At 68.7% G+C, this 228,579-nt stretch carries 212 protein-coding genes, 1 tRNA gene, 9 pseudogenes and 2 riboswitches (2 of these 224 running past the window's edge); of the genes and pseudogenes, 98 read left to right on the forward strand and 124 right to left on the reverse strand.

What is annotated here, in order from left to right; genetic code table 11:
• A protein-coding gene (locus tag AB0H42_RS00835) for an AMP-binding protein (RefSeq protein WP_357047748.1) crosses the window boundary here: on the reverse strand, nt 1-837 show its 5' portion. It extends 780 nt beyond the left edge of the window; 837 of the gene's 1,617 nt are visible here — the first part of the coding sequence; its start codon is at nt 835-837; the stop codon falls past the left edge of the window.
• A gap of 198 nt (nt 838-1,035) precedes the next feature.
• Here AB0H42_RS00835 and AB0H42_RS00840 point away from each other — a divergent pair, with 198 nt between their 5' ends.
• Together AB0H42_RS00840 and AB0H42_RS00845 are read left to right on the forward strand one after the other, a co-directional pair.
• Complete coding sequence (locus tag AB0H42_RS00840) at nt 1,036-1,866, forward strand: mycofactocin-coupled SDR family oxidoreductase (RefSeq protein WP_357047751.1); 831 nt, start codon at nt 1,036-1,038, stop codon at nt 1,864-1,866.
• A 133-nt stretch (nt 1,867-1,999) separates the two neighbouring features.
• Nucleotides 2,000-3,376: an MFS transporter gene (locus AB0H42_RS00845; RefSeq protein ID WP_357047753.1), complete on the forward strand. Its 1,377-nt coding sequence runs from the start codon at nt 2,000-2,002 to the stop codon at nt 3,374-3,376.
• A 564-nt stretch (nt 3,377-3,940) separates the two neighbouring features.
• On the opposite strand, the gene AB0H42_RS00850 is transcribed toward AB0H42_RS00845, so the two are convergent.
• From AB0H42_RS00850 to AB0H42_RS00890, 9 genes are all read right to left on the reverse strand, one after another.
• Nucleotides 3,941-4,528, reverse strand: a complete 588-nt coding sequence (locus tag AB0H42_RS00850; protein ID WP_357047756.1) for a TetR/AcrR family transcriptional regulator — start codon at nt 4,526-4,528, stop codon at nt 3,941-3,943.
• 192 nt (nt 4,529-4,720) lie between these two features.
• Nucleotides 4,721-5,878, reverse strand: coding sequence for a thiolase family protein (locus tag AB0H42_RS00855; RefSeq protein WP_357047759.1), 1,158 nt, complete (start codon nt 5,876-5,878; stop codon nt 4,721-4,723).
• 28 nt (nt 5,879-5,906) lie between these two features.
• A complete protein-coding gene (locus AB0H42_RS00860) occupies nt 5,907-6,683 on the reverse strand; it encodes an SDR family oxidoreductase (protein WP_357047762.1) in 777 nt (258 codons plus the stop codon).
• Nucleotides 6,680-7,093, reverse strand: a complete 414-nt coding sequence (locus AB0H42_RS00865; protein ID WP_357047765.1) for a MaoC family dehydratase — start codon at nt 7,091-7,093, stop codon at nt 6,680-6,682. The genes AB0H42_RS00860 and AB0H42_RS00865 overlap by 4 nt, the downstream gene beginning before the upstream one ends.
• Nucleotides 7,090-7,527: a hypothetical protein gene (locus AB0H42_RS00870; protein WP_357047768.1), complete on the reverse strand. Its 438-nt coding sequence runs from the start codon at nt 7,525-7,527 to the stop codon at nt 7,090-7,092. The genes AB0H42_RS00865 and AB0H42_RS00870 overlap by 4 nt, the downstream gene beginning before the upstream one ends.
• Nucleotides 7,527-8,690 carry an acyl-CoA dehydrogenase family protein gene (locus AB0H42_RS00875; RefSeq protein ID WP_357047771.1) on the reverse strand — a complete coding sequence of 388 codons (1,164 nt, stop codon included), beginning with the start codon at nt 8,688-8,690 and terminating at the stop codon, nt 7,527-7,529. The genes AB0H42_RS00870 and AB0H42_RS00875 overlap by 1 nt, the downstream gene beginning before the upstream one ends.
• Nucleotides 8,691-8,729: 39 nt before the next feature.
• Entirely contained in the window at nt 8,730-9,695 is a 966-nt protein-coding gene (locus tag AB0H42_RS00880) for a zinc-binding dehydrogenase (protein WP_357047774.1), read from the reverse strand.
• 64 nt (nt 9,696-9,759) lie between these two features.
• The gene (locus AB0H42_RS00885; protein WP_357047777.1) at nt 9,760-10,893 is read right to left on the reverse strand and encodes an acyl-CoA dehydrogenase family protein; all 1,134 of its coding nucleotides are present in this window, start codon (nt 10,891-10,893) and stop codon (nt 9,760-9,762) included.
• 2 nt (nt 10,894-10,895) lie between these two features.
• On the reverse strand, nt 10,896-11,654 hold the full coding sequence (locus AB0H42_RS00890; RefSeq protein ID WP_357047780.1) for an SDR family NAD(P)-dependent oxidoreductase: 759 nt from the start codon (nt 11,652-11,654) through the stop codon (nt 10,896-10,898).
• A gap of 160 nt (nt 11,655-11,814) precedes the next feature.
• Between AB0H42_RS00890 and AB0H42_RS00895 the strand changes: the two genes are divergently transcribed.
• Nucleotides 11,815-12,723: a TIGR03619 family F420-dependent LLM class oxidoreductase gene (locus tag AB0H42_RS00895; protein WP_357047783.1), complete on the forward strand. Its 909-nt coding sequence runs from the start codon at nt 11,815-11,817 to the stop codon at nt 12,721-12,723.
• A gap of 210 nt (nt 12,724-12,933) precedes the next feature.
• Here the strand turns inward: AB0H42_RS00895 and AB0H42_RS00900 are convergent, their stop codons facing one another.
• Both AB0H42_RS00900 and AB0H42_RS00905 read right to left on the reverse strand, forming a co-directional pair.
• Entirely contained in the window at nt 12,934-13,956 is a 1,023-nt protein-coding gene (locus tag AB0H42_RS00900) for a phosphotransferase family protein (RefSeq protein ID WP_357047786.1), read from the reverse strand.
• Nucleotides 13,953-15,161 carry an acyl-CoA dehydrogenase family protein gene (locus AB0H42_RS00905; protein WP_357047789.1) on the reverse strand — a complete coding sequence of 403 codons (1,209 nt, stop codon included), beginning with the start codon at nt 15,159-15,161 and terminating at the stop codon, nt 13,953-13,955. The genes AB0H42_RS00900 and AB0H42_RS00905 overlap by 4 nt, the downstream gene beginning before the upstream one ends.
• A gap of 131 nt (nt 15,162-15,292) precedes the next feature.
• Between AB0H42_RS00905 and AB0H42_RS00910 the strand changes: the two genes are divergently transcribed.
• Together AB0H42_RS00910 and AB0H42_RS00915 are read left to right on the forward strand one after the other, a co-directional pair.
• Entirely contained in the window at nt 15,293-16,201 is a 909-nt protein-coding gene (locus tag AB0H42_RS00910) for a TetR family transcriptional regulator (RefSeq protein ID WP_357047792.1), read from the forward strand.
• Nucleotides 16,202-16,219: 18 nt separating this feature from the next.
• Nucleotides 16,220-16,315: pseudogene (locus AB0H42_RS00915) on the forward strand (LLM class F420-dependent oxidoreductase); the annotation flags it as partial.
• Between the two features lie 253 nt (nt 16,316-16,568).
• On the opposite strand, the gene AB0H42_RS00920 reads toward AB0H42_RS00915, so the two are convergent.
• The 3 genes from AB0H42_RS00920 to AB0H42_RS00930 form a co-directional block, all read right to left on the reverse strand.
• Nucleotides 16,569-17,441 (reverse strand): aldo/keto reductase, encoded by an 873-nt coding sequence (locus tag AB0H42_RS00920; RefSeq protein ID WP_357047795.1) that lies wholly within the window; start codon nt 17,439-17,441, stop codon nt 16,569-16,571.
• A 257-nt stretch (nt 17,442-17,698) separates the two neighbouring features.
• Nucleotides 17,699-17,953, reverse strand: coding sequence for an SGNH/GDSL hydrolase family protein (locus AB0H42_RS00925; protein ID WP_357047798.1), 255 nt, complete (start codon nt 17,951-17,953; stop codon nt 17,699-17,701).
• Nucleotides 17,954-18,428: 475 nt separating this feature from the next.
• The gene (locus tag AB0H42_RS00930) at nt 18,429-19,100 is read right to left on the reverse strand and encodes a TetR family transcriptional regulator (protein WP_357047801.1); all 672 of its coding nucleotides are present in this window, start codon (nt 19,098-19,100) and stop codon (nt 18,429-18,431) included.
• A 234-nt stretch (nt 19,101-19,334) separates the two neighbouring features.
• Between AB0H42_RS00930 and AB0H42_RS00935 the strand changes: the two genes are divergently transcribed.
• The 3 genes and pseudogenes from AB0H42_RS00935 to AB0H42_RS00945 form a co-directional block, all read left to right on the forward strand.
• Nucleotides 19,335-20,618 carry a lipase family protein gene (locus AB0H42_RS00935; protein ID WP_357047804.1) on the forward strand — a complete coding sequence of 428 codons (1,284 nt, stop codon included), beginning with the start codon at nt 19,335-19,337 and terminating at the stop codon, nt 20,616-20,618.
• Between the two features lie 184 nt (nt 20,619-20,802).
• Complete coding sequence (locus tag AB0H42_RS00940) at nt 20,803-22,398, forward strand: GMC oxidoreductase (protein ID WP_357047806.1); 1,596 nt, start codon at nt 20,803-20,805, stop codon at nt 22,396-22,398.
• A 279-nt stretch (nt 22,399-22,677) separates the two neighbouring features.
• Nucleotides 22,678-23,706 (forward strand): annotated as a pseudogene (locus tag AB0H42_RS00945) (RNA polymerase sigma factor); the annotation flags it as partial.
• Nucleotides 23,707-23,747: 41 nt separating this feature from the next.
• Here AB0H42_RS00945 and AB0H42_RS00950 read toward each other — a convergent pair.
• Nucleotides 23,748-24,899 carry a N(5)-(carboxyethyl)ornithine synthase gene (locus AB0H42_RS00950; RefSeq protein WP_357047809.1) on the reverse strand — a complete coding sequence of 384 codons (1,152 nt, stop codon included), beginning with the start codon at nt 24,897-24,899 and terminating at the stop codon, nt 23,748-23,750.
• 236 nt (nt 24,900-25,135) lie between these two features.
• Here AB0H42_RS00950 and AB0H42_RS00955 point away from each other — a divergent pair, with 236 nt between their 5' ends.
• A complete protein-coding gene (locus AB0H42_RS00955; protein WP_357047812.1) occupies nt 25,136-25,756 on the forward strand; it encodes a hypothetical protein in 621 nt (206 codons plus the stop codon).
• Nucleotides 25,757-26,039: 283 nt separating this feature from the next.
• On the opposite strand, the gene AB0H42_RS00960 is transcribed toward AB0H42_RS00955, so the two are convergent.
• The 9 genes from AB0H42_RS00960 to AB0H42_RS01000 form a co-directional block, all read right to left on the reverse strand.
• Complete coding sequence (locus tag AB0H42_RS00960; protein ID WP_357048694.1) at nt 26,040-26,459, reverse strand: hypothetical protein; 420 nt, start codon at nt 26,457-26,459, stop codon at nt 26,040-26,042.
• 150 nt (nt 26,460-26,609) lie between these two features.
• Entirely contained in the window at nt 26,610-30,986 is a 4,377-nt protein-coding gene (locus AB0H42_RS00965; RefSeq protein WP_357047815.1) for an amino acid adenylation domain-containing protein, read from the reverse strand.
• Entirely contained in the window at nt 30,983-35,965 is a 4,983-nt protein-coding gene (locus AB0H42_RS00970) for an amino acid adenylation domain-containing protein (protein WP_357047818.1), read from the reverse strand. Before AB0H42_RS00970 ends, AB0H42_RS00965 begins: the two co-directional genes overlap by 4 nt.
• Complete coding sequence (locus tag AB0H42_RS00975; RefSeq protein ID WP_357047821.1) at nt 35,952-36,806, reverse strand: 3-hydroxyacyl-CoA dehydrogenase family protein; 855 nt, start codon at nt 36,804-36,806, stop codon at nt 35,952-35,954. The genes AB0H42_RS00970 and AB0H42_RS00975 overlap by 14 nt, the downstream gene beginning before the upstream one ends.
• On the reverse strand, nt 36,803-41,173 hold the full coding sequence (locus AB0H42_RS00980; RefSeq protein WP_357047824.1) for a condensation domain-containing protein: 4,371 nt from the start codon (nt 41,171-41,173) through the stop codon (nt 36,803-36,805). Before AB0H42_RS00980 ends, AB0H42_RS00975 begins: the two co-directional genes overlap by 4 nt.
• Nucleotides 41,170-44,022: an HAD-IIIC family phosphatase gene (locus AB0H42_RS00985; protein WP_357047827.1), complete on the reverse strand. Its 2,853-nt coding sequence runs from the start codon at nt 44,020-44,022 to the stop codon at nt 41,170-41,172. Before AB0H42_RS00985 ends, AB0H42_RS00980 begins: the two co-directional genes overlap by 4 nt.
• Nucleotides 44,019-45,026, reverse strand: a complete 1,008-nt coding sequence (locus AB0H42_RS00990; RefSeq protein WP_357047830.1) for a 3-oxoacyl-ACP synthase — start codon at nt 45,024-45,026, stop codon at nt 44,019-44,021. Before AB0H42_RS00990 ends, AB0H42_RS00985 begins: the two co-directional genes overlap by 4 nt.
• 5 nt (nt 45,027-45,031) lie before the next feature.
• Nucleotides 45,032-46,162 (reverse strand): acyl-CoA dehydrogenase family protein, encoded by a 1,131-nt coding sequence (locus AB0H42_RS00995; protein ID WP_357047833.1) that lies wholly within the window; start codon nt 46,160-46,162, stop codon nt 45,032-45,034.
• On the reverse strand, nt 46,159-46,443 hold the full coding sequence (locus tag AB0H42_RS01000; RefSeq protein WP_357047836.1) for an acyl carrier protein: 285 nt from the start codon (nt 46,441-46,443) through the stop codon (nt 46,159-46,161). The genes AB0H42_RS00995 and AB0H42_RS01000 overlap by 4 nt, the downstream gene beginning before the upstream one ends.
• Before the next feature lie 335 nt (nt 46,444-46,778).
• Here AB0H42_RS01000 and AB0H42_RS01005 point away from each other — a divergent pair.
• Nucleotides 46,779-47,248, forward strand: a pseudogene (locus AB0H42_RS01005) (VWA domain-containing protein); the annotation flags it as partial.
• A gap of 82 nt (nt 47,249-47,330) precedes the next feature.
• On the opposite strand, the pseudogene AB0H42_RS01010 reads toward AB0H42_RS01005, so the two are convergent.
• Nucleotides 47,331-47,569: pseudogene (locus AB0H42_RS01010) on the reverse strand (HTH domain-containing protein); the annotation flags it as partial.
• Nucleotides 47,570-47,633: 64 nt separating this feature from the next.
• On the opposite strand from AB0H42_RS01010, the gene AB0H42_RS01015 reads away from it, so the two are divergent.
• Nucleotides 47,634-48,233 (forward strand): hypothetical protein, encoded by a 600-nt coding sequence (locus tag AB0H42_RS01015; protein ID WP_357047839.1) that lies wholly within the window; start codon nt 47,634-47,636, stop codon nt 48,231-48,233.
• A gap of 540 nt (nt 48,234-48,773) precedes the next feature.
• On the opposite strand, the gene AB0H42_RS01020 is transcribed toward AB0H42_RS01015, so the two are convergent.
• Nucleotides 48,774-49,709 carry an asparagine synthase C-terminal domain-containing protein gene (locus AB0H42_RS01020; RefSeq protein ID WP_357047842.1) on the reverse strand — a complete coding sequence of 312 codons (936 nt, stop codon included), beginning with the start codon at nt 49,707-49,709 and terminating at the stop codon, nt 48,774-48,776.
• A gap of 147 nt (nt 49,710-49,856) precedes the next feature.
• Between AB0H42_RS01020 and AB0H42_RS01025 the strand changes: the two genes are divergently transcribed.
• On the forward strand, nt 49,857-50,255 hold the full coding sequence (locus AB0H42_RS01025; protein ID WP_357047845.1) for a zinc-binding dehydrogenase: 399 nt from the start codon (nt 49,857-49,859) through the stop codon (nt 50,253-50,255).
• Nucleotides 50,256-50,332: 77 nt separating this feature from the next.
• Here the strand turns inward: AB0H42_RS01025 and AB0H42_RS01030 are convergent, their stop codons facing one another.
• The 3 genes from AB0H42_RS01030 to AB0H42_RS01040 are packed head-to-tail and all read right to left on the reverse strand — an operon-like array spanning nt 50,333 to nt 51,936.
• Nucleotides 50,333-51,109, reverse strand: a complete 777-nt coding sequence (locus AB0H42_RS01030; RefSeq protein WP_357047848.1) for an SDR family oxidoreductase — start codon at nt 51,107-51,109, stop codon at nt 50,333-50,335.
• A gap of 39 nt (nt 51,110-51,148) precedes the next feature.
• Complete coding sequence (locus AB0H42_RS01035; protein ID WP_357047851.1) at nt 51,149-51,580, reverse strand: nuclear transport factor 2 family protein; 432 nt, start codon at nt 51,578-51,580, stop codon at nt 51,149-51,151.
• Nucleotides 51,577-51,936 carry an antibiotic biosynthesis monooxygenase gene (locus AB0H42_RS01040; protein ID WP_357047853.1) on the reverse strand — a complete coding sequence of 120 codons (360 nt, stop codon included), beginning with the start codon at nt 51,934-51,936 and terminating at the stop codon, nt 51,577-51,579. Before AB0H42_RS01040 ends, AB0H42_RS01035 begins: the two co-directional genes overlap by 4 nt.
• Nucleotides 51,937-52,160: 224 nt before the next feature.
• On the opposite strand from AB0H42_RS01040, the gene AB0H42_RS01045 reads away from it, so the two are divergent.
• From AB0H42_RS01045 to ligA, 6 genes are all read left to right on the forward strand, one after another.
• On the forward strand, nt 52,161-53,450 hold the full coding sequence (locus AB0H42_RS01045; RefSeq protein WP_357047856.1) for a cytochrome P450: 1,290 nt from the start codon (nt 52,161-52,163) through the stop codon (nt 53,448-53,450).
• Between the two features lie 25 nt (nt 53,451-53,475).
• A complete protein-coding gene (locus AB0H42_RS01050; protein ID WP_357047859.1) occupies nt 53,476-53,790 on the forward strand; it encodes a 2Fe-2S iron-sulfur cluster-binding protein in 315 nt (104 codons plus the stop codon).
• A gap of 5 nt (nt 53,791-53,795) precedes the next feature.
• A complete protein-coding gene (locus AB0H42_RS01055; protein ID WP_357047862.1) occupies nt 53,796-55,046 on the forward strand; it encodes an FAD-dependent oxidoreductase in 1,251 nt (416 codons plus the stop codon).
• A gap of 9 nt (nt 55,047-55,055) precedes the next feature.
• Entirely contained in the window at nt 55,056-56,606 is a 1,551-nt protein-coding gene (locus AB0H42_RS01060; RefSeq protein ID WP_357047865.1) for an aldehyde dehydrogenase family protein, read from the forward strand.
• 45 nt (nt 56,607-56,651) lie between these two features.
• Complete coding sequence (locus tag AB0H42_RS01065) at nt 56,652-57,083, forward strand: hypothetical protein (RefSeq protein ID WP_357047868.1); 432 nt, start codon at nt 56,652-56,654, stop codon at nt 57,081-57,083.
• 179 nt (nt 57,084-57,262) lie between these two features.
• Nucleotides 57,263-59,254: an NAD-dependent DNA ligase LigA gene (gene ligA / locus AB0H42_RS01070; RefSeq protein ID WP_357047871.1), complete on the forward strand. Its 1,992-nt coding sequence runs from the start codon at nt 57,263-57,265 to the stop codon at nt 59,252-59,254.
• A 93-nt stretch (nt 59,255-59,347) separates the two neighbouring features.
• Here the strand turns inward: ligA and AB0H42_RS01075 are convergent, their stop codons facing one another.
• On the reverse strand, nt 59,348-61,585 hold the full coding sequence (locus AB0H42_RS01075) for an excinuclease ABC subunit UvrA (protein ID WP_357047874.1): 2,238 nt from the start codon (nt 61,583-61,585) through the stop codon (nt 59,348-59,350).
• A gap of 63 nt (nt 61,586-61,648) precedes the next feature.
• Here AB0H42_RS01075 and AB0H42_RS01080 point away from each other — a divergent pair, with 63 nt between their 5' ends.
• From AB0H42_RS01080 to AB0H42_RS01090, 3 genes are all read left to right on the forward strand, one after another.
• On the forward strand, nt 61,649-62,650 hold the full coding sequence (locus tag AB0H42_RS01080) for a WYL domain-containing protein (RefSeq protein ID WP_357047876.1): 1,002 nt from the start codon (nt 61,649-61,651) through the stop codon (nt 62,648-62,650).
• 310 nt (nt 62,651-62,960) lie between these two features.
• A complete protein-coding gene (locus AB0H42_RS01085; protein ID WP_357047879.1) occupies nt 62,961-63,326 on the forward strand; it encodes a hypothetical protein in 366 nt (121 codons plus the stop codon).
• Nucleotides 63,327-63,446: 120 nt separating this feature from the next.
• A complete protein-coding gene (locus tag AB0H42_RS01090; RefSeq protein ID WP_357047882.1) occupies nt 63,447-64,358 on the forward strand; it encodes a serine hydrolase in 912 nt (303 codons plus the stop codon).
• A 205-nt stretch (nt 64,359-64,563) separates the two neighbouring features.
• Here the strand turns inward: AB0H42_RS01090 and AB0H42_RS01095 are convergent, their stop codons facing one another.
• On the reverse strand, nt 64,564-65,022 hold the full coding sequence (locus AB0H42_RS01095; RefSeq protein ID WP_357047885.1) for an SRPBCC family protein: 459 nt from the start codon (nt 65,020-65,022) through the stop codon (nt 64,564-64,566).
• A 164-nt stretch (nt 65,023-65,186) separates the two neighbouring features.
• On the opposite strand from AB0H42_RS01095, the gene AB0H42_RS01100 reads away from it, so the two are divergent.
• The gene (locus AB0H42_RS01100) at nt 65,187-66,290 is read left to right on the forward strand and encodes a spore photoproduct lyase family protein (protein ID WP_357047888.1); all 1,104 of its coding nucleotides are present in this window, start codon (nt 65,187-65,189) and stop codon (nt 66,288-66,290) included.
• Between the two features lie 33 nt (nt 66,291-66,323).
• Here the strand turns inward: AB0H42_RS01100 and AB0H42_RS01105 are convergent, their stop codons facing one another.
• The 10 genes from AB0H42_RS01105 to pcaH all read right to left on the reverse strand — a co-directional run bounded on the left by AB0H42_RS01105 (nt 66,324) and on the right by pcaH (nt 75,675).
• Nucleotides 66,324-66,503, reverse strand: a complete 180-nt coding sequence (locus tag AB0H42_RS01105; RefSeq protein WP_357047890.1) for a hypothetical protein — start codon at nt 66,501-66,503, stop codon at nt 66,324-66,326.
• Nucleotides 66,504-66,734: 231 nt separating this feature from the next.
• Nucleotides 66,735-67,181 carry a 6,7-dimethyl-8-ribityllumazine synthase gene (locus AB0H42_RS01110; RefSeq protein ID WP_357047893.1) on the reverse strand — a complete coding sequence of 149 codons (447 nt, stop codon included), beginning with the start codon at nt 67,179-67,181 and terminating at the stop codon, nt 66,735-66,737.
• 78 nt (nt 67,182-67,259) lie between these two features.
• Nucleotides 67,260-67,425: riboswitch (FMN riboswitch) on the reverse strand.
• Between the two features lie 68 nt (nt 67,426-67,493).
• Nucleotides 67,494-68,240 carry a histidine phosphatase family protein gene (locus AB0H42_RS01115; protein WP_357047896.1) on the reverse strand — a complete coding sequence of 249 codons (747 nt, stop codon included), beginning with the start codon at nt 68,238-68,240 and terminating at the stop codon, nt 67,494-67,496.
• A gap of 94 nt (nt 68,241-68,334) precedes the next feature.
• A complete protein-coding gene (ligD, locus tag AB0H42_RS01120; RefSeq protein ID WP_357047899.1) occupies nt 68,335-69,273 on the reverse strand; it encodes a non-homologous end-joining DNA ligase in 939 nt (312 codons plus the stop codon).
• Between the two features lie 421 nt (nt 69,274-69,694).
• Nucleotides 69,695-70,906 (reverse strand): acetyl-CoA C-acetyltransferase, encoded by a 1,212-nt coding sequence (locus AB0H42_RS01125; RefSeq protein ID WP_357047902.1) that lies wholly within the window; start codon nt 70,904-70,906, stop codon nt 69,695-69,697.
• An 18-nt stretch (nt 70,907-70,924) separates the two neighbouring features.
• Complete coding sequence (locus AB0H42_RS01130; protein ID WP_357047905.1) at nt 70,925-71,704, reverse strand: IclR family transcriptional regulator C-terminal domain-containing protein; 780 nt, start codon at nt 71,702-71,704, stop codon at nt 70,925-70,927.
• Nucleotides 71,701-72,933: a 3-oxoadipate enol-lactonase gene (gene pcaD / locus AB0H42_RS01135; RefSeq protein ID WP_357047908.1), complete on the reverse strand. Its 1,233-nt coding sequence runs from the start codon at nt 72,931-72,933 to the stop codon at nt 71,701-71,703. Before pcaD ends, AB0H42_RS01130 begins: the two co-directional genes overlap by 4 nt.
• A gap of 41 nt (nt 72,934-72,974) precedes the next feature.
• Nucleotides 72,975-74,327: a lyase family protein gene (locus tag AB0H42_RS01140; RefSeq protein ID WP_357047911.1), complete on the reverse strand. Its 1,353-nt coding sequence runs from the start codon at nt 74,325-74,327 to the stop codon at nt 72,975-72,977.
• A 9-nt stretch (nt 74,328-74,336) separates the two neighbouring features.
• The gene (gene pcaG, locus AB0H42_RS01145; RefSeq protein ID WP_357047914.1) at nt 74,337-74,960 is read right to left on the reverse strand and encodes a protocatechuate 3,4-dioxygenase subunit alpha; all 624 of its coding nucleotides are present in this window, start codon (nt 74,958-74,960) and stop codon (nt 74,337-74,339) included.
• Complete coding sequence (gene pcaH, locus AB0H42_RS01150) at nt 74,953-75,675, reverse strand: protocatechuate 3,4-dioxygenase subunit beta (protein WP_357047917.1); 723 nt, start codon at nt 75,673-75,675, stop codon at nt 74,953-74,955. Before pcaH ends, pcaG begins: the two co-directional genes overlap by 8 nt.
• Nucleotides 75,676-75,823: 148 nt before the next feature.
• On the opposite strand from pcaH, the gene AB0H42_RS01155 reads away from it, so the two are divergent.
• Together AB0H42_RS01155 and AB0H42_RS01160 are read left to right on the forward strand one after the other, a co-directional pair.
• Nucleotides 75,824-76,570, forward strand: a complete 747-nt coding sequence (locus AB0H42_RS01155) for a CoA transferase subunit A (RefSeq protein ID WP_357047920.1) — start codon at nt 75,824-75,826, stop codon at nt 76,568-76,570.
• Nucleotides 76,567-77,223, forward strand: coding sequence for a CoA transferase subunit B (locus tag AB0H42_RS01160; RefSeq protein ID WP_357047923.1), 657 nt, complete (start codon nt 76,567-76,569; stop codon nt 77,221-77,223). Before AB0H42_RS01155 ends, AB0H42_RS01160 begins: the two co-directional genes overlap by 4 nt.
• A 25-nt stretch (nt 77,224-77,248) precedes the next feature.
• Here the strand turns inward: AB0H42_RS01160 and AB0H42_RS01165 are convergent, their stop codons facing one another.
• Complete coding sequence (locus AB0H42_RS01165) at nt 77,249-78,157, reverse strand: LysR family transcriptional regulator (protein WP_357047926.1); 909 nt, start codon at nt 78,155-78,157, stop codon at nt 77,249-77,251.
• A 124-nt stretch (nt 78,158-78,281) separates the two neighbouring features.
• Between AB0H42_RS01165 and AB0H42_RS01170 the strand changes: the two genes are divergently transcribed.
• From AB0H42_RS01170 to AB0H42_RS01180, 3 genes are all read left to right on the forward strand, one after another.
• Nucleotides 78,282-79,517 (forward strand): aromatic acid/H+ symport family MFS transporter, encoded by a 1,236-nt coding sequence (locus AB0H42_RS01170; protein WP_357047929.1) that lies wholly within the window; start codon nt 78,282-78,284, stop codon nt 79,515-79,517.
• Nucleotides 79,514-80,695, forward strand: a complete 1,182-nt coding sequence (locus AB0H42_RS01175) for a 4-hydroxybenzoate 3-monooxygenase (RefSeq protein ID WP_357047932.1) — start codon at nt 79,514-79,516, stop codon at nt 80,693-80,695. Before AB0H42_RS01170 ends, AB0H42_RS01175 begins: the two co-directional genes overlap by 4 nt.
• A 214-nt stretch (nt 80,696-80,909) precedes the next feature.
• Nucleotides 80,910-82,373 (forward strand): aldehyde dehydrogenase family protein, encoded by a 1,464-nt coding sequence (locus AB0H42_RS01180; protein WP_357047935.1) that lies wholly within the window; start codon nt 80,910-80,912, stop codon nt 82,371-82,373.
• 23 nt (nt 82,374-82,396) lie between these two features.
• Here the strand turns inward: AB0H42_RS01180 and AB0H42_RS01185 are convergent, their stop codons facing one another.
• The 4 genes from AB0H42_RS01185 to AB0H42_RS01200 are packed head-to-tail and all read right to left on the reverse strand — an operon-like array spanning nt 82,397 to nt 87,100.
• Nucleotides 82,397-83,842, reverse strand: coding sequence for an ATP-binding cassette domain-containing protein (locus AB0H42_RS01185; protein ID WP_357047938.1), 1,446 nt, complete (start codon nt 83,840-83,842; stop codon nt 82,397-82,399).
• On the reverse strand, nt 83,839-84,642 hold the full coding sequence (locus tag AB0H42_RS01190; protein WP_357047941.1) for an ABC transporter permease subunit: 804 nt from the start codon (nt 84,640-84,642) through the stop codon (nt 83,839-83,841). Before AB0H42_RS01190 ends, AB0H42_RS01185 begins: the two co-directional genes overlap by 4 nt.
• On the reverse strand, nt 84,639-85,568 hold the full coding sequence (locus tag AB0H42_RS01195; RefSeq protein WP_357047943.1) for an ABC transporter permease: 930 nt from the start codon (nt 85,566-85,568) through the stop codon (nt 84,639-84,641). The genes AB0H42_RS01190 and AB0H42_RS01195 overlap by 4 nt, the downstream gene beginning before the upstream one ends.
• Complete coding sequence (locus AB0H42_RS01200) at nt 85,565-87,100, reverse strand: ABC transporter substrate-binding protein (RefSeq protein ID WP_357047945.1); 1,536 nt, start codon at nt 87,098-87,100, stop codon at nt 85,565-85,567. The genes AB0H42_RS01195 and AB0H42_RS01200 overlap by 4 nt, the downstream gene beginning before the upstream one ends.
• A gap of 171 nt (nt 87,101-87,271) precedes the next feature.
• Between AB0H42_RS01200 and AB0H42_RS01205 the strand changes: the two genes are divergently transcribed.
• The 4 genes from AB0H42_RS01205 to AB0H42_RS01220 all read left to right on the forward strand — a co-directional run bounded on the left by AB0H42_RS01205 (nt 87,272) and on the right by AB0H42_RS01220 (nt 90,259).
• Entirely contained in the window at nt 87,272-87,994 is a 723-nt protein-coding gene (locus AB0H42_RS01205) for a GNAT family N-acetyltransferase (protein WP_357047948.1), read from the forward strand.
• Nucleotides 87,995-88,325: 331 nt separating this feature from the next.
• Nucleotides 88,326-88,748: an Hsp20 family protein gene (locus AB0H42_RS01210; protein WP_357048626.1), complete on the forward strand. Its 423-nt coding sequence runs from the start codon at nt 88,326-88,328 to the stop codon at nt 88,746-88,748.
• Between the two features lie 136 nt (nt 88,749-88,884).
• Complete coding sequence (locus tag AB0H42_RS01215) at nt 88,885-89,085, forward strand: hypothetical protein (RefSeq protein WP_357047951.1); 201 nt, start codon at nt 88,885-88,887, stop codon at nt 89,083-89,085.
• A 223-nt stretch (nt 89,086-89,308) separates the two neighbouring features.
• Nucleotides 89,309-90,259, forward strand: coding sequence for a helix-turn-helix domain-containing protein (locus AB0H42_RS01220; protein WP_357047954.1), 951 nt, complete (start codon nt 89,309-89,311; stop codon nt 90,257-90,259).
• 189 nt (nt 90,260-90,448) lie between these two features.
• Here AB0H42_RS01220 and AB0H42_RS01225 read toward each other — a convergent pair whose 3' ends face one another.
• Entirely contained in the window at nt 90,449-90,919 is a 471-nt protein-coding gene (locus AB0H42_RS01225) for a MarR family transcriptional regulator (protein ID WP_357047957.1), read from the reverse strand.
• Between the two features lie 85 nt (nt 90,920-91,004).
• On the opposite strand from AB0H42_RS01225, the gene AB0H42_RS01230 reads away from it, so the two are divergent.
• Nucleotides 91,005-91,574 (forward strand): YceI family protein, encoded by a 570-nt coding sequence (locus AB0H42_RS01230; RefSeq protein ID WP_357047960.1) that lies wholly within the window; start codon nt 91,005-91,007, stop codon nt 91,572-91,574.
• 77 nt (nt 91,575-91,651) lie between these two features.
• Here the strand turns inward: AB0H42_RS01230 and AB0H42_RS01235 are convergent, their stop codons facing one another.
• The 5 genes from AB0H42_RS01235 to AB0H42_RS01255 all read right to left on the reverse strand — a co-directional run bounded on the left by AB0H42_RS01235 (nt 91,652) and on the right by AB0H42_RS01255 (nt 96,442).
• Nucleotides 91,652-91,993, reverse strand: a complete 342-nt coding sequence (locus AB0H42_RS01235) for a DUF3140 domain-containing protein (protein WP_357047962.1) — start codon at nt 91,991-91,993, stop codon at nt 91,652-91,654.
• A gap of 18 nt (nt 91,994-92,011) precedes the next feature.
• Complete coding sequence (locus AB0H42_RS01240) at nt 92,012-92,230, reverse strand: DUF2945 domain-containing protein (protein ID WP_063045197.1); 219 nt, start codon at nt 92,228-92,230, stop codon at nt 92,012-92,014.
• Between the two features lie 71 nt (nt 92,231-92,301).
• Nucleotides 92,302-94,263, reverse strand: coding sequence for an acetoacetate--CoA ligase (locus AB0H42_RS01245; RefSeq protein ID WP_357047965.1), 1,962 nt, complete (start codon nt 94,261-94,263; stop codon nt 92,302-92,304).
• 35 nt (nt 94,264-94,298) lie between these two features.
• Entirely contained in the window at nt 94,299-95,045 is a 747-nt protein-coding gene (locus tag AB0H42_RS01250; RefSeq protein ID WP_357047967.1) for a 3-hydroxybutyrate dehydrogenase, read from the reverse strand.
• Complete coding sequence (locus AB0H42_RS01255; RefSeq protein ID WP_357047970.1) at nt 95,042-96,442, reverse strand: MFS transporter; 1,401 nt, start codon at nt 96,440-96,442, stop codon at nt 95,042-95,044. Before AB0H42_RS01255 ends, AB0H42_RS01250 begins: the two co-directional genes overlap by 4 nt.
• A gap of 141 nt (nt 96,443-96,583) precedes the next feature.
• Here AB0H42_RS01255 and AB0H42_RS01260 point away from each other — a divergent pair, with 141 nt between their 5' ends.
• A complete protein-coding gene (locus tag AB0H42_RS01260; protein ID WP_357047972.1) occupies nt 96,584-97,498 on the forward strand; it encodes a LysR family transcriptional regulator in 915 nt (304 codons plus the stop codon).
• 93 nt (nt 97,499-97,591) lie between these two features.
• Here the strand turns inward: AB0H42_RS01260 and AB0H42_RS01265 are convergent, their stop codons facing one another.
• Nucleotides 97,592-100,099 (reverse strand): AAA family ATPase, encoded by a 2,508-nt coding sequence (locus AB0H42_RS01265; RefSeq protein WP_357047975.1) that lies wholly within the window; start codon nt 100,097-100,099, stop codon nt 97,592-97,594.
• 191 nt (nt 100,100-100,290) lie between these two features.
• Here AB0H42_RS01265 and AB0H42_RS01270 point away from each other — a divergent pair.
• Nucleotides 100,291-101,530, forward strand: a pseudogene (locus AB0H42_RS01270) (cytochrome P450).
• 51 nt (nt 101,531-101,581) lie between these two features.
• On the opposite strand, the gene AB0H42_RS01275 reads toward AB0H42_RS01270, so the two are convergent.
• The 4 genes from AB0H42_RS01275 to AB0H42_RS01290 form a co-directional block, all read right to left on the reverse strand.
• Nucleotides 101,582-102,802, reverse strand: coding sequence for a styrene monooxygenase/indole monooxygenase family protein (locus AB0H42_RS01275; RefSeq protein WP_357048628.1), 1,221 nt, complete (start codon nt 102,800-102,802; stop codon nt 101,582-101,584).
• Between the two features lie 247 nt (nt 102,803-103,049).
• Nucleotides 103,050-103,122: transfer RNA gene (locus tag AB0H42_RS01280), tRNA-Glu, on the reverse strand.
• Between the two features lie 279 nt (nt 103,123-103,401).
• On the reverse strand, nt 103,402-104,136 hold the full coding sequence (locus tag AB0H42_RS01285; RefSeq protein WP_357047978.1) for a hypothetical protein: 735 nt from the start codon (nt 104,134-104,136) through the stop codon (nt 103,402-103,404).
• A 152-nt stretch (nt 104,137-104,288) separates the two neighbouring features.
• Entirely contained in the window at nt 104,289-104,447 is a 159-nt protein-coding gene (locus AB0H42_RS01290) for a hypothetical protein (RefSeq protein ID WP_357047981.1), read from the reverse strand.
• Between the two features lie 358 nt (nt 104,448-104,805).
• On the opposite strand from AB0H42_RS01290, the gene AB0H42_RS01295 reads away from it, so the two are divergent.
• From AB0H42_RS01295 to AB0H42_RS01340, 10 genes and pseudogenes are all read left to right on the forward strand, one after another.
• Complete coding sequence (locus AB0H42_RS01295; protein WP_357047984.1) at nt 104,806-105,798, forward strand: hypothetical protein; 993 nt, start codon at nt 104,806-104,808, stop codon at nt 105,796-105,798.
• A 234-nt stretch (nt 105,799-106,032) separates the two neighbouring features.
• Complete coding sequence (locus AB0H42_RS01300; RefSeq protein WP_357047987.1) at nt 106,033-107,289, forward strand: ATP-binding protein; 1,257 nt, start codon at nt 106,033-106,035, stop codon at nt 107,287-107,289.
• Entirely contained in the window at nt 107,283-107,912 is a 630-nt protein-coding gene (locus tag AB0H42_RS01305) for a response regulator transcription factor (RefSeq protein ID WP_357048631.1), read from the forward strand. Before AB0H42_RS01300 ends, AB0H42_RS01305 begins: the two co-directional genes overlap by 7 nt.
• A gap of 179 nt (nt 107,913-108,091) precedes the next feature.
• A pseudogene (locus tag AB0H42_RS01310) lies at nt 108,092-108,309 on the forward strand (XdhC family protein); the annotation flags it as partial.
• 28 nt (nt 108,310-108,337) lie between these two features.
• Nucleotides 108,338-108,856 carry a 2Fe-2S iron-sulfur cluster-binding protein gene (locus AB0H42_RS01315; RefSeq protein WP_357047990.1) on the forward strand — a complete coding sequence of 173 codons (519 nt, stop codon included), beginning with the start codon at nt 108,338-108,340 and terminating at the stop codon, nt 108,854-108,856.
• Nucleotides 108,853-109,851: a xanthine dehydrogenase family protein subunit M gene (locus AB0H42_RS01320; protein WP_357047993.1), complete on the forward strand. Its 999-nt coding sequence runs from the start codon at nt 108,853-108,855 to the stop codon at nt 109,849-109,851. Before AB0H42_RS01315 ends, AB0H42_RS01320 begins: the two co-directional genes overlap by 4 nt.
• Complete coding sequence (locus tag AB0H42_RS01325) at nt 109,848-111,941, forward strand: xanthine dehydrogenase family protein molybdopterin-binding subunit (protein WP_357047996.1); 2,094 nt, start codon at nt 109,848-109,850, stop codon at nt 111,939-111,941. Before AB0H42_RS01320 ends, AB0H42_RS01325 begins: the two co-directional genes overlap by 4 nt.
• 329 nt (nt 111,942-112,270) lie before the next feature.
• Nucleotides 112,271-113,590: a cytochrome P450 gene (locus tag AB0H42_RS01330; protein ID WP_357047999.1), complete on the forward strand. Its 1,320-nt coding sequence runs from the start codon at nt 112,271-112,273 to the stop codon at nt 113,588-113,590.
• A 50-nt stretch (nt 113,591-113,640) separates the two neighbouring features.
• The gene (locus AB0H42_RS01335; protein ID WP_357048002.1) at nt 113,641-114,486 is read left to right on the forward strand and encodes a helix-turn-helix domain-containing protein; all 846 of its coding nucleotides are present in this window, start codon (nt 113,641-113,643) and stop codon (nt 114,484-114,486) included.
• Between the two features lie 172 nt (nt 114,487-114,658).
• Complete coding sequence (locus AB0H42_RS01340; protein ID WP_357048005.1) at nt 114,659-115,684, forward strand: alpha/beta hydrolase fold domain-containing protein; 1,026 nt, start codon at nt 114,659-114,661, stop codon at nt 115,682-115,684.
• Nucleotides 115,685-115,899: 215 nt separating this feature from the next.
• On the opposite strand, the gene AB0H42_RS01345 is transcribed toward AB0H42_RS01340, so the two are convergent.
• From AB0H42_RS01345 to AB0H42_RS01355, 3 genes are all read right to left on the reverse strand, one after another.
• On the reverse strand, nt 115,900-116,400 hold the full coding sequence (locus AB0H42_RS01345; RefSeq protein ID WP_357048008.1) for a metallophosphoesterase: 501 nt from the start codon (nt 116,398-116,400) through the stop codon (nt 115,900-115,902).
• A 59-nt stretch (nt 116,401-116,459) separates the two neighbouring features.
• A complete protein-coding gene (locus tag AB0H42_RS01350) occupies nt 116,460-117,152 on the reverse strand; it encodes a PhzF family phenazine biosynthesis protein (RefSeq protein ID WP_357048010.1) in 693 nt (230 codons plus the stop codon).
• Nucleotides 117,153-117,366: 214 nt separating this feature from the next.
• Nucleotides 117,367-117,609 (reverse strand): CsbD family protein, encoded by a 243-nt coding sequence (locus AB0H42_RS01355; RefSeq protein ID WP_063128413.1) that lies wholly within the window; start codon nt 117,607-117,609, stop codon nt 117,367-117,369.
• A 324-nt stretch (nt 117,610-117,933) separates the two neighbouring features.
• Here AB0H42_RS01355 and AB0H42_RS01360 point away from each other — a divergent pair, with 324 nt between their 5' ends.
• Nucleotides 117,934-118,623: a DUF3159 domain-containing protein gene (locus tag AB0H42_RS01360; protein ID WP_357048014.1), complete on the forward strand. Its 690-nt coding sequence runs from the start codon at nt 117,934-117,936 to the stop codon at nt 118,621-118,623.
• An 84-nt stretch (nt 118,624-118,707) separates the two neighbouring features.
• Here the strand turns inward: AB0H42_RS01360 and AB0H42_RS01365 are convergent, their stop codons facing one another.
• The 4 genes and pseudogenes from AB0H42_RS01365 to AB0H42_RS01380 all read right to left on the reverse strand — a co-directional run bounded on the left by AB0H42_RS01365 (nt 118,708) and on the right by AB0H42_RS01380 (nt 121,103).
• Nucleotides 118,708-119,010 (reverse strand): hypothetical protein, encoded by a 303-nt coding sequence (locus AB0H42_RS01365; RefSeq protein ID WP_357048017.1) that lies wholly within the window; start codon nt 119,008-119,010, stop codon nt 118,708-118,710.
• A 70-nt stretch (nt 119,011-119,080) separates the two neighbouring features.
• Nucleotides 119,081-119,275: pseudogene (locus AB0H42_RS01370) on the reverse strand (hypothetical protein); the annotation flags it as partial.
• Between the two features lie 137 nt (nt 119,276-119,412).
• A complete protein-coding gene (locus tag AB0H42_RS01375) occupies nt 119,413-120,426 on the reverse strand; it encodes a MerR family transcriptional regulator (protein WP_357048020.1) in 1,014 nt (337 codons plus the stop codon).
• Nucleotides 120,420-121,103, reverse strand: a complete 684-nt coding sequence (locus AB0H42_RS01380; RefSeq protein ID WP_357048023.1) for a HEAT repeat domain-containing protein — start codon at nt 121,101-121,103, stop codon at nt 120,420-120,422. Before AB0H42_RS01380 ends, AB0H42_RS01375 begins: the two co-directional genes overlap by 7 nt.
• A 201-nt stretch (nt 121,104-121,304) precedes the next feature.
• On the opposite strand from AB0H42_RS01380, the gene AB0H42_RS01385 reads away from it, so the two are divergent.
• Entirely contained in the window at nt 121,305-122,117 is an 813-nt protein-coding gene (locus AB0H42_RS01385; protein WP_357048026.1) for an SAM-dependent methyltransferase, read from the forward strand.
• 67 nt (nt 122,118-122,184) lie between these two features.
• On the opposite strand, the gene AB0H42_RS01390 is transcribed toward AB0H42_RS01385, so the two are convergent.
• From AB0H42_RS01390 to AB0H42_RS01410, 5 genes are all read right to left on the reverse strand, one after another.
• Nucleotides 122,185-123,138, reverse strand: coding sequence for a YihY/virulence factor BrkB family protein (locus AB0H42_RS01390; RefSeq protein WP_357048029.1), 954 nt, complete (start codon nt 123,136-123,138; stop codon nt 122,185-122,187).
• 70 nt (nt 123,139-123,208) lie between these two features.
• The gene (locus AB0H42_RS01395) at nt 123,209-124,015 is read right to left on the reverse strand and encodes an SDR family NAD(P)-dependent oxidoreductase (RefSeq protein WP_357048032.1); all 807 of its coding nucleotides are present in this window, start codon (nt 124,013-124,015) and stop codon (nt 123,209-123,211) included.
• 324 nt (nt 124,016-124,339) lie between these two features.
• Complete coding sequence (locus tag AB0H42_RS01400) at nt 124,340-125,419, reverse strand: saccharopine dehydrogenase NADP-binding domain-containing protein (protein ID WP_357048035.1); 1,080 nt, start codon at nt 125,417-125,419, stop codon at nt 124,340-124,342.
• 65 nt (nt 125,420-125,484) lie between these two features.
• Nucleotides 125,485-126,753 (reverse strand): SpoIIE family protein phosphatase, encoded by a 1,269-nt coding sequence (locus AB0H42_RS01405; protein WP_357048038.1) that lies wholly within the window; start codon nt 126,751-126,753, stop codon nt 125,485-125,487.
• A complete protein-coding gene (locus AB0H42_RS01410; RefSeq protein ID WP_357048041.1) occupies nt 126,753-127,574 on the reverse strand; it encodes an alpha/beta hydrolase in 822 nt (273 codons plus the stop codon). Before AB0H42_RS01410 ends, AB0H42_RS01405 begins: the two co-directional genes overlap by 1 nt.
• A gap of 896 nt (nt 127,575-128,470) precedes the next feature.
• On the opposite strand from AB0H42_RS01410, the gene AB0H42_RS01415 reads away from it, so the two are divergent.
• On the forward strand, nt 128,471-129,979 hold the full coding sequence (locus AB0H42_RS01415; protein WP_357048044.1) for a hypothetical protein: 1,509 nt from the start codon (nt 128,471-128,473) through the stop codon (nt 129,977-129,979).
• A gap of 203 nt (nt 129,980-130,182) precedes the next feature.
• Nucleotides 130,183-132,489 (forward strand): M28 family peptidase, encoded by a 2,307-nt coding sequence (locus tag AB0H42_RS01420; protein ID WP_357048047.1) that lies wholly within the window; start codon nt 130,183-130,185, stop codon nt 132,487-132,489.
• 120 nt (nt 132,490-132,609) lie between these two features.
• On the opposite strand, the gene AB0H42_RS01425 is transcribed toward AB0H42_RS01420, so the two are convergent.
• Nucleotides 132,610-132,765, reverse strand: coding sequence for a hypothetical protein (locus AB0H42_RS01425; protein ID WP_357048050.1), 156 nt, complete (start codon nt 132,763-132,765; stop codon nt 132,610-132,612).
• A gap of 145 nt (nt 132,766-132,910) precedes the next feature.
• Here AB0H42_RS01425 and AB0H42_RS01430 point away from each other — a divergent pair, with 145 nt between their 5' ends.
• The 3 genes from AB0H42_RS01430 to AB0H42_RS01440 are packed head-to-tail and all read left to right on the forward strand — an operon-like array spanning nt 132,911 to nt 135,781.
• On the forward strand, nt 132,911-133,423 hold the full coding sequence (locus tag AB0H42_RS01430; protein ID WP_357048053.1) for a hypothetical protein: 513 nt from the start codon (nt 132,911-132,913) through the stop codon (nt 133,421-133,423).
• Entirely contained in the window at nt 133,423-134,592 is a 1,170-nt protein-coding gene (locus tag AB0H42_RS01435) for a zinc-dependent alcohol dehydrogenase (protein WP_357048634.1), read from the forward strand. Before AB0H42_RS01430 ends, AB0H42_RS01435 begins: the two co-directional genes overlap by 1 nt.
• Before the next feature lie 31 nt (nt 134,593-134,623).
• Nucleotides 134,624-135,781 (forward strand): NAD-dependent epimerase/dehydratase family protein, encoded by a 1,158-nt coding sequence (locus AB0H42_RS01440; RefSeq protein ID WP_357048056.1) that lies wholly within the window; start codon nt 134,624-134,626, stop codon nt 135,779-135,781.
• Here AB0H42_RS01440 and AB0H42_RS01445 read toward each other — a convergent pair.
• Nucleotides 135,725-136,180: an SRPBCC family protein gene (locus tag AB0H42_RS01445; RefSeq protein WP_357048059.1), complete on the reverse strand. Its 456-nt coding sequence runs from the start codon at nt 136,178-136,180 to the stop codon at nt 135,725-135,727. The genes AB0H42_RS01440 and AB0H42_RS01445 overlap by 57 nt on opposite strands.
• A gap of 220 nt (nt 136,181-136,400) precedes the next feature.
• Here AB0H42_RS01445 and AB0H42_RS01450 point away from each other — a divergent pair, with 220 nt between their 5' ends.
• Nucleotides 136,401-136,889 (forward strand): DUF4383 domain-containing protein, encoded by a 489-nt coding sequence (locus AB0H42_RS01450; RefSeq protein ID WP_357048061.1) that lies wholly within the window; start codon nt 136,401-136,403, stop codon nt 136,887-136,889.
• Between the two features lie 156 nt (nt 136,890-137,045).
• Here the strand turns inward: AB0H42_RS01450 and AB0H42_RS01455 are convergent, their stop codons facing one another.
• Both AB0H42_RS01455 and AB0H42_RS01460 read right to left on the reverse strand, forming a co-directional pair.
• Nucleotides 137,046-137,189, reverse strand: coding sequence for a hypothetical protein (locus AB0H42_RS01455; protein WP_357048064.1), 144 nt, complete (start codon nt 137,187-137,189; stop codon nt 137,046-137,048).
• On the reverse strand, nt 137,189-137,815 hold the full coding sequence (locus AB0H42_RS01460) for a hypothetical protein (protein WP_357048067.1): 627 nt from the start codon (nt 137,813-137,815) through the stop codon (nt 137,189-137,191). Before AB0H42_RS01460 ends, AB0H42_RS01455 begins: the two co-directional genes overlap by 1 nt.
• Nucleotides 137,816-138,173: 358 nt before the next feature.
• Between AB0H42_RS01460 and AB0H42_RS01465 the strand changes: the two genes are divergently transcribed.
• Nucleotides 138,174-138,311, forward strand: a complete 138-nt coding sequence (locus tag AB0H42_RS01465; RefSeq protein ID WP_357048070.1) for a hypothetical protein — start codon at nt 138,174-138,176, stop codon at nt 138,309-138,311.
• A 943-nt stretch (nt 138,312-139,254) separates the two neighbouring features.
• Here the strand turns inward: AB0H42_RS01465 and AB0H42_RS01470 are convergent.
• Nucleotides 139,255-139,530, reverse strand: coding sequence for a helix-turn-helix transcriptional regulator (locus AB0H42_RS01470; RefSeq protein ID WP_030520303.1), 276 nt, complete (start codon nt 139,528-139,530; stop codon nt 139,255-139,257).
• Between the two features lie 264 nt (nt 139,531-139,794).
• Here AB0H42_RS01470 and AB0H42_RS01475 point away from each other — a divergent pair, with 264 nt between their 5' ends.
• Both AB0H42_RS01475 and AB0H42_RS01480 read left to right on the forward strand, forming a co-directional pair.
• The gene (locus tag AB0H42_RS01475) at nt 139,795-140,598 is read left to right on the forward strand and encodes an N-acetylmuramoyl-L-alanine amidase (RefSeq protein WP_357048073.1); all 804 of its coding nucleotides are present in this window, start codon (nt 139,795-139,797) and stop codon (nt 140,596-140,598) included.
• 39 nt (nt 140,599-140,637) lie between these two features.
• Nucleotides 140,638-140,973, forward strand: a complete 336-nt coding sequence (locus tag AB0H42_RS01480; protein WP_357048076.1) for a hypothetical protein — start codon at nt 140,638-140,640, stop codon at nt 140,971-140,973.
• A gap of 183 nt (nt 140,974-141,156) precedes the next feature.
• On the opposite strand, the gene AB0H42_RS01485 is transcribed toward AB0H42_RS01480, so the two are convergent.
• From AB0H42_RS01485 to AB0H42_RS01495, 3 genes are all read right to left on the reverse strand, one after another.
• Nucleotides 141,157-143,094 (reverse strand): KUP/HAK/KT family potassium transporter, encoded by a 1,938-nt coding sequence (locus AB0H42_RS01485; RefSeq protein WP_357048079.1) that lies wholly within the window; start codon nt 143,092-143,094, stop codon nt 141,157-141,159.
• A 146-nt stretch (nt 143,095-143,240) separates the two neighbouring features.
• Complete coding sequence (locus tag AB0H42_RS01490; protein WP_357048083.1) at nt 143,241-144,491, reverse strand: MFS transporter; 1,251 nt, start codon at nt 144,489-144,491, stop codon at nt 143,241-143,243.
• 604 nt (nt 144,492-145,095) lie between these two features.
• The gene (locus AB0H42_RS01495; RefSeq protein ID WP_357048085.1) at nt 145,096-145,446 is read right to left on the reverse strand and encodes a hypothetical protein; all 351 of its coding nucleotides are present in this window, start codon (nt 145,444-145,446) and stop codon (nt 145,096-145,098) included.
• Between the two features lie 313 nt (nt 145,447-145,759).
• Between AB0H42_RS01495 and AB0H42_RS01500 the strand changes: the two genes are divergently transcribed.
• Nucleotides 145,760-146,872, forward strand: a complete 1,113-nt coding sequence (locus AB0H42_RS01500) for a serine hydrolase domain-containing protein (protein WP_357048088.1) — start codon at nt 145,760-145,762, stop codon at nt 146,870-146,872.
• A gap of 226 nt (nt 146,873-147,098) precedes the next feature.
• On the forward strand, nt 147,099-147,686 hold the full coding sequence (mug, locus tag AB0H42_RS01505) for a G/U mismatch-specific DNA glycosylase (protein ID WP_357048091.1): 588 nt from the start codon (nt 147,099-147,101) through the stop codon (nt 147,684-147,686).
• A 17-nt stretch (nt 147,687-147,703) separates the two neighbouring features.
• Here the strand turns inward: mug and AB0H42_RS01510 are convergent, their stop codons facing one another.
• The 3 genes from AB0H42_RS01510 to AB0H42_RS01520 all read right to left on the reverse strand — a co-directional run bounded on the left by AB0H42_RS01510 (nt 147,704) and on the right by AB0H42_RS01520 (nt 150,185).
• Nucleotides 147,704-147,976 (reverse strand): ubiquitin-like small modifier protein 1, encoded by a 273-nt coding sequence (locus AB0H42_RS01510; RefSeq protein WP_063128621.1) that lies wholly within the window; start codon nt 147,974-147,976, stop codon nt 147,704-147,706.
• A gap of 4 nt (nt 147,977-147,980) precedes the next feature.
• On the reverse strand, nt 147,981-149,078 hold the full coding sequence (locus AB0H42_RS01515) for an exo-alpha-sialidase (RefSeq protein ID WP_357048095.1): 1,098 nt from the start codon (nt 149,076-149,078) through the stop codon (nt 147,981-147,983).
• Nucleotides 149,079-149,186: 108 nt separating this feature from the next.
• Nucleotides 149,187-150,185 carry a LysR substrate-binding domain-containing protein gene (locus tag AB0H42_RS01520; RefSeq protein ID WP_357048098.1) on the reverse strand — a complete coding sequence of 333 codons (999 nt, stop codon included), beginning with the start codon at nt 150,183-150,185 and terminating at the stop codon, nt 149,187-149,189.
• A gap of 323 nt (nt 150,186-150,508) precedes the next feature.
• Here AB0H42_RS01520 and AB0H42_RS01525 point away from each other — a divergent pair, with 323 nt between their 5' ends.
• Nucleotides 150,509-151,651, forward strand: a complete 1,143-nt coding sequence (locus AB0H42_RS01525; protein ID WP_357048637.1) for a Glu/Leu/Phe/Val dehydrogenase dimerization domain-containing protein — start codon at nt 150,509-150,511, stop codon at nt 151,649-151,651.
• Nucleotides 151,652-151,684: 33 nt separating this feature from the next.
• Here AB0H42_RS01525 and AB0H42_RS01530 read toward each other — a convergent pair whose 3' ends face one another.
• Nucleotides 151,685-152,158: a hypothetical protein gene (locus tag AB0H42_RS01530; protein ID WP_357048101.1), complete on the reverse strand. Its 474-nt coding sequence runs from the start codon at nt 152,156-152,158 to the stop codon at nt 151,685-151,687.
• 239 nt (nt 152,159-152,397) lie between these two features.
• Nucleotides 152,398-153,309, reverse strand: a complete 912-nt coding sequence (locus AB0H42_RS01535; RefSeq protein ID WP_357048104.1) for a LysR substrate-binding domain-containing protein — start codon at nt 153,307-153,309, stop codon at nt 152,398-152,400.
• A 101-nt stretch (nt 153,310-153,410) separates the two neighbouring features.
• Here AB0H42_RS01535 and AB0H42_RS01540 point away from each other — a divergent pair, with 101 nt between their 5' ends.
• Complete coding sequence (locus tag AB0H42_RS01540) at nt 153,411-153,776, forward strand: nuclear transport factor 2 family protein (protein WP_357048107.1); 366 nt, start codon at nt 153,411-153,413, stop codon at nt 153,774-153,776.
• A 517-nt stretch (nt 153,777-154,293) separates the two neighbouring features.
• Complete coding sequence (locus tag AB0H42_RS01545) at nt 154,294-154,686, forward strand: hypothetical protein (protein WP_357048110.1); 393 nt, start codon at nt 154,294-154,296, stop codon at nt 154,684-154,686.
• A gap of 185 nt (nt 154,687-154,871) precedes the next feature.
• On the opposite strand, the gene AB0H42_RS01550 is transcribed toward AB0H42_RS01545, so the two are convergent.
• From AB0H42_RS01550 to AB0H42_RS01565, 4 genes and pseudogenes are all read right to left on the reverse strand, one after another.
• Nucleotides 154,872-155,345: an RDD family protein gene (locus tag AB0H42_RS01550; RefSeq protein ID WP_357048113.1), complete on the reverse strand. Its 474-nt coding sequence runs from the start codon at nt 155,343-155,345 to the stop codon at nt 154,872-154,874.
• A 252-nt stretch (nt 155,346-155,597) separates the two neighbouring features.
• Nucleotides 155,598-156,596 (reverse strand): annotated as a pseudogene (locus AB0H42_RS01555) (hemolysin family protein); the annotation flags it as partial.
• On the reverse strand, nt 156,589-157,953 hold the full coding sequence (locus tag AB0H42_RS01560) for a hemolysin family protein (protein ID WP_357048116.1): 1,365 nt from the start codon (nt 157,951-157,953) through the stop codon (nt 156,589-156,591). The pseudogene AB0H42_RS01555 and the gene AB0H42_RS01560, both read right to left, overlap by 8 nt.
• A gap of 141 nt (nt 157,954-158,094) precedes the next feature.
• Nucleotides 158,095-158,670, reverse strand: coding sequence for a TerD family protein (locus AB0H42_RS01565; RefSeq protein WP_357048119.1), 576 nt, complete (start codon nt 158,668-158,670; stop codon nt 158,095-158,097).
• A gap of 295 nt (nt 158,671-158,965) precedes the next feature.
• On the opposite strand from AB0H42_RS01565, the gene AB0H42_RS01570 reads away from it, so the two are divergent.
• Nucleotides 158,966-159,364, forward strand: coding sequence for a MerR family transcriptional regulator (locus AB0H42_RS01570; RefSeq protein ID WP_357048122.1), 399 nt, complete (start codon nt 158,966-158,968; stop codon nt 159,362-159,364).
• 19 nt (nt 159,365-159,383) lie between these two features.
• Here AB0H42_RS01570 and AB0H42_RS01575 read toward each other — a convergent pair whose 3' ends face one another.
• Both AB0H42_RS01575 and AB0H42_RS01580 read right to left on the reverse strand, forming a co-directional pair.
• On the reverse strand, nt 159,384-160,085 hold the full coding sequence (locus AB0H42_RS01575) for a M24 family metallopeptidase (RefSeq protein ID WP_357048640.1): 702 nt from the start codon (nt 160,083-160,085) through the stop codon (nt 159,384-159,386).
• Between the two features lie 97 nt (nt 160,086-160,182).
• Nucleotides 160,183-161,028 (reverse strand): alpha/beta fold hydrolase, encoded by an 846-nt coding sequence (locus tag AB0H42_RS01580; RefSeq protein ID WP_357048125.1) that lies wholly within the window; start codon nt 161,026-161,028, stop codon nt 160,183-160,185.
• Between the two features lie 56 nt (nt 161,029-161,084).
• On the opposite strand from AB0H42_RS01580, the gene AB0H42_RS01585 reads away from it, so the two are divergent.
• Nucleotides 161,085-161,543, forward strand: a complete 459-nt coding sequence (locus tag AB0H42_RS01585) for a helix-turn-helix domain-containing protein (RefSeq protein ID WP_357048128.1) — start codon at nt 161,085-161,087, stop codon at nt 161,541-161,543.
• 69 nt (nt 161,544-161,612) lie between these two features.
• Here the strand turns inward: AB0H42_RS01585 and AB0H42_RS01590 are convergent, their stop codons facing one another.
• Nucleotides 161,613-162,437: an AraC family transcriptional regulator gene (locus AB0H42_RS01590; RefSeq protein WP_357048131.1), complete on the reverse strand. Its 825-nt coding sequence runs from the start codon at nt 162,435-162,437 to the stop codon at nt 161,613-161,615.
• An 84-nt stretch (nt 162,438-162,521) separates the two neighbouring features.
• On the opposite strand from AB0H42_RS01590, the gene AB0H42_RS01595 reads away from it, so the two are divergent.
• The gene (locus AB0H42_RS01595; RefSeq protein ID WP_357048134.1) at nt 162,522-163,403 is read left to right on the forward strand and encodes an NAD(P)H-binding protein; all 882 of its coding nucleotides are present in this window, start codon (nt 162,522-162,524) and stop codon (nt 163,401-163,403) included.
• A 43-nt stretch (nt 163,404-163,446) separates the two neighbouring features.
• Here AB0H42_RS01595 and AB0H42_RS01600 read toward each other — a convergent pair whose 3' ends face one another.
• A complete protein-coding gene (locus AB0H42_RS01600) occupies nt 163,447-163,638 on the reverse strand; it encodes a DUF4177 domain-containing protein (RefSeq protein WP_357048137.1) in 192 nt (63 codons plus the stop codon).
• A 534-nt stretch (nt 163,639-164,172) separates the two neighbouring features.
• On the opposite strand from AB0H42_RS01600, the gene AB0H42_RS01605 reads away from it, so the two are divergent.
• Nucleotides 164,173-164,352 (forward strand): hypothetical protein, encoded by a 180-nt coding sequence (locus AB0H42_RS01605; RefSeq protein ID WP_357048139.1) that lies wholly within the window; start codon nt 164,173-164,175, stop codon nt 164,350-164,352.
• Nucleotides 164,353-164,708: 356 nt separating this feature from the next.
• On the opposite strand, the gene AB0H42_RS01610 is transcribed toward AB0H42_RS01605, so the two are convergent.
• On the reverse strand, nt 164,709-165,632 hold the full coding sequence (locus AB0H42_RS01610) for an NmrA/HSCARG family protein (RefSeq protein WP_357048142.1): 924 nt from the start codon (nt 165,630-165,632) through the stop codon (nt 164,709-164,711).
• Between the two features lie 104 nt (nt 165,633-165,736).
• Between AB0H42_RS01610 and AB0H42_RS01615 the strand changes: the two genes are divergently transcribed.
• The gene (locus AB0H42_RS01615) at nt 165,737-166,300 is read left to right on the forward strand and encodes a TetR/AcrR family transcriptional regulator (protein WP_357048145.1); all 564 of its coding nucleotides are present in this window, start codon (nt 165,737-165,739) and stop codon (nt 166,298-166,300) included.
• Between the two features lie 27 nt (nt 166,301-166,327).
• On the opposite strand, the gene AB0H42_RS01620 is transcribed toward AB0H42_RS01615, so the two are convergent.
• Entirely contained in the window at nt 166,328-166,699 is a 372-nt protein-coding gene (locus tag AB0H42_RS01620) for an MmcQ/YjbR family DNA-binding protein (RefSeq protein ID WP_357048148.1), read from the reverse strand.
• Between the two features lie 84 nt (nt 166,700-166,783).
• Nucleotides 166,784-167,533 carry a helix-turn-helix domain-containing protein gene (locus tag AB0H42_RS01625; protein ID WP_357048151.1) on the reverse strand — a complete coding sequence of 250 codons (750 nt, stop codon included), beginning with the start codon at nt 167,531-167,533 and terminating at the stop codon, nt 166,784-166,786.
• Nucleotides 167,534-167,583: 50 nt separating this feature from the next.
• On the opposite strand from AB0H42_RS01625, the gene AB0H42_RS01630 reads away from it, so the two are divergent.
• Nucleotides 167,584-168,543: an NmrA family NAD(P)-binding protein gene (locus tag AB0H42_RS01630; RefSeq protein ID WP_357048154.1), complete on the forward strand. Its 960-nt coding sequence runs from the start codon at nt 167,584-167,586 to the stop codon at nt 168,541-168,543.
• 214 nt (nt 168,544-168,757) lie between these two features.
• Here the strand turns inward: AB0H42_RS01630 and AB0H42_RS01635 are convergent, their stop codons facing one another.
• The 3 genes from AB0H42_RS01635 to AB0H42_RS01645 form a co-directional block, all read right to left on the reverse strand.
• The gene (locus AB0H42_RS01635; protein ID WP_357048157.1) at nt 168,758-169,627 is read right to left on the reverse strand and encodes a sulfurtransferase; all 870 of its coding nucleotides are present in this window, start codon (nt 169,625-169,627) and stop codon (nt 168,758-168,760) included.
• 303 nt (nt 169,628-169,930) lie between these two features.
• Nucleotides 169,931-170,920: an endonuclease/exonuclease/phosphatase family protein gene (locus tag AB0H42_RS01640; protein WP_357048160.1), complete on the reverse strand. Its 990-nt coding sequence runs from the start codon at nt 170,918-170,920 to the stop codon at nt 169,931-169,933.
• Between the two features lie 251 nt (nt 170,921-171,171).
• Complete coding sequence (locus AB0H42_RS01645; RefSeq protein WP_357048163.1) at nt 171,172-171,765, reverse strand: helix-turn-helix domain-containing protein; 594 nt, start codon at nt 171,763-171,765, stop codon at nt 171,172-171,174.
• Between the two features lie 95 nt (nt 171,766-171,860).
• On the opposite strand from AB0H42_RS01645, the gene AB0H42_RS01650 reads away from it, so the two are divergent.
• From AB0H42_RS01650 to AB0H42_RS01680, 7 genes are all read left to right on the forward strand, one after another.
• Entirely contained in the window at nt 171,861-171,908 is a 48-nt protein-coding gene (locus AB0H42_RS01650) for a hypothetical protein (protein ID WP_357048643.1), read from the forward strand.
• Nucleotides 171,909-172,006: 98 nt separating this feature from the next.
• Nucleotides 172,007-172,528, forward strand: coding sequence for a DUF4242 domain-containing protein (locus tag AB0H42_RS01655; protein WP_357048166.1), 522 nt, complete (start codon nt 172,007-172,009; stop codon nt 172,526-172,528).
• On the forward strand, nt 172,525-173,559 hold the full coding sequence (locus AB0H42_RS01660) for an acyl-CoA dehydrogenase family protein (protein ID WP_357048169.1): 1,035 nt from the start codon (nt 172,525-172,527) through the stop codon (nt 173,557-173,559). Before AB0H42_RS01655 ends, AB0H42_RS01660 begins: the two co-directional genes overlap by 4 nt.
• Nucleotides 173,535-174,266, forward strand: a complete 732-nt coding sequence (locus AB0H42_RS01665; RefSeq protein ID WP_357048171.1) for an ABC transporter ATP-binding protein — start codon at nt 173,535-173,537, stop codon at nt 174,264-174,266. Before AB0H42_RS01660 ends, AB0H42_RS01665 begins: the two co-directional genes overlap by 25 nt.
• On the forward strand, nt 174,263-175,411 hold the full coding sequence (locus AB0H42_RS01670) for an ABC transporter substrate-binding protein (protein ID WP_357048174.1): 1,149 nt from the start codon (nt 174,263-174,265) through the stop codon (nt 175,409-175,411). Before AB0H42_RS01665 ends, AB0H42_RS01670 begins: the two co-directional genes overlap by 4 nt.
• Nucleotides 175,408-176,169, forward strand: coding sequence for an ABC transporter permease (locus tag AB0H42_RS01675; RefSeq protein ID WP_357048177.1), 762 nt, complete (start codon nt 175,408-175,410; stop codon nt 176,167-176,169). The genes AB0H42_RS01670 and AB0H42_RS01675 overlap by 4 nt, the downstream gene beginning before the upstream one ends.
• Before the next feature lie 127 nt (nt 176,170-176,296).
• Nucleotides 176,297-176,782: a hypothetical protein gene (locus AB0H42_RS01680; RefSeq protein WP_357048180.1), complete on the forward strand. Its 486-nt coding sequence runs from the start codon at nt 176,297-176,299 to the stop codon at nt 176,780-176,782.
• A 130-nt stretch (nt 176,783-176,912) separates the two neighbouring features.
• On the opposite strand, the gene AB0H42_RS01685 is transcribed toward AB0H42_RS01680, so the two are convergent.
• Nucleotides 176,913-177,524, reverse strand: a complete 612-nt coding sequence (locus AB0H42_RS01685) for a TetR/AcrR family transcriptional regulator (RefSeq protein ID WP_357048183.1) — start codon at nt 177,522-177,524, stop codon at nt 176,913-176,915.
• 101 nt (nt 177,525-177,625) lie between these two features.
• Here AB0H42_RS01685 and AB0H42_RS01690 point away from each other — a divergent pair, with 101 nt between their 5' ends.
• The 12 genes from AB0H42_RS01690 (at nt 177,626) to AB0H42_RS01745 (ending at nt 185,424) form a co-directional block, all read left to right on the forward strand.
• Nucleotides 177,626-179,005, forward strand: a complete 1,380-nt coding sequence (locus AB0H42_RS01690) for a cytochrome P450 (RefSeq protein WP_357048186.1) — start codon at nt 177,626-177,628, stop codon at nt 179,003-179,005.
• A gap of 349 nt (nt 179,006-179,354) precedes the next feature.
• Entirely contained in the window at nt 179,355-179,975 is a 621-nt protein-coding gene (locus tag AB0H42_RS01695) for a hypothetical protein (protein ID WP_357048189.1), read from the forward strand.
• Between the two features lie 5 nt (nt 179,976-179,980).
• Complete coding sequence (locus AB0H42_RS01700) at nt 179,981-181,249, forward strand: SRPBCC family protein (RefSeq protein ID WP_357048192.1); 1,269 nt, start codon at nt 179,981-179,983, stop codon at nt 181,247-181,249.
• Nucleotides 181,246-181,638 (forward strand): gas vesicle protein GvpJ, encoded by a 393-nt coding sequence (gvpJ, locus tag AB0H42_RS01705; RefSeq protein WP_357048195.1) that lies wholly within the window; start codon nt 181,246-181,248, stop codon nt 181,636-181,638. Before AB0H42_RS01700 ends, gvpJ begins: the two co-directional genes overlap by 4 nt.
• A complete protein-coding gene (locus AB0H42_RS01710) occupies nt 181,638-182,429 on the forward strand; it encodes a GvpL/GvpF family gas vesicle protein (protein WP_357048198.1) in 792 nt (263 codons plus the stop codon). Before gvpJ ends, AB0H42_RS01710 begins: the two co-directional genes overlap by 1 nt.
• A gap of 4 nt (nt 182,430-182,433) precedes the next feature.
• Nucleotides 182,434-182,700 carry a gas vesicle protein GvpG gene (locus AB0H42_RS01715; protein WP_357048201.1) on the forward strand — a complete coding sequence of 89 codons (267 nt, stop codon included), beginning with the start codon at nt 182,434-182,436 and terminating at the stop codon, nt 182,698-182,700.
• Nucleotides 182,697-183,032 carry a gas vesicle protein GvpO gene (gvpO, locus tag AB0H42_RS01720; RefSeq protein ID WP_357048204.1) on the forward strand — a complete coding sequence of 112 codons (336 nt, stop codon included), beginning with the start codon at nt 182,697-182,699 and terminating at the stop codon, nt 183,030-183,032. Before AB0H42_RS01715 ends, gvpO begins: the two co-directional genes overlap by 4 nt.
• Nucleotides 183,029-183,424, forward strand: coding sequence for a gas vesicle protein (locus AB0H42_RS01725; protein WP_357048207.1), 396 nt, complete (start codon nt 183,029-183,031; stop codon nt 183,422-183,424). Before gvpO ends, AB0H42_RS01725 begins: the two co-directional genes overlap by 4 nt.
• Entirely contained in the window at nt 183,421-184,209 is a 789-nt protein-coding gene (locus AB0H42_RS01730) for a GvpL/GvpF family gas vesicle protein (protein ID WP_357048210.1), read from the forward strand. The genes AB0H42_RS01725 and AB0H42_RS01730 overlap by 4 nt, the downstream gene beginning before the upstream one ends.
• Nucleotides 184,206-184,397 (forward strand): gas vesicle protein, encoded by a 192-nt coding sequence (locus AB0H42_RS01735; RefSeq protein WP_030520252.1) that lies wholly within the window; start codon nt 184,206-184,208, stop codon nt 184,395-184,397. The genes AB0H42_RS01730 and AB0H42_RS01735 overlap by 4 nt, the downstream gene beginning before the upstream one ends.
• Nucleotides 184,394-184,699 (forward strand): gas vesicle protein K, encoded by a 306-nt coding sequence (locus AB0H42_RS01740; RefSeq protein WP_030520251.1) that lies wholly within the window; start codon nt 184,394-184,396, stop codon nt 184,697-184,699. The genes AB0H42_RS01735 and AB0H42_RS01740 overlap by 4 nt, the downstream gene beginning before the upstream one ends.
• 80 nt (nt 184,700-184,779) lie before the next feature.
• A complete protein-coding gene (locus tag AB0H42_RS01745; protein ID WP_357048213.1) occupies nt 184,780-185,424 on the forward strand; it encodes a LysE family translocator in 645 nt (214 codons plus the stop codon).
• 164 nt (nt 185,425-185,588) lie between these two features.
• On the opposite strand, the gene AB0H42_RS01750 is transcribed toward AB0H42_RS01745, so the two are convergent.
• The 3 genes from AB0H42_RS01750 to AB0H42_RS01760 form a co-directional block, all read right to left on the reverse strand.
• Nucleotides 185,589-186,383: an SDR family NAD(P)-dependent oxidoreductase gene (locus tag AB0H42_RS01750; RefSeq protein ID WP_357048216.1), complete on the reverse strand. Its 795-nt coding sequence runs from the start codon at nt 186,381-186,383 to the stop codon at nt 185,589-185,591.
• A 57-nt stretch (nt 186,384-186,440) separates the two neighbouring features.
• Entirely contained in the window at nt 186,441-186,758 is a 318-nt protein-coding gene (locus AB0H42_RS01755; RefSeq protein WP_063126940.1) for a DUF2795 domain-containing protein, read from the reverse strand.
• 91 nt (nt 186,759-186,849) lie between these two features.
• Nucleotides 186,850-187,479 carry a hypothetical protein gene (locus tag AB0H42_RS01760; RefSeq protein WP_357048219.1) on the reverse strand — a complete coding sequence of 210 codons (630 nt, stop codon included), beginning with the start codon at nt 187,477-187,479 and terminating at the stop codon, nt 186,850-186,852.
• Between the two features lie 288 nt (nt 187,480-187,767).
• Nucleotides 187,768-187,863, forward strand: a riboswitch (TPP riboswitch).
• Here AB0H42_RS01760 and AB0H42_RS01765 point away from each other — a divergent pair.
• The 5 genes from AB0H42_RS01765 to AB0H42_RS01785 all read left to right on the forward strand — a co-directional run bounded on the left by AB0H42_RS01765 (nt 187,851) and on the right by AB0H42_RS01785 (nt 193,009).
• Complete coding sequence (locus AB0H42_RS01765; RefSeq protein WP_357048222.1) at nt 187,851-188,561, forward strand: TenA family protein; 711 nt, start codon at nt 187,851-187,853, stop codon at nt 188,559-188,561. It overlaps the preceding riboswitch by 13 nt.
• Nucleotides 188,558-189,580 (forward strand): ABC transporter substrate-binding protein, encoded by a 1,023-nt coding sequence (locus tag AB0H42_RS01770; protein WP_357048225.1) that lies wholly within the window; start codon nt 188,558-188,560, stop codon nt 189,578-189,580. The genes AB0H42_RS01765 and AB0H42_RS01770 overlap by 4 nt, the downstream gene beginning before the upstream one ends.
• Nucleotides 189,558-190,412: an ABC transporter permease gene (locus tag AB0H42_RS01775; RefSeq protein WP_357048228.1), complete on the forward strand. Its 855-nt coding sequence runs from the start codon at nt 189,558-189,560 to the stop codon at nt 190,410-190,412. Before AB0H42_RS01770 ends, AB0H42_RS01775 begins: the two co-directional genes overlap by 23 nt.
• Nucleotides 190,405-191,214: an ABC transporter ATP-binding protein gene (locus tag AB0H42_RS01780; RefSeq protein ID WP_357048231.1), complete on the forward strand. Its 810-nt coding sequence runs from the start codon at nt 190,405-190,407 to the stop codon at nt 191,212-191,214. Before AB0H42_RS01775 ends, AB0H42_RS01780 begins: the two co-directional genes overlap by 8 nt.
• Nucleotides 191,215-191,455: 241 nt before the next feature.
• Nucleotides 191,456-193,009, forward strand: a complete 1,554-nt coding sequence (locus AB0H42_RS01785; protein ID WP_357048234.1) for an AMP-binding protein — start codon at nt 191,456-191,458, stop codon at nt 193,007-193,009.
• A gap of 23 nt (nt 193,010-193,032) precedes the next feature.
• On the opposite strand, the gene AB0H42_RS01790 is transcribed toward AB0H42_RS01785, so the two are convergent.
• From AB0H42_RS01790 to AB0H42_RS01810, 5 genes are all read right to left on the reverse strand, one after another.
• Nucleotides 193,033-193,395, reverse strand: a complete 363-nt coding sequence (locus AB0H42_RS01790) for a cupin domain-containing protein (protein ID WP_063126947.1) — start codon at nt 193,393-193,395, stop codon at nt 193,033-193,035.
• Nucleotides 193,396-193,639: 244 nt separating this feature from the next.
• Entirely contained in the window at nt 193,640-194,893 is a 1,254-nt protein-coding gene (locus tag AB0H42_RS01795; RefSeq protein ID WP_357048237.1) for an FAD-dependent oxidoreductase, read from the reverse strand.
• A gap of 12 nt (nt 194,894-194,905) precedes the next feature.
• Nucleotides 194,906-195,532, reverse strand: a complete 627-nt coding sequence (locus AB0H42_RS01800) for a maleylpyruvate isomerase N-terminal domain-containing protein (protein ID WP_357048240.1) — start codon at nt 195,530-195,532, stop codon at nt 194,906-194,908.
• Nucleotides 195,529-196,359, reverse strand: a complete 831-nt coding sequence (locus AB0H42_RS01805; RefSeq protein WP_357048243.1) for a fumarylacetoacetate hydrolase family protein — start codon at nt 196,357-196,359, stop codon at nt 195,529-195,531. The genes AB0H42_RS01800 and AB0H42_RS01805 overlap by 4 nt, the downstream gene beginning before the upstream one ends.
• A complete protein-coding gene (locus AB0H42_RS01810) occupies nt 196,356-197,513 on the reverse strand; it encodes a cupin domain-containing protein (protein WP_357048246.1) in 1,158 nt (385 codons plus the stop codon). The genes AB0H42_RS01805 and AB0H42_RS01810 overlap by 4 nt, the downstream gene beginning before the upstream one ends.
• Nucleotides 197,514-197,576: 63 nt before the next feature.
• On the opposite strand from AB0H42_RS01810, the gene AB0H42_RS01815 reads away from it, so the two are divergent.
• On the forward strand, nt 197,577-198,386 hold the full coding sequence (locus AB0H42_RS01815) for an IclR family transcriptional regulator (RefSeq protein ID WP_357048249.1): 810 nt from the start codon (nt 197,577-197,579) through the stop codon (nt 198,384-198,386).
• Nucleotides 198,387-198,434: 48 nt separating this feature from the next.
• On the opposite strand, the gene AB0H42_RS01820 is transcribed toward AB0H42_RS01815, so the two are convergent.
• Both AB0H42_RS01820 and AB0H42_RS01825 read right to left on the reverse strand, forming a co-directional pair.
• Nucleotides 198,435-199,781, reverse strand: coding sequence for a DUF2252 domain-containing protein (locus AB0H42_RS01820; RefSeq protein ID WP_357048252.1), 1,347 nt, complete (start codon nt 199,779-199,781; stop codon nt 198,435-198,437).
• A 207-nt stretch (nt 199,782-199,988) separates the two neighbouring features.
• The gene (locus AB0H42_RS01825; RefSeq protein ID WP_357048255.1) at nt 199,989-201,005 is read right to left on the reverse strand and encodes an alpha/beta hydrolase; all 1,017 of its coding nucleotides are present in this window, start codon (nt 201,003-201,005) and stop codon (nt 199,989-199,991) included.
• Nucleotides 201,006-201,115: 110 nt separating this feature from the next.
• Here AB0H42_RS01825 and AB0H42_RS01830 point away from each other — a divergent pair, with 110 nt between their 5' ends.
• Nucleotides 201,116-201,718: an XRE family transcriptional regulator gene (locus AB0H42_RS01830; RefSeq protein ID WP_357048258.1), complete on the forward strand. Its 603-nt coding sequence runs from the start codon at nt 201,116-201,118 to the stop codon at nt 201,716-201,718.
• A gap of 191 nt (nt 201,719-201,909) precedes the next feature.
• On the opposite strand, the gene AB0H42_RS01835 is transcribed toward AB0H42_RS01830, so the two are convergent.
• Complete coding sequence (locus tag AB0H42_RS01835) at nt 201,910-203,283, reverse strand: alpha/beta hydrolase-fold protein (protein WP_357048261.1); 1,374 nt, start codon at nt 203,281-203,283, stop codon at nt 201,910-201,912.
• 519 nt (nt 203,284-203,802) lie between these two features.
• On the opposite strand from AB0H42_RS01835, the gene AB0H42_RS01840 reads away from it, so the two are divergent.
• A complete protein-coding gene (locus AB0H42_RS01840; protein WP_357048264.1) occupies nt 203,803-204,108 on the forward strand; it encodes a hypothetical protein in 306 nt (101 codons plus the stop codon).
• A gap of 198 nt (nt 204,109-204,306) precedes the next feature.
• Here AB0H42_RS01840 and AB0H42_RS01845 read toward each other — a convergent pair whose 3' ends face one another.
• From AB0H42_RS01845 to AB0H42_RS01870, 6 genes and pseudogenes are all read right to left on the reverse strand, one after another.
• Entirely contained in the window at nt 204,307-205,131 is an 825-nt protein-coding gene (locus AB0H42_RS01845) for a Mut7-C RNAse domain-containing protein (RefSeq protein WP_357048266.1), read from the reverse strand.
• 232 nt (nt 205,132-205,363) lie between these two features.
• A complete protein-coding gene (locus tag AB0H42_RS01850) occupies nt 205,364-206,281 on the reverse strand; it encodes an alpha/beta hydrolase family protein (protein ID WP_357048646.1) in 918 nt (305 codons plus the stop codon).
• 219 nt (nt 206,282-206,500) lie between these two features.
• Nucleotides 206,501-206,740 carry a hypothetical protein gene (locus AB0H42_RS01855; RefSeq protein ID WP_357048697.1) on the reverse strand — a complete coding sequence of 80 codons (240 nt, stop codon included), beginning with the start codon at nt 206,738-206,740 and terminating at the stop codon, nt 206,501-206,503.
• Between the two features lie 43 nt (nt 206,741-206,783).
• Nucleotides 206,784-207,122 (reverse strand): annotated as a pseudogene (locus AB0H42_RS01860) (ATP-binding cassette domain-containing protein); the annotation flags it as partial.
• Entirely contained in the window at nt 207,123-207,821 is a 699-nt protein-coding gene (locus tag AB0H42_RS01865) for a TetR/AcrR family transcriptional regulator (protein WP_357048269.1), read from the reverse strand.
• A gap of 169 nt (nt 207,822-207,990) precedes the next feature.
• A complete protein-coding gene (locus AB0H42_RS01870) occupies nt 207,991-208,944 on the reverse strand; it encodes a lipase family protein (RefSeq protein ID WP_357048272.1) in 954 nt (317 codons plus the stop codon).
• 943 nt (nt 208,945-209,887) lie between these two features.
• Here AB0H42_RS01870 and AB0H42_RS01875 point away from each other — a divergent pair.
• Together AB0H42_RS01875 and AB0H42_RS01880 are read left to right on the forward strand one after the other, a co-directional pair.
• Nucleotides 209,888-211,408 carry an alpha/beta hydrolase gene (locus AB0H42_RS01875; protein WP_357048275.1) on the forward strand — a complete coding sequence of 507 codons (1,521 nt, stop codon included), beginning with the start codon at nt 209,888-209,890 and terminating at the stop codon, nt 211,406-211,408.
• Nucleotides 211,409-211,518: 110 nt separating this feature from the next.
• Nucleotides 211,519-211,746 carry a hypothetical protein gene (locus AB0H42_RS01880; RefSeq protein ID WP_357048277.1) on the forward strand — a complete coding sequence of 76 codons (228 nt, stop codon included), beginning with the start codon at nt 211,519-211,521 and terminating at the stop codon, nt 211,744-211,746.
• Nucleotides 211,747-211,875: 129 nt separating this feature from the next.
• Here the strand turns inward: AB0H42_RS01880 and AB0H42_RS01885 are convergent, their stop codons facing one another.
• The 7 genes from AB0H42_RS01885 to AB0H42_RS01915 form a co-directional block, all read right to left on the reverse strand.
• On the reverse strand, nt 211,876-212,370 hold the full coding sequence (locus tag AB0H42_RS01885) for a nuclear transport factor 2 family protein (protein WP_357048280.1): 495 nt from the start codon (nt 212,368-212,370) through the stop codon (nt 211,876-211,878).
• Between the two features lie 204 nt (nt 212,371-212,574).
• Complete coding sequence (locus AB0H42_RS01890) at nt 212,575-213,552, reverse strand: ATP-binding protein (protein WP_357048283.1); 978 nt, start codon at nt 213,550-213,552, stop codon at nt 212,575-212,577.
• A gap of 396 nt (nt 213,553-213,948) precedes the next feature.
• Nucleotides 213,949-214,488 (reverse strand): GNAT family N-acetyltransferase, encoded by a 540-nt coding sequence (locus AB0H42_RS01895; RefSeq protein ID WP_357048286.1) that lies wholly within the window; start codon nt 214,486-214,488, stop codon nt 213,949-213,951.
• Nucleotides 214,485-215,459 (reverse strand): ABC transporter substrate-binding protein, encoded by a 975-nt coding sequence (locus AB0H42_RS01900; RefSeq protein WP_357048289.1) that lies wholly within the window; start codon nt 215,457-215,459, stop codon nt 214,485-214,487. Before AB0H42_RS01900 ends, AB0H42_RS01895 begins: the two co-directional genes overlap by 4 nt.
• Nucleotides 215,460-215,487: 28 nt before the next feature.
• Entirely contained in the window at nt 215,488-216,567 is a 1,080-nt protein-coding gene (locus tag AB0H42_RS01905; RefSeq protein ID WP_357048292.1) for an iron ABC transporter permease, read from the reverse strand.
• Nucleotides 216,564-217,382 (reverse strand): ABC transporter ATP-binding protein, encoded by an 819-nt coding sequence (locus AB0H42_RS01910; RefSeq protein WP_357048295.1) that lies wholly within the window; start codon nt 217,380-217,382, stop codon nt 216,564-216,566. The genes AB0H42_RS01905 and AB0H42_RS01910 overlap by 4 nt, the downstream gene beginning before the upstream one ends.
• Before the next feature lie 28 nt (nt 217,383-217,410).
• On the reverse strand, nt 217,411-218,691 hold the full coding sequence (locus tag AB0H42_RS01915; RefSeq protein ID WP_357048297.1) for an MFS transporter: 1,281 nt from the start codon (nt 218,689-218,691) through the stop codon (nt 217,411-217,413).
• A gap of 905 nt (nt 218,692-219,596) precedes the next feature.
• On the opposite strand from AB0H42_RS01915, the gene AB0H42_RS01920 reads away from it, so the two are divergent.
• The 3 genes from AB0H42_RS01920 (at nt 219,597) to AB0H42_RS01930 (ending at nt 223,486) form a co-directional block, all read left to right on the forward strand.
• Nucleotides 219,597-220,721: a cytochrome P450 gene (locus AB0H42_RS01920; RefSeq protein WP_357048300.1), complete on the forward strand. Its 1,125-nt coding sequence runs from the start codon at nt 219,597-219,599 to the stop codon at nt 220,719-220,721.
• 389 nt (nt 220,722-221,110) lie between these two features.
• Nucleotides 221,111-222,241, forward strand: a complete 1,131-nt coding sequence (locus AB0H42_RS01925; protein ID WP_357048304.1) for a radical SAM protein — start codon at nt 221,111-221,113, stop codon at nt 222,239-222,241.
• Nucleotides 222,242-222,268: 27 nt separating this feature from the next.
• Nucleotides 222,269-223,486, forward strand: coding sequence for a cytochrome P450 (locus tag AB0H42_RS01930; protein ID WP_357048307.1), 1,218 nt, complete (start codon nt 222,269-222,271; stop codon nt 223,484-223,486).
• Between the two features lie 169 nt (nt 223,487-223,655).
• On the opposite strand, the gene AB0H42_RS01935 is transcribed toward AB0H42_RS01930, so the two are convergent.
• Nucleotides 223,656-224,912, reverse strand: coding sequence for a patatin-like phospholipase family protein (locus AB0H42_RS01935; protein WP_357048310.1), 1,257 nt, complete (start codon nt 224,910-224,912; stop codon nt 223,656-223,658).
• A gap of 331 nt (nt 224,913-225,243) precedes the next feature.
• Nucleotides 225,244-228,579, reverse strand: the 3' end of a protein-coding gene (locus AB0H42_RS01940; protein WP_357048313.1) for a LuxR C-terminal-related transcriptional regulator. 26,505 nt of this gene lie beyond the right edge of the window; only the last 3,336 of its 29,841 coding nucleotides appear in the window; the start codon falls outside the window, past its right edge — the gene reads right to left on this strand; the stop codon is at nt 225,244-225,246.

A 228,579-nucleotide genomic window follows, 5' to 3' on the forward strand; every position in this document is an offset into this window, starting at 1 on the left:
GGTCGCGCTCTCTGCGACGATGCTCGCCAGCGCCTCTTCGACATCGAAATGGACCGTCGATATGTAGGTGGCGCCTGCGTTGAGCACGGCGATCATCGGCGCCTGAGCGCTGACGTGGAACATCGGCAGCGGATTCCACATCCGGTCGGCCTCGGTGATCCCGAAACCCTCCTCGCCCACTGCCACGCCCAGCTCGACCACGGATCGGTGCGACAGCGGACATCCCTTCGGCATCGAGGTGGTGCCGGAGGTGTACATCATGATGTACGGATCCTGCGGGGCGACCGCGAGCGCGTTGTCCCGGATCCGCTGCCGGTCGACTGAATGCCCCTGTGCGAGGAACTCCGACCTCGGCATCAGACCGCCGCGGGTCCGACCACCGAACAGCACGACTCGTTCGAGCGCGGGCGCGAGATCCGGTGCAGGCCGCTCCGAGCCCCGCGCCTCCGCCAGCCCGGGCAGCGCGTCGTACAGCCGGGACACGTAGTCGACATGTTCGTCGACTACGTCGGTGGTGAACAGAACGCGCACTCCGGAGTCGGGGACGACGTAGGCGAGTTCACGCGGGGCCAGGCGGGCGTTGAACGGAACGAACGTCGCTCCGGCCAGAGCCGCACCGAACAGGACATAGGTGAACTCCTGACAGTTGGGCATCAGAGCGCCGACCGCATCACCCTTGCCGATCCCCATGGCCGTGAGCGCCGCCGCGACATCCGTGGCAGCGGAGAGGAGCTCCGCGTAGCTCTGCCTGCTCCCCGGAAACACAAAGCTTTCGTTGTCCGCATGTGCTTCAGCCGCTCGCAGCAGTAGAGCCGGCACCGTGTTCGTGTTGGACATCACACCTCCTGCAGTCACCATACAACCGGTTGGTGGGTCGAACAATCCACTCGTGAGTTTTGCCCGATTATTCGGCCCGCTGACCATCAGGCGACCGGGCAATGTCCCGCACATAGCATTTTCCAAAATTTGTTCACCTACCAATCGGTTGGTTGTATATTGCTGTCATCATTACCCGATCGAACGGAGAGTTGCCCTATGGCCGGAAGTGAGAGCGGGCGCGCTCTGGACGGGCGGGTCGCCGTCGTCACCGGAGCGGCACGAGGCCAAGGTCGCGCTCATGCGCTGCGCCTCGCCGAGCACGGAGCCGACCTGATCCTGGTCGACTCCTGCGCCGGTTTCCCCGGCCAGGGCTACCCGCCGGCCGACGCGGCGGATCTCGCGGAGACCGGCCGCCGGGCGCGCGAACTCGGGGTCCGGGTCATCGCCGAGACCGTCGACGTGCGGGACCACGCCAGGCTGGACAGCACCATCACGGAGGGCGCGCGGGAGTTCGGCGGCCGACTCGACATTGTCGTCGCGAACGCCGGGATCAGTGCCTGGGGCAAGCTCTGGGAGATATCCAGGGAAGAGTGGGACGAGGTCGTCGGTGTCAACCTGACCGGCGTCTGGCTGACCCTGAAAGCATGTGTCCCGACCATGATCGAAGCCGGGCGTGGTGGCTCCATCATCATCACCAGTTCGGTGGCGGGTATCAAACCCCTACCGGCGCAGGCGCACTACAGCGCCGCCAAACACGGCGTGGTGGGCTTGATGAAGACCGCCGCCCTCGAGCTGGCGCCGTACGGCATCCGCGTCAATGCCCTCCACCCCTGGGCGGTGGACACCCCGATGGCGACCGACGGCAACCTGACCGCGATTCTCCGGGCGAACACCCACTTCCTCAAGTCGTTCGGGCAGGTGCTGGACAGCCCGGCGATCGCTGCGCCCGAGGACATCGCCGACGCGGCGCTCTGGCTGGCCACCGACGCTTCCCGCACGGTCACCGGCGCGTCCATCCCCGTCGACCTGGGTGCCACAAGCGTCTAGGCCGGACTCACTCGGCCTACAAACCAGCAAACGACCGTTTGGCACATATCGGGGTGTGCGCTCGCGGCCGCGCGTGATCCGACCCCGCATCGGCATCGGTCCGATGCGATTCCAGAGTGGAGTACCTACACAGATGATCGAAACAGGAACCGAGCCGGGGTCGGCCGACCTGCCCCAGGACCAGCAACGCCGAGTGGTGCGGAAGATAGCCCTGCGGGTCCTTCCCCTCGTCTTCGTCGGCTACATCTTCTCGTACTTCGATCGCACGAACATCGGCTTCGCGGCGCTCACCATGAACGACGATCTGGGGATTTCGGCCTATACCTACGGATGGATCGCCGGCATCTTCTTCCTCGGCTACATCGCCTTCGGAATACCGAGCACTTTGGCACTCAACCGATTCAGCGCACGCTTCTGGCTGAGCGCGTTGATGATCGCCTTCGGCGTCATCTCGACGGCGACCGCGTTCGTCGACTCGGTGCCGCAACTGGCCATCATGCGGTTCCTGCTCGGCGCCGCCGAGGCGGGGGTCTTCCCGGGCATCCTCGTCTACATCACGATGTGGTTCCCACCCCGGTACCGCGGCAGGGTGATGACCGCGTTCATCATCGCCGTTCCCTTCTCCGCCATGATCGGTGGACCGCTGGCCGGTCTCATCCTCCGCATGAACGAGACCCTCGGCGTCGAGGGATGGCGCTGGTTGTTCTTCGTCGAGGGGCTGCCCGCGTTCCTCATCGGGTTGCTCGGGCTTCGCCTCATCCCGTCGCGGCCGGCCGAAGCGCGATGGCTCTCGGATCACGAGCGCCGGTGGCTGAACGAGCAGTTGACGCCGCCGGAGCAACCGGTGACCGCGGCAACCGGGAAAACCCGCTCGTGGACCGCGATCCTGGACGGCCGGGTGATCGTCCTGGCACTCGCACAGACCTGCTCGGTCATGGCTTTCTACGGTGTGACGCTGTGGCTGCCTCAACTACTGAAGCAGATCAGCTCATCGACCGACACCATCGCCATGCTCTCCGCGATTCCCTACGCGGCCGCGATTCCCGCGATGATCCTGCTCGGCCGGAGTTCGGACCGTACCCAGAAGCGCGCGGTGCACGTCGGGCTCGCCTACGGCCTGATCACCGTCGGACTGTTGCTGGCGATCGTCGCCGGGAGCAGCGCGTGGGCGCTGGTCGGGCTGTCCGTGGTGGCGATCGGCAACCTCGGCGGGCAGTCCTCGTTGTTCTCACTGCCCGGGACGCTGTTCACACCGGCGAAGGCCACAGCCGCGATCGCGGTGATCAGTTCGGTCAGCAATATCGGCGGCTTCGCCGGACCGTACGCCATCGGCGCGCTGAAGAACGCTTCCGGCGGCTATACCCTGCCCTTCATCGTGCTGGCCGTCCTCGCCGCCGCCGGCGCGACCGCGGTGTGGGTGCTGGGGCGGCGCTGGGAATACGAGTCGCGCACCGAACCCGCGGGGCGAGTCCGACCGTCGAATCCTCGGGGCTCGGCGTCGACGGGTTGATTCCGACGGCCGAGGCAACGCTGGTGGTCGGATCGAGCGGCGATGAGCTCGGCGAAACGCTCGGCCGGGTTTCCCGGTCGAGCGTTTCGCATGGTCGGCTGTCGCGTTCGGCAAACCGTGATCGGCGGTATGGTGTGCGGCGGTCACGGCAGGCGCGCCCGTGGGGCAGCGCGCGCAGCTCATCGCGGCCCTGTACTCGGAGGCGTGATGAACGGTCTCGTGACCCGGTCCGGGCGGCGGGCAGTCCTGTTGACCCCACCCGGTCGGAAAGTGTTGGCGCCAGTCCGAACCGTGTGGAGCCGATAAGACCGCTACGCGGTCGAGCCCACGGTGCCGGTGTCGCGGATCTCGTGACTGATCGTCGATGGGCTGCGTCCCGGCTCCGGGGCGATCGCGCGGATAATTGCCGTCCCGTCGCCGGGCGGCGATGTGAAGGCACTGGTCCTCCCTCGAACACCGTGATCGGGATGTAGAGGAGGCCGTCCGCTCATACCGAGCGGACGGCCTCCCACGTTATCGATCATCCCGGCCGCCGCGCCACATACGCCGAGGAACACCCCGTGCTCAATCCTGCGGTCGTGGCGCCAGGCCCGAGATGAACAGATCGGCGAAGACCTCGCCGATCTGGGCGCCATCGCTGGGGCCCGAATCCTGGTACCACCGGTACACCCAATTCGCGGCGCCGAGAATCGCCAGCGCTACCAGTGAGGCATCGACGTCACCGCGGAAGCTTCCCTCGGCCTGCCCCTCCACGACGAGGTCGCGAACCAGTTCGTCGTAGGCGAGCGTGGACAACTCGCGACGGCGTGCCGGCGACAATCGCTCGAACTCGTGCAGGAACACCGTGGTCTGAATCAGATTGTCGGTGAGGTACTTGACGTGCCCCACCACGGCAGCGAAAAGCCGCTCGGCGGCGGTGCCGTCCCCGGTGCTGAGCCGGCGGAAGTTGGCGACACCCTCCCAATAGACCGAGCGGATGACCTCGTAGAGCAGATCGTCCTTGGAACGGATGTAGTAGTAGAGGCTGCCCTTGAGTATGCCGAGTTCGTCGGCGATGTTCTGTAGCGAGGTCGCGGAGTAGCCTCGCTCGGCGAACATTGTCCCGGCGACATCCAGGATCTCCGGCCAGCGCTCGTCACTGTTCTTGCGCACAGATGGTGAATCGGAGGCCCTGCGCGCGCCGGCCGGCGCCCGTAGCTTCACGGGCGCGTCGGATTTGATGACGCGCGGACGCTGTGCTCGGTCACGCGATGCGGCCACCGATTCCCCCTGTCGTCGTACCTACCATACGGTCAGTAGCTTAGCACTCGACGATATCGGTGACCGCGTGGCGCGCCCATATCGCTACCTGGGGTCGATCAGCTCGAGGATCGTCGCGTTCGCCATACCGCCGCCCTCACAGATCGCCTGTAGCCCATAGCGAGTGCCGCTCGCGCGCATGTGATGGACCAGATTCGTCATGATCCGGGCGCCGGAACAACCGAGCGGATGGCCGAGCGCGATAGCTCCGCCATTGACGTTCACCCTCGCCGGGTCCGCGCCTATCTCGTTCTCCCATGCACCGATGACCGAGGCGAACGCCTCGTTGACCTCGAAGACGCCGATATCGTCCAGCGAAAGACTCGAGCGCCGCAGCACCTTCTCGGTCGCGGGGATGGGACCCGTGAGCATCGTGATCGGGTCGACACCGACCACGGTCGAGGCGACGAATCGCGCGAAGGGGCGCAAGCCGAGTTCCCGTGCCCGGACATCGCTCATGATGAGCAGAGCCGATGCCCCATCGGAGATCTGGGAGGAGTTCCCCGCGGTGATCCGCCCGTTCTCCCGGAACGGCGTCTTCAGCGCGGCGAGGGCTGCGAGCGTTGTGCCACGCCGGATCCCCTCGTCTCGGTCGACCACGCCCGCCGGAGTGCTGACCGGCACGATCTGATCGGTGAAGGCGCCGCTGTCCACGGCCGCCGCGGCGCGTTCGTGCGATCGGACGGCGATGGCATCGAGGCGCGCGCGATCGAGATCCCATGTGTCGGCGATCATCTCGGCTCCGATGCCCTGGGGCACCAGCCGGTCGCCATATCGCGCTGCGACCAGCTCGGACCGTGGGTGCCCCGGCCCGTTCTCGACGCTGGAGAACATCGGCACCCGCGACATGGACTCGGCGCCGCCCGCGACGACGATGTCGTAGTGCCCGGCCACGACGCCGGCCGCAGCGAAGGTGGCCGCCTGCTGGGAGGAGCCGCACTGCCGATCGACGGTGGTCGCGGGCACCGATTCGGGCCAACCGGCGGCGAGCACACCGTATCGGCCGATGTTCATCGACTGTTCCCCCACCTGGGAGACGCAGCCCCACACGACATCGTCCACGGTGGCCGGGTCGAGGCCTGTCCGTCGGACGAGTTCGCGTAGCACGACCGCGGACAGGTCGACAGGGTGGACATCCGACAGGACACCGTTGCGCTTGCCGATCGGCGTGCGGACGGCCTCGACGATCACTGCTTCTACCACGATTGGCCTTTCCGAAGATCTGGTCCGGTCACGAGCCGGAAGGAACGAGTGGGTTGTTCACGCCGCCACCGTCGACGACGAGGCGGTGGCCGGTGATGTATCCGGCGTTCGCACCGGCGAGGAACGCCACGGCGTCGGCGATATCGCTGGGTCGGCACACCCGTCCGAGCGGGGAGAATCGATCGAGATCCGCGATCCCGGCATGGCCCGATGTGGCCCGGGTCAGCCTGTCTCCCATCTCCGTGGCCACCAGTCCGGGGGCGACCACGTTCACCCGAACCTTGTGTGCACGCTCTTCGCGCGCCATCACGACGACCGCTGCGTCCAGTGCGGCCTTGCCGGCCGCGTAGGGAGCGGTGCCGGTCGGCAGCAGTGTGGTCACCGTGCTCGAGACGAAGACGATACTGCCGGCGTGGCGTCGCAAGGACGGCATCGCCGCGCGCGCGAGTTCGATGTTCGAGAGTGCGAAGAGCTGGAACATGCGCCGGTACTCGTCGCTGGAGCTGTCCACCGCGGAGTTCCCGCGCGAGGCCGCGCCGGCATTGCCGACAAGCACACCGATGCTGCCCAGCGCCGACTCGACCTGCTGAACCACTCGCTCCGCCTCGCCCGGCACTGCGAAATCCGCGCGGAAGGCCGCCGAGCGGCCGCCGCGGGCCTCGATCGCGGCGACCACCTCGGCTGCTGCCTCGGCATCGCTCCGGTAGGTCACCGCGATCGGGTGATCGGCCGCCAGCCGCTCGGTGATCGCTCTGCCGATGCCGCGGGATCCGCCTGTGACGAGCGCGATCGCCGGGTCGTTCATGTCCGTTCCTCTCGTCTCGGCGCGGTCACGGCCCGGCCCCGGATCACGGGCACCCCGCCGGCTTCGACCGTCACGTCGTAGACCCGGTCGCCGGGTTCCGCCGGATCGCTGGTTTCGGGTGTCTTGCGGGCCTCGGCCACGATGGCCTCGCCGGCGATCACAGTGCCGAGTAATCGCACGGTGAGGCGCCGGACGCGTTCGTGCGGGGTGTGCTGCTCGAACAGGTTGTAGATCAGGGCAATGGTCGACGGGCCCTGATTGACCGGGCCGTCCGGGAAGCCGAGGTCCCGCGCCGCCGCCCCGCTCAGATGGATGGGATTGGCGTCGGCGAGGAGCAGCGCGAGCGTCTTCATCCGTTGCCCGTCCACCTCGGCGAGTTCCCACCGCAGGATTCGATCGTCTCTCGTCATGCCCCCGGCTCCCCTCGTCGCACCGCGTAGACATTGGTCACCGTCGCTACCACCCCGGAGTCGTCGGACAGGGTGAACACCCACCGGATGAGGTCGAACCGGCCGAAGGCGGCACCTGTCTTACGCGCGACGTCCGCCACCGCCCCGGCGACCCGGTAGCGATGATCCGCGCGCAGGTCGTCGGTGAGCTCGATGGTCGTCTCGGCCAGCACCGGTCCTTCGGCGATCGAGGTGTGCAGCGCCGCGAAGAATTCTTCGACCGAGACCCCCATGCCGCGCTGGGCGCCGATGAACGCGGCGATGGGGTGCGGAACGGGTGACGCGGTCGCATAGACCGTGTCACGCAGGATCGCGCTCTCGTACTCCGCGATCTCGAAATATCCGCCTGGAACGGTGATTCCGGCCAGATCGGTGTCCGTGGTCGGGTTCGTCATCAGAATGACCGCGGCAGGCCGAGACCTTCGGCAATGGTGTTGCGTGCCATCTCGTTGGTGATGGGGCCGATGCGGAACAGGCGCACGTCGCGCCAGTAGCGCTGCATATTGGTCTCGGCCGAGTAGCCCATGCCACCGAGGATCTGCAGTCCCAGATCAGCACCCTGGCCGGCAAGTTCGGAGGCGACGATCTTCGCCATGTTCGAGGCCGCGTAGGCGTCCTGACCGGTCGATTGCAACCACGCTGCCTTGAACACCATCAGCTCGGCCTGATCGCGCCACATCGCGATGTTCGCCACGTGGTGCTGCAACGCCTGGAAGCGGCCGATCTTGCCGCCGAAGGCCTCACGCTCGTGCAGGTATTGCAGTGCGTCCTCGAGCACGCCATCCAGGATTCCGACGCAGAACGCCGACAACATGACCCGCTCGTTGTTGAGGGTGGGAAGCAGCATGTACCACGCTTCGCCGGGCTCGCCGAGCACGTTGGCGTCGGGAACGAAGACATCGTCGAGGAAGACGTCGCACGAGCCGAGAGAACGCATTCCGAGTTTGGGGATCTCGGTGATCTGCACTCCCTCGCTGGCCGTCGGGAGGATGAACAGCGTCAGTCCTCTGGTGCGTTTGGCGACGTTGTCGTCGGTCCGCGCGAGCAGCAGAATGTAGTCCGCGACATGGGACATCGAGCTCCAGGTCTTCTGACCGTTGAGCACCCAGCCACCGTCGACCTTGCGTGCCCGGGTCTTCATCGCGCCGAGCAGGTCGGTGCCGCCGCCGGGCTCGGTGAACCCGATCGCCCACTTGTCCGATCCGGAGCAGATCCGCGGGAGGTAGTACTTCTTCTGCTCCTCGGTGCCGTAAATTCCCACGGACTTGCCGCCGGCGAACGAGGTGATGCCCCACACCCAGGTGAGGCCGGCCAGCGAACGCGCGAGCCCGCGCGCCAACAGCATCTGGGTGACGATGTCGCCGCCCTGCCCGCCGTGCTCCTCGGGCAGGCCGATCCCGTGGAACCCGGCCTTGGTCATGCCGTTCCACAGCTGTTCAGGGAACGACGACTCGTCTTTCTCCCAGGCCAGTGCCGCCGACTTGGGGGCTTCCGAGTCGACCCAGTCGCGTACGAACGCGACGAAGTCGCGCTGTTCTTCGGTGAGTCCGAATTCCATATCGTTCCAACACTTTCTGATTCGTGGTGCCGTTCGGAGCTACGGTGTGACGACGACCTTGCCGAAGGCGTCGCCGCTCTCCAGGCGTGCGACAGCCCTGGCCGCCTGATCGAGTGGATGGATGGAGTCGATGATCGGGCGGAGATTGCGCGCTTCGCAGAACGCGACCAGCTGCCGGAGATCATCGACGGTGCCCAGCGACGAGCCCTGAATGCGAATGTGGCTCAGAAAGATACGGCTCACGTCCACGGTGACCTCGCCACCGGTTGTTGCCCCGCTGACCACCACGGTTCCGCCGGGCGCCACCGAACGCAGCGAGTGCTGCACAGTCGCCGACCCCACGGTGTCGAGGACCACGTCGACCCGCTCGGGTAGCCGTTCGCCGGGTTCGAATGTCGCGGCGGCGCCGATCGCCGCCGCCGACCGCGCGCGTTCGGCTTCCCGCGTGGTCACCCACACCCGCAGTCCCGCTGCGGCGGCCAGCGCGATGGCAGCGGAGGCGACACCGCCACCCGCCCCCTGGACCAGCACCGTGTCTCCGGGCCGGGCCCCTCCGGCGCCGAACAGCATCCGGTAGGCGGTGAGCCATGCGGTCGGCAGTGCGGCCGCCTGCTCGAACGTCATCGTGACCGGCTTGTCGACGAGGTTGCGTACTGGTACAAGGATCGATTCGGCCGCTCCGCCGGTGGTGGCCTCGGCCAGCATCTTCCGGTGCGGATCGAGTAACTCACCGCCGGGTGCGCTCGGGTCGGCTACCAGAGAATGGACGATTACCTCGCGTCCGTCCTCGGTGATTCCTGCGACATCGGAGCCGAGGGCGAGTGGGAAGTCGGCCTCGGTGGTGCCCACCCCCTTGATCGACCACAGGTCGTGGCGGTTCAGGGAGGTCGCCTTCACCTCGACTCGCGTCCAGCCGTCCCGCGCCCGCGGCTCCTCGGTTTCGGTTACGGCCACAACTGCCGCCGCGTCGGATCGGGCCATGCGGGTGGCGATCGCACGCATCATCGCGTCGTGCTCCTCTCGTAGGTGCGGGTCGATGCCATGCCCGCAGGGGTCCTGTTCAATTCCGTCACCGGGCCAGCTCGCGGCCGACGATCTCGCGCATGATCTCGTTCGCGCCGCCGTAGATCCGCTGCACGCGGGCATCACGCCAGCGCCGGGAGATCGGGTACTCGTCCATGTATCCGTAGCCGCCGAAGAACTGCAGTGACCGATCGAGGACCTGGCCCTCCAGGTCGGTGGCCCAAAACTTGGCCGCGGCCGCTTCGTGCGCCGTGAGCTCCCCGGCGTCGAGCGCGAGAATGCAGGCGTCGATGTGGCTCCGGGCCACCTCGATGGCCGTGTGCATCTCGGCCATGGCATGCATGACCGTCTGGTGCCGGACGATGGGGACGCCGAAGGCGTGCCGTTCGCGCACGTATGCCAGCGCCAGGTCGAACGCCGCCCGTGCGCTCGCGACAGCGAACACCGCGATCGACAGGCGTTCGCGCGGCAGGCTCCGCTTGACCAGCATGAGCGCCTCCCCGCGCTTCCCGATGACGTTGGCTGCGGGCACCCGGCAGCCGTCGAAGGTGATCTCGGCTGTGTCCTGACCGCGCCGTCCCACCTTTTTCAACGGGGCGTGCTGCTCGAGTCCCGGCGTGCCCCGCTCGACGGCGATCAACGTCATTCCCTGTTCGCCGCTCGCGCGGGCGAGGACGAGGACCAAGTCCGCGGAGAAGCCGTTGGTGATGAACGTCTTGGCGCCGTCGATGACGAGACCGTCTCCTTCGGATCGCACCGTCGTGGTGATCGCCGCCAGATCCGACCCGGCACCCGGCTCGGTCATCGCGATCGCCGTCACCAGTTCGCCGGAGGCGAAGCCCGGCAGCCAGCGGCGGTGTTGCGCGGCGTCGGCGTAGTCGATCAGATACGGCGCCATGATGTCGTTGTGCAGCGCGAAGCCGTCGGTCGCTATGCCGCTGGCCGCGACCTCTTCCTGGATGATCGCGTTGTAGCGGAAGTCGGTGATGCCGAGGCCGCCGTACTCGGCCGGTGCCTGGAAACCCAGGTAGCCCAACGATCCCGCGTGCTCCCAGAAGCTTCGCGGTGTGACTCCCGCCGCCTCCCATTCAGCGATGTGCGGCACGGCGGCGGCATCGAGGAATGCCCGGAACGCCCGGCGGAAGTCGTCGTGCTCGGCGTCGAAGAGCGCGCGTCGCATCGTCAGAGCCTCGTCGCGGCGTCGAGCCGGACGACCTCGCCGTTGAGCAGCGTGACCTCCATGAAGCACTTGACCAGTGCCGCGAAATCCTCCGGCGTGCCCAGCCGCTTGGGGAAAACGTGCAGATCCACCAGTGCCGCGCGCCGATCACCATCGATGCCGGCGAGCATCGGGGTATCCATGATTCCGGGTGCGACGGTCATGACCCGGATCCCGTGAATGGCCAGATCTCTGGCGAGCTGGAGGGTCAGCGCGATCAGCGCTCCTTTGCTCGCCGTGTATGCGGCCTGCCCGACCTGGCCCTCGAGACCGGCGGCCGAGGACACGTTGACAATGAGCCCGCGTTCACCGTCCGGTCCGGCCTCGTTGCCGGACATGGCGGCGGCAACCGTGCGGATGACGTCGAACGCACCCACCAGATTGATGTCCAGCACCTTTTCGAAGGTCGGCAGGTCGTGAGCGCGGCCTCGACGGTCGACCACGCGCTGGGCCGGGGAGATCCCCGCGGCGTTCACGCACAGGTCTATCCGCCCGTACTCGGCGCGGACGCGGTCGACGGCCGCCCGGACCTGGTCTGGGACGGAGACATCGGTGGGAACGAAGGTCACGTTCGTGACTTCGCGTTCCAGATCGGCGGCCGCACTCGTCTCCAGATCGAGAACGACGGCACGGCCGCCGTGTGCGGCGAGCATACGGGCCACTCCGGCACCGAGTCCGCCACCTCCGCCGGTGATGATTCCGACCGCTCCTGTGACCTTCATAGATGTCCTCCTCGCTTCACCCGTAGTTACCATACAACCGTTTGGTAGTGGTCACAACAGCGCAGTACAAAGAGCTATTACCGTTCGAGTGCTTAGTCATATAACGTCGAAAACAGCAACCGATCGTTTGGTTGTTGTCCGTTGTCAGGAGACAGTTGAAGTGGAATTCACGCTCGAGCATCCCTTGGGGCAACACGGTTGCGTGCCCGAACTCCAAGGTCATCGCGGGACAACAGCCGTAGTCACAGCCGCGGAAGCGGCCGGGTTCTCGGCCATTTCCTTCACCGAGCATCCCGCGCCACCGCGATGGTGGATCGACAGAGGCGGCCACCCGAGCATGGACCCGCTCGCCGCCCTCTCCTTCTGTGCGGCGGTGTCGACCGAACTGCGGTTGATGACTCATCTGCTGGTGCTGCCGTACCACCGGCCTCTCGCACTGGCGAAAACAATCGCGACAGTCGACGTACTGTCCTCTGGCCGGCTCATCCTGGGAGTCGGTAACGGGTACCTACGCGCCGAGTTCGACGCCCTCGGAATCGACTTCGATCAGCGCGAACGATATTTCCACGACACGTTGCAGACCCTGCACACCGTGTGGCGGCACAACCAGCCACCTGACGCGAGTGCAGACGACATCATGTGTGAACCCGCACCGCGCCAACTGCCGCATCCGCCGATCTGGGTTGGCGGATCGAGCCGCACCGCCCGTCTGCGAGCGGCAGCGTTCGGACAAGGGTGGATGCCGCTGATGATGCCGCCGCGCCTGGCGCGGGCCACTCGCAGCGCGTCACTCGCCACTGTGGCCGAACTCGCCACCGCGATCCGAGAGCTCACGGACTTCCTCGGTGAACGCGATCGGGACCCGGCGAACTTCGAGATCCAGGTCTACGCCGAGGAGAGTGCGATCAGCTCCCCGTACTACTCTCCGGCTGCTCATACCGACTACATCGGCCGATTGACCGAGGCCGGGGCCACCCGATTCGTCGTGCGGCCGTCGCCGGCCGGCACCGCCCAGTGTCTCGACTCGATCGCCGCCTACGGCGAAACGATCGTGGCCGTCTTTTCCTGACCTGTTCGATCGGAACATGAGCGGTACGGTCCGCTGGACCTGTCCCCAGCCGACGATACGATGAATGGTCAGACGTCGGTAGCTGCTACCCCCGCGGCGTCGCGCGCGGTGAGAGTCGGCGCGAAGCCCTGCCGGGCGAGCAGTGTCGCGATGCCCAGGCCGATACCGCGGGTCCGCGCTGTCGATGAGCGTGGTTTCTTCGGGCTGCGGTCATTTTCGGCCTTCTTTCAGCGCCCGCAGTCCGGCCGCCATGAATTCCGGGGTGGCTTCGGCGGCCCGCCCGGCGGCAGAACCGGCATCGGAACCCTGCCGTGCCCGGTGGGTGATACCTTCGCCGATCACGCCGAGCTTGAAATTGGCCAGTGCGAGATAGAAACCCCAATTCCCGAGGTCGCGACCCGATGCAGTGGCGTAGGCCTGGGCGAGCGTATCGGGCGCGGGCATCCGGTCGCTGGTCCACGCGGCCCGCGAACCGAGGACCAGGTCGAAGGCCGGCGTCCGGTACACGCACATCAGCGCGGCGTCGGTGAGCGGATCACCGAGCGTGGACAGTTCCCAGTCGACCACGGCGCGCACCCGGCCGGGGTCGGCCGAGTCGAGGATGGTGTTGTCGATGCGGTAGTCGCCGTGCACGATCGAGGCCGCCGATTCCGCCGGCACCGCGTCCACCAGCGCCGCGTGCAGGGCCGCGACATCGGCGAGGTCACGGGTTTTGACCCGCTCCCACTGGGAGGCCCAGAGCTTCACCTGGCGGGTGAGGAACCCGGAGGGGCGGCCGAACTTTTCCAGGCCCACCGCCGCGGGGTCTATCGCGTGCAATTCGGCGAGCACCCGCACCAACTCCGCGACACCGGCATTCACCTGCTCGTCGCTGAGCGCGGCGAGGTCGTCCTGGTCGCGGATCACGGCGCCGTCGACGAATTCGACGATCGTCATCGGCGCACCGAGCACGGCGCCTTCCGCATCGAACGCGATCGTTTTCGCCACGGGTACCGCGCAGTGCTGCAGCGCGTCGGTCACCGTGTATTCGCGCGCCATATCGTGTGCCGACGGGGTGAGCCCGGACACCGGTGGGCGGCGGACCACCCACCGGGACACATCGTCGGCCGCGGTGAAGGTCAGGTTCGACCGTCCGCCGCTGATCAGCTCCACCCGTAGTTCACCGCGCACCTCGATACCCTGCTCGCGCAGGTACCGCTCGAGCGCGGCGACATCCATACCCGGTAGGTTCATTCGCTGTCCCGCAGCGCGCGTTTGGCGGCACCGACCGTGCGCTTGGCGATCGCCCACCGATGGACCTCCGAGGGCCCATCGTAGATGCGGAACGGGCGCACCTCCCGCGAGAGCCGCGCCAGTGGCAGGTCACCGGAAACCCCCAGCCCGCCACACATCTGCATACTGCGGTCCACGATCCGGAAGATCGCCTCGGCCGCAAAAGTCTTCGCGATCGAGGTGGCATTACCGCCGGACTCGCCGCGATCCAGCTCCCAGCAGGCCCGGGTCAGCAGGGCGCGGGTGGCGGCGATATCGATCTCGTTGTCGGCGACCATCTTCTGGACCATGCCGAGGTCGCCCAGTTTCGCACCGAACCCCTCCCGCCGGGCCACCTGAGCCACCGCCACGTCATGTCCCCGGCGGGCGGCACCGAGCCACCGCATGACATGCGTCATCCGGGCCGGCCCGAGGCGCACCTGCGCGTATTCGAAACCGCGGTCGACCTCGCCCAGCACCGCCGACTCGGGAACCAGTAGGTCCTCGAAGAAGACCTCGCAGTGGCCGCCGACCATCGAACGGTCCAAGGTGTCGAGGTGGCGCCCGACCCGGATACCGGGGGTGCCGGCCGGTGCCAGGAACATCGTCGCGCCGCCGCGCGCACCCGGCTCACCGGAGGTGCGCGCCATGATGATGAAGAAGCCCGCCCCCTCGGCGCCGGTGATGAACCATTTGGAGCCGTTGATCCGCCATCCGCCCTCGGCCCGGACCGCGCGGGTGGTCAGCGCGGAAGGATCCGATCCGGCGCCGGGCGCCGGCTCGGTCATCGCGAACGCCGAGCGCACCTCACCGTGCGCCAACGGCGCGAGGTACTGCTGTTTCTGCTCCGGGTTCGCGATATGCGCCAGCATGTGCACGTTGCCCTCGTCGGGTGCGGCGATATTCAGGGCCGTGGGCCCGAACAGTGAGTATCCCGCTTCCTCGAAGACCGGGGCACGGTCGGACATGCCGAGGCCGTGTCCGCCGTACTCGATCGGCGCGTGTGGCGCGAACACACCCGCATCCCGGGCCGCCTGCTGCAGTCCCACGCGGAACGTGTCACCGCCCGCCGCGGTGATGTCACCGTCGTGCGCGTCCTCGAGCGGTACAACATGGTCGCGGATGAAGCTACGGGTGCGGTCGACCAGAGCTTGCACCTCGGACGACAGGGACAGATCGATCGCCACGGGCCACTCCTGTATCTCCTACGCCGAACGATCGCTCGGCAGTCAAGTATCAGGCAGGTTGGCATGTCAAGAGAGTAATTGTCAATTCTCGGTCGACCCCCGGTGTCGGCATGTTCAGATATGCTGAACGCGTGGACAGATTGGATCATGCCGAGGGTGCGGTCGGGGCACGGGTGCGGCAGGCCCGGCTTGCGGCCGGCCTCTCACTGCGCGAGACCGCGCAGCGGATCGCCGTCAGCCCCGCGACGCTCAGCGCCGTGGAGAACGGCAAGACCGGTGTCTCGATCCCGCGGCTCCGCGAATTGGCCTCCATTCTCGGGACCACCGTGTCCCGGCTGATCGGCGAGCAGGAATCGGCCGCCGGCGCTACGCGATCGCCCGCCCGCCGAGACATCGGCTCTGAACCGGATATCGACACGCGCCACGCCTGGCGAAAATTCCCGCCGCTCGATATCGACCCCGTACTCGCCGCCGCCATCGACTCCTTCGTCGAGACCGGATATCACGGCGCCACCATGCGTTCGATCGCTCGCCGCGCCGGTATGAGCGTGCCCGGCGTGTACCACCACTATCGCGATAAACAGGAACTGCTGGTGCGAGCACTCGACCTGACCATGGACGAATTGCACTGGCGGGTCCGCGCGGCCCGGCGCGAAGCCGATACCGGGCGTGGCCGCGTCACCCGGGTGGTCGAGGCGCTCGCCTTGTTCCACACCCACCGCCGCGAACTCGCCTTCATCGGAGCCAGTGAGATGCGGAGCCTGACATCCGACAATCGGCTACGAATTACTTCCTCCCGCAACATGGTTCAGTACCTCCTCGACGAGGACATAGATGCCGCCGTGTCCGAGGAGAATCTGCCCACCCGCCACGCCCGCGTCGCCGGCCGGGCCATCGCCACAATGTGCACCTCACTACCGCAGTGGTTTCGCCTCGACGGACCCGAGACGCCCGAAGACATTGCCACCGAATACGCGCACTTCGCTCTCGGTCTACTGGGGGTTCGGGACGGTGGAGCCGACAACTCGTCTCGGCCGTGATCCGACCTGTCCACCGGTGGATCGGACCGGTTGACCCGCGCGCTGGTCGGCATGGGTTCTGCCGACGACGCGGCCGCTGCGCTCACCGCACATCTCGACGCCGGCGCGGACCACGAGGAGGTATTGGTGCACGGCCGCGACGGCCCGTACGGCGACCTCCACCGCGCCCCGATCGGCTTCGCGCTCCAGAGCCATGCGCAGCGCACCGAGCTCGAGAACGGATCGCTAAAAGCACCAGGCATTCCGTCCGAGCCGCGATTCAGCTCTTGACGTCCGAAGGGCTGCTGGTCCACGAACGCAATACGGTGCGGTAGTTCCCGTGATCGCCGACGAGCGGATCGATGAGGTGTGTCCGCGCCCCAGCGCGCTATGCGGCGCCGGTCTTCGTCAGCGTGTCGAACTCCGCATCGGTGAGTTCGATCATCGCGCCGGCCAGGTTGTCCTCGAGGTGCGCGACGCTGGACGTGCCGGGAATGGGCAGCACGACGGGGGAGCGCTTCAGGAGCCAGGCGAGGGCGAGCTGCGCGGGGGTGGCGTCGTGTTGTTTCGCCAATTCGGTCAGCGGGCTGCCCGTCCCGGAGAGCTTTCCGGTGGCGAGCGGGAACCAGGGGATGAACCCGATACCCTGGTCGGCCGACCAGTCGAGCAGTTCTTCCGCGGAGCGGTCGGTGAGGTTGTAGAGGTTCTGCACGGAGGCGATCGGGGTGATCCGCTGGGCCGCTTCGGCCTGGGCCACGCTGACCTCGCTGAGGCCGATATGGCGGATCTTGCCTTCGTCCTGGAGATCCTTCAGCTCGCCGATCTGGTCTTCCAGCGGGGTGTCGGGGTCGATGCGGTGGAGCTGGAACAGGTCGATCCGCTCCACTCCGAGGTGGCGCAGACTCATCTCGGCCTGCTGGCGCAGGTAGGCGGGCCGGCCTACGGGCGTCCAGCGGTCGGGGCCCTGGCGGGTGAGGCCGGCCTTGGTGGCGATGACGATATCGTCGCCATAAGGGTGCAGAGCCTCGCGCAGGAGGGGTTCGGCGACGGCGGGGCCGTAGCTGTCGGCGGTGTCGAAGAAGTTCACGCCGAGCTCGACAGCACGCCGCAGGACCCGGACCGCTTCATCGCGGTTCGCCGGCTCGCCCCAGACGCCGGGGCCGGTCAGCTGCATGGTGCCGTAACCGAGGCGGTTGACCTCGAGGTCGCCGCCGAGACGGAAGGTGCCGGAAGCATCGGCGGGGCGGGCGGAAGCGGTCATTTCGGGATACTTCCCTTCGAGTCGGATGTCCGGACGGGCGAAGCGCCCTGGATCGGCAGGTGAGCGCGTTCTCGAGCAATCCTACGATCCATGGATGGCAGGAGCGTCAAGGTGAAGCCGGGAACGAAGTCTCTCGTCGCCCGGAGGCAAAAGCTAATCCGGGGATCCGCTGCCCGGTCTGTCCGGCCACACATGCTCCCCGGCCGTCGGGCCGAGATCGAGTCCAGCGAAGCTCGGACAGTCGCGGCCGCCTGGGGTCAGCAGTGCGGGTGCTGCGCGATCGTGGAGAGCTCGACAGCGTCGGCCATCGCCCGGTAACCGGCCGGGTTGGGGTGGAGCCTGTCAGGGCTGGAATAGTCGGCTCGCAGAATCGAGAGGTTGCCGGGATCACGCAGGGCGGCGTCGAAATCCACGATGCCGTCGGTGAGTCGTTGCGTGCGGATCCAGGTGTTGATCTCTTGCCGGTGCTTTTCGCTGTCGGGTGCGAGCAGGACGCCGTCGACGAGTGTCACTGTGGATTCACCTCGCTGTCGGTCGCCGGTGTGCGGCGGACGTCGTGGATTCGACAGCGGGTGCGTCGCCTCTGTGCATGGTGGCCTTACTCTCCGGTGAGCGGCTGGATCTCGTGCTACCTCGACTCGTGACCACCGGTTTCCGCGCGCTGGTGGCGGCTACGGGTCCATGTCGGCCTGTCGAAAACGTGCCACTCTCTCGGAGAGAAACGGTGCAGCGGCCGAGGGTTCGCAATGTTCGCTTCTCGCTGCGGGCGCCGAAGGTAGCGGGGTGGTGACTCCCGTCGGCCGGGTCGTGTGGATGCCGCCGAGGTGGTGGCGCGCACCTACGAAATCTGTGCGGGGTACGACATTGCTCGTAAAAAGTAGCGAGCGACACGCGCGAAAAAGACCGTGCGGCAGTCGCTGTCGTCGAGTGCGACGAGTTCTGCGGTGAACGGTCGGTCCGGCGCGGCGAACGGTTCGTACGGCGGTTTCAGGCCTGTGGTGGGTCCGGTGCCTTGAAAGGGGCGGCGAGCGAGGCGATCACGATCGAGTCGCCGGCTCGCTTCCGGGCCGTCCCGGTGGCTACCGCGGCGGCCGCGTCGGCGTGGTTGTCGTGGGTCAGCCGGTAGACCGCGCGTTCCAGGATGGGCAGGATCTCGGTGATTTCGAGATTGCCGTCGGCGAATCGTCCGATCAGTGCGTAGGTCAGATTGGACAGGACCAGCGCGATGTCTTGGATATAGGTCGGGTCTGCCTTGTGGAACAGCGCGGCGATAACGGGTTGCATCGCGTTGATGCCCTGGGCGTCCAGGCGTTGCCCGCTCGAGACGGTGCGGGCGCGGTGATACGCCTCGAGCATCCGGGGGTTGCGCTCCCATGGCCGGAAGACATATCCGAGGATTCGCACCAATCCGTCGTGCAGTGTTTCCCCTGGCTCCGGCCCCCGCATGGCGGTGTAGCTGTGAGTGGCCATCCAGTGCTCGACAGCGGCGACGATCAATTCGTCGCGATCGGCGAAATGCTTGTACACGGTGGCGAGTGACATGCGGGCGCGCCGGGCTACTTCGCGGAGCTGGACCGCCTCGTATCCGTCCGTTACCAGCAGGTCGAGGACAACGTCGATGATCTGCCCGGTCGGCGGTGTTCTCGGTGCTCGGCTCACGCGTCAACGGTAACGATGGTGAGCACCGGTTACTCGCTGCGGTCCGGCGGAGGTTATCGGTAACTGTGTTACTGTCCGGTAGATCGCAGCGGTGGCCGACTCCATACGGCCGTCGCTGTGTTGTCCGGGACACAGGCCAACGGGTCCCGGACAGAGGTTCACGGAGAGGTATCGATGCATCAACAGCACTGGCAGAGCGGCTACCGGCGGAGGTTGCTGCCACGGATCGTTCGGATGACTGCGGCCGTGGTGGCTCTGGTCTGTGCGGCCGCGGTGGCGGTGGTGGCCGCAGATCAGCCCGAGGCCGCAGCAGCTCCGGAGGACTTCTACACCCCGCCCGGGCAGGTTCCGGGCGAGCCGGGCGCGGTGATCCGGACCCAGCCGATGTCGCTGCTGGCCACCCTGCCCTCGGATCAGGGATGGCCGGGTAAGGCCGAGCACATCATGTACACCACGCGGCGGCAGGACGGTTCACCGGTAGCGGTCACCGGGACCTTTATCGACGCGGCGGGCCCGTGGCTGGGGGCGGGGCCGCGCCCGACCGTGGTGATCGGTCCCGGTACCTCGGGCCAGGGTGACCGGTGTGCGATGTCGAAGGCGTTCTCGACCGGGATCACGATCACCACCGATCCGTCGCCGTCGCTGTCGGCGAATCAGGAGCTCCCGTCCTCGGCGGTGTGGAGCCGCCTCGGCGCGCGGGTGCTGGTGACCGACTACATCGGACTGGGCACTCCGGGAATCCACACCTACGCCAACCGGATCGAGGAGGCGCACGCGGTCCTCGACGGTGCGCGGGCGGCCAACCATCTGGCGGGCACCGGCCCCGAGACCCCGCTGGTGTTGTGGGGGTATTCCCAGGGTGGTGGCGCGGTCGCGGCGGCCGCGGAGATGGCACCCGGCTACGCACCGGAACTGAACCTCAAAGGAACGTGGGCCGGTGGCCCGGTGGCCGATCTGGCCGCGATCCTGGAACGGATCGACGGGGCGCTGATCGGTGGCGCGATCGGTTTCGCGGTCAACGGGCTCCTCGCACGCTATCCGGATCTGGGCAAGGCGGTCGATCGGGTGACCAACCAGCACGGCCGCGACACTCTGGCGGCGTTGAGCGATGCCTGTATCGGTGATGTCATCACCGACTACCCGTTCCTGAAGACCAGCTCGCTGACCAACGACGGCCGCCCGCTCAGCACCCACCTGCAAGCCATCCCGGAAGCCGCTCCCGCGCTGGCCGAGCTTCGGGTGGGGACCCTGACCCCGGCCTCGCCGGTGCTGATCACCAGCGGCCGCAACGACGACACCGTGCCCTACGATCAGGCCCGCCGGCTCGCCGACGAGTGGTGCGCCAAGGGCGCGACGGTCACCTTCCGCACCAACGAGCTACCGCCACTGCTGCCCGGAACCACCATCCCGAACCATTTCGGCCCGGAGATGATCGACGGGTTCGGACCCGACAACGCGATCACCTACCTGCTGGATCGCCTGGCCGGCACACCGATCTCCGGGTGCACGATCAACTGACCGGCAAACGCCGAGACACATAGCGTCCGCGCGAGAAGGGTGGCGCGGGTTCCGACTCCGCGGCACATCGGGTTGTCCCGCATCACGCACACCACCCTCCGTGGTGCGCGCTGGAGTCATGCCTCGTGCCGCCTTTCCCAGGGAACTTCGTCTCCGATAACACAAGACGACAAAGGATTGAGTGATGAAGGCAATCACGCGCCGATCACTGTTGACCGGTGCAGCCGCCGCGGGCGCCACCCTCGTGGGAGCACGCGCGATCGGGTCGCCCGCCCCGGCCGCCGCTCAAGTGGGCAACGTGCCCTTGACCTATGAAGAGCACAGGGTGGTGGTGATCGGTTCCGGGTTCGGTGGTGGTGTCAGCGCTCTGCGGCTGGCGCAGGCGGGTGTGCCGGTGACAGTGCTCGAACGGGGACTGCGCTGGTCCACCGGACCGAACTCCGAGACCTTTCCCCGGGCGACCGCGCCGGACAAGCGATTACTGTGGTGCCGGTCCAGCCCGAGCCTGTTCGGCCGGCCGCTGATGTTCGAGCCCTACACGGGTCTGGTGGAAGCGGTAGCGGGGGAGAACATGACCGCCCTGTGCGCGGCCGGTGTGGGCGGTGGTTCGCTGGTCTATCAGGGCATGTCGCTGCAACCGGCGGAAGCGGTTTTCAACACCCATTTCCCGCAGGAGCTGGACTGGCAGTTGATGAACCGTGTCCATTACCCGCGGGTGGCGAAGATGCTGGGACTCGCCGAGGCGCCCGACGAACTGGTCGAATCCGAGAATTACCGTGCAGCCCGGGTATTCGCCGATCGGGTGCGTCGCGCGGGCATGCCGCTGTCGAAGATTCCGATGCCGATCGACTGGGACTTCGCGCTGGCCGAGTTGCGCGGAGAGATGAAACCCTCCTACACCAACGGTGACGGCGCGATGGGGGTCAACAACGGCGGCAAGCACTCCGTGGATGTCACCTATATCGCCGCGGCGGAAGCCACCGGCCTCGTGCGCGTGCAGACCCTGCACGAGGTGACCGATATCAAGCGCGCACCCGATGGCCGCTGGACCGTACGGGTACAGCGTCTGGACACCACCGGCGCGGTGGCGGAGCACAAGGTGCTCACCACCGGGGCCCTGATCTTGGCAGCCGGCAGCCTCAACACCACCCGTTTGCTGGTGCGCGCGGCCGCCAAGGGCCTGATTCCCGATCTGCCGGATGGCCTCGGCACCGGCTGGGGTACCAATGCCGACCGTATCTACGTCTGGACCGACCCTTCCGCGGAATTCGGTGCGCCACAGGGCGGCCCGGTCGTCTACGGCAGCCTGAACTGGGACGACCCGCACACCGCGCACACCGTCATCCAGGCATCCATACCGCCCCTCGCGCTGGACCCACGCAGTACGGTGATGGTCGGGTACGGCGTCAGCGACGGCCGCGGGGCATTCGGCTACGACGCCGCGCGCGAGGACGCGGTTCTGCGGTGGCCGCGCGAGGGCGACGGTTTCATCCAGAACGGGCACATCGGGCCGGCCGTGCACAGAATCGCGGGCCCCGATGGCGCACTGCTGGACACCAACGCACTGTTCCCCTCGACCTGGCATCCGCTCGGCGGCGCGAGCATGGGTACCGTGTGCGACCTGGACGGGCGTGTGCACGGCCAGCGGGGCCTCTATGTTCTCGACGGCGCCCTGATGCCTGGTAACACCGCCGCCTGCAACCCCTCGATGACCATCGCCGCGGTCGCCGAACGAGCCCTCGACAACCTTGTCGCTCAGGACGTCGGCACGCTCATTTGAGCCCGCCTCGGGAAACCGGGTTGGGTTCCGTTTTTGTCGACCGTCCTGCTCCACCCGGAACTCGACACGTCGACCCGATGGCAGATTGTCACCCTACTGGAAGGCATGGGCTGGTGCCGGTAGTCGCCTCACTTGTGTGTCGACCAGTACGCTGGTCCTTGGTCCCGGTGATTGCCGAGCCGCTCGAGGCCTCTCTGCGGTCCTGTTTCTCGAATCGCGATGCCGCCCGAATCACGCGGAGAGGCGAATGTGGCAACGACCGCAAGCGGAACAAATGGCCAAGATGCCACTGGCACCTCGGCGGAGCAAGATGACGATGCGGACGACATCGTGCATGAGGACGAGTCTCCGGCGCTGCGTCGGGCGCGCAAGGAAGCCGAGCTCACCGCCGGCGGGGACTCGACACGGGCGTATCTGAAGCAGATCGGGCGAGTTCCCCTGCTCTCCGCGGCCGAGGAGGTCGATCTCGCGGTCCGGATCGAAGTCGGTCTGTATGCGGTGCAGAAACTGCAGGCCGAATGCGAGGGGCCCGCGGGTCTCACGATCGCACGTCGCCGAGACCTGACCTGGATCGTACAGGACGGCATCGCGGCCAAAGATCATCTGCTCGAGGCAAACCTGCGACTGGTGGTGTCGATCGCAAAGCGGTACACCGGGCGGGGCATGGCCTTCCTCGACCTGATCCAGGAGGGCAATCTGGGTCTGGTGCGGGCGGTCGAAAAGTTCGACTACAGCAGAGGGTTCAAGTTCTCGACCTATGCCACATGGTGGATTCGCCAGGCGATTTCTCGCGCCATGGCCGACCAGTCCCGCACCATACGAATCCCCGTGCACATGGTGGAGATCATCAACAAGCTCGGGCGGGTGGAGCGCGAACTGCTTCAGCAGCTGGGCCGCGAGGCAACAGCCGAAGAGCTTGCCGCAGAATTGGGTATTACGCCCGAGAAGGTTCTCGAGATTCGGCAAATCGCACGGGAGCCGATCTCGTTGGACCAGACGCTCGGTGACGAGGGCACGGCCCAGTTCGGCGATTTCATCGAAGACTCCGAGGCTGTCGTAGCTGTCGAGAAGGTAGCGTTCACCCTGCTGCAGGAGCAGCTGCGGTCGATCCTCGACACGCTCAGCGAGCGCGAAGCCGGTGTCATGCGCCTGCGTTATGGCCTCGGTGACGGGCGGCCTCGAACGCTGGACGACATCGGGAAGGTCTACGGCGTCACCCGTGAGCGGATCCGGCAGATCGAGTCGAAGACGATGTCGAAGCTACGTCACCCATCGCGCTCACAGTTGCTTCGGGATTACCTCGAATAGAGGGCAATGACCCTGCGGACGGTTGGCGCGGTCGCCGGTGTTCAGCGGCGATGGTGCGGGTATTGCGGTAGGCGCTGCTGGAAAGACAGGATCGCGGGGTTCTGGATCGTGCCGTTGCGGATCTCGATCGCGCGTCGGACGGTTTCGTGATCGTTCCAGGCGGAGTGTCCGGAAAGGACCGACCGCAGGTGCGGCAGCAGCGCTTCGCTGATCTCCCAGGTCGCCGAGTTCCACAGGTAGGACGGGCTGTGATCGACAGCGTAGTAGGTGACCCCGTCGCCGACCGGGAGGGTCGGCCGGGTGAACGTCGTGGGCTGCGCCCAGCTGAAGCCCATGGCTTCGTCGCAGGAGACGTCGACGATGAGGCTACCCGGGGCGAAAGCGGCGAGGTCGTCTTCGATGAGGAAGGTCAGCGGCGCGTCGGTGTCCTGCAGTACACAATTGACGACGATGTCGTGCTCGGCGAGGAATCCGGCCAACGGCACCCGGCCGGGCTCGGTGTGTGCGTAGCTGCGACGCGGGTCGCCCGGGTTGTTCGCGTCGTGGTCGAAATGCACCATCGTGGCGGAATGGATCGGCGATCCGACGGTGCTGAGGCCACGGGCGGTGAGAACCTTGACGTCGTGGATCCCGTGGGCGTTCAGCGCGGTCACCGCGCCGCGCGCGGTCGCCCCGAAGCCGATCACCGCCGCTCGCAGTCGGCGGCCGTAGTCCCCGGTCGACCCGATCAACTGCAAGGCGTGCAGCACCGAGCAGTAGCCGGCCAGCTCGTTGTTCTTGTGGAAGACGTGCAGGCCGAACGAGCCGTCGCGCCGCCAGTGGTTCATCGCCTCGAACGCGATCACGGTCAGTCGACGGTCGATGGCCAGTTGGGTCAGCTCGGCGTCCTGCACACAGTGGGGCCAGCCCCACAGCACCTGGCCGGTCCGCAGTTCGGCGACGTCCTCCCGCAGCGGCTTGGCCAGCAGGATGACCTCGCACTCGGCGATGAGCTGCTCGCGTGTGCGCATCCCCGCGACCGTGCCCGCCAATCGTTCGTCGGGCACGCCGAAGGGTTCACCGTAGCCGTGTTCGAGGTAGATGTTTTGCCGGAGATCGGCGTCGATCCGGTCGAAGTGGTGCGGGTGGATCGGCAACCGCCGTTCGTTCTCTTTTCGTGAACGCGCGACGACGCCGAGACTGAGCTGGTGCACCGGAGGCCCCTCTGCTAGGAACAAGTTTTAGCACACCCGTGGCAATCGTCGTGTACTCGGGTCCGCTCCCGACCTCGCGCAGCACGCCCCCGCCACCGCCGGCACGGACCAGAACAACACCGACAGCGCGCGACTGCTCGCAGCCCGCTGCACTGCCGCCGAGGAGGCAGATCAAGGCTGGTGGCGGCCCGGTAGTAAGGAGCAGACAAGAGTGCTGCTGCGTGCGGTGCTGGTGATTGTGGGGAAATCCACTCCCGGAAGACTGTCAGGGCTTCCTGACGGCCGATAAACTGTCAGGAAATATTCAGGCAACAGAATCAAAGGCAGGTATGAGTAGAAGCACCGAAGATGGAAAGCACGAGGGCTGGGTCATGCAACTGTTCGCAGACGGCTACGGCGGCCGGGGATACAGCAGCGAAGGCATCCCGATCACCCACACCCCGGATGGTTCGCCCATCGCCGACGGCGAGCACTATCGCGCCGAAGAGGAGATCACCGGCTGGCAAGTGGCATGTGTTGCGGAAGGTAGTGGGCGCATTCACTGGCGGGGCCCGGTCTGGACCCGGACACGGACAGCCGATGACGCCGATACCCACTACTGTTTCAACGATGGTCACGGATTTGCCGAGGACTCCGGCGCATTCGGAGATGCTGCCATGCAGGACTGGTACGCCCATATCCGCCCGTTCCAAGCGCTCCGACAGATCGAGGTAATCACCGACGAAATCGCCGAAGCCGAACACCGGCGCGTCGAAGCTGTGCGTCAGGCCCGCGCAGGCGGAGCTTCTTGGACCGATATCGGCCGCGCCGCACACATCACCCGGCAGTCCGCACACGAGCGCTGGTCGAAACCGTGAGAACAATTCGCGTCGACGCGATCGAGATCGAGGCGCTGACCACTCCGGCACTCGAGGTGAGTTCCGCCCCACGACTTCTCGCTCGTGCGTTCACCTCTTCGTGGCGAGCGAACAACGCCCGTGCCGCTGCCTGCGCCATTGTTGCCGGTGCGTACCCGTTGGCTTGATCCGGGCCGCGGCGACCCCGTGCAGGGATTCGTTCGTCGACTCGGCACGACATCGATCTCCCCGCGTGGGAGCCGAGCCCGTGAGGGCCGAGCTCCGACGCGGGACAGGAGTATGTCTATTTGCGCTTCTTGCCCTTGTTCTCCAAGGCTTCAACACCGAATTCGGTCGCGGCTGACTTGGCCTTCTTCTCCGCTCGTTTCTCCTTGATCGATTTCCCCTGCTTTTTGGACATCGTGCTACGCGGAGATTTGTCGGACAACTGGGCATCCTTTGTTTGCAAGACCTCGGCGGTCTCGTTCCCTCGACAGTACGCTTCCGGGGAGATCCAGCCCGGGGGAGAGCGAGGCGAGCCGGCACTCGAGCGTTTCCTCGACGAGCGCGGATAATCTGTCCGACAATGCATCCGGCCGCAGCCGAACGACCCGTCGCCGAGGGCGGTCGGCAGCGCCGCTGCCCTTTGCTGCGGTCGGTTGATCAGGCTCCACTGTTCGGCGGTGCGGGCATCGATCGGGTCGCCGGTGCGGACAAGTTCCATCGGGCGTTTACGGCCGAGTTGCCGACAGAGCACGGCCCGCGGTCTTCCGCGGGCGTGTCGATCGTGTGGCATGTCGAGAACGGCCCGGACGCCCGATCATTACGCCTCCATCGGCCGGATCCAGAGCACCCGCCGATGGCGCCGGGCCGCCTACCCGTTCGACAGTGCGGTGATCGCGGTGCGCAGTCCGCGTGCGAGCGCGGTGATCGTCGTGGCCTCCCACAGTGGTGCGGCGTAGCGGATTTCGCCGTGGATTCCGGCCGGTTCGCCGCCGGGGCCGGTGGCTTCTCCGAGCTGGATGAGGATCTCGAACTCCGCTCGCTGGGGTGGCAGTTCGCGCAGCAGGACCTCGATATCGCCCGCGCCACCCGCGACCGGGAGATCGCGGAAGAACGTGGTGACGATCTGGGGCAGCGGGCGATCCGGTCCGGCGTGGGCGGCCGTGGCTCGCTCGAACGGGTAGCGCCTGTTCTCGTGAGCTTCCAGGATGCGGTCGCGAATCTGGTCGATCAGTTGCGCGGCGGCCGGTGCGGCGGTGCGGTCGGTGCGGATCAGTACGATATCGGCCGCACAGCCGAGCATCGTGTCGAGTTCAGGGCGATCGCGTCCGCTCAGTGCCGTGCCGATGACCAGATCGGGTCCGGCGCCCATATCGGTGAGGGCGTGGACGAGGGCCGCGTGCAGGACGGCGTAGGTGGTCGCCCCGCGGCGACGGGCGGTGTCCCGCACCGCGGCGTGGGTGGCCGCGTCGAGGGTGAACGGCAGCAGCGCCGCCGGGTATCCACCGGCAGCGGACCGCGGATGGTCGACGGCCAGCGGCGGGGTGTACGCCAGCCCGGACAGCAGGTCACTCCAGTACCGCGCGTGGACGGGATCGTCGCCGTGGTCACGCAACCACCGGGCGTAATCGGCGAACTGGACCGGTGGCGTCGGCCAGCCGGGTGCCGCGCCTTCGGCGCGTGCGAAGTAGGCGAATTCGAGTTCACGCAGCAACAGCGCCAGTGATTCGGCGTCACCGGCGCAGTGATGCAGGATCACGAGCAGAACGTGGTGATCGGGCGTCAGCCTGTACAACCGCACCCGCAGCGGCGCCTCGGCGAGCAGCCGGAAACCGCGATCCAGCTCCGCTGCCAGCAATCGGTTCAGGTCCACGACGTCGGTGACCTCGCCGTAGTCGACAGCGTCCCGGTCGAATGCCGCGATCCGCTGGACCGGCCCCGAAGGGGTGAAAGGCAGTGTGGTCCGCAGTATCTCGTGCCGGCGTACCACATCGCGGACCGCCGCCCGCACGATCGCCGCGTCGAGTGGACCGATGAGGTCCACAGCGGCGGGCATCAGGTAATCGGCAGCGCCGTCGCTGAGATAGTTGACCGTCCAGAGTCGCTGCTGGCTCGGTGCGAGCGGAATCGCGTCATCGGGAAGGGAGGCGGTACCGTCGCTCTCCCGATACGCGACGTCCACTGGTGCCCGATCGACGGCGCCGGAATCGTCGCCGCGATCGGCGATGCGCCGCTCCAGCGCGGCGACGGTGGGCGCGTCGAGCAGGTCGCGCGGACTCACCACAACACCGAAGGTCCGGCTCGCCGCCGCCGCGAGCCGGATCGCCGCGAGCGAGTTCCCGCCGATACGGAAGAAATCGTCCTGCACGCCGACCCGCTGCTGTCCGACGGCGTCGGCGAACAGCCCGGCGAGGATCTGCCGCCGCGGTGTCCGCGGCGGCTCCGCGGCGGCCGAGGCAGGCATGGTCAACGCGGTGCGGTCGACCTTGCCGTTGGCCGTCAGCGGTAGCGCGGGAATCTGCACGATCACGGCCGGCAGCAGATAAGCGGGCAGGACTCGCGCCAGCCGGGTCCGCATGACCGCGGGGTCGATCGGTTCGGCGGCGACCACATGGGCGACCAAGCTCTTGCCCGCCGCCACCCGGTGCGCCGTGACGACCGCCGCGGTCACCCCCGGCATGTTCCGGATCGCGTGTTCGATCTCGCCGGGCTCCACGCGTATGCCGTTGACCTTGACCTGCCGGTCACCGCGGCCGAGGAACCGCACGGCGCCGTCGGCGCCCCAGCTGCCGTGATCGCCGGTGCGGTACATCCGTGTCCCCGGGGCGCCGAAGGGGTTGGCCGTGAAGACGGTCGCGGTGCGGCCGGGCATCCGGTGATATCCCCGGGCGAGACCCGCCCCGGTCAGGTAGATCTCGCCGACCATGCCCGGCGGTACCGGGCGCAGCAAGGCGTCGAGAATCAGTACCTCGGTGTGGTCCACGGCTCGGCCGACCGGAATCGCCTCGTCGGGCAGCGGTCCGGCCGGAATCGAGTAGGCGGTGGCGTAGGCGGTGGCCTCCACCGGACCGTAGATGTTGACGATGTCCAGTCCGGGCGCCACCGCGCGCATCGCGCGCACGGTATCGGGAGGCAGGATGTCACCGGCGCTCGACAACGTGCGCAGCCGGCCGAGGCTGTCCGGTATATCGTCGACGAGCACCTGGAACAGCCCAGTCGCCAGCAACGCCGCGGTGACCTCTCCCGCCCGCAGGACCTGGCGGAAGTCTTCGGCCCCGAGCCGGTCCGGTGTCGCGATCACCACGGTATGCCCCTGCAACAGCGGCATCCAGAGTTCCCAGACGACCATGTCCCAGGCGTAGGGCGAATGCATCAGCATCCGTGCGTATTCCGGCCCCGCGGCGATCCGGTCGACCGCGCGCGTCACCATCGCCCGGTGCGTGGCGAGTACGCCTTTCGGTGCGCCGGTCGATCCGGAGGTGAACATCAGCCAGGCCGCCGTGTCGGCGGGTACCGAGCCGGCCGGTGTGGTCGGGACCGGCCCGTCGGACCGCGAGACGCTGCGCACCAGCGCGATATCGTCGACGACGAGTTCGGTGCCGGTGTGGGACAGCATCCAGGCGACCCGGTCGGGCGGGTCCTGCTCGTGCAGCGGAACGCAGAGCGCGCCGAGCCGCATCAAAGCCAGCGCCGCGACGACCAGTTCCGGGGTGCGCGGCAGGCGCAGACCCACCGGCGTCCCGAGTCCGACACCGTGCCGGGAAGCGAGATGGTGGGCGAACCGTTGTGCGCGGACCTGCAGTTCGCGATAGGCGACGTGCTCACCCTCGTACCAGAGCGCAGGGCGTTCGGGGTGCCGGCGCGCGACCGAATCGAAAACCTCCGCGATACCGCGATCCGTCGCGCCCGCCGGATCCTCGTGCGGGCTGCGCGGCACGACCACCGCGGGCGCGCGGGTCAGCCGGCCGGCGGGCGTATCCGCGGAAGCCGCCGCCACGTCGTTCATCGCGGTCAGGAAGCGGCTGTGCAGACTCGCCAGCGCCGCGGGATCGCACCGATCGGCGGTGCTGTCCATATCGATGCGTGGCGGACCATCGCCGAGATGGATGCCGATGCCGAATGCCTCGGTGTATCCGGTCGATACCGGGATCGGTGTGGCGACCACATCACCGAAACGGATATCGGTCGCAGCGGGCAGGATATTGAGCACCGGGCCGGTGATCCGGTGCTCGCCGCCCGGGGACGTGCCGTCGGCGAGCAGGTCGAATCGCCGATAATGCTGGTGTCGCAGTACCGTGCGCAGTTCCGCCTGCGTCGCCGTGGCGAGTGCGCCGATGGACGCGCCGGGGTCGACCTCGACGCGCAGTCCGACGACGTTCGAGGTCATCCCGAGCGCGCGCCAGGATCGTTTGGCCGGCACCGGCAGACCGAGGACCACGGTCCGCGCACCGGAATCGGCGTGCAGCAGCAGCGCCGTCGTCGCGGCCAGCAGGGCCGGCCAGTCCGCGCCGAACCGCGCTGCCGCCTGCCGGAATTCCCGCCATTCCACGTCACCGGGACTACCCGAGTGCCGGATCGGCCCGGATGCGCCGACGGCGACCGGCGGATGGGTGAACATCGGCGCGTCGGGGAGCCCGGCGAGCCGTCCGGACCAGAACGTACGGTCGTCGGTGAACCGGCGCGAGGCGCGATACCGCCGGTCCTGCTCGACATAGCCCGCGACGGTATCGGCGACTTCCGGCGCGGGCTCACCACCGAGCAACGCGGTGTAGGCGCGCGCGACCGCCCGGATGAGGGCCAGCGACGCGCCGCCGTCGAGGACGATGTGGTGGGCGCGGAGGGCCCAGAGGTGACCCGCCGCACCGAGGTCCAGCAGATGGTGGTCGAACAGCGGCGCGACGGCCAGGTCGAAGGCGGGCGGTGCGGCGCGCAGGTAGGCCAGTGCCGCCTCGACCGGATCAGAGGCCGCACCGAAATCGCCCCGGCGCAGGATCCATTCGGCGCAGTCCTCGATCACCTGACGTGGTTCGGGGCCCTCGGTGTCGAGCCGGATGCGTAAGGTCTCGGCGGCCGCGACGACACGGCGCAGCGCGCGTTCGAACAGGCCGGGATCGATACGCCCGCGCAGATGGATGTAGCCCTCCAGGCGATAGCGATGATCCGCGCCGTTCAGGGTGGTGTAGGCCCAGATCTCCTGCTGCGCGACGGTCAGCGGGTAGTCGATCCGGCAAGGTGTCGTCTGCGTCATCTCACTCCGTTCACGCCGTCGGCGGGCAGGGTCGCGACCCGTTCCAGTTCGGCTTCCAGCCGGGCGATCACCCGGCGTACCAGATCGTCGTCCAGCAGACCGCGGTGCCAATTCAGTGCCACTGTCAGCCGGTCGCGCGGCCAGACCGTCGCGGTGAGCGGAAACAGGGTGATCTCCCGCGACGACAGATCGGTCAGCACCAGGTCACCCACGGTGATGGGGGTCGGCGCGACGTCGACCGGATACGACTCGAACACCAGCAGTGTGTCGAAGTACGCGCGCACCGGAACACCGGCCGCGTCCTCGATCTCGGCCGGTCCGAGATGGTGATGGTCGAGTAGCGCCGCCTGCTCGGCCTGCACCGCCCGCAGACGCGCGCCTATCGGCCGGTCGTCGCGGCGGCGCACCCGCACCGGCACGGTGTTGATGAACGAGCCGACCATGGCGTCGATACCGGGGATGCTCGCGGGCCGTCCGGAAACCACCGCGCCGAACACGACGTCGTCGGTCCCGGTGAGGTCACCCAGCACCGACGCCCACACGTACTGCAGGACGGTGTTCAGCGTGACACCGGATGCGGCGGCAACGCCGGCCAGCGCGGCGGTGCGCGCGGCCGTCAGCGTCACCAGGTGTTCGCTATGCGACCGCACCGGATCGCGCGGTGCGGCGCCCGGCGCGGCGACCAGGGTCGGTGCGGCGAGGTCGTGCAGGGCAGCGTGCCATGCCGCGGCTGCGGGCCCCCGGTTCTGCGCCGCCCGCCAGCGCAGGAAAGTGGCGAACCCGTCGTCCACCTCGCCGGAGCCGGCTACACCGAGCGCGAACGCGCTCAGCAGGTTTCGCATCAGGATCGGCGCGGACCAGCCGTCGAACAGCAGCCGGTGATTGGTCACCGACAGCACCCAGCGGCGCTCCGCGGTCCGGATCAGCAGGAATCGGATGAGCGGCGGCGTTTCCAGGTCGAACGGGCGCACCTGTTCCGCGGCCAGGACATCGTCCAGTTCGGTGCCGCGTTCGCACAGGTCGACTTCCCCGACCTCGATCGGCGCGGTCGCGACGACGAGCTGACGCCACCGGCCGCCGCCGTCGCGGACGAACGCTGCCCGCAGCGCGGAATGCCGATCCACGACATGCTGGGCGGCCGCGCGTAAGCGTGCGAGATCGGGAGTTCCTTCGCAGGTCAGCATCACCTGGAGGGTGTGGACCTCCGGTCCGTCCGCGGGTGCGAGGTCGGCGAACTTCTCCTGGATCGGGGTGAGCGCCCGGATATCGCACAACCGGCCGTAGTGGCGCTCCCAGCGATCGATCTCGGATTGCCGCAGACCGGCGGGTGCGAAATCCGAGGGTGTCCACCCGCCGGCGGCGGGATCGGCCGCGTGCCGCGCGAGGGTGCGCAGGACCGTTCCGAACAGCTCGGCGAAGTCGTGGACGCGGTCGGGTCCGATCAGGGTTTCGGGGAACGAGAAGCCCGCGGTGAGCCGATCGCCGACCACCGCGGTATCGACCGCGAGGGCCACATCGGCAGGGAGGCCGGGGTCGATCGGATCACGGTCGCTCGCGAGGGCCGTGGGCAGCCAGGGGCCGTTCGCCGCGGAGATCGCGCCCAGGTACGTGAACGATAGTTGAGTGGTCTCGGCCGGGAGATCGACGCCGGTACCGAAGTAGCGCAGCACCCCGTAGCCGAGGCCGCCCTCGGGTACGGCACGTAGTTGTTCCTTGACGGTTTTCACCGCACCGGCGAGGGCGCGACCACCCACGATCGCGTCCGCGATATCGATACCCGTCAGGTCGAAACGGCACGGATAGGCCGCGGTGAACCAGCCGACCGTGCGCGCGAGATCGGCGCCGGGCACGAGATCGCCGTGCCTGCCGTGGGATTCCAGCCGCACGGGGACGACGGAGCTGTCACCGCCGCGCCATGCGACCATCGCGACGGTCAGCGCGGTCAGCAGGACGGTGTTGGTATCGGTGCCGTAGCGCGGAGGCACCGTGGTCACGGCGGCGGAGGTCGTCGCCTCGTCGAACTCGCAGACGATGCGGCGCATCGTGGCGGGGCTGTCGATACGTGGATCGAGCCCGCGATCGGTGAACAGCGGATCGGGCCCGCGCAGCAGTTCCCTCCATCTGTCGGCCTGGGCGAGCAGCTCGACGTCATCTGCTCTGTCACGCAGCGCGTGTGCCCATCGCCGCACCGAGGTGCCCGTGGCGGGCAACCGCGGCGACCGGCCAGACTCGAGCCGGGCCCACGCCGCGACGAAGTCCGGGATCAGGACGCGCCAGGACACACCGTCCACCGCAATGTGGTGGATCACGACAACGAGGAGCCCACCGCGATCGCCGCGGCCCCGATCGAGCCAGACACACCGCAGCACGACCCCGTTCGCCGGGTCGAGGCGGCCGGTCGCGGCGTCCATCTCACGAGCGAGGATCGCGGACTCTTCGGCATCATCGGCCGACGAGATATCGACCCGGCGGAGAACCGCCCCGACCTCGAAGGATCCGGGTGGGTCGGCGAACAGGCGCCACTCGCCACCCGCGTCGCGGTAGAGCCGTGCGCGCAACATGTCGTGCTGTTCGACAACCGCGCCGATCACCTGTCGCACCGTGGTCGCGGTGATGCCCGCGGGCAGTTCGAGCACCATGTGCTGGGCATACCGATCGAACGGCACGCGACCGGATGCGGCGCGCTCGATCAGCGCGAGGACGGCGGGCGTCGGTGGCATCTCTCCCACCCCGGCGCCGGGTAGTTCGGCGAGCACATGCCGCTCGGGCGCTCCGGTCGTGGCGACCGTGGACAGCCCCGCGACGGTGGGCCGTTCGAAGACCTGCGCGGGGGTGACGTGTACGCCCCGCGACTTCGCCCGGGCGACCAGCAGAATCGACATGACGCTGTCGCCGCCCATGGTGAAGAAGGATTCGTCGACACCGACCCGATCCCGCCCGAGCACCTGCCCGAACACCTCGGTCAACGTCTGCTCCACCGGCGTCGACGGCGCACGGTACGGGATATCCCGTGGCGCCGGTTCGGGCAGTGCCGCCCGGTCCACCTTGCCCGCCGTGGTGGCGGGGAACGCGTCCAGCACGACGATATCGTCGGGCATCATGGCGGCCGGAAGGGCGCGGGACAATTCCGTGCGGAGTGCGTCCGGGGCGCAGACCGCGCCCGCTACCGGCACGACGTAACCGAGGAGCCTTCCGTCGGGGCGCAGCGTCGCCACCGCCTGCCCGACCGTCGCGCACGCCGAGAGCGCGGCCTCCACTTCGCCCAGTTCGATGCGCACGCCGTGGCGTTTGACCTGAAGATCGGCTCGGCTCTGGTACTCCAGCAGCTCGTTCGCCGCATTCCACCGGACGATATCGCCGGTGCGGTACAGCCGCGCACCAGGTTCGAAAGGGTCCGCGACGAAACGTTCGGCCGTACGCGCGGGCTCGCCCTGATAGCACCGCGCCAGCTGTGCCCCCGCGAGATACAGTTCGCCAGGCAGCCCGTCGGGAACGGGGCGCAGCCGCGCGTCGAGTACGTACGCCCGCGTATTCGTGGCGACCGAACCGATGGGTATCGACGCCGGATCCAGCACGTCCACCGGCCATCCCGTGACAGCCCCGGTCGCTTCGGTCGGCCCGTAGAGGTTGTGCAGCCGCGCGGGGGTCGCCGCACCGAACCGCCGCGCCAGGGCGAGGGTGAGCGTCTCCCCGATGGTCAGCACGCGGCGGACGCAGGCCGGAAAGCCGGACACCACAGTGAGGTGGTTGCTCAGCGTCGAGGGCACGAACTGGAGGGTCGTCACCGCGTGCGCGGCGATCAGCCGGGTCAGTTCGGCGGGGTCGGTGTGCGCCGACGGCGGGGCGATGGCAAGGGTCGCTCCGGTACTCGCCGGCCAGAACAGCTCCCAGATCGAGACGTCGAAGGTGACCGGCGTCTTCTGCAGGACGGTGTCGGTCTCGTCCAGGCCGATGTGCTCGGTCATCCACCGCAGATGGTCCACCACCGCCGCATGCGGGACCGCGACACCCTTGGGCACGCCGGTCGAACCGGAAGTGAACATGAGATACGCCAGATTGCCGGAACGCAGGGGCGCGTGCCGGTCGGCATCGTGCAGCGGTGTGCCGTCTTCGTCCATCTCATCCGGCTCGCCGAGGTAGTGGACGGGCACAGCATCGGTGGCGAAGCCGTCGCCGCGTGTGCTCAGCACCAGTACCGGCTCGGCCACTGTCAGGATTCGATTCAGCCGCTCGGCCGGATGCCCCGGTTCCAGCGGCAGATACGCACCGCCCGCCTTCAGCACCGCGTACACCGCGACGACCGCTTCGATCGAACGGACCATCGCGACGCCGACCACCGTATCCGGCCCCACGCCACGCCGAACCAGACAGCGTGCCAGTCGATTCGCGCGAGAGTCCAGCTCACCGTAGGTGACCGAATCCGCACCGTACACCAGTGCGATCGACTCGGGCGACCGGCGTGCGATCGACTCGAAACCGGTCAGGGTGGTGGCGTGCGGGTCCCGGGCGCGAACCGGTCCGCCGCGGCGCAGAATGCGCGCGCGGTCCTCCTCGGCGGTCAGATCGACCCGGGCGACCGGGGTTGCGGGCGCGGCTACGAGTCGCGCGAAAAGCTCGGTGAAAACCGGCAACTCGACCTCGGGCACCCCGACTTGCCACCCGTCGTCGTTGTCGTGCACCGCGGTCGGGCATTCCGGTCCGGCAGCGCCGGTCGTGCGCTGTCGGAGCAGCGCCCCGATCTGGGTGGCGACGCTGCGGAAGTCGTCGCGCGCCGCCACTGTCACGCGGATCTCGATCGCGGTGGTACCGGACCGATAGCCGACGGTCACCCGGTCCGCGCCCGTCCGGCGATGCGTGTACACCGCCAGCGCGGCCAGCACCACCGCCGCTGTCCCGCCGCCGCTGCGCCGGGCCAGCGGACCCAGCCCCGGCGTCTGCTCGAGCGGGTGGTCGAGTGTGCTCGTCTCAGGGGTAGGCATGGAATCCCCTTCCCGATTTGCGGCCCAGATGCCCGTTCCCGACCAGCGTGGCCAGCACGTCCGGCACGCGATAGCGGCCGTCGCCGGTGGTATCGCGCAGCACCGCGAGGGTGTCGGCCACATTGTCGAGACCGATCAGATCCGCGGTGCGCAGTGGCCCCATCCGATGGCCGAGGCAGCCCTCGAACAAGGCGTCGACCGTGGCGGCGTCGGTTCCGGATTCGGTGACAGCGGCGGCCTCCGCGATGGCGAGCATGAGCACCCGGTTGATGACGAACCCCGGACCGTCACCGACCACGATGCCGCGTTTGCCGAGTGCACTCAGGAAGTCGAGCGCGGTGGCCAGGGTGCCGGGCGCGGTCTGCGCGGTGGTGATCACCTCCACCGCCTCGGTCAGCGGCGCGGGGTTCATGAAATGCAGTCCGAGCATCCGCTCCGGCCGGGTGGTGCGGGCGGCCAGATCGGTGATGGGGATGGCCGAGGTCCCCGAGGCGAACACAGCCGACGGCGCACACACACGGTCGAGTTCGGCCAGTACGCGGTATTTGAGTGCGACGCGCTCCGGGACGGATTCGATGACGAAGGTGGCCTCGCGCAGCTCCTCGACGCGCTGCGACCACCTGATGCGGTCGGTGATCTCGGCGAGCTCGCCGGGGCGCGGACCGCGGCCCAGCAGCACGCTCGAACGCAGCGCCGCGCGGATGCCGCGCCGGGCGCGTTCGGCGGCAGCGGGATCGGGATCGACCACGGTGACGGGCATGCCCGCTGCGGCCACGCACTGGGCGATACCCGCGCCCATCGTGCCCGCGCCGACCACGCCGACCCGGTGCTGTGCGGTCACGGGTGGATCTCCTTTTCGTCCTGAAAGGTTTCGATGCCGAGCACGGTGTCGTGCACCGGTTCGTCCGGTCTGTCGATCGCGGCCCGCGCCAGCGCGACCAGTTCGTCGGCGATGGCCTCGGCGGAGGAACGGTCGAACAGTGCGGTCGCGTAGTGCACACGCAACTCGGTGGAGTCGGGCGTCCATGCGAGCGCGAGTTCGGTCGCGGTGTCCGCCGGTACAACCCGCGCGTCGCCGAGGTACCGCAGGGTCGTCGCGCCGGTACTCGCGGCCGAATCCGGCGGGTTGTCGCGCAACGTCCGCCAGGTGGTGTCCGGGCGGACGGTCACGATGACGTCTCGCGCACCATCGGGTCCGTCGGGCAGGCCGATACGCAACCGGTCACCGCCGCTGTACCAGCCGAGCAGAACCGTGTATGCGTCGAACAGCGCGGTCTCGAAGCGATCGAGTTCGGCGCGATCCAGCTCTATCGCACGCGTGACCACTTCGTATTCCACGGTGTTCCCGATGCGCGGTCGATCGGTGGGGATGGACGTCGTCACGTCCGGGTCCCGCCGGGGTCCGGCGATCAGCGCCTCGATCGGCGGCGCGCCGGCGTCCGACACCATCGTCGTCAGGATCTCCAGGAACGCGTCGCCGAGCGCGGTCACCGTCTGCGTGGTGAACAGCTCGGTGCTGAACTCCAGGCACGCGCCGATATCGCGTGGGACGCTGTCGGTGTATTCGAAGGTGATCAGCGTCAGGTCGAATTTGGCAGTCCCGGTGGGTAATCCGCCGAACTCGTTGCTTGCGGCGTGGTCGATATCGAATAATTCCGCGCTCGCCTCGTCGATCCGCTCCATTCGTGGCGTCACCTGGTGGATGTAGAGCACATCGAACAGCGGTGTGCGCGACAGGTCGCGCTGCGGCGCCACAGCATTGACCACCCGGTCGAACGGGATCTCCTGGTGTTCGAGCGCATCGAATACGACCGAGCGCACCCGGGTCAGCATGTCCGGCAACGTGGTGTCGGCGGTGAAGTCGGTGCGCAAGGCGACCGTACTGTTGAAATAGCCGATCAGATCCTGGAATTCGCTTCGGCCGCGTCCGGTGGTCGGCGTGCCGACGACGATATCGCGCTGGCCACTGTGCCGCGCGAGAGTCAGATAGAAGGCGCTGAGCAGGACCACGAACAACGAGACCGATGCACGACTCGCCAGCGCACGCAGATCGGTGAGCAGCTGCGCGGGGATGGTGAACGGATGTAGGTCGCCGGCATAGTTCTTGCGGTCGGGTCGTGGAAAATCCGTGGGCAGCCGCAGCACCGGTGCGTCGGCCAGCGTGTCGCGCCAATAGTCGAGTTCGTGGTCGAGCGCCGAACTCGCCAGCAGTGCGCGATGCCAGGCCGCGTAGTCGCGGTACCGGATCGGCAGTGGCGCCAGGCGGTGCGGCCGGCCTTCGCGCCGCGCGGCGTAGAGCTCCGGTAGCTCGCGCCCGAGAATCGTCGGCGTCGCACCGTCGGTGACGGCGTGATGGCAGGTCAATTGCAGTACATGGGTATCCGGTCCCACGGTGATGAGCAGCACCCGTAACAGGGCGTCCACGGCGAGGTCGAACGGCTCGGTGGCGGCAGCGTGCACGAGGTCGCGGGCCGCGGCGAGCGGATCGGGTTCCGCGGAGACATCGACGCGGCGGACATAGTCGTCCAGCCGATCACGGATGCGCAACACCGCGACGCCGTCCACTTCGGCGAAGTTGTACCGCAGGGTCTCGTGACGCTCGACGAGGTCGTCGAAGGTGCCGTGCAGCGCGTCCGGGTCGATCGGCCCGCGCAACAGCTGGACGACCGGGTAGTTGTACAGCGTCGTCCGCGGATCGAACTGGTGGTGGAACCACATCCGTTCCTGCCCCGAGGACATGACCGGTTCGTCGTGCGCGACCAGAGCCGGGATCGGCGCGCGCGCGGCGCCGATGGCGCGCCCGGTCGCGAGAAGCTCGGCGAAATCGGCCAGCCGAGGACGCTCGTAGACGTCGAGCAGTTTCGGCCGGAAACCGTAGGTCTCCTCGATCCGGTCCACCAGTTGCACCGCGATCAGCGAATTGCCACCGAGGGCGAAATAGTCGGCGTCTTCGTCGATCTCGTCGTCGGTGTACAGCAGTTCGGCGAGGGTACGACGCAGCCAGCGCACCGGATCGGAGTGGTCGTGCGGCGTGACGGGCACGGCGGGCGGTACGACGACGGACGCCGCGGCGCGGGGCAGGTCGACCCAGCAGCCGGATTCGCGCATCGGATGGCCGGGCAAACGTATCCGGCGGGCATGGACGGGCGCGACGGCCGACCAGTCGAGGTCGACACCGTATTCGTACAACCGGCCCAAGAGTTCGTCCAGATCGGCGGTATCCGCGGCTGCGGAGACGATCTCGGCTTCCGGTATCACGTCGGTGATGAGCGCGGCGAGCCTGCCGTCCGGGCTGGGCTCTACGAAAACCACCGGTCCTTCGGCCATGAGGGTGCGCACCGCGCCGAGGAGCCGCTCGCCGTCGATGGTGGGCGCCGCGTCGGCGAGTTCGGCCGGTTCGACCCCGTCGCGGGAGCCGAGCAGATACCGGGCGGCGAAGCGTGACGATCCCGCGCTCAGCAGTGCCGCGAGCCGGACCCCGCACGCGGTGAGCCGTTCGTGCACCGCGATCTGCCCGGCCAGCACCGACGCTGTTGTTCCGGTGGCGGGCAGCTCGGCGGGCAGTGTGGGCGGCTGCGCCGCGACGGTGCCGGCCGGACCCGGTGGAACCGGAACGGCGTCGGGAGACAGCAACAGCACCACGCGGGGCGCGGTCGGCACGCGGTGCGCGCCCACCGCGGCCTTGTCCAGCAACTCGGCGAGTTCCGCCGTGTCCGATGCGGTCACGGCGACCCGGTGCTCGTACTGGTCACGACCGAGGGTGAGAGTCGCGGCCACTTGGTCCAGCGCGGCATCGGTGTTGCGCACCGCCTCGGCGAGCCGGGCGCACAGCTCGCTCAACGCCTCGGGCGTGCGCGCGGAAACGCCGATCAAGTGGGCGCGGTGCGACGGCGGGGTGGCGGGCATCGGCGGAGCCTGCGACACCACGCAGTGCGCGATACTGCCGCCCAGGCTGAAGGAGCTGACTCCGGCGGCGCGCACCGCGTCACCGCTCCACGGGCGACTCTCGGTCACCACGTCGATACCGGCGGCCGCCAGGTCGAAGTCGCCGGTCGGCCGGGTGAAGTGCAGCGACGGGAACAGCTGCCCCTCCGAAACGCTCAGCACGGCTTTGACCAGGCCGGCGATACCCGAGGCATGATCGAGGTGACCGATGTTCGTCTTCACCGAGCCGATGGGCAGGCCGGGGCCGCCACCGAAAACAGCGCTGATCGACTCCAGTTCCACCGCGTCACCGAGCCGAGTCCCGGACCCGTGGGTCTCGAGAAAACCGGCCGCGTGCGGATCGAGTCCGGCAGCCTCCCACGCCTTGGCGATGACGGCGTTCTGGGCGGCGGCGCTCGGTGTACTGATGGTGGCGGCGGCCGCTCCGTTGTGCCGGGTCGCGCTGCCGCGGATCACCGCGTGGATCGGGGCACCGTCGGCCAGTGCCCGGGCCACCGTGGTGAGCAGCAGGATCGCGCCGCCCTCGCCGTTCACAGTGCCGTCGGCGTCGGCGTCGAATGCGCGGCAGACGCCGGTGGGCGACATGATCTCGGAAAAGCTCGCCCCACCCCAGGACGGAGAGCCGTGCACGCGCACGATCACACCACCCGCGAGTGCGTAATCAGCGTCCCCGCAGCTCAATTCGCGGCAGGCCCGGTGCACCGCCACAAGCGCGCTGTTGCATCCGCTGTCGACACCGAAACACGCGCCGGTGAATCCGAACCGGTGCGCGATGCGCGCCGGGCCCGCGAAGGTGGCGTTTCCGAGCAGGCTCAACGGACCCGGGTCCACCGCGGCGGAGTGGTAGCTCGACTGCGCCGCGCTCAGCGTGACGGCGGTGACCGCGCGGGCCAGCCGTTCCGTGGTGTATCCGGCGTCCTCGATCGCGCGCTGGGCCAGCAGCAACGCGAGCCGCTGCTGCGGATCGGTGACGCACGCCTCCCGGCGGGACATCCGGAAAAAGCGGTAGTCGAATCCGTCGATCTCGGCGAGGTGCCCCATCGGCAGGTAGGTGACGGTGTCGTCCAGGCCGGTGGCGGCGATCCGTTCGGGCGGCATCGGCCCCACCGAATCGCGCCCCGCGGCCAGGTTGGCCCGGAATTCCGCGAGGTCGGCAGCGTCGGGGAAGCGCGCACCGATACCGACGATTGCGATATCGGTGTCACGCGCGCGGGCGGTGGCGTGGACGCCGGGGTCCGGCACAGTGTGCTCCTGACGGGTCACAGCTCGAAAGCTCGAGTGGAGACGGGTACCAAGGGTTCGGCCGGCACCGCGGCGCAGGCCGCGAGCGCATCGGTCTGGTCGCGGATCGTGCGCAGATCGAACAGCTGTCCGACGCGCACCGCGCCCGGCCGGTGTTGCTCGAGCAGCAGATGCAGCACGACCACCCGGTGCGAGTTGCCGCCGATCTCGAAGAACGAATCGTCGAGATCGAAGTCATCGTGTTCGAGCGCGGCGGACCACAGTTCGGCGATCTCGCGTTGCCCGGGTGTCCAGTCGGCGCGCGACGGCCCCGGCAGCGGGGGATCGTCGGCCCTGGCCAGCAGGGCGGCTGTGTCGAGCTTGCCCGCCGCGGCGATCGGAATCGTGTCGATCGGCACGAATCGGCTCGGCACCTCCAGTGGCAAGAGCCGTTCGGCGCAGTGCCGAGCCAGTTCCCGGCGACCGGGCGGCGCGGTGCCGGCGGCGGGCACGATGAACGCGACGAGGTCGTCGATCTCGTCGCGGCCGGTGCGTACCACGGTCACCGCGTGCGCGACCCCCGGATGGGTCTCCAGCACCGCCTCCACTGCGTGTCGTTCCACCCGCGCGCCGCGTATCTGCACCTGGCCGTCGGCGCGGCCGAGATAGTCGATATCGCCCGCGGTGGTGAGTCGCGCGAGATCGCCGGTGCGATACATCCGCGCGCCGGGTTCGCCGGCGAACGGGTCGGCGACGAAACGGGTCGCGGTCTGCCCGGGACGAGCGGCGTAGCCCATGGTGATCTGATCTCCGCCGACATACAGTTCGCCGATGTCTCCGTCGGCCGTCACCGTCAACTCCGGCCCGAGCACCCGCGCGGTATTGCCCGGCAGCGGTCGGCCGATGGGCACCCTTGCGGTATCGGTGACAACGTGCCGCACGCAGGTCACGGTCGCCTCGGTGGGGCCGTACTCGTTCATCAGGACGGTGGCGGGCAGCAGTTCGCGATGCCGGGCGGCCAGCGACGAGGACAGCGTCTCGCCCGCGAGGGCGACCACCGTCGGCGTGGCTGCCGCCTCGGCCAGAATCGGCAGCAGCAACCGGTAGTACGACGGCGTGGCGACGAGGTGACTCACCCGCGACCCGGCCACGAGCGCACCGACCGCCGCGGCGTCGGGCAGCTCCCGGTGGGTCGGCACCACCACAGTCCCGCCCCGGGTGAGGGCCCACGGGCCGAAGAGCAGTGCGGCGTCGGCGGTGAGCGGGCAGGTCGACAGCGTGACCAATGCGCCGTCTTCGCATGGATAGTCGCGTCCGGAGATCATCGCGGCCAGGTTGCCGCGGCTGGCCACGACTGCTTTGGGGGCGCCGGTGGATCCCGAGGTGGTGATGACATAGGCGGGCGCCGACGCGGGCAGCGGACCGGGCAGCGGACCGGCCGGTGAACTCTCGCCCAGCGGTACCAGGGCGGGCCGGGCCGACACGGGGGCGAGCAGTGCCTCCACTTTCCCGTGCGATGTAGGAGGCGCGTGCTCGTCGAATACGACAGCGGTGCAGGTCAAGTCGTCGACCAGTGCACGCACCTGCGCGCCGGCCCGCCCGGGCTCGACCAAACACCACGCCGCCCCCGCGCGTAGTGCGGCCAGCATCGCCACCACCGTCCACACGTCCTGCCGGAGCAGACACAGCACCACGTCCCCGGGACGCACACCCGCCCCGACCAGACGCCCGGCGAGAGCGGCCGTGCGGTCGACGAGTTCGCGATAGGTGAGTGTTTCCCCACCGGAGATCAGCGCGCACCGATCCGGGAACTCGGCGGCCCGCCGCAGCAGACCGCCGATCAGATCGCCGGGCGGCGTCGGCGCATCGGCCGACCGCACGAGCACGTGAGCGGTGTGCGGCGCCACGGTGCGTCCGTCGTGACCGAGCAGTACCCGTTCCGGGCCTTGTTCCAGCACGACGAATCCGGCGAAGCGCAGCGTGACGAGCATGACCCGGTTCACCTCGGTCGGCACGAACTCCGCGACACAGCGCTGTCCGCGCGCACTCGCCCGCTCGACCAGGTGCGCCAGCAGCGCGCCACCGACCCCGCGCGACATCACCCGGCAGGACATGAGCATCAGTAGCAGTACCGAATCCGCGCCGCGCACCTCGGTGACCGCGAGTCCGATCGCGCCGTACTCGCCGAACCGGTCGCGCAAGGTCGCGATCAGCACCTCGTGCGTGGCATCGGCGCTCAGCTCCCGCAACTGCCCGATATCGAAGGTGCGGCCGGTCGTGTTGAGCTGGTGGGTGCGCACCGTGAGTTCGTGCGCACGGTCCAGATCCGCCTCACGCGCCCGGCGCACGGTCATCACCAGCCCGAGGCCGAGCAGGAATTCGGCATTCGAACCGGCGAAGGACTGCTCGCTGGTCCGTCTGCGCGTTTCGGCACGGTAGCGCTGCCGGCGCTCGCGTGCGTCGCGGGTGACGACCGCCGGGCTGAACTCCGCGAGATCCGGTAGATCCGCTACGTCCTCGGCGGCGTAGCAGCGCACCTGGGGGAGCGCGGACGCCACCTCGGCGCGTTCGACCGGATCGTTGTCGATGAAGGCGACGGCATCCAGGCCGATGTTCAGCGACTCCGCGATCCGGCGCACCGCCAGCGATTTGGCTTCCCAGCCGATCTGGGTCGCGCAGAACATCTCCTCGACCCCGTGCACCGCCAGATGCGCGAGCGCCGGAGCGGGCTCGCCGCGGCTCGCGACCGCGTGCACGACGCCACGCTCGTCCAGCAGCCGCAGCGCCCTGCGCGCTTCCGGCCGCGGTGCGCGGGCGTCGCCTTCCAGCACCACACCGTCCCACAGTGTGTCGTCCAGATCCCACACCAGGCATTTCACGATCGTGTTCATGAAAACATCCCTCCTCTATCGCCGTCCGGCAGGCGACGCAGCAGGCTGGCGCTCCACGCCGCGACCGGGCTGCTGTTCAGAAGCAGCAGGTGATCCCCCGGCGCGCGCGTCCCCGCCGCGAGGTCCAGGTTGACCAGCACATCCACCGAGCCGAGGTGGCCGAATCCGGCGAGATTGCGGTGGCAGGCCGGATCGATGCCGACACCGAGCGCCTCCTCCCAGAAGGCGAACGCGCCGGCCGACAGGTTCTGCATCAGTACCGAACCCAGGTCGCCCATACGTAATCCGTTGCGGGACATCATTTCTTTGTTCATCGCGGTGAACCGATTGCGGCTTTCGACCGCGAGCCGGAAGCTGTAGGTGGCCTCATCGGCGCAGGTTTCGCGCCACTGATCCGAAGGTAGGTCGCGGTAGTCGATCCGGAACAGGTCCGCGTAGCGGCCGTCACTGCGCATCTCGTGGTCGACCAGCTGATACCGGCCCCGGTTTCCGGCACCGAGCACAACGGCGGCGGCCCCGTCGCCGAGGATCGTCATCGGCGCGCGATAGCGGAATCGGGTCGGCGCGGTCGCCGCGGCGACGACGAGTACGGTGCGGCACCGTGTGTCCCCGCGCAGCAACGCCGCCGCGAGGGTGAACGCGGCCGAGATCGACACGCATCCGAGCTCGCCGATCCCGGCGACGAACGCGCGATCCGCGCCGAGGCGCTGCTGGAGGCGCGTGGCTTCGGAGGCGAGCAGATAGCGCGGTGCGCGCCCACCGACCACCAGCAGCGCGTCGAGTTCGCTCGCCGCCAGCCCCGCGCGGTCGATTGCCCCGCGGGCCGCCTCGGCGGCGAGATCGTGTTCCGCGGCGTCGCCGCCGCAGCGCACGGAGATGATGCCGAGCGACAGTGCGTGCGCGCGACGAGCGGGCGGTAGTTCCGACAGCTCGGCGAGATCGGCTATCGCGACCGCGGATTCAGGAAAAGCGGTCGACACCGGACCGAGGGAGATCATGGGCATCGCCGTCAGCTCTCCGACACGAGGGCCGCCGCGGCGCGGGATTCCCCGACGGACCGCAGCACGAACTCGCCGAGATCCTGTTCGGCGATCTCGCGGGCGCCTTCGATGATCTGCATGACCTTGGCGTCGCGGTAGAAGCGGCCGGCCCGGTTGCCGGGGGCGCAGCCCGCGGCACCCAGCATCTGCACCGCGCGCTCACTCGCCGCGCACGCTGCCCGGGCCGCCGCGTATTTCGCGGCGATGGTGGTGAGGTGCGCGGTCGGCTCGCGGTCGTCGCGGTCACCCGCCGCGCGGGCGCACAGCGCCTCCGCCCCCGCCACGTCCACCCAGCTGCGTCCGAGCACGGCACGCACCGATTGGTGGTCGGCGAGCCGGACATCGCCCTGGATCCGGTCGTGCGCATGCGCCGCGGCGTCGCTCAGGCACGCCCGCGCCATTCCGGTGCAGCCCCACGCGATCGTGTACCTGCCGTGGTCGAGTGCGGTTCCCAGCACATGCGACAGGCCGAAACCCGCTCGGCCGAGTATGTTCCCGGCGGGCACCCGCGCCGCGTCGAAGGTCAGGTGCGCGATGCGCGCGCCTCGCATGCCCAGCTGATCGGTCACCGGTTCCACCTGCACGCCGGGCTGATCCACCTCCACCAGCGCGGCGACCGGGCCGTCGTCCGATCGCCCCACCACCAGCACCACATCGGCCAGCGCCCCGAAAGTGACCCACAACTTGCGGCCACACACACGTCGCTCGGGCCCGGTCCCCGTGAAGCAAGTGGTGATTCCCGAAAGGTCGCTACCTGCCCCGGCTTCCGTCGCCGCGAGAGCCGCGACCAGCTCACCACCCGTCAACCCGGGCAACCAGTGCGTGCGCTGCTCGGGAGTGCCCCAGCGATCGATCGTCGCAGCGACCAGGCCCTGGACCGTGAACAACGAACGCAGCGACGTGCACACCGCGCCCAATTCGGCGGCCGTCCGGCCGGTTGCCGACGCCTCCGCGCCGCGACCGCCGTAACGCGCCGGCCGATCCATGCCGAGCACGCCCGCTTCTGCTGCGGCGGTGATTATTTCACGCGGCATCCCCGTGCTGTCCCATTCGGCCGCACCCTCAGCGGCGCGGCGCAGCAGAGATTCCAGCCGGCTCACCCGCCCGCACCGAGGTCGGCCGTGGGACCACATTTGCGGGTGACGAAGGCGGCCGCGCGGCGCGCCGTCCGGAAATTGTCCAGATCCAGGTCGTCGATATCGATCTCGATGTCGAAAGTACGCTCGAGATAGGCGACGATCTCCAGTGCCCGGAGCGAATTCACCAGACCCATACCGAAATAGTCGTCGTCCGGTCCCAACCGGGTGGTCGTGACCACACCGAAATACCGCATCAGCCGCTCCACCAGATCCGGATGCGGCGGGGTACTTTCGTCACTCATGTACAGCCCGTCCTCGCCTGGATATCACCCGCCGGATATCCGGACGAAAAGCTATCAGCCGGCGGCCCGTCGAACATGCCCCCAATTCCTCTGCCACCGGAACTTCGGCACGGGTTCACCACCGCACGTGCCGTCCTGGTCCGGGCTGGTAAGCACGATATGTAGGCCGAACGCGCGGTCGGTATGCACTGACGGGCTGCGTCCTCAGGCCGCGGCACATATGTCGATTCCCGGCACTCTCGTTCGACTCTGCTGCGTAAACCTGCCCCCGGAGTAACGATTCCGATGCCCGGATGCGGGTTCGTGCCGTTCGGTGGGGCCGCACGGGCAGTACCGATGCCCGGCCGCTACCGGCTGCGATCAATGTGGTCGTCGACGGAAAACCCGGCGCCGTCACGGGAGTACGCGGATCGTGGCACCCGGAATGGGACGTCCACGCCAACCGGTACCGGCCCGAGTGGTGCCGGGTTCTGGACTCCCCGCTGACCACCGAGGCCGATATCTCGGCCGCCGAGGTGCTCCGGCGCCGCCTGGGCCGCGTCTGCATCGGCCTCGAGGTCCAACGCCGACGTCCCGATGGGGACGAACTCGATATCGATGCCTTGCTCGATCTGGTCGTCGATGTACGGTCGGGCTACTCACCGGCGGAGAACGTGTACGCCGAATCCCGCGAGCGCGCCCACAATCTCGGCGTCCTCATCCTCTCGACGCCTCCGGGTCCGCCACCGACACCGACCCGGACGGCCTCGCCGTCCACGAGCACCACCGCCGGGCGGCCGCCACTCCCGAGGTGCTGGGCGACCGCTGAGGCCCAGCTCGAGCCGCACGCCGGTGGCGACCGCGCCCATACCCAGCTCCGTGGCGGCCGTTAGCAACCCGGTCAGGAACAGCGAATCGGCCTCATCGACAGTCAGTCCCGTCAACGGGTCCGGAATCCACCGAGGAGCCGGTACCCGCCGTCATGACCGGATTCGCCGTACAGCGGCACGCCCGCCGCGCTCAGGGACTCCGTGTCACGGTAGACAGTGCGCACGGACACCTCCAGCACGTCGGCCAGCTCCTGTGCCGTCATCCGTTCCCGGTTCTGTAGCAGCAGCAGGATGGACACGAGTCGGCTTGCGCGCATGCAATCGAGTCTGCCGTGCTTCACTGACACAGAATGTCAGTGAAGCGGCGATAACGTTCGATGCATGGACATCGACATCGATATCTTGCAGTTCGTCGACCGCTATGTTGCGGTGTGGAACGAACCGGACCTGGTAGCGCGCCGTCGCCTCATCACTGGCCTGTGGGATGTGTACGGCGTGCAGACAAACGAGTCCGCGCGGTACCAGGGTCACGGCGCCCTCGAGGCGCGCATTTCCGAGGCGCACAACACGCTGGTGCGCGATGCGGCTAACGTCTTCTGGGCCGCGGGTGACGCGACCGGCCACCACGACATGGTCACCTCCACCACCCACATGGGCCCCGAAGTAGAAGGAGACATCGCCTGGACCGGCCGCGTCTTCGTCACCCTCGGTGAGAACGGGCTCATCCGCGCCGACCATCAATTCGCTGTGAACACCCCGATCGAGACGAGAACGGGCCCTCGCGCCACCGTGCAGGAGTTCCTTCGCCGGCTGGGCGAGGGCGACCCCCAACCGAATCGCCGAACTGTTCGCCGAACACGTCGAATGGCAATTGAACTGGCCGGTCGACGGCCGCCCGGCGGTGCCATGGATCCGGCCTCGCTCCACCCGCGCCGACGTCGCCGACCACTTCCGCGCAATAGCCGCCTTTCACATCCCTGAGGAAGCCGCGGGAAAAGCATCACAAGTCCTGGTCGACGGCCGGAACGCGGTCGTGTCGGCGATATTCGCCAGACGGTCAAATCCACAGGTCAGCCGTACACGGCTCTCTGCGCGCTCCACCTCACCGTCGCAGACGGACTGATCACCCGATACGCCGTGTACGAAGACAGCCTCGCCGTCACCGAAGCCCTCGCCGGCCAACCGATACACCGCTGAACAACCGGCCGACTCGAAGGTGCCGACGATCCGGGCCGGGTCCGATCATCGAGCCCGCGGCTTCCTCCGCCGCGCTCGGTGATCGAACTCCGGCTTCCGATAGCCGGGTGTGTCCATAAATTGATGCATTCTTGGACGCTCCTATCGGTAATCATCGCAGTTCATCGATGGTTACCGTTGGAAACTTAGTCCATTAATACTCCTTTATGGACATTGCCCTGGCATGCTCCAAGACGCGGTGTGGTCGGCTGCTGTAGTCGAGGAGGACCGCGGCGAGGGCGGCGAGGTTCACGCCGCGCGGCAGGCACCGAGGTTTCACCAGGCTCAAATGATGTGGAGCGCCGGCCGATAGAGGTCGAGCCATACGGCCAGGTCGAGTAATTGCTCCAGGGCCGCGCGGTCCGGTAGATCGAGATCGCCGGGTGCGCGGGCCACGACCTTGCGCGCCGCCGCGGCGTCGACGAGTTCGAGCACCGCATGATCGTCGGCGAGCAGGTCGGCGGCTCGGCGTTGCAGCGCTTCGGCGTAGGCGGCGTCCTGAGCGATCGGGTAGTGCGATTTGACCCGCTCGACCACCGAACGCGGTAGCAGGTCGGTGGTGGCTGCGCGCAACAGGCTCTTCTCCCGGCCGTCGTGGGATTGCAGCGACCAGGGGACGTTGTACAGGTAGTCGATGAGCCGGTGGTCGCAAAACGGGACACGCACTTCCAGCCCTACGGCCATGCTCATCCGGTCCTTGCGGTCGAGCATCGCCCGGAGGAACCGGGTGATGTGCAGATGGGAGAGTTGCCGCAGCCGGTTGTCGAGCGGACTCGCACCGGGCAGCGGCTCAACTCGCGCGACGGCCTCGCGGTATCGATCGCGCACGTAGTCGTCGAGTTCGAGGGCCCGCGTGAGGTCGGGGCGCAGCAGCCCGGCGCGCCGGGTGAGGGTATGTGGCATGGCCGCCATCCACGGAAAGGTTTCGCTGTCGCGGAGGACCGGATGGTGGAACCAGCGGTAGCCGGCAAAGATCTCGTCGGCGGATTCGCCGGAGAGCGCCACCGTCGAGTGGGCGCGCACGGCCCGCGACAGCAGATACAGCGAGGCGTCTGAATCGCCGAACCCCAGCGGGAAGTCGCGCGCGCGGACCACGGCCTCGCGGGTCTGCGGAGCCGTGAGTTCGGCGGGATCGAGCATGATGGCAGTGTGCCGTGCGCCGATATGGGCCGCGACCTGGTCGGCGAACGGCGAGTCGAGGGTTGCGCGCGCATTTCGCACCCGGTGAGTCCGTGCTGATGCGCGGGGCGGCGGGCAGTATCGGTATCGCGGCGGTGGAGCTCGCGGTGCGCGGCGGGGCGAGCACGGTCGCGGTCACGACCTCGTCGCCGGCCCGCGGCGACCGGCTCCGCGACCTCGGCGCGACACATGTCCTGGACCGGTCGGGGGGGAGGCGATCCGGCGGCGCCGCCGTCCTACGACGTGATCTTCGATATCGCCGGTGGGGCGGAGCTGCCCACGTTCCTCGACCGCCTCGCGCCGAACGGACGTTTCGTCCTGGCCGGCGTGGTGGCGGGTCTGCCGCCGGCGGATTTCGGCATGGGGCTCCTGGGGGCGTTCCAGCAGTCCCGCTCGTTCGCCACATTCAGCCTCGATACCGTCCCGGTGCCCACCAGGGACGCGGTCAGGGCCGACCAGTTCGCTGCCGCCGCCCGCGGCGAACTGCACGCCGTCGTGCACGAGATCCTGCCGTTGGAGCAAGCTTCCGAAGCCCATCGCCGGATGGATCTCGGCACGGTGTTCGGGCGGATCGTCCTCACTCCCTGAGTGGTGAATCGCACGCCGCGGCCCACCGCAGCCGGTCGGGGCCGCGTGACACGGCCCGGAGGTCGGATATCGGGATTTCAGCGCACCGAGGACTGCCCGCCGTCCACCGGGATCAGTTGACCGGTGATGAACCGAGAATCCGAGGAGGCGAGGAAGACCATAACGGGACCCAGGTCGGTGTCCGGGTCGCCGTACCGCCGGCCCAGCGCGATAGCGGCCTCGTTCTGCCAATAGTGCGCTTGTTGCTGGTCTTCGGTCATCCGGGCCTTTGCTTCCTCGTACATCGGTGTGGCGATGGCGGGCAGGATCGCGTTCACCCGGATACCGTCGGGCCCCCACGCGGCGGCGGCCGTGCGGGTCCACGAGTGCACCGCGCCCTTGGCTGCCGAATAGGCGGGGGCGATCGGTTCCGGTCGTAGACCGGAGATGGAACCGAAGTTGATGATCGACCCGCCGCGCCCGCCGGCTTTCATATGCCGGAAGGCCGCCTGGTTCGTGAGCATCGTGCCGCGCACAGTGACGGCGAACATCGAGTCCCAGTCCTCGGGCGAGATCTCGGCCGCCGAACCCGGCCGCTGAATCGCGGCCGGATGCGCCAGCACATCCAGTTTCGTGAGGCGCTCGACGGCCGCGTCGAACGCGCTCGTCACGCTCGTCGCGGCCGATACATCCACCGGCATCGCGGTGACCGACCCGCCCGCACCCGCGGTGGCGACGACGTGGTCGAGGCCGGCCGTATCGATATCCATGGCCACGACATCGGCGCCGGCCGCCGCGAACGCGCGCACCGACGCGGCGCCCATCCCGCGCGCGGCGCCGGTGACGATGATGGAGGTTCCCTGCAGATCCGCCATGATCGGCTCCTTCCGTGGTGTTTCGACGTGCTTACCCGGTCACATGCCGACGACGCCGCTGTCTCCCGCCGTCCAGGTGACGGTCTGGACGCGGTGTGCGATGCGCCAGCCGTCCCCGTGCTGTCGCAAGGTGTCGGTGTAGGTCCCGGCCACCACGAATTGCCTGCCGTCCCGCACGTGCTGCGCGTGGAAGTAGCACACGCTCGCCGGCTCGGCACCCGTCGCGGTGACGAGGATGCTGCCGATCAGGTGCTGGCTCGCTGTGAGCGGTGCGAGCGCCTCGGCGCATATCCGGCCGATCGCCTCCGGTCCGGTGACGGGGCCGATATGCGCGAACTCCATGGTGGCGTCCGGAGTGAACACCTCCGTGAGTTCGGACCACCGGCGCCCGTCGAGTGCGTGCGCGTATCGGCCGCACAGCTGGGCCACCATCGCGTACGGTTCCCCGGGCGCGCCCGGTTCTCCGGTCACGACCGGACGCTCTCGGCGACGGTCTCGGCGAAGGTGACCGCACCGAAATTCGCCACGATTTGCTCGATCTGCTCGGTGACCGGGCCGCAGACGATCATCGACTCGATGGTCACCAGTGCGACGAGTTCGGAGGTGACCTCGGGGTCCATGCCGTGCAGGTGCTCGAGCATGCCGGCCGCGTCGCGATAGTGCTCGTTGACGAACAGGGTGTCGCCGCTGCGGGAGACGGAGTACGTCATACCGAGGACGCCGCTCTCGGTTTCCGCCCGGGCCGTCAGCTTCTCCACCGCGGCCTGCAGCCGGGGCCGGTTCTCAGGCGCGAAACGCATGGTCACCAGGGCGCGGATCTGCGTCATATGGGCTCCTTCGTTGTGACTCGGGCCCAAGCTAGCCCATGAATCAAGTTCAGTTCAATGTTTTCGCCGATTTCTTACGACCGCTTGACGGATGTGACCTACACCATTAATTTGGTCGGGACCTGCTGAACAGAAGTCAGTTCAACTTTCGATAGCCGGCACGGGCGACAGGGCCGCCCGCAGGCACAGAGCGCCGGCAGGGCGCCGGAAAGGACACGCGGAGCATGACGACACTCGGTTACGACGCAGACCTGGGCTACGAGCCGGTCTTCCAACTGGAGGACGAAGCACTGAAGTGTCCGTACGAACACTTCCGCACCGCGCGCAGCAGCTGCCCGGTGAGCTTCAGCGGCGCACTCGGGTTCTGGGTCGTCAGCGACCACAAGCATGTGCTCGAGGTCTTGAAGGACACAGTCACGTTCTCGACCAAGGAGATGCTGGGTCCGCAGGTGGCGCGGGAATGGCAGATGCTGATCGACAAGGCCGCCGAATCACCGGAGGCGAAACAGATCATCGGTGCCGACTACGGTTCGAGCCCCCGCAAGACGTTGCTCTTCGCCGATCCGCCCGCCCACACCAAGCACCGCAAACTGATCACCAGCGCGTTGAGCCCCGCGGCGATCAAGTCGTGGGAGGAGCGCATCACCGAGACCGCCGGGCACTACGTCGACACCCTGGCCGAAAAATCGGCCGTCGAGTTCGTCACGGATTTCGCGACCCCGTACACGATGGCCGTGATCGCCGACATCCTCGGGCTCGATCGTGCGCTGGTACCCCGATTGCTCGGCTGGGCCGAGGGATTCAACTCCATGGTGGGCAACCCGAACCTCACCGAGTCCGAACTGGACGCTCTGGTGAACGTGCGGTTGAGCTTCGATATGTTCTTCGCGGAGTTGATCACCGAGCGCCGCGCGAACCCCGGTGCGGACCTGATCTCGCGCGTGGTGGTCATCAACGACGAGCTCGACGAGCCGCTGACCACCGATGAACTGCTGATGGTGCTGCAGCTGACCCTCGTCGGTGGCAGCGATACTTCCTCCACCGCACTGGCGAAGATGATCGAATACCTGGCCGCGCACCCCGCGCAGTGGGAGACGATGCGCGCCGACCCGAAGGCGATCCAGCCGTTCATGGACGAGCTGCTGCGCACCGAATCGCCCGTTCAGGGCATGTTCCGGGCGGTGACCCGCGATGTGGAACTCGACGGCCGGCAGATGAAGGCGGGGGACGTCGTGTGGGTGAGCCTCGGCTCGGCCAACCGCGATCCCGAGGTGTTCCCGCACCCGGACGACAAGGACGTCACCCGAAAGGGCACGGCCGGACGGTTCGTGGCGTTCGGCGGCGGTCCGCACGTATGCCCGGGCAGTCCGCTCACCCGGATGGAACTGCGCATCGTTCTGGAAAAGCTGACCGGCCGGTTCGCCGGGGTGGCGCTCGACGGCGCGGCGCCCCCCTCGAAGAAGAGCTTTCTGTTCTTCGGGCCGGCCCACCTGCCGGTCACTTTCCACAGCTGAACCCGTCGCGAGCAGGAGCACCATCGTGAAAGTCACGTTCATCATCGACGGATCCCCGACCACCCTGGACGCCGACGACGGTGACTCCGTGATGATGACGTCGGTCCAGAACGGTCTCGACGGCATCATCGGCGAGTGCGGCGGATCCCTGTCCTGCGCGACCTGCCACGTCTATGTGGACGCGACCTGGCGGGACCGGGTCGGCGAGGCCGGCGACGACGAGAACGAACTGCTGGAGGGCGCGGTATCGCCGCGCGGGCCGGGCAGCCGGCTCTCCTGCCAGATCGAGGTCTGCGCCGAACTGGACGGCCTCACCGTCGAGGTGCCGCCGGAACAATGACAACGGTGACAGGAACTCTCATCGTCGGGGGCGGGCAGGCCGGCGCCCAGATCGCCGCCGGCCTGCGCGACCACGGGTACGACCGGCCCGTCACCCTCGTCGGCAGCGAACACATTCCGCCATATCAGCGGCCACCGTTGTCGAAGGACTATCTACTCGGCAAACTCCCGGCCGCCAAGCTGGCACTGCGCAACGAGCAGTACTACGCCCGCAAGGATATCGACGTCGTCACCGGCACCTCGGTCACCGAGGCCGGCATCGGCGACGACGGGGGATGGGCCCGCACCGCGGACGGACGCCGGTTCACCTTCGAGTATTTGGCCCTGGCCACCGGCGCCCAGCCGCGCCGGCTGCCCGGCGACATGGGCTCGCCGGGCAACCTGCTGTACTTGAGGACCGTCGCGGACGCCGACCGGCTGCGCTCGCTGCTGGACACGGCGACCCGATTCGTGGTGATCGGCGGCGGTTTCATCGGATTGGAAGCCGCCGCAGTGCTGCGCGCCCACGGCAAACAGGTCACCGTCGTGGAAATGGCGGATCGGCTGCTGAACCGGGTCGCCGGGAGCGAACTCGGCGACTTCTACCTCGACGCGCATCGGCGCCGTGGCGTCGGGTTCCGGCTCGGCCGATCGGTGACCGCCTTGACGACCGGAGCGACGGGTGACGCGGTGGGGGTGGTCCTCGACGGGGGCGAAACCCTGGCCTGTGACGCGGTCGTCGCCGGCGTGGGAGTCGTCCGGGATCCCCGGCTGGCCGAGCAGCTCGGCCTGGCGTGGGACAACGGCGTGATCGTGGACCGGTACGCCCGCACGTCGCACCCGCGGGTGGTCGCGGCGGGTGACTGCGTCCTCGGCCCACATCCGGCGGCGACGGGCCGGATCCGGCTCGAATCCGTCCAGAACGCGGTCGCTCAGGCGAAAGTCGCCGCGGCGACGATCTGCGGACGCACCGAGCCCTACACGGCGGTGCCCTGGTTCTGGTCCAACCAGGGCACACTGCGCCTGCAGACCGCCGGACTGCACGCCGGCGCCACCCGCCGCATCCTGCGTGGCGATCCGCGTACGGAGAACTTCTCGGTGATCTATCTGCGCGAGAACACCCTGACGGCGGTCGAGGCGATGAACCGCCCCGCCGATTTCGCCACCGCCCGCACATTGCTCGCCGCGGGTGCCGAACTGGTCGGGCCGGCCACCGCCGTCGCCGATCCGGACATCCCCCTTGCCGATGCCCTGGCCGTACCGGCCACGACTACCTGAGAGAGAACGATGCTCGAGCGCACCTACACCAGCTTCTTCATCGACGGCGACTGGCAACCGGCCCGGTCCACCGAGCGCAACGAGGTGATCTCGCCGTCGACCGGGAGATCGATCGGGTCCGTCCCGAGCGCCGGCACGGCCGATATCGACGCGGCCGTCGACGCGGCGCGGCGCGCCTTCTACGAAACCGATTGGGCCGTCAGGCCGGTCGCCGAACGCGCGGAGATGTGCGAGGCCCTCGCCGCGCGCATCCACGCGCACAAGGACGATTTCGTGGAACTGCTCGTCGACGAGCTCGGCTGCACCAAGACTCTCGCCGAGGTCTACCAGGCGGTCGCGCCGGCTCTGCACTGGAACTACAATGCCGCCCTCGGCCGTGCATATCCGTTCACCGAAGTGCGTACCGCGGATCTGGGCCCCTTCGCCGGGGGCGCCGCCGGCGGCATGATCATGCCCTACAAGACGCAGAGCCTGGTCGTCGCGGAACCGGTCGGTGTGGTCGCCACCCTCGTCGCCTACAACTTCGCGCTGGCAGGCTCCGCGCAGAAGGTCGCACCGGCGATCGTGGCGGGGTGCACGGTGGTCATCAAGGTTCCCGAACCGAATCCGCTCGCGATCTTCGCGCTGGGGAACATGATCAGGGAGGCCGGGTTCCCGCCCGGTGTCATCAATATCGTGGCGGCCGGTCCGGCGGCGTCGGAATATCTGGTGCAGCATCCGGACGTGGATATGGTGAGTTTTACCGGCTCCACGGCGGTAGGCGCCCGAATCGGTGAATCCTGTGGCCGGCGCATCCGCCCCACGGTCCTGGAATTGGGCGGTAAGTCGGCGGCCATCGTCCTGCCCGATGCCGATCTGGCCACCACTGTGCCCGCCCTGCTGAACATCAGCGTCATTCCCAGTAGCGGCCAGAGTTGTGTATGCCAGAGCCGGTTCCTGCTGCCGCGCAGCCTGCACGACCGGATCGTCGCACAACTCGTCGAGCAGATGGCGGAGCTCGTGATCGGTGACCCGCACCGGGACGACACCGTCATCGGACCGCTCATCACCGAGCACCACCGCGAGCGGGTGCTCGGCATGATCGAGCGCGCGGTCGCGGCCGGCGCCGCCGTCGCCTTCGGCGGTGGTATCCCGGCCGACCGGCCCGAGGGCTGGTTCGTCGAGCCCACCCTGCTGACCGGGGTGACCTCCGATATGGAGATCGCGCAGGAGGAGGTCTTCGGGCCGGTCGTGGCCGTGATCGCCTACGACAGTGAGGACGAGGCCGTCCGCATCGCCAACGACAGTCGTTATGGATTGGCCGGGTGCGTTTTCACCGCGGATGTCGAGCACGGATTCGAGCTGGCCCGCCGTATCCGGGTCGGGACGTTCTCGGTCAACAGCTTCTCCGCCGATTTCAACTCTCCGTTCGGTGGCTTCAAGGATTCCGGGATCGGCCGCGAACATGGCCGCGCCGGCCTCGAGGGCTACCTCGTACCCAAAACCATCTCGGTCGATCCGAGCATCGAGATCCCCCGGTTGATCGTCGACACCGCGTCGGTGGTCAGCACCGCCCTCTAGATCCACCGCCGCGCGCCGGCGTCCACCCACCCGAAAGGCTCGACCATGGCTGTCATGTACTACTCCAAGAAGATCGACGTCGACGCCGATACCGGCTGGTCCGTCATCGAGAAATACACCCGCGCGGAATCCCACCTGTTCACCGCCGCCGCCGGCGCCCGGATGGAGACGGTGACCGAGGCGGCCCCCAACCGTCCGGCGGGGACCTACCGGGTGGTCACCGTCGCCGCGACCGGCGACGAGATCTACGAACTCGACGTGTCGGTGGACAACGAGCACCGCCGGCTGTCCTACACCGTCCCCGGGCTCTTCGGCGCCATCCACCACCACGCCTCGATGCAGGTGATCCCGATCGACGACAACACCAGCGAACTGATCTACATCACCGATGTCCTGCCGGACTCCTTCGCCGATCAGTTCGCCGAGTTCTACGAAGCCAACTTCAACGACCTGGCCGCGGCCGTCGAGAAGGGCTGACCACAGCGTTACTCCTACCGAGCCGGGGCGGCCGTCTCCTTCGTGGGGCGGTCGTCCCAATTGCCGCGCGACGGCACCGCGTCGTTCCACCGGGTCCGCCACATCACCCCATGACCCGGGCATGTTCTGGCCCCACTCGGTCACCCCGGGTGTCGGTGGGGCTCGGTAGCGTCTGGCTCGTGGAAACCGGTGAACGCATCCAAGAGCTCGCGGACCGTGTGGTGGCGCTGCGGGACGCCTATTACCGCGGCTCGCCGCTGGTCGCCGACGCGGAATACGACGCGATCGAGGACGAGCTACGGGGCCTGATCGAGGCGCACCCCGGCCTCGCACCCGATCCGAACCCTTTGGAGCAGGTCGGGGCGCCTGCCGTGTTGCACGCCCCGATCCGGCATTCGCGGCCGATGTTGTCGCTCGAGAAGGCGACCACCCCGGATCAGGTGACGGCGTTCTTCGATCGGTTTCCCGGGCAGTCGGTGGTGGTGATGCCGAAGCTCGACGGTTTGTCCCTGGCCCTGGTGTTCGAAAACGGGCGGTTGGTGCGTGCCGTGACCCGCGGTGACGGCACCACCGGTGATGACGTGACGGTACTGGTCCGCGCGTTGGTCGACGGGGTGCCCGACCGGATCGACGTCCCGGGGCGGGTGGAGGTGCGCGGTGAGGCGGTGATGTTGCGGTCGACCTTCCTCGCCTACAACACCGCGCACCCGGACAAGCCGCTGATCAATCCGCGCAATGCCGCGGCGGGCACACTGCGGGCGAAGGACCCGGCCACGGTCGCCGAGCGGCGGCTGCGGTTCTTCGGTTTCGATCTCGACACCTCCGCCGGCGGCGCCGCGGCCGACCTGGCCGAGGGGCTGCGGGCGCTGGGGATCGCGGGGGCGCAGATGCGGATGTGCGCCGACGCCGAGCAGGCGCAGGCGGCGATCACCGTGATCGAACAGGGCCGCAACGACCTGGACTACGACATCGACGGCGCGGTGCTGCGACTGGCCGACCGCGACGCCTACGCCGCGGCCGGAACCCGGTCCAACAGCCCGCGGGGCGCGCTCGCGTTCAAGTTCGCCGCCGAGGAGAAGACCACACTGCTCAACGAGGTGGTCTGGGACGTCGGTAAGACCGGCAAGATCGTTCCGGTCGCCTGGCTGGAGCCGGTGTTCGTGGGCGGCACCACGGTCACGAAGGCGACGCTGGCCAATCAGCAGGTGATCCGCGCCCGCGATATCAAGGTCGGGGACACCGTGCTGGTACGCCGGGCGGGCGATGTGATCCCGTTCGTGGCCGGTGTACTCGACGCCTCGAAACGCACCGGCGAGGAGCGTGAGATCGTGCCGCCCACCAGCTGTCCGTCGTGCGCGCAGCCGGTGACCGAGCAGGGCAACAGCCGGGAACTGTTCTGCACCAACGTCGCCTGTCCCGCGCAGACGGTACGCAGGCTCATCCACTGGGCGTCGCGGCCGGCCGCCGATATCGAGGCATTCGGCCAGGTGTGGATCGAGCGCTTGGCCGAGGCGGGCATCCTGGAGCGTCCTTCGGATTTCTACACGCTGACCACCGAGCGCCTGCTCGAGTTCGACCGTATCGGTGCGACCTCGGCCGCGCGCATGATCGATTCGGTCGACGCCGCCCGCCGGGTGGGCCTGCGCCGCGCGCTGATCGGCCTGGCGATCCCGATGGCCTCCGAAGGTACCGCCGCCCGCCTGGCCCGAGCGGGATTCCATTCCCTGGAAGAGGTCGCCGACGCGGGCGAGGAACGACTCGTGGCCGTGGAGGACATCGGCCCGAAGGTGGCGGCTTCCCTGGTCGAACACCTCACCCGCCTGCGTCCGGAACTGGAGCGGTTGCGCGCCGCGGGCGTGAATCTGGACGTGCTCGACGAGGATCTACCACCGGCCGTCGCGGCGGGTGCGCCGCTGGACGGCAAAACGGTGGTGATCACCGGCGCGATCAGCGACCCGCGCTCGGGGGAGAAGGTCGCCCGCCCGACGTTCCAACGCCTCTGCGAGAAGGCGGGGGCCACCGTGGCATCCTCGGTATCGGCGAATACCGACCTGCTCGTCACCGGTGCGGGGGTCGGCGAGAGCAAGCTGGCCAAGGCCGCGAAACTGGGGGTGGAGGTCGCCGACCAGGAGAAGATCTGGAACTTGCTCATCGCCGCGAACGTCATCTAGAGCTCGCCGGCCTATCGCGCGGAACCGGGGAGCCGCCGCACATCGGGCAGCGCCGGGGTCGCCGGTCCGGTCCCGTATCGCGTGACCGGCCGGTCACCGCGCGAGCGCCCGCGAGGTGGGCGTCGCGTGACCGGTGTAGTGGGCCACCGGTCCTTCGAAGAGCACCGTCCCGCCGTGTCTGCCCGCGCCTGGGCCGAGGTCGATCAGCCAGTCCGCGTGCCGGATCACCTCGAGATTGTGCTCGATGACGACTACCGTGTGGCCGGCGTCCACCAGGGCGTCCAACACCCGCAAGAGTGTCTCGATATCGGCCGGGTGCAGTCCGGTGGTCGGTTCGTCCAGCAGATAGACAGACGGTTCGGTGGCTTCCCGGAGTTCCCGGGCGATCTTGACCCGCTGGCATTCACCGCCGGACAATCCGCTCAGCGGCTCGCCCAGCCGTAGGTAGCCGAGGCCGACTTCGGCGAGTCGTTCCAGAGCCCGGGTGATCGCCGGCTCGGGCAGTCGTTCGAGGGCCTCGGCGACGGTGAGCTCGTCGATATCGGCGATGGACAGGCCGTCCACGGTGTGGGCGAGTGCCTCCGGGGTGAAGCGTCGCCCGTGGCAGGTGTCGCAGACGGTTTCCTGGCCGTCGAGAAACGCGAGATCGGTATAGATGACGCCGAGTCCGCCGCAGGCCGGGCAGCCACCCGCGGAGTTGGCGCTGAACAGTGCCGTGGGCACCCGGTTGCGCCGGGCGAACAGTTTTCGGATCGCGGGCGCGATACCGGTATAGGTGAGCGGAGTGGAGCGGCGCGTGGCGCTCACCTGCTTCTGGTCGAGCGCTATCGCTTCGTGCCGGGCGGCGAATTCGGCGGCCAGACTGGATTTCCCGGAGCCCGCGACCCCGGTGAGCACGGTCAGCACGCCGGTCGGGATATCGACGGTGACACCGCGCAGGTTGTTGCGGTACGCCTCGGCCACGGTGAGCTTGCCGGTCGCCTGCCGCGGGTCCCGGCGTGCGGTGTTGTGCTGCCGCGCCAGTGCCCGCGCGGTCGGTGTCTCGGCGGCGCGCAGGTCGGTGAACGTGCCCTGGAAAATCAGCCGGCCCCCTTCGGATCCGGCACCGGGACCGAGTTCCACGATCTGATCGGCGCACGCCATCACGGCGGGATCGTGTTCGACGACCAGCACGCTGTTACCGCTGTCGCGGAGCCGGGCGAGCAGCCGGGTCATCGATTCGACATCTGTGGGATGCAGACCGATGGTCGGTTCGTCGACCACATAGGTTATTTCGATGAGGCTGCAACCCAGATGTTTCACCGTTTTGATCCGTTGGGACTCGCCTCCGGACAGAGTCGTGGTGGCCCGGCCGAGGGTGAGGTAACCGAGGCCGATGGTGGTCATCGCGTCCAGCCGGGCGCGGAGCGCTTCGACCACCGGCGCGACCTGCGGCGCCCTGATGGTCGCGACGAGTCCGGCGAGCTCGCCGACCTCCATTCGGGCCAGTTCACCGATCGTGCGGTCCAGCACGGTCACGGCGCGTGACGCTTCGTTCAGCCGGTCACCGCGGCATTCGGGGCAGCATTCGGAGCGGGTGAACCGGCGGATCGTCTCCTGTTTGCGCTCGGACAGGTTGTCGGAGGTGTGCAGATGAATGCGTTCGAACCGCTCGACGAGTCCCTCGTAGTCCTTGGGCGGGCGGCGGCCGAGCCGGGCCGCGGCGGAGCCGCCGTACAGCAGCGCGTCGCGTTCGACCTCTTTCCAGCCCCGCAGTGGGGTATCCGGATCGAAGACGCCGATACCCGCGTACTGGTCGTACCAGTAGCCGCCGTGGCCGAATCCGGGCAGCAGAATCGCGCCGGCGGCGAGGCTTTTGTCCAGGTCGAGGAACCGTTCGGTCGCGCTCACCACGACCTCACCCAATCCGGCGCAGGCCCGGCACATACCCGCCGGCTCGTTGAAGGAGAAGTGGTCGGATTCCCCGACCCACGGTTCCCCGATCCGGGAGTACAGCAGGCGCAGATAGGTCCAGGTGTCGGTGATCGTGCCGACCGTCGAGCGGGCGTTGCCGCCGATGCGCCGCTGATCGATCACCACCACCGGTGACACCCCGTCGATCCGGTCGACGGGCGGCCGCGCCCACTTGGGCAACCGGTTGCGTACGAACGGCGGATAGGTCTCGTTGAGCTGATAGCCGGCCTCTGCCGCCACGGTGTCGAAAACCAGTGACGATTTACCGGAGCCGGAGCGGCCGACGAAGACGACCAGCCGGTGGCGGGGGATATCGAGGTCGAGACCGGCCAGGTTGTGGGTGCGCGCGCCGCGAATGGTGATGCTGCTCGTAGCCATGGATTCGACGCTATGGACAGATGTGGCCGGTTCCTGACCGCGATTCACGGAACAATCGGTCCGGTGGCGGATGTGACCGAACGAATGCTGGCGCTGTTGTCGACCCTGCAGACCGGGAGCGCCTACTCGGGTGAGGACCTGGCCCGCCGGCTCGGGAGCAGCCCCCGCACGCTGCGCCGGGATATCGAGCGGCTGCGCGGCTACGGCTATCCGGTCGAGACCCGTCCGGGCCCGGGCGGCTATTACCGGCTCCGGGCCGGGCGCACGATGCCACCCCTGCTCCTCGACGACGACGAGGCGATCGCCACCCTGCTCGGCCTGGCCGCGCTCGGCGCCACCGGTCCCGCGACCGCCGGCGGGCTCGACGCCGCCGCGACCCGCGCCTACGGCAAGATCGACCAGTTCCTGCCCGCCCGGCTGCGGCCCCGGGTGGCGGCGATCCGCGCCGGTCTGGACACGGGCCGGCGGGTCGCGCCCGGGGTGTCGCCGGAGCACCTCGCGATCCTGGCCGCCGCGAGCGCGGAGCGAGAGATCGTGACCTTCACCTACACCGACGTTCGTGGTGTGTCGGGCCCGCGGCGAGTCCATCCCTACCGGCAGATCCATCAGCACCTGCGCTGGTACCTGCTCGCCTGGGATACCGGTCGTGCGGATTGGCGGGTGTTCCGGGTGGACCGTGTCGGCGAGTTGCTGCGTACCGGTGCCCGGTACGAGCCGCGGCCGCTCCCGGCCGATTCCGCTGTCGACTACCTGCAGCGTGGCCTGGATGTCGGCAAGCAACGGGTCGATCTGCTGATCGCGGCCCCGCCGGAGCGGGTCGCGGATGTGCTGGCCTATCAGCACGCCGAGATCACCGCGCACGACGATCGGCACACCGCTGTCACGGTCCGGTTGGACACCTGGCAGTGGCTGGTCGGCGCACTCGCCTTCCTCGACACCGGTTTCAGCGTGACGGCGCCCGCCGGCTTCCTGGCCGGGTTCGAAACCTTCGCGCGGCGCCTGCTCACGGCGGTCGCCGACCGGCCGGGCACCCGGCTCGACCACCGGCTGCATCGGTCCGGCTGAGCGGTCACTCGCCGGAACGTAGCCGTTCGAGCCGAGGGCGGTGACAGCAGGATCCGTTCGACGAGCCGCTCGGCGGTCACGCCACGCGGATTCGCCGCTTCTGCTGGGCGGTGCGGACGGCGGTTCGTAACCGGGTGCAAGCTCGCTGGTCGGTTCGATCGATCTGCACACCACGCATGCCGACCGCTGTCGCGAAAGCCGACGCTGACGGCGGGTGGGGGCCGGGATATGCTGCCGTGCACGCGAGTTCACCGGTTCGGTGGACGAGCGGCACTGTCATGCGATCAACCGAGAGGATGTGGCCGGTAGCGTGAGTAGCTATCTGGTTGTCCAGCTGTACTGCACACCCGCGCAAGCCGCCTCCGTGCGCTCGGCCGCGGCCGGCGAACTGGTGAAGTTCCCCGAATTCGCCGAGGCGAGAACAGAACTGGCGCCGAAGACCGAGGGTGAGCACCGGATGCACCTGGAGTGGGCCGAGGAGCACCCCGGCCAGGATCCGGGAGACCGCACCTACTTCTCGCTCGAGATGACCTCCCCGGTCGATGCGCCGGAGTCCGTATTGCGGAAAGTGGAGGACCAGATCCTCGAGTGGATCGATACGACCTTCAACGACGAGGCGAACGATATCGCCGAGGTCCAGTGGGCGAGCTTCGCGGAGATCAGGCAGGACGCCTGACGGCTCCGCGCGCCGCCGCGGACGGGGGTTGTCGCGTCCGGTCCCGTCCGGCGGGGTGAGCAACCGCGACTCCGATCGCAAATCCCGCTGTTCGAGGAGGTCAGCCCTCACAATGTGGCGATGCGAACCTATGTCCGTGTATTGACGGCGGCCGTCGCCGGAATGCTCGTCGTTTTCGCGCCCACCGCTGCGGCGGCCCCGGTCCCCGGCGGCTCGGCTCAGCTTCCGTTTCCGCTGACACTGCAACCGGAGGGGGTGCGGGCGCCGGCGGCGGCGCTGGCGGAGGCCGGTACCGGATTGATCGTGTGGTCGCGGCAGCCGGATATCCGCGTACCGATCGCCAGTATCACCAAGGTGATGACGGCGGTGGTCGTGCTCGAATCGGGTGATCTCGAGCGTCCGGTCACGGTGCCGCGGGCGGCCGTCGACTATGCGGCCGCCTACGGCGGAAGTACCGCCGGTCTGGTTCCCGGCGAGGTGCTCACCGCGCGCCGGCTGCTGTACGCGATGATGCTGCCTTCGGGCTGCGACGCCGCCTATGCCCTGGCCGAGGCATTCGGACCGGGTCAGGACGCTTTCATTGCCCGGATGAACGCCACTGCGCAGCGGCTGGGGATGCCGAACACGCATTTCAGCGATCCCAGCGGGCTGCCGGCCCCCGATGATTTCGCCACGTACTCCACTCCGGCGGAGTTGGTACGGCTCGGCCGGCACGCGATGGCCGATCCGGTCTTCCGGGAGATCGTCGGATCGCAGGTCCACCACCTGCCCGCCGGACCCGCGAACCGGGACCACGTCTGGGAGACCACGAACGGGCTGCTCCGTGACTATCCGGGCACCACCGGGATCAAAACCGGGTCCACGGACGCTGCCGGGACCTGCCTGTTGTTCGAAGCCACCCGGGGTGCGCAGCGGCTGATCGGCGTGGTCCTGAACAGCTCACCCGACGACCTGGCCGCCGCGGCAGGCGACGCCGCACGCATCTTGGACTGGGGTTTCGTGCCGATCCTCAGTGGGTTGCCGGTCGGCTGACCGGGCGGCCCTCCACCCGGTCCGTCGCCTGCGCCCGCACGGTGAGGTGGGTGTGCCGTGACGGGCCGGTTTCCGAACGGCCGGTAGCCGGGCCAAAGCGTCTACACCCTGGTCACCGTGCACAGCGGGATAGCCGGTACACGGCGGACAACGAACCGTCCGGTGCCTCGCCCGGCCGGGGTCCGGCTGCGCCGGTGGACGCCTTTCAGCTCCGTGGTGTTCCGTTGTTGCGGGCTTCGACTGCCTCGACCGTCTTCCGGAACGCATTCCGCAGCATGCCCCGGCCGACAGACCCGACCACGGCTCCCAGCGCCCGGCCCGTCACATTCTTCCCCTCGCGGACCACGACGACATCCACATCGGTCTTTCCGTCCGGGCGGGGTGTGAACTGGTAGGTGTGGCCGGAACGGCCACCCCACAGGTTGGAGTCGGTGGTCGTCATGACCACCCGGTGCGGGTTCGACCAGTCGTAGTGCAGGCGTTCCCAGATCCCGCGCGACCCCTCCGTGACGTCGGCGTCGGTGGGGCCGCGGGTGTGCACCTCGAGATATTTGTCCGTGCTGTTCCCGAACAGTTCCTCGCGGCCCGGCCCGAAATCGGTGAGCGCGGCGACGAACTGCTCGGGTGTCGCGTCGGTCGTTTCCGTGAAGTGGAGAGTGGCCATGGGTGCTCCTGTATTCGCGGTGGCTTCGTCTCGGTGACCAGGGACTATGCGTGTCCTTCCAGGATAGGAACCGAATGGGGTCCGGGCGAGAGCCAGCGGTGTCCCTGGACACACGGGCCGCCGGTTCGCGCCGAAATGTCAGGGGTGGGGAGTAGGCAGGGGGCATGACTGCTTCCGCCGCAGCTCGGGGCCCGGTCCGGCCCACACCGGGACCCCGCTTGCTGGACATCCGTCGCCTGTGGGCCGAACCGGACGCGCTGGCGAGCCCGCGCGGGCAGCAGGTGCGCGCGCGATTCCCCGACGCCGAGATCATCCCCGTCGCGTCCCACTGGCAGATCGACCGGTTGCACGGCAACGCGGGCAATATCGACCGCTGGATCCGGGTCAAGACCGAGGACCTGGTGCTCGGGGTCAAGAAATCGCTGACCGCCCGGGAGAACGGGCGCTCGGCCGACTGGATCGCCCCCTCGACCTCCAACGGCTGCGCGATGGCGTGCGCCTACTGCTACGTTCCCCGCCGCAAGGGGTACGCCAACCCGATCACGGTATTCACCAATATCGACAAGATCGTCGGCTACCTCGGCCGGCATGTGCGCCGGCAGGGGCCCAAGACTGTGCCGAACCAGTGCGATCCTCACGCGTGGGTCTACGACCTGGGGGAGAACAGCGACTGCTCGATCGACGCACTGGTCAGCGACAATGTCGCCGACCTGATCACGGCGTTCCGCGCCTGGCCCACCGCGAAGGCCTCGTTCGCCACCAAATACGTCAACCGCGACCTGCTCGACCTGGACCCCCGTGGCCGGACCCGGATCCGGTTCTCGCTCATGCCCGAGGCCGATTCCCGGCTGCTCGACCTGCGTACCACGCCGATTCGGCAGCGCATCGCCGCGATCGACGACTTCGTGGCGGCGGGCTACGAGGTGCACGTCAACTTCTCCCCGGTCGTCGTCCGCCCCGGCTGGGAGCGGGACTGGGTGGAACTGCTGGAACAGCTCTCGGACGGGACCGGCGCCGCTTTCCGGGCCCAGGCGGCCGCGGAGATCATCATGCTCACCCACAACGAACAGTTGCACGAGGTCAATCTCGGGTGGCATCCCAAGGCCGAGGACCTGCTCTGGCAGCCGGCCGTCCAGCAGGCCAAGCGCTCCGGTTCGGGGATGTGGAACGTGCGCTACCGCAACAGTGTGAAAGCCGCCGGGGTCGCGACCCTCACCGGCCTGATCGCCGAGCGGACGCCCTGGCTGACGGTGCGCTACGCCTTCTGAGGTGTCCGGCGACCGAGCCGCCCCCTCGGGTGCTCAGTGCGCGGCGGCGTTGCCCCGCCGGAAATGCTCCTTCGCGGATGCCAGGAAGCTCGCGACCAGCGGGCTGCGTTCGCCGCGGCGGGTGAAGACGGCGACCTGGCACAATTCGATTCCATCGATGGGGATCGCGCCCAGGTCGTCGCGGAGCGTACTGCGCCGATTGTCGACGGGCACAATGGCGAGGGTCCGCCCGTCGGCGATGACCTCGAGCTTGTCCTCGAAGATATCGACGAGCAGGGGGCCGAGGTCGCCGGGGCGGTGCTGTTCCTCGCGTTCGGCGCACCTACACGACCGGCGCCGAACGCGTCGTGGACGGCGGCGGTTCGCAGCTCTGCGAGGTGCCGATTCCGATGACCGGAACGCCGCCGGGGGTCAGCCCGCCCGGCGGCGTCCGGCATTCGGGAGTCAGACGGGGGTCGGGGCCGCGGTCACCGTGGCCGCGATGGCAGCGGCCAGTTCCGCGCCCTTGATCTCGAAATGACGGGTGAAGTACTCCAGATGTTCGGCGTGTTCGTGGAAGTGATGCGGGGTCAGAACCGCCGAGAAGACCGGTACATCGGTGTCGAGCTGTATCCGCATCAGCGCGTCCACCACGGTCGCCGCCACGAAGTCGTGCCGGTAGATACCGCCGTCCACCACCAGAGCGCAGCCCGCAATACCCGCGTACCGGCCGGTAGTGGCCAATTGTTTGATCCGCAACGGGATTTCGAAGGCGCCGGGGACTTCGAACACATCGATATCGCCGATGCCGCGCTCGGTGAGCCCGGCTCGGCAGGCCACGACGGCCCGGTCGACGATCTCGGCGTGCCACCGGGCGGCGACGAGCGCGATGCGGTTCGGTGTGGGTGACATTCTGTTCCTCCTGCTCGCTGTGTCACCCAGGGCATTGACGACGCGAACAGGAGCCACCCGCGGGCGGGCACTCCGGTGCCGCGTTCTCTTCCATCCGGACTGTGACCGTCGGCTCCGGGATCACACCGGAATCTGCTCGACCCACGGCGTCCGAGGACACCGTGGCGCTCGCGGGCTCGTGCACCGGATCCGACCGGATGCCATGACCGCCGGTGGGGAATTCCACCCCGCCCTGAGAACGTGTACGAAACGGACAGTAACAATGCCGCGACTCCGGGACAACCCGGCGGCTGTCCGCCCGGCCCCGGATGGTCATATGCGCGGGAGATGCGCGCGGTGGTCGTAGTACAGCAGGCGGTAGTCGCCGGCCTCCGCCGCCCACGCGGTGACCGAGGCGTTTCCGGCCAGCCCCTGGGCGGCGACGGCGAGCGTCCCGGCGTCGTCGAGGTGCTCGAGCAGGCGGCGCAGCAGCAGGATCACCGCGTCGTGCGCGACGATGAGTACCCGGCGGTGCCGGGAATCGGCGGCGATGCGATCGAGCACCCCCGTCACTCGGGCGGCGACATCGTGGAAGGATTCGCCGCCGGGCGGCCGGTAGCCGAGCGGGTCGGCCTGTTCGGCCGCGTACTGCTCGGGGTAGCGCTCCCGGACCTCCGAGACGGGAATATGTGCCAGTGTGCCGCGGAACCGGTCGTACAGGCGCGGGTCGGTCACCCGGCAGGGCAGCGCGACGCCCGCCGCCCGGAGTTCGGCTTCCGCGAGTTGCCAGGTCTGCACGGCCCGCCGATACGGTGAACACAGGACGATTTCGGGAAGCTGCTCGGGCGGTAGTGCGGCGGCCCAGCGTCCGAGGGCGATCGCCTGGCGCCTCCCGAGATCGGTCAGCTCGATGACCATATCGTCGGCTTCGGCGGGGGTCGCGGGCCGGACCCCGGCATTGATGGTGCTCTGGCCGTGCCGGACGGCGTAGAGCAGGCGAAGGCTCGTGTGGTCGTGAGGTGTAGCGGAATTCCCGGGCGCACCGGGAACTTCGGGGTCGGCGGGCGGCTGCGTACTCATACCCAGAGGTTGTACCGGAAGACGCCGCGGGTCCCGGATTTTCCGGATATCGAACGGAGCGGTCCGGGCCGAGCGCGCCACGCGAGATCCGGTATCACGCGGGCATGCCGACCTCGTCCGGGCTCTTGTCGTTGCGCAGCCCCCGCCAGGACGGATGCCGCAGACCTTCCCCGGTGTACTCGCGATACTCGATATCCCCCACGAGCACCGGATCCACCCAGTGCGGGGTCCCGGGGCGTCCGAAGCGTCCCGGGGTCAACGGGAAGAGCGCCTCGGAGCGGGCGATCTCGTCGAGCCGTGCTCGCAGGGCCCGGCGCGCGGCCGTCGTGAAGCCGGTGCCCACATTGCCGATGTGCACCAGCCGCCCGTCGGCGTCGTGGGCGGCGAGGATCAGCGAGCCGAATGTGGCGACCGCCGAGCCGCTGCCGGCGGTCCAGCCGGCCACGACGGCCTCGGTGGTCTTGCGGATCGGGGTCTTGATCCAGGACCGGGCACGGCTGCCGGGATGGTAGGTCGAGTCGAGGCGTTTGGAGATGATCCCCTCCAGTCCGTTGTCCCGCGCCGCGGCGAGCAACAGGTCGGCGGGGGTGCCCACCCAGTACGGCGGAGTCTGCACCGGCGCGGTGTCCAGTGCGAGAGCCTGCAAGCGTTCGCGACGCTCGAGGTAGGTCAGCCCGGTGACGTCCGCACCGGCATCGGCGAGGATGTCGAACAGGAACAGCTGTACCGGCACCGCACCGATCAGCGCCCGGCCCGGCCGTACCACGTGCATACGGCGCTGCAACAGGCGGAACGACGGCACCCCGGCGGGGGTCTGGGCGATGATCTCGCCGTCGAGGACCAGTTCCCGTCCGCCGGTCTCGCCGGTGAGTGCGGTGACGAGGTCGGGATAGGAGCCGGTGATCTCGCGGCGGTTGCGGCTGTAGAGACGGCAGTCCGCGCCCGAGCAGAGCACGATGGCGCGGACCCCGTCCCATTTCATCTCCACCGCCCAATCCGGGTCGTCGGGCGGGCGGCCCGCGGTGGCGAGCATCGGCGCCGGGACCGCCCCCCGGCCCGCGGCGCTCAGCGGCCGGCGACGCGGTAGGCGACCTCGGCCGCGGGCGCGCTCGGGCGCCACCGGAACGCCGAGGCTGCGCCCCGGCCCCGTTCGGATTCGCCCGCCATGCCTACCTCCCGCTCTACGAAGCCGGATAAAGCCTGGTCGGGCGCAGAATACGGTCTGTTCACGCGGTGGCTGGGCAGACACGCGGGATTCGCGAATGCGAGCTGGTCCAGGATCCGAGGACCGGACCGGGCTCCGGCGTCGAGTATCGGTGCGGCGTCCGAAAGCCCGGCCTATGTCTGCGCCGCGCTGCGCTCGACCGTCCGCCGATACTGTTACGGCCCCCGGGCCGGCGGTGGGCTCGGCCCGGCAACGGCGTGTCCGGCCGGATACTGCCTGTGCGGATCCTCTAGGCGATACGTTCGAAAACCGCCGCCAAGCCCTGCCCACCGCCGATGCACATGGTTTCCAGACCGTAGCGGCCCTCGCGGCGGTCCAGTTCGCGCAGCAGGGTGGCCAGGATACGGGCACCGGTGGCGCCCACCGGGTGGCCCAGGGAGATGCCCGAACCGTTGGGATTGAGGCGTTCGTCGTCGGGTTCGATCTTCCAGTTGCGCAGTACCGCGAGGGTCTGCGCGGCGAATGCCTCGTTCAGCTCGATGACCGACATATCGTCGAGCGTCAGGTCCAGTCGCGCCAAGGCCTTCTCGGTCGCGGGCACCGGCCCGATGCCCATGGTGCGCGGCGGTACTCCGGCGACGGCCCAGGAGGCGAGGCGGGCGAGTGGCCGCAGGCCCAGGGCGCGGGCGCGCGCGGCGGTGGTGACGATACAGAGCGCGGCCCCGTCGTTCTGACCGCTGGCGTTACCGGCGGTCACCGTGGCCTCCGGATCGACACCGCCGCGGATCGGCCGCAGTCTCGCCAGAGCTTCCACGGTGGTGTCGGCCCGGGGATGTTCGTCGGTGTCGACCAGGATCGGGTCCGATTTCCGCTGCGGCACCGCCACCCCGACGATCTCGTCGGCGAACCGGCCGGCCCGCTGGGCGGCGACGGCCCGCTGGTGCGACTGCACCGCCAGCGCGTCCTGCTCCGCCCGGCCGATGCAGTATTCGGCACGCAAATTTTCCGCGGTTTCGATCATGCCGCCCGGAACAGGGAAATTGCTACCACCCGCGCTGACCCGGGCCCGGGCCAGCCGGTCGTTCAGGGCGATACCGTCGCCCTTGACGCCCCAGCGCATATCGGTGGCGTAGAACTCCGCTTTGCTCATGGATTCCGTACCGCCGGCCAGCGCCAGGTCGCTGCCGCCGGTGGCGACCTGCATACACGCCTGCAGGACGGCCTGCAGGCCCGAGCCGCAGCGCCGGTCGACCTGCAGGCCGGGCACCTCGACGCCGAGCCCGGCGTCCAGTGCCGCGACCCGGCCGATCGCCGGCGCCTCGCCATTGGGGGAGGCCTGGCCGAGAACGACGTCGTCGATATGCTCCGTGGACAGGCCGGTGCGGTCGAGGAGTTCGGTGATCAGGCCGGCGGCCAGGGTTTGCGGGGCGACATCCTTGAACACCCCACCGAACCGGCCCACCGGGGTGCGCAGGGGTTCGCAGATGACGGCGTCGATCATGGCGTTCCTTCGTCGTACTCAGGCGCGGTTCTGTACCTGCGCGAGATCGGTGCTGATGGCCGCGGCCGTGGCCAGCAGTGGGGGCAGCAGGTCGGCCCGTACGCTCTCGGCGGTGTAGCGGGCGGCGTGGGTGGAGATGTTCACCGCGGCGCACACCGTGCCGGTGTGGTCGCGGATGGGGGCGGCCATCGAGCGCAACCCCTGCTCGAGTTCCTGGTCGACCAGGCAGTAGCCGGATTCCCGGGTGCGGCGTACCTGTTCGCGTAGTCCGTCGGCGGTGAGGACGGTGCGGTCGGTGAGCGGGGTGAGGCTGACTTTCGCGAGGTACTCCTCGAACGCCGCCTCGGAGAGCCCGGCCAGCAGCACCCGGCCCATCGAGGTGCTGTAGGCGGGGAAGCGCGTCCCGATGGTGATCGAGACGGTCATGATGCGGCTCACCGGTACGCGGGCCACGTAGACGATGTCCTCACCGTCGAGGATGGAGACCGAGGTCGATTCGTGTACCTGGTTGGCGAGGCTTTCCAGATGGGTTCCCGCGACCTCGGGCAGGCTCAGACTCGACAGATAGCTGTAGCCGAGTTCGAGTACCCGGGGGGTGAGCCAGAACAGTGAGCCGTCGGTGCGCACGTATCCCAGTTCCACCAGGGTCAGCAGAAAGCGGCGCGCGGTCGCCCGGGTCAGGTCGGTGGCCTTGGCGACCTCGCTGAGCGTGCGCCGGGGATGGCCGGCGTCGAAGGAGCGGATCACGGCGAGGCCGCGGCCCAGCGACTGCACGTAGTCCGGTGAGGGTTCGGTCATGGTCGATGTGTTTCCTCGTCGGCGGGTCCGGCCGCGGTGTCGTCGGCCGGGCGGGACCCGACACCGTCGGCCAGTGCCGCCTTGCCGAGTCCGAAGGCGAGGTTACTGTTCGGCACACCCGCGTAGACCGCGGTGTGCAGGAACACCTCGGCGAGCTCGGCCGGCTCGAGCCCGGCCCGCAGTGCCGCGCGGATGTGCATATCGAGCTCGTGGGTGTTGCCCACGGCGGTGAGCACGGCGAGGGTGAGCAGCCGCCGGGTGTGCTGATCCAGGCCGGGTCGGCTCCAGACATCGCCCCAGGCGGTGCGGGTGATGAAATCCTGGAACGGCTCGGTGAATTCGGTGGTCCCGGCCACGGCGCGGTCGACATGGGCGTCGCCGAGCACCGCGCGCCGCACCCGCATGCCCTGCTCGAATGCCGCGGCGCGTTCGCGCCGGCCGGCGATATGACCGGTGATCAGCGCCGACACCTGCCCGGCCTGTTCGACATTGGCCAGGTGGGCGGCGGGATCGACTACACGCAGTAAGGAATTCGCGATCCCGTCGGCCAGGTGGCGCATATCGTCGGGTGTGGTGGCCGGGTCCTGGGCACCGGCGATCACCAGGGTGGGTGCGGTGATCCGGGCGAGGTCGGGACGCCCGTCCCAGTGCGCGAGGGCGGAGCAGCAGGCGGCGTAGCCCGCGGCCGGCGTGGCGGCGACCATGGCCCGGCTGCGGGCGACGAGCTCGGGGTCACGGGAGGCGAGGCCGGTGGTGAACCAGCGGTCCACCACGGCCTCGGCGAGAGATCCGGTGCCGTCGGCGCGTACCGCGGCGGCCCGGTCGAGCCAGGCCTGCGGGGTACCGAATTTCGCGGCGGTGCAGAGCAGGGTCAGGGTGTGGACCCGGGTGGGATGGTAGGCCGCGATCCGCTGGGCGACCGCACCGCCGAGCGACAACCCGACCAGGTGGACCGCGTCGCGGCCCAGCCGGTCCAGCAGCGCGAGGACATCACCCGCGAGTTCGGCGACGGTGTAATCGCCTGCCGGAGCGGGGGATTCACCGTGCCCTCGCAGCTCGACGGCGAGTACTTCGTGGCCGGCGGCCAGCGCGGCGATCTGCGGGTCCCACATCGACCGGTCCGAACCGAGCGAGCCCAGCAGGACGACGGTCGGCGCGGCACCAGTGGGGCCGAAAGCCCGGTAGGAGAGTTCGACGCTCGTGGTCGGATCCGCTGCGGTCGACGCCATATCACTGTTCCGTTCGGTTTGTTCTCGGTCGGGTCCCCGGGTCACTGTGGCCCGGCGGCTTCGTGGGTGGCCGGACCGCCGACCTCGTCGCCGCGCTCGTCGAGGACCCGCGTGACGAAATCGGCCGCATGACCCAGATAATCGGCGGGGTCCAGCAGTTCCCGGACCCGGTCCGCGCCCAGGTATCCGACGATCTCGGGGTCGCTGTCCAATGCCGGCGGGTCGGCGGTGGCCGCGGCGGTGACGATCTCGCGCGCCCGCTCGGTGTGTTCGGACAGTGCCGCGGTCACCCGCTCGGCCAGCAGCAACCCGCCGGTGACCGCGAGATTGCGCGACATCGCCGCCGGATCGACCCGCAGTCCGGCCAGGCTCTGCGCGATCCGGTGGGCGGCGCCGCCGCTGAGACGGAGCAGTTCGGTGACGGTTTCCCATTCGGCGTGCCAGGCTCCGGCGGCACGTTGCATTTCGTGGTCCATCGCGCCGAGCGCGGTCGCCACCAGTCCGGGGACCCGCCGCGCCGCGGCGCGCGCGGTGACCGCGGCCACCGAGTTCCGTTTATGGGGCATCGCCGATGAACCGCCGGGCGAATCCTCGCTGACCTCACCGATTTCGGTCGCGGACAGCGCCACGATATCGGTGGCGATCTTGCTCACCACACCGGCGGCCACGCCCAGGGCGGTGGCGAGCTCGGCGATGGGGGTGCGGTCGGTGTGCCACGGCACCCGCTGCGGCGCCAGCCCCAATTCCGCCGCGAGCGCGTCCGCGACCGCTGGGCCGTGCGGGTACAGCGCCGCGAGAGTCCCCGCGGCACCGCCGAGCTGGACCGGCAGGTCGGCCAGCGCGGCGGTGACGGAGCCCGCCGCCCGGTCGAGTGCGGCACACCAGCCGGCCGCCAGCGCACCGAAGGTGGTGGGCAGTGCCTGCTGACCGAGGGTGCGCGCGGCCATCGGGGTGTCCCGGTGAGCGCGGGCCAGGGCCGCGGCGGAGTCCGCCGCGGCGCGCAAGTCGTCGACGACCAGCGTGCCGGCCCGCTGGGCCAGCAGCGAGAGGGCGTTGTCGAGGATGTCCTGGCTGGTGGCGCCCTTGTGGACGGCTGCCGGTGGCACGTTCGCCGCCGCGCAGGCCCGCCGCAGTTCGCCGACGAGCGGAATGACCGGGTTACCGCCGGCCACCGCGGCGCCGCCGAGCTGCTCGGGGTCCAGTCGCTCGGCCAGCTCCGGTCCGGCCGCGTCGATGGCGTCCGCGTAGTGCTCGTCGAGCACCCCGGTGGCTGCCTGGGCGCGGGCCAGTGCGCATTCGACCTGGATCAGTGCGGTGATCCAGGCGCGGTCGGACAGGGTGGCGCCCAGCTCGGCCGCCCCGAAAAGCGGATCGAACAGCTCCCCACGCGGCACTCGGATCTCCTAGAAGTGGAAGAACGGCGTCTCGGCGCCGTCCGGATCGGCGTCCTGTACGACGATGTCGAGGTGGTAACCCTCGGCGGTGGCGGTGGCGATCAGCTTGTGCCGCTGGGCCGCCGGGAGCGCGGACAGGACGGGATCGGCGGCGTTGGCGGACTCCTCGTCGGCGAAGTAGAGCCGGGTGACCAGCCGGTTGAGCATGCCGCGCGCGAAGATCGACACGTTCAGATGCGGCGCTTCGGTTTCTCCGTCGCCGACCAGGGCCCCGGGTTTCACCGTGGTGAACCGGACGGTACCGGTCGCGTCGGCGGGGCACCGGCCGAAACCGCGGAAACCGGGGTCGGTCTGCGGGCGCGGGTCGTCCGGATGCTGGAATACGCCGTCGCGATTGGCCTGCCAGACCTCCACGAGCGCGTCCGCAATCGGGGTTCGGCCCCCGTCGCTCACCGTCACTGTGACGGTAATGGCGCCGTCCGTGCCCGGGGCCACCACGTCGGGGCCGTCCGGCCAGGGCAGTCCGATATGGAGGAAGGGGCCCACGGTCTGCGACGGTGTGGGGCCGAAGTTCACCGTGGTGAAATCGCCGGTGGTACTCGGATAGCGGGGGGCGAAGTCGGTGTCATTCATCGTGGTCGTCGTCCTCCTCGAACGGGGTCGCGTCGCGACCGCGCAGCACGATGTCGAACCGGTAGCCCACCGCCCAGTTGTCGGTGGTGGCCGCGTAGTCGAATGCGCTCACCATGCGCTGGCGGGCGCCGTCGGGGACCGAGTTGTAGATGGGGTCCTGGAAGAACATCGGGTCGTCCGGAAAATACATCTGGGTGACCAGGCGCTGGGTGAAGGCGCGCCCGAACAGCGAGAAATGGATATGGGCGGGGCGCCACGCATTGTGGTGGTTGCGCCACGGATAGATGCCCGGCTTGATCGTGGTGAACGAATAGTGCCCGTCGCTGTCGGTCAGTACCCGGCCGACGCCGTCGAAATACGGGTCCAGTGGGGCCGGCCACTGGTCGCCCTGGTGCCGGTAGCGTCCGGCGGCATTGGCCTGCCAGACCTCGACCAGTGTGTTCGGTACCGGTTTGCGGTCGCTGTCGAGGACCCGGCCGTGGACGACGATGCGCTGCCCGGCCGCCTCGCCACCGCGGGTCAGCGTCAGGTCGGCGTCCGCCTCGGTGATCCGGCCTTCGCCGAGTACCGGACCGGTGAGTTCGCCGAGTCGCTGGGGGAGCAGAATCAGCGGCTGTTTCGGGTGGCGGAGGGCGGTGGTGCGGTAATCGGCGAAGTCGAGCGGTGCTTCCTCGTCCTTGTCGATACCGCGGTACGGCGGGGGCAGTTGGCGCATGCGCGACCTCGCGTTCGGGATGTGGACATTGCTACGGGATGCGAACAGCATAGGACTCGGGTTGGGCCGGATCAATCGCCATGCGCGAAGTTCACTATACGCACATGAGTTCACATTCCGCACAAATCTGGTTACTGTGGAGCGCGTGATGGACAAAGTCATTGCCACAGCCACCGAAGCGGTCGCCGATATCCCCGACGGCGCGTCCCTGGCCGTCGGCGGATTCGGGCTGGTCGGGATTCCGGAAATATTGATCAACGCGTTGCTTGCACAGGGCGCCACCGAACTGGAGGTCGTCAGCAACAACTGCGGCACCAATGGCTTCGGTCTCGGAGTCCTGCTCGCCGCCCACCGGATCCGCCGCACCATCAGCTCCTACGTCGGCGCCAACGAGGAATTCGCCCGCCAGTACCTGTCCGGCGAACTCGAGGTCGAGCTGACCCCGCAGGGCACCCTCGCCGAGCGGATGCGGGCCGGAGGCGCCGGTATTCCGGCGTTCTTCACCCCGGCCGGGGTCGGGACCCAGGTCGCCGAGGGCGGACTTCCGCTGCGCTACGACGGCGCGGGTGGGATCGCGGTGGCCTCCCCGCCGAAGGAGACCCGGGTGTTCGACGGTGTCACCTATCTGCTCGAGCGGGGGATCGTCACCGACTATGCGCTGGTCCACGCTTGGAAGGGCGATCGGCACGGCAACCTCGTCTATCGGGCCAGTGCCCGCAACTTCAACCCGCCCGCGGCCGCGGCGGGCCGGATCACCATCGCCCAGGTGGAGCATTTGGTGGAACCCGGCGAACTGGACCCCGATCAGGTGCACACCCCGGGGATCCAGGTCCAGCGGGTCGTACCCGTCGGCAAGGTCGAAGTAGGAATCGAGAACAGGACGGTGCGCGCATGACGCTGACCCGCGAACAGATGGCGGCCCGGGTCGCCGCCGAACTCGAAGACGGCCAGTACGTCAACCTCGGCATCGGGATGCCGACGCTGGTGCCCAACTATCTGCCCGGCGGCATCACCGTCGTGCTGCATTCGGAGAACGGTGTCCTCGGGGTGGGCCCGTATCCCACCGAGGACGAATTGGATCCCGAACTGATCAATGCCGGCAAGGAAACCATCACCGTGCTGCCCGGCGCCTCGTTCTTCGATTCCGCGCAGTCCTTCGGCATGATCCGCGGCGGCCAGGTCGACGTGGCGGTGCTGGGCGCCATGCAGGTCAGCGCGCGCGGCGATCTGGCCAACTGGATGATTCCGGGCAAGATGGTCAAGGGGATGGGCGGCGCCATGGACCTGGTGCACGGCGCCCGGCGGGTGATCGTGATGATGGACCACGTCTCGCGGTCGGGGGAGCCCAAGATCGTCGAAGAGTGCACTCTGCCGCTGACCGGTCTGGGCTGTGTGGACCGGATCATCACCGATATGGCCGTGCTCGACGTGACCGCGCGTGGACTGGTGCTGGTGGAAACCGCTTCCGGGGTCACTGTCGCCGAGGTCCGGGCGGCCACGGGGGCGGCCGTCGAGGTCGATGATGCACTGGTCGAACGGGTCGGCTGAGGGCAATGTCGTGAATTCGGCCTGTTCACAGGGCCGGCAGCTTGTCCATAGCCGTCCGGATCACCTCCAGGAAGAAGCGCTGAGCGGCGCTGCGTCCGGTCGCGTGCCGGGTGTAGGCGGCCACCTCGACCGGTTCGATGGGCCAGGGCAGCGCGAAGATCCGCACGGAATGGGTTCGGGCCAGCGCGCGGGCGACCCGCTCCGGGACGATCGCGACGAGTTCGCTGTCCTGCACCAAGTATGGAAGTGTCGCGAACCGGGTGACCCGGACCGCGATGCGACTTTCCAGCCGATGTTCGACCAGCGCCCGGCGCGGCCCCAGATGGCCGCTGCCGCCGTCCACGACCACATGCCGCTCTCGCTCGAGATCGGCGTGCGTCGGGGTGCCGGTGCCCAGCCGGGGGTGATCGGCGGCGACCATTGCCGCGTACCCCTCGGTGAACAGGGGTGTCCGGCGCAGCCGGGGCGAATCGAGGACCGGGCTGGCCACGATGGCGTCCATCTCGCCGCGCGCCAGCCGATCGGTGGCGGTGTCCAGGTCGAACGCCTGGACCCGCAGACCCGCCTGCGGCGCCTGGGCTGCCAGTTCGGCCAGAAGCAGCGGCAGCACCGTCACCTCGCCCAGATCCGAGAGGCCGAGGGTGAAGCGGGTGGGCCGATCCGGATCGAAGTCCGTGGTCGCCCCCAGTGTTTCGGTGACCTCCGCCAGTGCGGCGCGCAGTGGCGGGTACAGCCGTTCGGATTCCGAGGTCGGGACCAGGCCGCCGGGCCCGCGGACGAACAGTTCGTCGTCGAGCCGCCTACGCAATTTACCCAGCCCGTAGCTGACGGTCGGCTGGGTCACGCCCAGCAGATCGGCCGCGGCCGTGACGCTGCGCGTCTCGTAGAGCAGGACGAATGTCCGGACCAGATTGAGGTCCACCTCGGGTGTCATAGATCTCCTCTATTCCGCTTCAGAAAATCATCTATTGGATTTCTGATGAAGCGGAGCCTAGCGTGAGTGCCATCACAGACCGGGTCGCGTCGTCCGACCCGAAGATCAGAAGAGAACCCTCATCATGAACAAGCTGCTGTCGTGGCCGGCCGCGCTGTGCTGGCTCACCGTGCTCCTCGACGGGTACGACCTCGTCGTCCTCGGCGCGGTCATTCCGACGCTGATCGACGAGAACCACGCCGGGTTCACCGCGTCGGGCGCGACCTTCGCCGCGACCATCTCTCTGGTCGGCGTCGCCATCGGTGCCGCCGGAGTCGGTCCGCTCGCCGACCGCTACGGCCGCCGCTCGGTACTGCTGGCCTCGATCACCCTGTTCTCGGTGTTCACCATCGCGGTGCCCTGGGCCGGATCGGTGGCCGTGTTCGGTGCCTTCCGGTTGCTCGCGGGGCTCGGGCTGGGCGCCTGTATGCCGACCGCGCTCACCTTCATGGCCGAGCATATGCCCGCCTCGCGCCGGGCCTTCGCCAGCACCTTCACCATGACCGGATACCATTTCGGCGCGGTCCTGGCCTCGCTGTTCGCGCTCTGGCTCGTGCCGAACTGGGAGATCCTGTTCTATGCCGGCGGTATCGCCGGATTCCTGCTGCTGCCGCTGATGTGGTGGAAGCTACCCGAATCCGGTGCCTATCTGGCGGCCCAGGGAAAAACCGAACGCGTCGGCCCCACCGTGGTCCTGCAACCGAAGTACCTGCGCACCACCCTCGGCGTGTGGGTCGGCTCGTTCATGGGACTGCTGCTGGTCTACGGTCTCAACACCTGGCTGCCGAAACTGATGCGCGACGCCGGATACAACATGTCGACCTCGCTGACCCTGCTGCTGGTGCTGAACATCGGCGCCATCATCGGGCTGATCGTGGCGGGGACCCTGGCCGACCGGCGCGGCACCAAACCGACCATCCTGGTCTGGTTCGGCGCGGCCGCGGCGCTGCTCGCCCTGCTGAGCATCAAGGTGCCGAACACGGTGCTGCTCAATGCCCTGGTGCTGGTGACCGGCATCTTCGTCTTCTCGGCCCAGGTGCTCGTCTACGCCTACGTCACCCAGGCCTACCCGGCCGAGGTCCGCGCCACCGCGCTCGGTCTCGCCTCCGCGGTCGGCCGCCTCGGCGCCATCTTCGGGCCGAGTATCACCGGTGCGCTCATCGTGGCCGGTTCCGCCCATCCGTGGGGCTTCTACTTCTTCGCGGTGGTCGCCGCGATCGGGTTGCTCGCGCTGGCGACGGTTCCCCGCCTGGCCGCCCGGCACTCGGAACCCACGGCACCGGCACCCATCACCGGCGAGACGAAGGAGTACGCGCTGTGACCACCATTCGGACCCAGGTAGCGATTGTCGGGGCGGGCCCGGCCGGGCTGCTGCTCTCCCATCTGCTGCACCGATCCGGAATCGACTCGGTGGTCGTCGATATCCGCAGCCGGCGCGATATCGCCACCACGATCCGCGCCGGAATCCTCGAAGCGGGATCGGTGCGCACCCTGGTCGACACCGGGGTGTCCGATCGGGTGATCACCGACGGCGACCGGCACGACGGTGTGGTGTTCCGGTTCGGCGGCGAGAACCACCGCATCGACTTCCAGGAACTGGTCGGCGAATCGGTCTGGCTGTACCCGCAGAACGATGTCTTCACCGACCTGGCGGCCCGCCGGGAGACCGACGGGGGCGATGTGCGCTACGGCGTCTCCGAGACCGCGGTCGACACCTCCGGCGCACGGCCCGTGGTGTCCTTCATCGATTCCGACGGCAACCCCGGCCGGATCGAGGCGGAACTGGTCGTCGGCTCTGACGGGTCCCGCTCCATTTGCCGCAAAGCCTTCCCGGCCGGGACCCGCGGTGAATGGTTCCGCGAATACCCGTTCGCCTGGTTCGGGTTCCTCGCCGAGGCGCCCCCCTCGCATCCGGAGCTGATCTACGCGCAGTCCGAGCACGGCTTCGCGCTGGTGAGCCAGCGCACGCCCACGATGCAGCGGATGTATTTCCAGTGCGCACCCGGCGAGCGGCCCGAGGATTGGGACGACGACCGGATCTGGGCGGAGATGCGCCGCCGGGTCAACGGGAACGGGTTCGAGATCCAGGAGGGGCCGGTCAGCGCGAAGATGGTGCTGCCGTTCCGTTCCTTCGTCACCGCTCCGATGCGCTACGGCCGGTTGCTGCTCGCCGGCGATGCCGCGCACACCGTACCGCCGACCGGCGCCAAAGGGCTCAACCTGGCGCTCGCGGATGTCCGCGTACTGCACGAGGCGATCACCGATTTCCTCGCCGGCGCCGGGGACGAGGCCCTCGACCGCTACACCGACCGCGCTCTGGACCGGGTATGGAAGGCCCAGCACTTCTCCTACTGGATGACCACCATGCTCCACTCCGTGGAGGGAGCGTCTCCGTTCGATATCGCACGGCAGCGCGGCGAGCTGGCGCTGGTCACCGGTTCCCGGCACGGCGCCGCCTATCTGGCGGAGGCCTATACCGGATGGCAGCAGGCGGCCTGACCCCGATCGCTCGCCCACCCGGCCACGGTTGCCGGATCGAGCTGGCGTCGCGGACCGGGGACCGGCTGGTGCGGATTTCCGATCGAACGCAGGGCCGGTCCCGGTTCGCGCCGCCGGATGCGGCGCAATCGACACAGTCGGCGGGTGCGGCGAGGATACTCGTCCTCGCGGCCACTCCCTCCTACGCACCACACCGCACTTCAGGAGTTCCCCTATGACCACCCCCGATTCGGCCACCACCACGTGGCGCGACGCGCTGTTCGACGGCGCGTTCCGGCCCGTCTCCCGCACCCTGACCGTGGTCTCGCCGGCCACCGCCGCGGTACTCGACACCGTGGGCGAAGCCGGGACCGCCGAACTGGAGACAGCGGTGCGCTCGGCGACGGCGGCGCACCAGGACTGGGCGGCCCGTACCTACGACGAACGAGTGGCCGTCCTGCTGCGCGCGGCGCAGCTGCTGGGCGAGAACCCGGACCGGCTCGGTTCCTGGCTGGTCGCCGAAGCCGGTTCGGGACAGGCGAAGGCGGCCTTCGAAGTCGGCCTGGTGACGAGCGAACTGCAGGAGTCCGCGGCCCTGGCCGCGCACCCGTACGGGGAGATCCTGCGTTCCGGAAAACCGCGCCTGTCGCTGGCCCGCCGGATTCCGGTGGGGGTCGTGGGGGTGATCTCGCCGTTCAACTTTCCCGCCATCCTGTCGATGCGGTCGGTCGCCCCGGCGCTGGCCCTGGGTAACACGGTGATCCTCAAACCGGATCCGCGGACCCCGATCTCGGGCGGGCTGGCCCTGGCCGAATTGCTGCGGGACGCGGGGCTGCCCGCCGGGGTGCTGCACGTGCTGCCCGGTGGCGGCGCACTGGGCGCGGCGATGGTCGAACACCCGAGGATCCCGTGCCTGTCGTTCACCGGCTCCACGGCCGCCGGCCGCCGGATCGCCGCGGCGGCCGGGCCGCTGCTCAAGAAACTGCACCTCGAGCTGGGCGGGAACAATGCGCTGCTGGTGCTACCCGATGCGGATGTGCAGGCGGCCGCGTCGGCGGGCGCCTGGGGCTCGTTCCTGCACCAGGGGCAGATCTGCATGACCACCGGCCGGCATCTCGTGCACCGGTCCGTCGCCGAGGAGTATGTGGCCGCCCTGGTGGACAAAGCGCGGCACATTCCGGTGGGCGATCCCATCGACCCGGGCAACGCGCTGGGACCGATCATCGATGCCGGTCAGCGCGACCGGGTCCACGGACTGGTCACCGCGGCCGTCGAGGCCGGCGCGACGGTGGCCGCGGGCGGGCAGTTCACGGATCTGTTCTATCGGCCGACCGTTCTCACCGGCCTCACCCCGGACAATCCTGCCTGGACCGAGGAGATCTTCGGCCCGGTGGCGCCGGTCCTGGTCTACGACACGGTCGAGGAAGCCGTGGATATCATCAATGCCTCCGAGTACGGCCTGTCCGTGGGCATCCTCACCGGCGACGCGTTCAAGGCCTACGAACTCGCCGACCGGATCGTCTCGGGCGCCGTGCACATCAACGATCAGACCGTGGACGACGAGGCGCCGATCCCGTTCGGCGGGCTGAAGGCCTCCGGAGTCGGCGGCCGTTTCGGCGGGCCGACCGCCAACCTCGATACCTTCACCGAAACCCAGTGGATCACTGTGCAATCCGAGACCCAGCGGTACCCGTTCTGATCCGTCCGCGCACGCCGCGGGGGTCACGCCAGCAGGGCCTTGGTCTCCACCGCGTTCGGGGCGGCCAGTACCTCCGCGGTACGGCCCTGTTCGACGACGGCGCCATGACCGAGGACCACGATGTGCGGGCAATAGGCGGCGATCACGGCCATATCGTGGCTGATGACGAGGGCGCCGATGCCGCGGGTGTGCCGGGTGCGCTCGATCAGGTCCATGATCGACCGGGCGGTCCGGTCGTCGAGCGCCGAGGTTACCTCGTCGCAGATGAGAATGTCGGGCTCGGCGCCGAGTGCGCGGGCGATGGCGACACGCTGGCGCTGGCCGCCGGACAGCGCGCCGGGGTAGCGGTGCAGCAGATCGGGCGCGAGGTCGACGCTGCGCAGCAGGCCGGCCGCGCGCTCGGCGATCTCGGAACGGGCGGTGTTCCCGGTCAGCCGTAGTGGTCGCGACAGTGCTTGCAGGACCGTGTGTTTCGGGTTCAGCGTGGACAGTGGGTTCTGTGGGATCAATTGGATGCGGCGCCGGTCGCGCCTGGTTCGGCGGGCCCGGCCGACAGCCAGTGGGCGGCCGTCGACCACGAGGTGGCCGGTGGCCTCGGTGTGTATGCCGGTGAGCGCCCGCGCCAGTGTGGTTTTCCCGGCCCCGGACGGCCCGGCGAGCGCCACCGAGCCGCCGGCCGGGATCGTGAGATCTACGGAGCTGAGCAGGCGGGTGCGCCCGGCCGTCGCGGAGATCGCGGCTGCTTCCAGTGCGGGTGGCCCGGAGCTCGGTGGCTCTGCGGTGCGGGCGGCGAGCCGAGTCAATGCGGTCCGTGATTCGCCCAGTTCGACGACCTCGTCGGCGAGGCGGTGCAGGATCTCGGTGTGGTGCCCGGAGACCACCAGCGCGAGTTTGTCCTCGGTGGCCAGCGAGCGTAGGAGGTCGGCGATCACATTGCGCAGGTTTCCGTGGAGACCGGCGAGTGGTTCATCGGCCACCAGGACGCCCACCTCGCGCACGAGGGCGATGGCGAGCGCGACTCGCCGCTGTTCGCCGCCGGACAATTCGCCGGGCCGCCGGCGCAGGAAGGATTCGGGCAGGTCCACCCGGGCGAGGGCGGCGCGGAGCATGCTGTCGCTCGGCCGGGACGCTGCTTCCTCGAGCAGGGTGCGCACACGCATGACGGGGTTGAGTGCGGCGCCGGGGTCCTGATCGACGAATGCGATGTTTCGCCGCCGGAAGTGCTGCCGCGCGGCAGCACTCAGGGCGAAGACGTCCTGCCCGGCGACGTGCACGGTGCCATGCGTTCGGGTGGCGCCCTGGGCCAGGTGCCCGAGCAGAGCCCGCATCAGCGTGGTCTTGCCGGTCCCGGAAGGCCCGGTCAACGCGGCCACGGTGCCCGGCGCTACCCGCAGCGATATCGGTGCCAGTAGTTCGGCACCGGACAGTGCGTGGATCGACAGATCGTCGACGACTACGCCGCCGCTCATATCGGCCGTTCCCCGGCAAAGGCGGTCACGGCACTGTTGACGCTCACTGCCAGCAGACCGATCGCCAGGCTCGGAGCCAGCACGGCCGCTGGATTGAGCAGTATTCCCGACGCGTTCTCCCGGACCATTACCGCCCAGTTGGCGGCACCCAGCGAGGTGGGCAACTGCAGAAACGACACCGTGCTGACGATGTAGATGGCTTCCACGAACCGCAAACCGAGCTGGGTGAGCAATGTGTGACGCAGATTCGGCAGCAATTCGCGGAACACCAGGTAGCCCGGGCGTTCTCCGCGCGCGCGGGCGGCCTCGACGAAGCCCGCCCGCGCGACACCACTCGCGGCCGCGGCGAATACGCGTGCCGAGTAGGGTGTTCCCGCAACGACGGCGACGGTGATCAGGCCCCCGGTACCGGACTCGGGCCAGGACAGCATGAACAGCAGAATCGCCAGCACCGGCGGCAGCAGCATGCACAGGTCCGCGGCGCGTTCGATCCACGCGCCCGCTCGGCTGTACAACGCGGCCGTCGAACCCAGGACGGCCGCGCAGGTGGTGACCAGGCCGGCGATGACCGCGGCGAGCACCAGCAACCCCCAGCCGCCGTGCAGCAACTGACTCGTGACGTCCTGGCCGACCCGGTCGCCACCCAACCAGGCGGTGGTGCTGGGCGTTTCGAACGCGATGCCCACGGGATAGTCGACCGGATGCGGGGCGAGGAAGGGACCGGCCACCGCGAGCGCGGCGATCAGGACTGCGGGGGACACGGCCGCCGCGACGCGCCGGCGGGTGAGCACTGGCATCATCGCCGGCCCCGGTTCGCCCAGATGCGGATGCCGTCGGCCGCCAGCAGTACACACATGATCGTCGTGCCGGTGAGCGCCACGATCGCGGCCACCAGCGCCGTATCGCGGTCGGAGACGGAACCGGCGATCAGCGCACCCACGCCCGGGTAGTTGAATATCGTCTCCACGACGAGAGCGCCGCCGAACAGGGTGCCCACGGAGGTCGCGAAGGACGCCGCGATGGCCGGGAGCGCGAACGGAACCACATGCCGGAGCAGGACCGTCCGCTCCGGTAGTCCGTTCAGGAGGGCGTTGTCGACATGGGGAGCCGTCGCCGCGTCGAGCACCGCGCCCCGGACGACACGTGCGTTCCACGCCGCCTGCGGTACGGCCAGCGCGACGACCGGCAGTACCAGCATGTCCGGGCTCGCCGGGTAGCCCGATCGATCGGTGAAGGTCACCGAGGGAAGGACACCCAGCCACAGCGAGAACACCAGCACGAGGACGATCGCTACGACGAACTCCGGGATCGCGGTGGCGAAGGCCGTACCCGGTTGCAGTACCCGGGCCGCGAGACCGGAGGGCCGCGCCGCCCACCACATCCCGCACAGCAATGCGACCGCCACGGTGACCAGCATGGCGATCGATGCCAGCAACAGTGTCTGAGGGAAGTTCTCGGCCAGCAACTCGTTCACCGACTGTCCATGAGCGGTGGTACCGAAATCACCCGTCAGCGCACCGGTGAACCAGGACCAGAAACGCTCCGGCAGTGGGCGGTCGAGACCCAGTTCGTGTTCTTTGGCGGCGATCCGATCCGCCGGCGCGTCCCGCCCGAGCACGGCGCGTGCGGCATTGCCCGGCAGCAGATCGACCACGAGGAAGACCAGGGCGAGCAGCACGAACAGCAGAGCGAGCCGGCGCGCCACCAGACCGGCGACCTTCCTCAACTCGACAACCACGCTCGTTCGAGCTGCACCCGGCCGTACCCGCCGAGATCGGGCAGTCCCTGAACCGAGGCGGCGGCGATATCGATCCCGTCGGCCATGCCCCACACGAGGTAACCGCCGCGGTCGTACTGGATCCGCTGGATCTCTCGGCTGGCCTCGATGAACTCGGCGCCGGCGGGCGCGGCGAGGGCCCGGGCGTAGGCCTTGTCGAAGGCAGGATCGGCGAAATCCGTCTCGTTCCAGGCGGTGTGCGAGGTCATGACCTTGCTGGCGAAGAACACCACCGAGTCGTTGGTGCCCCAGTTGACCGTGTAGAAAGGCGCCTGGAGCCAGGTCCGGTCGTAGAAGTCGTTGGCCTCCTGGACGACGACCTCGATCTTCAGGCCGGCGTCTCCGGCCTGGGCGGCGAAAACCCGGGCGGATTCGACTTCGCCGGCGGCCTCCTGTTTGGTCACCAGTTGGTAGGTCTTCGATGTGTCGAATCCGGCCTCCGCCAGCAGCGCCTTCGCCCGGTCGATATCGCGCGTGCGCTGCGGCAGGGACCGGTCGAAGCTCGGATCCGCAGTACCGAGAACATCATTGGCGACCGTGCCGTAACCCGACAGGACCTGGGCCACCATCGCGTCACGATCGACGATGAGACGCAGCGCCTCCCGGACCCGCGGATCGGCGAACGGCCCCTCGGAGGTACGCATCGCGATGGCCACCGCGACATCGTCCGGCCGCCGGACGACCTTCAGATCACCCCGGCGTTCCGCGGTGCGCCCGGCCACCGCGCCGACACTGGAAGCCAGATCGATCTGACCGGCCATGATCGCGTTCGACATCGACTCCGGGCTCTCGAACAAGGTGACCTCTATCGCGTCGAGCAGGGGCGGGCCGCCGTGCCACGCCTCGTTGCGTACCAGCCGCGCGTTGCCGCGGTCGAAGGATTCGAGCCGGAACGGCCCGCTGCCCACAGCCTTGGTGAAATCGGTGGTGCTCTCGGGCACCACGAATGTCATCATCCGCAGCAGCAGCGGCAGCTGACTGTTCGGCGCGGCGCAGGTAAGCGCCACCGCGTCCGGGCCCGCGGACCGGATATCGGCCACCGAGGACACCGGAACCTTGGTTTCCCCGGCCATCTCGCGCAGCCGGCGAAGCGACCACACCACATCCGCCGAGGTCACCGGCCGGCCGTCATGGAAACTCGCGCCTTCGGCGAGAGTGAAAGTCCAATGCCGCTGATCTTTGTCCGCCTCCCACCGAGCCGCCAGTCGCGGGGCCACATTGGGATCGGCGCCGGGCACGGTCAGCGGATCGTAGAGGAGCGACATGATCAGGAAATCGCTGTCGTTGCTCAGCGTGGCGTGCGGGTCGCGCTCGATCTTCGACGACTTACCCAGCGCCCCGACGCGTAGCGTCCCGCCGGGCCTGGGCGGACCACTGGCGCCGACACTCGAACCGGGAGAACCGCTTCCGCACGCCGCGACCGCCAATATCGCGCTCACGCCGAGGCCGGCCCGGAGCAGTCGGCGCCTGTTGATATCCACTACCCGACCTCGTCCGCTCGCCCGATCAGAGGTTAGCCTCTGCTAACTCGATTGAGGTTATCGTGCTGCGCACACCGGGACAACAGCTTTGGCCGGTCGGTGCGACGCAGACGGGAGCGCCCCGGTGGGGCACCCACGGCGGTGGTGAGGGCCGCCCGGCATACTCGGCGGGTGGCGAACGACGAGATCTGCGGTACCGCGGTGGCCCCGGACACCGCGGTACTGGACGACCCGGTGGGCGAATCGCTGCGCGGACGCCATGCGCCTCTGGCCCGCCGGATCGGCCGGGTCCGCACGTACCTGCCCGAAGTCGCGACCTTCGCGGCGGTCGGTACGGATCCGGATCCGCGGGATTGGGCCGCTCTCGCGCGGCTGCTCGGGCCGGGCGAACTCGCCGATATGTTCAGCTGTGCGGCGCCCCCGCCCCCGGCCTGGGAAGAGGTCTTCACACTCGCGGGCCGGCAGATGATCTTCTCCGGCGGCGGCCTGCCCGCGCCCGGGCCCGATCGCGGGATGGTCGAACTGGGTGTGGACGACGTGCCCGACATGCTCGACCTCGTCGCGCGCACCCGGCCCGGCCCGTTCCGGCCGCGCACCCGGGAACTCGGCACCTACCTCGGTATCCGCGACAGCGGCCGGCTGGTGGCCATGGCGGGTGAACGACTCCGGCCACCGGGATGGACCGAGATCAGCGCCGTCTGTACCGCTTCCGAGGCGCGGGGGCAGGGCCATGCTGCCCGCCTGGTCCGTGCGCTCATCGCCCGGATCGAGGCTCGCGGCGAACGTCCTTTTCTGCATGTCGCGGAAGGGAACGCGGGCGCGATCGCCCTCTATGAGCGGCTCGGATTCCGGACCCGCGTATCCGTGACCTTCCGCGGGTATCGCATCCCGTAGCCTCCGCAGCCTCCGCGCGCGCGTTGCGCCCCCGGGCTGCCCGGGTGGGTCGCGTGGCCGGCGCTACGCGGCCGGGCGGGAGCTACCCGGTCTCGTCGACCCCGTTCGTAAAGCCGCCGGTGGTCGAGGCCGCCGGCCCTCCAGTCGCGCGCCCCTCCGTATCGGAGCGGCAGCCGTTCTGCCGGGCTGCGTCGACTGTTGGTTGCGTGATATTTCCTACCGACACCACTTGCACTGTCCTGCGGAGAGTGCTAAAAATTATCTCTGTCAGATGACAGAGATAATCTTAGTTCCCTTCGACAGTGAATGGAGTGAACTGGAAGTGGCGACCATGCTGATGCGCACCGATCCCTTCCGCGACCTGGACCGCCTGACCCAGCAGGTATTCGGTACGCCCGCACGTCCGGCGGTGATGCCGATGGACGCCTGGCGGGAAGGCGACGAATTCTTCGTGGAACTGGACCTGCCCGGGATCGACCCGGATTCACTGGACCTGGATGTCGAACGCAACGTGGTGACGGTGCGTGCGTCGCGGCCGGAGCTGAACTCGAACCGGTCCATGATCGCGGCCGAACGCACCCGCGGGGTGTTCAGCCGGCAGCTGTTCCTCGGCGAGAACCTCGATACCGAGGCGATCCGGGCCGACTACCGCGACGGCGTCCTGCGGTTGGTGATTCCGGTTTCGGAGAAGGCCAAACCGCGCAAGATCGAGGTCGCACGCCACGACAGCGAGCCTCAGGCGATCACCGCCTGACGGTTCGGCCGGAGCATCCGTGCCGAGGAGTACGAGAGGTCCGGCCGCCGCCGCGCATCCGAACTGTCCTACTCCCTCCCGCGGCCGGGCCCGGCACATTCGCCGGGCCCGGCCCCGCTAGCCAGGAGTCACCCGCATGTCAGCCAGGAATGCTGTGACGACCACTACTGCTGCCGCTGCCGTGACCACCGGGCCCGTCGCCACCGGCGACTCGTCGCCGGCTCGGGTCGGCCAGGGCGCCATAGACGTGCAATGGCCCGACCCCAGCCCGCTGCAGAGCTGGTGGACCGAGATCATGGACGGCGTCTCGATGCCCTGTCCCCGCAGGGCCGCCTGAGCCGCTGTTGTCCTGAAGGGGGTCGAGCCGTGGCGATATCCGCATGCCGGCGCCCCGGGTCGTCCGGTGCCCGGCAGCCGCGGGGGCGCCCGGCCACCGGGCAACCGATGCCGAATCGATTCCGCATACCTGATTACCACGAGAGTCCGTTACCCGAGTCCCTCTCCGAGAGCGGAGTGTTCCGGCCGCCGAACCGGCCGAGGGTCCCAAGAAGTTCGAGGCGGTGCGCTATCCGGTGTTCCACAGCGAAAACCTCGGTGAGATCGAGGCATTTCTCCGTACCGCGTACCCCGGGGTGCTGATCGGCCATACCGGTCCCCGGCACACCTCGGTGGGGCTGCGCCGCGATGTGCTCGGCCCCGTCACCCTGGACCGGATCGCTCTCGGGTTCGACCTCTCCTACGGCGTCGAGCGGACGGGCACGCTGTGTGTGGCGAGCGTGCACGCCGGGGTGATCGAGCACAGCGGTCCCGGCGACGGAACCGAAGACCTCACGCCCGGCCGGGTGGGGCTGCTCGGTGCGAACGAACTCCCGTCCTCGGGAATGATCCGCGCCGGCCGCTACGACCTCACGCTGTTCGATTCGGCATTGCTGGACCGCTTGGCCACCGGCGCGGGTGGGGCACCGGTGCGGATCACCGCGCCCGGGCCGCGTACCCCGGCCGCCGCCCGTCGGCTCACCGAGGCGGTCACACATTTGAAGCATCTCGCCGCCGACCCCGCCACCGCGGACAATCCGCTGCTGGTCGCCACCGCCACCGACTATCTGGCCGCGACCGTACTGGCGACCGTGCCCACCACCGCGGTCACCGCACCGGGCGCCGCCGACCGCCGCGACGCCCACCCCGGCGTGGTGCGCCGCGCTATCGCCTACCTGGAATCGCATGTGCACGAGGAAATCACCGTCGCCGCGGTCGCGGCCGCGGCCTTCGTCACCCCGCGGGCCCTGCAACTGGCCTTCCGCCGCCACCTCGGCACCACCCCGCTGCGCTACCTGCAGCGGTTACGGCTGGCGGGTGCGCACGAACAACTCCTCGCGGCGGTTCCCAGGGACGGACAGACCGTCGCCTCCATCGCTCGTACGTGGGGCTTCGCCCATCCGGGGCGCTTCGCCGCCGCCTACAACCGCTGTTACGGACGTACCCCCTCCGAGGTCTTGCGCCACACCAGGTGAGCGGGCCCCGGGTCCCGAACGGCAAGGGCTGCTCGGCCGCGCGGTGAGCTGCTCGGCCGCGCGGTGAATCGAGGGTATGCGCACGATCCGGGGCCGGAGTGGACCGGCTGTCGTACCCGGCGGACGACGTGAGGCGATGTGTTGAGCGCCCTGCCTACCGAGAGGGGAGCGCGCGCCTTGCCGGAGGGGTCAACTGCTGCGGTCCGTGTTGTCGAGTTTGTCGAGGATGCGGCCGGCGATCGAGGCCAGGGCGTCCACCTGGTCGTCGGTGAGTGCGTCGAAAACCAGCTCGCGCACGGTGTCGACATGCCTCGGCGCGGCCTGTTCGATCGCGGCGCGGCCCTGCTCGGTGAGCACGATGTAGGCGCCGCGGGCGTCGTCCGGACAGTCTTCGCGCAGCACCAGGCCGCGTCGCTGCATCCGGCCCAGGTGGTGGGACAGCCGGCTCTTCTCCCATTGCAGGGCCTGCCCCAGTTCGCCCACCCGCATCCGCGGCTCGGGCCGGTCGGTGAGCTGGACGAGGACGTCGAAATCGGCCAGTGACAGGCCCGAGTCCTGCTGTAGCTGCCGGTGCAGGTGGGCGACCAACCGGGCGTGCATCGTCAGATAGCCCCGCCAGGCCCGGCGCTCGCGCTCGTCGAGCCATCGCGTCTCGGTCATATGTCCAGCGTAACCCAGTAGTTGACATATCACCAATCACGGAGCAGGCTTTATATGACACATCAACAAGGACTCGGAGGCGCACATGACGACCGCGACGAACGTGAACGAGCTGAGCGGAACCTACGTACTGGACCCGACCCACACCCGGGTCGGTTTCGTCACCAGGCACGCGATGGTGACCAAGGTGCGTGGTGCGTTCAACGAATTCACCGGCCGCGCGTACTTCGACGGCGACAACCCGGCCAACTCCTCGGGGGAGGTGACGATCCAGGTGGCCAGCATCGACACCCGCAATGCCGACCGCGACAAGCATCTGCGCGGACTCGACTTCCTGGGCCTGGACGAATACCCCGAGATCACCTTCCGCTCCACGGCGATCACGCCGACGGGTCCGGATGCGTTCGACGTCACCGGCGATCTCACGATCAAGGGCATCACCCGGTCCGTGACCGTCCCCTTCACGTTCGAAGGCCAGGCCACCGACCCGTTCGGCAATGTGCGGGTCGGTTTCGAAGGTTCGGCCACCATCAACCGCAAGGATTTCGGCATCACCTGGAACGCGGCGCTGGAAACCGGCGGTGTGCTGGTCGCCGACAAGGTCGTTCTGGAATTCGAGGTTTCGGCGATCAAGCAGGACGCCGCGGCGAACTGACCACCGCCGGGCCTGTGGGGCACGAGCGGAGCGCGGTGGGGCGTGTTCACGCCTCCACCGCGACGGCTCCGCGGTCCCTACCCGGCGGCCTTCTCCGGATCGTGGCCCCAATTCATCAGTGAATACCGCCACCTGCTGTGCCCGGTGTCGCCGGCGGGGCGTTGTTCGAGGTGACGGTGCGCATATCCGACGACCTTGCGCATATGGGCATAGTCGTCGTCGGTGAGATCCTTCGTCTTCTTCTCGAGCAGTTCGACGATGCGGCGCCCACTGGAATGTCCGGTGGATTCGCCGCCGCCGGACGGTTTCTGCCCGACCGATTTCGACTCGTCGGTATCGAGCCACCGCCGGAGCTCCGCGGCCGTCATATTGACGGTGTCGCCGAACTGCGCGCGAGTTTTCTCGTTCTCCTCCGACACGGCCGTCACCTCCGGGTATCAGTCGCCCCGGGGGCGAAGGGCGTCGGGTTTGTGCACGGCGTCGCGGCCGCTCTTCGCGCTGCGCACCCGGTATTGCGGGTCCTCGTCGGATGCGCGGACCGTGCGGCCGGCCGCCTCGGTGTCGGAGGTGATGACCTCTTCCACCTCGCCTTCGGCGGTGCTGCCGTGGCTGTTCCATTCGACTTTGTCGCCTGTGCGGAAGGATTTCTTGCTCAAGGCTGCCTCCTGCCCTGTTCAGGCCCCCGTGCGACCGCCTTACCCGTGGGACGAGGCGGGAAACCGGCAGATCACCTCGGGTCGTGACCACCGCCCGGTCGGATCGTGCGGTACCAGTCGAGTAGCTCCGGCCGGTCCACCGCGTTGCGGTCCACGATGCGGTCCGGGTCGGCGCCCTGGAACAGTTTCTTGATCGGTACCTCCAGTTTCTTGCCGGTGCGGGTGCGCGGGATGCCGGGGGCTGGAATGATCTCGTCCGGCACGTGCCGGGGTGAGACCTCGGTGCGGATGGTGGTGGCGATGAGCGCCTGGAGCTCGTCGGTGAGTTCGGCGCCGGGTGCCGGAACCACGAACAGCGGCATCCAGTAGCCGCCGTCGGGTTGTTCGACACCGATCACCAGCGCCTCGGCGATATCCGGTAACCGTTCGACTGCCTGGTAGATATCGGCGCTGCCCATCCGGATACCGTGCCGGTTGAGGGTGGAATCTGAGCGGCCGTGCACGATGACGCTGTGGCGCTCGGTGACGGTGATCCAGTCGCCGTGCCGCCAGACGCCGGGGAAGGTGTCGAAGTACGCGTCGCGATACCGCGTACCGTCCTCGTCGCCCCAGAAGCGGACCGGCATCGACGGCATCGGCGCGGTGATCACGAGTTCACCCACCTCACCGCGCACCGGCTGCCCGGCCGGGTCGTAGGCGTCCAGCGCGACACCGAGGAAGGGCGCCGACAGTTCGCCCGGCCACACCGGTACGGTGCGCGCGCCGCCGAGGAACGCCGAGACGACGTCGGTGCCGCCACTGATCGAGGAGACGTGGACGTGTTCGCCGGCGTTCTCGCTCAGCCACCGGGCCGAGGAGGCCGGTAGCGCGGAGCCGGTCACGCCGACGGTGCGCAGTGCCGACAGATCGTGCTCGACGCGCGGAACCGAGCCCGCCTTGATACAGGCCAGCGCATATCCCGGGCTGATACCCAGGACGGTGGCGCCGACGTCGGCGGCGATCCGCCACAGCGCGTCCGGGGCCGGCGCGTTGGGGCTGCCCTCGTACGTGACGATGGTCGCCCCGGTCAGCAGGCCCGCGACCTGGAAATTCCACATCATCCAGCTCGGGCTGGTGTACCAGAAGAATGTATCGTCGGGGCCGATATCGGATTGCAGTGCCACGGCTTTGAGGTGTTCCAGCACTACGCCCCCGTGTCCGTGCACGATGCCCTTGGGCGGGCCGGTCGTGCCGGAAGAGAACACGATCCACAACGGATGGTCGAAATCCACGGGTTCCGTGGCGAGTTCCCGCGGCAGTGTCTCGGCGCCGCCGCCGATCGCGTCGTCCCAGGAGATCGAATCCGGCACCGCGAGCCCGAGACGCCCGATCACGACCGTGCCGCGTACCGAGTCCAGGCCCGCGCGCAACGCGGCGATATCGGCGCGTTTGTCGTGGGCCCGGCCGCCGAATCGGTAACCGTCGGCGGTGACCAGGACGGTGGGTTCGAGTTGTCCGAGCCGGTCCAGCGCGGCTTTCGGCGAGTAGTCCTGTCCGCAAGCGCTCCACACCGCACCGATACTCGCGGTGGCCAGGAACGCGACGATCGTCTCCGGGATATTCGGCAGATACCCGGCCACCCGGTCACCGGCCCGGACGCCCAGGGTGCGCAACGTCCGGGCGAACGCGGCGGTGTGGTCGAGCAATTCGGCCCAGGAGATATCGCGGACCGGGGCGTCCTCGCCGACCGCTCTGATCGCGGGCCGGTCGGCGCGCGCCCGGCGGATCACCTGGTCGACATAGTTGAGCCGGGTCCCGGGGAACCACCGCGCGCCGGGCATCCGCGCATCCGCCAGCACCTCGCCCGCGATGTCCCCGAGCACGAAATAGTCCCAGAGCGCGTGCCAGAACCCTTCGAGGTCCTCGACCGACCAGCGCCACAGTGCGAGATAGTCGGCGGTATTCGCACCCGTGCGTTCCGCGACGAATCGCGCGAAGTCGGTGAGAGCGGCCTCGGTGACGTCCTGTTCGGTCGGCACCCACAGTGGTTGCATTCTATTTCTCCTACCGGGCCGGCCGGAGCACGCCCTCATCGCGCGCTCCAGCCGCCGTCCATCGTGTACGCCGCACCGGTGACCATCCCGGCTTCCGGGGCGGCGAGCCAGCTCACCAGTGCGGCGACCTCGTCCGGCTCGACGAGGCGTTTGATCGCGCTCTCGGTGAGCAGAACCTTCTCCAGCACTTCTTGTTCGGGGATGCCGTGCGCCGCGGCCTGATCCGCGATCTGTTCGTCGACCAGGGGAGTGCGCACATAGCCGGGATTGACGCAGTTGCTCGTCACGCCGTGCGGACCACCCTCCAGCGCGCTCACTTTCGACAAACCCTCCAGCCCGTGTTTGGCCGTCACATAGGCGACCTTGTAAGGGGAGGCGCGCAGACCGTGCACCGACGAGATATTGACGATCCGCCCCCAGCCCTGCCGGTACATATGTGGCAGAGCCGCGCGTACCAGCAGGAAAGGTGCCTCGACCATCAGCGTGAGCAGGTCGCGGAACCGCTGCGGCGCGAACTCCTCGATGGGGGAGATGTGCTGCACCCCGGCGTTGTTCACCAGGATGTCGGTGCGGAGTTCCAAGTCCTCCAGCGCCGCGACGTCGAGCAGATCGACCGCCCACGACTCGCCGCCGAGTTCCCCGGCGACCGCCGCGGCGCCGGCGGCGTCGATATCGGCCACCGTCACTGTGGCGCCGCGCGCCGCCAGCGCCCGGGCGCATGCCGCGCCGATACCGCTCGCGCCACCGGTGACCAGGGCGCTGCGTCCCGCCAGATCGGTCATCGCGCGGACACCTCGGCGGCGCGCGGCGTCAGGCTCTCGGCGTCGGCGCGATCGATGCTCTCCAGGTCGAGCCCCTTGGTCTCGCGTGCGGCCAGGACGGCGATCGCGCTGACCGCCGCCGCACCCGCCAGATACCAGGCGATCGGCACCGCGGACCCGTAGGTATCGAGCAGCTGGACCGCGATGATCGGCGCGAGGGATCCGGCCACGATCGAGGTCACCTGATAACCCAAAGACACACCGGAATAGCGCATACGGGTCGGGAACATCTCGGCCATGATCGCGGGCTGCCCGGCGTACATGAAGGCATGGAAGACCAGTCCGATGATGATGGCGGACACGATGATCAGGTTGTTACCGCTGTCCATCATCGGGAAGGCGAAGAAGCCCCAGGTGCCCGCCGTCAGCGCGCCGATCATATAGACGGGCCGGCGGCCGATTCGGTCGGACAGGCTACCGACCAGTGGAACGACCACGAAGTGCACGGCGTGCGCGGCGAGCAGCCACCACAGGATCACCGCGGTGTCGGCGTGCACCTCGACCTTCAGATAGGTGATGGTGAAGGTGACGACCAGGTAGTACATGATGTTCTCGCCGAACCGCAGGCCCATCGCGGTGAGCACACCGCGGGGGTAGCGGCGCAGCACCTCGACGACGCTCAGCGAAGTGGCCTTGATCTCCTCGGCCTCCTGCTGTGCGGCGACGAAGATGGGCGCGTCGGTGATCTTCGTGCGGATGTAGTACCCCACCAGCACCACCACCGCCGACAGCCAGAACGCGACCCGCCAGCCCCAGCCGAGGAACGCCTCGTCGGACAGTGTTGTGGTCAGCACCAGCAGGACGACCGTGGCCAGCAGATTGCCCGCGGGCACGCCGGCCTGCGGCCAGCTCGCCCAGAAACCGCGGCGGCGACTCGGACTGTGCTCGGCGACCAGTAGTACCGCGCCACCCCATTCGCCGCCGACCGCGAAACCCTGGATGAAGCGCAGCGCCACCAATAGGGCCGGTGCCCAGTAACCGATCTGGCCGAAGGTCGGCAGGCAGCCCATCAGGAAGGTGGCGGCGCCGACCAGGATGAGGCTGAACTGCAGCAGTTTCTTGCGGCCGTATTTGTCGCCGTAGTGTCCGAAGACCACGCCGCCCAGCGGGCGGGCCACGAAACCGACCGCGTAGGTGACGAACGCGGCGAGGATCGCATCCAGGTCGCTGGTGCCCTCCGCGAAGAACACCTTGCTGAACACCAGCGTCGCGGCGGTGCCGTAGAGAAAGAATTCGTACCACTCCACGACGGTGCCCGCCATCGATGCGGCCACCACGCGCCGCAGGCCGGCGGCCGTTCCACCGGATCCGGCGTCCTTCGATACCGCCGGATCCGGTCCGGCGCTGTGCTCCCGCATCGCACTTCTCCTTCGTGCCCGGGGCCACATCACCTCTCGTGATGTGACGGGCCCCACATTGCTTGGCTGCATCGAGTATTGGTGCAGACCGAGGGGCTCGCAATGACTATTACTGCAGTACGGATGTGCGAAAATGCAGATATGAGTACGGCCTTTCCGGGTCGCCCCAGCGCGGACGACCTTCTCGTCCTGCTGGCCGTCGGTCGCTCGGGACGATTCGTCACCGCGGCCGAGCAACTCGGCCTCAACCACACCACCATCTCCCGCCGGATCGCCGCACTGGAGCAGACCCTCGGCGGGCGGGTGCTCACGCGAGTGACCGGCGGCTGGGAACTGACCGACCTCGGCAGAGAAGCCCTGGCCGCGGCCGAGGCGGTGGAGTCGGCGGTGAAATCACTCGCGGCGGACGCGGGCGGGAACCGGGTGCTGGCAGGCGTGGTCCGACTCTCGGCGACCGACGGCTTCAGCGCCTATATCGCCGCCCCCGCCGCGGCGGCGGTGCGCCGGCGGTACCCGGAGATCGCGGTCGAGCTCGTGGCGACCACCAGGCGGGCGTCGCAACAGCGCTCCGGGCTCGACCTGGAGGTCGTCGTCGGCGAACCGCGGGTGCGCCGGGCCACGGCGACGCATCTGGCCGACTACCGCCTGGGTCTCTACGGTTCGCGCGCGTACCTGCGGGAACACGGAGCCCCGGCGACGATCGATGATCTCGCCCGGTATCCGCTGGTGTACTTCATCGATTCCATGCTCCAGGTCGACGATCTCGACCTGGCCTCCGGTCATGTCCCCACCATGCGGGAATCGGTGACCTCCACGAATGTCTTCGTGCACGTGGAGGCGACCCGCGCGTCCGCCGGGCTGGGCCTGCTGCCCTGTTTCATGGCCGATCGCCACCCGGATCTCGTGCGGGTCCTGGCCGATTCGGTGGCGGTGACCCTCGGTTACTGGCTGGTGGCCCGCACCGAGACCCTGCGTCGTCCGGAAGTCGCCGCGGTGGTCGCCGCGATCCGGTCCGTGATCGACGACCAGCGCGACGCGCTTCTCGGCGCCGGGTGAATCGGGCCCCGGCGGGGGCGCGCGTGCCGGAGAGCCCACTCGGTCGATGCGGGGTGTCGCCCGAGTGCGCCGGACGGCGTGGCCGGTCCGTGATCAGCCGGGCTCGCCGGCCGTTGCGGTACGTACCGGCTCGCGCGCGGAATCGGGAACGAATCGGGTGATCTCCCGGCGGGAACCGATCATCAGTTTCTGCAGGATAGACGATATCTGTGCGGCAACGGTTCTGGCCGAACTGCCGCGCCGGGCGGCAATGGCGGTGTTGGGAAGACCGGCCGCGGCAAGGACCGCGACAGCGCGTTCCGCGGCGGTCAGCCGCTCCCATTCCGTGGGTACTGCGGCGACCGGTGCCTCGGCGCGCGGTGGCGGTGCGCCGAGGGCCAGACGCTGTACTTCGCCCAGCTCCGGGCGGAGGAGCTCGCCTTCTCGTTCGGCCGCTTCGTAGGCGCGGTCGCCCAGGATGTGGCGCGCGGTCTCGATCGCGGCACAGGTTTGATCGGCGAACGGTCCGAGACCCTCGAGGTCCACGCCCACGCCCGCGCGCAACGTCCGGGCCCCGCCCGCCAGCCGAGCCGTTTCCGTGGCCGGGCCCACGGCCGCCTCGCTGTCCGCCGGTAGATCCCGGGCCTGCGCGGCAATAGCCCATGCGGCGATATGCACCGCCCACAGCGCGCCCCACTGATCGTGATGGTCCAGTTGCCGCCGTAGCGCGCTGCGGGTGGTCAGCAGTGCCTGCCGGGGGTCGCCGAACCGGACGAGGGCGACGGCCGAGGCCAATTCGGCCCAGGACAGGGCCCAGTTCGCGCCGGATTCACGGGCCGCGGCCAGGTGCCGGCGGGTGAGCTTCGCCGCGACGGGACCCGGACCGAAGAAGCCCGCCGCGAGCGCCTGGAACATCTCCGCGACCGCTTCGCCGCCGATATCGCCCGCCGTGCGAAATGCGGTGCGGGCGGCATCGAAAACGGCCACCGCGCCCGGATCCCGGTCGACGAGCATGGGCCGGGCACCCTCGGCCAGCGCCACCGGTGCGGGCAGCCCCGCGGCCGGTACCGGGCCCGCCGCGGGATCGGCGCCACACACTCGCCGGGCTTCGGCCAGGATGCGCTCGGCGTCGTCGTGGCTGCCCTGGCACAGTGCCAGCCACCCGGTCATCGCCAGCGCACCGATCCGGGCCGGGGTCGGCCGCGGCCGCGCTCGCCGGTCGGCGAGGACAGCCTGTTCGGCCCACCGGCGCATCTCGCGCAGGGTGCCCATGAAGAACGGTGCCCGGATCGCGATCAACCCGGTCGCGATCTCCAGGCCCACCTCCGCTTCGCCCGGCGTGGTCACGCTGCCCTCGATCGCGACGAGCAGGTTGTCCCAGGCGGCACGTGCCCAGCCCAGCAATCGCTGTTCCTCGGGGCTGTACCAGGTGGCACGGGCCAGGACGACCTTGTCCCGGTAGTAGCGCCGATGGGCCGCGGCCAAGCGGGCGGGCTCGGCCGCGGCCCGCTCGGCCAGTCGTCGCGCGGCGAACAGGCGAATGGTCTCGAGCATCGAATACCCGGTCGCGGTGGCCGACTCGTGCGCGGTGACCAGCGACGGGTCCACCAGCTGTGCCAGCAGCGCGGCCACACGATCCGGGCTCAGCCCCGGCCCGGAGTCCACTTCCGGGTCCGCGCACACCATCCGGATCGCCTCCAGTTCGGCGCCCACGGACTCGGTCGAGTCGGTCCCGCCGCTGTCGTATCCCGTGGCGAACACCGACAGGCGTTCGAACAGGAGCTGTTCGTCGGGACCACACAGCTCATAGGACCAGCCGATGACATCGACGACACCGCGATGCCGGCGCTCGACTCCCGCCCGCGGCCCGTGCGCCCAGCGCATCCGCCGATCGTCCTGCGCGCCGGTCAGTTCGCGGAGGACGACGCGTAACGGCTGGTAGCGCAACCGGGCCGCCGCCAGCCCGATATAGAGCGGATTGTCGTGGACCCGCCGGCAGATCGCGCTCACGATCGAGGCGGTGGCGTCGTCGCTGTCGATACCACGTCCGGCCAGTAGTGCGCGACCCCGGAACAACGCGACCGCCTGCGCCCTGGTCAGGGCGGGAACTCCGATCGTCCGCTCGCCCGCCGTACGCAGCGGTTGCCGGCTGGTCGCCACGACGGTGAGTCCCTCGACCGCGCCGAGCAGCTCCCTGGCCAGCGACCGGACGGTTTCCAGCACATGCTCGCAGTTGTCCAGTACGAGCACGACCGGCAACCGCCGCCCGACCGCGTCCACCCGGGTCAGTGCCGAGACGATCGCCGCCCGCTCGGTCCGCCCGGAGAAATCGGCCGGGAGCACCGCGCGCGCGATCTCCTGCTCGACCGCCACGGTGCCGGCCTGCGCGCCCAGACGCGCGAGACGTACCCAGTAGGTGGGCGTTCCGGTCGCGCGCCGGTAGCGGCGGACGGTTTCCGCGGCGAGCCGGGTCTTTCCGATACCACCGGTCCCGGTCAAGGTCGCCAGCCGCGCACGCTCGAGCAGCAGCCCGGTGATCAGGTCCAGTTCCCGTTCGCGGCCGACGAAACGACTCGTGGGCGCCACGGCATCACCGGTATCCGCCCCGCCCCTGTGCCCCATGGCGACCGAGCCTACTCGCCATGGGCGCCGGCCGTTCCGGCTGCCGCGGGGCCGAATCTCCGGCGGCCCTACCGATGTCGTCGATCTACCTACCGGGCCATCCTGTGACCGCCCACGACCGTGCGACAGCCCTGCGGCCGCGGGCACAGCCCTGCACCGATGAGCACCATCCAGCCGCTGGAGTCATCCACTTGCTTATACCCTCGGCCCGCACCGGCCAGCACGCTTCGCCCACCGGTCGCGACGAGCCCCGCGTCCCGCTGTACTCCGCCGAGTTCGCGGCCGATCCACACGCCGCCTACCGCCGGATGCGCGACCGATACGGCTCGCTGGTTCCTGTGGAACTGGCGCCCGGCGTGCCCGCCACACTGGTGGTCGGATATCGCGCCGCCCTGCGTATTCTCAACGACCCCGAACGCTTTCCCGCCGATCCGCGCGCCTGGCAGCGCGGTATTCCCGCCGATTGCCCGGTCCTGCCGGTCCTGGAGTGGCGGCCGAGCGCGATCCGCAGCGCGGGCGCCGAGCACGCCCGCTACCGCGGAGTCAACACCGCCGGTATCGACGGCGTCGATCTGCACGCCCTGCACGGCGTCGTCGGGCGGATCGCGGTCCCGTTGATCAACGCCTTCTGCGAGAGGGGGGGCAGCCGATCTCGTCACCCAGTACGCGTTCCCGCTGGCATTCGAGGCGATCAACGCGATGCTGGGCTGCCCACCCGAGATCGGCCGGAAGGTCGCGGAGGCCACACAGACGGTCTTCGACGGTGTGGACGCCGAACGCGGCAACCAGATGCTCAGCGCCGCGGTGCTCGAACTGGTCGAGTTGAAGCGGGCCGAACCCGGTGACGACATCACCTCGCGGGTGCTCGCGCACCCCGCGAATCTCGACGAAGCGGAACTCATCCATCAGATCGTCGTCCTCTACGGGGCCGGGATCGAGCCGCTGCAGAACCTCATCATCAACACCCTGCTGCTGATCCTCACCGACGACCGGTTCGCGGGCAGTCTCCTCGGTGGCGCGCTGGCCACCCGGGACGCGCTGGACGAGGTATTGTTCATGGATCCGCCGATGGCGAATTTCAGTGTCACCTACCCGCGGCAGCCGATCCTGATCGACGACGTCTGGCTGCCCGCGAACGAACCCGTGGTGATCAGCCTGGCCGGGTGCAACAACGACCCCGCGATCAGCAACGGCGACCATACCGGCAACCGGTCCCATCTGGCCTGGGGCGCGGGCCCGCATTCCTGTCCGGCCAGATCCGCGGCCTACCTGATCGCTCAGGGCGCCATCGATCAGTTGCTGGACGCCCTTCCCGATCTGCGGCTGGCCGTACCCGCGGACGCGCTGACGCGGCGGCCCGGGCCGTTCCACCGGGCCCTGGCCGGTCTACCGGTGGAGTTCCCGCCGTGCCCACAGCAGAGCACTTTCTGAGGCCCGCACCGGCCCCGGCAGGCCCGGCCGGGGACACCGGCGCCGGCACGATCACCCGAGCGGTGCGGTGTCCGCGTTGTGGGCGGCGGTGAAGCGGACCATATCGGCCGGCCGGGCGAAGGTGTCGGCGAAGGCGTCCGCCAGCGCGGGGTCGTGCTGTGCGGCCAGCATGAACTGCTGCATCTCGGCCGGCGGGTCGAGCACCGCCGCCGTCCACCGCGCGGCATGGTGCGCGGTGCCGGTGAGCCAGGGCGTGGCGGCAGACTCCATCCAGGACCGGTCGAACGGCCCGTCCGGACGGGCCAGGATCGCGGCGGCGTAAACCTGTGCGCAGTGGGCGGCGTTGTTCGCGCCCTGGGCGCCGCCGGGGTCCATCCGGCACACCACGTCACCGCCCCCGAGCACCGGCCGGCCCGAGGGAAGTGTCCCCACCGGCCGACGCACCATCGGCTGCACCGCACCTGTCAGCGCGGCACGGGCATCGGTCAATTCGGCCGTGCGATAGCGATCCGCGAGATCGGCGGGCAGATGGGTCTCCAGCAGACGACGGGCCCGGCGCAACTGCTCGGACGGTGGGTCGTGTGGATCGAAGACATCGAAGAGGCCGCCGGGGATCGCCTCGATCAGCAGCATCTCGCACCGCCGCTCCTCGCCCGGCGCTCCGGTGAGCCCGGGGTAGGAGATCACTTCCCCCAGGCCGGGAAGCGATACATAGATCCCGAGGTCGTCCGGGTCCGGCGTCGCACCCTCGAGGTAGAGCACGGCCAGCTGCCGGGCGGGGCGGCCGGGCGCCGGCCAGCCGGGATCGACAGGGAAGCAGGCGGCCAGCTCACCGGAGGCGCGGGTGACCACGGTCAGGTCGTACTCGCCGGCCCGGTGGTCGATTTCGGCCACCGGCGGATCGCCGATCTCCAGATCCCCACCGGCGTCGATGTAATCGGTGAGCCAGCGCGCGAACACGGTACGCTGATCGACGCTCTGCGCCGGCCGGGCGAACCGGCCGGTCCAGCCCAATATCCGCTGGCCGTCCATCACCGCGGCCAGCCGGATACCGCGTATCTCCGGCGCCACGGACCGCCAGTGTCCCAGGCCGGCCGCGCTTTCCAGGTCCAGTGTCGCCGGGAACTTGACCTGGGTGCTGGTCACTGTCCCGTTCAGTACGGCGGCGGCCTCGCGCGCCGCCACCAGCGTGACCGGACGACCCGCGCGTAGCAGCCGATGCGCCAACGGGAGCCCGCATTCGCCCGCCCCCAGAATCCGGATATGTCCCATCACACGCCCTTTCCTCTGACCGATTCGGCCGGTTCCGACCAGATGATCCTCGGCGAATAGGTGGGCGGGGCACATCGGTACCAGCTGCGCGAAATTGTCGGCGCCGACTACACCGGCGCACCAGGACTCGGTCGAGACGGCGGCCGCGTAGCGGCCGCGGCGGCGGGCAGCTCGGCCGGGTGCCTGAGAAGCGGGTGCCGGTAGAGACAGGCGGAGAGGCCGGGAATACCCTTCCCGGCCCCTCCTGATAAACGAGTGGGATTCGAACCCACTACCGTCGGAATGAGAGTCCGATGCTCTACCGGATGAGCTATCGTTCGTTCCACCTGTGATCGCCGAGTATGCGGGTGTGAGTCATAGTGAGTAACCCCGCGCGTTTCCTTTACGCCACAGCGGCAGGGAGAGCCGCCGCCGGGAATCGAACCCGGATCTCGGGGGTGCATCGCGCACATCCGCCCGTCGAGCGATCGATGAAATTGTTGAGCTTGGAGCAAGAAGCTGAGTTTTCGGCAGGACCTGGCAGCGCCTGCGCTGTGTGAGTATGAATTTGAGTCTCAGATTGTGCTCCATCCCCCCGCAGGGGGAGTCTGTGGTCTCGGCTACCCGAACAGGTAGTCGAGAATGGCCCGGCCGGGCTCTATATCCGTCACGGGTGTCGCGTTCGCCGTCTCCCGGGCGACGCGCACCGCGTCGAGCAGCTTGCCGAGCCGGTCGTCGATATCACCGACCTCCTTCGCCGGCAGCGCGCCGGAGAACTTCGTGGTAGTCCAGCGGCCGACCACGACGTCCTCGTGATACACCTCCACCTGCGCCGGGTGCTTGTCGGTGGCCGGTGCCAGCACGTGGTTGCGCGGCACCTTCTTGGTCCGCACCGTCTGCGACGGCTGGGTGGCGTAGCAATCGCTGACCTCGTCGAACGCCCACGACTCCGCCGGATCCAGGGTGGGCAGCTTGGCGACGAACTTCTTCAGTTCGCTGAGCTGCTTCTCCAGGAACAGCAGGTAGGTGACCGGCAGTTCCCGGGCGACGGTGATGCCGTCGACGGTCACGTCGGCCTTCGCCGAGCAGTTGGCCGTGTCCTTTGTCGCGGTCACATCGAACAACCGTGTCAGGGTGCTCTTCATATCGGCGATCACTTCGCGTGTGCGCACCTGGACCCGCTTGGACTCCGACGGCAGCTCCTCACCCATATCGTCGAGCGGACGGTAGGTGCGCGAAATACCGGACAGCAGATCGGCCTTGCCCACGCGCTGATAGGCGGCGGTCACATCAGCGTTCGCCTGTGACTTCGCGCCCTTCTCGATGGCGATGAGCTGATTCAGCTTGGTGGACAATGCTTTTCCCTCCTCCGGTCACCTCGTCGCGACCGGGAAGAACCGTAACCGAGCGAGGCCGGAGCATGCCACCGAATATCCAGCGCGCGACACCCTCCGGGCCGCACGGCGGTCACGGCTGCGGATCCGCCGCCCTGCCGAGTGGCGTCCCGTCAGACTCGGCCGGGGGCACGGTGGGACGTGGGCCCGGGATCACCGGAGGCGTGACGTTTTTCGAGCCACAGACTCACCGCCACTGCCACGTACGCGGCGGCGGCCGCCAGTCCCGGCAGGACGAGCATCAGCGAAAGGAACGAGAGGAACGAAGACACGGGCCCTCCTGGAGCACACGACGGGAACTGCCGAACCGGTGCGCCGCATTGCGTCACCGTCCTGCCGGGACATACCCACGTCCGGACAGTGAAACGTGCACGGGGCGGAGACGGGAGTGATGGTCGCCACCGGCGCCCTCGGAACCGCGCGGCGTGGCAGGGCAGACCGTCGTGGACGGGCACTCCCTGAGCGCCGGGACCCGAACAGTGGAGCGATATCCCCCCGAAAGGGGACGCCGCCGAATCCGGCTCGGACAACAGTCGAAAGCCGAGGCGTCCGATGGTCGTCTCGGCCGGGTCGGTGGGCAGGCCTTCTCCGATGCCCCTGCCCCATCTTCTGCGGCCCTGGGGAAACGAAATGAGCGGTAACGCCGGGAGCACTCTGCTCGCCTCGGTCACCCGGCGCCTGGCCATGGGGTTGAACGAAACCACAGGCCGGTTGGTGCAGTCGTTCGGGCAGTTCTATCGAACCACCAGCGATCTGATGCGCGACGGCGCCCATATGATCGAACATCGCGATGGCATACATGTCCTGTGGGAGATCGCCCCGGACGGGCTCGGGACCCGGCCGGGCAAGCCGGTCACCTCGCGTTATCGGCCCAGCGCGGCCGAGGCGACCATGTCCGGGCGCCGATGGGACAGGGATGAGGCGTTCGACCCCGAGATGCTCGAACACGTCCGCGAAGCCGCGAGCGCCTCGATCCGGAAAATGCGTTCGACCGACGGCGGAACGAACATCTACAAATCCGAAGCGGGCGAGAACTACGACGGATTGTTCCATTTCCGGCCGTATCGTGGCGCGCAGACCGACCGGGAAGTCGCGGCATATCGTCTGGACGAGGCGCTCGGCTTCGGCCGGATTCCGCCCACTGCCCGGACGAACGGAGTCGGCGGACCCGACCCGGACTACACCGGACCCGGCATGATCCAGCAGTTCGTCGAATCGAGGCCTGCGGAAGAGATTACGCGCTACCGGAGACGCCAGCGGCAGCAAGTCGCGGTGCTCGACTACATCATGGGCAACCTGGACCGGCGCCCTGCGAATTTCCGCACCGTGGACCGCGGGGACGGCACAGTCGACCTGCTCGCCATCGACCACGGTCGGGCTTTTCCCGAGTCGTTCGATTCGCTGGCCGTGCCGATGAAATCGGATTTTCTTGCGGAGTCGGCGAGAGAGGGTACGGATTTGGATCCGGATGTCCTGGCAGCCGTGGACCGCGTCGACGCGGACAGGCTACGCGTGGCTCTGCTGGATGCGGGGTTGAGCGAGAACGCGACCACGGGCGCCCTGCACCGACTCGAACACCTGCGTGCCTTGCGGAGAGTTCCGCCCTATATCGCTCACGGATGATTCGATCGCTGTCCGAATCACACACCGCAGGGTCGGTGCACGGGCCTCCGGTTCCGCCCGCGGTCGGCTCACACTCCGCGGTGACCCCGCACCACGGCTGTTCCCGCGACTACGACAGCGCCGAGACTGCCCGGATGCCGGCACGCCAGCAGGACAGCTCGACCGTGTCAGTACTCGGTGAGGGCCATGAACACGAAGAACGCACCTCCTGGGACGTCTGATAGGACTGAACGGGTGAACACCGCGCGGCGATCCGCTGAGCCGCGGCACCAGGGCGGCGAGGTCCGTACCCGATGGTTCGGCCTGTGGGACGGTTATCTCGCCGTGGCCTTCGCTGTCGCGCTGCTCTTCCTGATCACCGGAACGGGCAGCCCCGCCGGTGGGCGCACGATCGCCATCGTGCTGCTCACCGCCCTCGTGCCCTGGTACGCCGCGCAGGGCAGACCCGCCATTCTCGCGGAGGACCGGGGCCGCGGGGCCGGATTCGCCGCAGCGCTGCTCGTGGGCTTTGCGGGCGCCGTCCTGGCCGACCAAGCGGCGACATTCGCGCTGTTCGCGGTCGCCCCGCTGTTGATCATGTCGCTTCCGCTGCCTGCCGGGTTCGCGGCGGTACTGCTGGCTCACCTGTGGCCCCTCGTCTGTGTGATGCTGCGCGCCCGCAGTATCGACCGGCAGGCGCTGGGGTGGCTGCCCTACCTGGTGCTCGGCGCCGTGTTCGCCACTGTTTTCGGCTTGTTCGTCTCCCGCGTCATCGAACAGTCACGCCAACGGGCCGCGATGATCGACGAACTCCGGCGAAGTCGCGGCGAACTGGCACGTCTTTCCCACGAAGCCGGAGTCGCGGCCGAACGCGATCGACTCGCTCGCGAGATCCACGACACCCTTGCCCAGAGTCTCACCAGTATTTCCGCTCTGGTGCAGGCCGCCGACGCCGATCTCGGGCACGCCCCCGAACGGGCCCGGCGCCACCTCGATCTCGCGCGCCGCGCCGCGAGTGAAAGCCTGGCCGAGGCGCGGGCCTTCGTCGCCGACCGCACTCCGCCGGTACTGGCGCGCTATTCACTCGTGGCCGCGGTGACCCGTGAGGCCGAAACCCACGCCGACCGATATCAGTGCGAAGTCGGCTGCTCGGTGCGGGGTACGGAAGCGGCCGTGGCCACCCAGGCCGCGGTCGTCGTGCTGCGTGCCGTCCAGGAATCGCTGACCAATATCGCCAAGCACGCGCCGACAGCCCGCACCGTCACCGTCGGCCTGGACTACGGCGACGACCATTTGACCGCCGAGATCATCGACGACGGCCCCGGGTTCGACGTCACCCGCGGCGGCCGCACCGACCACGGCGACCCGGGTACCGGCCACGGCCTGGCCGGCGCCCGGACCCGGGCCGCCGCGATCGGCGGGCATTTCGAGGTCCACAGCGAGCCCGGAGCGGGAACCGCCGTGCGGGTCACCGTCCCGCTCACACCGATGACAGCCGAGGAGATCTGTTGACCGTTCGCGTGTTGATCGCCGACGATCACCCCGTCGTCCGAGCCGGTATGGCCGCCGTGCTGGGTACCGGCCAGGGTATCGAGGTGGTCGGTGAAGCCGGCTCCGGTGAGGAAACGCTCGTCCGCACCGCGACGCTGCGGCCCGATCTGGTGCTGCTGGATCTGCGGATGGGTGGTATCGACGGCGCCGAGACCACCCGGCGAATCCGGCAGCAGGACGACCCGCCGCGAATCGTCATCCTCACCACCTATGACGATGCCGCCGACATCCTCCGCTGCATCGAGGCAGGCGCCGTCGGCTACCTGCTCAAGGGCAGCTCCCGCACCGAACTCATCGCGGCCGTGCACGCCGCTGTTCGCGGTGAGACCGTACTGACGCCTTCCCTGGCGCCCAAACTGTTCGAGGCGCGCTCGGCGGCCGGCGAACCACAGCTGTCCACCCGGGAACGCGATGTGCTGGAACTGGTCGCCCGTGGACACAGCAACCCCCAGATCGCCGCCCGGCTCTACATCGCCGAGGCCACCGTGAAGACCCATCTGCTGCGCATCTTCAAGAAACTCGATGTCTCCGACCGCACCGCGGCGGTGACCACAGCGCTGGCCCGGAGGATCATTCGGCTGTAGCCGAGCGTTCCGACAATCTTCCGCAATACCAACTCGAAATGTGCCGAGACCACCGGCCCTGAACGGCGAGGAGAGCGGTACGCCGCCCGATGACGAATGGTGCCGGGTCCGCGGGGCACGCGGCGTGCGTGACAGACGAGGCGAATTCGCCGCATCGAACAGTTGTGCGATGCTCGCGCCGGCTGCGCGCCGCCGGGGTCACCGATACCGAACCGGCCCGGTCGGCCGCACCGATCGGCCTGGACCCGGGGCGGAAACTCCGGAGGAGACGGCGGTGTCCATTGCCGCCGAGATGGTCGTCCGGCGCTGCGGTGGCACCGGTGCGCGGCTGCGCGCTGTCGATTCGCCCATCCACCGCGGTGGCTTCGGCAATCCGGTCCCGCGGGCCAGGGTTTGAGCCGCGACGCGGTGGTTAACCGCCGCGCATGGACGCTGCCGCCAAGCACAGCGAAATAGCCCTCGAGGTGGACGGACGGCAGCGGACGCTGCGCGTGGACAACCGCATGACGCTGCTCGATGCGCTACGCGAGCGGCTCGGCGTCACCGCACCGAAGAAAGGGTGCGACCACGGCCAGTGCGGATCCTGCACGGTGCTGCTCGACGGCCGCCGCGCCACCACCTGTCTCACCTTCGCCGCCGCCCACGACGGCACGCGGATCGTCACCGCCGCCGGACTGGCCGACGGCGACCGTCTGCACGGCGTCCAGCAGGCATTTCTCGACCAGGACGGATTCCAGTGCGGCTATTGCACGCCGGGTCAGATCTGCTCCGCGGTAGGGATGCTCGAGGAGGTGGAGGCCGGCAACCCGAGCTTCGTCACCGAGGATCTCGGTGGGGAAGCCGAACTGTCCGACGCGGAGATACGGGAGCGGATGAGCGGCAACCTGTGCCGCTGCGCGGCGTATCCGAATATTGTCGCCGCGATCCGGCAGGCGGCGCGATGATCCCGTTCGAGTACCGTCGTGCGGACAGCACCCGGGACGCGGTGACCGCGGTGGCCGAGCGCCCCGGAGCGGTTTTCCTCGCCGGCGGAACGAACCTGGTCGATCATATGAAACTGGGTATTGCCGCTCCCGAGCTGCTCGTCGATGTCAGCAGACTGCCGCTGGGCGAGATCGAGGAGACCGCGGACGGCGGGCTCCGGGTGGGCGCCGCCGTGCACAACAGCGATCTGGCGGCGCATCCACTGGTCCGGCTGCGCTATCCGGCACTGTCGCGGGCGCTGCTGTCCGGCGCCTCCGGACAATTGCGTAATCTGGCCACCACCGGCGGGAATCTGCTGCAGCGCACCCGGTGCGTGTACTTCCAGGATGTCACGACGCCCTGTAACAAACGGGAGCCCGGCAGCGGCTGCTCGGCGCTGGGTGGCTACGTCCGCTATCACGCCGTGCTGGGTGCGTCCGATCAGTGCGTGGCGGTCCATCCCTCGGATATGGCGGTGGCCCTGGCGGCGCTGGACGCCCGGGTGGTGGTCGAGGACATCGAGGGTGTGCAGCGTATCGCGGTCACCGACTTCTATCGCCTGCCCGGTGACAGTCCCGAGCGCGATACCGTGCTGCGCCACGGCCAGCTCATCACCGGGATAGAACTGCCCCCGCCGCCCGGCCCGGTGTTCGCCGATTATCGCAAGGTGCGCGATCGCGCATCCTATGCCTTCGCGCTCGTTTCCGTGGCTGCCGCACTGGCCTTCGAATCCGATGGCGCCACAGTCGGTTCGGCGCGGGTGGCGCTCGGCGGTGTCGCGCATCGTCCCTGGCGCGCCCGCCGGGCCGAAGCCGAACTGACCGGCGCCCCGGCCACCACGGAGACCTTCGAGCGGGCGGCCCGGGCCGAACTCGCCGAGGCCCGCCCACTGGAGGGCAACGAGTTCAAGGTCGAACTGGCCCGCCGCACGCTCGTCTCGACCCTGCGGGACCTCACCGGAAAGGCACAGCGATGACGTCGATTCCGGCTGCGTCGATGGGCGCGCCGCTCGCCCGGCTGGACGGGTACGCGAAAGTCACCGGAACGGCCCCGTACGCCTTCGAGCATGCCGTGGACGATCCCCTGTACCTGCATCCGGTTCAGGCCACCGTCGCGCGCGGGACGATCCGCGCCATGGACGCCGACCGCGCCGCGCGGCTATCCGGTGTGATCGCGGTGCTGACCGTGTTCGACGCCCCGGCGCTCGCGGACACCTCCGACGGCGAGCTGACCATCCTGCAGGACGACCGGGTGCATTTCCGCGGTCAGCCGATCGGCGCGGTGGTTGCCGAGAGTGCCGAAATCGCCCGGGAGGCAGCGGATCTGGTGTCGGTCGACTACCGCACCGAGCCCCACCACACCGAGCTGCACCCCGACGATCCCGGCCTGTACGCGCCCGAGCAGGTCAACCCGTCCTTTCCGACCGATACCGATGCGGGGGACGTCGACAGGGCGCTCGCCGGCGCGGCGGTCCGCATCGAACGGACCTACCGCACGCCCACCGAACACAACAATCCGATGGAACCGCACGCCTGCATCGCGATGTGGGACGAATCCGGCGACCGGGCGCAGGTGACGCTCTACGATTCGACCCAGGGTGTGCACGCCGTCCGCAAGGCCCTCGCGCCGCTGTTCGGGCTCGACCCCGGGCAACTCCGCATCATATCGCCCCATGTGGGCGGTGGGTTCGGATCGAAGGGCGCACCACACGCCCACAATGTGCTCGCGTTGCTGGCCGCCCGGCGCATTCCCGGGCGGCCGGTGAAACTCGCACTCACCCGGCAGCAGATGTTCTCCCTCGTCGGCTACCGGACCCCGACCGTCCAGCGGATCGAACTGGGCGCGGCGGCGGACGGCACACTGACCGCACTCGCCCATGACGTGGTCGAGACCACCGCGCGGGTCAAGGAATTCGCCGAGCAGACGGCGGTCGCCTCCCGGATGATGTACGCCGTCCCCAACCGCCGGACCTCCCATCGGCTGGCGGCGCTGGATGTGCCGGTACCCTTCTGGATGCGCGCACCCGGTGAATGCCCCGGTATGTACGCCGCGGAATCCGCGATGGACGAACTCGCCATCGCCTGCGGGATCGATCCGATCGAGCTGCGGATCCGGAACGAACCCGCCACCGACCCCGAGACCGGGAAACCGTGGTCCGGCCGGCGTCTCACCGAGTGCCTGCGCACCGGTGCCGACCGTTTCGGGTGGGCCGGGCGCGATCCGGCTCCGCGTGCCCGCCGCGACGGTGACTGGCTGGTCGGTACCGGTGTCGCTGCCGCGACCTATCCGGCGGGTGCGATGCCGGGCAACAGCGCGCGGATCGAATTCGGCGCCGACGGCCGCTACACCGTCGACGTCGGCGCGGCCGATATCGGTACCGGCACCTGGACGGCGCTGACCCAGATCGCGGCCGACGCCCTCGATATCGACGCCGAGCGGGTCCGCCTGCGGATCGGCGATACCGATCTGCCGGAGGCCAGTGTGGCGGGCGGCTCCACCGGGATCTCCTCGTGGGGTTCGGCCATAGTCGCCGCCGCCCGAGAGTTCCGGCACGACCACGGCCGGGATCCGGCCGCGGGGGCCCACACCACCACGCAGGCGCCGGAGAATCCCGATGCGGAGAAATTCGCGCTGCACTCTTTCGGCGCGCAATTCGTCGAGGCACGAGTACATCGCTTCACCGGCGAGATCCGGATCCCGCGGATGCTGGGGGTGTTCTCGGTCGGCCGGGCCGTCAATCCGCGAACCCTGCGTTCGCAGCTGATCGGCGGTATGACGATGGGTATTTCGGGCGCGCTGCACGAGGAGAGCGTGCGCGACCACCGGTTCGGCCATGTCGTCACTCAGGATCTAGCGTCCTACCACATCAGCGCCCACGCGGATATCCAGGATATCGACGCGATCTGGCTGGACGAGGTGGACGAGCACGCCAACCCCATGGGGGCCCGGGGCGCGGGGGAGATCGGTATCGTCGGGGCCGCCGCCGCGGTGGCCAATGCGATCTATCACGCGACGGGGGTGCGCGTACGCACCCTTCCCATCACCGTCGACGCCGTGCTGACCTGAGCCGTCACTGGTACCCGGGCGACGATGGTCCGCCAGGACCGTCGCGCAGTTCGTTCGGGATCCGCGCGCAATCGTCTTCGCGACAGCGAATTCGTCGGACCGGCCGGTAGCAGCCGAGTGCTGTCGCCGGGGCAGCCGGCGTGCGGGCAGCCGAATCCGTTCCGGCGCTGCGGTACCGGTGGGTTCGGACCACTCGGGCGGCGGGCGCGCCCGGTAGCCGTGCGGCTTTCATTTCGGCAGGTCAGGAGACACCGCCCGACGGGCACGGCGCGCCCTGTGATATCCGTTACGTCCATAAGGACGTGACGGTTCGACGATGGAGGGGCTCGATGAAACCGCAGTACGTGTATCGCTGGGTCAACAATCACGGATTGATCGTCCTGTTCAAGAAGATCCGGCTGCGCCAGGGTGATCTGTTCGCGCGGTTGAACTGCAGTGCGGAAGGTATCGAGGACCCGTACGCACTGATCGAGGAGTTGCGTGGACCGGGCGGATTGCGCCGGACGCTTCCGGTGTGGACGACCTTCGATCACGAGATGGTCCGGAACATTCTGCGCGACAATCGTTTCGGTGCCGGCATCCCGACGGTCTTCGGCACACCGCGGCCGGTGCGGCGCGCACTGGCGCGCCGGCCGCTGCCGCCGAATCCGGTGGACCGGCCCTCGATGCTGGTGCTGGACCAGCCCGAGCACACCCGGATGCGCAAGCCCGTGGCCGCCGCGTTCACCCCGCGCGCGGTCGCCCGGTTGCGCGACCGGATCGAGACGGTCACCGAGGAACTGCTCGCGACACTGCCCGACGACGGGCCCACCGATCTGGTGGCGCGGTACGCCGCCCAGGTGCCGATCGCCATCATCTCCGAGATGCTCGGCTTCCCGGACACCGATCGCGAGATGTTCCTGCGTTGGGGCGACGACATCAGCCCTTTGCTGGATCTCGGTATCTCCTGGCGGACACATCAGCGCGCAATGGAATCCTCGGAGCGGGTGCACCGATATCTGCTGGACCACATCGAAAGGCAACGTGCCGAACCCGGCGACGATATCCTCAGCAGCCTGGTGACCGCGGGTGATCTCTCCACCGGTGAACTGTGCGCCTCGGCGACCCTGCTGATGGCCGCGGGCTTCGAGACCACGGTCAACCTGATCGGGAAGGGCATCGTCTGGCTGCTGGGTCATCCCGACCAGCTGGGCCGGCTGCGGGCCGAGCCGGAACTCTGGCCCAACGCGGTGGAGGAGATCCTGCGGATCGATCCACCGGTGCAGAGCACTGCGCGCACCACCCGCACCGAACTGGAGATCGGCGGTACCCGGTTGCGCAGCGGATCGACGGTGGTGCTGTCGCTGGCGGGCGCGAACCGCGACCCCGCGGTGTTCGCCGATCCGGCCCGCTTCGATATCACCCGGGACAACGCGAAGAATCACCTGTCCTTCAGCAGCGGTATCCACGTGTGCCTGGGGGCCGGCCTGGCCCGGACGGAAGCGGCGCACGCATTGCGCGCCCTGTTCGAAACGTTTCCCGATCTGCGCCTGACCGATCCTCCCACCCGGCGGCCCCTGTTCACCCTGCACGGTTACGAACATCTTCCCGCGCATACCGGTCCGCGCGTCCGCAGCCGGCACTCCGGCGGGCCTGTCTCCGTGGCGTAGCCGTAGCGCGCTGCGCCCGTTTCGCTTTCCGGACGGCCGTACCATGAGGTATGCCCGTAGAGTCGGTTCACTTCGCCGGGGAGGCCATGGATATCGCGGTGCCGTCCAGGCCGCTGCGGGTGGCGGGGGTCGCGATGGCGGGTTTTCGTGGCCGCGTCTCGAATCCGGCGGATCTGCCGGTCGTTCCCTATCCGGCGGCGACCGTTTTCCTCGACTTCGGTGATGTCGTATTCGTCGACGAGGCCCGCGGTGCGCGGGTCGACGGCAGCTGGGTGCTCGGGCTCGGCCCCGTCGGTGTTCGCGGCGCCGGGCGTGAGGTCGATCTTCTCCAGGTGCGGTTGTCGCCGGTTGCCGGCTACGCCGTCCTGGGAGCCTCGCCGGGGGTGGACGCGCGCGTGCTCACGCTCGAGGAGTTCTGGGGTCGGGACGTGGAGCGAATTCGAGAGCAACTGCGCGCCGCCCGCTCCTGGGACGAGAGATTCGCGCTCGTGGAGACTGCGGTCGGTAGCCGGCAGGAGGCGGGGCGAGCGGTCGACCCGGAAATCGGGTACGCCTGGTGGCGAATCGTGGCCGGCGGCGGACGGATACGGGTCGAACGGCTGGCGGCCGAGGTGGGGTGGAGTCGTAAGCGGTTGTGGTCGCGGTTCCGGTCCCAACTCGGGACGACTCCGAAACGTGCCGCGCAGCTGGTTCGGTTCGACCGGGCGGCACATCGCCTCTCCCGGGGACACAGCGCCGCTATGGTATCCGCGGACGGCGGGTACGCCGACCAATCTCACCTGTATCGGGAGGCCGCCGCCTTCGCCGGGCTGACACCCACGGCTCTCGCGGCCGCGCCGTGGCTCACGGTCGATCCCGTGGCATGGGTGGCGCCGGCGTACGTATCCAGGCACTGAAAACTTCCGGACGAATTGTCCGCCGCCGATTCTCGTCCTCGGCAGACGGCGCGGGAACATTCCTTCAAGACACGCCCCGGTGCACCGGCGATGCTGACAGCGAGGTCCGAACACGCCCGGCCGGCACACGACAGTGGTGCCGGCGCGGGCGGTGCTGTCGAGGAGGAACGGAATGAAGCACACGACCGGTATCGACCGGCTGCCACGCGGTGTCCGGCTGCTGCACGCACTGCAGAAGGAGCCGGACTGGCCGGCCATGACGGCGACGGAGCTGGCCTCCTACCGGCAGAAGGCGAACCGCTTGGCTTCCTCGCGCCTGGTACGGGTGATCACCGGACGTCCGGATCGCGGTGCCGAGATCGGCTGGGAGAAGGTGACCGTGGCCGATCGCGGGGTCCTGGTCCGGGTCTACCGGCCGTCGCCGGCCGGAGCCGCCGAGGCGGCGCTGCCGCTCGTACTGCAGGTGCACGGTGGTGGATTCGTGGGCACGGCCGCGCAATGCGACTGGATGAACAGTCATCTCGCCGTCCGGCTACCCGCGGTGGTCGTATCGGTCGAGCATCGGCTGCTCGCCTGGGGATCTCCGATGCTCGCCGCGGTGGACGACGGCTGGGACGTACTGTGCCACGTCCTCGAGCACGCGGACCGATGGGGTATCGACCCCGCGCGGGTCGCCGTCGCCGGTGAGAGCGGCGGCGCGCTGATCGCGGCGCTGGCCGCGATCCGGGCCGGATCCCGGGGCCTGCCCCTGCGTGCGCAGGTATTGACCAATCCCGTCTGCGATCTGACCGAGACAATGCTCGACTATCCCTCGATATCCCGGCACGGCGACGGTCCTGGACCGAGTGAAGCGAAACTCCGCCTCGTCCGTGAGCTGGCCGTGCCGCCCGGAACCGACCCCGCTGCGGTATCGCCGATATACGCCGCCGGCCTCGGCGGTCTGGCCCCGGCGCTCGTGATCGTGCCCACCCTGGACTCGCTGGCCGACCACGGACGCCGGTACGCGCAGCGGCTGCGCGAGTCCGGGACGCCCGCCGATGTCGCCGAGCATCCCGGGGCGCCGCACGCGTTCGTGACGCTGCCGGGTGTGGCACCACAGGCCGCGGCCGCGCGGCGGCAGATCACCGACTTCCTCCGCGCGCGCCTGGCCGGGTCACCGGCGTCCCCGGCGGGGCCGGCAGCGGCCCGCGTCCGGTGACCACCACGTGTCCGGGCGTCCGCGGGTGCTCGGCGACCGGGACGGACGCCGCTCAGGAGTGGGCGAAGGGGAATTCCGTATAGAGTCGGCCGGCGAACCGGAGGCGTGGTGTTCGCGCATGCGGCGCCCGTAGACCGGGTCGCCGGCGAGCGCGGTGTACCCGGTGAAAGCGGTCGTGCGGACCTACCGTCTCGCGGTCGGGGGGGGGCCGGGGTTCAGCGGTGCGGCAGAGAGTGCAGCGTCACCTCGCGCAATTCCCCGGACCGGATTTGCGCGGTCAGGTAGGTGTGTTCGGGTTGCCGGCGGCGATCGGTCGGCGAACCGGGGTTGAGCAGGCGCAGACCGGTTTCGGTGACGCTGTCCCAGGGAATGTGGCTGTGGCCGAAGACCAGCACATCGGTTTCCGGGAAGGCCGCCGCGCAGCGGCGTTCCCGGCCTTTCGCGGGCCCGGTCTCGTGCACCACGGCCAGCCGGAGACCGGCGAGGTCCACCCGGGCGATCTCGGGCAGCCGGGCGCGCAACTCCGGTCCGTCATTGTTGCCGTACACGCCGATGAGTCGGCTGCTGCGTGTTTCCAGCCGGTCCAGCAGCGCGAGTTCGACCCAGTCACCCGCGTGCACGACGATATCGGCCGCGTGCACCTCGTCCCAGAGAACCGCGGGCAGGTCCCGTGCCCGCTTCGGTACATGCGTATCGGACGTGATGAGCAACCGCATGGTTCCGGTGTAGCACCCGGACACTTCCGCACCGCATCCGCCCGGGGTACGAGCGTGGCTCAGAGCACGACCGGGTGATCGGAGACCACACGACCGCCCAGATGAACCCAGCCGTCCGGATCGTGCCTGGTGAACAGGTGTGAACCCCGCCCCTGGGTGATGGTCAGGCCGCGACCCAGCCGGGCGGTCAGGGCGATGGCGGCGGCGCCGGTGGCCTCGTCCTCGGCAATGCCCATGGCAGGTGCGAACATACGCGAACGCACCGCGCCGCGAGCCCGGTCGCTCCAAGCCCAGACGTAGTGATGGCCGCTGTCGAAATCGCCGGGCGTCACGGTGCCGAGGAGTTCGGTGTCGTCGAATTCGTGGAAGCTGAATTCGGGCGCCCATCCCGGCCGGGCCCGTACCCAGGTGAGACCGGCATCCGAGGTGACGGCCACCGGGCCCGCGGGCACCTCGAGCGTTTCGACCGGCGTGCCCTGGTCGGCCAGCCACCAGGCCGTCCCGACCGTGGGGTGGCCGGCGAAGGGGAGTTCGACGGCAGGGGTGTAGATGCGCAATCGCGCGATCTCGTCGGCCGGCGCCTCGACCACGACCGTCTCGCTGTAACCGAGCCGGGCGGCCAGCGCCTGGTGGTCGGCACCTTCCACATCGCCGGCCCGAGCGATACCGAGAGGATTGCCCCACCGGCCCGCGGTGTCGGTGAAGACCCGGACGACCTCGATCTGCGTACTGTCTTGCTCTGGCGTGCGCACGGAATCAGACTAGTCGAACGCGACCACCGAACCGCGGAGCTCCGGAGCCGGGGCACGTACCCTGCGGCGGCCGTATGCGGCGGCGAAGCGGTCCCACCGCTCCGGACGACGACGGCGGCCGCCCCGGTATGTCACCGGGGCGGCCGCCGTCGCCGGTATCCCCGCTCGCACTCCGCGTGGAGATGTGGAGCGGATATCGGCGTTGTACGGGTCGTTACCGGCCCTGATGCGAACGCTGGCGGGTTTCCTCCAGGTCGGCCTCGGATCGGGCCTTCTCGGCCTCCGCTTCCTTCTGCGCGACCTCGCGTTGCGATTCGGCCTTGTCCTGCTGGGCGATGCCTTCGTCCCGCAGGTCGTTGTGCCCGGTCACGGTGCCCGCGACCTCCTTGGCCTTGCCCTTGACGCCCTCGACGGCGCCTTCCAGTCCTTCCCGGGGGCCAGTTCGATTCTCGGCCACGATATCTACCTCCGATGTCGATTGTTCGGGTGGACAAGCAGCGCGTACCCCGCATCCGCGGGTTCAATCCGGATCGTCGAGGAGTTTTCGTGCGTGGAATGCCGTAGGGGACGCGGGGGCATACCCGCGCCGACGCGGCTGCGCGAACAATGATCCCGGATCCCGAAGCGGAGCCCGCCTCGGACCCGCGAACCGGGTGGCGCGTGGTCCGTGCCGCGGAGCCGCACCCGGTAGATGATTCCGGCGCAGGGGTTGAGTGTGCCGTTGCGGCATGGTTTTTCCTTGTTCCGAACGCGAAAACCCATACGGGAGGACGGAATGACCATGACCGAACAGCATTGCGACCGGACTAGTGGCGCCCCTGCGCTGCCGGCAGCCCTGCCGGCCGGCGGCCCGGTCCCCGAGACCGATGCCGTCGAGCCGCGGTCCACACTGCTCGACCAGATGGGCGGGCCGATGGGGTTCGTGTACTCGACCGTTCCGGTCGTGGTGTTCGTGGCGGCCGACGCGGTGCTCCCGCCGGCGGCGACGATCGGGGTCTCCATCGCGGTCGGCGTGGCGCTCACCGTGTTCCGGCTGTTGCGCGGTGAGCGGTTCTCCTCGGCGGTCGGTGGTCTGCTGGGGCTGGCGGTCGCCGTGGGGATCGTCGCGTGGACCGGGTCGGCGAAGGATTTCTTCGTCCTCGGCATCTGGGTGGCGCTGGCGGGTTTCGTCGTCACATTCGGGTCGGTGCTGGCCCGGCGGCCGCTGACCGGCGTGATCTGGAACCTGCTGCACGGCGGCCGGCACGCGTGGCGTGCGGATCGGGCCGTGCTGCGCGCGCACGATATCGCCACCCTGGCCGCCGCGGCGGTGTTCGGCACCCGGTTCGTCGTCAAGGAATGGTTGTACCTCGCCGACTCGACGACCTGGCTGGCCGTCGCCAAGATCGCGATGGGAACGCCGCTCACGGTGCTGGCCGCGCTGGTTGTGCTCTGGGCGTTCCGGCGCACCACCAAGCGCCTCGGGAAGTAGGGGCGGGTGCCGCGGCGCACGGCCGCCTCTGGTAGCGGAAAGAGACGGCCCGTCGGCGCACGCCGGCGGGCCGCGCGGCGGTGGTCAGGCGCCGAGCAGCCGGATTTCGGTCTCGAGTTCGGCGGCCTGCACGGTCAGGGCGCTGTTGTCGGGGTCCGCGCCGATGCGGTCGACGAGTGCGGCCCGGGTGATGACGGGAAGCCACTGGGCGGCGACGTCGGGATCGGTCTCGACCCGGACTGTGCCACCGGCCAGTGCCAGCGTGGCCTGCGCGTTCTCCGTGTCGAGTAATCGGCGCAGGTCGTCGGGCGTGACCTGGGTGTGTGGTTGCCGCGACGCGCTACCGGCGGCCGACGGATCGTCCGGTGTGCGGCTCTCGGTAGTCATGGCCTTCGGTTGCCCGGCCGGGCCGGTGGGAAACCTGCGCAGGTCGGCGCCCGTTTTCGAGCCCGGACCCTCATCGACCGGTGCCCAATTTGTCGACACCGTCGAGCAGGCACCGCAGTCCGAATTCGAAAATGCTCTCCAATTGTGACGCTTCCGGGGCGTCCACGCCGAAGCGGGCGATCATCGGCAAGGTGCCCGCGGCCAGCGCCTGCCGGATCTGCGCGTCACGTGCGCCCAGCCATTCCTCGCGGGTGTTCGTCGCGAACTGTTCGTGAGCGGATACCCACGGCGATGGGGGATGCCCTCACCGAGTGGCTGCGTGCGGCCGGAATGAGCATCGAGGTGACGGCCGGCTGCGCAGCCTGAACGGATGCGGCCGGGACACCGCGCGCCGAACGGAAGTCAGTCGGTAGGACGCTCTTCGAGCACGCCGGCGAGCGCCGACGCGACGAGTGCCACGGCATGATCGGGATCGCCGCCCAGCTCCCGCAGAACGCCCAGCGCCAGGTGCGCCGGCATCTCGGCGAGGGCCTGGGTGAGGCGTATTCGCACCGCCGGCTCGGTGGCGTGCGCGGCGAGTTCCCCGGCCAGGGCGTCCATGATCCGGTCGGCGAGTGCGGCGTCCAGCGCCAGTGATCCCAGCACCTCGGCGGCGTCCACATCATTGATGCCCTCGACCACCATTTGGACGAGTACCGGGACGGTCGCCGGCTCGCCACGCGCCCCGGCGGCCAGGGCGGCGGGCCGGTGCACCGCCGCGTCCGGATCGGTGAGTGCGCTGGTGAGCGCCGCGCTCGCGTCGTCGCCGGGTATCTCGGCGATCGCGAGTACCGCGCGCCGCCGGATGGCGGGATCCGCGGCGCGCAGGCCGGCCACGACGCCGGCCAGGCTGTCCCCGCCCGCTCGGGCGAGCGCCCAGCGCAGGGCACCGGCCACATTCGGATCGGATTCGGTGAGGACCGCCCCGGCCAGCAGTTCGGTGGATACCGGCACCTCCTCGGCCGACGCCAGGACGGTTTGCTGCCGGCGTGCGGCACTCGGCGACTCGAGCCCGTGCAGAAGTTCGACGATGCGCAGGACATCCGGCCAGCCCGCCGGCGTCGAGGCATCGACGGTCCGGAGCCGGTCGAGGAGCTCCTGCTCCCGCCGCACCCGCGCCTCGGTCCGCCGGATGAGCGCGCCGACCAGCTCCGCCGGGGTGAAGGCGGGATCCTGCAGGGCCCGCCCGACCTCCCGCAACGAGAGCCCCAGCGAGCGCAGGCTTTCCACGTGGAAGATCCGCCGGATGTCCGCGGGGGCGTACTCGCGGTAGCCGCCGACGGTGCGGCCGGTCGGCCGCACCAGTCCGAGGGAGTCGTAGTGCCGCAGCATCCGGGTGCTGACCCCCGAACGGCGCGCCACTTCACCGATCAGCACGCGGCCGGCCCGGCGCGTTCCGGACCGAGCGCGACGATCCGTTTGGCCTCGGCGACATCCGGATCGAAACCGGCGTCCGGGTCGCGCAGTAGCCGTTCGGTGGCGCGGGCATGCGCGCGCACCACCGGATCCGGGCTGGTCAGCCTCGCCTGCACGGCCGGCTCGGCATGGTCGCCGAGGGCCACCAGCGCTCGGCTGAGACTCAGCTGGACCGTCCGGTCGCCGCGTCCGAGTTGCGTCGCCAGTTCCGCGGCCAGCGCCACCTGCCCATCGGCCGGCACGAGGATCACGGCCGCGCGCCAGGCGCTCCGGGCGACCTCGTCGTCGGCGTCGTGCAGCAGCGATCGGGTGATCGCCGGCCAGACGGATCCGTCACCGATCTTGGACAGGGTGTGCAGCGCCTGACTGCGGGCCTGCGCGTCCGCGGAACGCAGCTCCGCGCGCAGCACCGGTACGGTGAGCTCGGCCGGATGGCGGGTCAATGCCCAGGTGAGCATGTCACGGACGTAGAAGTCGGGTTCGACAGCGCACCGCGCAACGAGCGCGCCGACCAGGCCGGGGCCGGGGTTTGTGCCGGCGGCCAGCGCCGCCTGGAGCCGGGTCGAGGAGTTCGGCGCGCGCAACGCCTCGAGCAGGCGCGTATCGGGTGAATCGAATATCGGGTCGATGGGGACCACCTCCTACGCTCAGTCAAAACCTTGTCACAGTGTCAGGGTCAAATACGGCAGGTCCGGTCGCCTCGCGCGGGAGCCGTCGGTGGCGCCGTCCCGCCTCCGTTGCGGCACCGAATCGGTATGCCGGAATGTGTTGGGCGACTTGCCCGGATGGGGTATACCTGCGGGGGTACCGATCCCACCACGTCGCAAGGAGCATCCGCCGTGTCCGACGGCTCTATCGACCTGCGTACCGATGTCGCGCATCCCGCCCGCATGTACGACTACTTTCTGGGCGGCAAAGATTCCTACGACGCCGACCGGGCCGCGGCCGAACAGGCACTGCGCAATTTTCCGGCGGTCCGGCTGACCGCGCGCACCAACCGCGAATTCATGCGCCACGCCACCCGCTATCTCACCGAGCAGGGGATCCGCCAATTCCTCGATATCGGCACCGGTATCCCGACCGAACCCAATCTGCACCAGGTCGCCCAGGGCCTGGCGCCGGATTCGCGGGTGGTCTACGTCGACAACGACCCGATCGTCCTCGCGCACGCGCGAGCGCTGCTGGTGAGCTCCGAAAAGGGCCGCACCGCCTACATCCAGGCCGACGCGGGGGATCCGGAGGCCATCCTCGCCGCGCCGGAACTTCGCGCCACGCTGGATCTGTCGCAGCCGGTGGCGGTCTCGCTCATGGCCGTGCTGCATTTCGTGCCCGGTGATGTCTACGAGATCGTGAACACCCTCATGGCGCCGCTGGCGCCGGGTTCGTATCTGGCGATGTCACATGTCACGACGGAGTTCGATGAGGGCCCCGACGACCCCGACGGCATGGCCCGGCTGTTGCAGGTCTATGTGGATCGCGGGATTCCGGTGCGGCCGCGTACCCGCGCGGAGGTGGCCCGGTTCTTCGATCAGCTGGAACTCGTGGATCCGGGTGTCGAGGTGATCCATCGGTGGCGCAACTCGGGTATCGAACATCCGCAGAGCCATGACAAGAAGGTGTCGCTCTACGGTGCCATGGGCCGGAAGGTCTGACACGCATCGTCGCCCGGCGGCGCGGGTGGCCGGCCACCGGTAGCGGTTCCGGCCACGATGCGCGACTTCACCGGGCGACCGCACCGTGATCCGATTCGCTGACGGCCGGGATCGGCGGGTGCCCCCGGTCGTCGCCGATGCGCTCCGCGTCGGGCGGCGTGGGACGGCGGGCCCATTGGGCGTCGACCACTGCGCCCAGCAGTACCGCGAAATTGGTAACCCACAGCCAGACGAGGAAGACGACCGCCGCCGCCAGCGAACCGTAGACCTTGTCGAAAGAGTCGAAATGGGCGGCATAGAACGACAGTCCGGCCGACCCGGCCAGCCATACCGCGACCGCCAGGGCGCTCCCCGCGGTGAGCCAGCGGAACGGTTGCCCGGTCACATTGGGCGCCACCCAATACAGCAGTGACAGCGCGAAACTCACCACCAGGGCGAGCACGATCCACCGGAGGATCGCCCAGATCCCGTGCACAAAAGGCAGGTCGGCGAGGTCACCGCCGAATCGCCCCGCCACGCCGTTGGTGATCACGAAACCGAGGCCGGTGAACACGATCATCGCGATCAGGACCACGCTGAGCGATAGTTGCAGGAGTACCGTCCTGGGCCGGGACCTGCTCTCCGCCACGGAGTACAGGGCGTTGGCGGCCCGGATGAACGCGCCGATATAGCTCGACGCCGTCCACAGCCCCGACACCAGTCCCACGATCGCGATCGGCGCCGACCAGGCCCGGACCTGTTCGAGGTGGCGCACCGAATCGGCGAGCAGGGTCCGGCTGCCCTGCGGGCCGACGTGGGTCGCCGCCCCCGCGAGCACACCGGTCGGCTCGGGGCCGGCCAGGCCGAGCGCGGCGACGGTGAGCAGCAGGGCCGGAAACAGCGACAGCATGCTGTAGTACGTGAGGGCCGCTGCCCAGTCGGACAGCTCATCCGACCACGCCGCCCGCAGTGTGCGCACCAGGATTCGTACCTCGCCGCGCCGCAGCAGTCGAACGCTCGCCCCGCGATAACGCCGATCCATTCCCGGCAACACCTCCGGTTCTCTCGGCTACCCGCGCTGTGCGCTGCGCAAACGCGGCCGTTTCGGTGACTCACATATGCGAGCCTCCGTCGACGCGCACCTCGGTCCCGGTGACGAAATAGGCATCGGGGGAGCCGAGCATCGCCACCACCGCGGCCACCGCGTCGGGTCCGGCGAACGGCGCGCCCGCCGGCAGCGGCAATGCCGGCGCGGCCTTGGCGAACAGTGCGATATCGGCATCGGCGGGCAGGCCGGGACCGAGGCTCTGGCCGGACGCCCCACTGCCGTCGGTCATCCCGGACGAGATCGAGCCCGGCTGGACGGCATTGAACCGGATGCCCTGCCGGCCGAATTCCATTGCCAGCGCATGGGTCATCGCCTGGATACCGCCCTTGGATGCGGCGTAGGCGGACATATAGGGGTGGGCGAATACCGCGGAGGTGGAGCTGAAATTCACGACCGCCGGGGCGTTCCCGGCGCGCAGCGCGGTCAGGGACTCGCGGGTGACCACGAAGGTGCCGACCAGATTGATCCGCAGCACCTGCTCGAACTCCGCGACCGAGGTCTGTTCGAAATGCGCCGACCGTAGGACACCGGCGGCATTGACCAGGGTGTCGAGTCCGCCGAGCCATCGCAGGGCTTCGGCCACCCCGTCGCGGACCGACTCCTCGTCCGCGATATCCATGATCGACGTGTTCAGCCGTGCCCGATCGGCGCCGGCCTTGTCCAGCGTGTCCGCGAGCCCGGCCGCGCTGATGTCCGCGGCGACCACCTGGCCGCCTTCCCGCAGTATGCGCAGCGTCGTGGCCTGACCGATACCGGATCCGCCGCCGGTGACGAGGACGCGGCGGCCGCTGTATCGCTGGAGATCGGTCATGGGAGGCTCCTGTCGGAAGTCATGGCTCGGCGGGCGGCGCGATCGGCGCGCCACCCGACTCCCGAGGATGCGGGCCCGGGCCGACGGCGGGCCGTGGGATTCCGCTGGGTGGACGCTCGGCTCTGGAACCGGGCCGGCGCCCTCGAGAATCACGCGTATGAGCGACGGACTCCCCACACCGGATCAGCCGACCGCGCTGCCCGGGACAGTGACGGGCACGGTCACCGCCGAGACTCTGGACGGCGGCGACCATATGAATGTCGTGCAGAACCCGAGACGGGGCACCGATGGGGTCCGCCGCGCTCGTCCGAGCGGCTCCGTGGGCTACCGGGTCAGTCCGGCGCCGGCCGCACCCGCGGTGAGCGGCTCGAGACCGAATGCTTCGACCGGGCCCAGCGCGCCGGCGCCACGCAAACCGCCGTCGAGCGCGGTCTGCGCACCCCAGGCGAGGATCGCCGCGGTGAAGTCATAGGGGTCACCGCCGGCCAGGGTCACCGAGGCGAGGACCGTACCGGATGCGTCGGTCACCTCGGCCACCGCCCACGTCCGGGTCCGGGCCCGCGCGGTGGCCGCCGGGCCACCGGTCGAACCTTTGACGATCCGGGACAGGACGTTCTCGGCCAGTCGTTTCACCGGGGTGACCCGGGCGAGTGAGCCGGTGAGCAGCGAGGCGACCCGTAGACCGTGCGCCGCCCCGCCGGGCATACCGAGGTAGACGTCGGCATCACGCAGGTGCGGATAGGAACGGGCGAGCGCGAAATGTTCCGAACCGGGCACCGACGCTCCGGTGAGCTCTCGGCCGGCGACGTCGAAACTGCGGACCCGCGCGGCCGTACGCTCGGGCACGACCCGGCCGCCGCGCAGGGCGAAACCCTCTTCGAAGAGCATGCCCGCCATCGACGCCCGCGTACCGCCACTGGTGCCGGGGTCGGTGATGAAGTAGCCGATATTCGCGCGGACCGCCTCCGGCGCTTCGGCCAGCGCGAGGCCGGCGGCCAGATTTCCGGGCACGTAGTCGTACCCGAACGCGGTGAGCAGGCCGACGCCCGCCCGTCGGGCCGCGTCGTCGTGCTCGAAGACGGTGCGGATGAACGGGCCCTCACCGGTGGAGTCGAAATAATGCGCCCCGGCCTCGACGGCCGCGGCCAGCGCGGGGCCGCCGTAGCGCAGGAACGGCCCCACGGTGCTGATCAGCACATCGCCGGGCCCCAGCAGGGCCCGGACCGAATCCGGGTCGGTCACATCGGCCACCGCGGTGTCGGCGCCGCCGACGTCCGCGGCCAATTTCTCCAGGGCGGTCGCATTGCGCGCGGCCAGCACGGGTGCGGCGCCCCGGCCGACCAGGATTTCGGCGATCAGCCGACCGGTGTAACCGGTGGCCCCGAACAGAACGATCTTCGGCATCACTGGTACTTCCCTTCTGTACTCGGTGGGGCAGGACATGATGTCGCGGGGCGTCCGCGGGCTCACTACGGCCGGTCGCGGAAGTGTTCCGGCCCCAGCAGGTGCAGGGCCAGGAGCGCGGTGTCGTCGGTGACACCGGTGCCGAGCGAATCGAGCAGCGCGGTGACCGCGGAGACGGTTCCGGTGGCGGACGCGGGAGCGAGATCGCGGGCGAAGTCGAGCAATGCCGACTCCCCGTAGAAGCCCTCGGCGGTGCGCGCCTCGGTGAGTCCGTCGGTGTAGAGCAGCAGCGTGGCGCCGGGATCCAGGGTGAAGGTCACGGTCGAGACCGCCGCGTCCGGGAACACCCCGACCAGTTGCCCCCCGGGAGTGTGCAGGTAATCGGCCGTACCGTCGGTGCGTAACAGCAGGGCGGGGGGATGCCCGCCGGAGGCCAGCGTGACGGTGGCGCGGGGGCCGACGGAACTGTCGGCCAGAGTGAGCCGACCGTAGAGCACGGTACAGAAGCGGGGGTGCCCGCGACGGTGGTCGCGCACCATGGTGGTGTTCAGGTGCTGCAGGACCGCGGTCGGATCCGAGTCGTAGACCGCGGCGGCGCGCAACGTGTACCGGGCGAGCGAGGTGATGCCGGCGGCGACGGCGCCTTTGCCGCAGACGTCACCGAGGAAGAATCCCCAGGTTCCGGGGGATATGGGGAACAGGTCGTAGAAGTCGCCGCCGACCTCGTCGGAGGAGGCGGCATGGTAGTGCGCGGCGACATCGGCTCCCGGAACCGGCTCGAGCACCGCGGGCAGCAGCGTGCGCTGCAGGGTCGCGTTCAACCGTTGCAGGCGTTCGCGGTCGCGTTCGACCTCGCGGCGAGCCCGCAGCAGTTCGGTTTCGTAGGCGCGGCGCTCGCGGGCATCGAACACAGTGGTCCTGATCAACAGCGGCTGCCCGTCCCCCCCGGCCTTCACCGTGGCGGTCACCAGGACGGGCAGCCTCGAGCCGTCGGCCGTCCGGAGTTCGAGGGCGATACCGTCGATATGGCCTTGCATCCGCAACAGCGGCGCGAAATGGGTTTCGTGGTAGAGACGGCCCCCGACGGTGAGCAGATCACTGAAGTGACGTCGCCCCACCAGGTCTTCGCGCCGGTAGCCGAGCCAGTCCAGCAACGTCGTGTTGATCTTGGCGATCCGCCCGTCGAGCAAGGTGGACAGATAGCCGCAGGGGGCGTTCTCGTACAGGTCTTCGACGTCGTCCTCCAGCAGGGCGGTGAACTCCGCGCGTTGGTCCGGATCGTCCGGTTCGAACCCGGCGCGTTCCGGCCCTGAGCCGCCTGCGCGGCACATCATCATGATAGGTCGCGCACGAAGCCGGTGATCGCGGCGGCGGTCTCCTCGGGAGCCGCCAGTTGTGGACAGTGGCCGGTCGCGGTGAGGGTCATCAACCGGCTGCCGGGTATATGGGCATGGACGAATTCGCCGACCTCCGGCGGGGCGATCGCGTCGTTCGAGCACTGCGCCACCAGCGTCGGTACCCGCACGGCCGCGAGATCGTCACGGTTGTCGGACAGGAATGTCACCCGCGCGAAGGCCCGGGCGATCTCCGGATCGGTGCGGCAGAACGACGTCTCCAGTTCCTGCGCGAGCTCCGGCCGCTCCGGATTGCCCATGATCACCGGCGCCATGGCCCCCGACCAGCCCAGATAGTTGGCATCCAGCGATTCGAGCAACTCGTCGATATCGTCGGCGCTGAAGCCGCCCCGGTACCCGCTCGCCGGATCGTCGATGAAGCAGGGACTCGGCGCCAGCAGTACCAGGCCCTGGAACAACTGCGGTTCCGCCGCGGCGGCCAGCACACCCATCATGGCCGCCACCGAATGGCCGACCAGCACCACCGGCCCCCGATCGATCGCCCGGCACACCTGCCGGATGTCCTCGGCGTATCCGGCCATGGTCGAGTACCGCTGTGGGTCCCAGGCCGACAGATCCGACCGGCCCGAGCCCACATGATCGAACAGGACGACGCCGAACTGCTGCGCCAACAGGGGCGCCACCAGCCGCCACAAGCCCTGGTCACACCCGAAGCCGTGCGCGAGGACGAGCACCGGCGCTCCGGTGCGACCCATCACGACCACACGATTTCTGTTCAGCACATCGACCACGGACCCCATCCTCGCAGAAGTATTCGTCCCGGACCGACCGCGCCCGGACGGTCGCCGCGGCGCACTGCGCTTTGCGTACCGCCGGCTGCGCGCCGGCGACCGTCCGTGCGCGCGGTCATCGGCTCGGTGAGCCCACCGCCGGACGCCGCTCCCGCTGCTCACCGGCCTCGGGACCGGCCTGAACTCCGAACTCTTCCCATTCCGGGTGAGTCGTCGTCATCGCATGGCGGACCACGACGTTTCACACTGGTTCCATGTCTGTGTGCGTCATATCGTGGATGCCGACCGAACTGACCCACAGTCCGGCCCGGCTGCGTTGACGACAAACGGGGACATCGTTGAACGAGACTCCGAAGGTGGACACGGACGGGCTACGGGCCTTGGTGACAACGCTCGAGAAGCTGATCACCGAGGCCTCCCGCGTCACCGGAGAACTGAAGGCTGCCATAGCTTCCGCCGAGGCGATCTCGGCGCCGGGCCAGGCGGTCGTTGCCTCCTCGGCGGTATCGGTATCTCCCGAACACGCTGTACCGGTAGGAAATCGGCTCGGCTCCGGTGGACAGGCCGGTGCCTCGGCTGCCGTCCGCGCACCGGCTTCGACCCCGTGGGCTCGTAAACGGGCAGCCACATCCGCGGTGGTTCGGCCTGCACCTACCGGCACGGTTGCCACCACGGGCCTGCCGGTATCACCCGTGAAACCAACGACCTGTACCGAAATGCCGGCGCCGGTGGCCGAGCCGATACCGGCCTCATCCTCGACGGCCGTATCCTCCGCGGCGGCGACCGGGGCGGCGCGATCCGCTTCGCCGTCGTCCGCGGTCGTGGCCGAACCGGGACCACGGCAAGCGCTGCACCCGGTCGATTCCTCGACAGGTCCGGTGCCGGCCGCCGACACCGTGGGGCCGGTGCACGAGACCCAGCCCCCGCCGGCGCTCTCCGGAACCGGCGGTACGCCGCCGACCGTATCCGGCGGCCACGAGGCCGATTCCGCGCCGCCGGACCCGCCGGAGGCGCTGATCGACACCTGTGCCGCCACCGCGGACAGCAGCGTGGCCGCGGCGAGCGCCGATGCGCGAGTGCTCCGAGAGCGTGCGGCGCCGTCCGAGCCCGCGGCCGGGCCGGCCGAACAGCCGCGGATGGCCGCGCACAGTGAAACCGCCCGGCCCCCGGCCCCGGAGCCCCGCCCCGCGCCGCGCACGATCGAGTTGCCCCCCGAGTTATCGCTGCAACTGGCCCGGATCACGGTACCGGCCCGGGCCCGGCCGGTGCTGCGGTCGGAAGAACCGGTACGCAGAGAGGTACCGGCCGAGCCGGTGCGCGGGGAGCCGGTTCGCTCGGATGTACCGGCCGAGCCGGTGTGCGGGGAGGTACCGGCGAAAGCAATGGGGACGGAGCCACCGCCTGGGCCGATGCACTCGGAGGTACTGGCCGAACCGGTGCGCACAGAGGAGCCGAGGCGCCGGGAGCCACCGATCGAGCCGGTGCCCGCGGAACTGCTGGTTGAGCCGGTGGCCGCGGAGCTGCTGGTTGAGCCGGTGCCCGCGGAGTCTCCGGCTGGGCCGGCGCCCGGGGCGCCGGTGGTCGGGCCGGCCCCCATGGAGCCGCCGGCCGGGCCGGTATGCCCGGAACCACCGGTCGGGCCGGTTCGCGCGGATCTGCCGACCGAGCCGGAGACAGCTCCGGCGTTGCATTTGGTGGATGACCCGCCCCCGCCGGATACGCTCGCGCCGCCCGAGGCGGAGCCGGAGCCGTTCTCGCCGCCCGAGGCGCTGACCGTGGTGCCGGGAACGGGGGGCAACCCCGCCGACGCGATCCGGCTCGCGAAGGATATGGCCCGCAGGCACGGCCTGCGAATCCGTGGCTTCGAGACGGCCGGGCTGGAAACCGAGGTGGTGCACCAGATCGCCGCGGCGCTGAACGACCTGCTCGGGAAGTACACCGTCGCGCTATACGGCATCGAGGTCACCGAACAACGCGACGATACGATCCGCCGGGAGCGCAAGAAAGCGGCGGAGTCGGGTTCGGCCGAGCCGCCTCCGGTGTGGATCACCCTGGAACGCGCGGAGCTGGCGGGCCCGGCGGGTGCCGTCGGCTCGGGACCGAGCAGAAGGCGTTTCCGTCGGGCCGGTGCCACCGGCCGGCCGGCGTACGCCGCGGTGGTCCGCGCATTCGCGGCCGCGCTCGACGAGGCAGGGGATTACCGGGCCCGTCAGGAAGCCTGGCGGATCCTGATGGCCGGTTCTCTCAGCGGCGGGCCGGATATCGGTGCGGGGCTGCTGGACCCCGGGCGCGCGCTGGTCGAGGGCTTCGTCGAAGCGGAGCTACACGGTAAGCGGGCGGGCGAGCCGGCAAAGGAGCTGCACCGGGCACTCCTGAAAATGGCTCAGGCCGAGTCCGAGGAGTCCACGGCCTGACCGGCACCCCCGCCCGCTGCCGTGGTGTCAGGTATCGGCCCGGGCGGGTGTGGCCGCGCGGGCGTCGCGGCGGCCGAGGTTGTCGCGCAGGGTGGTGCCGGTGTACTAGCCGCGTAGGACGCCGCCGCCCTTCCCGGGCGTGCGAACGGTCGTGACCGTGCGGTGGCGACCGCACGTCCGGGATAGCGACATACTGTCACCTCGTGCGCGCGAGAGTGATCGAATCTCCCTACCGGGTGGCCGCGGGGCTGGTGGCCCTGCTCGTGTTGACGGCCGCGGTGGCGGCCACCGTCGTCGCCGACGGACGCGGCCCCCGGCCGGTCGCGGCGTCGGCGACCGACCGGTTCAGCGCCGAACGGGCCCTGACCGACCTGCAGCGCTTCGCGACCGAACCGCGGCCGCTGGGCAGTCCGGCGAACGACCGGGCCCGGGCATACCTCACCGGGGAGCTGGAGTCGGCGGGCTTCTCGGTGCAGACCCAGCGCGGTGTCGGCGCGCGGGCGTCCGAAGGGCTCGCGACATTCGGCCGGGTGGACAATGTGATCGCCACCCTGCCCGGCCGTGCTTCCACCGGGACGGTTCTACTGGCCGCACATTATGATTCGGCCGCGACGGGCCCGGGTGCCTCGGACGACGGTGCCGCGGTCGCGGCGATGGTGGAGGTGGGCCGGCTGATCGCCCGGCAGGGCGATCAGCGCAACGATCTCGTGCTGCTGTTCACCGACGGTGAAGAGGACGGTCTGCTCGGTGCCGAGGCGTTCGCCCGGGAGCACCCGCTCGCCCGCGTCGGCGGTGTGGTGCTCAACTGGGAGGCCCGTGGTGTCGGTGGGCCGTCACTGATGTTCGAGACCTCGGTGGACAATGCCGCGCTGGTATCACTGTTCGCCGCCTTGCCGCATCCACGAGGTGATTCGTCGCTGGTCGAGGTGTACCGGATGATGCCGAATTTCACCGATTTCACGGCTCTCTCGAAAGCCGGCTTCACCGGACTCAACTTCGCATATATCGAGAATTCGTCCTACTATCACACCGCCGGTGACACCATCGGCAACCTCGATCGGGGCAGCCTGCAGCACCACGGTGAGAACATGCTCCACCTCGCCCACGCGCTGGGCGCGGCCGATCTGGCCGAGTTGCGATCCGACCACGACGCCACCTACTTCCGCCTCGCGGGCACCATGATCACTTATTCGAACGCGCTGGCCCTGCCGATCGCGCTGCTCGCCGTGGTGGCGGTCGGTGCCGTGGTGGTGCTCGCGCGCCGCCGCGGCCCGGCGCGAAGCGGGCAGCTGCTGCTCGCCGCGGCGTCGGTAGCAGTCCCACTGGGCGCAGCGGCGCTGCTCGGGCAGGGGATGTGGTCGGTGCTGGAGTGGCTGCGTCCCGCATATCAGCAGATGGGCGGGTTGCTGCATCGTCCCCAGGTCTATCACTGGGCACTGGTGGCGCTGGCCGTGACGTCGGTGCTCGGCTGGTATCTACCGGCACGCCGCCGGTTGGGGCCGGTCGCGCCGGCGATCGGCGCCCTGGCCTGGCCGGCCGGACTCGGTGTGGTGTGTGCGGTGGCGGCGCCCGGCGCCTCGTTCCTGTTCGCTCTGCCGGCCCTGTTCGTTGCGCTGGGCACGCTGGCGGCGCTGCTACCGGTGCGCTGGAGCCTGTGGCCGGTGACGGTGTTCACGCTGGGGGCGTCGGTTGCCGCCGCGCTGCTCGGGCCGCTGAGCGGGAACCTGATCGACGGAGTCGGCCTGACATCCGGCGGGGCCGCCGCGGCGGGTGCGGCGCTGTTCGTGGTGATGGTGCTCCCGCTGATCGAGTTGCTGCTACCCGGCCCCGCCGCCCGCCGCCCCGTCACCGTCGCGGTGCCGGTGACGGCAGCGGTGGTGTCGGCACTCCTGATCGCCGCGGGAACCGTGGTCGACACCTTCGACGCCCGGCATCCCGCCCGCGCGCACCTGGCCTATGTCCTGAACGCGGATACCGGTGTGGCGAGCTGGGTGAGCGGGGATACCGAACCGGCCGGCTGGACTCGTACCTTCGTGGACGGCACCGATATCGCGCGGCTCTCCCCCGGGTACGTGTGGGGCACGGTGTGGACCGGCCCGGCCGAGCCGATGGCGCTCGACGGCCCGGTGGTCGAGGTGCTCCATCGCGACGGCGACACCATCACCGTGCATGTGGCGTCCCGGCGCGCGGCCTCCGGGCTGGTGCTGCGCGTCGATCACCGGATCGACCGGGTCGTCGCGGCCGTCGCGGGCGCGGCGCCGGTCGAACTGGCCCTCACCGGGGAGCGGGCCGATAACTGGCCGGGCGAGATACGGTTCCGCGACCTGCCGCCGGATGGAGTCGACATCACCGTGCGGACCCCCGGCGCCGACCGCGTCCGGGTGACCGCTGCCGACGAAACCCACGGCCTGGCCGCGGCCCCGGGTTTCCGGCCCCGCCCGGACGATCTCGTCCCCTCGATCCGAGAGGACGGCGAGCGGATCGTGGTGACACGCACCGTAGATCTCTGATCGAAGTCCGATGGGTGCAGAAATTCACCCATCGGCGAGAGCCTCGAGCGGGTGTAGCCCGGACGCCGGTGGCCGAGCACACGGCCGCCGGCGTCCGAGGCGGGCGGAGTGCCGTCGAACTCAGTCCGGCGGCTCCTGTGTCTCGTCGGCGACGGTCACCTCCGGCGCGATCTCGCGCGTGGCCATCCCGCCGTCGCGGCCGTGGTCGACCGGGCCCGGCCGTCCGCCTCGGGGCTCGTCGTTGTCGTTCTTCTCGGTGCGTTTCGCTTCGGTCAAGACGACTCCTTTCGCTGTGGCTTCGGCCTACCCGGGTTCCCGGAGTCCAAAAGGAGAGATTCGAGAGCGCGCCCGCGGGTTTGTGCCGGAGCACTCGGGGTACCGCGTTCGGGCTGCCGGGCCGACTTTTCGGAAGGGAGAGCGCGTGGATTACCTACAGAAGGCGAAAGAGGAAGTGGTCACCCTCGTCGGCCGAGCCGTGGGTTCGGTATCCGGCGGCACCGGCAGGCGGGTCCTGACGATCGAGCGGCCGCGCGCGGCAGTGGAAGAATTCTGGCGTGACCCGGACAATCTGTCGCGCGTTTTCGACGGGTTCGCCGACGTGCGATCGACAGCGCCGGACCGCTACGAATGGACCGCGGCGCCGGAGGGCGCGGACATGATCAGCTGGGAGAGCGTACTGCTGACGGAGCAGGACGGATTACAGTTCGTCGACGCGGTGGATCCCGAACGTGCGCGGATCGAGCTGGAATTCGCCGACGCGCCCCGAGGACAGGGCACCGAAGTACATATCTCGGCGATGGCACCGCTGCCGCGGCAGCTCACCGGCGCGGCGATCTTCGCGGTCCTCTATCGCGCGCGTGCGCTGATGCAGACGGGCGAAGTGCCAACCCTCGACCGCAACCCCAGCGGCCGGGCGGCCGGACAGGAGGCATGATGCGTGCACTGTGCTGGAACGGGGTCAACGATCTCGCGGTCGAAACCGTGCCCGACCCGGGTCTGGTCAATCCCCACGATGTGATCGTCCGGGTGATGCTGACCACGACCTGCGGCTCGGACCTGCATTTCATCGACGGTTATCTACCCGGTATGCGGGCGGGCGACGTGTTCGGCCACGAGTTCATGGGGGAGGTGGTCGAGACCGGCGCGGAGGTCACCGCGACGAAGGTGGGGGACCGGGTGGTGGTGCCGTCGTTCATCGGATGCGGCACGTGCTGGTATTGCGAGCACGACCTGTACTCGGTGTGTGACACCACCAACCCCAACGCGGCCCTGCAGCAACCGGTCTTCGGTCATCCGACCGGCGGTATCTACGGGTACACCCATCCGTTCGGTGGGTACCAGGGTTCGCACGCGAACTACATCCGCGTCCCCTTCGGTGATGTCAACTGCTTCACCGTGCCGGAGGGCATCACCGACGAACAAGCGCTGTTCTGTTCCGACGCGGTCCCCACGGGCCTCATGGGTGCCGACTTCTGCGATATCGCCCCCGGTGACACCGTCGCGGTGTGGGGCGGCGGCGGGGTCGGCCTGATGGCGGCCCACTCCGCCCGGCTCCTCGGTGCCGAGCGGGCCGTGGTGATCGACCGGATCCCGGAACGCCTGGCCCTCGCCCGGGACCGATACGACGCGGAGACGATCGACTACACCGCGGTGGACAGTGTCCAGGAGGCATTGCTCGAAATGACCGGTGGCAGAGGCCCCGACGCGTGTATCGACGCGGTGGGTATGGAGGGGCACGGAACCGGTCTGCAGCAGCTCTACGACCGGGCCAAACAACTGCTACGCCTGGAAACCGACCGGGCGACCTCGCTGCGGCAGGCGCTGCTGGCCTGCCGCAAAGGCGGTGTCGTCTCGGTGCTCGGCATCTACGGCCTCACCGACAAATTTCCGATGGGGGTGGTGACGAACAAGAGCCTCACCCTCCGGACCGCGCAGCAGCACGGGCAGCGGTACATGCCGCGGATGTTCGACTACATCCAGCAGGGCGATCTCGACCCCTCCCATCTGATCACCCACGATATGCCGCTGGAGGACGCGGTGCGCGGCTACGAGCTGTTCAAAACCAAACAGGAGGGCTGCATCCGGGCGGTGTTCCGGCCGTGAACGCCGTCTTCCACCGGTGGGTGCGAGTTCGATGAAGGTCGTGGTCACCGGGGCCAGCGGCAATGTGGGGACGGCACTGCTGCGCTCGGCCCGGCCCGGACCGGAACTGATCGGGATCGCCCGCCGCCGTCCGCCGCGGGGACGGGAGCCGTACGACCGGGCCCGGTGGGTCGAATGCGATATCGGCGATCCGGCGGCGGCGACCCTCCTACCGAAGGTTTTCGCCGGGGCCGACGTGGTGGTCCATCTGGCCTGGGCGGTTCATCCGCAACGGACCGATCCGCCGTTGACCAGGACCAATGCCGCCGGCACCGCCAATGTTCTGCGTGCGGTCACCGAGGCGGGGGTGCGGCATGTGGTGTGCGCGTCCTCGGTGGCGGCCTACACTCCCGCCGCGCGGTGGAGTCGTGTCGACGAGCAGTGGCCGTGCGGTGGACTGTCCGCGAGCGCCTACAGCAGGGGTAAAGCCGAGCTCGAGGCGCAACTCGACGCGTTCGAGCATCGGCAGCCCACGATCCGGGTGGCACGGATCCGGCCGTGTGCTGTCGTACAGGGTGACGCGGCCGCGGAAATGGGCGAGTGGCTGTTCGGCCGGTGGCTGCCGCGCACGGTGCTCGGCCGGCCCGGGGTGCCCGTTCCGCTGTGGTACGGGCTGCGCCTGCAGCTGGTGCATGCCGCGGACGTGGCCGCGGCCGTCGGCTCGATCGTCGAACAACGCGCCACCGGCGCGTTCAACCTCGCCGCCGACCCCGTGCTCACCGCCACCGACCTGGCCGCGGTATTCGGGGGCTTCCGGGTACCCGTGCCGCACCGCGTGCTGACCGTGGGAGCGGGGGTGAGCTGGCGGTTGGGTCTGCAGCCACTGCATCCGGCCTGGCTCCGGCTGGCCGACCGCGCATGCCTGGTGGACGCGGGCCGGGCCGCCCGCGAACTCGGCTGGACGCCGCGATACGACGCGGTCGCCGCCTGCGCCGAACTCGCGGCGGCGATGCGGGCCGGACGGTCCGGTTCCAGTGCGCCCCTCGCGCCGGAGCGCCCTGCTTTCCGGTTGGGGAGACCGACCCACCAGAGCCAGCGTCCGCTTACCAGGGCCCCGGCGGCGGCCGCCGGAGCCGGGCCGCGGACCGGCGGGTCAGCCCGGGGAGCGGGGGGAGCGCCCGACGGCGAGGGCGGCGAACCGCTGGAGTGATTCCCGGTTGCGCGGTACCAGCGCCAGGTCCTGTACCGACCCCGGGAGGAATTTCCCGGGGCCGCGGACGACGCGTTCGGTGATCGTTACTTCGGTACGGTCGGGCCCGAGCTCGGTGAGATCGAGCCGGATATAGGCCGCGCCCGCCGGCCACAGCCAGGCCTCGAGCTCGAGCCGGTGTGGTGCGTCGACCGAGCGAACTTTCGTGGTGTCCTGCCGGGCCAGTGGCCAGCCCCCCACGCTGTGATGGATACGGGTACCCACCTGCGGCCACCCGGGGTCGACCTTGCGGATATGCGAAGCGCCGACCACCCACAGCCCGTACAGCCAGCCGTCGGCGAGGACCGCGAACGCGTCCTGTACAGGTATCGGTATCTCCACACTCGGTTCGGCCGCCATCGCTCCTCCGATCTTCCGAACCACCTCGGTCACCGGGGCGCGGCTTCCCGCCCAGCGAATGCGGGCGCCATACCCGGGATCGGCGACGCGAAACACCGGTCCCCGGCCGGGCGCGGTGTTCGTCCGGCACGGGGTTTGCCGGGCGGAGTGCGGGGCACCCGGCGAGCAGGCCGGAGCGAGACCTGCCCCGCCCCGGCGGCCAGGAGAAAAGGACGAGCCAGTGCCGAACCGAAACCGCACCACCACTGCGACCGCCCGCTCGCCGGTACAACTCGCCGCTACCGCGGTCGGCGCGGTCTTCTTGCTGGTCGGAGTGCTCGGCTTCATACCCGGGATCACCACCGATTACGGGGCTCTCGCGTGGGCGGGGCACCATTCCCAGGCCCAGTTATTCGGCCTCTTCAATGTGTCGGTGCTACACAACATCGTGCATCTGGCATTCGGTATCGCCGGTCTGATCGCGGGCGCGCGACCCCGGCCGGCCCGGGCCTACCTTTTGGTAGGCGGAGCGATCTATCTGCTGCTGTGGGTGTACGGGCTGATCGTCGATCAACACAGCGCCGCCAATTTCGTGCCACTGGACACCGCGGACAACTGGCTGCACTTCGGCCTCGGCGTGGGCATGGTGCTGCTCGGCGTCGCGCTGCCCCGGCACAGTGACGACGTGGGGCGCCACCTGTCCGATCGGCAACCCGGCATCATCGAGTAGGAGCAGGACAGCGAGTGGACGGACGAGAACGAGCCGTACCCGAGCCGACCGGGCCTGCCGTGCGGGTGGTCGGTGAGCGGGACGGTCACCCATCGCCCATGGTGGTCGGTGTGGTGGCCGATCCCGATCTTTTGGCGTCGGGCGGATCTGGGCGACTCACTCTGTGGCCAGCATCCGCACCTGGTCCGGCCGGAGACGCACTCCGCATTCCTCCATGCGGGTCAGCACTTGCCTCATGAGATGCTGTGTGGGCAGATAGTGGCCGCTCTGGTCGGTGATCAGGCGAATCTCACCGTTCACTACCTCGATCTCACCGGCTCCCGCGACTGGTCCTCCAGCAAGAAAGCTGGAGTGCTGGAGTATGTTCCGCTTTGCAAACAATGAGGCGTAAATATTCCCATGTTCGTCCATGACGAATATCGCTCGTTCAAGCGGCGCCCCAGAGCGTCTCTCACGTTCGCGTTCCTTGTATCGAACAGGTTTCCGTTGGCGTCGCGGACACGGCCGTCGCGGATGTCGAGGCAGAACGGGAGCCGTTCCGCCTCGGTGCGTAGGTACCGCACACCTGTGTCGCTGACGCGCCCCGGTACGTCCTCACCGATGTGACCGTCCCCCATATCCACGGTGTCGAATCGCCCATCGCTGGATTCGCCCCAGGTATCGCTATCGGGATCCCAATAATCAACACCTTCGGCGTCGCTATCCGGAGTCGAGCGTCGGAGATCGAGGGTCGGCGATTCTCCTCTGGCGAAGGAGGACCGGTCCACGCCGGCCGCGTGGCCTGCACCCAGGTCGAGCGTATCGCCGAACTTTCGGAACCGGCCCGCCGCGGCGTCGGCGACCGACTCGATGGACCGGGCGGTGCTCGCCACCATCTGCTCCACCACGTGAGGCAGCGGCTTTCCTGACAGTTCGTCTGGCCCCACCGAGTGCACCTCACCGACCAAATCCCACAAGTTATCATTCTTCGATCCGCGGGGCTGAGTAGACAACTCTACGGCAAACCGGGGGTCCCGAAGATGGGAAGGCGCCCCTGAAATACCAGGCCGGGGCGCGGTGTGGCGTGGTAACCCCACCAGGACTCCGGTACATTCCCCCATCGCTGCCGGTCGGGCCACTGTCGTTATTTCCGCCCTATCGCTACCAGAGCCCTATCTGCGCCCGCGCGGGAGCTCACCTCGAGGAGGGCTGGTCGAGGCTGCCCCTGGTCGCGGGCAGCGCACTCGCCCCGCAGCGTCTCGAAACCTTGGTTATGAGACGGCAGGTCGATGTAATGGCAGCGGATTGAGCGTCGAGGGCGGCCTGTACGCGCTGCACCAGCTGCGGCATTCGCGGTTGACCCATGCCGCGGAGGATGGTGCGTCGACTCCGGTGCTGATGAAGCTGTCGGGGCATGCCTCGGTGCGCAGCCTCGCCAAGTAGCGCTCGCCCGGACAACGAACTCGCCGCCCCGCGTGAGGACCGCGCCCTCCTTCCGGCTCACGTCGAATCGAGCGGTCGCCCAAGGCTGAAACGGTTTCCCGGAGAGAACCGCTCACGGCTCGTCCGGTGCATCGGAATCGCGCAGCGGCCGGTGTGTTCCGCCGAGATCGTGGTGTGCGGACCGGATCGGCCGCGTGGAGTGCGCGCCGGAAGGTTTGCTGGTCGCCGCGGGTCCGGCGCCGCTCGGCCGCATCGCGCCCCCACGTCCTCGAATCCGGTGGGCCTGTGTTCTTCGCTGGCCCGCAGCAGTTCTCGATCGCCCGGCAGTCCGGCCCGGGAGCCGACGGGAACACCGTGTCCCGAACGTGTCGTACCCCGCTGCTACCGTGCTGTCGTAGTGCGAAAAGCGTTGTGTCTCAGCCCAGCTGTCCCTGTCTTCGCGTCCCGGCCGTCAAACCCTCTAGTTCATCCATCCTTCCGGGCCTAGGCGGAGCGCGCGAAAATAATTACACTCGGCGTCAGGCTCTGGCTACGAGCCTGGGCGCAGGGGTCCGGTAGCTGGAAGGTGTCGGTGTGGGTGTCGAGTTCGTTCCGGGAGTGGAGGGTTCGCCCGATCGGGCCGGTCACGGAAGCGACCGGGTCCGGGTACCCGCCGGTGCGGCTCCGCGGTCCGTAAGGCAGCACGGCCGGACCCGGTACGACGAATTCGCCCGGCAACACCGTGTCGACCCCGGAGAGGAAATCGAGTGGGAACTGTCGGGCTCCGCGGGGGAAGCGGGAACACCTCGCGAGCGTGGATCGGTCAGAACTGGAAACGCTCATGGGCAACGAAGCTCCGGACCGCCCCGTGGCTATGGCGGACTATCTGAACGCTGATCCCACCACGACGACCGTCTCGTCGTTCGTCGTCGAGGCACGTCGGCGCGGGGTCGATCCGTCCCCTTTACTGGATGCCGATTTCTTTCTCCGCGGCGAGGACTAGGTCGCTCGGCCGGATGCCGAACACCTTGCAGATCTTGTACATCTGTGCCATCGTCATCGCTCGTTCGCCACGCTCGAGCCGGATGATGGTCTTCTTGTTGTAGCCGGTCTTCTCGGCCAGTGCTTCTTGACTCCAGCCGCGCCGCGCCCGCATCGCGCGTACCTCCGCGCCCAACGCCGCGTCCAGGCGTGCCTCCTCGGTGGTCGCTGCCTCCGACTCCGCGGGCGTCGCATCCATGTCGACCATTCTGGGATCGGGCAGGGTCTGAATCAAGTGCCCGACAGTTTCGGGTCCGCGGCAGAATCCCGGCCGACATAGTGCCCGAAATAGGCCTAATAGTGACTGAAAAAGGTTGAAAAAAGACCGAACGGGGCCTACGGTGAAGAGAGCGGTTGTCTATCACCGCAGTTCACGCCCCGTAGCGCGGTCGCGTCCGCACCGGTGAACACGGCCGGCCTCCCGGGGCGCCGACGACGATCGGCGCGAGGACAGGAGGGTCCGATGGCCTGGAGCGGAGACCCGGTATGGCTGGCCGAGGTGCTGCGCGGCGCCGGCCTGCCGGTGATCGAACACGACGGCTGGCGCGAACGCGGCCACGGCGACTTTCTCGATATCCGCGGCGTGCTGTGTCATCACACGGGCGGAGGGGGCCCGAACGACTGGCGCATCGTCCAGGACGGTCGTCCCGATCTGCCGGGCCCGCTCGCCCAGCTGGTGCTCGAGAAGGACGGCACCTACCGGGTGATCGCCGTCGGCGTCGGCTGGCATGCCGGGCGTGGGAGCTGGCCGGGCTGGCCCACCGACAACGCGAACTATCACACCATCGGCATCGAAGCCGTTTCGCGTGGCACACCACCCTGGGATTGGACGCCGGTTCAGCTCGACGCCTACAAGCGCGGCTGCGCGGCCCTGCTCCGGCGCATCGGCCGCGGCGCGGGCGATTGCGTCGCGCACCGCGAGTACTCCAGCGAAGGAAAGATCGACCCGGCGGGCATAGATATGAACGCCTTCCGCCGGGACGTACAGGCACTCCTGGACGGAAAGGGTGAGCAGATGGCGTTTTTGGAAGAAAAGATCACCAACTATCACGGTGAGCAGGTCACCGTGGGGACCCTGCTGCACTACCTGGACAAGCATGTGGGGCTCACGCTGGATCAGCTCTCCGGTGCCGGGACCGCCCGCGGGGCGAACTTTCCCGGCTGGGATTTCTTGGGTGACCGGACCACCGCCGAGGCGCTGGGCGTCATCGGCGCGGCATTGAAGATCCCCGGATTCCGCGATCCGGCCACCGACGAACGCGCCTGAGGAAGGACGCGACACCCCTGCCGCAGTTGGGAGGACAGCATGATCAGCGAAGTGGCATCTGTCCTCGGCGGCCTGCTCACCGGCGTCGGTGGGGTATGCGCGGCCGGAATGCTGGGCAGGCGTAAACGGCGGGCCGATGCCGTCCAGGTGCTGACCCAGGCCGCCACCCAGATGGTCGAGCCGCTGTCGCGGCAGCTCGCCGCGATGACCGCCGAACTGGAAGCGCACCGACGGGTCGTCGCCGACGCGGAACGACGCTGCCGCCTGGCCGCCCCCCAGCACGCCAGCTGGGACATCGTAGTCCGGTCCTCGCTGCTCGACCTCGGCGTCGATGTGCCGCCACCGCCACCGCTCACCAGGGAGATCTCCGAATGACGGCGGCAAGGGTGTGGTTCGGCCGGTAGCAGTACTCGTGACCGCGCGGGCGGTGCTCGGTGCCCTCACTGTTGCTCGGTGGCCTCCAGAGATCGCCGAGCCGAGGGGGCGGGACCGAGGAGGCGCAATCGTGACGTCGTGGCGGGCGCGGGACCTCGAAGCGAATGATGCTGCGGACTCCGCTCAGACCTCGACCTGCGAGCCCATGATCACTGTCCGGTCGCGGGGCAGCCCGAAATAGTCGGCGGCGTCGGAGGTGAGGTAGGAGGTGGCGATGAACAGGCGTTTGCGCCAGGGCGCCATGGTGGGCGCCGGGCCCGGCTTGAGTTCGATCTTCGACAGGAAATAGGAGGCCCCCTCCACCTCGATCGGGCCCTCGGTCTGCGCGGGGTCGAGCCGGCCCAGCAGCTGCGGCACCTTCGGGGTTTCCATATAACCGTGGTGGACGGTGACATGGACGATGCCGTCGTCGGTATAACCCAGCGGATCGACGCGGAGGCGGTCGGCATCGGGCACCCGCGGGACGGGCACGGTGTCCAGCGAGAGGATCACGACGTGTTCGTGCAGTACCCGGTTGTGTTCGGCGGTGGCGCGCATCGCCAGCGGAGTGGTGCTGCTGCCGCGGTTGAGGAACACCGCCGTACCGGGAATCCGGATCAGGGGTGGCCGGCGGCTGCGCAACTGTTCGACGAATTGCGGTAGCGGACCCTCGGCCTGTCGCCGCGCGGCGGTGACGATGACACGGCCGCGCGCCCAGGTGATCATCACGGCGAACGCGGTGAGTCCGATCAACAGCGGCAGCCACGCCCCGTGGACCAGTTTGGTCAGGTTCGCCGCGACGAACAGCGCGTCGACGGTGAGCAGGGGGATCGCGCCGAGTAGCACGAGCCACAGCGGGGTACGCCATTTGGTGCGGGCCACGTAGAAGAAGAGCAGGGTCGTGATGGTGATGGTCGCGGTCACCGCCATACCGAAGGCGTAGGCCAGTGCCGCGGAACTCCGGAAGGCGAAGACCAATGTCAAAACCGACACCATGAGCAACCAGTTGATCCACGGAACGTAGATCTGCCCGATGGTGGATTCGGAGGTGTGCGCGACCCGCAGGCGCGGCAGGTAACCCAGCCGCACCGCTTGGGCGGCCACCGAGAACGCGCCGGTGATCACCGCCTGGGACGCGATCACCGTCGCGGCGGTCGCCAGCAGCACGAGGGGCAGCCGGGCCCACCCGGGGGCGAGCAGGAAGAAGGGGCTGTCCACCGCGGCCTCGTCACCGAGGACGAGCGCGCCCTGCCCGAAATAGCTCAGTGTGCAGGCGGGCAGGACCAACCCCAGCCACCCCCGGGTGATCGCTTTCCGGCCGAAATGGCCCATATCGGCGTAGAGCGCCTCGGCGCCGGTGACCGCGAGTACGACGGCGGCCAGGGCGAAGAACGCGATATGGAAATGCCCGGTGGCGAAACTCAGCGCGTAGGTCGGGGAGAGGGCTTTCAGTATCTGGGGATGGCGGGCGATTCCGGCGATACCCAGGGCGCCGATGGTCAGGAACCACACGATCATCACGGGGCCGAACAGCCGGCCAACCGTGGCGGTACCTCGCCGCTGGACGGAGAAGAGGGCCACGATGATCACGACCGTGATCGGGATGATCAGGTCTCTGAGGTCCGGTTCGACGATCCGCAGCCCTTCGACCGCGGAGAGCACCGAGATGGCGGGGGTGATCATGCCGTCGCCGAAGAAGAGTGCGGCGCCGAAGATCCCGGCCCCCGCGAGGAAACCGGCGGTCCGGCGGCCACGGGTGGCGCCGAGGCGGCGCAGCAGCGTGATCAGCGCCATGATGCCGCCTTCGCCGTCGTTGTCCGCGCGCATCACCAGGGAGATGTAGGTGAAGGTGACGATGGTCATCACCGACCAGAAGATCAGCGACACCACCCCGTACACATTGGCGGTACCGATCGGTACCGGATGCGGATCCTGCGGATCGAACACGGTCTGGATGGTGTAGATCGGGCTGGTGCCGATATCGCCGAAGACCACGCCCAGCGCGCCCACGATCACCGCCGCCCGCACCGGTCCGCGGCCGGCGGTGGGTGCGGGGGGACCGGTACGTGTTTCGCTCACCATGGGTTTGCTCCTCGTCGGCCGGGTCCGCACTATCGTGCACTGCCCGACCCCGAGTCCGCGGGAGCGGCCGCCGGTGCGCACGTCGGTCCGCGCGGGCGGCCGGTGCGCAGGTCCCCGGCGGGCGAGGTCACCGGCCGGGACCGCGGTCAGTGCGCCGCGAGGGTCCGCTCGGCGGGGGCCGCGGTGACCCGGCCCAGTGCGGTGACCAGGACCAGAGCGGCGACCACCGGTACGCAGGCGAGGAGCACGATCGTGCCGGTCGACGCGCCGACCGCGATGAGAGCGCCCCCGATGATCGGTCCGAGCACCGAACCGAGCCGTCCCATGGACGATGCCCATCCGACACCCGTGGCGGCGGTGCGGTCGGGGTACAGCGAGACCGCGAGCGCGGCCTGGCCGATCATGCCGGCCTGCAGGCCGAGGCCCACTCCGCCGAACACAATGAGCAGCAATGCCTTGTCCGTGCCGAGGAGGCCGGAAACGATCAGGAAGACCACGGCCGCGACGGTGGTGCCCGCCAGTACTGAGGTCATGCGCAGGCGCAGCACGCCGAGCATGAGCACTCCGGCGCCGATGATGCTGCCGACCCCGAGTGCCGCCGAGCCCAGCGGGGCCAGGCCCTTGCTGAACCCGTAGCTGGTGAGCAGGGTCGGCAGCCAGGACGAGAAGATGTAGTAGACCGAGAAGGTGAGGAAGGAGAATCCCCACAGCAGGGCGGTGCGGGTGCGGACTCCGGGGTCGAAGAGCCGGGCCACCGAGGCGCCGTGCCTGGCGGCGGCCGGTTCGATCGTGCCCATGACCTCCTCTTCGTCCGGTAGGCCCAGCCACAGCAGCGGGAACAGGACGGCAGAGGCGAGCGCACCGATGACGAACACCGACTCCCAGCCGTGGCTGCTGACGAGTGTGCTGCCGAGCAAACCCGCGATCAGCGCGCCCAGCGAGATCCCCATGGTGACGAACACCGCGATGGACTGGCGGAAGCGGGCGGGATTGAGGGCGGTCGCGTGGGCGACGGCCGCGGGGAGCACCGCACCGAGACCGAGGCCGGTGACCAGTCGCAGGGCGGTCAGCTCCCAGATGGACGTCGCGGTGGCGGTGAGCAGCGACCCCGCGGTGAACACGAGTACGGCGGCGAGAATGACACGCCTGCTACCGAACCGGGCGACCAGTTGACCGACCGCGATGTATCCCAGGGCGACGCCGAGGCTGGTGATCGACAGCGCCGGCGTGAAACGCGACGCGGAGACACCCCATTCCTCGGACAGCGCGGGTATCGACAGGCCCAGGGCGATGGTGTCGTAGCCGTCGAGTACGACAGCGACGAAGGCCAGCGCGAGCACGACCCAGTTGGGGCGGGTGACGGTGCTCGGGGTTACGGCTGCGGGGGGTCCGCTCACGGTGGCGTCCTCGGCAATAGTCGGCGCTGGGCGCCTGATCGATAGGTTAGACCGGGGTGCGGTCGTGGGGGGAGGTGACCTTGTGCCCCGACCGCTGGGGTCGGGCCGGGCTCGGGGTGGAGATCGGGGCCATGGAGTGGGCTTTCGGTTCAGGGATGTGCAGATGTGGTGGGCGCTGATCTCCCGAGGAGACGGCTTTGCGCCAAGGCATGTGTAATCGCTTAGCGCTAAGACGTCAATGGGCGACCGGGACTCCGGCGAGCTCGTCGCGGCTGCGTCCTCGGCCGGAAACAGCGGAGACGCAGGTCACAGGCCCGGTGATGCCGGTCACGGCAATCGGAAAAATCTACGGTGGCGGGCGTCGGTTCGGTGGTGCGCTCACCCGGAGGGCGCCGGTCGCGTGGGTACTACGGTGCGCGGAGGAACACGCCTCGCTGTGTGGGTGCCCGCCGAACTCGACCGAACTGGAGGCTCCCCGGGTGAAGGGCTCGATCCCGCGGTCACGGTGTTCCGCCGCGATATGATCCTGGCCGATATCGGTTACATCGGTCAGCTCGATCCGCAATTTCGCGCCGGCCGCGACGCACAGGCGGGGCCGGCCGGACTACGCCGCCGCGCCGCCGCGCACGGGTCCGGGCACGGCGGTGTGGGGCCGCCGCATCCGGTCGACGATCAGGCCCGCCGCCGCCAGCGCACCGGCGAGCGGCAATTCGACCGCACCGGCGACGGCGAGGGCGCCCAGCCCGCCGTAGTAGATATAACGGGTCGGCAGGGACAACTCGACCGGCCCGGCCTTCACATCGATGCCCCGGCCGGGGATCGCGACCTCGGCGCTGAGATGGGGCAGCGTGAGACTGGCCGCGGGCGCGGCCCGTGCCGGGGAACGATCGGCCGTTCTCGCCGGGGCGGCGGCGGACGGTCGACCGGTACTGTTCGCACTACTGGGGGAAGGCATGGAAACACGGTCCTCTCGTGGTCGATAACTGCCGATTCACCGACGGTCGACCGGACCGGCACCGCCGGGTCGCTCCTCATCGATGATCGCGCCCTGACCAGGTCGAAGGCAACCGCTCGGTTCGTCCGGTCGGTTCCCGCCCGCCGCGATATCGGGTGCTGCGGCGGTTTCTCACCCCGGCGACCGTCGGCTGCGGAACATTTTTCCGATACTCGGTGAGGCCGCTCGGCGGATAGTGAGGGCCGACCGGGTACCGCCCGCTACGGGCCTCCCGGATCGACCCGCACAGGATTCCTACGAGAGGACACCCGTCGTGACGAACCCACTCGAGCCCGCCCGGTTGCAGGCCGCCCTGGACGATATCCACCGCGCGGGAATTCCCGGCGTGTTCGCCGAAGTGCGCGACGGTGATCGGCTGTGGCGCGGTGCGGCCGGGGTCGCCGATATCGAGACCGGCCGTCCGGTCACGGCGGATATGCGGCACCGGGTCGGCAGTATCACCAAAACCTTCACCGCCGCGGCGGTATTGCAGCAGGTGGAGAGCGGACAGCTCGACCTGGACACATCGATCGGCCATTACCTGCCGAAGCTGGTCCCCGGTGCCCGCGGTCAAGCCGTGACGGTTCGCATGTTGATCAACCACACCAGCGGTCTGGCCGAATATCTCCCGTACGCCTACCCGTCCCTCGCCGCCTTCCCCGCCGTGGCCGAGACACGGCCGGACAGCCTGGACGAGAACCGGCACACGCGTTTCGACCCCCTCGAACTGATCGGACTGGGGGTCTCCGCTCCCGCGGCCGGGACGCCCGGCGGCACCCCGGGTATCTACTCCAATACCAACTACCTGCTCCTGTGCCGGCTCCTGGAACTGGTGACCGGCACGACCGCGGAGAAGTGCATCACCCGTAACGTCATCGAACGGGCCGGACTGCAAGACACCGAGCTCCCGGAGAGCACCGGTGTCGACGGGCCGCATTCGCGGATCTACGAGGCGTGGTTCGGGATGTTCGAACCCCCGCGCGATTACAGCGATTTCGATATGTCGTGGGTGGGGCCGGCGGCTTCGCTGATCTCGACCGTGGCCGACCTGAACCGGTTCTTCGCCCTGCTGCTCGCCGGTGAGATCGTGGACCGCTCGTCGCTGGCGCAGATGCAGCACACCGTCCCGGTCATCTCCTTCGAGGGCAAGACGATCGAATACGGTCTGGGTTTGCACCGGATGGAGGTCCCCGGGCACGGGACATTCTGGGGTCACGACGGTTCGGTCTGGGGCGCCGGAGCGATCTCGATGACCCGCGCCGACGGTGCCCGGCAGTTCTCGGCCGCGGTCAACATGCAGCGCTGGAACCGGCTCGACGGACGGGGCAGGCCGCAGCCGCATCCCATCGACGGCGCGCTCTCGGCGTTCTACCGGCTCGTCATGTGAGGTATGCACGCCCCCCTGAGTGGCACGTCGTCCGTGCGCGATGCCGCCGGGACCGCGGCGGTCCCGGCGCTTTCTCCCGGCACGGCGTGGATCGCTGCCGGACGGTGCCCGGCATGGTTCTCGTGGCTACCGATAGCGTGTGCGTCGCGGCGCCGCGGCCAGCGGCGAACCCCTCGGACGTGGCCCTCCGGCTCGGCGGGCTCGCGCCCGCTGGCAGACTGGGCGAATGGCCCGTTCCGCGGTAAACCGTCCGACACCGGCCGATCTGGCGGCCGCGGCCGGGACGACGATTCCCGATGTACTGGCACCGGATCTGCGAGTGCTGTTCTGCGGAATCAATCCCGGCCTGTGGTCCGGTGCGACCGGCCACCATTTCGCTCGGCCGGGAAACCGCTTCTGGCCCGCGCTGTTCCGATCGGGTTTCACGCCGCGCCTGTTCCGCCCCGACGAACAGGACGAACTGCCGGCGCTGGGGCTGGGCATCACCAATGTCGTCTCCCGGACGAGCGCGAAGGCCGACGAGTTGACGAAGGAGGAACTGCGCGACGGCGGCGCCGCGCTCGTCGAGCGCGTGCGGCGGAGCCGGCCGCGAATCCTCGCGGTGCTGGGCCTGGGCGCCTACCGCACCGCGTTCGGGCGGCCGCGGACCACCGTCGGGCGCCAGGACGAGATGATCGGCGCCACCGAGGTCTGGGTACTGCCCAATCCGAGCGGTCTCAACGCCCACTACACCCTGGACGCGCTGGCTGCCGCATTCCGCACACTGCGAGTGGAATCGGCGCGTGCGGTCGCGGCCGACCGCGCTGCCGAGTAGCGTGCCGCCTGCCGCGATCACCCACCGGCGACCGACGGAATGATCATGACCTCGGTGCCGGCGTCGAGCGGTGTGTCCAAACCCCGCAGTGTCCGGCATTCGTCGCCGTCGACGTAGAAGTTCACATAGCGGCGTAGTTCACCGCTCTCGTCGCGGAGGCGGCGCTCCAGCGCGGGCGACCGCTCGCGCAGCACGTCCAGTACGGTGCGCAGCGTCGCGCCGTCGACGGCGAGTTCCCGGTCGCCGCCGACGTAGGGCCGCAGTGCGGACGGCAGGCGCACCTGTGCCACGGCGTTATCCGACCACTCGGGCGCGTACGCACAGGACGTCGGGCAGTTTGTCGGCCACCAGCTGCCAGTGCTCACCCTCGTCGGGACTGCAGTAGACCTCGCCGTTGCGGGTGCCGAAATAGATCCCGGCGGGGTCGGCGTCGTCGGCGCACATGGCATCGCGCATGACCGCGGCCCAGAACGGCTCCCGCGGAAGCCCGCTGGTCTGCGCCGACCAGGTCCCGCCACCGTCGGCACTGCGGTAGACGGCGCATTCGGCGTTCGGAGGAAAACGGAACCGCTCCATATCGGCGACCAGCGGGAAGGTGTAGATCACCCCGGGGCGTCGCGGGTGCGCGACGATCGGGAAGCCGAAGTTCGAGGCCGGTAGGCCGCCGTCGATCGACTGCCAGCTCGTGCCGTCGTCGGTGGTGCGGAAGACTCCGCCGTGGTTCTGCAGATACATCGTGCTCGGTGTGCCGGCGTCCATGGCGACCTTGTGCACGCACTGCCCCCACTCCGGCAGCTCACCGGGCATGAAATCGGCCGTGACCCCTTTGTTGGTGGGTCTCCAGGACCTACCGCCGTCGGCGGTCTGATAGACGCCGCCGGTCGACATGGCGACCGTGATGCGTTCCGCGTCCGCCGGATGCGGGATGATCGTGTGCAACGCCAGCCCGCCGCCACCCGGCATCCACTCGGGGCGGTGCGGGTGATCCCACAGCCCGCGGATCAGTTCGAACGTCCGCCCCGCGTCGGACGAGCGGAACAACGCCGACGGTTCGGCGCCCGCGTACACCACCTCCGGCTCGGCCGCGGTCGCGGGCGCGATCTGCCATACGCCCTGCAATGCCGCCCCGGTATCCGACGGGAACGCCAGCGGCGCGTCGTCCGGTTCGCTCCACGTCCGGCCGAGATCGTCGCTGGTCACCAGGGTCGGGCCGAAATGGCTGTCCAGGACTCCGGCGAGCACGCGCGGCCTCGTCCGCCGCGTATCGATCGCCAGTGCTTTCACATCCGCCACGGCGAACCGCGGCGGGCTCACCTCCCAGCTCGACCGGCCGTCGGTACTGCGCGCCAGGAACAAACCCTTACGCGTCCCGATTCCGAGTAGAACATCCATGTGCCGACCTCCAGGTGTCACCGCCACGCCGACGCGTGCGAGCGTACCCCGCGGCTGTGACCCGACTCACCGGAATGCGGCAGGCGAGTCGCGGCGGGTCCGGACCGATCAGTTCTGTTCCGGGCGCCGATCGGCCGTGCGTAGCGTATCCGCCGGGGACGGGAAGGGTTCCGCATTCGCCGTGGTGGGCAGTGCGGATTCGGCGCCCAGGCCCTTCTCCGCGGCGGTCGCGCGGACCGCGTCGACGACGAGCAGCAGTGCGGCACGCCGGGCCGTGTTGGTGCGGTAGGCCAGCGATACGGTCCGGGTGAGCACGTCGCCCAGGGCGACGATGTCCACTCCCGGCGGACGCAATGCCAGACCCAGATCCGACACGAGTGTCACACCCAGCCCGGCCGCCACCATCGCCATGGCCGTCGCCTGCTCCTCCACCTCGTGATCGATCCGTGGTTCGAGCCCGACGGATTGGAACGCCAGCCGGGCCGCATGTCCGAAATGCGACCGGGCGGGCGCGAGGATCCACGGATGCTCGGCGAGGTCGGCCAGCGTCACGCTGGCCGACGGCACGGCTCCGGACGGGACCGCGGCGTAGATCCGCTCGACCGCGATGACGGCGCGCTCCAGGCCGCTGTCCCAGGTCATCGGGTAGTTGGAGTATTCGAGTACGAACGACAGGTCCAATGCCCCGTCGCGCACCGCGGCGGCGGTGGCCTCCGGAACAAGTTCTCGCGTGCGCACCGAGATACCCGGGTGGGTGCGCGCGAGGGCGGTGAGCGCATCGGGCAGCAGGCCGGAGGCGACCGACGCCCACACACCGGCGGTGAGTTTCGCCGTCATGATCTCGCCCGCGTCCTCGAGCGCCTGGGTCGCCCGCTCGACCGATGCGAGGATCTCCTCGGCGTGCTCGGCCAGCAGCACCCCGAGATCGGTGAGTTGCAGCCGGCGCCCCCGCCGCTCGAACAGCCGGGTGCCGACATCGCGTTCCAGCTGGGCGAGCTGCTGGGACACCGCCGACGCGGTGTAGTGCAGTGCGGTCGCGGCCGCCGTGACCGTGCCGCGTCGATGCAATTCGCGCAACATTCGCAGACGGGCCAGCGACAGGTCCATGGTTCGAGCCTAAGCGTTGTGCAGCAACGCTGAACACCGCCGTGAACGAACCGTAAATAGACGAGCGGGCAGGTGCGAATGCAGGCTGGTGACACCGGAATCGAGCCATCGGCCGGGGACGACGTAGTCCGGACAGGGGATTACGCACCCGGCGCTTCTCCGTGGGTGATGGTGTAACCGGCACGAACACGAAGAGGAGGTGGTTCGTCGTGACGACGATGCAGGACCCGGCGAGGGGCGCCGCGCAGATTACCGCGCAGGCAGTTCCGGACGTCTCGGCGGCAGTGGCCCTCACCCCCGCGGTCCGTCGTTCCGAGCCGTATATGCGCTTGCACTGGACGGATTCGCAGACGGGCGCGGTCGGTTACCTTGTGGTGCACACCCTGCGCGGTGGCCTGGCCACCGGCGGCACCCGGATGCGGGCCGGCTGTACGGTGAGCGAAGTCGAGGATCTGGCCCGGGGTATGGCCAACAAGACCGCGACGTTCGATCTACCCATCGGCGGGGCCAAGGGCGGGATCGACTTCGATCCCAAGGATCCGCGCGCCGTCGAAGTACTGGAACGGTTCTGCGAGGCCATGCGTCCGTGGATCGATTCGCACTGGGTGACCGCCGAAGACCTGGGGGTTCCGCAGCATCTGATCGACGAGGTCTTCGAAAGACTCGGCCTGGGCCAGAGCTACCACGCCGCGATCCGCCGGGCCGTCGATCCCGCCGCGACCCTGGAACGGGTCCGCCGCGGTTTGAACGCGGCGGTCGAGGGTGGATTCATGCTGGGCGATGTGATCGGTGGCTACGGTGTCGCGCACGCCTGCCTCGCCGCCGCGGTCTGGTGGGGGCAGGTGCCCGCCGAGACCACGGTCGCGATCCAGGGTGTAGGCACCATGGGCGGGGCGGCGGCCTACTACCTGTACGAGGCCGGAATGAAGGTCACCACCGTGGCCGATGCCGCCGGGACTCTGTACTGCGCCGACGGGCTGGACATCCCGGCGCTGCTGGCCCTGCGTAACGGGTACGGCGAGATCGACCGCTCCCGGTTGCCGGCCGGGGTCGAGCAGCTGCCGCGGACCACGATCCTGGCCGCCGATGTCGACATTCTGGTGCCGGCGGCGATCTCCTATGCGATCACGCCGGACAACTCCTTCGATGTCCGGGCCCGGATCGTCGTCGAGGCCGCGAACGCGGCCACCACCCCCGAAGCGGAGGCGATGCTCGCCGCCCGCGGTATCCCGGTGCTGCCGGACTTCGTCGCGAACGCCGGGGCCGTGGCCTGGGCGTGGTGGTTGCTGCTCGGTCAGGTCGACGATACGCCGGAGAACTCGTTCGACCGGCTCCGCACCATCATGCACAGCAAGGTCGCCCTGCTGCTGGCGGCATGGGCGGAGCAGGGCGTGACCCCGCGCGAAACCGGTCACCGTTGGGCCGACGACCCGCCGCCGCTCACCGAGCCGGTCGTCGTCCCTTGAGCCCGGAGCCCGGATCCGCCGGTCGCCGCACCGTCAGCGGCCGGCGGATACCGGGCGCCTGATCTCCACGGCTCGCCGGGCCGGCCACTGGAAGTCGTCCCACAGCTCCGGTGCGTTGCGATCCGCACGGTACTTCTCCACGAGGGGCCGCACTACGTTCCAGCACGTCCGCAGCGAATCGCCCCAGGAGTCGGCCACGACATCGCGCGGTATGAACCCGCTCCGGCACATGATGCCCACGCAGTCGTAGCTGTGGCACACTCCTTCGACGCGTTGGATGTCCTCGTCCGACCACGACGCGAATTCCCGCACCCGCAGGTGCCGCATGACGAAACGACGGTCCGGGCGCAGTGATTCGTCCTGGAGCATGTCGTAGACAGCTTTGACCGCGCTGGCATAGGTGGTTTTCCGCATCTCGACCACCTGCCATACGACCAGTACCGCGGCGACCAGGGCGATCAGCGCTGTCGCTACGCCGGCCGCCGCCGCGATCGCAGACGAGTCCATCCGGCACACCCCATATCACCGCCGGCGGAACCGCCTCGAGCGTAACCGATGCGTTGCCGGTCCGTGGTCCTCCGGTCCCGGTACGGCAACCGGCGAAGCGGCTTCCGGCGCAGACCATCTCGGATTCGTGCGGGGTGGCGTCGTCCGCTGTCCCGCGGTGGGTCGACACGCGGTCGTCCGTGCGGATCGGGTGCTCGGCGCATCGGCCGTTACTGCCGAAGTCACCCGCGGTGATACCGCTACCGAGAGCTGTCGGGACCCTCGCCGAGCCCGGCCCGATGGAACGCCCGCCGGCTGTGAACGAGCAGTTCACGTACCACGGGGCGGCCGGTGTCCTTCCAGACCAAGGCGAGGAACGCGGAAGTCTCGGCACCCTCGAGGGTGAGGGTGACGAGCCGGTCGCGGTGGGCCGCGGCCATGGAATCGCTGAGGACGGCGACCGCGAGTCCGCGCGCGGCGAGATCGGCGATGGCGTCGGCCGCACCGGCCTGGAGCGCGACCACCGGGCGGAGGTTCTGGGTCGCGCAGGCGCGGTCGAACACGGCGCGCACACCGGTACCCGGAGGCATACAGACGAGGGGGTGGGCGCACAACTCGGCGAGGGTGACCCGCCGCCGCGCCGCCAGTGGATGGCCGGTGGGGACCGCCGCGACGAGCTGTTCCCGGATGAGGGTGAGCGCTTCCAGTCCGTCGGGTTCGGCGGTCGCCGTACCGATGAGAGCCACGTCCAGCGCACCGGCCCGCACGGCCTCGGCGAGCCGGTCGGAGTTGTCCTCGAGCAGGGTGATCTCCACACCGGGATGGGCGCGGTGGAAATCGGCGAGTGCGTCGAACAGCGGTGTGACGGTGCAGCCGACGACCATACCCATGGTGAGTGTGCCCCGGATCAGGTCGGTGACCTCACCGACCGCCTGAGTGACGGCTTCGGCGGCATCGAGGGCGGTGCGGGCGTGTTCGAGGGCGGCCTTTCCCGCGACGGTCAGGGTGGCGGTCCGTGCCGAGCGGTCGAACAGTTCGGCGCCGAGTTCTTTCTCCAGTGCGCGGATCTGGGCGCTGACACCGGACTGGCTGATGTGCACCCGCTGCGCCGCCCGGGTGAAGTTCTGCTCCTCCGCGACCGCGACGAAGTATTCCAGCTGCCTCAGCTCCATAACTGATAATTCTAGCTTTCATAAGAACCATCTGTTGGACTTCTGATAACCGTCCGGCCAGGCTGGAACACGTCGAAATCGAAAATTACAGGAGGAAATCGATGCCCGAGTACGAGAAGGCGCTGCGGCCCGAAGACATCACGCGCCTGTTCGTCGAACGCTCCAATGCCGGTGACGCGGCGGGAGTCGCCGAACTCTACGAAGAGGACGCCGTCCTGGCCTACCCACCCGGCAGCCGGACTGTCGGGCGGGCGGCGATCCGCGCGCTGTGGGAGAAGGTGCTGGACGCCGGACCCCGCTTCGAGCCGGAAGAACCGCTGCCGACGCTGATCAGCGGCGACCTCGCCCTCACCTCGACGCCGCCGAAGGACGGTACCGGTGCGCGTGCGCAGGTCGTCCGGCGCCAGCCCGACGGCAGCTGGCTGCGCGTACTCGACCAGCCGGAGTTCGTCGCGCCGACACCCTGAGCCCGGACGCAGGTCCCCGCCTCGTCGCCGTCGGGACCGGACCACCGACGGCGGCGCCGGAGGAACGCCCGGCTCGCGTTCTGCTGCCCGCGCCGCGTCCCGCGCGCCCGGACCGTCGACTCCGCACCACCGGGTCCCTCCGGGTCCGGCATCCAGCGCCTGGCCATCGGCATCAAGGGCGGCAACCCGGATAAGCGCGACGTCGCCAAGGCAGACGCCAACGGCAACTTCAGTCATTGGGTCACCGACGAGGGCGATTACACCACCTACGCCGGCCCGGTGAGAACGACCGCGCCTGACGTCTGCATCAACGGGGCGGTGGAATCTTCACGAATACCGGCGACTACGGGAACACCTCAGGTGTATCGTACTGGGGCTCAACACAACCGGGCGCAGCCGAACCGATGCCCGCCCTCTCGGTCGGTGGGCGCAGAAACTGCGCGTCCGTTCTCAACACATCCGAGCAGCCGGGTTCACCGCGCGGCGAGAACACGAAACACCCCCAATAGGAGACATCATGACTATCCGTGTTCGTAGCGTACTCATGTTACTGGGCGCAGTGGCCACGGCGGTGACCCTGGCCAACGCAGGAACTGCAGCCGCCCAACCCGGTGGCGTAATGCCGCACGACGGTGACTATCTGGTCGGCGTCGACATCGTGCCCGGAATCTGGGAGGCGCCGGGCACCCCCGACCCGGCTCTGGAGTGTGCTTGGAAGAGGCTGTGGCGGCCTTGGACCGCCGCCGACGACGACAACCCGAAATCGCGGCCACTGCTCGACCAGCACTTCACTCGCGACGAGCACCCGGTGCGGGTGACCATCCAGCCGACCGATGCAGCGTTCAAGACCGCCAACTGCGGCGAGTGGCACTTGATCTTGCCACTGCCGACCGGCTCGTCCAACCCCTGAGGTCCCGCGCCGGACACCAGAGCACCGCTGGTAGTGCCCACGCGCACCGAGGCCGGCAACCCGCGGATGCCGGCCAACGTCATGAGAACCGATACCGTGCGAGAGCAGACCTTTATACATCGCGATCGTTGGTTCGGCGTGAATCCTGCGGTAGCCGTATGACCCGACCCCGACCGCCGCAGGCGCTAGGACGTCTCGATCACCTGGGTACCGTCCGCCACCCGGTCGTGCCAACCCTGCTTCGTCGAGCTGGAGGCGACTGTGACGGCGATACCGAGTGCGGCGAAGAACCAGAGGACGCCGCCGATGCAGGGCACCAGGTTGAGCAGCATATAGGCGTTGCGCAGGGCGGATTCCTTGATGCCGGGCTTCGCCGCCCCGCCGGAACCATTGACGTGCAGGCCGAGCAGCTTCTTACCGGGGGTGGATCCGGAGGTCACCTCGAACCCGACGAAGTACAGGAAGGCGAATCCGGCGCCGGGCAGGATCGACACCCAGCCGGGGGTGTGGGCGGTCGTGTTCAGCAACCAGAAGAAGATCCCGCCGACGATCGCCGCGACGATCCAGTCGATGAAGCGGGCCGCGGCACGTTTGCCCAGTCCACCCGGGGTGATCTCCGCAGCCGCGGTGAATCGGGGGTCGTATGCTCCGGTGGTCATCGTGCTCCTCCTCGATAGCGACCGCCCCCGGCGGGGTGGGCGCGGTGCCCATCCGGGGGCGGTTCCACGATCTCATATCTGGTCGTGACGTTCGATACGGTCGTCCGCAGAGTGGTTGGGGCCGTTGATATCCCGGGCTCCGCCGCGGTGCCGTTCGCCCCGCGAATCGTCGGTGGCGGCCGTGGGTGGCACCGGTTCGCTGTCCGCGTGCCGCGGCGGGGTGGTCCGGGGCGGCGTTTCCGTGACCGGCCGGGGCAGCAGGCGTTGCAGGACATCGGTAATGGTGATCAGGCCGACCGGGTCCGCGCGGCCGGCAGCGGTGACGACGGCGAGGTGGCTGCGGGTCTCCCGCATGGTGCGCAGCGCCTCGTATACCTTCGTCGCGGAGGCCAGGGTCAGGACCGGGCGCATCAGCCGCCGCGCGGTGGTGCCCGGCCCGGCCTGCAGGCTGTCGCGAACGTGCAGGACCCCGTCGATCCGGGCGCCCTCGCGAACCAGCAGGCGCAGATGGCCGGACTCGCGCGAGATCGCCTGGATCGTCTCCGGCCCGGCGTCCGGGCGGACCGCGCTGGGGTGGGCGTCGGGCCGGACGATATCGGCGACCGTGAGCTGTTCCAGTTCCAGCGCGCTGATGAGATTGCCGTGGTAGCGCTCGTCGAGGGTGCCCACGGTCGCGGAGTGTTCGACGAGGTGGCGCAGCGCGGCGGGGTCCTGACCGGCGTCGACTTCGTCCACCGGGGTCACGCCGACGACGCGCAGGCACCGGTTGGCGGTGCTGTTGAGCGCGGTGAGCAGCGGGCGGGTGAACCACATGAAGACGCGCATCGGGACGGCCAGAATCGTGGCCGACTTCTCCGGATGCGCGATCGCCCAGGATTTGGGCGCCATCTCACCGACCACCAGATGCAGGAATGTCACCACGATGAGCGCGAGGACGAAGCCGATGACATCGGCGACCCACACCGGCGCGCCGAGATCTTCGAACAGCGGGGTCAGCCAATGGTGCACAGCGGGTTTGGTGATCGCGCCCAGCGCCAGGGTGCACACGGTGATACCGAGCTGTGACCCGGCCAGCAGCACCGACAGCTCCGCGGCACTGCGCAGCGCCGCGCGCGCGGCCGTGCTGCTCGCCGCGGCGTCCTCGAGCCGGTGCCGCCGGGCGGCGATGAGCGCGAACTCGACCGCGACGAAGAACGCGCTCGCCGCGATCAACCCCACCGTCACCGCCGCGACGATCCAGGGGTTACTCATCTGCGGTGGCCTCCGATTCGGGCCGCACGGTGACGAACACCGACGCGGGCACGTGCTTGTCGACGCGGCGCACCTCGGCGACCAGGACGCGGGCCGGGCGTGGCGGGTCGCTGAGATAGTCGGCCGGCTCCGCCGGCAAGGGGACGCGGACCTGATCCCCGACTTCGGGTAATCCACCGAAGACGCTGATCATCAGGCCGGCGAGGGTTTCGTGATCGCCGCTGGGCAGGGTGCATTCGAGGAGACGTTCGACCTCGTCGAGATGGATATCACCGCGCAGCAGCCAGCCCTCGCCCTCGGCGACGATATCGGCGGTGGTGCCGGAGTCGTGTTCGTCGGCGATTTCGCCGACGAGTTCTTCGGCGATGTCCTCGACGGTGACGATACCGGCGAAACCACCGTATTCGTCGACGACGAGCGCCATCTCCTCGCGGGCGGCGCCGAGCCGGTCCACCAGCTCGGGCAGCGGCAGCGATGCCGGGACCAGGACCGCGGGGCGCAACCGGGTCTGCGCGGTACCGGCGGGTGCGCCGTCGAGGAGGTCGTGCAGATGGATCACCCCGCGCAGGTCGTCGCTGGAATCACTGACGACCGGGTAGCGCGTATGGCCCGTGCGCATCCTGGTGAGGACCTCGTGCACCGGATCATCGATGTGCACCGTGTCGACCCGCGCCCGGGGGACCATGGCGTGTTCGGCGGTGCTGGTCGGGAAGTCGAGGATACGGTCGAGCAGCGTGGACAATTCGGCGGGTAGTTCCCCGGAATCACGGGATGCCGCGACGATGTGCTCGAGGTCGCGGGGGGTGGCCGAATGCTCGACATCGTGCACCGGGTCGATGCGCAGGGCGCGCAGCAGCAGGTTCGACGACTGGTCGAACAGCCGGATCAGCCATCCGAACGCCTTCAGGTACACCGTCGTCGAGGCCGCGAGCCGGCGGGCGACCGGCTCGGGCCGGGCGATGGCGAGGTTCTTCGGTACCAGTTCCCCGAACAGCATCTGCACCACGGTGGAGAACGCGATGGCCAGCACCGCCCCGATGCCGATCCCCACGGCGGCCGGGACCCCGGCATCGCCCAGCAGATCCCCGAGCCCCCGGCCGATGAGCGGTTCGGCGACATAGCCGACCAGCAGCCCCGTCACCGTGATCCCGAGCTGGGCGCCCGAGAGCATGAACGACGTGCGCCGGGTGACCCGCAGCGCCCGGCCGGCGGCCCGGTCGCCGGCCGCGGCACCGGCTTTCAACCGGGACCGGTCCACGGCCATGAACGCGAATTCCTGGGCGACGAAATAACCTGTCACCGCCGTGATGAGCAGGACGACGACGATGCCGAGGGCGATGTTCAGTGCGGTCAGCATTGTCGCGTCCCGGTTCGGTGTCGGGGAGGCTCCTCGCCCCGGCGCGCGCCGGAGTGCCGATTCTTGCGCGGTGCGCGTCTCATGAACTCTCTTTGCTCAGGGAACGGTTGTAGGTGAACATGGAGCCAGTCTTGCTGGGCGTCAGACGTTGACGCCGTAGTCGCGGGCGATCCCGGCGAGTCCGGACGCGTAACCCTGTCCGACGGCGCGGAACTTCCATTCGGCACCGTGCCGGTACAGCTCGCCGAACACCATCGCGGTTTCGGTGGAAGCGTCCTCGGACAGGTCGTAGCGCGCCAGTTCCGCCCCGTTGGCCCGGTCCACCACCCGGATGAACGCATTGCGCACCTGGCCGAACGATTGCTGCCGGGCATCGGCGTCGTGGATGGACACCGGGAAGAAAATATTGGTGATCGTCGGCGGGGTGGCCGCCAGATCGACATTGATCACCTCGTCGTCGCCCTCGCCCTCACCGGTGAGGTTGTCGCCGGTGTGCTCGATACTGCCCTCGGGGGAACGCAGGTTGTTGTAGAACACGAAGTGCTGGTCGGACACTACTTTCTGCTCCGGGCCCGTCGCGATGGCGCTGGCGTCCAGATCGAAATCGGCACCCGTGGTCGCCCGCACATCCCAGCCCAGACCGACCGCCACCGCGGTCAGGTTCGGCGCCTGCTTCGACAGCGAGACATTTCCGCCCTTGGCGAGACTGACACTCATTTCGGCTACTCCTGATTCTCGAGACGTCATCGGCTGTCCGGTACCGCGGTCGTCGGGGCGGCCGCGGTGGGGCGTTCTTCGTTGCCCGGTGTTCGCGTGACCGGCCGTTCGGAAACCTGCGCGAAGGTAGGTCGCCCGGCGTGAACGCCGGTTGCGGCCAAGCACGCGCGGGGTGTCCGGACCACCGGCCGTTCGGTGCCGGTGACGCTGCGCGTTTGCCGAGTCCCTCGTGCGGGCATACGTCCGACACTAGCACGCACCACTGTATGGTTGACGGTGGCAGAAGGAGGTGCCCGTGCCCGAGTCGCCGCTCCGGATCGGTGAGTTCGCTGCCCGCGCCGAGGTCAGCGCCCGTACCATCGACTACTACACCGGACTGGGCCTGCTGGCGCCGGCCGAACGCACGACCGGTAACTATCGGCTTTACGACGCTGCCGATATCGCCCGGGTCCACCTCATCCGCCGGCTAGAGGCGCAGGGGTTGCCCTTGGAGGAGATCGCCACCGCGCTCACCGCTGGCCCCGGCGATATCGGGCAGGTGCTGGACCGTATCGACGACGATCTGAAACTCCTGCACGCCGCCGCCGAAACCGCTCCGGCCGAGATCCACGGCCTGCTGACGGTGATCAGCGCCCGCATCCACTCGCTGATCATGGTGGCGCTGCAACTGCCGCCCGATATTCCGGTCCTGTGAATCGCAACCGGGTGTGGTGCTACGCGGGTGCCCGCAGATCCAGGAGCTGTTCGAAGAATCCACCGAAACCGCGGGCGCGGTCGACGAGATGGATCTCCAGGATCCAATGGCAGGGGCGGCCGGTGGGGTCGGCGCGCCGCATGGGGATATCGGATCCGGGCGCGATATAGGACGTGACCTCGGTGCCGGAGATCTGCTTGTACGGGAACTCTCCGATCAAGTGGCCCGCGAGGGGGGCGGTGAAGGCCCAGCCCTGTTCGGCGGCCCGCGCGACGGTCCAGTCGTAGAGTTGTGCGCCGGTGATCTCGGGATGGGTGTCGAAGTGGTCGCGCACCCGCTCCCACAGTGGTTCGAGGGCATCGCGTACCGCCAGTTTGGCCGGGTCGTCGCCGAGTACGTAGGTGCGGCCGAAGTCGGCCTCCCATTCGGCGAAGATCGGCCCGAAGTCGAGGAAGCAGATATCGTCCGCGCCGATGACCCGGTCCGGCGGGTTCGCCGCGTAGGGCTCGAGGGTGTTCACGCCGGCGCGGACGATGCGTTTGTGCCAGAAGCGGCGGATGCCGAACATTTCGTGTGCGAGATCGCGCACGGCGTCGCCGACCGCGGACTCGGTGCCGCCGGGGGCGAGGAGACCGCGGGCGACCACCTCGTCGAACAGGGCCGCGGCCTTGGCCTCGGCATCCAGCAGTGCTGCGATTCGCGCCGATTCGGCGGGGTCCACCTCCATGGATCCGACCCTAGGACATCGGAACCGCTACGCCGCGAGGGACGGCGCGATCGGAGATCAGGGGATCGGGCGGCGGATGAATCCGCCGCGGTCAGCGTAGGAAGGGAACGACCTCGGCGAGCAGGGCGTCGGGGCGGTCGAGCGGGATGATGTGGCCGCAGGACGGGATCAGCCGGCCGACGAGATCCTCGGCGACCGTGCTCAATTGCCGGTACAGGGCGTTACCCACGCTGTCGGCGCCCAAGGCCAGTGTCGGTACGCGCAGCCGGTAATCGGAGACCGCCGTGGCGATCTGGCGCGCATTCTCGGGCATGGCACGGTAGTAGGCGAAACCGCTGCGCAGCGCCTCGGCTCCGGTATACGCCCGGAGGACGGCGGCCCGCAGGTCGGCCGGTATCCGTTCGGGTCGGGTGGTGCCCGCGGTGAGGAACCAATCTATGTACTCGGCTTCGCGGCCCGCCAGAACTGTTTCCGCGAGACCGGGCACCGCGTGGAACCCGAACCACCAGGGTGGTCCGGCGGCCAGGAATTCCTCCGCACCGGGCAGCGGAGCCAACAGGGATTCCATCAGGACGAGCCGGTGTACGCGCTCGGGCTGCCGCAGTGCGAACAGGAATGCCGCGGGCACCGAAGCGTCCAGAGCCAGTACCGACGCGGCCGGGAGATCGAAGGCGTCGAGCAGGCCCGCGAGATCCGCGGCGAGGGTGCCCGCGTCGTAGCCGTCGCGCGGCCGGGCGCTGTCACCGAGACCGCGCAGGTCCGGCGCGATGACCAGGTGATCCCGGGCCAGCGCCGGGATCACCTGGTCCCAGATGCGCCGGGTGTGTGGCCAGCCATGGAGCAGCATGAGCCCGGGGCCGGAGTCGGACACCGTCACGGCCAGGTCCACCGAATTCGCGTTGATCCGCACCTCCTGCGGTGGTGTGCCGGTCCGCATATCGCGCCTCCTGAGTAACCTTCGGTGATCACATCACCGTAGGAAAGCGAGCGCGGGTGGAACAAGACGGCACTTTCGCGAAACTCGGTCACCCCGGGGTGACCGCTCGGCGCGGCGATCTGTTCGCACCGGACTGCCCGACCCGGCAGCTGCTGGACCGGCTCGGGACGAAATGGGTCTCGATGGTGGTCAAGGTACTGGCCGAGGACAGCCCGCGTCCGGTACGTTTCGCTGCGCTGCGCCGGCGGATGCCCGGTGTCTCGCAGAAAATGCTGTCACAGACCCTGCGGGGGCTCGTCGCCGACGGACTCGTCACCCGGCACGTCGAACCGACTGTGCCGCCGCAGGTCCACTACGGACTGACCGAGCTCGGGCAGTCACTGGAACTCGTCCTCGCCGCGATGCGGGACTGGGCCGAAACACATATGCCGACGATCAGTACCCATCGTATGGCGGGTGTCGGACCGGAGGATGCGGTGGCGGAGGGGCACGGGTCCGGCCGAACGGATATGTAGGGCCGACCGGTGCCACACCCCCGCATTCTCGAGGATGCGACGACGAATGACCCACTGCACCGGTACCGGTCAGCCGAGCCTCGACGGTCGGCAGGGCAGTACCGGAATTCGGGTGCCGTCCAGGAACGACCGCGGGGAAACGCCCATGAGAGAACGGAATTCGGCGGACATATGGGACTGGTCGTAATAACCGGCGCCGGCGGCCAGGTGTGACCACGAGGAAGTTCCGGCCGCGGCGAGCACCCTCCGGACCCGGTCTATCCGGGTGTAGTGCTTCGGGGAGACACCGATTCCGGCAGTGAAGAGATTGCGCAGCTGGCGTTCGCTTACGGCGAGGGCACCGGCCAGCGCGGGGATCGTACCGCCGGTGGGCTCCGCGGATACGGTGTCGACGGCGATCCGGAGCAGCGTCCGATGCAGCCGCTGAGTCGGGCTCTCCCGGATACGTCGCGGTAGCCGCTCTTCCAGGTAGGGCAGCAGCTCGTCGTGGCGCAACTCGGCCAGTTCGGCGGCGAGGCCGGCCGCCGGGCCCGGCAGCTCGGCGAGGCGGACGACCCGGTCGGTCAGGTCGTCGGCGCCGACCCCGAGCACCGGCCCGGTGGCGCCCGGCGCGAGCCGTAGCCGGAGGCAACCGAGGGGTTTGTCCGCGGTGGCATAGGACGCACGGGTGCGTGGTCCGAGGACGAGCGGGTCGCGTGAGCCGTGGTCTTGTTCGGTGCGTAGCACGATCATGGTGGTGGCCCACGGAAGATGGGCGAAGGGTACGGCGAAGTTGCGGTTCGCCGGAATGCGGCCGAGTTCGGTGAGCCACGGACGCAGGGACGGTGGTGCCGGCGTCGTGGTCTCGGTGAGGTCGGTGGTCACGGACGGCAGCTGCGCCGGCGGGATGGTCACTCTTCGAGTGTATGCAGGTCAGGATGCTCGGATTGTGCCGAAATCTCCTATCGGTCCGGCCCCGGGCGAGGGCACGGTGGTGCCATGATCCTGATCACCGGTGCCACGGGCACCATCGGCAGCGAGATCGTCCGGCAGCTGGCCGCCCGCGGCGAACGAGTTCGTGCTGTCACCCGCAACCCCGGTGCGGCCTCGGTTCCCGCCGGAGTGGAGGTCGTCCACGGCGACTACACCGACGTGCCCGGCGTGGCCCGCGCGATGACCGGCGCCGAATCGGTATTCGTCCTCGGTGTGCTCGGACCGGAACATGTCGAGTCCGACCGCGCGCTGATCCGGGCGGCCCGGGACGCCGGAGCCCGCCGTATCGTGAAGTTGTCCGCGATCGGCACCGGGGACCCCGAACTCGGGCGGGTCGGGACCTGGCATCTGCCCGGGGAGGAAGCTGTTCGCGACAGCGGCGTGGACTGGACTGTCCTGCGGCCCAGTTCGTTCGCTTCGAACACCCTCGCCTGGGCGAGCGCGCTCCGAGCCGGGCTCCCCGTCTCGAACCTCACCGGCTCCGGCGCGCAGGGAGTGGTCGACCCGCGCGATGTGGCCGCCGTCGCCACCGAAGCGCTGCTCTCCTCCGCTCATACCGGTCGGGTCTACACGCTCACGGGCCCGGAACTGCTCACCACACACGACCAGGCCGCCACCCTTGCCGCCGCGCTCGGACGCCCGGTCGAGGTGGTCGACATCGCCGAGAGTGCCGCCCGGGAACATATGCTCGCCGCCGGGGCCACCACGGAATTCGCGGACGGGGCGCTGGCCGGTCAGGCTTTCGCCCGGGCCGGCGGGAATGCCGTGGTGACCGGCGATATCGGCGAAGTCCTCGGCCGGCCGCCGCGTACCTACGCCGACTGGGTCGCCGACCACGCTTCGGCGTTCGGTGACGTGCCGGCGGTGCGCAACTGGCGTTCGTACTGACGCGGGCCGCGCGGGGTGTCGTCGTCGCCGGTCCGCGTGCGGGTCAGGCCCCGAGCCTCTTCAGGATGACACTGATCTCGATGGCCTGGCCCGACCCGAAGCTCGGGGCGAGGGTGCTGAACGCTTCCCAGCCCGCGCGCCCGAGTTCGTTGAGGTCCTCCTCGATCCGGGCGTAGTCGAAGCCCTTCATCCGGAGTTTGTAGGTCAGCACCTTGTACTCCCATTGCGCGGCCATGAACCGTCTCCCTTCGGTCGTCTCACCGCCGGCGCCCGGGCCGGCCTGCACGGGTCATTCGAAACCATGCCGCTACGGCACGGTCAACTACGGGCTGCCGGTGCGGACCGGGGCCGGAGAGCCCGTACGTAGTCGGCCGTGTCCCGCGGACAGAAGAGGCGGTGTGTCCCGGCCGCGGTGGGAATATATCGTCCGGGCGCCGCGCGCAATAGTTTTGATTTCGATGTCTCCGATCGCGGCAATTCTGGTTGCGGTTGTGTGAACAGTGGATGAGGGGGCATGAGTACCCCGGTCGGGGGGATGGCCGCGGGTCGATTTTCGATACGATTCTGATCGTCGGCGCGATCGCGGTCCCAGGTGTGCGTAGTCGATTACTCTATGCGCGTACGTATTTCACGATCGAGTGGATGCCTGATCGGCGGCGAGACCGCAGCAGCCACCGATCCGGATGCGCGGACGGGAATTCGTCAGAGAATTACCGATCCGCGGGATCTCGATTATCCGGGACCATTCCATCGAGAGAAAGTTGACGCCGTGACGATCGATGACAGCGCCGTTCCGGGACTACGGAATATGAATGGCGATTACGCCCGGCGCTGGTGGAGGCCGTCGAGCTGGCGGCTACGGACCCGTTTCGGGTCCCGCGGGATCTACGCGTTCACGGCCACACTGTGCCTGGCCGCGACGGTCGCTCTGGTGCGCCGGTACCGCTGAGTCCGGCGCGGGAAATGGTGGTGCCGGGTGGCCACGTGCCACCCGGCAGCGCTCCTGTGCGGGCGGGGTTGCCGGGCAGGCGATCACCCGCGTTCGGCGTGAAGCGCTTCGATTCACCATGAGCCCAAAAATCTGTGGCCGTTGGGAAATTGCATACGATCCGGCGGTGACCACCCGGACTTCCGTTCGTTCCGGGGCAGGTCCGCGTCGTGACTTTCGCGGCGCACGCAGACAGTTCGGTTCGGCCGGGCTCCCGCCCGCGTCGAGCTCGCCGTGAGAGATGGGTCGGACCACTGTCTTCGGCGGCCCGAGGTGCGGGCCACGGGTCTCTCCGGTGCGCGAGAGGCCGGAGTGGATCAGGCGTCGGCGAATTTCTGCCCCCGTGTCCATTCCGCGAAGCTGGTGAGCGGGATGCCGAGTGCCCGCGCGTACTCCGGCCGCCCCGGTTGGCCCGCCGCGTTCAGGAATTCGTGTGTGGCACCCATCGGCGGCATCCCGGCGGCGGCCGCTTGCTCCTCGGTCATATCGGGCGCTGCCAGTGGCCGGCCGAGGGCGCTGGAGAGAGTTCCGGCGATTTCGGTCATGGACAGGTGATCGCTCGCCAGCTCCAGCTCGACCCGGTGGAAACGCTTCGGGTCCGCGACGGCCGCGGCGGCCGCCCGGCCGATATCGTCCACCGCCACCAGGGACAGCCGGGTTTGCGGCTTCAGCACACTCACCAGACCGCCCTCGATTCCGCGCGGGAACAGGAATGCCATGGAGGGCAGGAAATTCTCCATGAAGAAACCGGGCTTCAGAATCGTCCAGCGCGGAAAAGCGGCAATGCGCACCCGGTTCTGGATCTCTGCCTTGGTGTCGAGGGAGGGGGCCACCGCCGACCACCGGCCCTCGGACCAGCCGGGTGTCTCGGCGTGTTGTCCGGCGCCGGTGACCGACGAGTGCACGAACTGCTCCACCCCGGCGGCCGAGGCGGCTTCGACGAGATTCGTGGCCTGGGACAGCTCCCCGGCGAAATCGAACCCTGCGGCGGTGAGCGGGGGCATCTGCACCGAGAACACCGAGCGGACGCCGCGGGCGGCTCGGGTCACCGAATCGCGATCGTCCAGATCGCCGGTGACCAGTTCGGCGCCGAGCGCGGCGACGGCCGCAGCGCGCGGGGTGGACGGATCACGGACCAGGGCGCGTACGGGGATACCGGCCGCGCGTAGCGCGCGGACGGTGGCGCCGCCCTGTCGGCCGGTGGCCCCGGTGACCAGAACGGGTGCAGTTTCGGTGGACATGGATGCTCCTCGCGAGATCGACCATAAGTGGCGGGGCCCGCCATTTATGCTCCGCTAGAATACGGCGGGGCCCGCCACTTAGCAATATCGGAGATGAGGACGCCATGCCGGACCGCAAGCGCGCCGACGCGCGGCGTAACTACACCCGCATCCTCGCCGTGGCCCAAGAAGAGGTCGCCGCGCACGGCGCCGGCGCGTCCCTCGAACAGATCGCCCGGACCGCCGGGGTCGGTTCGGCGACGGTACGCAGGCATTTCCCCACCCGCCGCGCGCTGCTCGAGGCCGTTTCACGGGAGCGGATCGAGGCACTGCGGCTGCGCGCCGCCGTCCTCGCCGGCGTGGACGACAGCCGCAACGCGCTGCTGGAATGGCTGAGCGATCTCGTCGACTACTGCGTCTCCGCCCGGGGCCTGGCCGCCGCGCTGTCCTACGACGGCGGCGCCGCCGCCGACCCGGTGCACGCGAACACCTGTGCCGCGTCCATGCGGGAAGCGGTCGAGCCCCTGGTCCGGCGGGCCGCCCGGGACGGTGCGGTGGCCGCCGGCACCACCGCCGGTGACCTCATCACCTTGGTTGTCGGTATCTCCCTGGCCACCGAGCACTTTCCCGACCCGGCCGCGGAGGCGGATCGGCTCTTCCGGCTCACCGTGGCGGGCCTGAGCCCGTAACGCCACACCTTCCGGGCGCTGCGGCCGCTACCCGGGGCCGGTTTCGTCCAGCCAGGCCACCAGTGTCTTCGGGGCGACGGTGCGGTAGGCGTCGACCACGATCTCGCCGATCTCCGCCCAATCGACCGGTACATCCAGATAGACCCCGAGCCAGCCGCGGTGCCCTACATAGGGAGGCCGGAAGAATCGTTCGGGTTCGGCGCTCACCATGGCCTCTTGGGCCCCGGGCGGCGCGGCGCACCAGAAACCCAGTCGATCGCTGTGATGGTGATCGGCGTAGGTGACGAAGGTCTTCCTCCCCCGGATGAACCAGGTGGGTTCGCCATGACTGATCCGCTCGGAGGTCTCGGGGAGCGCAGTGCACAGTCCGCGCAGCCTGGTCAGTGGCGTTTCGGCCATGGCGTCACCCTAGCAACGTGCACCGACGATTTTCGTGGCACGCCGCCCGCCCGGGGTGCCGATCCGATGTCCGGACGGGCGGGCTCAGCTGCCCGCGCGCCGACGGTATCCGCGCTGTCGACAGGTCGGCCCGCAGTAGCGGGCCGGCCGGCCGGTGGTCCGATCCCGCAAGCGGGTACCGCATTCGGCGCAATGGCGGCCGCGCCCGGTTTCGTGACGACGCGGCACCGCATTGTCACGGAAGTCGGCTCCTTCCGTGACGGCCGTGGCCCGCACGACATCGATCAATTGCCGGACGAGCCGGGCGCCGCCCGCCCGGCTGCGGTGCGCCGACCGGATCGCGGCGCCGCCGACGGTCAGCGCGGTCAGATCGGCGACCTGTACCTCGGCGTCCACCGCACCGGCCCGTTGCGCGTGGTGCAACAGGCGTCGCAGCGCCTCGTCGAACTGTTGCGCCGCGGTCGTGAGCAGGGCATGTGGCCAGCTCTGATCAGCGGTCAGCGCATCGCAGATCTGTTTGCGGCCCGCCGTTTTCTCGATCACCTCGAGCAGGAAACCGAACAGCGCGTCGCCGGGCGCGGCCGATTCGGCCCACCGGTCGGCCGCCCGGGCGAGACTTGCGACATGTTCGGCGAGTACCGCCTCGATCAGAATTTCCTTACTGGGGAAATGCCGGTACACCGTCCCGGCGCCCACTCCCGCGCGCCGGGCGATCCGGCCGATCGACACCTCCGGCCCGTCCTCGGTGAACACGCGTACGGCGGTCTGCAGGACGAGCTCTCGATTGCGCCGGGCGTCGGCGCGCTCACTGTTGGGCGCCGGTGGTGCTGTCATGTCACGTATTCCTTGTCCGGGAAAGGGAAACGGGCGAAGTATTCCGGATCATGTCAGTATCCACATTCGACGGAACGGACGCCGTGCGCACCGATTCCGATTCCGATTCACCGATTTTCGTCACCGGTGCCACCGGCCGGCAGGGCGGCGCCACCGCGCGGCGCCTGCTGGCCGCGGGCCGGCCGGTGCGTGCCCTGGTCCGTGATACCGAGGCCCCGGCCGCGCTCGCGCTGGCCGCCGCGGGCGCCCGGCTGGTGCGCGGAGATTTCGACGACCCGTCCGGCCTGGCGCGCGCACTGGATGGTGTCGCCGGCGTATTCGGCATACCGCCCGTGGCGTTGGGGCCGGCCGGCGTCGATACCGAAGTCGAGGCGGCGCGTGGCCGGGCGCTGATCGATGCGGCAGTGGCCGCGGGGGTCGAGCAGGTCGTGTTCAGCACGGTCGCCTCGACCTCGGCGCCGTTGCCGGGCGGGGCCGGGAAGCGGGCGATCGAGGAGTATCTCCTCGACAGAGTCGCCGTGCCGACGGTGCTACGACCGGTCCGATTCATGACCAACTATCTCGGCGTCGCGGTGGCCGGTATCGACGGTATATCCCGTGGGATGCATCGGCATCTGTTCCCGCCCCACGAGCCCATGCAGATCATCGCGGTGGAGGATATCGCCGAATTCGCTCTCCTCGCCTTCACCGACCCGGCCCGGTTCGCCGGACGCACACTGGAACTCGCGGGGGACCAGCCGACCCCGGTCGCGGCCGCCGCCGCGATCAGCGAGGCCACCGGAATCGCGGTGCGGTACGAGCAGCTCACCGACGACGAGGCCGCGGCGCTCGGCACCGAGATCGCCGCGGTGCGCACGAACTGGCGCGATGGTTACCGCTGGCACGCCGATATCGAAGCTCTCCGCGTGATCCATCCCGGCCTGCGTACCTTCGGTGACTGGCTCGCCGAATCCGGCGCCACCGTCCTCCGGGAGCATCTCACCGCCGCCGGCGTCGAATTCGTGCGGTAGACCCGTGGGCGGCTCGGGGCGCTCGGCCGGCTCTCGTATTGCCACCGGTTTCCGCTCCGGGCATCGACCGCGCCTCGTGCCGGCCTTCGCTTCCGCCTGGGCCGGCCGGGCGCGCAACGCCTTCGCCGAGGCACCGAGCTCGCCACGACGGTGCTCGGTGTCGTGAGCGCGGGCGGTGCGCCGGAGCCGCGATCACGACGCCGAACCCGTGGGCTCAGACCTCCGGAACCGATGGGTCGCCGGTCTCTACGGGGTTGGACGGATCCTCGCTCCACTGCGACCAGGAACCGGGAAACAGGCTCGCGTTCCGCCCGGCAGCGGTGAGCGCGGCGACAGCGATCGCGGCTGTCACGCCCGAACCGCAGTAGACGGCCGGCGGCCGCGCCGGGTCGCCGGCCGGATACCGGGCGAGGATCTCCTCGTCCGGAAGGAACCGGCCGGACTCGTCGAGCAGGCCCGTCGCGGGAACATTGCGTGCCCCCGGGATATGGCCGGCCACGGGATCGACCGGTTCGTTCTCGCCCCGGTACCGCTCCGGGGCCCGAACATCGACGAGCGATCCCTGCGCGGCGATATCGGCCAATTCCTCCGCCGTCACGACATCGCGCGCACCGGTGTAAAGGTCCGGCCGGGTCACGGTGGCGTCGCCGGGCGCCGGGATCACCTGACCGCTCTCGAGGGCACCGCCGAACTCCCGCCAGGCCGGCAGACCGCCGTCGAGGATGCGGACCTCCGGCAGTCCGGCGGCGGTGAGCACCCACCAGGCGCGCGCCGAACCGGCGCGATTCCAGTCGTCGTAGACCACCACCGGGACGCCGTCGCGGACGCCCCAGGCCCGCAGGCTCCGTTGCAGTGCCGCACCGTCGGGTAGCGGGTGGCGACCGCGGCCGGTCACCGAGTGGTCGGACAGTTCGCTGTCCAGGTCGACGTAGACGGCGCCGGGCAGGTGGGCGGCGCGGTAGTCGGCGCGCCCGTCGGGGCGGTCCAGCCGCCACCGCACATCCAGCAGCGTCACCTCGGTTCCGGACGCGAGCGTCGCCGCCAGTTCGGCGGCGGTAGTGAACACTTCGGCACGAGCAGTCATCGAATGGTCTCCACCTCTGCGGCTTGCCGTCACGGGCTGTTCCGCCACGGGCGACCGGTGCGGATCGGTCGGCGACGGCACAGCGGATGCTAGCAGCGGTCCGAGCGGGTACCGGCTGCCGCGATCCCGGCGTCGCGTCGTGACCGTCCTGTCATGATTCGAATCTGTGCGAGGCGAACTCGGCGCCGCACACCGCGGGAACAGGCGAGTCCGTGGCGGTCGTCACCGCCGGGCCGGCAGCAGGTCGGGCGACGATCGGAACTGCTCGCGAGCGATGGGTGGGCGCAACTGTGCGCCGGTAGCTCATCGATGACCCTCGGAGGCGGTGGCATGTAGGTCTCCCCTCGACAGCTGGATCCGGGCTACCAGGGCCCGGTGATCCGCGCCGGGCAGCCCCACAGTTTCGACCGCCACCGCGCGGCCGCCCGCGGTCAGGATGTGGTCGATACCGACGAGCGGCGGCCACCGCTTATCGGTCGGGTAGGTGACCAGGTGCCCGGCCCCCGCCTGTACGGCGGCGTCGGCGAACCGGCCGGATGACAGGGCTCGGTACTGCGCATGGTCGTAGGTCGCGTTGAAATCACCGCCGACGAGCACCGGCCGGTCCGCGGGCGCCCGTTCGAGGATCGCGCGCAGCCGCGACAACTCGTCCGCCCACACCCGTGTCCCGTACACCGGCGGTACCGGATGGAACGCGTACACCGCCACCGGCCCGATCTCCGGGATCGACACGGTCGCCGAGAGCTGGTTCAGCACGAATCCGTCGTACTCGACGGTATCGGAGAGCGGGTGGCTGCTCCAGATCCCGGTCCCGGTCGCGGTCCGGCCGGGGGAGAGGTAGCGATGGGGCAATGCCTCGTCGAGTCCGGCCCGGTCGAGTGCCGCGACCGCCGCGGGGGTGAGTTCATCGACGGTGAGTATCTCGACCTTCCGGGCGCGTACTTCGTCGACCAGCGCTCGCGGATCCGCGCCGTCGAAGAGGAGATTGGCCTGCATCACGGTCACCGTGCGGCCCTGGTCGTCACCCTGGCCACCGGTGTAGAGGGGAGCCTGCGTCCAGATCCCGGCGGCGGCGACCACCCCGGCCAACCCCGCACCGCCCCAGCGCCGCCCGGCGGCGAAGACCGCCACGCCGACGAGCGCGGAACCCATCAGATACGGCGCGCCCGAGGCCGCGAGCACCAGCAGGCGGGAACTCGAGCGACTGAAGTGCAGACCCACCCCGGCGGCTCCGGCGAGGGTGGCCGTCCAGGCCAGTGCCCCGATACCCACGCGAACCGGATGCCACCTCATATCCGACAGCCAAGCACACGGCCCGCGCCGCGAATCAGGCCGTTCCGGCCTTCGGCGCGGGCCGGCCGGCTCGGCCGGGTACGCGATGCCGGGCAACGGTCTGCCGTCGCGACATCGCCTCGAACATCGCTGCCGCGGTAGTGATCAGGAGTTACCGGAGGTGTCCGGTCGGCCGGGCGCGGTCTGCCGCCGCGGCATTGCCTTGCATGTCGCTGCCGCGGTGAGGGTTCGGTTGGCCGGAGGCGTTCCGCTCAGCCGGGCGGTACGAGTTCCGCGGCGATCGTGCGACCCAGGCGTAGCGGCTCCACCGTGTGCTCGAATTTGGAGCCGGCCAGCGCGCCGTCGTAGATCAACTGGATGCGGCGGGCGAGCCCGGCGGCCTCGGTGGCGCCGCGGGCGCGGAGCAGTTCGGTGAGGGTGTCCAGCATCCAGCGGCGGTGGGCGATTACCGGGGGCAGCGTTTCCTCCGGGAATTCGGTTGCGGCATTCGCGTATTGGCAGCCCCGGAAACCGCGGCTGGGTGCGGACGCGAGCGCGAGGTCGAAGAAGGTGAGGATCTTCTCGCCCGGGTCGGTGATCTCGGCGGTGGCTTCGTTCCATCGGGTGCGATCGCGGTGGTCGAGATGGTCGAGGTAGGCGATGACCAGCGCGTCCTTTGAGCCGTAGCTCGAATACAGGCTGGCGCGCGCCACCCCGGACTCGGCGAGAATCCGATCGATACCCACCGCGCGGATGCCGTACCGGGCGAACAGGGTTGTCGCGGTGTCGAGCAGGCGTTGCGCGGGCGCTGGTCTGCCGCGGCGTTCGGCGGCAGCCGGTGCCGCGGACTCCGTTGTTGTGGCCACGAGTCCACCATAACCATTTCTCGATATAGACAGATCGGTCTATCTGTGGATAGTCTGTTGCCGTGACCCGCAGCAACCTGACTCGCCGCTTGCACGTGGACCTCGTGCGCGTCGCGACCGCTGCCTGTCGTCACCAGCGCTGATCCGGCTCCCCACCCGGCGGAGCGAACCGTTCACGCATCTCCCGGCCGCGGTCGCGGCCGTGCACTCTCGCAGATCCCACCCTCGGAAGGCAGCTGCCATGTCCCTCTACCTGTACGAAATCGTGCCCACCGGCGCTGCCGCCCGCACCCTCGAGGAATTCGGCGCGCGTGCCGAGAAAGAGGGCGGCGGGCTGATCGAAGCCCAGGTGACCGCGGGTGCCACCCGAATATTCGCGATCACCGAATTCGCGAGCTGTCGCGCTCCCGAGCTCCCGGCCGCGGACCTACTCGCCGATAGCGTCGACGGCCCGCACGAAGTCCGGCTGGTCGGCGCCGACCTGGCCACGATCAAGGCCGCCCGGCCCACCGCCGGTTACCTGGTCGAATGGGATATTCCGGCCGAGATCGATATGGACACCTACCTCGCGCGGAAGAGGGCGAACGCGCCCAAGTACGCCGATGTCCCCGAGGTGAGCTTCCTGCGCACCTATGTCCGCGAGGACACGGCCAAATGCCTGTGCTTCTACGACGCCCCCGACGAGGCCGCGGTCCGCCGCGCCCGCGACGTGGTGAGCACGCCGGTCGATCGACTGCACGAACTGACGGACCCGCGGATATGACCGCCGCCGTCACCTCCGGCGGCCGCACGGTCGCGGAATTCGTCCGGGCCCGCGCCGCCGATCTCGACCTCGGCCGTGCCGATACCCGCGCCGATATCGCCGAGATCGGCCGGCGCGGGTTGCTCGGCGCCGAGCTCGGCGGCTCGGACATTCGCGAGATCGCCGGCGTCATCGAGCAGGTCGCGGCCGAGAGCCTGGCGGCGGGCTTCTCGCTGTGGGCGCAGCGGATGGCACTCGAATACGTCTGGCGCGCACCGGAACCGGTGCGAGAACGCCATCTCGACGAACTCGCCTCGGGCCGGCAGGTCGGTGTCACCGCGATGGCGGCGGCACTCAAACACCTGGCGGGACTCGGCGAACTACCACTGCACGCCGACGAGGCGGTCGACGATCGGGTGTCCGGTCCCATAGCCTGGGCCTCCAATGTGTTCGCGGACGCACTGATCGTCTTCCCGTTCCGCGGCCGGGACGGGCAGGGGCGGGTCGGCGTGGTGCGCGCCGACGCCGACGGCGTGGGTATCCGCCCGGCGCCGGAACTGCTGGCGCTGGGCGCGACGGCCTCGACGGCGCTGACCTTCGACCGGGTGTGGGTATGCGAGGATCAGTTGGTCACCGCGGACCTTCCGGCGTTCTGCGCGACCATCCGGCCGGTGTTCCTGCTGTTGCAGACGGCGTTCTGTGTGGGGGTCGCCGGGACCTCGGCCGGTGAGGCGGGAACCCGGCTGCACGGGCTCGGCGCCCAGTTCCGCGCCGAATACCGCACTGTCGCCCAGCGGTACGCCTCGGCGCAGCGGCGGCTGCACAGCTACGCGCGGGACGCGCACGCGAACACTCCGGCCGACCTCATCCGGCTGCGCCTGGACGCCGCCCGCGTCGCGGTGGACGCGACCCGGCTGGAATCCACCCTGCGTGGCGGCGCCGGCTACGCCGTGCACTGCGATACCAACCGGCGGTTCCGGGAAGCCGCCTTCCTCCCTGTTCAATCCCCTTCGGAAGGCCAATTGCGGTGGGAACTGTCGCAGTACGACTAGCGGGCGCCCGCAAAACCTATCCCGGCCGCTCCGAACCCGTCCTCGACGGAGTCGATCTGCGGATCGGCGCCGGAGAGTTGCTCGTGGTGCTCGGCGCCAGCGGTAGCGGGAAATCGACGCTGCTACGCGTGGTGGCGGGTCTGGACCGGCTCGACGGCGGGGAGATCAGCTGGGGTGCGGGCGAGGACCGCGGTCCGGCCACCGGCATGGTCTTCCAGCAACCGCTGCTGATGCCGTGGCTCACGGTGCGTGACAATGTCCGGTTCGGCGGTCGCTTCGCCCGGCACCGGGCCGGTTTCGATTCCGGGCACGTGGACGACCTGCTGGACCGGTTCGGCCTGGCCGGGCTCGCGGACCGGCGGCCCGACCAGCTTTCCGGTGGGCAGGCACAGCGGGTCGCGGTGATCCGGGCGGTGGCGGTGCGGCCGCGGCTGCTGCTGCTCGACGAGCCGTTCAGCGCGCTCGACCCCGCGGTCCGTGCCGATCTGCAGGACTGGCTGGCCGATCTCGTCCGCGAGATCGATTGCACCACGGTAATGGTCACCCACGATATCGACGAGGCCCTGCGCCTAGGCGACCGTATCGTGCTCATCGGTTCCGGCGGTACGGTCCGCGAGGAGTTCCGCGACCTGGGCGACGCCGGGGAACGAGATCACCTGCGGCAGCGGATCATCGACCGCTACCGGGATTCGGCGGTCGCGCGGTGAGCGCGGTGCCGATATCGCGGCGCGGATTGCTCTGCGGCTGTGCCGGATTGGTCGCGGCGGGCGGTCTCGCCGGACTGGCCGACCTCGGCCGGGCGGCGGCGCAGCGGCGCGGGGGCGGCGGGGAGCGGCTGCGGATCGGCTACCTGCCCATCACCGACGCCGCCCCGCTGCTCATCGCCGAGCGCGGGGCCGCGGACCTCGCCGAACCGGTGCTGTTCCGCAGCTGGGCGGCACTGGCCGAAGCGTTCCTCACCCGGCAGGTCGATATCGTGCATCTGCTCATGCCGATGGCGGTGCAGCTGCGCTTCGGCCTCGGCGCCCCGGCCCGCGTCCTGGGCTGGAATCACACCAACGGATCGGCGCTGACCGTCGCGCCCGGGATCACCGACCTCGGGCAGCTCGCCGGAACCCAGGTCGCGATACCGTTCTGGTGGTCCATCCACAACATCGTGATCCAGCAGTTGTTGCGCGCGAACGGGTTACGTCCGGTGATCCGCGGCGCCGCCGACCGTGCGGCGAACACGGTGGAACTGGTCGTGATGAGTCCCTCGGATATGGTCCCGGCGCTGGCCAACGGCTCTATCAGCGCCTTCACCGTCGCCGATCCCTTCAATGCCGTCGCCGAACTGCGCGGTGTCGGCCGCATCCACCGGTTCCTCGGCGATCTGTGGCGCGATCACGCCTGTTGCGCGCTCGTCGTGCACCAGGACCTGCTGGACCGGCGTCCCGTGGCCGCCCAGGCGGTGGCCGACGCGGTGGTCGCGGCCCAGTTGCGTATCGGCGCCGACCGGCCCGCCGCCGCGAAACAGCTGTCGGGCGCCTATCTTCCGCAGCCGTTGCCCGCCATCACCAAGGCGCTCACCTATCCCGATACGCTTCCGGTCCGTCACCCCACCTGGCAGCCGCAACGCATCGGGTTCCAGCCCTTTCCCTTTCCGAGTTTCACCACCGCGCTGGTGGCAGCCATGCACGAGACGGTCGTCGACGGCGATACCCGTTTCCTCGCCGGCCTGGATCCGGACCGGGCGCACGACACGCTCGTCGACGACCGATTCATCCGGGCCGCGCTCGACCGTGCGGGCGGCCCGGCCGCCTTCGGCCTGCCCGACCGGCTCACCCGCATCGAGGAGATCGACCCATCGTGAACACTGTCGAGACCCGGCCCCGGACCGGTATCTGGTTGCCGCGCCTCGCCGCGGTCGCCGCCGCCCTGCTGCTGTGGTGGATTCTCACCGATCTGGTGGCCGGCCCCGAATCGCTACTGCGCGAGTTCGGCCCGCAACATGTGCCCGGTGCGGCCGGGCAACTGTTCGATCGCGGTGTGCTGCTCCCGGATATCGCGGTGAGTATGTGGCGACTGCTGGTCGGCCTGTTGATCGCGGTCACCGTCGGTATCCCGCTCGGACTGCTGCTGGGGTTGCACGCGGTCACCGAACAGGCGGTCGCGCCGGTCGTGCAGTTCCTGCGCATGATCTCCCCGCTGTCCTGGGCGCCGATCGCGGTGGCGTTGTTCGGTATCGGGAACCAGCCGGTGATCTTCCTCGTCGCCGCGGCCTCGGTGTGGCCGATCGTGCTCAATACGGCGGCGGGGGTACGGGCGATCGACCCCGGGCTGCTGCTGGTGGCGCGGTCCTTCGGCGCGTCGCGCCGGGAGCGGCTCACTGCGGTTATCCTGCCCGCGATCCGCGCCCAGGTACAGACCGGTCTCCGGATCGGACTGGGTATCGCCTGGGTGGTGCTGGTGCCCGCCGAGATGCTCGGTGTCCGTTCCGGGCTGGGCTACCAGATCCTCAACGCCCGTGACCAGCTCGCCTACGACCAGGTGATGGCGGTGATCGTGGTGATCGGCATCATCGGCTACGCACTCGACACGCTTTCCCGGGTGGTACTCGACCGCCGCTGACCGGCCCGGGCAGGGACAAGTGATCAGGAATCGAGAAGCGCTGGTCACAGCGCCGCCATTAGCGTCGTCCGCATCGACATTCGCACGGCCGAGCGCCGGACCGCGAATCTCTTCCGAGGAGGACGCAATGAATTGGAACAGGCCGATCCGGCGGACGCACCGCGCGCTGGTGCCGATCTTCACGGCGACCCTGGTGATCACCGTGGTCGTCCTGGCCTTGCAGGGTCCGGAGTGGGTGTCCTATCTACCGCTTCCGCCACTGGTCTTCCTGTTCCTGTCCGGCGTCTATCTGTTCGTGCGACCTCTCGTCGCGGCCCGGCGCGATGGCGCGGCCGCGGACTTCGCGCGGCGGGTGGACGCGGGATCGCCGGGCCGGCCGGCCGCGTACCGCGTCCGGCAACTGCACCGCTGGTCCGCCTTCACCTTCACACTGACCGTGCTGGCGACCATCGTCGCGTTGTCGCTGCCGGAGCCCATCGTGTGGGTCTCCTACCTGCCGCTGATTCCGCTCGCGCTGCTCTTCTTCTCCGGGCTCTACCAGTTCGCCCTGCCGTACCTCGGTGTGCGCCGCCGCTCTGCGGGGGTGACCGGCCGGCGGACACCGGTGGCCTGACGCGCTCGTACCGAATCACCGAGAGCCTGTCGTCGACGTCGGTTCGCCGCACCGCCGGAACGCGCTTGCCCGAGCGTTCACACGAGGCCCGCCGCACGGGGCACCGAGCGAATCGGCGTGCGCACCGGGCTCAGCGGTAGAGGCCGACCAGGGCGCGTGCGGCCGCATCGACGATCTCGTCCGCGGACGCTCGCAGGGTGCCGTCGAGCCAGGCGGTGACGAGTTCGGCCATACCGCCGACGAAGAGCAGGCCGGCGGTTTCGTCGGCGTTCTCGCTGCGGTCGCGGGGGCCGAAGAATTCTCGCGCCTCCAGCGCCGACTGATGGGCGAGGTGGCGTAGGAGTTCGGTGCGGCGCCGGCGCAATTCCGGTACTGCGACCGACTCCACGATGGCGACCCGGCCTTTGCGAGGATCGTCGAGCAGCTGTTGGACGAATGCGCGGATCGAGGCCCGGGCGCGTGCGGCCGGGTCCGTGCCGGCGTGCTCGGCGGCCCGCCGGCTGATCTCCTCGATCTCCGCCGCGATCCCGTCCATCACCGCTTCGAGCAAGGCGTCGAGCCCGGAGAAGCTTTCGTAGAAGTAGCGCTCGCTGAGTCCCGCCGCGGCGCAGACGGCGGTCATCGTGGTCCGCGTGTCCGGGTCCGCCCAGACGGTCAGACCCGCTTCGAGCAGCCGGGCGCGGCGTTCGGCGGCGCGATCGGCCGCGCTGACGCCCCGGTAGACCCCCGATTGCACGGCCACATCCTCAGCATGCCACAGGAAACGGAGAACCAAGGTTGACAGGATGCCCTTCCTGAATCAGGCTGGACGTGACCACCGCCACACCAGCATGAGGTGAGTAGATGAAGGCCGAGGCCCTGGAGCCACGCGAGGAAGCCGCTACGACGGGGCCGGCGACCACGCGGCCGATCCCGGTCCAGCACCGCGACGACCGCGGATTACCCCTGCTCGGGCAGGTGCTGGAGTACGCCAAAGACCCGGTCGCGCTGTGCCGCGGCCGCTGGGAGCGCTATGGTCCGGTCGCACCGTTCCGTGCGCTCGGTAAGAACTCGGTGATGCTGCTCGGGCCCGATGCCTGCGGCACGGCACTACAGAACAAGGACAAGGCGTTCGCCAATGAGCCGGCCTGGTCCGAACTCGTCGGTCCGTTCTTTCACCGCGGTCTCATGCTCATCGATTTCGAGGAGCACCTGGCGCACCGGCGGATCATGCAGGAGGCATTCACCAGAACCCGCCTCGAGGCCTACACCCAGCGCCTGCACCCGGCCATCGAACAGGGTGTGGCGGCCTGGGAAGAAGGCACCGAGTTCCCGTCGTACTGGAAACTCAAGCAGCTCACCCTCGATATCGCCGCGGATCTGTTCATGGGCGGTGTGCAGGACACCGGGCAGGCCGAGATGGACCGGATCAACAAAGCGTTCATCGCCTGTGTGCAGGCAGCCGCCGGGATCGTCCGGATCAACGCGCCGTTCACCCGGTGGGGCCGGGCCTATCGCGGCCGCAAAGTGCTCGAGGACTTCCTCCGCCACTACCTGCCCGCCAAACGCGCCCGGCCGACCGACGATATCTTCTCGGTGCTCTGCCACGTCGAGAACGAGGACGGCGAGCGGTTCGGCGACGACGACGTGGTCAACCATATGATCTTCCTGATGATGGCGGCCCACGACACCTCCACCATCACCACTTCCACCATCCTGCAGTACCTCGGACAGCATCCGGACTGGCAGGAGCGTTGCCGGACCGAGGCGCTCGCGCTCGGGCCGGCACCCTCGATGGCCGAGCTGGACAAGCTGGTCTCGATCGATCTGGTGATGCGGGAGGCGCTGCGCCTGCGGGCCCCGGTCCCGGTGCTGGTCCGGTACGCGGTGAAGGACACCGTGGTCGAAGGTGTTCGTATCCCCGCCGGTACCGATGTCATCGTGGGTATCCAGTTCACCCATCTCATGGAGGACTACTGGACCGATCCGCTGTCCTTCGACCCCGACCGGTTCGGCCCCGAACGCCGCGAGGACAAATCGCACCGCTTCGCGTGGGAACCGTTCGGCGGCGGTGTACACAAATGCATCGGAATGTATTTCGGGGGTCTGGAGGTGAAGGCGATCATGCACAGGTTGCTGCGCGAGTACCACTGGACTGTCGATCCCGGCTATGTGCCGCCGATGGACTACCACTCGCTGCCGTTCCCCAAGGACGGCCTGCCGATCACCTTGATCCGTAACTGACCCACCGGCGGCCTGCCGCCCGGCGTCGCTCTCGGCGGCAGTCTCACCGCGGGCGCGAACCCGCCTCCGCACTGTACGCGAATACGAGTTGCCGCTGTGGCGCGCCGGTGCGGATCGGAACCGGTCGCGCGCAACCACCCGAGCGATTGCCGGCCGAAGGGTCGCTACGGGGTCTCGCCGGTTCGCCGCCGTGTTCGTTTCTTGCCCTGTACTCCTATCGACCATGCGGGTAACCAGGAATACGCTGGAGATCGTCCACCGTAACGTGGTCTGTCCCGTTTCTGGGGTCTCTGGTCTCGGCCGCTCCCATCGTGAGGTGTAGCGGTATCCGAGGCGGCGAGGAGTGAGCATGAAAGGCGGAGCAAGAATTGCTTTAGGGGTGGGAATCGGATATTTCCTGGGTCGTACCCGCAAAATGCGCTGGGCGATGGGATTGGCGGGCGCGGCGATGTCCAAACGATCCACTGGGCTCGCGGGTGAGCTACTCGAACGCGGCACATCGACGCTGGGCGGCTCCAAGGAGCTGACCAAGATCACCGACACCGTGCGGGGCGAGCTGCTGGGGGCGGTGCGATCGGCGGCCGTGACCGCGGCGAGCAACCGCCTCGACGCGCTGAACGAGCGGCTGCAACCATCGTCGACCGAGGACGAGGACGGCGGTGGCCGCCGGCGGGCCGCCGCAGCGGAGGAGGACACCGAGCCCGAGCCGGATGAGACCGACGAGGCGGCCGAGGAAGAGCGCGACGAGTCTCCGGACGAAGAACGCGACGAGTCTCCGGACGAAGAAGAAGCCGAAGAACCCGCGCTCCGGCCGCGTGCCCGCCGGACGCCCGCGGCCAAGTCCTCCCGGTCCGGTACCCGCACGTCGACCCGGGCGTCCGGCTCCGAAGAGAGCGGGAAGACCACGACGCGCCGGCGTCGTTCCACGGCCCAGACCGACGAGGCGCCCGTGCGGCGCACGAGGCGGTGACAGCGATGGCGAAAGTATTGCGCGATACAGCCTCGGGAGTCGGAAAAGCGGCCACCGGCACCGCCGGCCGGGCGACCGGGGCCGCGAAATCGGCCGGTTCGACGGCCCGGAAGACCGCGGAACAGGGAAGTCCCGGCGATTTGCTCCGGCAGTCGGTGCAGAATCTCGCCGGAACTCTCGCCCAGCGTGCGGTGTCCGGTCTGTCCGGCGGGGTGTCGGGTGCGGCCGGCCGGTTGAACGAATACGCCGAAGGCCAGGGCGGCAATTTGCTCGCGGCGCTGACGGGGGTCGAGAAACTCTCCGAGGGCGCCTCCCCGATGCGAGCGGCCATGAGCGCGGGAATGAGCAAAGTCGGGCAGTCGGTCAAGGACACGGTGTCGTCTGCCAAGGATGCGCTCACCGGCGGGGGCGGCAAGGGCGGCAAGGGGAAGAAACTCAAACTGGCCAATATCGTCGAGCACATCGATATCGGTGCCGAGGTCGAGCTCGTCTACGACCAGTGGACCCAGTTCGCGGAATTCCCCAAATTCACGAAGAAGGTCGAACAGGTCGAACAGGTCGCCGATGAGAAACTCTCCTGGACCGGGCGCGTGTTCTGGTCGCGGCGGACCTGGGAGTCCACGATCCTCGAACAGGTGCCGTTCGAGCGGATCATCTGGCGATCCAAAGGGGCCAAGGGTTATATCGACGGCGCGGTCACCTTCCATCAACTGGGCCCGCATTTCACCCGGGTCCTGGTGGTTCTGGAATATCACCCGCAGGGCTTGTTCGAGAAGACCGCCAATATCTGGCGCGCGGCCGGGCGTCGATGCCGCCTGGAACTCAAGCATTTCGAGCGCTACGTCATGACCGAGGCGGTGTTACGTCCCGACGACATCGTGGGCTGGCACGGGGAGATCCGTGACGGCGAGGTTGTGGAGGACGACGAGACCGCGCGACGTCGGGAGCAGGAGGAGGCCGAGGGCGAGGACACGGAGGGAGAAGGTGAGGGCGCGGAGGACGAAGGCGCCGCGGATGAGGAACCCTCGGACGAGGACGAGGACGAGGACGAGGACGAGGACGAGGACGAGAGCGAGGACGAGGACGAGGAGGAAGAGGAAGAGGAAGACGAGGACGAGGAGCGCGGAGACGAGGAGGGCGGCCCCGACGACGAGGAGACGGAGGACAGCACGGAAGACGAGGACCGCGAGGCCCGGCCGTCGCGTCGCGCGCGTACCGACCGCCGTGCCGCCGCACCACGCCGTTCCCGCGCACAGCGAGGAGCGAGGACATGACCATAGAACCCGCGGGTGGCGGCGGCAGTGGCGCAGTGGCCCGTCCCAATTCGTCCGGCCTGGCCGAGGTCATCGACACCATCCTCGACAAAGGACTGGTCGTCGACGCGTTCGTCCGGGTCTCTCTGGTCGGCATCGAACTGGTGACCATCGACGCCCGCGTGGTGGTCGCCAGCGTCGACACGTATCTGCGTTTCGCCGAGGCCGTCAACCGTCTGGAGATTTCCAGTAACGAGCCCAAAGGACTCACCGACCTGGTGGGTGATGTCACCGAGGGCGCGGCCGAGCACAAGACGAAAGGCGCCATCGAAGCGGCGGGGAAAAAGGTGCAGGACTTCCTCGGGGATGTGGAGGACAAGCGCCAGCCCTCCAAGCGAGGGGAGCGTTGATGTCCACCGCTGGTACCACCTCCGAGAGCGACCGCGACCAGCGCACCGGGGTGTACGTGTACGGCATCGTGACCGGCGATGTGGAGCCGGAGCCGCACGCCCGGGGTATCGGTGACCCACCGGCCGATATCGCCGTGGTACGACACGGCGATATCGCCGCCCTGGTCAGCGAGGTCTCGCTCGACCGCCCGCTGGGCATGCCCGACGATCTCACCGCGCACGCGCGCCTGCTGGACGGGACGGCGGCTGTCGCCCCGGTGCTGCCGCTGCAGTTCGGCGGTGTCGTGACCGATACCGAAGCGGTGGAGAAGGAGCTACTCGCCCCCAATCACGACCAGTTCCGCAGCGCGCTCGACGATCTGGAGGGCCGCGCCCAGTACGTGATCCGGGGACGCTACACCGAGAACACTGTGTTCCAAGAGATCTTGGACGAGAATCCCGACGCGGCACGATTGCGCGCGGAGATCCGCGACAAACCCGAAGAGGCCACCCGGAACGAGCGAATCAGACTGGGCGAAATCGTGAACCGGGAGATCGAGGCCAAACGCGCCGCGGACACCCGTCGGGTGGCGGCCGCCCTGAGCGATTTCGATCCGACCGTGCGGGAGCGTCAGCCAACGCACGAAGAGGAGGCGGTCCACCTCGCCGTGTTGCTGGACCTGTCCCGGGAGGACGATCTGGTCAGTGCGCTGACCGAACTCGGTGAGGCATGGGACGGACGGGTCCGGCTGGACCTGCTCGGCCCGATGGCGCCCTACGATTTCGTCACTGTCGGCGAACCCGCGGGGTGAGGAGATGGGGCTGCTGTCGTCGATCGTCCTATTGCCGCTGGCTCCTGTCCGGGGGGTGATCTGGCTTGGTGAAGTGATCGAGGAGCAGGTCGATAAGCAGTGGCGCAGTCCGGCCGCCGTCCGGCGCGATATCGAGGAGATCGAGGCGGCCGCCGCGGCCGGCGATATCTCCGAGGACGAGCGGGACCGGGCGTTGCGGGAGGTTCTCTCCCGGATCAGGCGTCCGTCCGGCGGCATCCCGCCGCCCGGCAACAGAAATGAGTCACCATGAGCCGCAGGTCGACCACCGAGGATGCCGCGGATGTCGATCCGGATCCGGACCGGCCGCAACCTCTCACCGCCATGGAGGCCGCGACGGCGGCGATCGAGCACCTGCGGCAGTTGACGTCGAAATCGGTGGAGGGGGTGACCTGCATGGAGCCGCTCGAAGACGGCCGGCTGGTGGAGATCGAAGTGCTCGAGGACCACCGCATCCCCTCGTCGGCGGATATGCTCGCGCTCTACGAAGTGGAGATCGACTTCGACGGGAATCTGCTGGCCTACCGTCGAACCGCACGCTATGCACGCGGTAGCACCGAGATCGGCGGAAGAGGCCGGCGATGACGGTGGTCGGAGGTGGGGCCGGGTCCTACGAGCCGCAGCCTTACGGCGGCGGGCATCAATCGACCAACCTCGCCGATATCCTCGAACGGGTCCTGGACAAAGGGCTGGTCATCGCGGGCGATATCCAGGTGAACCTGCTCGATATCGAATTGCTCACCATCAAACTGCGGCTGGTGGTCGCGTCCTTGGAGACCGCGAAGGCCGTGGGTATCGACTGGTGGGAGACCGACCCGTGGCTCAACAGCAAGGCCCGGACGCTCGAGCGGCAGGATCGTGACCTCGAACTGGAGAATCGCGAATTGCGCGACCGGATCGCCGAGCTCGAGGCCGGACGAAACCGGCGCGAAGCCGTCGAAGGGCGGCGTGACGTGCAGGAGAGCGATCCGCCGTGACCGGCGGGACCGGTGTCTGGCTGTATGCGGTGATGGCGGCCGCGGACGCTGCCGCGGGTTTCGACGGGCTCACCGGAGTGGCCGGTGAGCCGGTCCGGGTCGTGATCTCCGAGCCGCTCGCCGCGCTCGTGGGTTCGGTACCGCTCGACGTGTTCGGGGCGCAGCCGCTGAGCCGGAACCTGGAGGATCTGGATTGGCTGGCCGTCACCGCCCGGGCACACGATGTGGTGGTATCCGCGGCGGTGCGCCGGGCCCCGTCGGCGCCGTTGCGGCTGGCGACCGTTTTTCTCGACGACGAGCGGGTGCGGGAACTGCTCCGGGACCGGCAGGCGGATCTGGAGGCGGCGCTGGTCCTGGTCAGCGGTCGCACCGAATGGGGCGTGAAGGTCTACGGAGATCGCGCCGCACTGACCGCGGCCGTGGCCGAGGCCCGCGCCGAAGACACCGCGAAAGGCGCGGGCGCCGCCTATCTGGCCCGTCGCCGTGCTCAGCTGTCCGCCCAGGAAACCGTGGAACACGATGCGGCCCAGCGTGCGGAGGCCGTCCATACCCGGTTGAGCCGCCGCGCCGCGGCCGGTCGCCGGCAGCCGACCACCGATCCCGCGCTGAGTGGTCGCAGTGATTGGATGGTGCTCAACGGGACCTACCTGGTCGACGACGAGCGCGCCGAGGATTTCGCCGCGGCCGTCGACGCGCTCGCTGCCGAATTCCCCGGCATCCGGCTCGAACTCACCGGCCCGTGGCCTCCGTATTCGTTCGCCGGTGTGGAACGCGAGCCGCGGTGAACAGCGTCGACAGCGAGCGCCGCATCGCACTGGTCGACCTGCTGGACCGAGTGCTGGCGGGTGGTGTCGTCGTCACCGGCGATATCAAGCTCGCCATCGCCGATGTCGATCTGGTGCAGATCTCGTTGCGGGCGCTGATCTCTTCGGTCAGCACGCTGTACGGGCCCACGCAGGAGCCACCCGGATGACCGAATTCGACGGTATCTCACCGCGTATCGACACCGATCCCGAATCGGTGGAACGCGGCCTGGTCACGCTCGTCCTCACCCTGGTGGAACTGCTGCGTCAGTTGATGGAACGGCAGGCCCTGCGACGGGTCGACGCCGGCGATCTGAGCGAGGATCAGGTCGAGCGCATCGGCACCACCCTGATGCTCCTCGAGCAGCGAATGGACGAGCTGCGTGAGCATTTCGGTCTCACCCCCGAAGATCTCAATATCGACCTCGGCCCCCTCGGGCCGCTACTTCCGGAGAATCCCTCCGGCAGGTGACCGGAACGGGTCTGCCGGTCATCGCGCCGGTCCGCCGATTCCGGGGCACCGAACCCGCCGCCCGGGCATAGAATTCGCTGATGGTCCCCGCCGCCAATCTGCTGGCCTTCGTGGCCGCCGCCACCCTCATCGTCGTGGTTCCCGGGCCCGGCGTGCTCTTCACCATCGGGCGCGCGCTCACCCTCGGGCGCCGCGCGGCGTTGATCTCGGTCCTGGGCCACTCGCTGGGTGTCCAGATCGCCCTGCTGTTCGTCGCGGTGGGATTGGGCGCGGTGCTGGCGGCCTCGGCCACTGCCATGGCGATCGTCAAGGTTGCGGGTGCGCTGTACCTGATCCATCTCGGGGTCCAGGCCATCCGGGAACGGAAAGCGCTGCGCGAGGTACTGGGTGCGCCCGTGGCACCGGCGAGTGGGCGCCGGGTGTTCCGGCAGAGCGTGGTCGTCGGCGTCACCAACCCGAAGGCGATCGTATTCTTCGCCGCGGTGCTACCCCATTTCGCCGATCATGCTTCGGGCTCGCTGCCACTCCAGCTGCTGGTGCTGGGCTCGATCTTCCTGGTGATCGCGCTGATATGTGACAGCGCCTGGGCTTTGCTCGCCTCCGCGGCGCGCAACTGGTTCGCGCGGTCGCCGAAGCGGCTGGAGGCGGTCGGGGGCGCGGGCGGGGCGCTGATCGTCGGGCTCGGTGCGTCGGTCGCGGTGGATCAGGGCGTATCCGGTCGCTGAACATTCCATGCGGGCCGTACTCACCCCTGTTGCGTTTACTCAGCGGCAGGACACCGGGTCCGCCCGGCTACCCCGCCATCTCATCGCCCGGGAACAGAGGGGCCGATACCGGCCATAATCGAGCACCTTGTCGTGGGCCGCTCTCCTGCGATCCGAGGAGCGGGTCAGGAGCGGTGAGGGAGCGCGGCATTCATCACCCGGCTCGCGGTGACCTTGACCGAATCGGGCAGTACATGCGCGACCGTGGCCATCGCACGGGTCCCCAGCGATCCACCGACGACCTTCTGCTTGTCCTGGAGCAGCGCGTCCACCCCTTGTCGCGCCACCCGCGCCGGATCCTCTTTGGGGCCGCGACCCATCGGTGTCTCGAGGAGACCGGCGCGGCGGAAGAAGTCCGTATCGGTCGGTCCCGGCATCAGCGCGGTCACGGTCACCCCGGTATCGCGCACTTCCTCGCGCAGCGCCTCCGCGAAGGACTGGACGAACGATTTCGACGCGTGGTACACCGCCTGCCCGGCGCCGGGCATCATCGCCGCGACCGAGGAGGTGAACAACAGCCCACCGGTGTCGCGCCGCACCATATCGCCCAGCGTGAGCTTGGCCAAGTGCACAGTCGAGCGCACGTTGAGCGCGATGAGATCGAGTTCGTCGTCGAGGTCGGTCTCGGCGAAGTTGCCGCCGCGACCGACTCCGGCGTTGAGCGCGACCGCGTCGAGCGGCCGTTCGTCCTGGGTCGCCGCGGAGTACACCTGTTCCACGCCTTCCGGTGTGCGCAGATCGGCCTGGACCGCCCGTACCTCGATCCCGGGGCGGCGGACGGTGTCGGCCGCGGTTTCGATGTCCGCATCCTCCGCGGCCATGACCACGTCATAGCCGCGTTCGGCGAACGCGGTGGCGAGTTCCAGACCGATACCGCTCGAGGCGCCGGTCACGAGCGCGAGGGGATGAATAGTGGTCATCTGCGGCGGCTACCCAGGTTCCTGCGGATCATGCCACCGTGCGACGCCGGGATCCGGTCAGCTGTCGCGGTTGTATCCGAGTTCCTCGGTGATCGGGTTGGGTGGAACCTCTATCTCCTGCTCCGCCAGGCCCGGATGGTGGTGGGTGCGCCGTTGGGCGGCCCGGTCCGCCGGCGACCGCCGCGGCTCGAGGTTCACCGACTGCAGAACTTCCTGCAGATTGCCGTAGGTCTCCGGGGGGATCGCCTTCAGGGCGCGCACCGTGTCGTTGTCGGCGTGCGCCCGGGTCGCGCAGTGCACCAGCTCTGGCTTCTCGGCCGGAAAATCAGCGGCGGACAGTGCCGCCCGGACTCGATCCGCGTCGGTTGCGACCATCGTCGTCCTCCTTGTTTCGCCTCGACGGTCGGGTGTGTGCGGTGGCGCGATACCCAGCCCGCCCGCCACTAACCCGAAGCGCGGAAGTGCGTCAGCAGGTCACGTGGATATCGGCCGTCGAGTCGAACGAGACGTGTACGTGGTCGTAGTGATTGGCGGTGGGGTCGCCGCGATCCTCCATGTACGACCAGCCGCTGCCATCGTTGTACCGCTGCTGCCAGATCACATAGGTCACACCGAAGCGCTCTTTGTTGGCCAGCACGAAGTCGGCGATCGCGTCGCCGCGGGCCGGATCGTAGGTCATGAAGTCGAGCGCCAGACCCGCGCCGTGATCGCCGTCGTAGCGGCCGTTGGCGCCCCCGATATCGCCGACGCCGAACGTCTGGTCGATGAGGTTGCCCACCTGCGCCACCTGCGGACGCGCACCGGCGAGTTCGGTCGAGCACGCGATGACGGGTGGCGGGGGAGGCGCATGCCGTTTCGCGTACCGGGCGGGCTCCGGAAGTCGCGCGATCGTGGCCGCCGGTGCCGGCATACCGGGCGGGGCCGGCGTCGTCGCCGGAGCCCGGCCGAGGCCGGCCACCGGTATCGGCGCGTCCGGCGCGTGCGTCGTCTCCGTAGTTTTGTCGAGGCCGGCGGTGGGCACCGCGGCCGCGTCGACCGCGGCCGCGGCGGGTTGTGCCTCCGGGCCGGGACGTGCCGTTACGGACAGTGCGATCACCGCCGTCGCCGCTATCGCGCTTCCGGCCAGCGGAGCGATCCTTCGGGCTCGGGCCGGTTTGCGGTGTTGACCAGGCATAATGATGACTACTCGTAACGCTCGACGACAAGATCACTGTTAGATTACGAAATGGTCGCGGTAATGTCACGGTCGCTGGCTCACATGGGTCACGGCCCGGACGGTTCGTGCACGTCCGCGCCACTCCGCCGGCCGAGCGGCCTCTCCGGTGGATCAAGCCCGGTACGACCTCCCGCCCACCGTGCGCCGATCAACTGTTATGGTCGAAATCGTTCTGACACGGGGTGCTCCGCGATTGCGGGGCTGAGAACATACCCGAGAACCTGTCCAGGTAATGCTGACGAAGGAATGTCTTGGCTTCACGCGCGCACACCACCGAATCCGGCAGATTCACCGAACACCTCTGGGATCGGACGAAAGATCTCCGCGGCGCCATCGATGAGCTCGAATTCCTGCGCCGGCTCGGCGACGGCACCCTCCCGCTCGAGGTGTTCCGCACCTACGTGGAGCAGGATTCGCTGTATCTCGCCGGTTATTCGAAGGTGCTGGCCCTGCTCTCGGCCAAGTCACCCGACGCGCAGGCCGCGCAGTTCTGGGCGGGTTCGGCCGCCACGGCGGTCGCCGTCGAGGCGGAACTGCACCGCGACCTGCTCGGTGACAGCCGGCTCCCCGCGCGGGAAGGCGAGCCGGAACCGTCCACGGCCTGCCTGGGATACGTTTCCTACCTCATCGCCACCGCCGCGACCGAGTCCTACGCCGTGGGCGCGGCGGCCGCGCTGCCGTGCTTCTGGATCTACGCCGAGGTCGGCCGTGACCTGGCCGCGAGTGCGGCGGAAGTTCTCGCGGCCGACCCCGGTCACCCGTACGCCCAGTGGGTGTCCACCTACGGCGCCGCGGAGTTCCAGGAGTCCGCGGCCGCGGCCCGGTCGTTCGTCGATGCGGCGGCCGAGGCGGCGAGCGAGCGGGATCGTGCGGCGATGGCGACAGCGTTCACCGTGGCCACCCGGTACGAGCTGATGTTCTGGGACACCGCCCTGCATCCGCAGCCCTGGCCCGCCGCATGAGCGGCCGCCTGCGCCGCGCCCTCGCGGCGACGGTCGCGATCGTGGCGGCACTGTCCGCGCTCACCGCCTGCACCGCGGGGCCCGGCGACGGCGAGACCATCCGTTTCGCCCTGGACTGGACGCCGAACACCAACCACACGGGGTTGTTCGTCGCGCAGCAGCGCGGCTACTTCGCCGACGCCGGCCTGGATGTGCAGATCCTGCCGTACAACAACACCGCGGTCGATACGGTCATCGACGCCGGTAATGCCGAGTTCGGTATCAGCACCCATAATTCGTCGACCTTCGCGCGGGCGTCGGGGGCGCATACGCTGTCCGTGCTCGCACCGCTGCAACACTGGGCGACCGGGATCGGGGTGAAGGCCGACCGCACCGATATCACCCGTCCGAAGGATCTCGATGGCAAGACCTACGCCGGTTTCGGGGACCCCGGTGAAGTGGAAGCGCTCCAGCAGGTGATCCGTAACGACGGCGGCCGCGGCGATTTCACGACCGTCACCCTGGGCACCTCGGCCTACGAGGCCGTCTACTCGGGCCGAGCCGACTTCACCGTCTCCTACCTCGGCTGGGAGGGTATCGAAGCCGAGCACCACGGCACCCCGATGCGGTACTTCCGCTACACCGACTTCGGTTTCCCGGACGCGTACGCCATCGTGGTCGACGCCAACCAGGACTGGCTGGCCGCGAACCCCGACCGCGCGCGAAAGTTCGTGCAGGCCCTGCAGCGCGGTTACCAGTTCGCCGCGGACGACCCCGATGCCGGCGCTGCGGACCTTCTCGCCGCCAACCCCGGCGCATTCAACGACGAGGGCCTGGTTTTCGAGAGTCAGCGGATGCTGGCCGAGCAATTCATGAAGGGCCCCGGCGGCCGGGTGGGCGTCCAGACCCGCGAGCAGTGGGCCGCGAATTCCGGTTTCCTGTACGAGAAGGGTCTGCTGACCGGTCCCGACGGCGCCCCGCTGACCGAGGAACCGGACTGGTCGACCTACTTCACCAATGATTACCTCACCGCCCCCTGACGACTCCGAGCCAGAGGTCGCGCCCGGGACGAATCCGGTCGCCCGGACCACACCGGGCCGATCGACCGGGATACGCTGGGCACTCCCGTCCGTCGTGACGGTGGCGCTACTCGTCGTGCTGTGGCAGGTCTATGTCGAGGTCAGCGGTATCCGCCCGCAACTGTTGCCGTCCCCGGTGCGGGTCGTGGCGCAGGGGTGGGCGCACCGCGACGAGATCGGGGTCCATGCCGCCGCCACCCTCCAGGTGACACTGGCCGGCTTCGCGGTATCGCTGTGCCTGGCCTGGCTGCTGGCCGTGGTGGTCGACTTCTCGCCCTGGCTGCGGCGCGCGTTCGTGCCGTTGTTCGTCGCCTCTCAGACGCTGCCGATCATCGCGATAGCACCGTTGATGATCATCTGGTTCGGTTTCGGGCTGCTCCCGAAGGTGCTCGTCGTCGCACTCGTCACCTTCTTCCCCATGGCGATCGGGCTGATCGAGGGATTCGCCGCGGCCGACCGAGAGGCGGGCGCGTTGCTGCGCAGTATGGGGGCGTCCCGTGTCCAAGTGTTCCGTTATGTGCGGCTGCCGTCGGCGGTGCCGCGATTCTTCACCGCATTGCGGATCGGGATCACCTATGCGGTCGTCGGCGCGGTCTTCGCCGAATATGTCGGCGCCAGCGAAGGCCTCGGCATCTATATGAGCCTGCAGAAGAACTCCTTCCGCACCGACCTGGTGCTGGCGGCGGTACTGGTGACCGCGCTGCTCAGTATCGCGTTGTACCTGCTCACCTTCGCGATCGAACGGCTCGTCGCACCGTGGTCCCGCGCGGAGAACAGGAGCCGACGTGAGTGACGCGCGCGGACACCGGATCGTCGTCGACGGCCTCATCAAATCGTTTCCGCAGCCCGGCCGGCGCCGTCCCGACCGGAAGGTCCTCGGCGGTGTCTCCTTCACCGCGCAACCGGGTGAGTTCGTCTCCGTCATCGGCCCGAGCGGCTGCGGTAAGAGCACCGTCTTCAATATGCTGGCCGGCCTGGAGACTCCCGACACGGGCAGTATCCGTTTCGGCACGAGTGACGGGGAACCAACGGCACCGCACTGCGCCTATATGCCGCAGAAGGATCTGCTGTTCCCGTGGCGCACGGTCCTGGACAACACCGTCCTGGGTCTCCAGGTGCACGGCGTCCCGAAACCGGAGGCCCGGCGCCGGGCCCGCGAACTGTTCCCGGTCTTCGGATTGTCCGGATTCGAGGACGCCCGGCCGTCCCAGCTCTCCGGCGGTATGCGGCAGCGGGCGGCATTGCTGCGGACCGTGGTCCAGGAACGCGAACTGCTGCTGCTGGACGAGCCGTTCGGCGCACTGGACTCGCTGACCCGCACCGAGATGCAGTCGTGGCTCCAGGATGTCTGGCAGCGCTACCGATGGATGGTGCTGATGATCACCCACGACATCCGGGAAGCGGTGTACCTGTCCGATCGCGTGATCGTGCTGTCCGCGCGCCCGGCCACCGTACGCCGCGAGGTGCGCGTCGATCTGCCACGGCCACGCGAGTTGTCGATGATCACCACACCGGAGTTCGTCGCGCTGGAGCAGGACCTGCTCGACGTGCTCCACGAGGAGGCGCGCCACGCACTCGCTCAACGAGACCACTGAGTTCCACCCGCCGAATTCGCCGGTCGGCACTTCCCGGTCGCGAGTGCCCCGACCACGGTGGTCGACAGCGCCGGACCTCCCGGACAGGTCTTGCGGGTAAGGAAACCGGCGCAGTGCCGCCGTGCGGATCGACCACCGTAAGAATTCCGGCCCGCCGCGGCCGGTTCAGCGAGACAATCGTCGGACCGCCGGAAGATCCGCAGAATCGACTCCCGGCGCATGCGAGATCCGTAGGAGGGCCATGTTCGTCCCGTTCAGTGTCTCCGATTTCCTCGACCGCGCCGAAACCGTGTACGGCGACCGGATCGGTATCGTCGACGAACCCGCCCAGCCCGCGCCCGGCCAGGGCTCACCGACCTATTCCCAGGTTGCCGACCTCGCCCGCAGGCAGGCCGCCCGACTCGATGAAATGGGTATCGGAGCCGGGGACCGGGTCGCGGTGGTCAGCCACAATTCGAGCCGGCTGCTGACCTCGTTCTTCGGGGTGAGCGGATGGGGCCGGGTGCTGGTCCCGATCAACTTCCGCCTGCGCCCGGACGAGGTGCGCTACATCGTCGAGGATTCCGGGGCCCGCGCCCTGTACGTGGACCCGGAACTCGCGGACTCGCTCGGCGAGGTCGACTGTGAGCACAAGTTCGTATTGGGCGCCGATACCGACCTCTACGCCGCCCCCGGGGCGATACCGCGGCCGTGGGAACCCGACGAATCCGCCACCGCCACCATCAACTACACCTCCGGGACCACCGCCCGCCCCAAGGGCGTGCAGATCACCCATCGCAGTATCTGGGTCAATGCCGTCACCTTCGGCCTGCACGCCACGATCAGCGACCGCGACGTATATCTGCACACCCTGCCGATGTTCCACGCGAACGGCTGGGGCATGCCGTTCGCGATGACCGGCGTCGGCGCCCGGCACATCGTCCTGCGCAAGATCGACGGCGCCGAGATCCTGCGCCGGGTGCGCGACCACGGTGTCACGGTGCTGTGCGCGGCGCCCGCGGTCGCCGCCGCGGTGCTCGAGGCCGCGCAGACCTGGGAGGGCGAGATCCCTGGACGCGACCGGGTGCGGATCATCATGGCCGGGGCACCGCCGCCGACGAAAACCGTCGCCCGCGTCGAGGAGGAACTCGGCTGGGAGTTCATCCAGATCTACGGCCTGACCGAAACTTCACCGCTGCTGACCGTCAACCGCGCGCGGGCGGAATGGGACGACCTCGACCCCGAGACCAGGGCCGCGAAGCTGACCCGCGCCGGTGCCCCGGCCCTGGGCGTCCGGCTGCGGGCCGAGGAGCCCGAGGAAGGCTCGGGAGAGGTTTTGGCCCGGTCCAATGTGGTGATGGAGGGTTACTGGGACCGCCCCGAGGAGAGCGCGGCGGCGCTGGCCGGCGGATGGTTCCACACCGGTGACGGCGGCGCTCTCGGCGACGACGGCTACCTGACCATCGCCGACCGCAAGAAGGACGTGATCATCACCGGCGGCGAGAACGTGTCCTCGATCGAAGTCGAGGACTGCCTGTTCTCCCACCCCGCCGTGGCCGAGGTGGCGGTGATCGCGGTGCCGAGCGAGAAGTGGGGGGAGACGATCAAGGCGCTGGTCGTGCTGACCCCGGACGCCGAAGCGAGCAACGCGACCGAAGCCGAACTGATCGCCTGGTGCAAACAGCGGCTGGCCGGCTACAAGGCACCGACCTCGGTCGAGTTCCGCAGCGAGCTGGCCCGGACCGCCACCGGCAAACTGCAGAAGTTCAAACTGCGCGCACCGTACTGGAGCGGTCGCGGCCGTCAGGTCAACTGATATCCGGCGGGAGTCCGCGAACCTCACCGCTTGGCGTAGTCGGTGACCCCCTGCCAGTCGATCATGACGCAGGGTTCGTCGCCGACGGTCCAGGCATCGTGTCCGGGTGGGACGATCATGAAATCGCCAGGGCCGAATTCCTGTTTCTCACCGTCGTCCATGACCACAGCCAGGTGCCCCGAGACGCAGTAGCCCGTATGGGGTGCCTGGCAACTGTCGGTCCCGGCGATCGGCCGGACATGTTCCGACCAGCGCCAGCCGGGTTCGAAGACCGCCCGGCCCACCGGGCCGGCGTCGAGGTTGACCAGGTCGATCTTGCCCTTGCCTGCCTCGAAAGGACGGGTTTCCTCGGGTGAATCGAAGTTCTTGCGGACCAAACCGGACATAATTGTTCTCCTCGGTACTGCGAATCCCCGTTCCGGATGGGTCGGATTTCTCCTTCGGGCGCCTACGCTGCCGATATCGGCACAGCTCAGCGTTGGATGTGACAGGAATAACATTTTACTGGCGGGCCGATGGCGGCGGCAAGGCAGCGGGCCGCCACAGTCGTACGAGCCGGGCACGCGGTAGTGGGGGACGCCCGCCGCCGGTTCGCGGGCCGGACGGGTCGCCGCTCCCGGCGCCGGGCGACTACGGGGGCCCCGCGCCCACCCGGTCGGCGGAGGCGAGCGGTATCGGCTCGAACATCGGGGGCTCGTCCGCGGGGAACAGGGCCGTCGGACCGTAGACCCAGTCGGTGAACGCGTAGTCGCCGACCCCACGCTCTCGCAGCAGCACATTGCGCTGCGCGCGCCGGATCCCGTCGAGATGCCAGAGTTCACCCCACGCCCGGGCCGTCAGCACCACCCGCCGGCAGTGTTCGGGCCGGACCGCCTCGTACGCCGCGAGGGCCCCTGCCCAGTCGACCACGCCGTCGTCGTCCCGGAGGCGCCGCACGTGCTCGGCGAGCACCCACCCGTCCTCGATCGCCATGATCGCGCCCTGCGCCATGTATTGCAGCGGCGGGTGGGCGGCGTCGCCGAGGAGCGCGATCCGTCCGTCGACCCAGGTGTCGATCGGGTCGCGGTCGTACATCCGCCACCATTTGTCCCGCCACATATGCGGTAACCGATCCTGGACGAAATCGCAGGTCGCGGCGAAGGCGGTGTCGAGCTCGTCGGGAGTGCCCCAGTCGTCGAGCCCGGCCACGGCCTTCGGGGATTCGAATACCGCCACCTGGTTGAGCAGATCGCCGCCCCGCAGCCCGTAGTGGACGAAATGGCACCGCGGCCCGACATAGACGACCACTTCGGAGAGGTCCACCGGCCGGTCCACCTCCGCGATCGGCACGGTACCTCGGTAGGCGACATAGGCCGAGGACACCGGACGGTCGTCGGTGAACAGTGTGCGCGCGACGGAATGCAACCCGTCGGCCGCGATCACGATATTCGCCTCGTGGACCGCACCGGACTGCGTGGTCGCACCGGCTTTTCCATCGTCCTGCGTGTAGGAGACGACGCGCTGTTCGGTGCGCAGTTCGACACCTGCCTCCCGGCACGCCTCCAGGAACAGCGCGTGCAGATCACTGCGGTGGATGACCAGATACGGGAAGCCGTACTCGCGCTCCAGATCGCGCAGGTCGAGCGAGGTCAGTTCGCTTCCGTCGACCGCGTCCCGCATCACCATCCGGTCGGGCACGACCCCGCGGGCTTTTACCTCGTCCAGCAGACCGTAGTCCTCGAGAATGCGGGTGCAGTTGGGCGCGAGTTGAATACCCGCTCCGACCTCCCCGAACTGTTTCGCCTGCTCCAGGACCCGCACCTGTAGGCCGAGCCGGGACAGTGCGAAAGCGGTACTCAGCCCGCCGATGCCGCCGCCGACGATGACGACGTCAGGGGTGCTCACGATGAGCCTCCTTTACAACCAGGGGCCGAGGTCGGGGACGCCGGCGAGGGAATGGGGACGACCGGCGAGGTAGGCGGCGACCTCGGGTAGCGGGCCGTCGGGGATTTCGTCGAGTCCGCGTTTGCCTCGGATATCGGTGACGAGTGCGGACAGGAATTCGTCGGGGAGGTCGGCGAAGGTGGTGCCCGTGCCGAGATCGACGGCATGGACACACACCTCGCGCGCCCGCAGCCACGGGATCTCCGTGGCCGGGACGGTCCGCCCCTGCGCGGTGACGACCTCGGTGCGCCAGTCGTCCCAGGTCAGCGCCTCCATCGCGACGGACAATGTGCGCACCGCCTGGTTCAACCAGACCGTCAGCTCGTCCGCGGTCAGTTCCGCACCCGACTCGATATCGGCAGTGCGCTGGTCGGCCGAGGAATACATCGGCGTGCGTTCGCCGCTGCGTGCCCAGTGCACCAGATTCCCGAGCGCGTCGGCATTGGCCGCGATATGCGCCACCAGATGCTTACGCGTCCACCCGGGCAGGCTGCTCGGTGCCGACAGCGTCTCGTCGTCGAGCAGCGCGGCGTGCGTGACGAACAGTCCCGTCCCGTGCTCGGCCCACTTCAGCGAGTCGGCGTGCGTCCGCCCGGTCACGAGGCCTGCACGACCTTGTTCGTGCACGCCCCCACCCCGGCGATCCGGGTCACCACGGTTTCCCCGCCGACCAGATAGACCTTCGGGTCCCGGGCGTGACCGACCCCGGCCGGGGTGCCGGTGGCGATCAGGTCGCCCGGGTTCAGCCGGATCACCGTCGACACGTACTGCACCAGGCGCACCGGGTCGAACAGCAGCGTCCCGGTGTCATCGTGCTGCATGACCTGCCCGTCGACCAGCGTCTCCACCTCGAGCGCCGGCCGTACCCCGCCGACCTCGTCCGGGGTGACCACATAGGGCCCGACCGGGGTGGAGGAATCCCAGATCTTGCCCTGCGTCCATTCGATCGTGCGGAACTGCCAGTCCCGCACCGACACATCGTTCATGACGGTGAACCCCGCGATGGCGTCCGCGGCCTCGGTCTCGCTGGCCCGCCGCACCGGCTTGCCCACGACCACCACCAGCTCGACCTCCCAGTCCAGCGCGTCGGTCTCGGCCGGTTTCACGATCGGATCGTCCGGCCCGATGAGGCTGTCGGCGAATTTCGGGAACAGTGTCGGGTAGCTGGGGAGTTCGCGCCCCATCTCCTTGATGTGATTGGTGTAGTTGTGCCCGACGCAAATCACCTTCGACGGGTTCGGCACCACCGCGGCGAAATTTGCGCCGGTCACCGGCCAGGCCCGCCCGGAGGCCTCGGCCGCGATCGCGGCCCAGTCGTCCCGGGCGAACAGTACGCCGAGATCGTCGTAGCCGAGGTCGACGAGCGTGTCACCGTCGAGGCGCACCGCGCGGGTGCCGCCGTCGACGCGCAGGGTGGCGAGTTTCATCGGGTGATCTCCTGACGGTCGAGCCGGAGCGCCGCGAAAACGGGCGCGTCCGAGAAACGGAAAAGGTCCAGAGCGCCGGAATCGGAGTCGGTGCCACCGGCTTCCGACCTGGCGGAGAAGGCTTCCCACGAAGGGACGACGAACAGGTCACCGCGGGTGACCGACCAGCTCTTGTCTCCCACGGTCACCGTGCCGGACCCGTCGAACACCTGATACACCGACGACCCGGTCTCCCGGACCGGCGCGGTTTCCGAACCTCGGGTGACCCGGTGGAATTCCGCCCGCATGGTCGGCAGCACATCGGTGCCGTCGTGCGGATTCGAGAACCGCACCGCCGCGTGCCCGGGTTCGACGGTCCCGCCGGATCCCTCCTTCTCCAACAGCAGCTGATCGTTCAACGCGGCATCCGTGTGCTCCCACTTGTAGGCCAGCAGCGGCGACCCCGGTGCCACCGCCCCCACCGACAGCGGCCGCAGCCCCGGATGCCCCCACAGCCGCTCCGATCGTGACCGCTCCGGCGTGACCCGCTCCGCGGCGCTGATCCCCGCGCGCCCGAACTCGAAGAACTGCGATTCCACGACGTATTGGAACGGGATGTCCAGCCCGTCGATCCAGGCCATCGGCTCCGCGGTCGCATTGTGGTGCGCATGCCAGTTCCACCCGGCCTGCGGCAGGAAATCTCCCCGTCGCATCGGCACCGCGTCGCCGGTGGCCGTCTCCCCGGTGCCACCCACCACGGTCCACACCCCGGACCCCTCGACCACGAAGCGGAAGGCATGCTGGGTATGCCGGTGCTCCGGGGCATCCTCTCCCGGCATCAGATACTGGATCGCCGCCCACAATGTCGGCGTCGCGAACGGCCGCCCACCGAGCGCCGGATTCGCCAGCGCGATCGCCCGCCGCTCACCCCCGCGGCCGACCGGCACGATATCGCCCGCCTGCGCCGCCAGCCGCAGCAGATTCTCCCACCGCCACCGATGCGGCACCGCCCGCGACCGCGGATGCGCCGGCATCAGATCACCGATCTCGGTCCACAGCGGAACCAGCAGCTCCTGTTCGAAGCCGCGGTACAGCTCCTCGAGGGCGGGGGTGACGTCCGGCTGGTCCGGCGCCGCGACCGCCCGCAGGCGGACGGGGGTGTCAGTGCTGCTCATATCGCCTACAGTGACCCTTGTCGAGCCAGCAGAACAGGTAATTCTGGAGAGCAGAACAGGCAGATGGGCAACACGGAACCGAAGACGCCACCGGCATACGTCGTGACCAGCGCGGACCACGCACTGCGGGCCGCGGTGATGCTGCAGCTGGAGGGCGGGTTGACGGTCAGCCGGGTCGCCGAACGGCTCGGGGTGGCGCGATCGACGGCGCATCGGTTGCTGCAGACGCTGGTGTACCGGGATTTTGCGGTGCAGGACGAGCAACGGGCCTACCACCCGGGCCCGGTGCTCGAGCTGGCCACGCACTCGCAGTCGCGGACCTCGCGGCTCCGGGCGGCCGCGCTGCCGCATCTGCAACGGCTGGTCGATCTGGTGGGGGAGTCGGCGAACCTGACCATCCGGGCCGGGGACACAGCGCGGTTCATCGCCAGTGTGGAATGCCGGCAGGCATTGCGGGTGGGGTCGCGGGAGGGAATGGTGTTCCCGGCCCATCGCACCACCGCCGGCCTGGTGCTGCTCGCGGAACTCGACCCGGCCGAGTTGGACGAACTCTACGACGAGGCACGATATACGGAACGTCCCGACGAACGGCCGGACCTACCGAGTCTGCGCAGCCGGCTCGCCAAAGTGCGCCGGGCGGGGTTCGCACTGAACGACGGGCTCTCGGAGCGCGGAGTGGTCGCGGTCGGGGTTTCGGTGCGGGACGCGGACGGGACCGCGCTGGCGGGCCTGTCGGTATCGATGCCCTCGATCCGCTATGACCGGAACAAGTTGCCGGCCTTGGTTGCCACCCTGCACCGGGCCGCCGGCGGGATCGAAGCGAGCCGCGGCGGCGACCGGGGGCTTACCCCGCTACCCGAGCGGCACAAGTAGGAGAGGCCGACTCGGCAGCCGGCCCTGCACCCGTCACCGCGGCGGTTGTCAGAGGATCGGTGTCGATCGCTCCAGGCCGGGAATCTCGCCGTTACGGAACGCATCGACGAAAAGCTCGTGGTCGGTGCGCGTGCGAAGAGCGTAGGACTGACCGAACTTCACCATATCGCGCACGAATTCTTCCTCGTCGGAGCCGATGGCTGCCACGATCGCCTCCTCGCTCTGGAAATCGACCAGTGTCTGATCGGAGTCGGCGTCGGAGACACAATGCATACCCGCGGTCGCCTGACCGAGGTATTCGATCACCGGCTGCATTTCCGCCGGCTCGGTGAGATCGGACCAGTCGAGGTCGCTCACGTAAGGGGAGAGTTCGGAGACGATATAACCGTCCCCGCCGATCTCGGTGTAGCCGAGCCAGGGGTCGGCGTGGGCCTGGAGGGCGCGCTGGGACACGGCGGTGCGGTGTCCGTGGTGCCGGAAATAGTCCCGGATCCGCTCGTCCTGCACGATCCGGCTGGGCGCGGCGACATTCCCCTGTTTCATGGACAGGATCACATCGTTCTCCAGCGCCTCGGTCTGCCCCTCCACGAGGATGTTGTACGCGGGCAGCCCCGCCGACCCGATCCCGAATCCTTTGCGGCCGACGATATCTTTCACCTGGTAGGTGATGCTCCGGAACCGCTTGTGCTCCGGGATCGTCTCGAGATATCGGGTGAAGGCGTCCAGTACCAGGGTGCGTTCCTCCTCCTCCACACAACGAACATCCTTACCCGGCCGGAATCGGCGTTCGTAGTTCTCGACCATCGTGGTGCTCGCCAACAGGGCAGTGCGGGTGTTCATCCGTGCGTCGAGCAACACATCGTGCACGGGGCCCGTGGTGTTCCGCAGATGCAGTTTGAAGTCCTGCTCGTTCTGGGTGCCCTCGTGAAAGGCGCGCACCATTCGCACATAGGAGCGCACATATGTCGCTGTCAATGCCTCGATATCGGCATCGGAGACGGCCTTGCGGCGGGCCAGCAGCGCGACGCTGGCGCAGAGACGTTTGATATCCCAGGTGAACGCGCCGAGATACGCTTCGTCGAAATCATTGACGTCGAAGACGAATTGTCCGGCGGAATCCATATAGGTGCCGAAGTTCTCCGCATGCAGATCGGCCTGGATCCAGATCCGGCCGGTGCGCTCATCGGCCCACCGATCCTCGGTGGCGGCCATATCGTTGTAGAACAGGCAGGCGGACCCGCGGTAGAAGGCGAACGGGTTATCCGCCATTTTGCGGAATTTCTTACGGAACGCGTCCGGGTCGGCGGCGATCATCTCGCCGAAGGCGTCGGTGAAGACCTCGACGATCTCGGCCCTGCGGTCGTGTGCGGTGTGCTCGCTGAACCCGTTGTCCATACCCACGATTCCGGGCCGGTCCTCTCGTCGTGATGGTGTTGCAGCCCTGGCTCGGCACCAGGGCGGCGATGTATTCGATCGTGCCAGAACCCCTTCCGCCGCGCTCGACTCCGGCAATCGGCCGGCGGGCCCGGTAATGCCCTCGACCCCGCTGATGGACCGATCGCCGCAGCCACCGGCAAGATCGTGCAGATCACGCGTGCGAGGTCACCGGTCGAGGAAGCGCAGCAGTTCCGCGGTGACGAAGCCGGGGTTCTCCTCGACGAGCCAGTGTCCGGTGTTCGGCACATCCACCGCGCGCACGATATTGCTCAGATAGGGGGCGACGGTGGCTCGGACCGGGTCGAGTTGTCCCTGGGCGGTCATGAGCAGGGCCAGCACCTGTATCGGCGGTGTCGCGCCGGTATCGCGAACATCTTGGTCGAGAGCCCGGTACAGCTCGAAGCCGCCGGTCAGGACCTCGGGCCGGCTGTACGTCCGTGCGTATTCGTCGATTTCGGCATCGGTGAACGGGGAGCGGTCCGCGGTGCCTCCGAAGGCCGTCCCCCCGAACGAGACCTGCGGGTAGAACAGCGCCAGGTATTCCCGGACGTCGTCGCCGACGACGGCCTCGGGGACTCGGCGCTGGGAATGGAAGGCGATATGCCAGCTCATCGAACGGTAGGTGGGCGCGTCGATCGCAGGCCCCGGCAGGGGCAGATCGAGGTAGCCGAGGCGGGCAGTATCGGCCGGGAACTGGGCGGCGTACTGGAATGCCACCGCCGCACCGAAATCGTGTCCGACGACCTGGACATCACGGATGCCGAGCCGATCGGCGATCAGCGTGTGGACGTAGCGCGCCAGGGTGGCTTTGTCGTAGCCGGTCGGGGAACCGGAACTGTCGCCCAGCCCGGGGAGGTCGACGGCATAGACGGTGTGGCGCTCGGCGAGTTCGGGCATGAGCTCCCACCAGCCGTACCAGGTCTGCGGCCACCCGTGGATCAGCACTACCGGCGTGCCGCTGCCCCCGGTCACGTAGTGCATGCGGACGCCGTCGATATCGGCGAATTCGTGCCGGAAGGTCTGCGCGAACTCGGGGTCGTCCCGGGTGGCGGCGGCGTACCGAGGGACGCCGGCAGCGGTGGTCGAGGCGCAGGAGGCGGTGCCGGCCGTGAGCAAGAGCGTGAGCGTGAGGGCCGCTGCCGTGCGCGCGGGCAGGAGTAGGCGGTGTGCTGCGGTGATCATGGCATCGGTGTCCTGGTCGTAGGGGAGCCGGTCTGTGCCGGAACGCCTTCAGCCTCACCGACTCACTATCGTCCTGACACGAAATCTTGCCGTTCCGGCAAGATGGCCACGTGGACCACGAAACAGACGATGTGCTCGACGCGGTGGGGCCCCGGCTGCGTGCGCTGCGTCGCGACCGCGGCATCACCCTCGCCGGACTCGCGGCGACCACCGGGGTGTCGGAGAGCACCCTGTCCCGGCTGGAAAGCGGCCAACGCCGGGCGACCCTGGAATTACTGCTGCCGCTGGCTCGCACCTACGACGTTCCATTGGACGACCTGGTCGGTGCCCCGCGCACCGGTGACCCCCGGATCCACCTGAAGCCGATCCGGCGGTACGGAATGACGTTCATTCCCTTGTCCCGGCGGCCGGGCGGGGTGCAGGCGTTCAAGATGATCATTCCCGCGCAGCCGAAACCGCAGAAGCCGACACCGCAAACCCACGAGGGCTTCGAATGGCTGTACGTGCTCAACGGTCGGCTGCGGCTGGTGTTGGGCGAGCGCGACCTGAACCTGCCGCCCGGGGAAGCCGCCGAATTCGACACGGCCCTGCCCCACTGGCTGGGCAGCGCCGACGGGGGCATGGTCGAACTACTTATTCTTTTCGGCCCGCAGGGGATGCGTGCGCATGTGCGCCCGGGCAGACATCGGCCGGAGTCCGCCGCGAGCCGCTGATCGGTTTCGGGGTGCACGTGGTCTTCGCGATAGGTGCGGCTCGAAGCAATCCCGCCATCGACACGGCGCCGGTAGCAGCATGTCTCCCTGGCGCTAGCCCGACGCGCGACCCGGATCTCGAGTGTGAGCACGGGTCGCCGCCGCCTTTTTCATACCTTTTCGAGGGCATCCTCCGTCGAGTGTCGCCGTTGTTACGCAGCCCCCGGCATCGCACTAGAGGATGACACGGCAGCCGCCGGTCGCAGCCGAGCGAGGATGCCGTCGAGGTCGAGGGTGAACATCTCGGGCCGGAAGACGTGACCGCCGGATACCTCGTGCCATTCGTGCGGGATGCCGGCGTCGGTGAGGCGGGCGCGGAACTCCCGCTGGCCGGCCAGCACCTGGGTCTCGTTCACACTGTCGAACCAGTTGACCGGGTCCGGACTGGTGCCGGCGACCAGGAAGATCCGCTTGTTCCGGTAGCTTTCGATCCGCTCGACCGGATTGTCGGCGCTGACCCTCGCCTGGTTCCAGAACGGCGCGCCGTAGACCGTGCCGCCGCCCAATTCCACGGTCGCCGAAGACAGGTTCGCCCAGTGGACGACCAGCCCGAAATCCCGACGCAGACTTGCCGGGCCGGAATGGCTGCTGACCGAGGCGAAGTGGCCGTAGTACTTCGCTGTGTATTTCAACGCACCGAAGCCACCCATCGAGAACCCGGCGACCGCGCGGCCGTCGTACTCGGCATAGGTGCGGAAATTCGCCTCGATCCAGGGGAGCAGCTGGGCGATGTGGAACGTCTCCCAGTTGCGCGGGCCGACGAACGAGCTGACCGGGTTGGAGTACCAGCCCGCGCGCCCACCGTCGGGCATCACGACGATGATCGGCTTTCCGGCGGTCAGGTCGCGGATGCCCAGGAAATCGAACTGACGGAAGTCCTCGCCGCCGCCATGCAGGAGGTAGAGGACCGGATAGGTGCGTCCACTGGTCAGGTAGTCGTCGGGAAGCAGGACGTTGACCCCGGGGTTCCAGCCGATCGCGCTGGTCTGGAACCGGTAATACCACATACGAGGGTCGCTCTCGTTGCGGTCCACGATCGTGAGCCCGAATCCGTCGCTGCGTCCGACGAATAACACCAGGACATCTCCGGCGCCGATGACCTCGGGATCGGCCAGGCCGTTGACGGTGGCGATCAGTGGTGAAAACGAGGAGTCGCCGTAGAAGCGTGCCGCCAACTCCGCGACCGTGTCTCCGGCGAGGACCTTGTATCTCGTCAGGTCGGGAATGATCAGCTGTTGGCCCGCTTCGATGGTGTCGGGGTCGGTGATATCGCTGGCGTCGGCGATCAGGCGGTGTAGTCCCGCGTCGCCATAGAAGCGTAATGCCAAGGCCGCCAACGTATCCCCGGAGACAACCTCGTACCTGGTGAAGTCGGGGATGATCAATTGTTGCCCGACATCGATGGTGTCGGGGTCGGTGATCGCGCCGGCGGTGGCGATCAGTCGGTGTAGTCCTGCGTCACCGTAGAAGCGCAATGCCAAGGCCGGCAACGTTTCCCCTGCGACTACCGTGTGTGTTCTGACCATTTGAATCACCCCTTCAATAGCAGATTGCTCTAGTGTCCAACGTGGGTAATTCTTTGTCCAGTAGTTCAGAAGAACTAGTTGTTCAGCGAAAACGTTGCCCGATGGCAAGATTCGGCGGCGGGTTGGGCGCTGATCGGAACGTCCCTCGATGTGACTGCAAACACTTCAGGCATCAGGATTTCGCCCCTCTGTCCATGCGACCCCCGAAAGCCGCCCCGGGCAGCGAGGCCAACGCAATGCCGGGCTCGTGGCTGTGACCGGGTTCCGCGCGTGGTCCGGACCGGTGTTCGGACAGGCGCCGCCCGCCGCTGTCGCATCCTCGGCCACCGGCCACCCCGGCCCGCGGTATGCGCCCGCTTCCCCTGGATCGATTTGCGCACCGAGATGCGGAAGATGCGTAGGCCGTCCCAAAGTGGGTAATTCGGCGGTCGCAGTACGTCCTACCAGCGCAAACGACGCAATATGCGGTAACCGCAGTATCGCGGATCCAGCTACCGATATATCGAGGAGGACTCATTGATGTACACGATCGGTCACCACAGCGGCGGGGTACGCCGACTGTGGGCAGGCGCAGTGCTCGCGGTAATTCTCGTCGGGGGTGGTTCCGCCGCGGCGACCGCGCAGCCGGTGCCCGAGGACCAGCAGTCGCTGGAGGCGGCGCTGCAGGCGCTGATGGGGGCGACGGTCGAATCCGTCGAGGTCGACCTGTCCAGCGGTGCCCCCGAGTTGGAGGTCGACCTCCGAACCCGTGACGGCGCCGGCTACGAGGTGACGGTCGATATGAGCACCGCCACGGTGCTGTCCGTCGAGCCGGACGACGACTGAGCCGCCTCCCGCCTCCCGCCTCCCGCCTCCCGGCGCCTGCGGTCGGCGAACCGTTCTGAGGGTGCCGCCGAAACGCCGCGCCGGGCCGAACGGCAGGCGGATCGACGACCAGAAAACGGGTCCGGCGTGGGCGCTCGGGCAGTGCCGGCGCACACCGGCCAGAGGCCGGGGCAGTTCGAAGGCCGGGGAAGTCGTCGATCACAGAAGGGTGCCCGGAACTCGGGCATCCTCTGGTGGAGGTGTCCGCCGGATCTTCGACACGATACGGGCGACGAGTTCGTCGAGGCGGTCCTGGTGGGCGCCCGCCCAGTAGACCCGTGCGCAGCCGGTGCATCGGCGGAAGGTGTCGTGATAACGGCGAGTGAGGGGAGGTAGCCGGGCGATCACGTCGGCCTTCGCTACGTCGGCCAGGGGTGCGCCGCAGCGGAGGCAGCGGGTGAGCGGAGCCAGGCAGTTGGACAGGTCGAGGCGGTCGATCACCTCCACCACCTGATCGACCGGAAGATCAGCGCGCACGAAGAGGCCGTGGGTGACGATACGGCGGGCGAGCAGGCCGCGGTCCCTGGTGAGCAGGATGCGGTGGTCGTTCGTGGCGATCTCGGCGAGTTGCGCGTCTTCGGCGTCGAATTCACAGCGGACGTCGAAACCCATCAGCCGTAGTAGTCGAGCGGCGCCCCCGAGATTGACGTCGACGAGTAGACGCGGTTCACGTAGCGGGTGTGGGCGCACCCGGGTGAGTGCGGCGATATCGAGGCTCTCGAACACCGGGTAGACGGCGAGCCGATCGCCCGGGCCGGGACGGTGCCCGAAGTCGACCGATTCCCCGTTCACCAGCAGGAGGTCGATTTCGGTGTGCGGGATACCGGCCGCCTCGATGATGTCCTTCACGGTCTGATGGGGGCGTACCGGGCGCCGCAGCGCCGAGAACCGGGACCGCGGGGGTAGGAAGTCGTTCAGCTCGGCATAGACACGTAACTCGAGGCTGTCGTGTCCTTCGATGATATTGCCGGTGTGCGTCTCCATGATCGAACTCCGTGCTGGAACCGACTCCACTCGAACCCTGCGCAGCCTCGAAGTCTACTCACGGACTCCGGCTCTGCTTCCTGGCGGAGGACGTCGGCCCGGCGGGTTTCGCAGGGCTGTGCCGGGCGACGCCGACCCGGCGCACCGGACGTCGGAGTCCGCTCGTGGTCGAGCGGGGGAGCGCGATCCTCATCAGGCGTCCGACCGAATCGCGGACGCCTGATGAGTACCGTCAGTGGGCCCCGAGTACGTCCAGAATCATCGGGCGAGCGGTGGCGAGTGCCCGGCCCCAGTAGGGCCAGGTGTGGGTGCCGTCGACGACGTCGATACGGGCCGGGATACCCAGCGCGGCGACCCGGTCGCGGAAGATCTGCGTGCCCACCGCGGCTGTCGCCTCCAGCCCCATGGCGTTCATCGTGTTGCCGACCCCGAACGGCACATCAGGAGCCCCGGGGCTGCCGTTGCCGGCCGAGATGTACATCGGCAGGCCGCGCAGGAGTTCGGCCTGCACCGTCGGATCGTTGCGGCTCCAGGCCGGGTCGCCGACCGGCCCCCACATATCGTCCACATTGAACCGGCCCTCGTCCCACATCGCGGCGCGAACCGCTTCGTTCCACATCGGGAAGGTCGGGTTCAGGAATCCGGAGAACGATCCGGCGAACTTGAACTGGTCGCGGTGGTGTGCGGCCAATGTCAGAGCGGCCCCGCCGCCCATGGAGGCGCCGACAATGGCCTTGTTGGTCCGCGACACCCCGTATCCGGCGAGGAAGCCGGGCAATTCACGGGTGAGGAAGGTTTCCCACTTGTATGTTTCCGCCTGACCGTTGGTCCCGCTGGGCCGGTACCAGTCGGTGTAGAAACTGGAACGGCCGCCGACCGGGAACACCAGGGTGACATTGTCGCCCGCGAACTGCCGCAGGACGTCGGTATCACTGGTCCACTGACTGTGATCGGCCGGTGCACGGAGGCCGTCGAGAACGTAGAGCGCCGCACTGCCACCGCGCGCCGCCCACTGCACCTGGACCTTGATCGGTCCCATCCCGGACGGTACGAAGAGTTCTTCGTACCCACCCGCCGGGGCCCGCAGCACCGGAGTGCCGATCGGGGACGCGCTCACTACTGCCCCGCCCACCCAGGTGGTCAGGACCATCGACGCAACAACCGCAGCGACTCTGCGCAGCCGCTTCCGCACCACCCACCGACTCCTCGTTCGCACCCGCTACTCCTCATTGGTCTCGGATATCGGACGGGTGAGCACGCTACCGAAGCAACCAGGATTCGACCGCGCGCCGCACAGGCGTCCGCCGAACTTTTCCGCTTTCATCGGAAGAAGGCCCTTCGGAGTGTGCGCCTCGCGAACCCGCAGGTCTCACGGCATCCGGGCGGTTCCACCCAACCCCACGTCGATCACCGTTCCGGTGACGTAGCGCCCGGTCTCGCCGACGAGATGGCCGACGGCGTCGGCGACCGCTTCCGGCGGGCACCACGGGATCCGCATGGGGCTCATCCGCGCATAGCGCTTTTCGACGTCGTGACGGGAGGGATTGTCGAGATCGGGGGCGAACAGCGAGTACAGGGCCGGAGCGTTCGAATGCCGTATCGAGCACATCGGTACGGGCGCCCAGCAGCCGCGTCCCGATCTCCAGATTCTCCCGAACCGTCAGGCGCGGGAACAGTTGCCGCCCCTGCGGGACGAACGCGAGCCCGGCGCGCAGCCTCTTCTGGGCGGGCGCGGCATTGAGATCGTCGTCGTCGACGAGGACGGTTCCGCTCGCGGGTGTACTGCCGAACAGCGCGGACAGCAGGCTCGATTTACCAGCGCCGTTCGGCCCGACCACTGCCGTGACCTCCCCGGACCGCGCCTCGAGCGCTGTCTCCCGGACCGCGACGGCCGTGCCGTAGCGGACGCCGACTCCGCGGGCGGTGATCATCGGGCCTCCTGAGTGGTACCGAAGTACACGGAGCGCCGGCAGGTGCGCGACGCGGGACATTCAGTGGTCCTGGTGGATCACAATGTCGACCTGGTCGCCGAACTCGCCGATTCGGTCGTGCTGCTGGCCGACGGTGCCGTGGCGTTCACCGGCAGCCCGCAGGACTGTATGCGCAGCGCCGAGGATCTCCGGCGCGGCGCCGCCATCGACGAACGCGGCCACCACGGTGTCGGTCACCTCGTCGCGCCGCTGCGACAGATGTTCCCGGTGGTAGCGAATCGACCACCACACACCCTCGCGCAACATCCGCGCGAACTCGACCGGGTCGAGCCCGGCGCGCAGTTCCCCGCAGGTACTGGCCCGGGTCGCGGCGTCGATCCAGAACGTATGCGCCTCCCGGACCGCGTGCGCGATCTCCGCGGGCGCGCCCGGTCCGTGGTAGGTCTTCTCGTTCTGGTAGATCTCGGTCGCGTACGGATGTGCCTCGGCGATCTCGATCGAGGAATAGACGAGGGCGCGCAACTCCTCCCGCATGCCGGTCACGTGCGGAAGTACGGATCGGTAGCGAGCATTCAGGTCGGTCAGGAAATCGTCGAGGATCGCGAACGCGATCGCATCCTTGGAGGGGAAATGATGGTAGAGGCTTCCGGACAACATCCCGACACCCTCGGCGATATCCCGGACGCTGGTTCCCGCTACTCCGCGCTCGACGAAAAGCCCGGCAGCGACGCGTTTGATCTGGTCTCGGCGGCTCACCACCCGCCCATGCTTACCGTCGATGACGACGCCTGTCGAGCGGCCGTGCGCGCGACTACTCGGTCGTTCCGGCCCGCTGCCCGCCGGCCGTGCCTCCGGCCGATGGTCCGTGGTTCAACTGTCCGAAAGCCGGTCGAAGCTCGGCCGTCGGTGTTCGCGGCACCGCGCGTCCTTACGGCTCCGTACAGCCCGGGGCCTGTGGGGTCCCGGCGAAGCGGTCGGCGAGGAAGTTCATGCCGCCGAGTGCTTCACCCGCGCCGGCTCCGATATGTCCGGGGAACAGCGAGCGAGTCGCGGTGAGGGTGGCGCCCGCGGCGCAGTAGGCATCGACAAGGGCGGTGTAGCCGGCGACGGGAATCTTCTCGTCGGAGACGCTGTGGTACAGGTAGAGCGGGGCGTCGGGGGCGGTACCACCGAGTTCGTTGGGGACGGCCGCGGCGCGGAAAGCGGGATGCGTCGGCAAGTTCGGAACCGCGGCGAGGTCGTCGATGTGGGTATCCGGGTACTTCTGGGCCAGATCCGCACCGCAGGCGGACGTATCCGCGGTGTGCAGCGCACTGCGTCCCTGGTCGTTCAGCAGATCGGCCAGCCTGGAATCGGGTTCGTTGCGGGCCAGCCCGAGCAGGATCAGTATCGCCCCAGCCTCACCGTCGGCGCGTTCGGCCATGGACGGGATATCGGTCGGGACGCCGCCGGCGCTGACGCCGGCGAACCCCACGTCGGGTGCGTATTCCTGGCGCAGCTGCGCGGCCCACAGCGTGGCGAAGGCTCCACTCGAATACCCGTAGGCCCCGATCGGGCCGGCGGCATCGAGCCCGGCGGGAGCGAAGGACCGGGCAGCCCGAATTCCGTCCAGGACTCCACGCCCGGAGGCCACCCCGTCGAAGAGCCGCGACTGCGGCCCTTCGTAATCGCTGACCACGACAACCCATCCGCGCCGCAGTGCGTCCGTGATGAACGGCGCATCCTGCGCGACGGCCGCCATATCGGTGTCGTTGCGTCCGCCGCGCAGGGTGTACGACGGCGCGCACCGGGTGTCGAGGCTGTTCTCGGGTACCTGGTAGGACAACATCGGCCGCGGACCGTCCCAGGGCACCGGCGGCACCAGCACCGTCGTGACGTTCATTTGGGGATGCTCGTCCGAATCCGTTGTGCGATAACGCAGTTGATACGCGTTCACCGGTAGTGGCAGGCCGAGCAGGGGAATCGTCCGCGATCCGAGCACCGCTCCGTTCGGATGCGACGCGAGATCGGCCGGTGCGGCATAGAAAGGATCCTCGCCGGGTGGCGGCACTGCGGCTCGCGCGACCGGCATCGACAATGCTGCCGGCAGCGCGACCGCGGCGAGCGCCAGAACTGCAAGCCAGAGTCGGCCGATGCGCCGAAGCGTCACCGGTTGCCGGCGCATGCCGTCGACCGGCAGGCCCGACCCGCGGGTAACCGGACAGGCTGCCCGGCCCCCGTTTTTCCGATATGTCGACAGAGTCTGCTCGGATTCCATCATGCCTTCCGCGTCCGGTCGGCCGACCCGCAAACCCTCCGGGACCGCGCTGACCGGCCATGTCACAGTTGGGCCAAGATCACGATAGCGTAACGACTGACTGCACGTTAGCATAACGATTGCTAGTTCCGTTTCGGCCGATCAGAAACTTACGAAGAAGAGTGCCGGTCGCTCGGACGGAGGTCGGTGACGGCACGGTCACCGAACCCGATGGCGGTATCCTGCCGAACCCGCACCGGCGGCTCGACCGGAGAGGTCGCGGGCAACTGGTGCGGCCATCTGCGTGGCGGAGAAACCTCGCTGGGCGGAGCCGATACCGGTGCGCGGGCGGACCTCGACACGCCGGACAGTTATCCGCCGAACGCTGTCACCGCACGAGACTGCGATCCTTGCACCACGCCGGCTTCGCACAAACAGATTTCAGGGCCCTGACCGCCGTGATCGTAGTGAGTCATGGGTGACCCGGACGCCGCGGCTTCAGCACACCACCCCAGCGCCGGTGCGAGACCCGAGATGTCCGAGCGGCGGAAACAGGATGCGGACACAGATGTCGTGGACAGGAGATCCGATGCCGATTCGATGGATTCGATGGCTTGTACTCGGGGTCATCACGGCGGCCACATTCGCCACAGTGCCCATGGGGTCGGCGAGTGCCGACCCGGTCGATGACATCCCGGGTGGGCTGGAGTCGTTCTACCACCAGCAATTGAACTGGGGGTCGTGTAACGACGCGGCGCTCGACGCTGCGGGGGCGCAGTGCGCGGGTGTTGTCGTGCCCCTCGACTACAACCGGCCGGACGCCCGCACGCTGGCCGTGGCGATCTCGCGCATCCCGGCCACCGACCCGGCCCGCAGACACGGGATCATGCTGTCCAACCCCGGCGGTCCGGGCGGTCCGGGCCTGGGCATGATGGTCGACCTGCGGGAACGGCTCACGCCGGAGGTCCGTGCCCGATACGACCTGATCGGCATGGACCCGCGTGGTATCGGCCGCTCGGATCCGGTGAACTGTGCGCTGCCGCTGCCCACGATGTTGTTCTCGGCCGGTTTCGACGCCTTCGGCTTCGCACGCGACACCGCCCTGGCCGCCGCGCTCGCGGCATCCTGCGTTGCCCCCGATCCCGAGAAGGCCCGCCAGATCACCACCCGCAATACCGCCCGGGACATGGACATCATTCGCAGCGCATTCGGTGAGCGCCGGCTCAACTATTACGGCGGCTCCTACGGCACCTATCTGGGCGCGGTCTACTCGCAGATGTTCCCGCAGCGCACCGACCGGATGGTGTTGGACAGCGCCATGGACCCGGACCGCTACTGGATCGGCACGTACCAGGACATGGGTGCCGTCAACGAGGCCGGGCTCGACGACTGGGCGATCTGGGCGGCCCGCCGCGACGCCGACTACCGCTTTGGTAGCAGCGGGCCACAGGTCCGCGCATTCGTCGAGGACATGATCCGACGCGCCGCCACGCATCCGGTCATCGGCAACGGCTATCTCATCGATGAACACACCGTGCCGATGATGCTGTTGGCGCTGTTGTCGAATCCGCGGAAGAACGCCGACCTCGCCGAGGTCGTGCGGTTCGTGGCCGACGCGGTGTCCGGGCTGCCGGTCGACATGGAGCAGCTGAAAACGAAGATCAGCGGCGGCGTTCCGATGAACGCATCGGGAATGGCCGCGGTCCTGTGCGGTGACCGGGCCGCACCCCGGGATCCGGCCTGGTATCGCCGCAACATCGAAAGCGTCCGGGCGACCCAACCGGTGTTCGGTGCGTTCGCCAACAACATCACCGCGTGCGCGTTCTGGCCGGACCCGATCGAGGAAATTACCGCTGTGCGCAACCCGGCACCGGCGCTGATCCTGCAGGCGACCGGCGATACCCGCACTCCCTACCAGCAAGGCCTCGCCCTACACGAGGACCTGACAGGGTCACGAATGGTCACGTTGGCGGACACCCGCGTGCACGGCGTCCTCCGCGCCGACCTGAGCCGCTGCGTGAACGAGACCGTCAACACCTACTTCCGTGACGGCACGCTCCCCGATGCCGACCTCACCTGCAGGCCCGACCCCGGCTCTCTCCCCGATTAGATGAGTGATTCCAACGGGTGGGGTGGCTTTGGTCGACAGTGAAATATATTGCTGGGCAAGGTATCCATGAATTCAGCGAGTTTTGGGCGAGGGTGCCATAGAACAAGGTTGTGAGCAATGAACTCGGCACCCTCGCCACTGCACTCTATGTCGGCATCGACGACCTGTTGAGGGTTCGCCCGGATCTGAGGCCGTGGCGCCCGGTGATCGGGTTCACCCCTCGCGTGACCGATGCCGAACTGGTTACCTTGTCGGTGATGCAGGCCCTGCTCGGGTTCACCTCCGAGGCCCGATGGCTGCGCTACGCCCATCGCCACCTGCGGCATCTGTTCCGGTAACTGCCGAAACCGCCCGGCTACAACAAACGGTTGCGCAACGCTGCGGGGCTGATCCGGTCGGCGATCGGTGCCCTGGCCCGAGAGGATCTGGTCACAGACTCGGGACTGTCGCAGCGAGGGCCTACTTCGTCAGATGTCCTGGATATCTTCGGGTGACCAGTAGGCCTTCATGGATGTAATGAGTCCCTCATCGTTCACGGTGAAGATGTCCACGACTCGTACCCGTTTCGGGCGGTCCGAGCCGTCGAGCTGTAGCTCGAATTCGAACGGGAGTGCGGCAGCATCGGAATGCGAACCTCGGATCGGGCCGCTCTGGATGACGCGGATTTTCCCGGCGGCGGTCGCATACCGCTGGTGAAGCACGTTCTTATCCGAGAGTGGTTCGGTGCCGACAGGGTCTTCCCAGGTGAACTCGTCGGCGAACAGGTCCACCACCTTCTGCGGCTCGTCACCATCTATCGCCTTCAGATAGGCTTGCGCCGCTGTGACGGCCTTACCGTAGTTCATTGCAGAATCCTTCCGTTCGCCGATATCAAGACCGTACAGGCGCGGGTCCGCCACGCCGGCGCGAAGACCACGCTCGACACCCAGGTTCTGCCTAGAAGTGAGTTGATGAGATGGCACCGCACAGCGGTGTTTTCCGGCGCTGGCAATGGACCGGTGTGGGCAGCGATTGTGACATCGCTGCCATCGCCGGCCGACGCGGTCGGCGGGCAGATGGCTGCCCGTCGATTGCGAACTGCCCTATCGCCTGCGACCACCGGTCCGTGGACGTGGAAACCGCCCGAGGAGGAGAGGTTGGTCGCAGGCGAATCGGCTCCCGTGAGGTCAGTGAGTGGCCAACGCGGTGGACTGGTCGGAGCGCAGGTCCGGTCGCAGGACGAAGTCCGGATCGATCTGTGTGATCACGTCCCGGCCCGCCCAGGCCTCGGCGTTTCGGATATGGAATTGCACCGTGTGGTGGTGGTAGGTGTTCCAGTCCCGATCGACGGTGTCGAGTGCGGTCCGGATCTCGGTGAGGGCCTTGCGGTTGTCCGGTTCGAGGTCGGTGATCGGCCGGATTTCGCCGCGTTCGGCGGCCCGTACGTGTGCGGAACGTCCTATCCAGCACAGCAGGTCGTCTCCGACCTGTTCGCGTAGGAACTCGAGGTCCTGATCGTCGGAAATCTTGTTACCGACCACCGCGATGCGGATGCCGAAATCCTTGGCGTAGTCGACGTATTGGCGGTAGACGCCGACGCTGCGCAATGTCGGTTCGCACACCAGCGCGGTCAGATCGAAACGGGTGAACAGGCCCGACGCGAACGAGTCGGCGCCGGCGGTCATATCGACCACGACGTACTCGCCCGGGAGATCGACCATATGGTTGAGCAGCATTTCGGCGGCGCCGACTTTGGAGTGGTAGCAGGCCACTCCCAGCTCCTCTTCGGAGAACCGGCCGGTCACCATCAGCCGCGCGCCCTCGATTTCCCGTACGCAGGCGGAGTAGATCGGGTTGTCCTCCACCACGCCGAGCAGCCGCGAGCCGGTCCCCGGCGGGGTGGTCTTGAGCATCACCTCGCCGGAGGGGATGCGGGGGTTGCTGCCACGCAGATAGTCCTTGATCAACGGCAGCTGGTCGGCGAGGGTCGGCAGCGACGCCGATTCCTCCTCGGTGGCACCCAGCGCGGTCGCCAGGTGCTGGTTGATGTCGGCATCGATTGCCAGTACCGGCACGGACTGCGCGGCCAGCTGGCGAATGAACAGTGAGGACAGGGTCGTTTTGCCGCTGCCACCCTTTCCGACGAAGGCGATTTTCACCGCCACACTTCCTTCCCGTAGGTAACGAAATTCATGTTCGATAATGTCGCCGGTAATGTATCGGACGCCGCGTCGGGTGTGCACGCCGGGCGGTGCCGAGGGCATTCGGAAGCGCACTCGCAGTGTGGATTTCGCTGCGACCGAAGGGGAGTTCGACCGGACCTCCAGGTTCGGGGTATCACCGCCGAACACACCCGTCGTCGAGGTGAGGATCGTCGTGAGTGCGATGACGGCGTAGAGCCGGCCGGCCTGCTGCTCGCCCGGCCCGGCACTGTCGTCGCTCGGTGTGCCCCGGCCCGGTCCGAGCCGTTGTGAACGGTCCGCTCGGCCGCTGAGGATCGGGTGACAGACCCTCCGCGGCCGCCGTAACCGATTGGGGTATGGGGATTTCCGTGTCCGACCTCAGCGGAGCGGAATCTCCAAGTGGACGGTCTGGAAACCCTGACCGCCGTCCCGTGCGTCATAGACTATGTGGCCGTGCTCGAGCCAGAATTCGAGGGCGCCCGGTGTTCTGGCGTCGGTGTGCAGGTAGAGGCGGTCGAAGTCCGCTGAATCCGTGACGTACTCGATCGCGGCCCGCACCAGGCGGTTGGCGAGTCCGCGCCGTTGGTGTTCGGGCCGGACGTAGACACGGAACAGTTGGGCCGTGCGCGGGTCGGGATAGCGCTCGGTGAGCCACCGCGGGTGGGGTGGGTGGCGCGGGCCCTGCGCCCGGATGGCCGTGGTGGCGACGACGCGGCCCTCGTGTTCGGCGACCCATAGCCGGTTGCGGGGATGGTGCAGGTAAGCGGTCGCCGGGTCGACGACATCCGCGTGGTGTTCGGGTAGATACCCGATGCCGAACACCCGGTAGAAGGTGTCGAGCGTGACGCTGCGGGCCCCCGGAAGATCGTCTTCGCCGGCGAGCCGGATCCGATACCCGGTGGTGAGGGATACGGTCAACGCAGTGCTCCCAATTCTCGGTCGAGTACTTCGATTCCTTCCACGGCGACCGGGCCCGGCCCGGTGTAGCCGAAGGGCACGACGATCATGCGGTTGTCCCGGATGGCCGGCAGGCGGGCGAGTTCGGGCCGGTCGCGCAAGGCCTGCCGAACGGAATCAGGGGTCTGGTCGCCCTGGGTGAGCAGGACGATGAGGTCCGGGTCGCGGTCGATCAGAGCTTCGGTGTTGATTTCGGAGTAGCGGGTCGCGTGGTCGCCGAAGACGTTGTCCAGTCCGAGCATGTGCATCTGGTGGGATACGGTGCTGGTGCTGCCGTAGGCGCTGACCTTGTTTCCGTCCCGGGAGATGATCAGCGCGGCGGCCCGTAGCGGCGTGCGGGTGGCGTTGCGGTCGGCCACGGTGTCGACGCGCTGACGCAACGAGGTGACCTCCGCGTTCGCCGCCGCGCCGGTTCCGAAGAGTTTTCCGTAGAGTTCGATATCGGCGAAGATATCGTCGAAGCTACCCGCCGCGTCGCGGCAGTAGCCGCGGGTGACCAGCAGTGGGATGTTCACCTGAGCGAGGTCGTCGGCGGAGACGGCGGCGCCTTCGAAGCTTACGACGACATCAGGGCTCCGATCGATGATCTCCTCGCGGGCGATCTCACCGGTGCGGGAGGTGGTCTCGATACCGGTCAGCTCGTCGGCGTATTCGCCGGGAAACGGCGCGGATTCGAAAGTCCGGGTGACAATGCGGTCGGCAGCTCCGGCGGCGGCGATCAACGGGGCGGCGACGGAGCCGACGGTGACGACACGTTGCGGAGGGGCCGTGAAGGTGACCTCGCGTCCGCAGCTGGAGACGGTCATCGGGAAGCCCTCCGCGGCGGGACCGGTAGCGGCCGTCGGGCTGCCACACCCGGTCAGGAGCGCGGCGGCGAGCACTGCGACCCCGGGTAAGGCGCGGCGCGCGCCGCTGCGTAGTCGAGTGGACATCGTGTGTATTTCCTTTCGGGAGAGGGGATCAGTGCGGCGATTGCCGGAATCGGCGTACCAATACGAGGAGAAGCGGGGCGCCGACCACCGCGGTGACGATGCCCAGTGGTAGCTCACGGGGTGCGAAGGCGAGCCGGGCCACCACATCGGCCACCACCAGGAACAGTGCGCCGAGCAGGGCGGACAGGGGCAGCAGACGCCGGTGCCCGGCCCCGACACACAACCGGGCGACGTGCGGGACGATCAGACCCACGAATCCGATCGCCCCCGCGACGGCGACCATGCCGCCGATGGCCAGGGCCACGATGCCGAGGGTGATCATGCGCAGCCGCCCGGGGGACAGGCCGAGCGCGCGCGCGGTGTCGTCACCGGCGGCGAGCATGTCCAACCGAGTGGAGAGCAGGACGAGTGCGAGGATCGCGGCAACGGTCACGGCTGTGGTGGTGGCGACCGAGGACCAGGCTGCCGAGCCAAGTGAGCCCAGTAGCCAGAACAGCACGGTCCGGGCGCCCTCCTGATCGTCGGAGGCGAAGATCAGGAAACTGGTGGCGGCGGAGAAGAGGTAGCCGATGGTGACCCCGCCGAGCAGCAGCCGCAGCGAGGTCATCTGCCCGTTGAGGTGGGCGATCGCGAACAGCAGTGCGGTGGCCAGCACGGCGCCGGTGAACGCGCTGGCGGCGAGCGCCCCGGCGGCCACGGAACCGCCGAACAGCAGGGATACCGCCGCGCCGGTGGAGGCGCCGGAGGTGACGCCGAGGATATGCGGATCGGCCAGGACATTGCGGACCAGGGTCTGCAATACCGCCCCCGCCACTGCGAGAGCGGCGCCGACCAGCGCGCCGAGCAATACCCGGGGGACGCGTACCAGCCATACGATCGAATCCTGCGCTGTGCTCCAGTCCGCGGTCGCGGGCATACCCACGGTGTGATGGCCGATTATGCGCGCCACCGTGAGTGGCGGGACCGATACCGGGCCGAGCCCGGTGGCGATCAGCAGTACCAGCACCAGTGCGATACCGAAGCCGCCCAGCCACCACAGCATTCGGGCACGGTCACGCGCATGGCCGAGGTCGTCGACGGTTTTTTCGTCCGGCAGCGTAGCCGTCATCCGCCGACCTCCTGTGCCCGTGCCCCGTTCCGCCCGGTGGGGTCTCCGGTGCCTTGGCGATCACGCGGGCCGAAGAGCAGCTGGGTTCCGCCGAACGCGGTGCAGCGGTGTACGCGCACCCCGTATACGGGTTCGATGATCTCCGGTGTCAGCACCTGGTCGACCGGCCCCGCGGCGACCACCCGGCCACGGCGCAGCAGAACGAGTGCGTCGCAGTAGCGTGCCGCCAGGTTGAGATCGTGCAACACCACCAGGGTGGTAGCGGTCAATTCACGGACCAGCCCGAGCAACTCGTGCTGGTAACCGATATCCAGGTGGTTGGTGGGCTCGTCCAGCAGCAGGTGATCGGCCTGCTGGGCGAGTGCGCGCGCGATCAGGACCCGTTGACGCTCCCCGCCGGACAATTGGGCGACGGGACGGTCGGCCAGGTGCCGGGCGCCGACCCGCTCGAGGGCCGCCGCCGCCGCGATCCGGTCCGCGCGGGAATAGCCGCGCAGCGAATGAGCCCACGGCGCCCGGCCCAGGAGGACGGTGTCGGTGACCGTGGCCGGTGTCTCCGGCGGCGCTTCCTGGGCCACCACCGCGAGGCGGGCCGCGAGAGCTCGGCCCCGCAGCGTCTCGACCGGGATATCGTCGATGCCGACCACACCGGAATGTGGGCGCAGGGCTCGGTAGATCGTCCGAAGCAGAGTCGATTTGCCCGATCCGTTCGGGCCGATGAGCCCGACGGTGCTGCCCTGTTCCACGACCAGATCGATATCGTCGAGGACGGGATCGCCCGCGTATGAGAATCCGATACCGGCGGCGCTGATCATTGCCGGACCGCCTTCGTTGTCGGGAAGGTCATTGTGCGGTTCCGCCTTTCCTGGTGCGGGCTTGCGCGGGCAGTGGTACCCCGGCGGCCAGCAGTCCGCGCTCGCGCAACACGAGGACGCCGATCGCCGAGGCCATGCCGATCGATCCGCAGCACACGGCCGGTGGCCAGGCGAACGGGCCGCCGTACCGGTCGACCAGTGCGCCCAGACCGGATGTGGTGGCTACTGTGAATACTCCCGAGGCCAGATAGAAAGCACCGAAATAGGTTCCGGTGAGCGCGTCGCCGGCGAAGCGCGGAACGGCCTCGTTGACGAAGGGCTGGACCATCGCCACCCCGATCGCGAGGACGACGGCACCGGCCAGTACCGGTAGGAGGCGGATCGTCACCGTGAGCGGGCCGGGCCCCGGCGGCACCGACCAGAGCACCGCCAGCGGAGGAAGCAGGAATGCGGCACCCAGCAGCGCCATCCCGGCCGCCATGGCGGGCCCGCGGTCGGGCCGGCGGCTCAGCACGCGGGTGATCGGCATCTGGCAGGCCAGTACCGCGGCTGTCTCCACGAGGAATAGCGCGGCGACCGCCTTCGGTCCGGCGAGTTGCTGCACTTGCAGGGTGAAGAGAAAGTAGATCTGGCTCTGCAACGCGAACATTCCCATGAGAGCCGCGGCGAACCACCAGAAGACCCGATCGGTGAACAGCCGGCCCAGATCCGCGATGAGAGTAGTCCGCGCGGCCGGCCCGGGGCGCGCGGGCAGCAATGCCAGCTGGGCGACGGTCAGTATCGCGAACACCGCCGCTGCGGCGACCGCGGTGAGCCGGAAACCCATGTTCATCAGGAGCATGCCGACCAGTGGTCCGACCGCCGAGCCGGTATTTCCCACTACGGTGAACAGGGCGAAGGCCTGCGCCGACCGATCACCGCTGTCCCGCGCGATATATGCCCGAACGGCAGGATTGAACAGTGCCCCGGCGAATCCGGTGAGCACGGAGCCGAGCAATACCACCGGCAGTGAACCGCCGACCGCGAACAAGGCGAATCCGGCGGCCCGAATCGCCGCGCCCACGATGATGACACGGCGGGCGCCGAGCCGGTCCGCGGCGGCGCCGCCGACCAGAAACAACCCCTGTTGGCTGAGGTTGCGGACGCCGAGTACCACCCCGGCCACGGCTGCCGAAAGCGCGAGGTCGCCGAGCAGATAGTCGGCCAGGAAAGGAATCAGCATGTAGAAGCCGATATTTCCGAGCAGATGGTTGCCCAGTAACAGGCGTACGGACAGTGGGAAGGTTCCGAAGGAACCGAGCGCGCTCACCGAGCGCGCTCGTGCGGCGCCGGAACAATTACGGGGGACCGGGAACTGGATCCGCGGCCGGCAACGGTTCTCGCGAACGCGAACCGGGCGGGCGAACAAGCGAACTCAGTCACGGCACCCGGTACCGCTCCAGCCGGAAGGATTCCTCATCACGCACCCTCTCATCGAGGGATAATGATAACCGTTTCCAATTCGTTGCGGTAGGTGAGGCGCTATCTCCCCTGTGCGGCGGGCAAGTGTTCGTTGCGTGCCGATGAGCGCGGACGATGGCCGAGAGCGCCGACACCGTCCAGGCGATCATCGCGGCAGCATCCGCGACGGCCGGCGCGCATTCGAGGGTCGCGGCAGATGCTGCGTCACCAGTCATGCGGCCGCAGAATGTCTCAGCTCGAATTTTGGCGGAAATGTGACATATAAAAGACGTCGTCAACTGTCCACAGCCGCGCGTGCCGAAGTGAAACCGCTCCTGTGGGTATCCGGTTGGTGCGAGATTTCAGTATCAGCGGACGGGTCGTCGCGGAACGCATTGCTGTAAAACGAGTTTGGGTGCGCGACGCAAAGCATGGGCCCTAACCTGCTGCTTTGGGGGAACTGGTGCCGCTGGTCCACCGTCCCGGCCGGATGCCGGTGCGACGTGGGGTGGCCGATCGCACCGGCCGCTCGCTTGCGGCCGACCCGTCACACCAATACTGTTCCGACACAAGAGATGTCCAATAGAGGACAATCTCTCGGATTTGTCGCTGTTGTCTTCATTGGAGTTTCCGGCATTGACCAAGTCTCTACCTTCGTCCGAAACCGATACCGCTGGATGCCCCTACTCCGTTCACGGTCCGACCGGTGCCCCACCTCGAGTTGCTCTGTACACCGAGGAGTATGCCGCCGACCCACATCGTGTATTCGCCCAGATGCGTGATCGGTATGGAACGCTCGCGCCGGTGGAGCTGGCCCCGGGCATTCCGGCCACGCTGGTGCTCGGATACCACACCGCGATCGATATCTTCAACGACCCCGAGCATTTTCCGGCCGACGCGCGGTCGTGGGAGAAGACCGTTCCTGCCGACCACCCGCTCATGCCCATGATGGCATGGCGTCCCAATGTGATGCGTAGCACCGGACGGGAACATGCCCGGTACCGGCAGGCGATCACCGCCGCTCTCGACGGGGTCGATCTGTTCTCCATGCACCAGAATGTCGAAGAGGTTGCGGCGCCGCTGATCAACGGCTTCTGTATGGACGGCCGCGCCGAGGTGATCGGTCAGTACGCCTTCCCGCTGACCTTCCAGGTGCTCAACGCCATGCTGGGTTGCCCGGCGGATCTGGGGCAGCAGATCGCCGCCGGGATGGCCGATATGTTCGAAGGCGGCGCCGCCGCCACCGACGCGGATGCCAGGATCAACGAAGCATTGCTGGAACTGGTCGCACTCAAACGCGCCGAACCCGGCCGCGACATCACCTCTCGGCTGGTGGGTCATTCGGCCGGGCTCGGGGATGCGGAGATGGTGCACCAATTGGCCGTGCTCTACGGGGCGGGGATCGAGCCGCTGACCAATCTGACGGTCAACACCCTGCTTCTCATGATCACCGACCCGCGATTCACCGGCACCGCGTCACCCGGCGCGGCCCCGACGACCCGGGACGCACTGAACGAACTGCTGTACACCGATCCGCCGATGGCGAACTACTGCCTCAGCTACCCGAGGCAGCCGATGATGCGGGACGGAGTCTGGTTGCCCGCCGATCAGCCGGTTGTCATCGGCATGTCGGCGTGCAACAACGATCCGGTGATCCACTCGGGCCAGTACACCGACAACAACGCGCATCTCGCATGGGGTGCCGGCCCGCACGCCTGCCCCGCCAAGTCGATCGCCTATATGGTCGCCCAGAACGCGATCGATCAGTTGCTCGACGCGCTCCCCGAAATGCGGCTCGCCTGCTCGGTCGACGAACTGCGCTGGCGACCGGGACCTTTCCATCGCGCGCTCTCCGCGATGCCCGTGGAGTTTCCCTCCTCGCCACCGCTCGGTCTGTGACATCGTCGCGGTGCAGTCACGTGCGGCTGCACCGCGGTGATCCGCGCCGGCGCCGGCATGCCGTGTCTCGGTCTTGCTGCCGGAGTGTTTAAAATCTCTTCATCGAATGCCGTTGCGCCGTAGTTTGTCCGGCGAAATAGTCATGGCTCGCCAAGAGTGTCAGTCATAGCGTGGAACGATCACGCTGTATCAGGGTTTGTCCTAGAATCATTCGTAGCGCTAACGAGCCCAGAACCCAAGACCGCTCCGTATCCGCATTCTCGCCAACCCTCTGCCGATTCGCTGGATCGGCAGCACACCGGGAGCACTGTCGATTCTCGATATGTGCGACTCGCCGGTGACATCCAGCAGCGCGCAAACCCCTGCCGCATCGCACCGAGGAGGATGTCGTGTCTCAGCCCGTTTTCCTGGACGTCAGGCCAAGCAAGGAACGCATTTTAACCAGAGCATTCGAACTCGCGCAAGAGGATCCGGCATTGGCGGAGCGTTTGTTGCGCGTGAACGAAGTGGCCCGAGGTATTCGAACGGTGGAGGTCTGGGTTACCGACGCCTGTAATCTGCGGTGCAAGGGCTGCTGGTTCTTCGAACACGATATGGACAAGCAGAGCGTCGAGATTCGTGATCTGGACACGATCCGCGCGTTCGCCGAAGACCTGCGCGATTCCAAGAAGATCACCAGTACCTTACTGATCGGCGGTGAGCCGGCGCTGGTCCTGGATCGAGTCCGCGTGTTCGCGGAGACGATCCGCAATGTCACCGTGGTGACGAACGGTACGCGGCCGATACCCTATGACGGGCTGGAAGATCTCGCCATCGCGGTCTCCCTGTGGGGCGGTGGACCGGTGGACGACGAGTTGCGTGGTCACGGGCCCAACGGCCGGCGGATGAGCGGGTTGTTCGGCAAGGCGCTGCGCACGTATGCCGGCGACCCGCGGGCCACCTGGGTCTACACGCTCAGCGAGGCCGGGATGCCGTACCTCGAACGAACCGTCGAGGCCATCGCCGCCAACGGCAACCAGATCAACTTCGGGTATTACAGCGACAACGGCACCGATCCCACTGCGCGACTACACAATGAGGAGCGGGCGATCGAGGAAATGACTCGCATGCGCGAGACCTACCCGGACACCGTCATCGGCGACCCCTACTACTTCCGCACGCTGGTGACCGGCCGTACGCATTGGGGTACCTTCGGCGCGGAGACCTGCCCCAGCATCAGCAACGATCACCCGGCGCATGCCCGGCGCCTGACCGAGGGGCATCCGATCGTCGGCCGCTTCAACGCGTACCGGTCCGACCACAGCGTGCAGTACTGCGCCACCACCGGAGACTGCGACAACTGCCGGGACAGTCAGGCCGTGTGGAGCTGGCTGCTGGTCAACATGCACCGCTTCCTCGGCGATCGCGATCGGCTGAACACCTGGGTGACGTTGGCGGAGAACTTCTATCGCCAGTACTACTGGTCCGGTTACCATCCCGCCCGGCAGGCATCACCAGCCGAATCGGCAGTCGGTGCCTAGAGAAGGCGATATCCGACCATGGCAACAATGTCTCTGGAGAAGGCGCGGCTCTTCTCGGATGTCCTTCGCGGTGACCCCGGCGCCCGGATCCTCTGGGCCCCGCCGGGGGTCGACCGGCATCGACAATACGAGAAGGTTCGCGCCCGAGGTGCTCTGGCGAGCAGCCGTCGCGGACTGCTGTTCACCGCCGCCTATGGCTCGAGCCAGCAGGTGCTCACCGGCCGCGACTTCGGCCCGGCGCCCATCGGGGCGTCGGCCCGGCGCCGTAACGCGGCCGGTGATATCACGCTGGTGCATCCAGTCGACGATTCATTTCTGAAGCTGGAACCGCCGCGGCACACGGAGCTGCGATCCCTGGTCGCCCCCGTGTTCCACCGGCGCGCACTCGCCGACCTCGGCCCCCGGATCGAAAAGATCGTCGGGCACTGTCTGAACGAGCTTCCTCGCGATCGGGTCACGGACCTGATCACGAACTATGCCGAAGCAGTTCCCATGGCGATGATCTCGCATATCCTCGGGCTCCCGGATACCGAGGCCCCGCGCTTCGCCGCCTGGGGAAACGTGCTCGCCTCATTGCTGGACGGCGCCAGAACAGCGGAGGAACGGCAGCGTTCCCGTGCCCTCGTCAGCGAGATGACAGCGTACTTCAGGGATCGCCTGACCCACGCCGACCCGGAGGGTCCCGGGCTCATCGCCGGTCTGGCGCAGCAATGCCCGGCCCAGCTGAGCCTGCGTGAGGCCATCGCCACGTGCAGCATGCTGCTGGTCGGCGGCTTCGGCACCACCACGCATCTGCTCGGAAACACTCTGCACACGCTGCTGCGGCAGCCGCACCTGCGCCCGGCCGACGGCGATTACACGGCGGTGATCGAAGAGTCCCTCCGCTACGACACCCCCGTCCAGTACGTCGTCCGGGTCGCCAAGACCGAGACCCGGCTCGCCGGACGGCCCATCACCGCGGGAACGCCGATCGTGGTGCTTCTGGCCGCGGCGAATCGTGATCCGGAAATCTTCGCCGACCCACACGTATTCGACCCCTTACGCCGGGAGCCTCATCGCCACCTCACCTTCGGTGCGGGGATCCACTTCTGTATCGGCGCCGCGCTGGCCCGTGCGGAAGCGGCTATCGCTGTCCGATGTTTCTTCGAACGCTATCCGCACGCGCACGTCGCGGGGAAGACGGCGCCGCTGCGTTCCCGCACGCTCCACGGGTTGCGCCGGCTGCCCGTCATCCTCGAGGAGTGATGGTGCGGGTTTTTGCTGCGCCGTGGCGAGCCGCCGGAGCGGGCGCCGTCGCGGCATTCGAGGCACCGCCTCGGCCGGTGAACTTCCGGCACTGGTCGGGACCGTCGATGCCGCGCGGGTCAGTTCGGTCGCCATAGTGACCTCTATGGCGATCCGATCGTCGGGATGTTCACCTGCTGCTCCCCGGTGTCGTCGAGATCGGTTCTCGTGGTCCGGTCCACCACGGCAGCCGGTGTACCGGTGCGCCGGAGAGTGCGGCGTCGGCGTGATGTCGACCGAGTTCGATGGATGCTTCGATGAATTCGCGGTCGAAGTACAGGTAGCTGAACAGATCGCCGCGGCGTGGGCCGTCGCCGCTCAACGCGCGCCCCAGCATCCGTAACTCCGCCCGCCGCAGCGTCGACACGATTCCGCTCTGATGACGGCGTTGATCGGCGAAAACCTCCTCGGCGAGGTTTCCCAGGGTCGCTCGCGTGGGCGGCGTGAGAGGGAGGAAGGGGATGATCTTCTTCGGCCGCTCGGTCGTGGTGGCGGATACGGTCGAGGCCACCAACGAGTTGACCTTGGCCAGCGTGCGCACATCCTCGATCATCCGGTCGACCAGCGCGGCATCCATCAACCGCACGATGACATCGTCCACGTCGGGTGGCAGGTTGTTCGCTGCTGTCGGCGGTGGGGAATCGACTACGGGGTGGGTCGCCACGACCACGATCGCATCGGTGCCCAGCGCGATCGCGGGTTTGAGTGGCGCGTTGAGTCGTATTCCCCCGTCCAGATACCAACCGGCCCACTGCGGCGGGGCGCTGACGCGTACGGGTGGGAACACGACCGGAATCGCCGCCGAGGCGAGCACATGCTCGGCCGTGATCTCTGCGGCCACGTAATCGATCGGCCGTTCATCGTCGGATGGCGGCAGCGGTGCGGTGTCGGCGCGGTCGACGAACACCACGGTGCGATTGTCCGTACCGGATGTCGCGACCACAGCCAACGTGGCCCGCCCTTCGGCGATATTGCGGCGCAGCATATTCCAATCGACGGCAGTGCGGGCCGTGTGGTGCAGGGGCGAAGTATCGAGCAGATCGGTCAGTTGTACTCCCGGTATACCCAGCAGCTGACCGGCAGTGCGGCCGACGAGGCGCGGCAGGCCGATGACCGGGGACCGGAACACGTCGCGGACGGTGATGTCGCGCCACACCTGCAGCGCCCGCTCGGCCTGCTCGTCCGGCGGTAGATGGGACAGGGCGGCGAAAACCGTCGCATTGATGGCTCCGGCGCTGGTGCCGACGAACCGCACCGTGTCCACACCCGCGCTGCGCAGGCGCGGCACCAGGACCGAGAGCACACCGGCCTCGTAGCCACCGCGTGCTCCCGCACCCGCCACGACGACGCTCACCCGGCGGGCCGGGGTACCGGACCGGTCGATCATCAGTGACCTCCTGTGCTCCAGTGCAATGCCTGTCCAGCAGCGCGTCGGGAAATCCGTGCCGCATTCCCAGAGGTGCATTCCCGGGTCCGGGAGCGTCGCCGACGCCGGAGCCGGGTACCGATCGCCTGCCAGGATATGAGCAATTCACCTCATGAGCCGTCAGGGAACGGCCCCGCGCGTCGGGCCGGTGCCCTCCTTGGCGTCGATCGGCGACTGCCACGACAACGCTTCATCGATTCGATTCGATTCGATTCGATTCGAGGCCGAGCAGCGGCCGCCGCGGGTCCGGACCCTTGGTCTCGACCGCGGAACCGCCAGGCGCGGGCGAGGTTCAGGGGGTAGCGCGGCCCTGCCAGTGGAAACCTTCGAAGAGGTCGGCTGGGCTCACCCCTTCGGGTAGGTGGCGGGCGATCTCGGCGGCGATCTCGGCGGGAGTCGGGTAGGGGCGGGTCAGTTCATGGTTCATATCGTCGAGAAGCCGCTCCAGTGGCGGGGAAATCGGTGCCGAATCCAGGATCAGTGCAAGGCGGGAACGGATGTTGTTGCTCAACGCGCTCATGCTTCTCGTGAGGCGGTACCGGTCGGGACCGTAGTACCAATCGATATCGTGACCGATGGCGGTCGCGGCTCCGCGACGGCCGCGGACGGTGACGGTGAAATCCTCCACCTCGGATCGACGCAGGTATGCCCGCAGCAGCGGCAGGACATCGCGGCCACATCCGGTGGCCCCGTACCAGGGCTCGATCCACAGCTCGTCGAAGCGCGCGGTGAAACTGCCGTTCTCGTCGTATTCGATACTGAGGTCCAGATCACCGGCCTCGACCGGCGCCTCGCGCCGTAGCACGAAGACGCCGCGGAGCCGGATCCCCGAGGGGGGCGGTCCGGCTTCGTTGTACAGGTATTCGACGCGGGTCAGCTCCAGATCGAGGTCGAGACCATATCGCTGTTGCAACCCCGATAGGGCCGGCAGTAGTTCGTGCTCGGCCGGAAGGGCGGCGAGCAGATCCGGGACGGCCGGCACCCCGGACAGATCCGGACGCGGTGCGGTGCGCGCTCGCGGGACGGTGTCGGCAGCAACAGCGAGCAGACCCGGTCGGGGTAGGTTCGGGTCGACGGCGTGCATCATGAGTTGGTACACCTGTTCGAAGCTCAGGGGCTCCACACCACGCGAGGCCCACAAACCATTGGTGTTTGCGTACTTCCACAACCATCGGTAGTCGGAATGGAGGCGGTGGACCAGGGTTTCGGCCGTGCGGGGATCGCGGCGGATCTTCTCCACGAAATGACGGGAGTCGCCATAGAGCGAGTCGAGTACGGCCATCGCGCGCAACCGGCGGAACTCCCGGACCCCGGATTGCCCGTGCTGTTTCCGTATTTCGTCCTCGACCATCGTTTCGACCCGATCCAGGGCTCCCGGCGGCCATGGATTCCAGAAGATTTCGACGTAATCCCATAGCTGGTGCCGGATACCGGCGAGGTTCCAATTGTCGAGCAGGACCTCGCCGTCCGTCCGGACCCACAGATTGCGGAAGGTCGCGTTGCCATGGCTCAGGCCCACCTTCCAGGAACTTTCTCCCGGGACCCAGATCTCGTGCGGCATCGGCCACAGCGCATCCAGGACGCTCTCCCGCTCTTCGTACTTTATCCGCTGCATGCTCAGATACAGCTGCTCGTACTCGGTCAGGGACCGGGTGGACAGGTCCGCGGGCAGCTCGACGGTCTGCACCCGGCGCAGCTGGCGGAACAGGCCGCGCAATGTCTGCTCCCAGTCCGGATCGTCGGTGGTGGGAACACGACCGGCACCCATGCCGCGGAACGACCGTTCGCCCGCTCGGGCCAGCGTGGTCGGCACCAGGGCACCGGCCCGCCGGGCGAGTTTCTCCGCCCGTTCTTCGTCCAGATCGATGCGATGGAAACGCCGGTCGTCGCTCAGCAGTTTGGGATGGGCCGGGTTCGCCGACAGGTCCTTGTCGCCGGGCTGGGCCACGACGCGGCGAACCTTCACCGGGTTCCCACGGTCGTCGACCTCGCACCAGACCAGTACGTGGTGACCGACCGTGTCGGGGGAGCGCATCTCGGCGCGCACCAGAATCCGCGTGGCCTCGCTGAGTTGTATGCGGCGGCCGTCCAGCGGTTTGGTGAGGTCATGGAGCAGATCGCCGAGCAGGGCGGTGCCGCGTGATTGTCGGGCCGGTTTGCGATGCTCGAGCGGCGTCGGCGGCGCCGCCGGGTCGGCGAGGTTCTTGACCGCCCGGCGTCGGCCGAACATGGTGATCGGCCCGGTGCCGCCCACCGACCGCGGGGACGTGGTGGATGCGCCCGGCTCTCCCGGCCGCACCCAGTCGAAACCGTGCCGCGCCGCCTGGACCGCCGCCGCGCCCGAGACTTCGGTCTCGAACACGTCGGCACCCAAACGGCGGGCCAGAGCCTCGGCCGGCCCGAGTAAACGTGGGCCACCGTAGTCTTCGGCGAGGCGATCGAGCTCAGGGTTGGCCGCATCGAGGCTTGCGATGATCCGCCCCTCCTGATCCAGCTCGAAGCACATCGTCGTCTCACCGTATTCGCGGGCGCCGTTCATCAGCACGGTGCGGATCCGGATACGGCTGCGGTCGAGCGCGGCCCCGCCGCCGGTCGGTTCGTACTTCGCCGACACCGGTTCGAGGCGTGCGCGACCATCGGTACCTCGCAGCGTCGCGACGGCTGCCTGCAATGCCTGTTCGGCGTTCGTGCCGGCTTCACCGATATCCGCTCGCAGATACCGACGGATCGCCAGACGTGGCAATGCGGCCGGAACGGCCGGGGCCGGCGGCTGGTCGTGGTCGTCCGGGACCGGGTGTTGCGACCATCGCGACAGCAGGTCCCGCACCTGGGACAATGTCGGCGCGTCCCGATGTACCGCCGCGAACACGATGCGGAGGTTGCGGTGCAGAGCTCGGGCCGCCTCGTCGAAGAAGCCCGGATCGCGGGCGACCAACAGCGGCAACCGGAAACTGTCGCCCGCGACGGACTTCCACGCCTCGAGCACCATATAGCGGTCGAAGTCGGCGGCCGCGGCGTCGCCGTAGAAGCGGCGCAGTCGTTTTCGGCACCAGTCGATGATCGTGCTCCGGTCGTCCGGATTCCACCCGTTTCGCATCGCGAAGGCCACGTAGTCCCATACCGCCGGCCCCGGGTGGGCCAGTTCCAGATCGAGTAGTCCGCACTGTTCCGTTCCATCCTCCTCCAGAAGAATGAGGTTGCCGAAGGTCGGATCGCCGTGCAGCGCGCTCAGTGGTACGTCGTCGTCGGCGGCGGGCCGGACCTCGAACAATTCATAAAGACCGGGCATCCCGAGTTCACCGTGCAGCCGATCGTGCTCATCGAATTCCAGCGGGATCCGCGCCACCTCGCGGGCCATCCGCCGCTCCCACTCGACCCGCGTGGTGGGCGGTTTCTGCTCGAGTCCCATTCCGGACCAGTCGGATTCGTGCAGGGAATGGAGTCGATCGAGGGTACGGAACACGGCTTCGGCGGTGGGCAGGAGCGGGTCCTGCGGCGTCGGGTGCCGGCCGTCGAGGAACTCGTGGATCATGTAACGCTCGGGGTAGGAGTCCTGGGCGCCGCTGTGCAGTAGCTGGGGGACCCGGATATTCGTTGTGCGGCAGAGCTCCACCGCGGCCTCTTCCCC

The organism is Nocardia sp. NPDC050799, from assembly GCF_040654015.1.
Taxonomy (GTDB): domain Bacteria; phylum Actinomycetota; class Actinomycetes; order Mycobacteriales; family Mycobacteriaceae; genus Nocardia.

Coding starts and splice junctions, on each gene's coding strand:
- AB0H42_RS01835 (WP_357048261.1), bottom strand. CDS start 203,283: ATGGTCAGAACACACACGGTAGTCGCAGGGGAAACGTTGCCGGCCTTG.
- AB0H42_RS01340 (WP_357048005.1), top strand. CDS start 114,659: ATGAAGCACACGACCGGTATCGACCGGCTGCCACGCGGTGTCCGGCTG.
- AB0H42_RS01750 (WP_357048216.1), bottom strand. CDS start 186,383: ATGACCACTATTCATCCCCTCGCGCTCGTGACCGGCGCCTCGAGCGGT.
- AB0H42_RS01410 (WP_357048041.1), bottom strand. CDS start 127,574: ATGGGGTCCGTGGTCGATGTGCTGAACAGAAATCGTGTGGTCGTGATG.
- AB0H42_RS01215 (WP_357047951.1), top strand. CDS start 88,885: ATGTCAGCCAGGAATGCTGTGACGACCACTACTGCTGCCGCTGCCGTG.
- AB0H42_RS01825 (WP_357048255.1), bottom strand. CDS start 201,005: ATGATCACCGCAGCACACCGCCTACTCCTGCCCGCGCGCACGGCAGCG.
- AB0H42_RS01600 (WP_357048137.1), bottom strand. CDS start 163,638: ATGGCCGCGCAATGGGAGTACAAGGTGCTGACCTACAAACTCCGGATG.
- AB0H42_RS01900 (WP_357048289.1), bottom strand. CDS start 215,459: ATGTCCACTCGACTACGCAGCGGCGCGCGCCGCGCCTTACCCGGGGTC.
- AB0H42_RS01725 (WP_357048207.1), top strand. CDS start 183,029: ATGACGGTGGTCGGAGGTGGGGCCGGGTCCTACGAGCCGCAGCCTTAC.
- AB0H42_RS01110 (WP_357047893.1), bottom strand. CDS start 67,181: ATGTCACCCACACCGAACCGCATCGCGCTCGTCGCCGCCCGGTGGCAC.
- AB0H42_RS01935 (WP_357048310.1), bottom strand. CDS start 224,912: ATGATCGACCGGTCCGGTACCCCGGCCCGCCGGGTGAGCGTCGTCGTG.
- gvpO (WP_357048204.1), top strand. CDS start 182,697: ATGAGCCGCAGGTCGACCACCGAGGATGCCGCGGATGTCGATCCGGAT.
- AB0H42_RS01560 (WP_357048116.1), bottom strand. CDS start 157,953: ATGCTGACCGCACTGAACATCGCCCTCGGCATCGTCGTCGTCCTGCTC.
- AB0H42_RS01345 (WP_357048008.1), bottom strand. CDS start 116,400: ATGCGGTTGCTCATCACGTCCGATACGCATGTACCGAAGCGGGCACGG.
- pcaG (WP_357047914.1), bottom strand. CDS start 74,960: ATGAATGACACCGACTTCGCCCCCCGCTATCCGAGTACCACCGGCGAT.
- AB0H42_RS01905 (WP_357048292.1), bottom strand. CDS start 216,567: ATGACGGCTACGCTGCCGGACGAAAAAACCGTCGACGACCTCGGCCAT.
- AB0H42_RS00940 (WP_357047806.1), top strand. CDS start 20,803: ATGAAGGCAATCACGCGCCGATCACTGTTGACCGGTGCAGCCGCCGCG.
- AB0H42_RS01190 (WP_357047941.1), bottom strand. CDS start 84,642: ATGATGCCAGTGCTCACCCGCCGGCGCGTCGCGGCGGCCGTGTCCCCC.
- AB0H42_RS01930 (WP_357048307.1), top strand. CDS start 222,269: ATGTCTCTGGAGAAGGCGCGGCTCTTCTCGGATGTCCTTCGCGGTGAC.
- AB0H42_RS01815 (WP_357048249.1), top strand. CDS start 197,577: ATGGGCAACACGGAACCGAAGACGCCACCGGCATACGTCGTGACCAGC.
- AB0H42_RS01295 (WP_357047984.1), top strand. CDS start 104,806: ATGAGCGGTAACGCCGGGAGCACTCTGCTCGCCTCGGTCACCCGGCGC.
- AB0H42_RS01320 (WP_357047993.1), top strand. CDS start 108,853: ATGATCCCGTTCGAGTACCGTCGTGCGGACAGCACCCGGGACGCGGTG.
- AB0H42_RS01325 (WP_357047996.1), top strand. CDS start 109,848: ATGACGTCGATTCCGGCTGCGTCGATGGGCGCGCCGCTCGCCCGGCTG.
- AB0H42_RS00860 (WP_357047762.1), bottom strand. CDS start 6,683: ATGAACGACCCGGCGATCGCGCTCGTCACAGGCGGATCCCGCGGCATC.
- AB0H42_RS00845 (WP_357047753.1), top strand. CDS start 2,000: ATGATCGAAACAGGAACCGAGCCGGGGTCGGCCGACCTGCCCCAGGAC.
- AB0H42_RS01635 (WP_357048157.1), bottom strand. CDS start 169,627: ATGACTGCTCGTGCCGAAGTGTTCACTACCGCCGCCGAACTGGCGGCG.
- AB0H42_RS01000 (WP_357047836.1), bottom strand. CDS start 46,443: ATGAGTGACGAAAGTACCCCGCCGCATCCGGATCTGGTGGAGCGGCTG.
- AB0H42_RS01100 (WP_357047888.1), top strand. CDS start 65,187: ATGACTGCTTCCGCCGCAGCTCGGGGCCCGGTCCGGCCCACACCGGGA.
- AB0H42_RS01775 (WP_357048228.1), top strand. CDS start 189,558: ATGATTACCTCACCGCCCCCTGACGACTCCGAGCCAGAGGTCGCGCCC.
- AB0H42_RS01790 (WP_063126947.1), bottom strand. CDS start 193,395: ATGTCCGGTTTGGTCCGCAAGAACTTCGATTCACCCGAGGAAACCCGT.
- gvpJ (WP_357048195.1), top strand. CDS start 181,246: ATGACCATAGAACCCGCGGGTGGCGGCGGCAGTGGCGCAGTGGCCCGT.
- pcaH (WP_357047917.1), bottom strand. CDS start 75,675: ATGCGCCAACTGCCCCCGCCGTACCGCGGTATCGACAAGGACGAGGAA.
- AB0H42_RS01245 (WP_357047965.1), bottom strand. CDS start 94,263: ATGCAACCACTGTGGGTGCCGACCGAACAGGACGTCACCGAGGCCGCT.
- AB0H42_RS01360 (WP_357048014.1), top strand. CDS start 117,934: ATGACCGAACAGCATTGCGACCGGACTAGTGGCGCCCCTGCGCTGCCG.
- AB0H42_RS00970 (WP_357047818.1), bottom strand. CDS start 35,965: ATGCCTACCCCTGAGACGAGCACACTCGACCACCCGCTCGAGCAGACG.
- AB0H42_RS00865 (WP_357047765.1), bottom strand. CDS start 7,093: ATGACGAGAGACGATCGAATCCTGCGGTGGGAACTCGCCGAGGTGGAC.
- AB0H42_RS01275 (WP_357048628.1), bottom strand. CDS start 102,802: ATGGGACATATCCGGATTCTGGGGGCGGGCGAATGCGGGCTCCCGTTG.
- AB0H42_RS01580 (WP_357048125.1), bottom strand. CDS start 161,028: ATGCGGACCGGCACACCACCGCAGGAGGTGCGGATCAACGCGAATTCG.
- AB0H42_RS01030 (WP_357047848.1), bottom strand. CDS start 51,109: ATGGCGGATCTGCAGGGAACCTCCATCATCGTCACCGGCGCCGCGCGC.
- AB0H42_RS01405 (WP_357048038.1), bottom strand. CDS start 126,753: ATGATGTGCCGCGCAGGCGGCTCAGGGCCGGAACGCGCCGGGTTCGAA.
- AB0H42_RS01015 (WP_357047839.1), top strand. CDS start 47,634: ATGGACATCGACATCGATATCTTGCAGTTCGTCGACCGCTATGTTGCG.
- AB0H42_RS01210 (WP_357048626.1), top strand. CDS start 88,326: ATGCTGATGCGCACCGATCCCTTCCGCGACCTGGACCGCCTGACCCAG.
- AB0H42_RS01485 (WP_357048079.1), bottom strand. CDS start 143,094: ATGGTGAGCGAAACACGTACCGGTCCCCCCGCACCCACCGCCGGCCGC.
- AB0H42_RS01180 (WP_357047935.1), top strand. CDS start 80,910: ATGACCACCCCCGATTCGGCCACCACCACGTGGCGCGACGCGCTGTTC.
- AB0H42_RS01170 (WP_357047929.1), top strand. CDS start 78,282: ATGAACAAGCTGCTGTCGTGGCCGGCCGCGCTGTGCTGGCTCACCGTG.
- AB0H42_RS01615 (WP_357048145.1), top strand. CDS start 165,737: ATGCCGGACCGCAAGCGCGCCGACGCGCGGCGTAACTACACCCGCATC.
- AB0H42_RS01115 (WP_357047896.1), bottom strand. CDS start 68,240: ATGAGTACGCAGCCGCCCGCCGACCCCGAAGTTCCCGGTGCGCCCGGG.
- AB0H42_RS00870 (WP_357047768.1), bottom strand. CDS start 7,527: ATGACGAACCCGACCACGGACACCGATCTGGCCGGAATCACCGTTCCA.
- AB0H42_RS01545 (WP_357048110.1), top strand. CDS start 154,294: ATGACTATCCGTGTTCGTAGCGTACTCATGTTACTGGGCGCAGTGGCC.
- AB0H42_RS00890 (WP_357047780.1), bottom strand. CDS start 11,654: ATGAAGGTCACAGGAGCGGTCGGAATCATCACCGGCGGAGGTGGCGGA.
- AB0H42_RS01660 (WP_357048169.1), top strand. CDS start 172,525: ATGACCGCCGCCGTCACCTCCGGCGGCCGCACGGTCGCGGAATTCGTC.
- AB0H42_RS01480 (WP_357048076.1), top strand. CDS start 140,638: ATGATCAGCGAAGTGGCATCTGTCCTCGGCGGCCTGCTCACCGGCGTC.
- AB0H42_RS01620 (WP_357048148.1), bottom strand. CDS start 166,699: ATGGCCGAAACGCCACTGACCAGGCTGCGCGGACTGTGCACTGCGCTC.
- AB0H42_RS01365 (WP_357048017.1), bottom strand. CDS start 119,010: ATGACTACCGAGAGCCGCACACCGGACGATCCGTCGGCCGCCGGTAGC.
- AB0H42_RS01540 (WP_357048107.1), top strand. CDS start 153,411: ATGCCCGAGTACGAGAAGGCGCTGCGGCCCGAAGACATCACGCGCCTG.
- AB0H42_RS01445 (WP_357048059.1), bottom strand. CDS start 136,180: ATGGCGGCCGAACCGAGTGTGGAGATACCGATACCTGTACAGGACGCG.
- AB0H42_RS01840 (WP_357048264.1), top strand. CDS start 203,803: ATGTACACGATCGGTCACCACAGCGGCGGGGTACGCCGACTGTGGGCA.
- AB0H42_RS01850 (WP_357048646.1), bottom strand. CDS start 206,281: ATGGTCCTGACCACCTGGGTGGGCGGGGCAGTAGTGAGCGCGTCCCCG.
- AB0H42_RS01160 (WP_357047923.1), top strand. CDS start 76,567: ATGACGCTGACCCGCGAACAGATGGCGGCCCGGGTCGCCGCCGAACTC.
- AB0H42_RS01820 (WP_357048252.1), bottom strand. CDS start 199,781: ATGGACAACGGGTTCAGCGAGCACACCGCACACGACCGCAGGGCCGAG.
- AB0H42_RS01155 (WP_357047920.1), top strand. CDS start 75,824: ATGGACAAAGTCATTGCCACAGCCACCGAAGCGGTCGCCGATATCCCC.
- AB0H42_RS01065 (WP_357047868.1), top strand. CDS start 56,652: ATGGCTGTCATGTACTACTCCAAGAAGATCGACGTCGACGCCGATACC.
- AB0H42_RS01810 (WP_357048246.1), bottom strand. CDS start 197,513: ATGAGCAGCACTGACACCCCCGTCCGCCTGCGGGCGGTCGCGGCGCCG.
- AB0H42_RS01630 (WP_357048154.1), top strand. CDS start 167,584: ATGTCAGTATCCACATTCGACGGAACGGACGCCGTGCGCACCGATTCC.
- AB0H42_RS00920 (WP_357047795.1), bottom strand. CDS start 17,441: ATGACCGCTTCCGCCCGCCCCGCCGATGCTTCCGGCACCTTCCGTCTC.
- AB0H42_RS00880 (WP_357047774.1), bottom strand. CDS start 9,695: ATGATGCGTGCGATCGCCACCCGCATGGCCCGATCCGACGCGGCGGCA.
- ligD (WP_357047899.1), bottom strand. CDS start 69,273: ATGCTCGCCACCGCGGGCCGCCCGCCCGACGACCCGGATTGGGCGGTG.
- AB0H42_RS00990 (WP_357047830.1), bottom strand. CDS start 45,026: ATGCCCATGATCTCCCTCGGTCCGGTGTCGACCGCTTTTCCTGAATCC.
- AB0H42_RS01595 (WP_357048134.1), top strand. CDS start 162,522: ATGATCCTGATCACCGGTGCCACGGGCACCATCGGCAGCGAGATCGTC.
- AB0H42_RS01255 (WP_357047970.1), bottom strand. CDS start 96,442: ATGCGGGAGCACAGCGCCGGACCGGATCCGGCGGTATCGAAGGACGCC.
- AB0H42_RS01125 (WP_357047902.1), bottom strand. CDS start 70,906: ATGATCGACGCCGTCATCTGCGAACCCCTGCGCACCCCGGTGGGCCGG.
- AB0H42_RS01090 (WP_357047882.1), top strand. CDS start 63,447: ATGCGAACCTATGTCCGTGTATTGACGGCGGCCGTCGCCGGAATGCTC.
- AB0H42_RS01770 (WP_357048225.1), top strand. CDS start 188,558: ATGAGCGGCCGCCTGCGCCGCGCCCTCGCGGCGACGGTCGCGATCGTG.
- AB0H42_RS01610 (WP_357048142.1), bottom strand. CDS start 165,632: ATGTCCACCGAAACTGCACCCGTTCTGGTCACCGGGGCCACCGGCCGA.
- AB0H42_RS00965 (WP_357047815.1), bottom strand. CDS start 30,986: ATGACGCAGACGACACCTTGCCGGATCGACTACCCGCTGACCGTCGCG.
- AB0H42_RS01165 (WP_357047926.1), bottom strand. CDS start 78,157: ATGACACCCGAGGTGGACCTCAATCTGGTCCGGACATTCGTCCTGCTC.
- AB0H42_RS01440 (WP_357048056.1), top strand. CDS start 134,624: ATGAAGGTCGTGGTCACCGGGGCCAGCGGCAATGTGGGGACGGCACTG.
- AB0H42_RS01075 (WP_357047874.1), bottom strand. CDS start 61,585: ATGGCTACGAGCAGCATCACCATTCGCGGCGCGCGCACCCACAACCTG.
- AB0H42_RS01655 (WP_357048166.1), top strand. CDS start 172,007: ATGTCCCTCTACCTGTACGAAATCGTGCCCACCGGCGCTGCCGCCCGC.
- AB0H42_RS01530 (WP_357048101.1), bottom strand. CDS start 152,158: ATGGACTCGTCTGCGATCGCGGCGGCGGCCGGCGTAGCGACAGCGCTG.
- AB0H42_RS01395 (WP_357048032.1), bottom strand. CDS start 124,015: ATGACCGATCTCCAGCGATACAGCGGCCGCCGCGTCCTCGTCACCGGC.
- AB0H42_RS01265 (WP_357047975.1), bottom strand. CDS start 100,099: ATGGGGCACAGGGGCGGGGCGGATACCGGTGATGCCGTGGCGCCCACG.
- AB0H42_RS00960 (WP_357048694.1), bottom strand. CDS start 26,459: ATGGAACTTGTCCGCACCGGCGACCCGATCGATGCCCGCACCGCCGAA.
- AB0H42_RS01680 (WP_357048180.1), top strand. CDS start 176,297: ATGAATTGGAACAGGCCGATCCGGCGGACGCACCGCGCGCTGGTGCCG.
- AB0H42_RS01640 (WP_357048160.1), bottom strand. CDS start 170,920: ATGAGGTGGCATCCGGTTCGCGTGGGTATCGGGGCACTGGCCTGGACG.
- AB0H42_RS01315 (WP_357047990.1), top strand. CDS start 108,338: ATGGACGCTGCCGCCAAGCACAGCGAAATAGCCCTCGAGGTGGACGGA.
- AB0H42_RS00985 (WP_357047827.1), bottom strand. CDS start 44,022: ATGAACACGATCGTGAAATGCCTGGTGTGGGATCTGGACGACACACTG.
- AB0H42_RS01785 (WP_357048234.1), top strand. CDS start 191,456: ATGTTCGTCCCGTTCAGTGTCTCCGATTTCCTCGACCGCGCCGAAACC.
- AB0H42_RS01565 (WP_357048119.1), bottom strand. CDS start 158,670: ATGAGTGTCAGTCTCGCCAAGGGCGGAAATGTCTCGCTGTCGAAGCAG.
- pcaD (WP_357047908.1), bottom strand. CDS start 72,933: ATGGCGTCGACCGCAGCGGATCCGACCACGAGCGTCGAACTCTCCTAC.
- AB0H42_RS01845 (WP_357048266.1), bottom strand. CDS start 205,131: ATGGAGACGCACACCGGCAATATCATCGAAGGACACGACAGCCTCGAG.
- AB0H42_RS00935 (WP_357047804.1), top strand. CDS start 19,335: ATGACTGCGGCCGTGGTGGCTCTGGTCTGTGCGGCCGCGGTGGCGGTG.
- AB0H42_RS01130 (WP_357047905.1), bottom strand. CDS start 71,704: ATGACCGAACCCTCACCGGACTACGTGCAGTCGCTGGGCCGCGGCCTC.
- AB0H42_RS00900 (WP_357047786.1), bottom strand. CDS start 13,956: ATGAACCTACCGGGTATGGATGTCGCCGCGCTCGAGCGGTACCTGCGC.
- AB0H42_RS01495 (WP_357048085.1), bottom strand. CDS start 145,446: ATGCCTTCCCCCAGTAGTGCGAACAGTACCGGTCGACCGTCCGCCGCC.
- AB0H42_RS01525 (WP_357048637.1), top strand. CDS start 150,509: ATGCGCTTGCACTGGACGGATTCGCAGACGGGCGCGGTCGGTTACCTT.
- AB0H42_RS01870 (WP_357048272.1), bottom strand. CDS start 208,944: ATGAACGTCACGACGGTGCTGGTGCCGCCGGTGCCCTGGGACGGTCCG.
- AB0H42_RS01335 (WP_357048002.1), top strand. CDS start 113,641: ATGCCCGTAGAGTCGGTTCACTTCGCCGGGGAGGCCATGGATATCGCG.
- AB0H42_RS01715 (WP_357048201.1), top strand. CDS start 182,434: ATGGGGCTGCTGTCGTCGATCGTCCTATTGCCGCTGGCTCCTGTCCGG.
- AB0H42_RS01910 (WP_357048295.1), bottom strand. CDS start 217,382: ATGATCAGCGCCGCCGGTATCGGATTCTCATACGCGGGCGATCCCGTC.
- AB0H42_RS01710 (WP_357048198.1), top strand. CDS start 181,638: ATGTCCACCGCTGGTACCACCTCCGAGAGCGACCGCGACCAGCGCACC.
- AB0H42_RS00840 (WP_357047751.1), top strand. CDS start 1,036: ATGGCCGGAAGTGAGAGCGGGCGCGCTCTGGACGGGCGGGTCGCCGTC.
- AB0H42_RS01060 (WP_357047865.1), top strand. CDS start 55,056: ATGCTCGAGCGCACCTACACCAGCTTCTTCATCGACGGCGACTGGCAA.
- AB0H42_RS00875 (WP_357047771.1), bottom strand. CDS start 8,690: ATGGAATTCGGACTCACCGAAGAACAGCGCGACTTCGTCGCGTTCGTA.
- AB0H42_RS01040 (WP_357047853.1), bottom strand. CDS start 51,936: ATGACGCAGATCCGCGCCCTGGTGACCATGCGTTTCGCGCCTGAGAAC.
- AB0H42_RS01755 (WP_063126940.1), bottom strand. CDS start 186,758: ATGGTCGCAACCGACGCGGATCGAGTCCGGGCGGCACTGTCCGCCGCT.
- AB0H42_RS01625 (WP_357048151.1), bottom strand. CDS start 167,533: ATGACAGCACCACCGGCGCCCAACAGTGAGCGCGCCGACGCCCGGCGC.
- AB0H42_RS01400 (WP_357048035.1), bottom strand. CDS start 125,419: ATGCCGAAGATCGTTCTGTTCGGGGCCACCGGTTACACCGGTCGGCTG.
- AB0H42_RS00885 (WP_357047777.1), bottom strand. CDS start 10,893: ATGCGACGCGCGCTCTTCGACGCCGAGCACGACGACTTCCGCCGGGCG.
- AB0H42_RS01250 (WP_357047967.1), bottom strand. CDS start 95,045: ATGACCGATCTGGCGGGACGCAGCGCCCTGGTCACCGGTGGCGCGAGC.
- AB0H42_RS01695 (WP_357048189.1), top strand. CDS start 179,355: ATGAAAGGCGGAGCAAGAATTGCTTTAGGGGTGGGAATCGGATATTTC.
- AB0H42_RS01025 (WP_357047845.1), top strand. CDS start 49,857: ATGTCCTGGACCGGTCGGGGGGGAGGCGATCCGGCGGCGCCGCCGTCC.
- AB0H42_RS01515 (WP_357048095.1), bottom strand. CDS start 149,078: ATGGATGTTCTACTCGGAATCGGGACGCGTAAGGGTTTGTTCCTGGCG.
- AB0H42_RS01390 (WP_357048029.1), bottom strand. CDS start 123,138: ATGGATCGGCGTTATCGCGGGGCGAGCGTTCGACTGCTGCGGCGCGGC.
- AB0H42_RS01095 (WP_357047885.1), bottom strand. CDS start 65,022: ATGGCCACTCTCCACTTCACGGAAACGACCGACGCGACACCCGAGCAG.
- AB0H42_RS01875 (WP_357048275.1), top strand. CDS start 209,888: ATGCCGATTCGATGGATTCGATGGCTTGTACTCGGGGTCATCACGGCG.
- AB0H42_RS01535 (WP_357048104.1), bottom strand. CDS start 153,309: ATGGAGCTGAGGCAGCTGGAATACTTCGTCGCGGTCGCGGAGGAGCAG.
- AB0H42_RS01855 (WP_357048697.1), bottom strand. CDS start 206,740: ATGTGCTCGATACGGCATTCGAACGCTCCGGCCCTGTACTCGCTGTTC.
- AB0H42_RS01330 (WP_357047999.1), top strand. CDS start 112,271: ATGAAACCGCAGTACGTGTATCGCTGGGTCAACAATCACGGATTGATC.
- mug (WP_357048091.1), top strand. CDS start 147,099: ATGGCCCGTTCCGCGGTAAACCGTCCGACACCGGCCGATCTGGCGGCC.
- AB0H42_RS01690 (WP_357048186.1), top strand. CDS start 177,626: ATGAAGGCCGAGGCCCTGGAGCCACGCGAGGAAGCCGCTACGACGGGG.
- AB0H42_RS01740 (WP_030520251.1), top strand. CDS start 184,394: ATGACCGAATTCGACGGTATCTCACCGCGTATCGACACCGATCCCGAA.
- AB0H42_RS01185 (WP_357047938.1), bottom strand. CDS start 83,842: ATGAGCGGCGGCGTAGTCGTCGACGATCTGTCGATCCACGCACTGTCC.
- AB0H42_RS01470 (WP_030520303.1), bottom strand. CDS start 139,530: ATGGATGCGACGCCCGCGGAGTCGGAGGCAGCGACCACCGAGGAGGCA.
- AB0H42_RS01045 (WP_357047856.1), top strand. CDS start 52,161: ATGACGACACTCGGTTACGACGCAGACCTGGGCTACGAGCCGGTCTTC.
- AB0H42_RS01230 (WP_357047960.1), top strand. CDS start 91,005: ATGACGACCGCGACGAACGTGAACGAGCTGAGCGGAACCTACGTACTG.
- AB0H42_RS01520 (WP_357048098.1), bottom strand. CDS start 150,185: ATGGACCTGTCGCTGGCCCGTCTGCGAATGTTGCGCGAATTGCATCGA.
- AB0H42_RS01225 (WP_357047957.1), bottom strand. CDS start 90,919: ATGACCGAGACGCGATGGCTCGACGAGCGCGAGCGCCGGGCCTGGCGG.
- AB0H42_RS01260 (WP_357047972.1), top strand. CDS start 96,584: ATGAGTACGGCCTTTCCGGGTCGCCCCAGCGCGGACGACCTTCTCGTC.
- AB0H42_RS01475 (WP_357048073.1), top strand. CDS start 139,795: ATGGCCTGGAGCGGAGACCCGGTATGGCTGGCCGAGGTGCTGCGCGGC.
- AB0H42_RS01920 (WP_357048300.1), top strand. CDS start 219,597: ATGCGTGATCGGTATGGAACGCTCGCGCCGGTGGAGCTGGCCCCGGGC.
- AB0H42_RS01805 (WP_357048243.1), bottom strand. CDS start 196,359: ATGAAACTCGCCACCCTGCGCGTCGACGGCGGCACCCGCGCGGTGCGC.
- AB0H42_RS01435 (WP_357048634.1), top strand. CDS start 133,423: ATGCGTGCACTGTGCTGGAACGGGGTCAACGATCTCGCGGTCGAAACC.
- AB0H42_RS01550 (WP_357048113.1), bottom strand. CDS start 155,345: ATGACCACCGGAGCATACGACCCCCGATTCACCGCGGCTGCGGAGATC.
- AB0H42_RS01745 (WP_357048213.1), top strand. CDS start 184,780: ATGGTCCCCGCCGCCAATCTGCTGGCCTTCGTGGCCGCCGCCACCCTC.
- AB0H42_RS01700 (WP_357048192.1), top strand. CDS start 179,981: ATGGCGAAAGTATTGCGCGATACAGCCTCGGGAGTCGGAAAAGCGGCC.